225 protein-coding genes and 1 pseudogene (2 of these 226 only partly in view) are annotated in these 227,695 nt (G+C 51.9%); 124 read left to right on the forward strand and 102 right to left on the reverse strand.

Features of this window, described 5'->3' with window-relative positions; all coding sequences use genetic code 11:
* Together QBD29_RS00355 and QBD29_RS00360 are read right to left on the reverse strand one after the other, a co-directional pair.
* Nucleotides 1-437, reverse strand: partial view of a GNAT family N-acetyltransferase gene (locus QBD29_RS00355; protein ID WP_280099367.1) — the 5' portion only. Its footprint begins 88 nt before the window's first position; the window shows 437 of its 525 coding nt (coding positions 1-437); the start codon lies at nt 435-437; its stop codon lies off the left edge, out of view.
* The gene (locus tag QBD29_RS00360) at nt 430-738 is read right to left on the reverse strand and encodes a DUF1778 domain-containing protein (protein ID WP_280099368.1); all 309 of its coding nucleotides are present in this window, start codon (nt 736-738) and stop codon (nt 430-432) included. The genes QBD29_RS00355 and QBD29_RS00360 overlap by 8 nt, the downstream gene beginning before the upstream one ends.
* Nucleotides 739-1,194: 456 nt before the next feature.
* Between QBD29_RS00360 and QBD29_RS00365 the strand changes: the two genes are divergently transcribed.
* Nucleotides 1,195-2,546, forward strand: a protein-coding gene (locus QBD29_RS00365; protein ID WP_280098781.1) for an IS3 family transposase whose coding sequence is annotated in 2 segments (ribosomal slippage) — nt 1,195-1,531 and nt 1,531-2,546 — 1,353 coding nt in all. Because the reading frame shifts where the segments join, the coding sequence is not laid out codon by codon here.
* A 125-nt stretch (nt 2,547-2,671) separates the two neighbouring features.
* Here QBD29_RS00365 and QBD29_RS00370 read toward each other — a convergent pair.
* The 7 genes from QBD29_RS00370 to QBD29_RS00400 all read right to left on the reverse strand — a co-directional run bounded on the left by QBD29_RS00370 (nt 2,672) and on the right by QBD29_RS00400 (nt 9,378).
* Entirely contained in the window at nt 2,672-3,106 is a 435-nt protein-coding gene (locus tag QBD29_RS00370) for a cytochrome c (protein ID WP_280099369.1), read from the reverse strand.
* A 23-nt stretch (nt 3,107-3,129) separates the two neighbouring features.
* Nucleotides 3,130-3,444, reverse strand: coding sequence for a cytochrome c (locus tag QBD29_RS00375; RefSeq protein WP_280100997.1), 315 nt, complete (start codon nt 3,442-3,444; stop codon nt 3,130-3,132).
* A 205-nt stretch (nt 3,445-3,649) separates the two neighbouring features.
* Entirely contained in the window at nt 3,650-4,399 is a 750-nt protein-coding gene (locus QBD29_RS00380; protein WP_280099370.1) for a MauE/DoxX family redox-associated membrane protein, read from the reverse strand.
* 141 nt (nt 4,400-4,540) lie between these two features.
* A complete protein-coding gene (locus tag QBD29_RS00385; RefSeq protein ID WP_280099371.1) occupies nt 4,541-5,731 on the reverse strand; it encodes an ABC transporter ATP-binding protein in 1,191 nt (396 codons plus the stop codon).
* 67 nt (nt 5,732-5,798) lie between these two features.
* Entirely contained in the window at nt 5,799-6,509 is a 711-nt protein-coding gene (locus QBD29_RS00390) for a copper-binding protein (RefSeq protein ID WP_280099372.1), read from the reverse strand.
* Nucleotides 6,510-6,539: 30 nt separating this feature from the next.
* Nucleotides 6,540-7,901 (reverse strand): copper oxidase, encoded by a 1,362-nt coding sequence (locus QBD29_RS00395; RefSeq protein ID WP_280099373.1) that lies wholly within the window; start codon nt 7,899-7,901, stop codon nt 6,540-6,542.
* Between the two features lie 13 nt (nt 7,902-7,914).
* A complete protein-coding gene (locus QBD29_RS00400; protein ID WP_280099374.1) occupies nt 7,915-9,378 on the reverse strand; it encodes a TolC family protein in 1,464 nt (487 codons plus the stop codon).
* Between the two features lie 1,317 nt (nt 9,379-10,695).
* Here QBD29_RS00400 and QBD29_RS00405 point away from each other — a divergent pair.
* The 4 genes from QBD29_RS00405 (at nt 10,696) to QBD29_RS00420 (ending at nt 14,356) form a co-directional block, all read left to right on the forward strand.
* Nucleotides 10,696-11,073 carry a transposase gene (locus QBD29_RS00405; RefSeq protein ID WP_280098717.1) on the forward strand — a complete coding sequence of 126 codons (378 nt, stop codon included), beginning with the start codon at nt 10,696-10,698 and terminating at the stop codon, nt 11,071-11,073.
* Nucleotides 11,070-11,417 (forward strand): IS66 family insertion sequence element accessory protein TnpB, encoded by a 348-nt coding sequence (gene tnpB, locus QBD29_RS00410; protein WP_280098718.1) that lies wholly within the window; start codon nt 11,070-11,072, stop codon nt 11,415-11,417. The genes QBD29_RS00405 and tnpB overlap by 4 nt, the downstream gene beginning before the upstream one ends.
* A 67-nt stretch (nt 11,418-11,484) precedes the next feature.
* Nucleotides 11,485-12,987 (forward strand): IS66 family transposase, encoded by a 1,503-nt coding sequence (locus QBD29_RS00415; protein ID WP_280098719.1) that lies wholly within the window; start codon nt 11,485-11,487, stop codon nt 12,985-12,987.
* Between the two features lie 1,135 nt (nt 12,988-14,122).
* A complete protein-coding gene (locus QBD29_RS00420; protein ID WP_280098720.1) occupies nt 14,123-14,356 on the forward strand; it encodes a hypothetical protein in 234 nt (77 codons plus the stop codon).
* A gap of 417 nt (nt 14,357-14,773) precedes the next feature.
* On the opposite strand, the gene QBD29_RS00425 is transcribed toward QBD29_RS00420, so the two are convergent.
* Nucleotides 14,774-16,125, reverse strand: a protein-coding gene (locus QBD29_RS00425) for an IS3 family transposase (protein WP_280098781.1) whose coding sequence is annotated in 2 segments (ribosomal slippage) — nt 14,774-15,789 and nt 15,789-16,125 — 1,353 coding nt in all. Because the reading frame shifts where the segments join, the coding sequence is not laid out codon by codon here.
* A gap of 139 nt (nt 16,126-16,264) precedes the next feature.
* Between QBD29_RS00425 and QBD29_RS00430 the strand changes: the two genes are divergently transcribed.
* The gene (locus tag QBD29_RS00430) at nt 16,265-16,498 is read left to right on the forward strand and encodes a hypothetical protein (protein WP_280098720.1); all 234 of its coding nucleotides are present in this window, start codon (nt 16,265-16,267) and stop codon (nt 16,496-16,498) included.
* Nucleotides 16,499-17,086: 588 nt separating this feature from the next.
* Here the strand turns inward: QBD29_RS00430 and QBD29_RS00435 are convergent.
* From QBD29_RS00435 to QBD29_RS00445, 3 genes are all read right to left on the reverse strand, one after another.
* On the reverse strand, nt 17,087-17,785 hold the full coding sequence (locus tag QBD29_RS00435; protein WP_280099375.1) for a hypothetical protein: 699 nt from the start codon (nt 17,783-17,785) through the stop codon (nt 17,087-17,089).
* 312 nt (nt 17,786-18,097) lie between these two features.
* Entirely contained in the window at nt 18,098-18,814 is a 717-nt protein-coding gene (locus tag QBD29_RS00440; RefSeq protein ID WP_280099376.1) for a hypothetical protein, read from the reverse strand.
* Complete coding sequence (locus QBD29_RS00445) at nt 18,786-19,091, reverse strand: hypothetical protein (RefSeq protein ID WP_280099377.1); 306 nt, start codon at nt 19,089-19,091, stop codon at nt 18,786-18,788. The genes QBD29_RS00440 and QBD29_RS00445 overlap by 29 nt, the downstream gene beginning before the upstream one ends.
* A gap of 165 nt (nt 19,092-19,256) precedes the next feature.
* On the opposite strand from QBD29_RS00445, the gene QBD29_RS00450 reads away from it, so the two are divergent.
* The 3 genes from QBD29_RS00450 (at nt 19,257) to QBD29_RS00460 (ending at nt 21,604) form a co-directional block, all read left to right on the forward strand.
* Nucleotides 19,257-19,661, forward strand: coding sequence for a hypothetical protein (locus QBD29_RS00450; RefSeq protein ID WP_280099378.1), 405 nt, complete (start codon nt 19,257-19,259; stop codon nt 19,659-19,661).
* A 121-nt stretch (nt 19,662-19,782) separates the two neighbouring features.
* Nucleotides 19,783-20,415, forward strand: a complete 633-nt coding sequence (locus tag QBD29_RS00455) for a ribonuclease HII (protein WP_280100998.1) — start codon at nt 19,783-19,785, stop codon at nt 20,413-20,415.
* An 82-nt stretch (nt 20,416-20,497) separates the two neighbouring features.
* A complete protein-coding gene (locus QBD29_RS00460) occupies nt 20,498-21,604 on the forward strand; it encodes a site-specific DNA-methyltransferase (protein ID WP_280099379.1) in 1,107 nt (368 codons plus the stop codon).
* 82 nt (nt 21,605-21,686) lie between these two features.
* Here QBD29_RS00460 and QBD29_RS00465 read toward each other — a convergent pair whose 3' ends face one another.
* The 5 genes from QBD29_RS00465 to QBD29_RS00485 all read right to left on the reverse strand — a co-directional run bounded on the left by QBD29_RS00465 (nt 21,687) and on the right by QBD29_RS00485 (nt 25,665).
* On the reverse strand, nt 21,687-22,856 hold the full coding sequence (locus tag QBD29_RS00465) for an NAD(P)/FAD-dependent oxidoreductase (RefSeq protein ID WP_280099380.1): 1,170 nt from the start codon (nt 22,854-22,856) through the stop codon (nt 21,687-21,689).
* Nucleotides 22,846-23,508: an HAD hydrolase-like protein gene (locus QBD29_RS00470; protein WP_280099381.1), complete on the reverse strand. Its 663-nt coding sequence runs from the start codon at nt 23,506-23,508 to the stop codon at nt 22,846-22,848. Before QBD29_RS00470 ends, QBD29_RS00465 begins: the two co-directional genes overlap by 11 nt.
* A gap of 8 nt (nt 23,509-23,516) precedes the next feature.
* A complete protein-coding gene (locus QBD29_RS00475) occupies nt 23,517-23,843 on the reverse strand; it encodes a hypothetical protein (RefSeq protein WP_280099382.1) in 327 nt (108 codons plus the stop codon).
* A 7-nt stretch (nt 23,844-23,850) separates the two neighbouring features.
* Nucleotides 23,851-24,678 carry a 2,3,4,5-tetrahydropyridine-2,6-dicarboxylate N-succinyltransferase gene (gene dapD, locus QBD29_RS00480; RefSeq protein WP_280099383.1) on the reverse strand — a complete coding sequence of 276 codons (828 nt, stop codon included), beginning with the start codon at nt 24,676-24,678 and terminating at the stop codon, nt 23,851-23,853.
* Nucleotides 24,679-24,744: 66 nt separating this feature from the next.
* The gene (locus QBD29_RS00485) at nt 24,745-25,665 is read right to left on the reverse strand and encodes a threonine/serine dehydratase (RefSeq protein WP_280099384.1); all 921 of its coding nucleotides are present in this window, start codon (nt 25,663-25,665) and stop codon (nt 24,745-24,747) included.
* Between the two features lie 95 nt (nt 25,666-25,760).
* On the opposite strand from QBD29_RS00485, the gene QBD29_RS00490 reads away from it, so the two are divergent.
* Nucleotides 25,761-26,570: a TIGR00730 family Rossman fold protein gene (locus QBD29_RS00490; RefSeq protein WP_280099385.1), complete on the forward strand. Its 810-nt coding sequence runs from the start codon at nt 25,761-25,763 to the stop codon at nt 26,568-26,570.
* Here the strand turns inward: QBD29_RS00490 and QBD29_RS00495 are convergent.
* Nucleotides 26,567-27,754 carry a cytochrome P450 gene (locus QBD29_RS00495; RefSeq protein ID WP_280099386.1) on the reverse strand — a complete coding sequence of 396 codons (1,188 nt, stop codon included), beginning with the start codon at nt 27,752-27,754 and terminating at the stop codon, nt 26,567-26,569. The genes QBD29_RS00490 and QBD29_RS00495 overlap by 4 nt on opposite strands.
* Before the next feature lie 65 nt (nt 27,755-27,819).
* On the opposite strand from QBD29_RS00495, the gene paaI reads away from it, so the two are divergent.
* On the forward strand, nt 27,820-28,251 hold the full coding sequence (paaI, locus tag QBD29_RS00500; protein WP_280099387.1) for a hydroxyphenylacetyl-CoA thioesterase PaaI: 432 nt from the start codon (nt 27,820-27,822) through the stop codon (nt 28,249-28,251).
* On the opposite strand, the gene mepA is transcribed toward paaI, so the two are convergent.
* On the reverse strand, nt 28,252-29,208 hold the full coding sequence (mepA, locus tag QBD29_RS00505; RefSeq protein ID WP_280099388.1) for a penicillin-insensitive murein endopeptidase: 957 nt from the start codon (nt 29,206-29,208) through the stop codon (nt 28,252-28,254).
* Between the two features lie 12 nt (nt 29,209-29,220).
* The gene (locus QBD29_RS00510) at nt 29,221-30,558 is read right to left on the reverse strand and encodes an MFS transporter (protein ID WP_280099389.1); all 1,338 of its coding nucleotides are present in this window, start codon (nt 30,556-30,558) and stop codon (nt 29,221-29,223) included.
* A gap of 292 nt (nt 30,559-30,850) precedes the next feature.
* Between QBD29_RS00510 and QBD29_RS00515 the strand changes: the two genes are divergently transcribed.
* Nucleotides 30,851-31,135, forward strand: a complete 285-nt coding sequence (locus tag QBD29_RS00515; protein ID WP_280099390.1) for a YggT family protein — start codon at nt 30,851-30,853, stop codon at nt 31,133-31,135.
* Here QBD29_RS00515 and msrA read toward each other — a convergent pair.
* The gene (msrA, locus tag QBD29_RS00520) at nt 31,132-31,779 is read right to left on the reverse strand and encodes a peptide-methionine (S)-S-oxide reductase MsrA (protein ID WP_280099391.1); all 648 of its coding nucleotides are present in this window, start codon (nt 31,777-31,779) and stop codon (nt 31,132-31,134) included. The two genes, QBD29_RS00515 and msrA, sit on opposite strands and share 4 nt — an antisense overlap.
* 105 nt (nt 31,780-31,884) lie before the next feature.
* Between msrA and QBD29_RS00525 the strand changes: the two genes are divergently transcribed.
* On the forward strand, nt 31,885-32,595 hold the full coding sequence (locus QBD29_RS00525; protein WP_280100999.1) for an HAD family hydrolase: 711 nt from the start codon (nt 31,885-31,887) through the stop codon (nt 32,593-32,595).
* Here the strand turns inward: QBD29_RS00525 and QBD29_RS00530 are convergent.
* The 3 genes from QBD29_RS00530 to QBD29_RS00540 form a co-directional block, all read right to left on the reverse strand.
* Nucleotides 32,592-33,350, reverse strand: a complete 759-nt coding sequence (locus QBD29_RS00530; RefSeq protein ID WP_280099392.1) for an OmpA family protein — start codon at nt 33,348-33,350, stop codon at nt 32,592-32,594. The genes QBD29_RS00525 and QBD29_RS00530 overlap by 4 nt on opposite strands.
* A 49-nt stretch (nt 33,351-33,399) precedes the next feature.
* Nucleotides 33,400-34,284, reverse strand: coding sequence for a hypothetical protein (locus QBD29_RS00535; protein ID WP_280099393.1), 885 nt, complete (start codon nt 34,282-34,284; stop codon nt 33,400-33,402).
* 269 nt (nt 34,285-34,553) lie between these two features.
* Nucleotides 34,554-35,777 (reverse strand): argininosuccinate synthase, encoded by a 1,224-nt coding sequence (locus QBD29_RS00540; protein ID WP_280099394.1) that lies wholly within the window; start codon nt 35,775-35,777, stop codon nt 34,554-34,556.
* 123 nt (nt 35,778-35,900) lie between these two features.
* Here QBD29_RS00540 and QBD29_RS00545 point away from each other — a divergent pair, with 123 nt between their 5' ends.
* Nucleotides 35,901-36,677 carry an alpha/beta fold hydrolase gene (locus QBD29_RS00545; protein ID WP_280099395.1) on the forward strand — a complete coding sequence of 259 codons (777 nt, stop codon included), beginning with the start codon at nt 35,901-35,903 and terminating at the stop codon, nt 36,675-36,677.
* Nucleotides 36,678-36,686: 9 nt separating this feature from the next.
* Here the strand turns inward: QBD29_RS00545 and QBD29_RS00550 are convergent, their stop codons facing one another.
* Nucleotides 36,687-37,031 (reverse strand): Hpt domain-containing protein, encoded by a 345-nt coding sequence (locus QBD29_RS00550; protein ID WP_280099396.1) that lies wholly within the window; start codon nt 37,029-37,031, stop codon nt 36,687-36,689.
* Nucleotides 37,032-37,179: 148 nt separating this feature from the next.
* Here QBD29_RS00550 and QBD29_RS00555 point away from each other — a divergent pair, with 148 nt between their 5' ends.
* Nucleotides 37,180-38,469 carry a SpoIIE family protein phosphatase gene (locus tag QBD29_RS00555; protein ID WP_280099397.1) on the forward strand — a complete coding sequence of 430 codons (1,290 nt, stop codon included), beginning with the start codon at nt 37,180-37,182 and terminating at the stop codon, nt 38,467-38,469.
* Nucleotide 38,470: 1 nt separating this feature from the next.
* Here QBD29_RS00555 and QBD29_RS00560 read toward each other — a convergent pair whose 3' ends face one another.
* Entirely contained in the window at nt 38,471-38,950 is a 480-nt protein-coding gene (locus tag QBD29_RS00560; RefSeq protein ID WP_280099398.1) for an NUDIX hydrolase, read from the reverse strand.
* A 53-nt stretch (nt 38,951-39,003) separates the two neighbouring features.
* Here QBD29_RS00560 and QBD29_RS00565 point away from each other — a divergent pair, with 53 nt between their 5' ends.
* The 6 genes from QBD29_RS00565 (at nt 39,004) to QBD29_RS00590 (ending at nt 44,410) form a co-directional block, all read left to right on the forward strand.
* Nucleotides 39,004-39,996 carry an Hsp33 family molecular chaperone HslO gene (locus tag QBD29_RS00565; RefSeq protein WP_280099399.1) on the forward strand — a complete coding sequence of 331 codons (993 nt, stop codon included), beginning with the start codon at nt 39,004-39,006 and terminating at the stop codon, nt 39,994-39,996.
* Between the two features lie 73 nt (nt 39,997-40,069).
* Nucleotides 40,070-40,630, forward strand: coding sequence for a CoA pyrophosphatase (locus tag QBD29_RS00570; protein ID WP_280101000.1), 561 nt, complete (start codon nt 40,070-40,072; stop codon nt 40,628-40,630).
* Nucleotides 40,614-41,768 carry a CCA tRNA nucleotidyltransferase gene (locus QBD29_RS00575; protein ID WP_280099400.1) on the forward strand — a complete coding sequence of 385 codons (1,155 nt, stop codon included), beginning with the start codon at nt 40,614-40,616 and terminating at the stop codon, nt 41,766-41,768. The genes QBD29_RS00570 and QBD29_RS00575 overlap by 17 nt, the downstream gene beginning before the upstream one ends.
* Nucleotides 41,761-42,342: a LysE family translocator gene (locus QBD29_RS00580; RefSeq protein WP_280099401.1), complete on the forward strand. Its 582-nt coding sequence runs from the start codon at nt 41,761-41,763 to the stop codon at nt 42,340-42,342. Before QBD29_RS00575 ends, QBD29_RS00580 begins: the two co-directional genes overlap by 8 nt.
* Nucleotides 42,276-43,565, forward strand: coding sequence for a TRAM domain-containing protein (locus tag QBD29_RS00585; protein ID WP_347936072.1), 1,290 nt, complete (start codon nt 42,276-42,278; stop codon nt 43,563-43,565). Before QBD29_RS00580 ends, QBD29_RS00585 begins: the two co-directional genes overlap by 67 nt.
* Nucleotides 43,566-43,603: 38 nt before the next feature.
* A complete protein-coding gene (locus QBD29_RS00590; protein WP_280099402.1) occupies nt 43,604-44,410 on the forward strand; it encodes an ion transporter in 807 nt (268 codons plus the stop codon).
* A 33-nt stretch (nt 44,411-44,443) separates the two neighbouring features.
* Here QBD29_RS00590 and dxs read toward each other — a convergent pair whose 3' ends face one another.
* The 6 genes from dxs to QBD29_RS00620 are packed head-to-tail and all read right to left on the reverse strand — an operon-like array spanning nt 44,444 to nt 49,658.
* A complete protein-coding gene (gene dxs / locus QBD29_RS00595; RefSeq protein WP_280099403.1) occupies nt 44,444-46,372 on the reverse strand; it encodes a 1-deoxy-D-xylulose-5-phosphate synthase in 1,929 nt (642 codons plus the stop codon).
* Between the two features lie 27 nt (nt 46,373-46,399).
* On the reverse strand, nt 46,400-47,278 hold the full coding sequence (locus QBD29_RS00600; protein ID WP_347936074.1) for a farnesyl diphosphate synthase: 879 nt from the start codon (nt 47,276-47,278) through the stop codon (nt 46,400-46,402).
* 2 nt (nt 47,279-47,280) lie between these two features.
* Nucleotides 47,281-47,517: an exodeoxyribonuclease VII small subunit gene (locus QBD29_RS00605; protein WP_280099404.1), complete on the reverse strand. Its 237-nt coding sequence runs from the start codon at nt 47,515-47,517 to the stop codon at nt 47,281-47,283.
* Nucleotides 47,517-48,449: a histone deacetylase family protein gene (locus QBD29_RS00610; protein WP_280099405.1), complete on the reverse strand. Its 933-nt coding sequence runs from the start codon at nt 48,447-48,449 to the stop codon at nt 47,517-47,519. The genes QBD29_RS00605 and QBD29_RS00610 overlap by 1 nt, the downstream gene beginning before the upstream one ends.
* Nucleotides 48,449-49,156: a response regulator gene (locus QBD29_RS00615; protein WP_280099406.1), complete on the reverse strand. Its 708-nt coding sequence runs from the start codon at nt 49,154-49,156 to the stop codon at nt 48,449-48,451. Before QBD29_RS00615 ends, QBD29_RS00610 begins: the two co-directional genes overlap by 1 nt.
* Before the next feature lie 4 nt (nt 49,157-49,160).
* On the reverse strand, nt 49,161-49,658 hold the full coding sequence (locus QBD29_RS00620; protein ID WP_280099407.1) for a MarR family transcriptional regulator: 498 nt from the start codon (nt 49,656-49,658) through the stop codon (nt 49,161-49,163).
* A gap of 167 nt (nt 49,659-49,825) precedes the next feature.
* Here QBD29_RS00620 and QBD29_RS00625 point away from each other — a divergent pair, with 167 nt between their 5' ends.
* From QBD29_RS00625 to QBD29_RS00665, 9 genes are all read left to right on the forward strand, one after another.
* Nucleotides 49,826-50,695, forward strand: a complete 870-nt coding sequence (locus tag QBD29_RS00625; protein WP_280099408.1) for a branched-chain amino acid aminotransferase — start codon at nt 49,826-49,828, stop codon at nt 50,693-50,695.
* A gap of 155 nt (nt 50,696-50,850) precedes the next feature.
* Nucleotides 50,851-51,180 carry a ribosome silencing factor gene (gene rsfS, locus QBD29_RS00630; protein WP_347936480.1) on the forward strand — a complete coding sequence of 110 codons (330 nt, stop codon included), beginning with the start codon at nt 50,851-50,853 and terminating at the stop codon, nt 51,178-51,180.
* Between the two features lie 4 nt (nt 51,181-51,184).
* The gene (gene rlmH, locus QBD29_RS00635; protein WP_280099409.1) at nt 51,185-51,658 is read left to right on the forward strand and encodes a 23S rRNA (pseudouridine(1915)-N(3))-methyltransferase RlmH; all 474 of its coding nucleotides are present in this window, start codon (nt 51,185-51,187) and stop codon (nt 51,656-51,658) included.
* Between the two features lie 205 nt (nt 51,659-51,863).
* Entirely contained in the window at nt 51,864-53,381 is a 1,518-nt protein-coding gene (gpmI, locus tag QBD29_RS00640; RefSeq protein ID WP_280099410.1) for a 2,3-bisphosphoglycerate-independent phosphoglycerate mutase, read from the forward strand.
* Nucleotides 53,378-54,520, forward strand: coding sequence for a peptidoglycan DD-metalloendopeptidase family protein (locus QBD29_RS00645; RefSeq protein WP_280099411.1), 1,143 nt, complete (start codon nt 53,378-53,380; stop codon nt 54,518-54,520). Before gpmI ends, QBD29_RS00645 begins: the two co-directional genes overlap by 4 nt.
* 9 nt (nt 54,521-54,529) lie before the next feature.
* The gene (locus tag QBD29_RS00650; RefSeq protein ID WP_280099412.1) at nt 54,530-55,858 is read left to right on the forward strand and encodes a S41 family peptidase; all 1,329 of its coding nucleotides are present in this window, start codon (nt 54,530-54,532) and stop codon (nt 55,856-55,858) included.
* Nucleotides 55,858-56,343 carry an RNA pyrophosphohydrolase gene (locus QBD29_RS00655; RefSeq protein WP_280099413.1) on the forward strand — a complete coding sequence of 162 codons (486 nt, stop codon included), beginning with the start codon at nt 55,858-55,860 and terminating at the stop codon, nt 56,341-56,343. The genes QBD29_RS00650 and QBD29_RS00655 overlap by 1 nt, the downstream gene beginning before the upstream one ends.
* Nucleotides 56,340-56,831 carry a hypothetical protein gene (locus QBD29_RS00660; RefSeq protein WP_280099414.1) on the forward strand — a complete coding sequence of 164 codons (492 nt, stop codon included), beginning with the start codon at nt 56,340-56,342 and terminating at the stop codon, nt 56,829-56,831. Before QBD29_RS00655 ends, QBD29_RS00660 begins: the two co-directional genes overlap by 4 nt.
* Nucleotides 56,832-57,211: 380 nt before the next feature.
* A complete protein-coding gene (locus tag QBD29_RS00665; RefSeq protein WP_280099415.1) occupies nt 57,212-60,064 on the forward strand; it encodes an error-prone DNA polymerase in 2,853 nt (950 codons plus the stop codon).
* Here QBD29_RS00665 and QBD29_RS00670 read toward each other — a convergent pair.
* The 3 genes from QBD29_RS00670 to QBD29_RS00680 form a co-directional block, all read right to left on the reverse strand.
* The gene (locus QBD29_RS00670) at nt 60,048-61,022 is read right to left on the reverse strand and encodes a leucine-rich repeat domain-containing protein (RefSeq protein WP_280099416.1); all 975 of its coding nucleotides are present in this window, start codon (nt 61,020-61,022) and stop codon (nt 60,048-60,050) included. The two genes, QBD29_RS00665 and QBD29_RS00670, sit on opposite strands and share 17 nt — an antisense overlap.
* Nucleotides 61,023-61,110: 88 nt before the next feature.
* Nucleotides 61,111-62,340, reverse strand: coding sequence for a glycerol-3-phosphate dehydrogenase C-terminal domain-containing protein (locus QBD29_RS00675; RefSeq protein WP_280099417.1), 1,230 nt, complete (start codon nt 62,338-62,340; stop codon nt 61,111-61,113).
* A 104-nt stretch (nt 62,341-62,444) separates the two neighbouring features.
* A complete protein-coding gene (locus QBD29_RS00680) occupies nt 62,445-63,272 on the reverse strand; it encodes a hypothetical protein (protein ID WP_280099418.1) in 828 nt (275 codons plus the stop codon).
* A 135-nt stretch (nt 63,273-63,407) separates the two neighbouring features.
* Here QBD29_RS00680 and QBD29_RS00685 point away from each other — a divergent pair, with 135 nt between their 5' ends.
* The 3 genes from QBD29_RS00685 to QBD29_RS00695 are packed head-to-tail and all read left to right on the forward strand — an operon-like array spanning nt 63,408 to nt 65,916.
* Nucleotides 63,408-64,520 carry an S-(hydroxymethyl)glutathione dehydrogenase/class III alcohol dehydrogenase gene (locus tag QBD29_RS00685; protein ID WP_280099419.1) on the forward strand — a complete coding sequence of 371 codons (1,113 nt, stop codon included), beginning with the start codon at nt 63,408-63,410 and terminating at the stop codon, nt 64,518-64,520.
* Nucleotides 64,517-65,233 (forward strand): NYN domain-containing protein, encoded by a 717-nt coding sequence (locus QBD29_RS00690; RefSeq protein ID WP_347936080.1) that lies wholly within the window; start codon nt 64,517-64,519, stop codon nt 65,231-65,233. The genes QBD29_RS00685 and QBD29_RS00690 overlap by 4 nt, the downstream gene beginning before the upstream one ends.
* Complete coding sequence (locus QBD29_RS00695; protein ID WP_280099420.1) at nt 65,230-65,916, forward strand: nitroreductase family protein; 687 nt, start codon at nt 65,230-65,232, stop codon at nt 65,914-65,916. Before QBD29_RS00690 ends, QBD29_RS00695 begins: the two co-directional genes overlap by 4 nt.
* On the opposite strand, the gene QBD29_RS00700 is transcribed toward QBD29_RS00695, so the two are convergent.
* On the reverse strand, nt 65,913-66,242 hold the full coding sequence (locus QBD29_RS00700; RefSeq protein ID WP_280099421.1) for a hypothetical protein: 330 nt from the start codon (nt 66,240-66,242) through the stop codon (nt 65,913-65,915). The two genes, QBD29_RS00695 and QBD29_RS00700, sit on opposite strands and share 4 nt — an antisense overlap.
* Nucleotides 66,239-67,285, reverse strand: a complete 1,047-nt coding sequence (locus QBD29_RS00705; RefSeq protein ID WP_280099422.1) for a hypothetical protein — start codon at nt 67,283-67,285, stop codon at nt 66,239-66,241. The genes QBD29_RS00700 and QBD29_RS00705 overlap by 4 nt, the downstream gene beginning before the upstream one ends.
* A gap of 11 nt (nt 67,286-67,296) precedes the next feature.
* Here QBD29_RS00705 and QBD29_RS00710 point away from each other — a divergent pair, with 11 nt between their 5' ends.
* The 9 genes from QBD29_RS00710 to QBD29_RS00750 all read left to right on the forward strand — a co-directional run bounded on the left by QBD29_RS00710 (nt 67,297) and on the right by QBD29_RS00750 (nt 74,929).
* A complete protein-coding gene (locus tag QBD29_RS00710) occupies nt 67,297-68,298 on the forward strand; it encodes an AEC family transporter (RefSeq protein ID WP_347936083.1) in 1,002 nt (333 codons plus the stop codon).
* A 59-nt stretch (nt 68,299-68,357) separates the two neighbouring features.
* Nucleotides 68,358-69,191, forward strand: a complete 834-nt coding sequence (fghA, locus tag QBD29_RS00715) for an S-formylglutathione hydrolase (protein ID WP_280099423.1) — start codon at nt 68,358-68,360, stop codon at nt 69,189-69,191.
* A gap of 3 nt (nt 69,192-69,194) precedes the next feature.
* The gene (gene sthA / locus QBD29_RS00720; RefSeq protein ID WP_280099424.1) at nt 69,195-70,622 is read left to right on the forward strand and encodes a Si-specific NAD(P)(+) transhydrogenase; all 1,428 of its coding nucleotides are present in this window, start codon (nt 69,195-69,197) and stop codon (nt 70,620-70,622) included.
* Nucleotides 70,619-71,071, forward strand: a complete 453-nt coding sequence (locus QBD29_RS00725; protein WP_280099425.1) for a YaiI/YqxD family protein — start codon at nt 70,619-70,621, stop codon at nt 71,069-71,071. The genes sthA and QBD29_RS00725 overlap by 4 nt, the downstream gene beginning before the upstream one ends.
* A complete protein-coding gene (locus QBD29_RS00730) occupies nt 71,055-71,663 on the forward strand; it encodes an HAD family phosphatase (protein ID WP_280099426.1) in 609 nt (202 codons plus the stop codon). The genes QBD29_RS00725 and QBD29_RS00730 overlap by 17 nt, the downstream gene beginning before the upstream one ends.
* On the forward strand, nt 71,663-72,589 hold the full coding sequence (locus QBD29_RS00735; RefSeq protein WP_280099427.1) for an ornithine cyclodeaminase: 927 nt from the start codon (nt 71,663-71,665) through the stop codon (nt 72,587-72,589). Before QBD29_RS00730 ends, QBD29_RS00735 begins: the two co-directional genes overlap by 1 nt.
* Nucleotides 72,586-74,019 (forward strand): protein adenylyltransferase SelO family protein, encoded by a 1,434-nt coding sequence (locus tag QBD29_RS00740; protein WP_280099428.1) that lies wholly within the window; start codon nt 72,586-72,588, stop codon nt 74,017-74,019. The genes QBD29_RS00735 and QBD29_RS00740 overlap by 4 nt, the downstream gene beginning before the upstream one ends.
* A complete protein-coding gene (locus tag QBD29_RS00745) occupies nt 74,016-74,474 on the forward strand; it encodes an alpha/beta fold hydrolase (protein WP_280099429.1) in 459 nt (152 codons plus the stop codon). The genes QBD29_RS00740 and QBD29_RS00745 overlap by 4 nt, the downstream gene beginning before the upstream one ends.
* A gap of 77 nt (nt 74,475-74,551) precedes the next feature.
* Complete coding sequence (locus tag QBD29_RS00750) at nt 74,552-74,929, forward strand: alpha/beta hydrolase (RefSeq protein WP_280099430.1); 378 nt, start codon at nt 74,552-74,554, stop codon at nt 74,927-74,929.
* Here the strand turns inward: QBD29_RS00750 and QBD29_RS00755 are convergent.
* The 3 genes from QBD29_RS00755 to QBD29_RS00765 all read right to left on the reverse strand — a co-directional run bounded on the left by QBD29_RS00755 (nt 74,904) and on the right by QBD29_RS00765 (nt 78,555).
* On the reverse strand, nt 74,904-76,322 hold the full coding sequence (locus tag QBD29_RS00755) for a heme biosynthesis HemY N-terminal domain-containing protein (protein WP_280099431.1): 1,419 nt from the start codon (nt 76,320-76,322) through the stop codon (nt 74,904-74,906). The genes QBD29_RS00750 and QBD29_RS00755 overlap by 26 nt on opposite strands.
* A 14-nt stretch (nt 76,323-76,336) precedes the next feature.
* Nucleotides 76,337-77,638 carry a hypothetical protein gene (locus QBD29_RS00760; protein WP_280099432.1) on the reverse strand — a complete coding sequence of 434 codons (1,302 nt, stop codon included), beginning with the start codon at nt 77,636-77,638 and terminating at the stop codon, nt 76,337-76,339.
* Nucleotides 77,639-77,856: 218 nt separating this feature from the next.
* Nucleotides 77,857-78,555: a uroporphyrinogen-III synthase gene (locus tag QBD29_RS00765; protein ID WP_280099433.1), complete on the reverse strand. Its 699-nt coding sequence runs from the start codon at nt 78,553-78,555 to the stop codon at nt 77,857-77,859.
* 80 nt (nt 78,556-78,635) lie between these two features.
* On the opposite strand from QBD29_RS00765, the gene tsaD reads away from it, so the two are divergent.
* From tsaD to QBD29_RS00785, 4 genes are read left to right on the forward strand one after another with little or no spacing between them, the layout of a single operon-like run.
* Complete coding sequence (gene tsaD, locus QBD29_RS00770; protein WP_280101006.1) at nt 78,636-79,721, forward strand: tRNA (adenosine(37)-N6)-threonylcarbamoyltransferase complex transferase subunit TsaD; 1,086 nt, start codon at nt 78,636-78,638, stop codon at nt 79,719-79,721.
* Nucleotides 79,718-80,674 (forward strand): NAD(P)H-dependent glycerol-3-phosphate dehydrogenase, encoded by a 957-nt coding sequence (locus QBD29_RS00775; RefSeq protein WP_280099434.1) that lies wholly within the window; start codon nt 79,718-79,720, stop codon nt 80,672-80,674. The genes tsaD and QBD29_RS00775 overlap by 4 nt, the downstream gene beginning before the upstream one ends.
* A 3-nt stretch (nt 80,675-80,677) precedes the next feature.
* Nucleotides 80,678-81,097, forward strand: a complete 420-nt coding sequence (locus QBD29_RS00780) for an EVE domain-containing protein (RefSeq protein ID WP_280099435.1) — start codon at nt 80,678-80,680, stop codon at nt 81,095-81,097.
* Between the two features lie 37 nt (nt 81,098-81,134).
* Complete coding sequence (locus QBD29_RS00785; RefSeq protein WP_280099436.1) at nt 81,135-81,518, forward strand: DUF1761 domain-containing protein; 384 nt, start codon at nt 81,135-81,137, stop codon at nt 81,516-81,518.
* On the opposite strand, the gene QBD29_RS00790 is transcribed toward QBD29_RS00785, so the two are convergent.
* The 4 genes from QBD29_RS00790 to ahcY form a co-directional block, all read right to left on the reverse strand.
* Complete coding sequence (locus QBD29_RS00790; protein WP_280099437.1) at nt 81,515-82,252, reverse strand: extensin family protein; 738 nt, start codon at nt 82,250-82,252, stop codon at nt 81,515-81,517. The genes QBD29_RS00785 and QBD29_RS00790 overlap by 4 nt on opposite strands.
* Nucleotides 82,253-82,313: 61 nt before the next feature.
* Nucleotides 82,314-82,655 carry a DUF2853 family protein gene (locus QBD29_RS00795; protein WP_280099438.1) on the reverse strand — a complete coding sequence of 114 codons (342 nt, stop codon included), beginning with the start codon at nt 82,653-82,655 and terminating at the stop codon, nt 82,314-82,316.
* A gap of 144 nt (nt 82,656-82,799) precedes the next feature.
* Complete coding sequence (locus QBD29_RS00800) at nt 82,800-83,951, reverse strand: acyltransferase family protein (protein WP_280099439.1); 1,152 nt, start codon at nt 83,949-83,951, stop codon at nt 82,800-82,802.
* 81 nt (nt 83,952-84,032) lie between these two features.
* Nucleotides 84,033-85,418, reverse strand: coding sequence for an adenosylhomocysteinase (gene ahcY / locus QBD29_RS00805; RefSeq protein ID WP_280099440.1), 1,386 nt, complete (start codon nt 85,416-85,418; stop codon nt 84,033-84,035).
* Between the two features lie 205 nt (nt 85,419-85,623).
* Between ahcY and QBD29_RS00810 the strand changes: the two genes are divergently transcribed.
* A complete protein-coding gene (locus QBD29_RS00810; RefSeq protein ID WP_280099441.1) occupies nt 85,624-86,211 on the forward strand; it encodes an HD family hydrolase in 588 nt (195 codons plus the stop codon).
* A 3-nt stretch (nt 86,212-86,214) separates the two neighbouring features.
* Here QBD29_RS00810 and QBD29_RS00815 read toward each other — a convergent pair whose 3' ends face one another.
* On the reverse strand, nt 86,215-86,370 hold the full coding sequence (locus QBD29_RS00815) for a hypothetical protein (protein WP_280099442.1): 156 nt from the start codon (nt 86,368-86,370) through the stop codon (nt 86,215-86,217).
* Nucleotides 86,371-86,468: 98 nt separating this feature from the next.
* Between QBD29_RS00815 and QBD29_RS00820 the strand changes: the two genes are divergently transcribed.
* Nucleotides 86,469-87,341, forward strand: coding sequence for a LysR family transcriptional regulator (locus QBD29_RS00820; RefSeq protein WP_280099443.1), 873 nt, complete (start codon nt 86,469-86,471; stop codon nt 87,339-87,341).
* An 8-nt stretch (nt 87,342-87,349) separates the two neighbouring features.
* Here the strand turns inward: QBD29_RS00820 and QBD29_RS00825 are convergent, their stop codons facing one another.
* Nucleotides 87,350-87,904 (reverse strand): ActR/PrrA/RegA family redox response regulator transcription factor, encoded by a 555-nt coding sequence (locus QBD29_RS00825; RefSeq protein ID WP_280099444.1) that lies wholly within the window; start codon nt 87,902-87,904, stop codon nt 87,350-87,352.
* A gap of 63 nt (nt 87,905-87,967) precedes the next feature.
* Nucleotides 87,968-88,570: an SCO family protein gene (locus QBD29_RS00830; RefSeq protein WP_280099445.1), complete on the reverse strand. Its 603-nt coding sequence runs from the start codon at nt 88,568-88,570 to the stop codon at nt 87,968-87,970.
* 103 nt (nt 88,571-88,673) lie between these two features.
* Here QBD29_RS00830 and QBD29_RS00835 point away from each other — a divergent pair, with 103 nt between their 5' ends.
* From QBD29_RS00835 to trxA, 8 genes are all read left to right on the forward strand, one after another.
* Nucleotides 88,674-90,098, forward strand: coding sequence for a sensor histidine kinase RegB (locus QBD29_RS00835; RefSeq protein WP_280099446.1), 1,425 nt, complete (start codon nt 88,674-88,676; stop codon nt 90,096-90,098).
* A gap of 271 nt (nt 90,099-90,369) precedes the next feature.
* Entirely contained in the window at nt 90,370-91,350 is a 981-nt protein-coding gene (locus QBD29_RS00840) for a PAS-domain containing protein (protein WP_280099447.1), read from the forward strand.
* A 27-nt stretch (nt 91,351-91,377) separates the two neighbouring features.
* Nucleotides 91,378-91,905 carry a tRNA (adenosine(37)-N6)-threonylcarbamoyltransferase complex ATPase subunit type 1 TsaE gene (tsaE, locus tag QBD29_RS00845; protein ID WP_280099448.1) on the forward strand — a complete coding sequence of 176 codons (528 nt, stop codon included), beginning with the start codon at nt 91,378-91,380 and terminating at the stop codon, nt 91,903-91,905.
* Nucleotides 91,906-91,909: 4 nt separating this feature from the next.
* Nucleotides 91,910-92,929 (forward strand): phosphotransferase, encoded by a 1,020-nt coding sequence (locus tag QBD29_RS00850; protein WP_280099449.1) that lies wholly within the window; start codon nt 91,910-91,912, stop codon nt 92,927-92,929.
* Complete coding sequence (locus QBD29_RS00855; RefSeq protein ID WP_280099450.1) at nt 92,919-93,608, forward strand: nucleotidyltransferase family protein; 690 nt, start codon at nt 92,919-92,921, stop codon at nt 93,606-93,608. Before QBD29_RS00850 ends, QBD29_RS00855 begins: the two co-directional genes overlap by 11 nt.
* Nucleotides 93,601-96,567 carry a double-strand break repair protein AddB gene (addB, locus tag QBD29_RS00860; protein WP_280099451.1) on the forward strand — a complete coding sequence of 989 codons (2,967 nt, stop codon included), beginning with the start codon at nt 93,601-93,603 and terminating at the stop codon, nt 96,565-96,567. The genes QBD29_RS00855 and addB overlap by 8 nt, the downstream gene beginning before the upstream one ends.
* Entirely contained in the window at nt 96,564-99,938 is a 3,375-nt protein-coding gene (addA, locus tag QBD29_RS00865) for a double-strand break repair helicase AddA (protein ID WP_280099452.1), read from the forward strand. The genes addB and addA overlap by 4 nt, the downstream gene beginning before the upstream one ends.
* Before the next feature lie 63 nt (nt 99,939-100,001).
* A complete protein-coding gene (gene trxA / locus QBD29_RS00870) occupies nt 100,002-100,322 on the forward strand; it encodes a thioredoxin (protein WP_280099453.1) in 321 nt (106 codons plus the stop codon).
* Between the two features lie 58 nt (nt 100,323-100,380).
* Here trxA and QBD29_RS00875 read toward each other — a convergent pair whose 3' ends face one another.
* Genes QBD29_RS00875 through QBD29_RS00885 form a run of 3 tightly spaced genes read right to left on the reverse strand, consistent with a single transcriptional unit; the run spans nt 100,381 to nt 103,565 of the window.
* Nucleotides 100,381-101,616 carry a folylpolyglutamate synthase/dihydrofolate synthase family protein gene (locus QBD29_RS00875; protein ID WP_280101007.1) on the reverse strand — a complete coding sequence of 412 codons (1,236 nt, stop codon included), beginning with the start codon at nt 101,614-101,616 and terminating at the stop codon, nt 100,381-100,383.
* Nucleotides 101,617-101,660: 44 nt separating this feature from the next.
* Nucleotides 101,661-102,584 carry an acetyl-CoA carboxylase, carboxyltransferase subunit beta gene (gene accD, locus QBD29_RS00880; RefSeq protein WP_280099454.1) on the reverse strand — a complete coding sequence of 308 codons (924 nt, stop codon included), beginning with the start codon at nt 102,582-102,584 and terminating at the stop codon, nt 101,661-101,663.
* A gap of 27 nt (nt 102,585-102,611) precedes the next feature.
* Entirely contained in the window at nt 102,612-103,565 is a 954-nt protein-coding gene (locus QBD29_RS00885; RefSeq protein WP_280099455.1) for a CPBP family intramembrane metalloprotease, read from the reverse strand.
* 65 nt (nt 103,566-103,630) lie between these two features.
* Here QBD29_RS00885 and QBD29_RS00890 point away from each other — a divergent pair, with 65 nt between their 5' ends.
* The 4 genes from QBD29_RS00890 (at nt 103,631) to QBD29_RS00905 (ending at nt 107,691) form a co-directional block, all read left to right on the forward strand.
* Entirely contained in the window at nt 103,631-104,287 is a 657-nt protein-coding gene (locus tag QBD29_RS00890) for a hypothetical protein (RefSeq protein ID WP_280099456.1), read from the forward strand.
* Between the two features lie 122 nt (nt 104,288-104,409).
* Nucleotides 104,410-105,183 carry a DUF6478 family protein gene (locus QBD29_RS00895; RefSeq protein WP_280099457.1) on the forward strand — a complete coding sequence of 258 codons (774 nt, stop codon included), beginning with the start codon at nt 104,410-104,412 and terminating at the stop codon, nt 105,181-105,183.
* Nucleotides 105,184-105,192: 9 nt separating this feature from the next.
* On the forward strand, nt 105,193-105,582 hold the full coding sequence (locus QBD29_RS00900; RefSeq protein WP_280099458.1) for a hypothetical protein: 390 nt from the start codon (nt 105,193-105,195) through the stop codon (nt 105,580-105,582).
* A 75-nt stretch (nt 105,583-105,657) separates the two neighbouring features.
* Entirely contained in the window at nt 105,658-107,691 is a 2,034-nt protein-coding gene (locus QBD29_RS00905) for an NADPH-dependent 2,4-dienoyl-CoA reductase (RefSeq protein WP_280099459.1), read from the forward strand.
* 77 nt (nt 107,692-107,768) lie between these two features.
* Here QBD29_RS00905 and QBD29_RS00910 read toward each other — a convergent pair whose 3' ends face one another.
* The 5 genes from QBD29_RS00910 to pip form a co-directional block, all read right to left on the reverse strand.
* The gene (locus QBD29_RS00910; protein WP_280099460.1) at nt 107,769-109,328 is read right to left on the reverse strand and encodes an ABC transporter substrate-binding protein; all 1,560 of its coding nucleotides are present in this window, start codon (nt 109,326-109,328) and stop codon (nt 107,769-107,771) included.
* A gap of 87 nt (nt 109,329-109,415) precedes the next feature.
* Nucleotides 109,416-111,068, reverse strand: a complete 1,653-nt coding sequence (locus tag QBD29_RS00915) for an ABC transporter ATP-binding protein (RefSeq protein ID WP_280099461.1) — start codon at nt 111,066-111,068, stop codon at nt 109,416-109,418.
* 4 nt (nt 111,069-111,072) lie between these two features.
* Entirely contained in the window at nt 111,073-112,263 is a 1,191-nt protein-coding gene (locus QBD29_RS00920) for an ABC transporter permease (RefSeq protein WP_280099462.1), read from the reverse strand.
* A 10-nt stretch (nt 112,264-112,273) separates the two neighbouring features.
* Complete coding sequence (locus QBD29_RS00925) at nt 112,274-113,275, reverse strand: ABC transporter permease (RefSeq protein ID WP_280099463.1); 1,002 nt, start codon at nt 113,273-113,275, stop codon at nt 112,274-112,276.
* Nucleotides 113,276-113,445: 170 nt separating this feature from the next.
* Nucleotides 113,446-114,411: a prolyl aminopeptidase gene (gene pip / locus QBD29_RS00930; protein WP_280099464.1), complete on the reverse strand. Its 966-nt coding sequence runs from the start codon at nt 114,409-114,411 to the stop codon at nt 113,446-113,448.
* A 63-nt stretch (nt 114,412-114,474) separates the two neighbouring features.
* Between pip and ubiG the strand changes: the two genes are divergently transcribed.
* Complete coding sequence (gene ubiG / locus QBD29_RS00935) at nt 114,475-115,215, forward strand: bifunctional 2-polyprenyl-6-hydroxyphenol methylase/3-demethylubiquinol 3-O-methyltransferase UbiG (protein WP_280099465.1); 741 nt, start codon at nt 114,475-114,477, stop codon at nt 115,213-115,215.
* Here the strand turns inward: ubiG and QBD29_RS00940 are convergent.
* Genes QBD29_RS00940 through QBD29_RS00955 form a run of 4 tightly spaced genes read right to left on the reverse strand, consistent with a single transcriptional unit; the run spans nt 115,212 to nt 117,492 of the window.
* Nucleotides 115,212-115,649 (reverse strand): transcriptional regulator, encoded by a 438-nt coding sequence (locus QBD29_RS00940; protein ID WP_280099466.1) that lies wholly within the window; start codon nt 115,647-115,649, stop codon nt 115,212-115,214. The two genes, ubiG and QBD29_RS00940, sit on opposite strands and share 4 nt — an antisense overlap.
* Nucleotides 115,646-116,482: a carbon-nitrogen hydrolase family protein gene (locus QBD29_RS00945; protein WP_280099467.1), complete on the reverse strand. Its 837-nt coding sequence runs from the start codon at nt 116,480-116,482 to the stop codon at nt 115,646-115,648. Before QBD29_RS00945 ends, QBD29_RS00940 begins: the two co-directional genes overlap by 4 nt.
* Complete coding sequence (grxC, locus tag QBD29_RS00950) at nt 116,482-116,739, reverse strand: glutaredoxin 3 (RefSeq protein ID WP_280099468.1); 258 nt, start codon at nt 116,737-116,739, stop codon at nt 116,482-116,484. The genes QBD29_RS00945 and grxC overlap by 1 nt, the downstream gene beginning before the upstream one ends.
* 39 nt (nt 116,740-116,778) lie before the next feature.
* Nucleotides 116,779-117,492, reverse strand: coding sequence for a ComF family protein (locus QBD29_RS00955; protein WP_280099469.1), 714 nt, complete (start codon nt 117,490-117,492; stop codon nt 116,779-116,781).
* 67 nt (nt 117,493-117,559) lie between these two features.
* Here QBD29_RS00955 and QBD29_RS00960 point away from each other — a divergent pair, with 67 nt between their 5' ends.
* Nucleotides 117,560-118,387, forward strand: a complete 828-nt coding sequence (locus tag QBD29_RS00960; RefSeq protein WP_280099470.1) for a methyltransferase domain-containing protein — start codon at nt 117,560-117,562, stop codon at nt 118,385-118,387.
* 48 nt (nt 118,388-118,435) lie between these two features.
* Nucleotides 118,436-119,491 (forward strand): ferrochelatase, encoded by a 1,056-nt coding sequence (gene hemH, locus QBD29_RS00965; RefSeq protein ID WP_280099471.1) that lies wholly within the window; start codon nt 118,436-118,438, stop codon nt 119,489-119,491.
* Here the strand turns inward: hemH and mutT are convergent.
* The 3 genes from mutT to QBD29_RS00980 are packed head-to-tail and all read right to left on the reverse strand — an operon-like array spanning nt 119,474 to nt 122,069.
* Nucleotides 119,474-119,872 (reverse strand): 8-oxo-dGTP diphosphatase MutT, encoded by a 399-nt coding sequence (gene mutT / locus QBD29_RS00970; RefSeq protein WP_280099472.1) that lies wholly within the window; start codon nt 119,870-119,872, stop codon nt 119,474-119,476. The genes hemH and mutT overlap by 18 nt on opposite strands.
* Complete coding sequence (gene argJ, locus QBD29_RS00975; protein ID WP_280099473.1) at nt 119,869-121,215, reverse strand: bifunctional glutamate N-acetyltransferase/amino-acid acetyltransferase ArgJ; 1,347 nt, start codon at nt 121,213-121,215, stop codon at nt 119,869-119,871. The genes mutT and argJ overlap by 4 nt, the downstream gene beginning before the upstream one ends.
* Before the next feature lie 8 nt (nt 121,216-121,223).
* On the reverse strand, nt 121,224-122,069 hold the full coding sequence (locus QBD29_RS00980; protein WP_280099474.1) for a peptidylprolyl isomerase: 846 nt from the start codon (nt 122,067-122,069) through the stop codon (nt 121,224-121,226).
* Nucleotides 122,070-122,325: 256 nt separating this feature from the next.
* On the opposite strand from QBD29_RS00980, the gene secA reads away from it, so the two are divergent.
* The 3 genes from secA to QBD29_RS00995 all read left to right on the forward strand — a co-directional run bounded on the left by secA (nt 122,326) and on the right by QBD29_RS00995 (nt 128,066).
* Nucleotides 122,326-125,142 (forward strand): preprotein translocase subunit SecA, encoded by a 2,817-nt coding sequence (gene secA / locus QBD29_RS00985; protein ID WP_280099475.1) that lies wholly within the window; start codon nt 122,326-122,328, stop codon nt 125,140-125,142.
* Between the two features lie 201 nt (nt 125,143-125,343).
* Nucleotides 125,344-126,549 carry a hypothetical protein gene (locus QBD29_RS00990; protein WP_280099476.1) on the forward strand — a complete coding sequence of 402 codons (1,206 nt, stop codon included), beginning with the start codon at nt 125,344-125,346 and terminating at the stop codon, nt 126,547-126,549.
* A 14-nt stretch (nt 126,550-126,563) separates the two neighbouring features.
* On the forward strand, nt 126,564-128,066 hold the full coding sequence (locus tag QBD29_RS00995) for a phosphate ABC transporter substrate-binding/OmpA family protein (protein WP_280099477.1): 1,503 nt from the start codon (nt 126,564-126,566) through the stop codon (nt 128,064-128,066).
* A gap of 16 nt (nt 128,067-128,082) precedes the next feature.
* On the opposite strand, the gene radC is transcribed toward QBD29_RS00995, so the two are convergent.
* From radC to sfsA, 3 genes are all read right to left on the reverse strand, one after another.
* Entirely contained in the window at nt 128,083-128,832 is a 750-nt protein-coding gene (gene radC / locus QBD29_RS01000) for a DNA repair protein RadC (protein ID WP_280099478.1), read from the reverse strand.
* 38 nt (nt 128,833-128,870) lie between these two features.
* Nucleotides 128,871-129,713, reverse strand: a complete 843-nt coding sequence (gene map / locus QBD29_RS01005; RefSeq protein ID WP_280099479.1) for a type I methionyl aminopeptidase — start codon at nt 129,711-129,713, stop codon at nt 128,871-128,873.
* A 67-nt stretch (nt 129,714-129,780) separates the two neighbouring features.
* Nucleotides 129,781-130,488: a DNA/RNA nuclease SfsA gene (sfsA, locus tag QBD29_RS01010; RefSeq protein ID WP_280099480.1), complete on the reverse strand. Its 708-nt coding sequence runs from the start codon at nt 130,486-130,488 to the stop codon at nt 129,781-129,783.
* A 41-nt stretch (nt 130,489-130,529) separates the two neighbouring features.
* On the opposite strand from sfsA, the gene QBD29_RS01015 reads away from it, so the two are divergent.
* From QBD29_RS01015 to QBD29_RS01030, 4 genes are read left to right on the forward strand one after another with little or no spacing between them, the layout of a single operon-like run.
* Nucleotides 130,530-131,255, forward strand: a complete 726-nt coding sequence (locus QBD29_RS01015; RefSeq protein WP_280099481.1) for a molybdopterin-binding protein — start codon at nt 130,530-130,532, stop codon at nt 131,253-131,255.
* Complete coding sequence (locus QBD29_RS01020) at nt 131,245-131,946, forward strand: GNAT family N-acetyltransferase (protein WP_280099482.1); 702 nt, start codon at nt 131,245-131,247, stop codon at nt 131,944-131,946. Before QBD29_RS01015 ends, QBD29_RS01020 begins: the two co-directional genes overlap by 11 nt.
* 11 nt (nt 131,947-131,957) lie before the next feature.
* Nucleotides 131,958-132,521: a peroxidase-related enzyme gene (locus QBD29_RS01025; protein WP_280099483.1), complete on the forward strand. Its 564-nt coding sequence runs from the start codon at nt 131,958-131,960 to the stop codon at nt 132,519-132,521.
* Nucleotides 132,518-133,435: an OmpA family protein gene (locus QBD29_RS01030; RefSeq protein ID WP_280099484.1), complete on the forward strand. Its 918-nt coding sequence runs from the start codon at nt 132,518-132,520 to the stop codon at nt 133,433-133,435. Before QBD29_RS01025 ends, QBD29_RS01030 begins: the two co-directional genes overlap by 4 nt.
* 33 nt (nt 133,436-133,468) lie before the next feature.
* On the opposite strand, the gene QBD29_RS01035 is transcribed toward QBD29_RS01030, so the two are convergent.
* The gene (locus tag QBD29_RS01035) at nt 133,469-134,377 is read right to left on the reverse strand and encodes a LysR family transcriptional regulator (protein WP_280099485.1); all 909 of its coding nucleotides are present in this window, start codon (nt 134,375-134,377) and stop codon (nt 133,469-133,471) included.
* Between the two features lie 353 nt (nt 134,378-134,730).
* On the opposite strand from QBD29_RS01035, the gene QBD29_RS01040 reads away from it, so the two are divergent.
* The 10 genes from QBD29_RS01040 to QBD29_RS01085 all read left to right on the forward strand — a co-directional run bounded on the left by QBD29_RS01040 (nt 134,731) and on the right by QBD29_RS01085 (nt 147,034).
* The gene (locus QBD29_RS01040) at nt 134,731-136,128 is read left to right on the forward strand and encodes an aspartate aminotransferase family protein (RefSeq protein WP_280099486.1); all 1,398 of its coding nucleotides are present in this window, start codon (nt 134,731-134,733) and stop codon (nt 136,126-136,128) included.
* On the forward strand, nt 136,128-137,471 hold the full coding sequence (locus tag QBD29_RS01045; RefSeq protein WP_280099487.1) for a glutamine synthetase family protein: 1,344 nt from the start codon (nt 136,128-136,130) through the stop codon (nt 137,469-137,471). Before QBD29_RS01040 ends, QBD29_RS01045 begins: the two co-directional genes overlap by 1 nt.
* A gap of 254 nt (nt 137,472-137,725) precedes the next feature.
* Nucleotides 137,726-138,184, forward strand: a complete 459-nt coding sequence (locus tag QBD29_RS01050) for a GNAT family N-acetyltransferase (RefSeq protein ID WP_280099488.1) — start codon at nt 137,726-137,728, stop codon at nt 138,182-138,184.
* A 172-nt stretch (nt 138,185-138,356) separates the two neighbouring features.
* Nucleotides 138,357-138,920 (forward strand): ribosome maturation factor RimP, encoded by a 564-nt coding sequence (rimP, locus tag QBD29_RS01055; RefSeq protein WP_280099489.1) that lies wholly within the window; start codon nt 138,357-138,359, stop codon nt 138,918-138,920.
* Nucleotides 138,917-140,542 carry a transcription termination factor NusA gene (gene nusA, locus QBD29_RS01060; protein ID WP_280099490.1) on the forward strand — a complete coding sequence of 542 codons (1,626 nt, stop codon included), beginning with the start codon at nt 138,917-138,919 and terminating at the stop codon, nt 140,540-140,542. The genes rimP and nusA overlap by 4 nt, the downstream gene beginning before the upstream one ends.
* Nucleotides 140,543-140,560: 18 nt before the next feature.
* Nucleotides 140,561-141,223: an RNA-binding protein gene (locus QBD29_RS01065; RefSeq protein WP_280099491.1), complete on the forward strand. Its 663-nt coding sequence runs from the start codon at nt 140,561-140,563 to the stop codon at nt 141,221-141,223.
* Nucleotides 141,216-143,687, forward strand: coding sequence for a translation initiation factor IF-2 (gene infB, locus QBD29_RS01070; RefSeq protein WP_280099492.1), 2,472 nt, complete (start codon nt 141,216-141,218; stop codon nt 143,685-143,687). The genes QBD29_RS01065 and infB overlap by 8 nt, the downstream gene beginning before the upstream one ends.
* 156 nt (nt 143,688-143,843) lie before the next feature.
* On the forward strand, nt 143,844-144,401 hold the full coding sequence (gene hslV, locus QBD29_RS01075) for an ATP-dependent protease subunit HslV (protein ID WP_280099493.1): 558 nt from the start codon (nt 143,844-143,846) through the stop codon (nt 144,399-144,401).
* Nucleotides 144,398-145,705, forward strand: coding sequence for an ATP-dependent protease ATPase subunit HslU (gene hslU, locus QBD29_RS01080; protein WP_280099494.1), 1,308 nt, complete (start codon nt 144,398-144,400; stop codon nt 145,703-145,705). Before hslV ends, hslU begins: the two co-directional genes overlap by 4 nt.
* Nucleotides 145,706-145,801: 96 nt before the next feature.
* Complete coding sequence (locus tag QBD29_RS01085; RefSeq protein ID WP_280099495.1) at nt 145,802-147,034, forward strand: MFS transporter; 1,233 nt, start codon at nt 145,802-145,804, stop codon at nt 147,032-147,034.
* Here QBD29_RS01085 and QBD29_RS01090 read toward each other — a convergent pair.
* The 3 genes from QBD29_RS01090 to QBD29_RS01100 form a co-directional block, all read right to left on the reverse strand.
* Entirely contained in the window at nt 147,015-147,599 is a 585-nt protein-coding gene (locus QBD29_RS01090; protein ID WP_280099496.1) for a Smr/MutS family protein, read from the reverse strand. The genes QBD29_RS01085 and QBD29_RS01090 overlap by 20 nt on opposite strands.
* Before the next feature lie 2 nt (nt 147,600-147,601).
* Nucleotides 147,602-148,579, reverse strand: coding sequence for an MltA domain-containing protein (locus QBD29_RS01095; protein ID WP_280099497.1), 978 nt, complete (start codon nt 148,577-148,579; stop codon nt 147,602-147,604).
* A 77-nt stretch (nt 148,580-148,656) separates the two neighbouring features.
* Entirely contained in the window at nt 148,657-149,316 is a 660-nt protein-coding gene (locus tag QBD29_RS01100) for a Tim44/TimA family putative adaptor protein (protein ID WP_280099498.1), read from the reverse strand.
* A 113-nt stretch (nt 149,317-149,429) separates the two neighbouring features.
* Here QBD29_RS01100 and QBD29_RS01105 point away from each other — a divergent pair, with 113 nt between their 5' ends.
* Both QBD29_RS01105 and secB read left to right on the forward strand, forming a co-directional pair.
* Entirely contained in the window at nt 149,430-149,912 is a 483-nt protein-coding gene (locus tag QBD29_RS01105; RefSeq protein WP_280099499.1) for an FxsA family protein, read from the forward strand.
* A gap of 117 nt (nt 149,913-150,029) precedes the next feature.
* Nucleotides 150,030-150,515: a protein-export chaperone SecB gene (secB, locus tag QBD29_RS01110; RefSeq protein ID WP_280099500.1), complete on the forward strand. Its 486-nt coding sequence runs from the start codon at nt 150,030-150,032 to the stop codon at nt 150,513-150,515.
* Here the strand turns inward: secB and dnaQ are convergent.
* The 4 genes from dnaQ to QBD29_RS01130 are packed head-to-tail and all read right to left on the reverse strand — an operon-like array spanning nt 150,505 to nt 153,194.
* The gene (gene dnaQ / locus QBD29_RS01115) at nt 150,505-151,194 is read right to left on the reverse strand and encodes a DNA polymerase III subunit epsilon (protein WP_280099501.1); all 690 of its coding nucleotides are present in this window, start codon (nt 151,192-151,194) and stop codon (nt 150,505-150,507) included. The genes secB and dnaQ overlap by 11 nt on opposite strands.
* Nucleotides 151,187-151,783 carry a dephospho-CoA kinase gene (gene coaE, locus QBD29_RS01120; protein WP_280099502.1) on the reverse strand — a complete coding sequence of 199 codons (597 nt, stop codon included), beginning with the start codon at nt 151,781-151,783 and terminating at the stop codon, nt 151,187-151,189. The genes dnaQ and coaE overlap by 8 nt, the downstream gene beginning before the upstream one ends.
* Nucleotides 151,780-152,601 (reverse strand): shikimate dehydrogenase, encoded by an 822-nt coding sequence (locus QBD29_RS01125; protein ID WP_280099503.1) that lies wholly within the window; start codon nt 152,599-152,601, stop codon nt 151,780-151,782. Before QBD29_RS01125 ends, coaE begins: the two co-directional genes overlap by 4 nt.
* Nucleotides 152,598-153,194, reverse strand: a complete 597-nt coding sequence (locus tag QBD29_RS01130; protein WP_280099504.1) for a Maf family nucleotide pyrophosphatase — start codon at nt 153,192-153,194, stop codon at nt 152,598-152,600. The genes QBD29_RS01125 and QBD29_RS01130 overlap by 4 nt, the downstream gene beginning before the upstream one ends.
* Nucleotides 153,195-153,703: 509 nt before the next feature.
* Here QBD29_RS01130 and hemJ point away from each other — a divergent pair.
* The 7 genes from hemJ to QBD29_RS01165 all read left to right on the forward strand — a co-directional run bounded on the left by hemJ (nt 153,704) and on the right by QBD29_RS01165 (nt 161,119).
* A complete protein-coding gene (gene hemJ / locus QBD29_RS01135; protein ID WP_280099505.1) occupies nt 153,704-154,156 on the forward strand; it encodes a protoporphyrinogen oxidase HemJ in 453 nt (150 codons plus the stop codon).
* Nucleotides 154,157-154,287: 131 nt separating this feature from the next.
* Nucleotides 154,288-155,565 carry a transcription termination factor Rho gene (gene rho, locus QBD29_RS01140; RefSeq protein ID WP_280099506.1) on the forward strand — a complete coding sequence of 426 codons (1,278 nt, stop codon included), beginning with the start codon at nt 154,288-154,290 and terminating at the stop codon, nt 155,563-155,565.
* A gap of 29 nt (nt 155,566-155,594) precedes the next feature.
* Nucleotides 155,595-156,863, forward strand: a complete 1,269-nt coding sequence (gene mnmE, locus QBD29_RS01145) for a tRNA uridine-5-carboxymethylaminomethyl(34) synthesis GTPase MnmE (protein ID WP_280099507.1) — start codon at nt 155,595-155,597, stop codon at nt 156,861-156,863.
* A 23-nt stretch (nt 156,864-156,886) separates the two neighbouring features.
* Complete coding sequence (gene mnmG, locus QBD29_RS01150) at nt 156,887-158,755, forward strand: tRNA uridine-5-carboxymethylaminomethyl(34) synthesis enzyme MnmG (RefSeq protein WP_280099508.1); 1,869 nt, start codon at nt 156,887-156,889, stop codon at nt 158,753-158,755.
* Nucleotides 158,755-159,378: a 16S rRNA (guanine(527)-N(7))-methyltransferase RsmG gene (gene rsmG, locus QBD29_RS01155; protein WP_280099509.1), complete on the forward strand. Its 624-nt coding sequence runs from the start codon at nt 158,755-158,757 to the stop codon at nt 159,376-159,378. Before mnmG ends, rsmG begins: the two co-directional genes overlap by 1 nt.
* Nucleotides 159,368-160,189, forward strand: a complete 822-nt coding sequence (locus QBD29_RS01160) for an AAA family ATPase (protein ID WP_280099510.1) — start codon at nt 159,368-159,370, stop codon at nt 160,187-160,189. The genes rsmG and QBD29_RS01160 overlap by 11 nt, the downstream gene beginning before the upstream one ends.
* A 21-nt stretch (nt 160,190-160,210) precedes the next feature.
* Entirely contained in the window at nt 160,211-161,119 is a 909-nt protein-coding gene (locus tag QBD29_RS01165; protein WP_280099511.1) for a ParB/RepB/Spo0J family partition protein, read from the forward strand.
* Here the strand turns inward: QBD29_RS01165 and QBD29_RS01170 are convergent.
* The 4 genes from QBD29_RS01170 to rph are packed head-to-tail and all read right to left on the reverse strand — an operon-like array spanning nt 161,094 to nt 163,935.
* Entirely contained in the window at nt 161,094-161,447 is a 354-nt protein-coding gene (locus QBD29_RS01170) for a YbaN family protein (protein WP_280099512.1), read from the reverse strand. The two genes, QBD29_RS01165 and QBD29_RS01170, sit on opposite strands and share 26 nt — an antisense overlap.
* Nucleotides 161,448-161,450: 3 nt before the next feature.
* Entirely contained in the window at nt 161,451-162,617 is a 1,167-nt protein-coding gene (gene hemW / locus QBD29_RS01175; RefSeq protein ID WP_280099513.1) for a radical SAM family heme chaperone HemW, read from the reverse strand.
* Nucleotides 162,610-163,218: an RdgB/HAM1 family non-canonical purine NTP pyrophosphatase gene (gene rdgB / locus QBD29_RS01180; RefSeq protein ID WP_280099514.1), complete on the reverse strand. Its 609-nt coding sequence runs from the start codon at nt 163,216-163,218 to the stop codon at nt 162,610-162,612. Before rdgB ends, hemW begins: the two co-directional genes overlap by 8 nt.
* Nucleotides 163,219-163,221: 3 nt before the next feature.
* Entirely contained in the window at nt 163,222-163,935 is a 714-nt protein-coding gene (rph, locus tag QBD29_RS01185) for a ribonuclease PH (RefSeq protein WP_280099515.1), read from the reverse strand.
* Between the two features lie 122 nt (nt 163,936-164,057).
* Here rph and hrcA point away from each other — a divergent pair, with 122 nt between their 5' ends.
* The 3 genes from hrcA to QBD29_RS01200 are packed head-to-tail and all read left to right on the forward strand — an operon-like array spanning nt 164,058 to nt 166,134.
* The gene (gene hrcA / locus QBD29_RS01190; protein WP_280099516.1) at nt 164,058-165,128 is read left to right on the forward strand and encodes a heat-inducible transcriptional repressor HrcA; all 1,071 of its coding nucleotides are present in this window, start codon (nt 164,058-164,060) and stop codon (nt 165,126-165,128) included.
* 12 nt (nt 165,129-165,140) lie between these two features.
* Complete coding sequence (gene grpE / locus QBD29_RS01195; RefSeq protein WP_280099517.1) at nt 165,141-165,737, forward strand: nucleotide exchange factor GrpE; 597 nt, start codon at nt 165,141-165,143, stop codon at nt 165,735-165,737.
* Between the two features lie 25 nt (nt 165,738-165,762).
* On the forward strand, nt 165,763-166,134 hold the full coding sequence (locus QBD29_RS01200; RefSeq protein WP_280099518.1) for a VOC family protein: 372 nt from the start codon (nt 165,763-165,765) through the stop codon (nt 166,132-166,134).
* Here QBD29_RS01200 and mutS read toward each other — a convergent pair.
* The gene (mutS, locus tag QBD29_RS01205) at nt 166,129-168,750 is read right to left on the reverse strand and encodes a DNA mismatch repair protein MutS (RefSeq protein ID WP_280101008.1); all 2,622 of its coding nucleotides are present in this window, start codon (nt 168,748-168,750) and stop codon (nt 166,129-166,131) included. The two genes, QBD29_RS01200 and mutS, sit on opposite strands and share 6 nt — an antisense overlap.
* 170 nt (nt 168,751-168,920) lie before the next feature.
* On the opposite strand from mutS, the gene QBD29_RS01210 reads away from it, so the two are divergent.
* Nucleotides 168,921-171,182 carry an NADP-dependent malic enzyme gene (locus tag QBD29_RS01210; RefSeq protein ID WP_280099519.1) on the forward strand — a complete coding sequence of 754 codons (2,262 nt, stop codon included), beginning with the start codon at nt 168,921-168,923 and terminating at the stop codon, nt 171,180-171,182.
* 57 nt (nt 171,183-171,239) lie between these two features.
* On the opposite strand, the gene dnaJ is transcribed toward QBD29_RS01210, so the two are convergent.
* Nucleotides 171,240-172,385 (reverse strand): molecular chaperone DnaJ, encoded by a 1,146-nt coding sequence (gene dnaJ, locus QBD29_RS01215; protein WP_280099520.1) that lies wholly within the window; start codon nt 172,383-172,385, stop codon nt 171,240-171,242.
* Between the two features lie 69 nt (nt 172,386-172,454).
* A complete protein-coding gene (gene dnaK, locus QBD29_RS01220; protein ID WP_280099521.1) occupies nt 172,455-174,380 on the reverse strand; it encodes a molecular chaperone DnaK in 1,926 nt (641 codons plus the stop codon).
* A gap of 220 nt (nt 174,381-174,600) precedes the next feature.
* On the opposite strand from dnaK, the gene QBD29_RS01225 reads away from it, so the two are divergent.
* Nucleotides 174,601-175,203 (forward strand): alpha-ketoglutarate-dependent dioxygenase AlkB, encoded by a 603-nt coding sequence (locus QBD29_RS01225; protein WP_280099522.1) that lies wholly within the window; start codon nt 174,601-174,603, stop codon nt 175,201-175,203.
* On the opposite strand, the gene QBD29_RS01230 is transcribed toward QBD29_RS01225, so the two are convergent.
* On the reverse strand, nt 175,200-176,024 hold the full coding sequence (locus tag QBD29_RS01230) for an ABC transporter permease (protein WP_280099523.1): 825 nt from the start codon (nt 176,022-176,024) through the stop codon (nt 175,200-175,202). The two genes, QBD29_RS01225 and QBD29_RS01230, sit on opposite strands and share 4 nt — an antisense overlap.
* 123 nt (nt 176,025-176,147) lie before the next feature.
* On the opposite strand from QBD29_RS01230, the gene cysQ reads away from it, so the two are divergent.
* The 8 genes from cysQ (at nt 176,148) to QBD29_RS01270 (ending at nt 185,421) form a co-directional block, all read left to right on the forward strand.
* The gene (gene cysQ / locus QBD29_RS01235) at nt 176,148-176,945 is read left to right on the forward strand and encodes a 3'(2'),5'-bisphosphate nucleotidase CysQ (RefSeq protein ID WP_280099524.1); all 798 of its coding nucleotides are present in this window, start codon (nt 176,148-176,150) and stop codon (nt 176,943-176,945) included.
* A gap of 3 nt (nt 176,946-176,948) precedes the next feature.
* Nucleotides 176,949-177,734 carry a manno-octulosonate cytidylyltransferase gene (locus tag QBD29_RS01240; protein WP_280099525.1) on the forward strand — a complete coding sequence of 262 codons (786 nt, stop codon included), beginning with the start codon at nt 176,949-176,951 and terminating at the stop codon, nt 177,732-177,734.
* Nucleotides 177,731-179,026, forward strand: a complete 1,296-nt coding sequence (locus QBD29_RS01245; RefSeq protein WP_280099526.1) for a glycosyltransferase — start codon at nt 177,731-177,733, stop codon at nt 179,024-179,026. The genes QBD29_RS01240 and QBD29_RS01245 overlap by 4 nt, the downstream gene beginning before the upstream one ends.
* Before the next feature lie 66 nt (nt 179,027-179,092).
* Entirely contained in the window at nt 179,093-179,986 is an 894-nt protein-coding gene (galU, locus tag QBD29_RS01250; RefSeq protein WP_280099527.1) for a UTP--glucose-1-phosphate uridylyltransferase GalU, read from the forward strand.
* A gap of 69 nt (nt 179,987-180,055) precedes the next feature.
* Nucleotides 180,056-181,291 carry a glycosyltransferase family 1 protein gene (locus tag QBD29_RS01255; RefSeq protein WP_280099528.1) on the forward strand — a complete coding sequence of 412 codons (1,236 nt, stop codon included), beginning with the start codon at nt 180,056-180,058 and terminating at the stop codon, nt 181,289-181,291.
* A 9-nt stretch (nt 181,292-181,300) separates the two neighbouring features.
* A complete protein-coding gene (locus tag QBD29_RS01260) occupies nt 181,301-182,269 on the forward strand; it encodes a glycosyltransferase family 2 protein (protein ID WP_280099529.1) in 969 nt (322 codons plus the stop codon).
* A 2-nt stretch (nt 182,270-182,271) separates the two neighbouring features.
* Nucleotides 182,272-183,969: a beta-1,6-N-acetylglucosaminyltransferase gene (locus QBD29_RS01265; protein WP_280099530.1), complete on the forward strand. Its 1,698-nt coding sequence runs from the start codon at nt 182,272-182,274 to the stop codon at nt 183,967-183,969.
* Entirely contained in the window at nt 183,970-185,421 is a 1,452-nt protein-coding gene (locus QBD29_RS01270; protein ID WP_280099531.1) for a sulfotransferase family 2 domain-containing protein, read from the forward strand.
* A gap of 35 nt (nt 185,422-185,456) precedes the next feature.
* Here QBD29_RS01270 and QBD29_RS01275 read toward each other — a convergent pair whose 3' ends face one another.
* From QBD29_RS01275 to QBD29_RS01300, 6 genes are all read right to left on the reverse strand, one after another.
* Complete coding sequence (locus tag QBD29_RS01275; RefSeq protein ID WP_280099532.1) at nt 185,457-185,921, reverse strand: PTS sugar transporter subunit IIA; 465 nt, start codon at nt 185,919-185,921, stop codon at nt 185,457-185,459.
* Between the two features lie 26 nt (nt 185,922-185,947).
* Nucleotides 185,948-186,517: a ribosome-associated translation inhibitor RaiA gene (gene raiA / locus QBD29_RS01280; protein ID WP_280099533.1), complete on the reverse strand. Its 570-nt coding sequence runs from the start codon at nt 186,515-186,517 to the stop codon at nt 185,948-185,950.
* A gap of 229 nt (nt 186,518-186,746) precedes the next feature.
* The gene (gene lptB / locus QBD29_RS01285; protein ID WP_280099534.1) at nt 186,747-187,496 is read right to left on the reverse strand and encodes an LPS export ABC transporter ATP-binding protein; all 750 of its coding nucleotides are present in this window, start codon (nt 187,494-187,496) and stop codon (nt 186,747-186,749) included.
* A complete protein-coding gene (gene lptA / locus QBD29_RS01290; RefSeq protein WP_280099535.1) occupies nt 187,493-187,987 on the reverse strand; it encodes a lipopolysaccharide transport periplasmic protein LptA in 495 nt (164 codons plus the stop codon). The genes lptB and lptA overlap by 4 nt, the downstream gene beginning before the upstream one ends.
* 14 nt (nt 187,988-188,001) lie before the next feature.
* Nucleotides 188,002-188,646, reverse strand: coding sequence for an LPS export ABC transporter periplasmic protein LptC (lptC, locus tag QBD29_RS01295; protein ID WP_280099536.1), 645 nt, complete (start codon nt 188,644-188,646; stop codon nt 188,002-188,004).
* A gap of 3 nt (nt 188,647-188,649) precedes the next feature.
* Nucleotides 188,650-189,261: a ribonuclease H-like domain-containing protein gene (locus QBD29_RS01300; protein ID WP_280099537.1), complete on the reverse strand. Its 612-nt coding sequence runs from the start codon at nt 189,259-189,261 to the stop codon at nt 188,650-188,652.
* Nucleotides 189,262-189,466: 205 nt separating this feature from the next.
* Between QBD29_RS01300 and pcaF the strand changes: the two genes are divergently transcribed.
* From pcaF to QBD29_RS01330, 6 genes are read left to right on the forward strand one after another with little or no spacing between them, the layout of a single operon-like run.
* Nucleotides 189,467-190,663 (forward strand): 3-oxoadipyl-CoA thiolase, encoded by a 1,197-nt coding sequence (gene pcaF, locus QBD29_RS01305; RefSeq protein ID WP_280099538.1) that lies wholly within the window; start codon nt 189,467-189,469, stop codon nt 190,661-190,663.
* A 12-nt stretch (nt 190,664-190,675) separates the two neighbouring features.
* The gene (paaA, locus tag QBD29_RS01310; protein WP_280099539.1) at nt 190,676-191,653 is read left to right on the forward strand and encodes a 1,2-phenylacetyl-CoA epoxidase subunit PaaA; all 978 of its coding nucleotides are present in this window, start codon (nt 190,676-190,678) and stop codon (nt 191,651-191,653) included.
* Nucleotides 191,650-191,943 (forward strand): 1,2-phenylacetyl-CoA epoxidase subunit PaaB, encoded by a 294-nt coding sequence (gene paaB / locus QBD29_RS01315; RefSeq protein ID WP_280099540.1) that lies wholly within the window; start codon nt 191,650-191,652, stop codon nt 191,941-191,943. The genes paaA and paaB overlap by 4 nt, the downstream gene beginning before the upstream one ends.
* A complete protein-coding gene (gene paaC, locus QBD29_RS01320; RefSeq protein WP_280099541.1) occupies nt 191,943-192,698 on the forward strand; it encodes a 1,2-phenylacetyl-CoA epoxidase subunit PaaC in 756 nt (251 codons plus the stop codon). Before paaB ends, paaC begins: the two co-directional genes overlap by 1 nt.
* A 1-nt stretch (nt 192,699) precedes the next feature.
* Complete coding sequence (paaD, locus tag QBD29_RS01325; protein WP_280099542.1) at nt 192,700-193,161, forward strand: 1,2-phenylacetyl-CoA epoxidase subunit PaaD; 462 nt, start codon at nt 192,700-192,702, stop codon at nt 193,159-193,161.
* Between the two features lie 10 nt (nt 193,162-193,171).
* On the forward strand, nt 193,172-194,245 hold the full coding sequence (locus QBD29_RS01330) for a 2Fe-2S iron-sulfur cluster-binding protein (RefSeq protein WP_280099543.1): 1,074 nt from the start codon (nt 193,172-193,174) through the stop codon (nt 194,243-194,245).
* Here the strand turns inward: QBD29_RS01330 and QBD29_RS01335 are convergent.
* The 3 genes from QBD29_RS01335 to paaG are packed head-to-tail and all read right to left on the reverse strand — an operon-like array spanning nt 194,242 to nt 196,963.
* Nucleotides 194,242-194,844 (reverse strand): TetR/AcrR family transcriptional regulator, encoded by a 603-nt coding sequence (locus QBD29_RS01335; protein ID WP_280099544.1) that lies wholly within the window; start codon nt 194,842-194,844, stop codon nt 194,242-194,244. The two genes, QBD29_RS01330 and QBD29_RS01335, sit on opposite strands and share 4 nt — an antisense overlap.
* The gene (paaK, locus tag QBD29_RS01340; protein ID WP_280099545.1) at nt 194,845-196,158 is read right to left on the reverse strand and encodes a phenylacetate--CoA ligase PaaK; all 1,314 of its coding nucleotides are present in this window, start codon (nt 196,156-196,158) and stop codon (nt 194,845-194,847) included. It abuts the gene before it with no gap.
* Between the two features lie 10 nt (nt 196,159-196,168).
* Nucleotides 196,169-196,963 carry a 2-(1,2-epoxy-1,2-dihydrophenyl)acetyl-CoA isomerase PaaG gene (gene paaG / locus QBD29_RS01345; RefSeq protein ID WP_280099546.1) on the reverse strand — a complete coding sequence of 265 codons (795 nt, stop codon included), beginning with the start codon at nt 196,961-196,963 and terminating at the stop codon, nt 196,169-196,171.
* A gap of 94 nt (nt 196,964-197,057) precedes the next feature.
* On the opposite strand from paaG, the gene paaZ reads away from it, so the two are divergent.
* Nucleotides 197,058-199,085, forward strand: coding sequence for a phenylacetic acid degradation bifunctional protein PaaZ (paaZ, locus tag QBD29_RS01350; RefSeq protein WP_280099547.1), 2,028 nt, complete (start codon nt 197,058-197,060; stop codon nt 199,083-199,085).
* A gap of 69 nt (nt 199,086-199,154) precedes the next feature.
* On the opposite strand, the gene QBD29_RS01355 is transcribed toward paaZ, so the two are convergent.
* The 3 genes and pseudogenes from QBD29_RS01355 to QBD29_RS01365 all read right to left on the reverse strand — a co-directional run bounded on the left by QBD29_RS01355 (nt 199,155) and on the right by QBD29_RS01365 (nt 202,698).
* Nucleotides 199,155-200,687, reverse strand: a complete 1,533-nt coding sequence (locus tag QBD29_RS01355; protein ID WP_347936483.1) for a proprotein convertase P-domain-containing protein — start codon at nt 200,685-200,687, stop codon at nt 199,155-199,157.
* 84 nt (nt 200,688-200,771) lie between these two features.
* Nucleotides 200,772-201,641 (reverse strand): annotated as a pseudogene (locus tag QBD29_RS01360) (S8 family serine peptidase); the annotation flags it as partial.
* A gap of 214 nt (nt 201,642-201,855) precedes the next feature.
* Nucleotides 201,856-202,698: a DMT family transporter gene (locus QBD29_RS01365; protein WP_280099548.1), complete on the reverse strand. Its 843-nt coding sequence runs from the start codon at nt 202,696-202,698 to the stop codon at nt 201,856-201,858.
* Nucleotides 202,699-202,843: 145 nt separating this feature from the next.
* Here QBD29_RS01365 and QBD29_RS01370 point away from each other — a divergent pair, with 145 nt between their 5' ends.
* From QBD29_RS01370 to QBD29_RS01385, 4 genes are all read left to right on the forward strand, one after another.
* On the forward strand, nt 202,844-205,216 hold the full coding sequence (locus tag QBD29_RS01370; RefSeq protein ID WP_280099549.1) for an aminomethyltransferase family protein: 2,373 nt from the start codon (nt 202,844-202,846) through the stop codon (nt 205,214-205,216).
* Nucleotides 205,213-205,608, forward strand: coding sequence for a group II truncated hemoglobin (locus QBD29_RS01375; RefSeq protein WP_280099550.1), 396 nt, complete (start codon nt 205,213-205,215; stop codon nt 205,606-205,608). Before QBD29_RS01370 ends, QBD29_RS01375 begins: the two co-directional genes overlap by 4 nt.
* Nucleotides 205,605-205,991 (forward strand): hypothetical protein, encoded by a 387-nt coding sequence (locus tag QBD29_RS01380; RefSeq protein ID WP_280099551.1) that lies wholly within the window; start codon nt 205,605-205,607, stop codon nt 205,989-205,991. The genes QBD29_RS01375 and QBD29_RS01380 overlap by 4 nt, the downstream gene beginning before the upstream one ends.
* Nucleotides 205,992-206,066: 75 nt before the next feature.
* A complete protein-coding gene (locus QBD29_RS01385; protein ID WP_280099552.1) occupies nt 206,067-207,584 on the forward strand; it encodes a trimethylamine methyltransferase family protein in 1,518 nt (505 codons plus the stop codon).
* Here QBD29_RS01385 and QBD29_RS01390 read toward each other — a convergent pair.
* Both QBD29_RS01390 and QBD29_RS01395 read right to left on the reverse strand, forming a co-directional pair.
* Nucleotides 207,581-208,297, reverse strand: coding sequence for a type 1 glutamine amidotransferase (locus tag QBD29_RS01390; protein ID WP_280099553.1), 717 nt, complete (start codon nt 208,295-208,297; stop codon nt 207,581-207,583). The two genes, QBD29_RS01385 and QBD29_RS01390, sit on opposite strands and share 4 nt — an antisense overlap.
* Nucleotides 208,297-209,631 (reverse strand): NAD(P)/FAD-dependent oxidoreductase, encoded by a 1,335-nt coding sequence (locus QBD29_RS01395; RefSeq protein ID WP_280099554.1) that lies wholly within the window; start codon nt 209,629-209,631, stop codon nt 208,297-208,299. The genes QBD29_RS01390 and QBD29_RS01395 overlap by 1 nt, the downstream gene beginning before the upstream one ends.
* Nucleotides 209,632-209,734: 103 nt before the next feature.
* Here QBD29_RS01395 and QBD29_RS01400 point away from each other — a divergent pair, with 103 nt between their 5' ends.
* A complete protein-coding gene (locus tag QBD29_RS01400) occupies nt 209,735-211,009 on the forward strand; it encodes an ABC transporter substrate-binding protein (RefSeq protein ID WP_280099555.1) in 1,275 nt (424 codons plus the stop codon).
* Here the strand turns inward: QBD29_RS01400 and QBD29_RS01405 are convergent.
* From QBD29_RS01405 to QBD29_RS01425, 5 genes are all read right to left on the reverse strand, one after another.
* Nucleotides 210,997-211,713 (reverse strand): FCD domain-containing protein, encoded by a 717-nt coding sequence (locus QBD29_RS01405; protein WP_280099556.1) that lies wholly within the window; start codon nt 211,711-211,713, stop codon nt 210,997-210,999. The two genes, QBD29_RS01400 and QBD29_RS01405, sit on opposite strands and share 13 nt — an antisense overlap.
* A gap of 102 nt (nt 211,714-211,815) precedes the next feature.
* On the reverse strand, nt 211,816-213,150 hold the full coding sequence (glnT, locus tag QBD29_RS01410) for a type III glutamate--ammonia ligase (protein WP_280099557.1): 1,335 nt from the start codon (nt 213,148-213,150) through the stop codon (nt 211,816-211,818).
* 78 nt (nt 213,151-213,228) lie between these two features.
* Entirely contained in the window at nt 213,229-214,566 is a 1,338-nt protein-coding gene (locus tag QBD29_RS01415; RefSeq protein ID WP_280099558.1) for an FMN-binding glutamate synthase family protein, read from the reverse strand.
* 12 nt (nt 214,567-214,578) lie between these two features.
* The gene (locus tag QBD29_RS01420; protein WP_280099559.1) at nt 214,579-215,262 is read right to left on the reverse strand and encodes a GXGXG domain-containing protein; all 684 of its coding nucleotides are present in this window, start codon (nt 215,260-215,262) and stop codon (nt 214,579-214,581) included.
* Entirely contained in the window at nt 215,262-216,191 is a 930-nt protein-coding gene (locus QBD29_RS01425) for a glutamine amidotransferase family protein (protein WP_280099560.1), read from the reverse strand. Before QBD29_RS01425 ends, QBD29_RS01420 begins: the two co-directional genes overlap by 1 nt.
* Nucleotides 216,192-216,391: 200 nt before the next feature.
* On the opposite strand from QBD29_RS01425, the gene QBD29_RS01430 reads away from it, so the two are divergent.
* The 6 genes from QBD29_RS01430 (at nt 216,392) to QBD29_RS01455 (ending at nt 221,984) form a co-directional block, all read left to right on the forward strand.
* Nucleotides 216,392-217,789, forward strand: a complete 1,398-nt coding sequence (locus QBD29_RS01430) for an ammonium transporter (protein WP_280099561.1) — start codon at nt 216,392-216,394, stop codon at nt 217,787-217,789.
* Nucleotides 217,790-217,810: 21 nt separating this feature from the next.
* Nucleotides 217,811-217,984: a hypothetical protein gene (locus QBD29_RS01435; RefSeq protein ID WP_280099562.1), complete on the forward strand. Its 174-nt coding sequence runs from the start codon at nt 217,811-217,813 to the stop codon at nt 217,982-217,984.
* 165 nt (nt 217,985-218,149) lie between these two features.
* Nucleotides 218,150-219,298 (forward strand): aminomethyltransferase family protein, encoded by a 1,149-nt coding sequence (locus tag QBD29_RS01440; RefSeq protein WP_280099563.1) that lies wholly within the window; start codon nt 218,150-218,152, stop codon nt 219,296-219,298.
* 61 nt (nt 219,299-219,359) lie between these two features.
* On the forward strand, nt 219,360-219,956 hold the full coding sequence (locus QBD29_RS01445; RefSeq protein WP_280099564.1) for a dimethylamine monooxygenase subunit DmmA family protein: 597 nt from the start codon (nt 219,360-219,362) through the stop codon (nt 219,954-219,956).
* Nucleotides 219,953-220,915, forward strand: coding sequence for a PDR/VanB family oxidoreductase (locus QBD29_RS01450; protein WP_280099565.1), 963 nt, complete (start codon nt 219,953-219,955; stop codon nt 220,913-220,915). Before QBD29_RS01445 ends, QBD29_RS01450 begins: the two co-directional genes overlap by 4 nt.
* A 1-nt stretch (nt 220,916) precedes the next feature.
* The gene (locus tag QBD29_RS01455) at nt 220,917-221,984 is read left to right on the forward strand and encodes a DUF3445 domain-containing protein (protein ID WP_280099566.1); all 1,068 of its coding nucleotides are present in this window, start codon (nt 220,917-220,919) and stop codon (nt 221,982-221,984) included.
* Nucleotides 221,985-222,036: 52 nt separating this feature from the next.
* On the opposite strand, the gene QBD29_RS01460 is transcribed toward QBD29_RS01455, so the two are convergent.
* The gene (locus QBD29_RS01460; protein ID WP_280099567.1) at nt 222,037-222,693 is read right to left on the reverse strand and encodes a helix-turn-helix domain-containing protein; all 657 of its coding nucleotides are present in this window, start codon (nt 222,691-222,693) and stop codon (nt 222,037-222,039) included.
* 294 nt (nt 222,694-222,987) lie between these two features.
* Between QBD29_RS01460 and QBD29_RS01465 the strand changes: the two genes are divergently transcribed.
* The 4 genes from QBD29_RS01465 to QBD29_RS01480 form a co-directional block, all read left to right on the forward strand.
* On the forward strand, nt 222,988-223,929 hold the full coding sequence (locus QBD29_RS01465; RefSeq protein ID WP_280099568.1) for an ABC transporter substrate-binding protein: 942 nt from the start codon (nt 222,988-222,990) through the stop codon (nt 223,927-223,929).
* Between the two features lie 144 nt (nt 223,930-224,073).
* Nucleotides 224,074-225,093 (forward strand): glycine betaine/L-proline ABC transporter ATP-binding protein, encoded by a 1,020-nt coding sequence (locus QBD29_RS01470; protein WP_280099569.1) that lies wholly within the window; start codon nt 224,074-224,076, stop codon nt 225,091-225,093.
* Between the two features lie 56 nt (nt 225,094-225,149).
* A complete protein-coding gene (locus QBD29_RS01475; RefSeq protein WP_280101010.1) occupies nt 225,150-227,309 on the forward strand; it encodes an ABC transporter permease subunit in 2,160 nt (719 codons plus the stop codon).
* 129 nt (nt 227,310-227,438) lie between these two features.
* Nucleotides 227,439-227,695, forward strand: partial view of a glycosyltransferase family 4 protein gene (locus tag QBD29_RS01480; protein ID WP_280099570.1) — the beginning only. The gene runs 766 nt beyond the window's last position; 257 of the gene's 1,023 nt are visible here — the first part of the coding sequence; its start codon is at nt 227,439-227,441; its stop codon lies off the right edge, out of view.

Below are 227,695 nucleotides of genomic sequence, written 5' to 3' on the forward strand. Positions count from 1 at the left end.
GTATAAAACGCCATGCGTTGCTCAAAGCGTTCGTCTTCAAACACATCCAGTATCACTGCCGCCGCGCCGATGGTTTCGGACACCTCCAGCGCCTTTGCCAAAGCATCGGCCATCAGAGCCCCACCTAAACCCTCACCCTGAACGGACAGGTCTGTTGCCAGCGCAGCCAGGTAAACCGCCGGTATCGGGTGGCGCTCTCGGCGCCTGGAAAGGGCCGGTGACGCCTCTGCCTCCACCGAATGGGCTGACAGGCCGTAGAAGCCAACTACGCGCCCCTCCGCGTCCAAAGCGCACCAGACCCGCAGGCGGTTGGCCTTGATCTGATCGGTGATGCTTTCCTTGAACCAGCGGTCCATCCCTGTAACACCACAAGAAAAAGCCCCGCGATCATGCGAGGCCTTGTCGAACCGCTCAACCCGGAATTTTGGTTTAGTCATCTGCGATCAGCTCACGTCGTTTAGTGAACAGATCGGTCAGTGCAGCACTCGGCTGGGCGGGTTGGTCGATGGCGTCCGCAAAAGCATCGAACGCTTTAGTGGGCAAGACGCTCCTGTGCTGCGCGGCTTCGATGTCCTGCGCGGCACGATAAGCGACCGATGTGATAAAGGTGCTGGCATCCATCCCAACAGCCAATGAGGCGCGTTCAATCGTATCCAAAACGGATGGTTTGAGGCGCAAATCCTTGCGATGTGACTTCGGCTCACGCAGGGCCGATGTGGTGTCCTGAACCTGAATCATGGCGATCTCCTTACTGCGTCAAGATAATGTACAATGTACGTACAAGTCAAGATCAATGCGTGCGGTGAGTTAAGGAGGGATTTACAGCGCCTAGAGGTGGAGATTTTCGCCTATTTTGCGGCGGAAATCCATATGAAGTAATCACCCCTATTTCTTGCCATCTTCCTTCACCGCTTTTTCTCTTATTTTTATGGCTTTGCAAGTTTAGGCAGAATTGCCCCCTATCTTCACCCATTTTGCGCTCTGGTAGTGCGCATTGAAATCGGTACAAACGCCGTTCCTGAGACCGTATCGGGAATAGGATGTTTCCTTCGGCTATGCGCAGCACAGACCAGCTTTTCCAAAGCATCCTTCTGCGCTTCCCATGTGACTGTCTGACGTCAGGGCCTTTGGGACAGATTTGAGGAATTGAACAACGGAGGATTTCTGGTTCATCGTAACCTTCATGGAGTGAAGATGAACAAGAAATCCGGAAGCAGCAAAGCGTCTGCAGATAAATTGGTAAAGAACATCCGCCGCAAGACACGTCAAACCTATTCGGCGGAGGAGAAGATCCGCATTGTGCTGGCAGGGATGCGTGGAGAAGAAAGCATCTCAGCGTTGTGCCGTCGGGAGGGCATCGCGGAGAGCCTGTATTACAGCTGGTCGAAAGAATTCCTTGAAGCAGGCAAACGCCGTCTATCTGGCGATACGGCGCGTCAGGCCACATCCCCTGAAGTGAAAGAACTACGCTCAGAAGCTATGGCCTTGAAGGAATGCGTGGCCGATCTGACGCTTGAGAACCGGCTTCTCAAAAAAAGCATGACAGGGGCTGGGGAGTTCGAGGAATGAGATACCCTGCGTCTGAGAAGCTGGAGGTCATCCGCACCGTCGAGGGATCACATCTGCCAACCAAGCAGACCCTCGACATGCTGGGCATTCCACGCACCACATTCTATCGCTGGTATGATTTATATCTCGAAGGCGGGTTTGACCGGCTGGCTGACAAATCGCCATGCCCTAAATCCGTTTGGAACCGCATCCCCGATGATCGTCGTGACGACCTGATCGCGTTTGCGCTGGAACACGAGGCGCTGAGCACGCGCGAGCTGGCAGTCAAATACACCGATGAAAAGCGGTATTTTGTCTCAGAATCATCAGCTTATCGCATTCTCAAGGAAGCCGACCTGATCACAGCACCAGACTACGTGGTGATCAAAGCAGCCAACGAGTTCACGGATAAAACCACCGCCATCAATCAGATGTGGCAGACAGACTTCACCTACTTCAAAATCATTGGTTGGGGGTGGTATTATCTGTCTACGATCTTGGATGATTACAGCCGCTACATCATCTCATGGAAACTGTGTACAACCATGCGGGCCAGTGATGTGACCGAGACGATTGAGCGCGCTCTGACAGCATCAGGCTGTGACCAAGCGGTTGTTCGGCACAAACCACGCCTGCTCAGCGATAACGGATCGTGTTACATATCTGGCGACCTGGCCGAATGGCTGGAAGGGCAAAATATGGATCATGTCCGTGGTGCTCCGTTCCATCCACAGACCCAAGGCAAAATCGAACGATGGCATCAAACGATGAAGAACCGAGTGCTGTTAGAAAACTACTATCTGCCCGGCGATCTCGAGCGCCAGATCGAGGCCTTCGTCGACTATTACAATAACCGACGATACCACGAGAGCCTGAACAACGTCACACCCGCCGATGTCTACTTCGGCCGCGACAAAGCCATTCTGAGAGAAAGGAAGAGGATCAAGAAACAGACAATCAAACAACGTCGCTTGCAACATCAGAAACAAGCAGCATAATCAATCACACTAACGAGCCAGAGCCTCCAATGCTCAAGCCGCTCTGATGTCCCACTTTATATGACAACGGACAGTTCTACCTTGATGAGAAATTGAGCATAGACGTCAGAGTAATAAATGCCGTCTCAGTGCGCGGGATTTTGCGTTGATTGAATCATCTGCTCTTGCTTGGGCCAAGTAGAACGTATGTATGCTAATACATCCCATATTTGATCGTCGGTCACAGTACCTGCGAACCCTTGCATGCCACTTTTGAAGTTGGGATATCCACGCTGTTCCAACGCTTTTTGGCCTCCCAGTTTGGTGTATTCAAACAACAGTAGATTGTCATGATGCCAAGTGTGGCCCGTTCTGTCGTGAGGTGGTGCCGGCAAGACGCCATCGTCATTCGGGGTTTGCCAGTTGGGTTGGCCTTCTAAGTTCGTTCCGTGGCATGAGGCACAATGAACATTGTACAACTCTTTTCCTTTAGAAATGTTTCGGCCGATCAATTCATGATCCGCATGAGCACTGTTGGAAGCGGCCAAGAGAACAGTTAGAACTGCTGCAATAATTTTCATTTAAGGCCCCAATATCTGCTGGTCTAATTAATGCCGTTGGCGCGTTGTAGCTCACGAATATACACAATAATTGAACTTACATCTGCGCGCGTTAGCCCTTCAATTGGAGCCATATCCCCAAATTTCCAATGGTGGGAGCGAACCCCAATTTTCACGGCTCTTTGAAAAGATTCATCGCCGTGATGGCTCGGTTCGTAAATTTTGTGGATCAAAGGTGGCGCAACACCATTTTGACCCTCTCCATTTTTTCCATGGCAAACTGCACACTTTAAATCGAAGGCAGTTTTCCCGGCGCTTGCCCCTGGCGTTAATTTAGATGGAACGCTAACAGCCACCATTGCAAGATTTACCTGATCAGGTTCAAGGACAGCATTTTCAGCTTCCTCTCCAGATCGGGTTAAGTAAAACCCAGCAATTCCGATTATTGAAACCAATGAAATAGCAAAAATGGTTCTTGGGTGCATAACAGTATTTTCCTTATTGCAGGTGTTTGAAAACAACCGAGGTGCTGGGTTTCGGCGACACGGCGTTCAAAAATTGGGTTTACAGCTTGGACAACATCCAAATTGCCATGCCAATCATCATGAGGTTTTCGGTTAAAGAAACAAAACCCAGTGGCACTTTACTGTCTCCGCCGACGCATGCGCATTTCAATTCTCGCTTATCAATATAAACGGCTTTGAAAACGCTGACGGCTCCAATACTTGCCACCACCAAAGCTGCTGGTGCAGATAGCCAAGTAAGCGCACCCGCCATCATTAAAATACCAGCTCCTGTTTCAACAAAAGGATAAATGTACCCATAGCGCACCCAACGTTGTGCAAGTAAATCATAATTCAGGAACATCGTGGCAAAGCGTTCCACATCTTGCAATTTTTGAAGCCCCAGCAAAACCATTGAAACGGAGATAAACCACTCGATGGTTCGGCCCGAAAATGCTGTGCCCATAGAAACCCAAGTTATGGCGATAGCCATTAGGGCAGCAGTAGAAAAGAGAGCAATAACGGGTTGATACGTTGTTGCGTCTTCGGATTTAACTTCGTTACCAAAATATGCGCTAAGATCGTCAAACCCGCCGACACGTTCACCATCTATGAATGTTTGCGGTGTTGTCTTCACGCTGTGCATCGCCTTGAATTCATCGACAGCTTCTCGGCTTGTTAAATGAATGTCGTCGACGGAATACCCCTGTCTTTCGAGTAAGTCTTTCGATTTCAAACCGAAGGGGCACATATGGTCTGTCATGACCATTCTGTACAACGTAGCGGATTTTTCAGTGCTGGTTTCGGGCATTTTTTAACTTTCTGCGTTTGCAAGATTGTGGGTCAAATTCCAACTTTGTTAAACTTAATCCTTCCAGTTACTGGAAGGTCAAGGTGGTTGAAGTATTCGCTAGGGATCTTGGTTTTTCCATTAAACTTTTTTGTTTTGGCTTTATCCGTGGCGACCTCGAGTCAAATAATTTGAGACTTCGGCATAACGGATTTTGACGTCTTCGAAAGATTGATAATACCGGAACAATTCTTTCAAAGGTGCCGAGAAGTCCTTATGGGCTGCAAGAACCGCCACGAGAGCGCCCAATGTAATGCGACCTTCAATGACAAAGTAGCCACCGAGCGCATAAAAGAAAAACGGAGTGAGCGCTGTTAGAAAGTTGTTGAGCACTTTGATGAAAAACTTCATTCGATGAATGTCTTGCCGTACAGTTTCAATGCGCTTTAATCGCGACGAAATACGGTGTATTGCCTTGCGTTGATCCAGGACATGCGCAGTCTGGCTACCAAGCTCAGCTCCTAAAATACGCACTTCGTGAATTCGCAACCGCGTCAGCGCATTTAATCGACGCTGAAGCCTTGGCAATAGGATCAATTGAATTGGCAGAATTGCTAAAGCGGCCAACCCCAAGACAGGTTCCTGTACAAACATGAACAGAATTATGGTTGCCATGGTGCCGCCTTGAAAAATCGGAAGGGCGAGAAAATCGGAAGCAAATCCACCAATGGGTTCTACCTCTTGCACAACAATTGGGATAATATCAGTTGTCTGGTTATCTTGGTGTAACGCTCGCCACCGTCGATAGATTACAAGGCGCAATCGGCGCAAAAACCGCTCGGCAACCCGACCTTTAAAAATATTCAAGCAGTATTTGTGAAGACCGTTTGTCGAAATAGCCAAGAGGTACAAGCCACATAAGGCGACCAAAAGTTCAATTTGTGTGAATTCCATAGATAATACTGTCTTAGGGAATTTTTGCGGGTCTAAAGCGTTGTTGATGATTTGCTTTGGAAGTTCGAGAGTAACATACAAGATAGGCATCGCCATCAGACTCGCGAATACAAGCACGATTTGCTGACGCTTGGAAAATCGTAAAATGTATTGGAAGAGGTTTGCGTCCATGCCTGGAACGGTTGGTTTTGGTGCCTTCTTCGGTCTTGATCCGTACTTTTGAAAAGTTGCATATGACCTCCGGACTAACCAGATTACTATCAGGCAGATCAGCAACATTGGTGCAAACAGCATTACGACATGCAACACGGGATGGAGCCACTCTGGAGCGCCATCATTGTATTGATGCCCAAGGAAGTGTGAGATCGAATGGATCAGATCGTGATATGAGGTCAACATCGCCGTATTCTTTTGGATGAAAGACGACGGGGCCGCAGAAAAAGCGGCCCCGAAGTGAATTGTAGAGTTACTTGAATTTTGTGATGGTTAGCTTGCCTTTGACGCGGTCAGCGAGGAATTCAATCTCTTGACCTTCGCTAAGCGCCTCTAGCATTTTGTCATCTGCAGCGCGGAAAACCATTGTCATCGCGGGCATCCCCAAATCGACAAGCTCTTCGTGTTTGACAGTGATCTTACCACTTTTAGTTACCCGTTTGATTAAGCCTTTCGTGTAAGTAGGCAATTTGTCAGCCACCAATAAATCGCCATGCATTCCTGACTCGTAGTGGCCTGGGATCAAGCAAGCGAACTCAAATGTTCCACCGTTAGAAAAATTCCAAACGATTTGATCAGTTTCACCGGCTTCTAGTCGAACCGAGTTCGGATCGTCGTGCTCCATATCCGGGAATTCTGCCATTACCTTTTTGTGCTTTTGGTTTTCTTCAAAGGTGTCGAGAACAAATTCGTGTTCCAACTCACCCATGTTCTTGATGTTAAACAGGACGATTTCACCTGTTTTGATATCAAGGCTGCCAGGTTCAAAAATCATATCGCCGTCATCTGTTTCGCGCATAATCACATCGATTGTCCGCGTTTCACTGCCAGCAGATCCGGGGCTGCCAACGGCCTTCTTTACATCTGCATGATCTTCATCATGGCTGTGGTTGTTTTCACCGCCAGCAAAAGCTTGAGTTGCTAAGGCAACCATGGTTGCAACTGAAAGAAAAGTGGTTTTCATTTTGTGTTTCCTTTTAGGATGTTGAAGGGCTCAGCCCTTGGAGGTTGATTTTGGTGTGATTTGAGTTTTGGCTGAATCTGCCGAGGCATGTTTGGGCAGCTGACCTGTCCATTCATACGCTTCAGTTCCGGGTGGGTTTTCGTACCAGCCAGGATCGGAGTAATCGTCGCTGTCGATGCCTTTGCGCACTTTCACGACCGAGAACATACCGCCCATTTCAATTGGACCATGTGGCCCCCATCCCGTCATCATGGGGATAGTGTTGTCTGGCAACGGCATTTCCATTGTCCCCATATCCGCCATGCCAGCAGTGCCCATCGGCATGTATTCTGGCTGCAACGTTCGGATCTTCTTTGTCAGAGCGCGTTTGTCCGCGCCAATGAATGTTGGCACATCGTGCCCCATCGCGTTCATGGTGTGATGTGACTTGTGACAATGGATGGCCCAATCCCCGAGATGCACCGCATCAAATTCATAGGCCCGCATTGCACCGACAGGGATGTCGATAGACACTTCTGGCCAGCGTGCGTGTTCGGGCACCCAACCACCATCAGTGCATGTGACTTCAAAGTCATACCCGTGCATGTGGATCGGGTGATTTGTCATCGTCAAATTGCCAACACGCACCCGAACCCGGTCGTTTTCATTCACGACCAACGGATCAATATCTGGGAAAATGCGGCTGTTCCAAGTCCACAGATTGAAGTCCGTCATCGTCATGATACGCGGCACGTATGTTCCAGGATCAATATCGAACGCGTTCAACATTATCAGAAAGTCGCGATCTACCGGCATGAAGGTTGGGTCTTTGGGATGGACAACAAACATGCCCATCATTCCCATAGCCATTTGCACCATTTCATCGGCATGCGGATGGTACATAAACGTACCGCTCTTGGTGAGATCGAATTCATAGACAAATGTCTTTCCTGGGGGAATTCCAGGATGGCTAAGACCACCAACACCGTCCATTCCCGAGGGTAGGATCAAACCATGCCAGTGAACCGAGGTATGTTCTGGCAACTTATTTGTGACGAAAATTCGAACCCGATCTCCTTCAACGGCTTCAATTGTTGGCCCGGTGGACTGGCCGTTGTAGCCCCACAGGTATGCAATCATGCCGTCGGCAAGTTCCCTTTCTACAGGTTCGGCAACAAGGTGAAATTCTTTAACGCCGTTGTTCATCCGATGCGGGAGCGTCCAGCCGTTAAGTGTTACAACCGGCGTATAGTCAGGACCAGACGATGGGCGGGCTGTGGTTTTGGTTTCAGCCGAGTCCATCATCGCCGCCTCTGGCAGACCCATGTTTTGTGTCGCCCCCCATGTTTGGGATGCCACTAAGGATGCTCCAGCTGTTGCGCCTGCACCTAATAGTTGTCTTCGATTTAACATGTCTTTTCCTTTCCTAGTGACCGGCACCACCAGCGGCCGCAATGGTGGCATCACCACCTGCAGCGCCCGCTGATCCGCCCATTCCGCCGTAGATTGCTGATTTGAGATTTGCTTTAGCCAGCCAAAAATCTCGTTTTGCGTTAGACGCCATGAGTTGGCTTCCCAACTTGTCCCGAATGTCGCTCAGGAGTTCGTAGGTGTTGGTGATCATACCGTTGTAACTGAGCAAAGCTTCCTGTTCGACAACGGTGCGAAGAGGGACAACCGTATCGCGATAGTGCCGTGCAAGCTCATACTGAGAATGATATGTCGTTTCTGCGACCCGTGCTTCAGAACGGACATTGACGGCTTTCTCTGCCAACATATTTGCAGACCGCATATATGACAGTTCCGCTTTGCGCATCCTTGCTTTCCCAGTGTCAAAAATTGGGATCGCAAACTCTAATTCTAGCTGCGGCGTAGTATCGGAAACGACAGCTCCACCATCAAGCTCTCGCTCTTTTTCGAAACCGGCAATCAGTTCCAAATCCGTAACAAGGCGTGTGGTTTCTGTTAGTCCGTAGGCTTTTGCTGTTGCTTCCAGACCTAATTTGGCGATCTTTAGGTCTACGCGATTTTGCAATGCAACCTTTTCGATGGAACGGCTTCGCGGTATTGATCTGGGCAACGACGGTAGTCTGTTTGGAACGAAGTAGTCTACTTCCACTCCCCACAATCCCATCAACCGGGTTAAATTCTCTTTTGCGACCCTCGCATCCAATCTGGCACGCGCTGTTTGTGCAGCCAGTTCTGCATTGAAGGCGTGCTCTCTCGCTTGACCAGCTTTGCCTAAAGCCCCCGTGCCACCAAGCTTTGCCGCAAGTTCCGATGACGCATCAGAAGCAACCGCAGCTTTGCGCAGATATGAAACTGTTTCAAATGCCGAGACTGCATTGATCCATGCGGTTCGAGTTTCAGCCGCTAGACTTAGGGTAGCGTTAACCGCGTTCATTTGTGCAGCTTGAAAATTGGTGTCCGCCAACGCTATTCGCTGTTTTCTCGTATGCGCGTCTAACAGATTACCCGCAATCATACCTTCGATTGCGCGATATGCGCCCAATTCGGGGGCGTTTATGCCCAGCACGCCGATTGAAACAACTGGGTTTTCTAAAAGCGATTCCTGCCAAACATCACTGGCTGAAATTCCAATATCCGCATAGGCTGCTTGCAAACCCTTATTGTTAAGCAAAGCAACTTGCACGGCAGTATCAGCTGAAATGGTTTTCCGATGCACCATTTTGTGAACCTGTTTGTTCAACATATGCGCCTGTTCTTGCGACTGAACCCAAACGGTTTTCTTTCCCGTAATTGATTTGGAATTCTGTGCCACCGCAGCAAAGCCTGCCGTGCGACTTTTGTATTTTTCAGAAACGCTGGCTTCGCATGCAGCAAGAAAAATTGGTAGCGTTAGGATAAGGAGTTTTCGATGATGTTTCATCCGTGCGCTCCATTCTCTGTCGTTTGTTCATCATTCAACTTTCGCCACGGTTTGGGTTCCGTAGGTTCGCGACGTTCAAAATCACGTATCACTGGATGATGGTGTGTTTGCAGTTTTGGAACAGAGATTGGCTGCGTCACATACGTTAAGGACGAGACATCTGGAAGCTTAGTGGGTGTTGTAGAACACGCGCCAAGGATCACGGGGATTATCCCCGTCAGATATGAGATTTTCATTTTTGGTAACCTGAATAATTCGTTGAAGGTCACATCACGTCGAAACGCGAAGCAATAAAACGCCTTTGGGTGGCGTTAGTTCATCGAATTACAGATTTGGTGGGCGCAAGAAGCCTGGAATGTTCGCTGATGCTAATTTAAAGACCAACTTCTCAACATGGCTTTCACGTATAGACTCATCGCTTGACGTCGAAGTTTCAAGCATTGCAGATGAAACACAGATACTTGAGCAACATTGCCCCGAATCGCCATGGTCACTTGCGGTTTCAGCAGTTAGCTCATCACCAGGCGTGACGTCCAATAAATGGTGATTTTGCCCAGATTCAGGGTCGCTATCAATTGCGTGAACACCGTGATCTGAGGAGGAATGATCGTGCGCCATTCCAGCATGTGCTGACGTCGGAGGAAGGGAGACAACAGCAAACACAACGGCGAGTACACTCACCATTCTTGCGAATCTGAAAAGGGTCCTAGTCAAGCTCATACACGTTACTACGGATACAATTGGCATTTAGTCAAGTTGTAAAACGGTATCAGACATGAATACACCTAAGGTTGATCACGATATTTTTTCTATTTTTAACAACGGCTTATACTTCATATGAAATATACAGAGTAAAAACTGGCGGTACTAAGGAGCTTTTCACAATTCAAATCTAGATCGGACTATACTGCCCCGAGAGTTGATATTGACCTCGGCTTGATTGGACGAGATGACCTTTGACACACAAAGAGCGCAATGCACGGTAACATGTTTCATGGGTCAGTTGGATGCGTGTGGCAAACTCCATCACTGTGCCCTCAAGATATCCAGCTGACACTGCTGTCAGAACGCGCTCTTCGGCAGATTTGATAGCTATGATTTCCAATAAGAGACGATAGCTTTGCACTTGCTTGGCAAGCAAGGCTGCGAATGATACCGCAAAGTCTTTGTCCTTCGATAAATGATCCAAAATTTCTTTCTTAGAAATAAGTTGAACCTCTCCAGCTACAGTGTAAGCGTTTGGCGAACCCGCTCTGACGGAGAGTGAGGGAATGAGTTAAGTGTCCACTATTGAGAATGGACACTTAGGGGCATTTTATGAGCCGAGGAAAGAAGCGCTTTTGGTCGGATGACGAGAAGCGAGAGATTTGCCGCCAAGCGGCAACGGAGGGCTTTTCTGTCGCGCAAGTTGCACGACGTTATGCAGTGAACGCAAACTTGATTCACAACTGGATGAAGGATCCCCGCTTTGCAACGCCCACGGAGGACATAACCTCTCCCCCCGAAGACGCTTTTCTGCCTGTCGAAGTTGAACTGAGCGCTCAGCCGATAGATAGGATGGTCACTACCCCTTCGGCTTCAGCTCTTTGTGCGACGCGCGTTGATCTAACGTTGTCGGATGGACGACGGGTTTTGATTGAGGGGCCAACAGCGCTGAGCGCGGTTGTGGGTTTGGTCGAAGGATTGGCCGTTTGATCCCCGTTCCTAGTAATACACGGGTTTGGCTTGCGGCTGGCGTAACGGACATGCGGCGCGGCTTCTATACACTGGCATCGCAAGCGGCAAGCGTCCTAGAACAAGACCCGTACTCGGGCCATCTGTTTGTGTTCCGTGGCCGTCGGGGTGACCTTTTGAAGATCATTTGGTGGGATCAACAGGGCGCATGTCTATTCAGCAAGCGGCTGGAGAAAGGCCGCTTTGTTTGGCCTGCTGCAAAAGACGGCAAGATCAGTGTAACGCCCGCACAATTATCAATGCTGTTGGAAGGCATCGACTGGCGCATGCCCCAGAAGACGTGGCGGCCATTGCAAGTTGGATAGGTGCATATTTGTTGGTTTTTGTACGTTCAGGGATTCACGACGCTGACCACATCAAGTATAGGAACGCATGCCCGATGCACCCGATATAATCCCCTCCGAACCCACAGAGTTGCGCGAGTTCACCGTTGGATTATTAGCCGAGTTGAAGAACCGTGACTTGCTTATTGAGAAGCTGCGCCATCAGGTTGCAGGGCAGAACAGTCACCGCTTTGGATCGAAGGCCGAGGGCATCGATCAGCTACAATTGCGACTTGAGGATGAAGAAGTTGCTCAAGCTGTGATCGCGCCCAATGCGCCGCCTGAGCAACCTGCTGCGCATGCAAAGATCAAACCCAAGCGTAAACCACTGCCTGATCATCTGCCACGCGTGGAACGGGTTCTTTCTGTCGGTGATGACTGCGCCGAGTGTGGAGGTGCACTGCGCGAGTTGGCCCGCGATACAACAGAAGAGCTGGAATACGTCCCGGGACGCTTTGTCGTGAACCAGATCATCCGCCCCCGCGTGGCCTGTAAGTGTTGCGAGGCAATCAGCCAAGCACCACTGCCGTCACGCCCGATTGAGAAGGGCATTCCCGGCCCAGGGTTCTTAGCCCATGTGTTGATCAGCAAATACATGGATCACTTGCCGCTCTACCGTCAGGCACAAATCTTTGCCCGTGAGGGCTTGGACATTGATCGTTCGACACTGGCGGGATGGGTGGGTAAATCCGCAGCGTTGCTGGAACCACTGGCGATGGCCATCAAACGTCACGTTCTGTCAGGCCAAGCCATCTTTGCCGATGATACGCCCGTGAAGATGCTGGCGCCAGGCATTGGCAAGACAAAGACAGCCCGCCTCTGGGCCTATGACAGGGACGAACGCCCTTGGGCCAGTGATACCCCACCAGCTGCTTGGTATGAGTTCACGCTAGACCGCAGAGGTATCCGACCAAGCGAACATCTCAAAGGTTACCAAGGCTGGATGCATGCCGATGGCTACGCAGGATTTGAAGAGCTTTACCGTTCTGGCCAGATCAAGGAAGTGGCCTGCATGGCCCATATCAGACGCAAGTTTGTAGACGTGTTCAAGTCCCAAGGCTCGCATGTGGCTGAAGAGGCCATACAGCGCATCGCCCAGCTCTATGCCGTAGAGAAGGAAGCACGCGGCTCACCGCCAGGCCAGCGCGTCGCACTGCGACAACAAAAAGCAAAACCTATTCTTGATGATCTGGAAAGCTGGCTGCAAGGCGAGTTACCCAAACTATCGGGCAAAACGCCATTGGCCAATGCAATCAGATACGCACTGACCCGCATGAAGAGGCTGCGTGACTATTTGGATCATGGCTTTCTGGAGCTGGACAACAATACAGCAGAACGATCCATGCGTGGCATTGCCATAGGCCGCAAAAACTACATGTTCATGGGATCTGAACGCGGGGGCCAGTCAGCTGCCATCATCTATACCCTCATGGAAACCGCCAAGCTCAACAACGTTGATCCCCAAGAGTGGCTCACAGACGTCCTAACCCGCATCGCCAACCACAAGATCAACAGAATTGATGAGCTGCTACCTTGGAACTACAAGGGGTGAAGCTAGGGGTTCGCCTACTGGAACAGGTTCTCCAAGTGCTTACGTTTTACACGCTCATTTTGGTTTGGCCAAATATCAGTGGAAGGAATCAGGTACATGCTTGCTAAACGTTGTTCGACCAACGTAAAGCGCAACCCAATATTCTTGATCACCGGCGTCTTTTTCCTTCGGCTTTCAAATCGTACCATGTTGTTACATGCTTTTGCATCTGATGGCCCAAGTCCATGATTGATCAACGCACTTTGAGACAACATTAAAACTGGATATGACATTTGAGTACTCGCTAATATGAACTAATGCACATTTAGGAACCAGAACGTACTTTTCAAGTGTAAATGCCACAGTATTGTGCTGGAAGCACCTTTAACTGTTCATTAGCCCACTCAACACCCGCCGCATTCCATCAGGATTTCCGACCAGTTTGGGGTCACGGCACAGATGCGTAGCAATGACTTCGGCCGATTGTCTTTCCAGGCCTGCCAAAACAAGTGTTTCAATAAAAACGGGATTTGCATGGTCCCATATTACTTCATGTGACGGACCCCGATAGCAGCTTGCTATGATAGTTGTTGCAAAACTTGGCGTTGTCATAAGCAAAGCTAGTGTTGATATAATGATAGTACGTTTCATGTTGCCCCCAACATATATTTGAAAGCACTAGGCATCGTTCAAAAGCCAAATTTTGTCAAACAATCTAAAATTGAAAGAGAGTAATGTCGCTTGGATTAGGGTGGCTTTGGACGACAGCGAGCGAGTTGACCATACCACCAAAAATGCCATCTTGAGAATGGGTCACCAACCTTTTACAATCGGCTACCCATTATCACCCCTAAAAAAACACCCAAGCGCCCGTTTTTGGTCTCATTTTCTTGTCAGACAGGCTTTGTAACAAGTTTGATGAGTATTTTGATAAAATGTCTGACCAACTACAAATCCTGTATGCCCTTGCAATAAGCGCCATTCTTGGTGCTTTGATCGCGCATGGCGTCTTTGCGCTTTTGTCGATTGCTGTAACCTGACTGCCCTCGGTGTTGCCGCATCTCGTCTAAATTGCCGCGGCAACACCAATCGGACGGATTTAACAAGAGTTCCATTTGGGCGACCACCCAAGCGCACATTACTATTAGGCTGAACCATGAGTAACACATACAAAAAACGGTTTGTTCTAGAGGGGTTACACAGCCTGACAGGATCATGGGTTGATTTGATTGAATTTAAAAGCACTGCGCAAGAGGCTCAAGCCAAACTGTCTATCATCGAAACGCACCTAATTCTTCCAAGCCTGTCGATTGAGGGCGCAATCATCCTGCCTGCAGAGTTTTCCGCGTTTAGAATTGAGCGGATCCAAAATAAATTTGATGATCAATAATCAGACGAATCATCCTAAAGCGAACCATCCCTAAGCAGGTTTACCGAACGCTTACGCTACAGTGCAAATTGCATCGCAATGGTATCGATCATAGAAAACTGAAGCTTCAGCAAATAGATCAGCGGGCGACGCCCGATAGAGTGTCAAAGTATTGCCGGATGCGGTAGACCTGCGCAGCGTGACGCAGCCACTCTTAACGCGATAAAGTCCCACAGTTGGGTCATGCTGACGGAATAAGAAATCACCTTCGCAAAGTGGTATCGACCGGAAGGTGGAAATCGAAAGGATATCTATAGGGTTTTCTATCATATGATCGAAATCATATATCATCTTTTGCAAATCAGTGTCCGTTGTCATATAAAGTGGGACATCAGAGCGGCTTGAGCATTGGAGGCTCTGGCTCGTTAGTGTGATTGATTATGCTGCTTGTTTCTGATGTTGCAAGCGACGTTGTTTGATTGTCTGTTTCTTGATCCTCTTCCTTTCTCTCAGAATGGCTTTGTCGCGGCCGAAGTAGACATCGGCGGGTGTGACGTTGTTCAGGCTCTCGTGGTATCGTCGGTTATTGTAATAGTCGACGAAGGCCTCGATCTGGCGCTCGAGATCGCCGGGCAGATAGTAGTTTTCTAACAGCACTCGGTTCTTCATCGTTTGATGCCATCGTTCGATTTTGCCTTGGGTCTGTGGATGGAACGGAGCACCACGGACATGATCCATATTTTGCCCTTCCAGCCATTCGGCCAGGTCGCCAGATATGTAACACGATCCGTTATCGCTGAGCAGGCGTGGTTTGTGCCGAACAACCGCTTGGTCACAGCCTGATGCTGTCAGAGCGCGCTCAATCGTCTCGGTCACATCACTGGCCCGCATGGTTGTACACAGTTTCCATGAGATGATGTAGCGGCTGTAATCATCCAAGATCGTAGACAGATAATACCACCCCCAACCAATGATTTTGAAGTAGGTGAAGTCTGTCTGCCACATCTGATTGATGGCGGTGGTTTTATCCGTGAACTCGTTGGCTGCTTTGATCACCACGTAGTCTGGTGCTGTGATCAGGTCGGCTTCCTTGAGAATGCGATAAGCTGATGATTCTGAGACAAAATACCGCTTTTCATCGGTGTATTTGACTGCCAGCTCGCGCGTGCTCAGCGCCTCGTGTTCCAGCGCAAACGCGATCAGGTCGTCACGACGATCATCGGGGATGCGGTTCCAAACGGATTTAGGGCATGGCGATTTGTCAGCCAGCCGGTCAAACCCGCCTTCGAGATATAAATCATACCAGCGATAGAATGTGGTGCGTGGAATGCCCAGCATGTCGAGGGTCTGCTTGGTTGGCAGATGTGATCCCTCGACGGTGCGGATGACCTCCAGCTTCTCAGACGCAGGGTATCTCATTCCTCGAACTCCCCAGCCCCTGTCATGCTTTTTTTGAGAAGCCGGTTCTCAAGCGTCAGATCGGCCACGCATTCCTTCAAGGCCATAGCTTCTGAGCGTAGTTCTTTCACTTCAGGGGATGTGGCCTGACGCGCCGTATCGCCAGATAGACGGCGTTTGCCTGCTTCAAGGAATTCTTTCGACCAGCTGTAATACAGGCTCTCCGCGATGCCCTCCCGACGGCACAACGCTGAGATGCTTTCTTCTCCACGCATCCCTGCCAGCACAATGCGGATCTTCTCCTCCGCCGAATAGGTTTGACGTGTCTTGCGGCGGATGTTCTTTACCAATTTATCTGCAGACGCTTTGCTGCTTCCGGATTTCTTGTTCATCTTCACTCCATGAAGGTTACGATGAACCAGAAATCCTCCGTTGTTCAATTCCTCAAATCTGTCCCAAAGGCCCTGACGTCAGACAACAAGAGTTCCATTTGGGCGACCACCCAAGCGCACATTACTATTAGGCTGAACCATGAGTAACACATACAAAAAACGGTTTGTTCTAGAGGGGTTACACAGCCTGACAGGATCATGGGTTGATTTGATTGAATTTAAAAGCACTGCGCAAGAGGCTCAAGCCAAACTGTCTATCATCGAAACGCACCTAATTCTTCCAAGCCTGTCGATTGAGGGCGCAATCATCCTGCCTGCAGAGTTTTCCGCGTTTAGAATTGAGCGGATCCAAAATAAATTTGATGATCAATAATCAGACGAATCATCCTAAAGCGAACCATCCCTAAGCAGGTTTACCGAACGCTTACTTTAAAGGCCGTCAGTTATAAGATTATTCTTACAAGTTCGAAAAGGAGTGGGAGTGTAGGCTAGCATTTTATCAATTACGTCTTTCCCCGACATACTCATTTATGTCTAGTTGAGGCGTTAAGATTAAGTGTTTTGATGTTAATGGATATAATAACACATGTTATCAATTGCTTAGTGTATTTACAGAGTATTTACGATATACATTTCCTGAATTTAAAACATTGTTATATAATGATTAAATTCGTAATTAATGTACTCCTAAGGGGCAGGTTGCAGGTTCGAATCCTGCCGGGGTCACCAGGCCTTTCAATGCGCCAGAATGAGGCGGTAAAAGGAGCGAAAGATTTAAGAAACTTATCCGTCTACGCAGAAATGGCCTGACTCGCCCAGATCAAACAGGCCGTGACGGACGAGGTTGACCCAAATAACTTGCGTCAAGCCGTCCAAACCTACGCGACAGACAGCACAAGTCTCGCTCATACTAAGGTCTGGTTTTCTGAAATTTAGGGTCAGTTGGGACGGTATTGTAGCCTTAATTGCGGCATAGTTTTATGGGGATCAAATTGTCGCCTCCAAGGCCGTAAACGACTGTTTTTTCGCCTTCAATTTCAATCACAAACCTATTCCATCCAGTAGTTGGATTCGAACTAAGACGCAGTCGATCCCCTCTATCCAGGGAAATTAGGGCCTCATGGCTTTTACTTGGCCCTTTGTGAAAACGCATTCGGGATGCATTGACGCAATGTGTTCCACTTGCCCCAAAAGCGAGCGAAATTGGTGCAGGCGTTCCGTTACCGTTGTTCAAATAACCAAGCCCTACAGAAGCAGAACCGTTTCCGATAAGAAGCCCAGCAAGAGCGGCAGCCAAGAAAGAGTAGGGATTCCTGAAAGCAGCACCTGCGGAGTGGTTTGAAAGATAAGCCAGCGTTCGCAACGATATGGCGGCTCCAGCTAAAGCTGCGGCGGAAAATGCAGCACATACGGCAAGTTTTAAAGAGTAGGTCAGGGTTGCTTCGAACCCACGGTCTGTTACGGGGCCGATAAACCACCACGAAGCGACAAAGCTTAGAAAGCCACCTACAATAACCACGTATTTGATGTATTTTGACGCTTGGGTGTTTGAGACGGCTTGAGCGGCAATAGTCGCTGTCGCCAACGAAGCTGAAACAGCCAGAAAAGCAACCACCATGACGAACAGGATGATGGCAAAAAAGAATGGCATTATTAACATTGCGCACCTGTATTTCGACTGCGGTTCACTGTTAGACAGCACTCACTGCATAACAGACTGCACTTAAGTTCGCCATGGGTTACGCCTGAAGTATCTGACCGCGCTACCGCCCTAACACCGACAAGCCCCCACATTTGAACCGAAAGATTTTTTTTAACGGTTGGTAAGCCGAAACAGCTAAACGCAGTGCTGGATACAACTGAGTACTACGCTGACATAATGGCTTCGTAACTGAAGATTCTTAAGACCGATTTGATTAGCATTGCGACCAACGCCGCATACAACAAAAACTGATACCCACACCTTTCCAGATCACAACATCCGAATAACATCGCGATCAATGGACAGCATGTAGCCTTTGCGTGAAATGTTTTTCACCAACAGTTGGCTCACGATCTGGTTGCCCAGCTGATCGCGCAGGCGTTTGATGCGTGTGGCCCCTGCTGCCTCTTCACAATCAACGGCGCGTTTTCCTGAAATTGTGGCTTCCAACTCTGCGCCCGTCATCACCTCGTTATCAAGCCGTGCTTCGCACAAGACGGATAGGGTTTCCATGATGCTGTCGGTCAGCTCAAATTCCATGTTGTTGATGTATACCACCCGCTCATCGCGGCTTATGATTAAGCTGGTAACGTGTATGCCAAACTGTTGAATATGATCGAGCCGCCGTGACAGCCCATAGTTGGTGAACAAGAAATAAAGCGCGGACAGCAACAACGCCGATGCCAAAACCAATAAGATAAAGATGATCATTCGATAGCTTTGCAAGACACCTGCAAACGCTGTTCCAGATTGTGCCATCACCTCGAGCAGTTTGACCTGTTCCGTTGTGGTCAACGCATCATTTTCTGCAAAAATACGCTCCACTCGATCGTTAAACGCGTTTGCATCTGGCAAAGACAGGAACAACACCACCGCGGAGACAAGGATCAACAGCAGAATGAGGACAGAGCCCCAAACCACTAGGTTGCTAGACCCAATCCCTGACGGCGCGTTTGGTTTAGTATCTGAGGAAATATCGTCCGGCATTGCCCCGCCTTTGTTGTAGGCCGCTTTCATCGAAAGTGGACATGACCCGCAGCAAGGTCCAGCCCCCTGCAGAAATGCGTTTGCTTACCGCTTTGGTGCGGCGCGTTGCGTTGGAACAGGCGTTCTGGCCCAGCTTTATCACCCCATAATGGAGTTGCAGCGCGCCACCGTCTGATTTTTTCGCTTTGTAATCCACATAGCAATGGGATTGCGCCACCAAAGGATCGGGGCGCACCACGCAGAGTGCAAGCACACATATGAGAAGTATCTGTTTCATGAAACCGAAGGTGCGCAATCAGGCCGCGTTATTCAATATCAATCGTCGAATGAGACAATGATATCCCATAACACGCGCTGGTTTTTGTTTAACACCACCTCTTGCGGCAATTTTGTTTCATCGAACGCCCCACACTGGCGGCGCGCTACAACAAAGGAACGCACAATGCTTCGTAAATATACATTAACTGGTCTTCTTGCCCTTTCAATTGCTGCTGCACCTGTGACTGCACCAACTGCAATGGCCAAAGACAACATTGACCGTTTGCTGATCGGCTTGGCTGCCGTTGGTATCGTGGGCGCAATCGTCAACGAGACCAAAAAGAAGGATCAGAAACGGGTTGTGCATGCGGCCCCCAAGCACCGCGTACACAACGAATACCACCGCCATGGCAGTGTGGTTCATCGCCACAAACACAGCCGCGGCCACCACAAAGGCAAGCATATTGATGCCCGTGGCGGACATAAACATGTCGGTGGCAAACCACGCAAATGTCTGCGCCAACGTTGGACAGATCATGGTTGGGTGAAGTTTTATTCCAAAAAATGTCTGCGCAAGCACGGCTACTAAAACCTTTAGAAAAAATCGAGCAGAGGCGGCACTTTGGCAGTGTCGCCTTTTTTGGTTTGGACTGTCCGCCGCCATGTCGGATGTGCTTGCAATCACTCGTTACAATCGGCACGAAGCGGGCATGATTGATCCAGAAATTGAACAAAATTTACGCCAGTCTCTTGGGAGTACGGCACGCATTGCGGGCGTGGATGAGGTGGGCCGCGGGCCATGGGCTGGGCCTGTTACTGCCTGTGCCGTTGTGCTCGACCCCAACAACATTCCAGATGGGTTGGCCGATTCCAAAGCCTTGTCCGCGAAAAAGCGTGATGCGCTGTTCGAGCCAATCCTTGCCAGCGCGGATGTGGGTATTGCCCATGTGAGTGTCGAAGAGATTGACCGTATCAACATCCTGAACGCTTCGATGTTGGCGATGAAATTGGCGCTGGCCGAGTTGGCGACACCCGCGAATTTTGCATTGATTGACGGCAATAAAATTCCTGCAGATTTGCCTATGCCTGCGGACTGTTTGGTGAAAGGGGACGCGCGGTGTTTGTCCATTGCTGCGGCCTCTATTGTGGCCAAGGTCACGCGGGATCGATTGATGGTGTCCCTTGCGCAACAGTTTCCCCACTATGGCTGGGAAACCAACGCGGGTTACGGCACAAAGGTGCATCAAGAGGGGCTAAAAAACCACGGTGTAACACAACATCATCGACGCTCCTTCAAGCCGATCCACAACATCTTGTGTGCCCCAAAAACGCCCAATTCTTGACAGTTAATAAATTTGACCTCGGAGTCCGCATGGTTGATGCTTAGTCCAACGACGCAAAAAATTGCGCGAAGACGAGGCAGTAATGACGAATACCAAGAAACCAACCGGCGGGGTGACTCTGCCGCTTAACCAGATTTTGTCTGGTGATTGCATCGAAGCAATGGATGCTCTTCCAGCGAATTCTGTAGATTTGGTGTTCGCCGACCCTCCCTATAATTTGCAGCTGAAAGGCGATTTGCATCGCCCTGACAATTCCAAAGTGGACGCGGTTGACGACCATTGGGATCAATTCGACAGCTTTCGGGTTTACGACGAATTTTCCCGTGAATGGCTGCGTGCCGCACGGCGCATTCTCAAACCAAACGGCGCGATTTGGGTCATTGGGTCTTATCACAATATTTTCCGTGTTGGCACGGCCCTGCAGGACGCTGGGTTCTGGGTTTTGAACGATGTGATCTGGCGCAAAACCAACCCGATGCCAAACTTTCGCGGCGCCCGTTTGACGAATGCGCATGAAACGATGATATGGGCAGGGAAATCCGAAAAATCCCGCCCAACGTTCAACTACGAAGCATTGAAAGCCTTGAATGATGGCGTTCAAATGCGATCCGATTGGGTTCTGCCGATTTGCAACGGGCACGAGCGCCTGAAAGACGAAGACGGCAACAAAGCCCATCCAACGCAAAAACCCGAGAGCCTTTTGCACCGTGTTTTGATTGGTTCAACGAATGTGGGTGATGTGATTGTTGATCCGTTCTTTGGAACAGGAACAACAGGGGCAGTTGCCAAGAAATTGGGGCGCAATTTCATCGGTATCGAACGGGAAGAAGCCTATCGCAAGGTGGCCACAAAACGCATCGCAGACATTCGCGCCCATGACAGCGCATCATTGCAAGTATCCACATCAAAACGCGCGGCACCGCGCGTCCCGTTTGGTCAATTGGTCGAACGAGGGATGCTGGAACCAGGTGAAAAGCTCTATGCCCTGAATGGACGTCATACCGCCAAAGTGCGAGCTGACGGCACGTTGGTAGGTACAGATGTAACAGGATCAATTCACCAAGTCGGTGCCGCGCTGGAAGGCGCGCCATCGTGCAACGGGTGGACATATTGGGGCTTTCGCAAAGAAGGCAAAACCATCCCGATTGATCTGCTGCGCGAACAAATTCGCGCTGAAATGACCAACTGAGAATAATCGAATTACCGCCGATGTTCGGGGCCGCCCCCGAACTCGAAGCCTGACTAGCCCCGCCCTTGTGGCGGGGCCTTTTTTATTTGAGCTTCGCCAAAAGGCTCAACCAAACCGTCCGCACAATCGTGCGAAAATGGAAATTTGAACGCACCAGCGCTGTCATCTCCAACTCGGACAATCGGGACAGGCGTTTTACGGATTTGTCCCACCGCGCGGGCGTGTACCCTGCGATGCGTTTGTTCATCTGAAAGCCGAATTTATAATCCCGCTTAAACCTGCGTTCCGCGTCTTTTTCATAGCGGCGCAGGGCCTGTGCATCACCGTCCAAATGCGCGGTGATCTCTGCACCTAGTTTGCGGCCAAATTCGATGGCGATACGGATGCCTTCGCCCACGGTTGGCGTCGCAAAATTCGCGGCATCGCCCGTGCGCACCACATTGCCATACACAAGGGTTGGATCGTAAGGGATAGACGGGATGATTCCACTGTTCACCTCGTAATCTTCTGGAATTTCAATGTTATAGCGGTCAGCGTGCCCTTCGCGCACAAAAGCGTCCATGACTTTGCGCGGCGACAGGTCTGTATCGGGGTTAATCACGCCAATGCCCAAACGCAACTTTTGATCAGGGGTTGGGAAAATCCAGCCATAGCCGGTGAGCGCGGTTGAACCGACAAACAAAACCGCACGGTTTGGCGCGTGGTTGCGGATCGGGAATTCATATTCGATCCCTACGCCCACGCGATCTGGCTTTTGCCCCAGCCCCAGTGCAGTAAGAACTGCGCAATGCCAACCCGATGCATCAACAATCATCTGAGAATGGATCGTTGTTTCAGCCCCATCACGACTGCGCACAACCGAGACATACTGACCATCTGCACCTTGTTCACTGCGCAGAAATTTCGTTCCGAGCATAAGTTGACTGTTTTGCGATGACATTTCAGAGGCAAGGTGTTGGTACACCCCAGTTACATCCATCACCGCCATTTTGTCGTCTTGAACGGCAAACCGCGCTTCTTCTTGATCGGAAAAGAAATCGAGCTGGTCGATGGTTTGATACAACTCTGATGGGATGCCCAGCGCCTGCATGTCGCGCACCCATGTGCCACCGCTGGTGCGCACCGGTTTGCCAATTTCAAGGTCTTGGTGAACGACAATGCAACGATGGTGGCGGCCAAGATGGGACGCGACAGACAGGCCCGCAGGACCGCCGCCAACGATCAGAACATCGCAGATCAGATCAGCCGACATCGAGACCGAGCAGATCGAACACAACCTCTGGCACCTCTTCTGGAGCACCTGCCAACGCGTCTGCCTCTGCCATATGCAGCTCGTCAGGGTCACCAAAACCCCAAAGCGCCCCTACGCTTGGGATGTCGTTGTTGCGTGCGCCAAAGATATCGAATTGCCGATCGCCAATCATCACAGATTTCGCAGGGTCCGCCCCTGTTTCATCCAACGCAAATTTCAGCAGATCGGTTTTGTCCGAATTGGTGCCGTCCAGTTCAGACCCGAACAGGCGTTCCACATGGGCGTGAATGCCAAAGTGTTCGATGATTTCTTGCGCGTAAACTGTTGGTTTACTTGTGGCGATGAACATCTGCGCGTCGATCTGGTGAAAGGCATCGAACATCTCGCCGATGCCGTCATAAACGTCGGCCTGATACATCCCATCGTCTGTGAAATACTCGCGGTAATGATCCATTGCTTCGCTGATATCAGCCCCAGGACCAAGCAACACTTCGAAGCTGTTCCACAGGGGTGGGCCAATACACCAGCGCAGTTCATTTGAAGACGGGATATCCGTTTCGCCCATCTTTTCCAGCGCAACTTGGATGGCTTTGGTCAACCCTTCTTGGGGGTCGATTAACGTGCCATCAAGATCAAAGAAAGCTGTCAGCATTGGGCAAGTTAATCCTCAAAGAATGGGGTGACTTGCGCCACGATAACCGAGTTTTCGTCTAAAGCGCGTTGCATTAGGCCTGCTTCATCATCCGAAATGTCATGCCCTTCGGCGCGGCGCTCTTCCAATGTGCCATAGCCCGAGACATCAAGCGGGGCCATATCTGCCTGTTTGAGGATCGCCACGGTTTCGCGTACGGCCTCGGCCTCATCAATGCCGCTGGCAAAACACATAAGCGCTGCGCCAGTGGCATTTTTAGGCAAACCATCCCCATCACTGCGGCCCACTTCAACCAGCAGTGTATAGACTTTTTGCTTTGAGCCTTGTTTGGCCATGAGCGGATCAGTCGCGCAGCAGTTCGTTGATCGACGTTTTGGAGCGTGTTTGTGCATCAACCCGTTTCACAATCACAGCGCAATAGAGGTTCACGCCGTTTTTCGATGGCATAGAACCTGCCACAACAACGGAGCCTGATGGCACTTCGCCGTACATCACTTCGCCTGTTTCGCGGTCTACGATTTTGGTAGATTGGCCGATGAACACACCCATGCCCAAAACAGACCCTTCACGCACGATGCAGCCTTCAACCACTTCGGAACGGGCGCCGATGAAACAGTTGTCTTCAATAATGGTTGGGCCAGCTTGCATGGGTTCTAATACGCCGCCGATTCCAACGCCGCCTGACAGGTGAACGTTTTTGCCAATCTGTGCGCAAGATCCAACGGTAGCCCATGTGTCAACCATCGTGCCTTCATCAACGTGCGCGCCAAGGTTTACAAAGGATGGCATCAAAACCACGCCCGGTGCGATGTAAGCTGATTTGCGTACAACGCAGTTTGGAACCGCGCGGAACCCTGCGGATTTCCATTGGTCGTCTCCCCAGCCTTTGAACTTGGAATCGACCTTATCCCACCAGCCACCAGCCTGTGGGCCGCCGTCATGATGTTCCATGTCTTTGATGCGGAACCCCAAAAGAACTGCCTTTTTCGCCCATTGATTAACATGCCATTCACCGGAGTCACGCGGTTCGGCCACACGCAAAGAACCACTGTCCAATGCGTTAAGTGTGTCCTCAATAGCTTCGCGTGTTTCGCCTGTTGTGGACGGCGTGATCGTGTCACGTGCCTCCCATGCGGCTTCAATTGCGGTTTCAAGCTGAGCGTTCGACATTACAGAATCCCCGTTTCAAGTATCTAAATTTACCTGCGCTATAACGGTTTCACGGTATGCGCACAATCACCCAAACGGATCGTCGGACAAGTTGCCGCCACAGACAAGCACTGCAACACGTTCATCTGGTGCGGGTTTATAGGCACCGCTCATTAATGCAGTGAGCGCGGTGGCCCCTGCGGGTTCAACCAATTGGCGACATTCTTGCCAAAGCGCGACCTGTGCTTTGGTGATAGCATCATCCGTAACAGTCACACATTCCGTGCCCGTTTCCACAGCCAAGTCATAGCAGATTTGCCCAACTTTCCGCGCACCCAAGGCATTTGCTGCCACACCGCCAACTTCGACGTCTACAGGGGCTTTGCGTGCGAGCGCAGTGTGTAATGTAGGGGCCTTTTCTGGCTCTACCGCAACGATTTTTCGGCGATTACCAAGCCATGCCATTGCCCCAGCGATCAAGCCGCCACCGCCAACGGCAATCAGAATGGTATCCGCTTCCAATCCCTGCTCTTCCCATTCTCGAGTCAACGTGCCTTGGCCTGCAACTGTTGGAACCGCATCAAAAGCATGCACCTGCATCGCCCCTGTTTTGGCCTCATAGGCTTGTGCATCCTGTAACGCATTGGCGTATTCACCCTGAACCACCGTCAAATCTGCACCAGACCGTTTGATCAGGCCGATTTTGGCAGGGCCCGCAAATTCAGGCACAAAAATCTTGGCCTTATGGCCCAGCTTTTTCGCAGCATAGGCAACCGCAGCACCATGATTGCCCCCTGACGCAGCAACAAGACCAGCATTTGGCACATCGCTCGACAACAAAGTGTTAAATGCGCCGCGTGCCTTAAAGCTGCCCGTGCGCTGCATCTGCTCCAGCTTCATTTCAATCGGATAACCAAGCCCAAACCCATCAAAGGATAAAACAGGCGTGCGTACGGTGTGGCCTTCTAACCGCGTTGCCGCCTTCGTTATTTCCTGTGTCCAATCCATCTTTGCCCTCGTGCTGATTTGTCTGCTACAACCGCGTTAAACCAACAAGCTGCACCCAATGGTGCGACGGCACAAGAGCAAAGGCATTAGATCAGATGGCACGCAAACAACGCACATTTCCAAACGCAGAAGAAGACATCAAAAAAGCAGCAGGCGTGCCTGACACAGCGCAGACTCGGTCTCCGGCGTATCGACTGGCCTTTACCGATGACGATTTCATGTGCCGCGACGAACTGCGTGCCACACGTATTCAGCTCGAGATGTTGAAACCCGAACTGATTATGGCCGAGCGGGGCATCGAAAGCACGATTGTTATGTTTGGCGGCGCGCGAATCCCCGAACCCGCAAAAAAGGATGAAGCACGGACTAAAACGCTGGCTGACTTGTCCAAATACTATGAAGAAGCCCGTGAATTTGCACGTTTGATGACTGTGAAAAGCATGGAATCCTATGGCCATGAAAACGTGGTTGTTACGGGCGGCGGTCCAGGTGTGATGGAAGCAGGCAACCGTGGCGCTGCTGAGGCTGGTGGCGCGTCCATCGCATTGAACATTGTGTTACCTCACGAGCAAGCACCGAACGAATATTGCACCCCAGAACTGTGTTTTAACTTCCACTACTTTGCGACGCGGAAAATTCATTTTCTGATGCGGGCCAAGGCGATCACTGTGTTCCCCGGTGGGTTTGGTACTTTGGACGAACTGTTTGAAACGCTGACCTTGATTCAGACAGGCCGCATGGAACGGATGCCTGTGATCCTGTTCGGTGAAAAATTCTGGCGTTCCATCATCAACTGGGAAACGCTGGCGGATGCGGGTACGATTTCCGCAGAAGACATCGAATTGTTCAAATTCGTGGAAACCGCGCAACAAGCCATCGAAATTATCGAGGCAGTAGACGCCTAATCCAAAGCTACGGGCAATTGTGAATATCCGCGAAAACGGATGCGATTGCCCCGCCTTGCCCCATCCAACAAACGATAGTTTGGAAAGCGGTTTAAAAACCGCCCCACAGCCACGCGCCCTTCCATCCGTGCAAGGCTGAGGCCAACACAGGTGTGCGGCCCACCCGCAAAGGCAAGGTGTTTGTTGGGACGGCGATCCAACATTAATTTATCTGGATTTTCGAAACGGTCTGCATCGCGGTTCGCTGCCCCGATACACAGGTGCAAATCCGTTCCTTTTGGAATGTGAACGCCATGCAACTCCATCGGTTCCGTGGTCAGACGATTGCCAAATTGGTTCGGGCTTTCCATGCGCAGAAATTCATCCACTGCGGTGTTCAGCAACGCCGGCTGTTCCGTCAGCGCCTGTTTCGCAGAGGCGTCTGCATCCAACAGGGCCAGGGCATTGCCGATCAGGTTTGTGGTGGTTTCATGTCCTGCGTTCAGGATGAAAATGCAGTTTTGCAGCAACTCAACTTCGGTCAGCTGACCGTCTTCGGACTGCATCAAACGCGTCAGCACATCCGTTTCGGGGTCACCAGGGTTTTTGGCACGCCGTGCCACAAGATCTTTGAGATAGGCTTTGAACTCCTGAACGGCATGGTTGCCTTCATCCATTTGTTCTTGCGTCAAGGCGGGTTCCAACGCGCCAAGAATGGCCAGTGACCAATCGCGCAACGGGCCGCGTTCTTCTATCGGCATGTCAAACAAGTTGCCGATCACCCCGATTGGAATGGCCCCCGCAAAAGCGGAAATCAGATCAACTTCGTTTTGATCTTGCATGGCATCCAACAGCGCATCCACTTGCGCAACCAGCCCTGGTTCCATGTTGGCAATGGCGCGCGGATTCATTGCGCCAACCATGATGGATCGCACGCGTGTGTGCAGCGGTGGATCGTTAAACACCAGCGATGTGGTGTGATGTTCAAACAGCGGACTATCGCCGTATTTTGGTTTGAACACCTTTTTCTTGTCCGAAACAAACCGCGTCGTATCGCGATAGATCATATCCAAATCCGCATGACGCGAGATGACAAACGTCCCGTCTGGTTGCGCATGAACGGGCGCAGTTTCACGCAGTGCCGCATAGGTGGGATAGGGGTTGTCGTGAAACCCTTCGGGCAAGTCGGTCAGTAAGAAATCCATTGCAAAACATTGACCCCACGCAGGGGGCATTGCAATGTTTTTTGAAACGAATTGACAGGGATACCATGACACTTTCAGACCAAGACAGAGCGGAGCGCAGTGCAGATGCCATGTGGGCCAACGATCGCGCATCCAAATATTTGGGAATTGAACTGCTGTCAGTTGGCAAAGGCGTGGCCCAAATGCAAATGGCGGTAGAGTCGCACCACTGTAACGGTCATGATATTTGTCATGGAGGCTTTATATTCACGCTGGCAGACAGCACCTTTGCCTTTGCCTGCAACAGCTATAACCAAGCGACAGTTGCACAGCACAATACGATTACGTTTGTGGCTGCGGGGCAGTTGGGGGACACGCTGACCGCAACCGCCAAAGAGGTCAGCAAAACAGGTCGCAACGGCATTTACGACGTGGATGTCACGAACCAAGATGGCGTTTTGATCGCATCGTTTCGCGGGTGTTCACGCACAATTAAGGGGCAAAATTTCCCCGAATAATCAATTGCTTGCGAGCACACCCTGACACTGACGTGGAAGATCGGCCATTGTGTATTGTCTTGCGCCGCGTTTCTTCTTTTTCGGCTTTGGCTTTTTTGTTGGCTTTACCTTCGGTGGATTTAGGTAATCCGTGACCCACCATTCAAGCGTTGAATCGCAACCGTCGCCACCTTTGGACAGTTGTGCCACCGTTGGCTTTTGCGTGACGCAACCACGAAACCCTTTGGGGCATTTCATACGCACGTGAAAATGCGTGTTGTGGCCATACAACGGGCGAATTTTTTGCAGCCACTTGCGGTTGCCACGAGTGTTCTCACACAGCCACACCTTGGCTGGGGCCGTGATAAAAATACGGTCCACACGCGGATCCTGAGCCGCCGCCTTGAGGATATTTGCGTGTTGTTGGGTCCAATTGCTGTTGACTGTGCGCTGGCTTTTGGCACGCACATTGGTGGAAGACAGGCGTTCCCGTTCGGCGCGTGACAGGTTCAACCGTTTTGGCACATAAAGCCAGATGTCCGCGTCCAACCCCATTTGATGAGACTGATGCCCAGACAACATTGGCCCGCCGCGGGGTTGGGAAATATCCCCAATGTACAATCCCGCCCAACCTGGTTGTTTTGCAGCCTTGGCGCTCAGGTCTTTGAGGAATTGGATCATCTCTGGATGACCCCAGTTGCGATTTCGGCTCAGGCGCATGGCCTGCCATGTTGGGCCCGATTCAGGAAGCTGCGCACCCCCCGCAAGGCAGCCTTTGGCATATGTGCCAATGGCGGCAGGTTTTTGGCGGGATGCTTTGGCTTTGGCCCCAAACAGCTGATTGGCTTTGGTGCTTTGTGTGGATTTTCGAACGAGGGTGTTGTCCGATGATGTTTTAGTATTTGTATCCGCACGCAGCGCACCAGTGGCACCGATCGCCGCAAAAAGTGCCGTAAAAATCAGGCTGTGAAACCGCATCTTTAAATCCCCTTAACGATATTCCTTCGAAGAACGCACCCAGAATAGCAGGATTAACCCAATCGCAAAGAGCCCAATCACAGGAGACACACCAACCCGCTGACTTCCGCTTAATGAAGTGGCCAAGTCGATGAGACCAGGCGCAAGGAAAGCCGTTGCTTTGCCCGTCATTGCATAAAGCCCGTATGCTTCGGTCATGCGCTCTGGGTCGGCTTGGTCCACCATAAAGGTTCTGCTGGACGCCTGAAGAACACCCCCTGCGGCACCGATACAAGCACCCGCAATAAAGAACATTATATTTGGTAGGTTACTGCCTTCTGCCACTGGCATGCCAAAAATGGCCTCGCGGGACAATCCAACGATCAAGATGCTGACAAGAATAAGAACAGAAACAGAAATTGCGATCACGCGTTTGGGGCCAATTGCCTGATCCACAAACCCACCGATGTAACAAAAAATGGCACCCGTGATTGCTGAAATGATTCCAAAGATCCCAATGTTGATAAGCGTCCAGCCCATCACGCCGCTGGCGTAGATACCGCCGAACGCATAAAGGCCAATCAGTGCATCACGGTAAAACATGGATGATCCAAGATAGATCATCAGGCTGCGATTGTTAGGTAGATTTCCGAGCGTTTCTAAAAGCTCGGACAAACCTTTACCCACTGCTTCGCCCACGTTTGATCTGCGGGTTTCGTCTTTGACCCAAAAGAAAAACGGGATCATGAACACGACGAACCATACCGCGGTTAGGATACTGACAAAGCGCGTGCCTTCGCGGGCCTCGGCATCCAGCCCCAACAGGGGGGATATTCCAATCAGAGTTAATCCTGTTTCCTCACTCTCTGCAAAGAACAGCAGCATGAGAAACAACGCGATAACGCCACCTGCATACCCAAAGGCCCAACCTGATCCAGAGATTTTGCCGATTTCAGATCGCGGTGCGAGCGTTGGAAGCATGGAATTTACAAAGGTTTGGGAGAGCTCCATACCCGCCATTCCGATTGCAAAGAACAACAAAATCATAACAATATTTGATGATCCAGGCACAGCGTTCCACAAATAAGCGGCACCAACCACGTACATGACGGAAAACACAAAAATCCACGGTTTGCGGGGGCCTGCACTGTCTGCGATGGCCCCAAAAATGGGGGAAGCCACCGCCAAAAACATCCCCGTCATCCATGTCATTCGGGCCCACATGGCCTGACCTTCGACACTGTTTTCAGCCACAGCAGAGGTGAAATAAGGGGCAAAGATGAAGGTGATTAGAAGGGTGTTATACGGTTGGGAGGCCCAGTCATAGAAATACCACCCCCAAATTGATTTGCGGTTTGTTGTGGAAGCCACAGATATTCCCCTCATAGCGTTCTGCTTTTTTAATCTGAGCCGATCAAGGTGAGCAAGATGCAAGCATCCCCCTATCACCAAACCATAGAGAAACGTATGGCGTTAATACGTGTCCTTAGCCGATCAAAGATTTTTAGCGCGTTGTTGGATTGATAGAACCTATTTCGAGGCGCACGTGCAAGGATTATCGCGTTTTGCCATGAGTTATACTACCTAGGGTATTGTTGTCGGCTCTTGTCTTGGCTGCACCGTGATATTAGGTCAGGTGAAACGGATACAAAGGATCGCGAAGATGATTTCAGCTTTTGGTGTGGCACTGCTTGCGTTGTTGAACATTGCATGGTGGATCGTTCTTGCGCACATCATAATCGGGTGGCTTGTGAACTTTCAGGTTTTGAACCTGCAACAACCGATTGTGGCGCAGGTTTACTTTGGGCTGAACCGATTGTTAGAGCCGCTGTATGGTCCTATTCGACGCGTGCTGCCAAACACAGGTGGGTTGGATTTTTCACCGCTGGTGGTGATTATCGCGATCATCTTCTTGCAGCAACTTGCCGTGCAAATGGCCAACGCCTAGGAGCCGAGCCGCCCTGCTGCACTGCCCCACAATTCTTTGACACGGGCATCACGACCACAGGCTTGGCGGTACTTTTTATACGCGGTTTTCCGTTGCACCAACCCAAAGCGGGTCAACACCTTTTTGCTGCTCTTGTAGTAATCTTGGTGAAAATCTTCGGCGGGGTAAAACGTGCTAGCCGCCACAATGGGCGTGACAATCGTTTGTCCAAGATCCGATTGCGCCATGGATTTGGACTCTTGCGCAATCGCCTTTTGCTGACCTGATGTGGTGAACACAGCTGTGCGATAACTGTCACCGCGATCGCAGAATTGCCCACCTGCATCGGTTGGGTCCACCGTACGCCAAAACTTGTGCAGCAACGCAGAATAACTGATTTTCGCGGGATCAAACACGATGCGCACAGCCTCGTAATGGCCTGTGCCACCTTTTGATACGGTTTTATATTTGGCCGTTTTCGCTGCTCCACCGATATAGCCTGATTCCGCATTTATGACGCCCGGTACAGATTCAAAATCCGATTCAACGCACCAGAAGCAGCCCCCTGCAAAAATGGCCACTTGCGTGTCGGCGAAACTGGCTTGGCCTGTGGCCAACAGAACCGCCGCTGCTGTCATCAAATTTCTGATTGTACGTTTCATCATCTTGCTCCTTGCAGGTCAGGGCAGTGATTGTATGAATCGTGATCAACTACAAATAACATCACAGTGAGGGTTTTCGTGAACACAACCGCACCGTTGCGCCTGTCCATGTGGTCTGGTCCGCGCAATCTATCGACGGCCATGATGTATGCTTTTGCCCAGCGCAGTGATTGTGAAGTGTGGGATGAACCTTTTTATGCGGCGTATCTGGCAAAGACGGGGCTGTCCCATCCCATGGGCGAAGATATCATGGCAAATGGGGACACCGATGCAGAGGTCGTAATTGAAAAATGCCTGTCTGTAGGGCCACAAGGACGGCCCGTGTTTTATCAAAAACACATGACACAGCACATGATCCCCGAGTTTCGGCGCGATTGGATATTGCAGCAAACAAACGTGTTTCTGATCCGCCACCCCGCCCGAGTTTTAGCCAGTTATGCCGTCAAACGGGAAAACCCAACGTTGCGCGATATCGGGTTTGAACAGCAGATGGAATTGATCAATCTGGTGACGAGTGAAACGGGGCGTTCACCGTTGATTGTAGACAGCGCAGATATCCGCCAAGACCCTGCATCCATGTTGCAGAAAATTTGCGCAGCGGTGGACATTCCCTTCGAAGAAAAGATGCTGTCTTGGCCACAGGGTGGCAATACGCAAGACGGCGTGTGGGCACCACATTGGTACGGTGCGGTGTGGAACAGTTCTGGGTTTGCTGGGCCAGAGTCAGAATTGCCACCTGTGGCGCCTGAACTTGCGGACGTTTATCAAAACGCAAAACGCCTGTACGACCAGATGGCAGAGCAAAAGACCGCGCTTTAACGCGCGGCCAAAGTCAGTTCGATACGGCGGTTTTTGGCAAGGGATGCTGGGCTCTCACCAGTGGTTAACGGTTGATATTCACCATACCCGTTTGCGGACATGTTCTGCGGTTGCAGATCGGTCGAATTGACCAAGAACCGCACCACAGAGAGTGCGCGTGCCTGTGAAAGCTCCCAATTGTCTTTGTATTTGCCGGCGCCACTGATCGGTTGATTGTCCGTATGGCCGTCAACGCGCAGCACCCAATCCACATCTTCAGGGAGTTCGGCAATGACGTCTTGCAAGACTGGAACGACCTTTAACAAAATGTCCTTACCGCTTTGTTGAAGTGTGGCAGACCCTTGGGCAAACAGTTCAGCCGAAGAGAACACCAAACGGTCAAAGATGGGGTGATCTGGTGCAGCACCGCTCAGCTGATCGCGGAGTTTTTCGTTGAGCGACGCGTTCAAGGCCGCCATTGAAACCGCATTCTTTTCAGATCGGGCGCGGTGCATCTTTTTCAGCTCTGTCTCGGTCTCCTGAAACTTGGCTTGCACGATTTCGAGCGTATTTTCAGCCGCTTCGATTGATTTTTTGGTGGTGTCGAGCTTGCCTTCCGCGACCGCGACATCCCGTGTTACCACTTTCAACGCTTCGGCTTTCTCGGCGGCCTGGCGTTCCGCAACGCGCAATCGGGTTTGCGCCGTTTCATTTTCCTGCTGCGCCTTTTGCATCTTGGTCAGATGGGCTTCGACTTGCTTTTCAATTTCACGCAACGCGGCCTTTGCTTCGGTTTCGCGTGAGTTGGCTGTGGCAAATGCTTTTTTAAAATTTTTCTTCTTCGCGTTTCAGGGCATCAAGACGCAATTCGGCCAATTCGACGGCCTGTTGAGCTGCCTTGGCAGATCGTTCCATATTTACGGCTTGGGATTCCGCATCTTTGAAAAAGTTGTTTTCAAGGTTGGTTAACGCAGGTCCATCAGCCTCTGACATGACGTCTTGGTTTTCTGTGACAGCCTGTTTTGCGGCATCGGCGGCAGACACAAGCAAACGTGAAGCGTTTGCCGCAGCTTCGGCGGCAGAAACGGCGCGGCGCAGCTCTGCAACGGTTGCTTCAATGCGGTTTTGCTCGGCTTTGGCCTGCTCAAATTCTCGCTGAGCAGCGGCGGCAGCTTCTGATGCTTCGCTCGCGATCAATTGCGCATCTTCGAATGCTTCTTGGGGGGTGTTATCTTCGAGCTCGCTGATCTGCTTGGCAACTTCCGCAAGCTCTTGTTTTGCAGTTTCAACAGCCTCATTCGCAACCGTGAGCGCGTTTTCGGACTTCACCACTTTTTGTTTTGCAGCTTCGATCTGCTTTTCGGTATCGACTACACTGGCAACTAGTGTGCGTTTGTTCTGAAACTCAGCTTCCAGAAGTGCGCGGGTATCAACCCAGCTTTTTTCCAGTTTCTTATAGGGTGAAACACCGTCAGACGCTTTTGACTCCGCTTCGATTACGGCCAGTTTTTCATCTGCATCCGATGATCCACGGAACCAATTATTGATGACACTTGCCATGCCAACAATTGCCAAAAACACGATAACGCCGAAAATACCTGCGCGGATCAATCCAGAAGACGGCTTATCGGAATGCTCTTCATTCTGATCTGCGTCATAGTCAAAACCTTCTTCGATTTGACCGTGCTGTTGTTCGTATTCGTTACTCACAACTCATAGACTCCGCTTTCCAACCCCTAACAAGGCAATCATTGCGCATATTTGGAAAGCAGGTTTCAAACTTCATCGTCCGTTTCGCACGCACACAGAAGTGATTTGAAAAATACCGCCTGATATCCGCCTGTAGTTTGCCTTTGGTATTTTAGCGATCTATTGCCGCTATTTGATGTTTGGAAAGATAAGCACGTTTAACCCACGCGTCAACGCGCCACAAAGCGTGGATTAGAACGGATCGGTTGCCTGTGGCACGGAAGACTCGGTTATTTGGAGCGTTTATCCCGCGCCGCCAGCAATTTGAGCCGCAATGCGTTGATTTTGATAAAGCCAGCTGCATCCGCCTGATCGTATGCGCCTGCGTCATCTTCAAATGTGACGTGCTGTTCAGAATACAACGTGTCATCGGACCAGCGCGCAACGGTTTGAACAGAGCCTTTGTAAAGCTTCACCTTCACCACACCGTTCACATGAGTTTGGGAATGATCGATCATCGCTTGCAGCATTTCGCGTTCAGGGCTGAACCAATAACCATTGTAGATCAGCTCAGCATATCGTGGCATCAGTTCGTCTTTCAGGTGCGCCGCGCCGCGATCCAGCGTGATGGATTCAATGCCACGGTGCGCTTCGAGCATGATAGTTCCGCCTGGTGTTTCGTACACACCGCGTGATTTCATACCCACATAACGACCTTCGACCAGATCAAGACGACCAACGCCGTGTTTACCGCCTAGCGCGTTCAACTCTGTCAGCATTTCCGCAGGAGATTTTGCAACACCGTTCAATGCAACGGGATCACCTTTTTTGTAGGTGATTTCTACGAATTCTGGCTCGTTTGGCGCGTCTTCTGGGTTCACCGTGCGTTGATACACGTAATCGGGTGCTTCGACGGCTGGATCCTCCAATACTTTACCCTCGGACGAGGTGTGCAACAGATTCGCATCCACAGAAAACGGTGCTTCGCCACGTTTGTCTTTGGCGATGGGGATCTGGTTTTCTTCGGCAAAGGCCAAAAGTTTTGTGCGGCTTTGCAAATCCCATTCCCGCCATGGGGCAATCACTTTGATGTCTGGGTTCAGCGCATAGGCAGACAATTCAAACCGAACCTGATCGTTGCCCTTGCCCGTTGCCCCATGAGACACCGCATCCGCATTTGTTTCTGCCGCGATTTCCACCAAACGCTTTGAAATCAACGGCCGCGCGATGGATGTGCCCAAAAGATACAAGCCTTCATACACCGCATTGGCACGGAACATTGGGAACACAAAGTCACGAACAAATTCTTCGCGCACGTCTTCGATAAAGATATTTTCTGACTTGATGCCCAACATCTCTGCTTTTTTGCGCGCTGGTTCCAATTCTTCACCTTGGCCCAGATCCGCAGTAAACGTTACCACTTCGCAACCGTATTCCGTTTGCAGCCATTTCAGGATGATGGATGTGTCCAAACCACCTGAATACGCGAGAACTACTTTTTTGGGCGCGGCCATAGCGAAAATCTCCATTAGAGTGTGGGTTGTCGGGCGTGTATTGCGTTTTTTGATGCGCGACAAGTGGCCATTGTTTCGCGCCCGTGGCAGATATGAGATTCGAGCACGGGAAAAGAGGGTCCGATGAGCAAGCATCCGTTGTTGAATATGGCGTCCTATGGCGCGGAAACTGGCACACCGTTGGTGCTGGTGCATGGGCTGTTTGGATCTGGGCGCAATTGGCGGGCAATTGGGCGGCATTTGTCACGGGATCGCTGGGTCGTGACGGTAGATTTGCGCAATCACGGGCACAGCTTTTGGGATGCTGATAACAGCTATCAAGCATTGGCCGATGATCTGGCGCGTGTGATTGATCACCTTGGCGGCAGGGCAGATGTGATGGGCCATTCAATGGGTGGTAAGGCCGCCATGGTACTGGCAGTGCAAAATCCAGATAAGGTTGCACGCTTGATCGTGGCGGATATAGCGCCCGTGGGATATGCCCACAGCCAAAACGACAGTATCGCGGCGATGCAATCCTTGGACCTGTCCAAACACGATCGCAGATCGACAGCGCAAGACGCTTTAGAAACCGCAACCAATGATCCAGCATTGGCGGGTTTTTTTGCTCAAAGCCTGGAGTTGGAAGATGGTGAATTGCGCTGGCTTTTGAATCTAGACGCCTTGAAATCCAATATGAATGCCGTGATTGGGTTTCCCACGCTGGACGGTTCATTTTCAAAAGATACGCTGTTCATTCGGGGCGGCGCATCTGATTATGTCGGGACTGAAAGCCGAGAAGAGGTTTTGCGGCTGTTTCCACACGCAACCTTGAAAACAATCACAGGGGCTGGCCACTGGCTTCATGCCGATAAACCGCGCGAATTTATGAAAATTTTAGGTGAATATTTGGCGAGATAGTTTCCAAAATCAGAGCTGGACCGAGCAGTGATCGGACACATTGGCAAGGAATTGTTCTTTTGACGCCAAATACAATTCTTCGACTTCGGTAGATAGTATAGAGCCTGTTTCCCCAGAATGCGCGAGCGCCTCTCTTTCTGAACAAAACTCTCCAAACCGCTGAAATCCAAGGTTAAATGCACTGCCTTTCAGGAAATGTAGGGCATTTGCGATTTCAGACGGACCTTTTTGCGTGACCGCATCCAATTCTTCAATGGCTTCGTCCACCTCTGCCAAGAACAGTGTGACGACTTCGGCCAAGTCTTCTGCACCAACGTCTTCTTCTAACTGTTTGATTTGCTGCCAATTTATCATTTTCCCATTCACCGTATTGATCCCATCTCCATTAGGGTGGGGTAATTCAGCTAACATTTCGTTATGGGAAGCGGCTCAAGCTGCTCAATTTCATTAAAAATTAAATGTTGCAGGCCACTGTCAGGACAGAACAATCCGTAGGTGGGCTTTGGCACATATAGAAGATTTTCAGAATACAACCTCGCTGTCCGCGTCACGGGCCATTGCGGGGCAGTTGCGTGTGCTTGTGGTTGACGACAGCAAATTGCAACGGCGGATCGTTTCGCTCAACCTAAAAAAATGGGGTTTTACCGTAATCGAAGCGGCCAGCGGCGTCGAAGCACTCAACATCTGTAAATCGCAGGACATTGATTTGGTGATCAGCGATTGGATCATGCCAGAAATGGACGGGTTGGAATTTTGCTGTGAATTTCGAAAACTGGAACGTGATCGTTACGGATATTTCATTTTGCTGACGTCCAAAAATGAAACCAATGACGTGGCGCAAGGATTGGACATAGGCGCGGATGATTTTCTGTCCAAACCCGTCAATTCAGCCGAATTAAAGGCGCGAATTCGTGCGGGAACTCGGGTGCTCGACATGGAACAGAAAATGATCGACCAGAACGAAACGGTCGCCAGCGCCTTGCAAGAACTGCAAACCGTTTACGGGGAATTAAAAAAAGATTTGGTGGAGGCTTCGAAACTTCAACACTCTTTGATCCCAACACGCCACCACAGGCTGCCCAAGGGTGAGGTATCATTGCTGTTTCAATCCAGCTCTCATGTTGGGGGGGATTTGGTTGGGTTTTTTTCCTTTTCAGAAGATCATTTGGGCATTTATTCCATCGATGTGTCAGGCCACGGCATTTCATCGGCCCTGCTGACCGCGCGCTTGGCGGGATATTTAAGCCCGCACAACAAAGAACAGAACCTTGCATTTGAACGGTTTGAAAACGGTGAATTCTTTTTGCGTGAACCTGCCGACATGGCCGAACATTTGAATTTGATGATGGTCGAAGAGATGGAAACTGAACTGTATTTCACTTTGGCTTATGCTGACGTGAACTTACGGGACGGGTCCGTTAGCATGGTTCAGGCAGGCCATCCGCATCCCGTATTATTCAACGCTAAGGACGGTGTAAAATTCATTGGCGATGGTGGCCCGCCCATTGGGCTAATGCCAGATTTGGAATTTGAAACCTTTGAATTTCAGATGAAAGCAGGGGATCGATTGTTTCTCTATTCCGATGGCGTGACAGAGTGTCAAAACACCAAGGGGGAGTTGTTGGACGAGGATGGGCTTGACCGTTTTTTGCAAGCCAACGCAACCAGCGATGGCCCAGAATTGATCAGCGATTTGGTGTGGGAACTGACCTCTTTTGCTGAACAGCGCCCTTTTGATGATGATGTGTCCGGCATACTGTTTGATTTCCATCCAGAGGGTAAAAAACCTTGAATTAGGGTCCAACCCATTGCCGTAAGAAATGGCGATCCCCTCTGTTCGATAACATGTTGAGCGCCGATGTCGGATCCATCCAAACAACCGAATGCTCTGGCTCCAACGGCTCTGATTTCTTGAGCGTTGGTGTGCAGGTGTAGATATGGCAAATCTTATGCGCCCAAAGGTCATATTCGGGCATAAACGTGTACCGCTGATAGGTCCCAAGACGGCAAACATTGGCGATGTGATATCCCGTTTCTTCGAACACTTCGCGGTGCAACGCACGCACTGGCGTTTCACCGGGATCAATACCGCCGCCTGGCAATTGCAGTTCTAACTCATCCCCATCTTGCAAGGTCAGCAACAGATCACCACCGCCAGAAATGATGGCATACGCACCGGGACGACGCACATATTTTTGCCCTGTTAAGATGGGGTCTCCAAACCGCCGCATCGCCGCATTACTCCGTTCCAGCGCCCATCTCTGGGCTAGCATTTGCACTTCGGTCAAAACACCACTATTTCGACAGCTTAACAAGGGTTAGGCGAATGCAATCAGATCAAACAAACAAACGCTGGGATGACACAATCCTTCCGTTCCAATTGGATGCCGTGGATGTGCGGGGCCGTGTGGCCCGTTTGGACACTACACTCGACACCATATTGAGCCAACACAATTACCCCCTGACAGTGTCAGCACAGGTGGCCGAAGCGGCGCTTTTGACGGCGCTGATTGGTCAAACCATCAGTCTGCGTTGGAAACTGTCATTGCAAATTCGGGGCAACGGCCCATTGCGCATTATTGCCACCGATTACTTCGCACCAAAATCCGAAGCAGAGCCAGCCCGCATTCGCGCCTATGCCAGCTTTGATGCCGACGCGATTGCCCAAAGCGATCAGGCTGGATTCGATTTGATCGGCAAAGGCATGTTCGCCATTCTGATCGACCAAGGCGAAGGCACGACGCCGTATCAAGGAATCACGCCTTTGGCGGGTGGATCACTATCAAAATGTGCTGAAACCTATTTCGCCCAGTCAGAGCAATTGCCAACCCAGTTCAAAACCATCGCCGCCCAAGAAACGGCACCAGACGGTCAGAACAATTGGCGGGCTGGCGGCATCATGATTCAGCACATGCCAAAAGCATCCCCTTTGATGGATGATGGCGGCACGGGCGAGGGCGGTTTGCTGCAAGCCCAAGATTTGGTGTCCGAAGAAGATGCCGAAAACTGGAACCGTGCAACCATTCTGATGGAGTCCGCAGAAGAGATCGAAATGATCGGTCCGCATGTGGGTCAAGAACAGCTGTTGCGCCGTTTGTTCCACCAAGAAATCCCACGGGTTTTTCCCGCACAACCCATCGAGTTTGGCTGCACTTGCGGCGAAGACAAAGTGCGCAACACCATGTCGATCTATTCCGCCAAAGACATTGCTAAGATGACGACAGAACAAGGCATGGTCACCGCCGATTGCCAGTTCTGCGGGGCACATTACGAATTAGAGCCGAGCACGCTGGGCAAAGACGCGCAAAATGACGGGTAACACCGCGCATCCCCAAAATTCCGTTTCGCTGGACCAAATTAAACGGGCCACGCAAGGCGGGTTTGGAAATGTGATGTCTTCGGATTTTGATCTGAATGCGGATAAACCGTTGGAACGATCCCGCTATAAACCTGCGGCGGTGATGGTGCCGATTTTAGAACATGCGACAGGGCTGCGGGTGATTTTAACCCGCCGCGCTGCGCATTTGAAACATCATCCAGGGCAAATTGCCTTTCCAGGCGGCAAGGTGGATGCCACCGATCAAAGCGTGGAACACGCCGCCTTTCGCGAGGCCGAGGAAGAGATCGGACTGCGCCGTGCGCAATGCGAACAGCTCGGCACTTTGCCGTTGCACCGCACAGTGACAGGGTTCGAGGTGCAGCCCATCGTGGCCCGCGTGGATCATGACTTTGCACCGATGTCCGATCCAGGTGAGGTGGAAGAAGTGTTTCACGTCCCCTTGAAACATGTGTTGGACCCAGCCAACTATTTCATTGAAGGACGCGTATGGATGGGCAAGCCCCGTCGGTATTACGTCGTGCCATTTGGCCCTTATTACATTTGGGGTGCCACGGCACGCATGTTGCGCATGTTCGCAGATCGCGTAGAACATTCTCATGAAACTCACCGCTGATTGGATATTTACGGACACTGTGCAACGCCTGTTTGCCGCGTTTGAACAGAGCGGCCATCAGCTATTGTTTGTGGGGGGATGCGTGCGCAACGCGTTGATGGATCGAGCGGTGGCTGATCTGGATATGTCCACGTCGGCGACCCCTGATGATGTAATTGGTCTCTGCAAACGAGAGAGGTTAAAGTTTATACCAACAGGGCTCGATCACGGTACAATCACGGTGATGATCGGCAGGCAATCCTTTGAAATCACCAGCTTTCGCAAAGATGTGGAAACCCACGGCCGCCGTGCAGTCGTTGCGTTTTCCAAAGACATCAACGACGATGCGATGCGGCGCGATTTCACGATGAATGCACTTTATGCGGATGGTGCAGGACAGATCATTGATCCGCTGAATGGTCTGGACGATCTTCAGGCACGCAAGGTGCGGTTTATTGCCAATGCGCAGGATCGCATTCGCGAAGATTACCTGCGCATCCTTCGATATTTTCGCTTTCACGCGTGGTATGCGGATCAGGATGAGGGCATGGACCCCGAAGCGATGGCGGCCATTGCACAGAATGTGGATGGGCTGAGCCTGATTTCAAAAGAACGGATCGGTGCAGAAATGCGCAAGATTTTGTCAGCGCCCGATCCATTGCGCACGGTGGCCGCGATGGAGCATTCTGGCGTACTTAATCAAATACTTCCGGGCAGTTCTGCGCGGGGCCTTGGACCATTGACCCATCTGGAATCCACAGTGTCGAGCGAACCCGATTGGCAGCGACGATTGATCGTTTTAGGTGGTGAGGATCATGCGAAGCACCTGCGGCTGTCGAATGTGGAAACAAAACGGATTGCAGCGTTTCACACCGCCAGTGATCGCGGCTTGGGCGCGGCGGCAACGGCCTATTATTTTGGTGCGGAAACCGCGCTTGATGTGGCGCTGATCATGGCAGCCAGCCTTGAAACACCCCCTGCACATGGGGTGTTGGATGACATTGCCAAGGGAACACAGGCCCAGTTTCCAGTTCGCGCCAGCGACTTGCCCAACACGCTGGTCGGCAAAGACATTGGCGACACGTTGAAACGGCTGGAACAGGCGTGGGTTGCGTCGGGCTTTGCCCTTTCCAAAGACGCGTTGTTGGCAGATGTTTAGCCCACTGATTGCGTTTCTAATTGCGGGGCTGGCGAGCCCTGGGCCCAATGTCATCATGTTAACCAGCAGCGGCGCACGGTTTGGAGCGCGGGCCACATGGCCACATCTGGTGGGCGTTGTCATCGGTACAGGGATTATCGGGGGTGTTTGCGGATTGGGCATCGGTGCGCTGATCCTGTCTCAACCACAGTTGCGGTTCACCCTACAGTGCATTTCGGCCGCGTGGATTTTGTGGATGGCTTATCGAATGCTTTTCCCCAGAAAATCCGCGTCGCAAAAAGCCATAGAACGCCCAATGACATTTTTCGAAGCCGCGGTGTTTCAGTGGGTCAATCCAAAAATCTGGGCCGTTGCCTTGGCGGCCGCCTCTGGGTATTCCATCGGCCTGACCCCCATGGGGGAAGCGATACGGATTGCGGCTGGGTTTTCCAGCGTAAACCTGTTCGTCTGCGTGTTTTGGACCTATTCAGGGGCGCTGTTGGCGGCCTTGTTAAACAACGAAACACGATGGTTTTACTTTCGGTGCGTGATGGCGATACTGCTCGCTCTATCCGCGATATTGGTGTTCTTATGACAGAGCTTTTGATCGAAAAACTGGGGTCCAAAGGGGATGGCATTGCCAGCCACAATGGGCAGGACGTGTTTGTTCCTTTTTCTGTTCCAGGCGAACGGGTGGAAGGAGACATCGAAGACGGCCGCATCGCAAAGCCGCGTATTTTGGAACCTGTGGCCCTGCGCGTCAAAGCACCTTGTTCGCATTTCAAAACCTGTGGTGGCTGCGCGACGCAACATATTGATCCGGCGTTTCTGGCCGATTGGAAACGGAATTTGGTGCGCACCGCTTTGGCTCAACACGGGCTGGAAACCGAATTGCGCGATACAATTACATCGCCACCCCAATCGCGTCGCCGCGCGGTGTTTACGGGGAAGCGGACAAAGGCCAGCGCGTTTCTGGGATTTCATGCCCGCGGTACGGCTCAGATTATTCCGATTACGCACTGCACGTTGTTGCACCCTGATATTTCAGAAGGGTTTGACGGGTTAAAGGCGCTGGTGCAAATCGCAGCTTCGCGCAAGAGCGAAATTCGCATCGCCGCCACAGCGAGCATTGGTGGGCTGGATGTGAGCGTCGACAATGCTTTGCCGCTCACTCCTCAAATTCAAGCACACGTGGTGAAAATTACCCACGATCACGGGTTATCGCGTGTGTTCTGGAACGGCGAAATTGTGTTGGAACGGGAACCCGCACAACATCGGTTTGGCGAGGCATTGGTGACACCGCCAAATGGGTCTTTCTTGCAGGCCACGAAAGAAGGGGAAATCGCCCTTGTGGACACTGTGATGTCTATTGTCGGGCAAGCGAAATCTGTGGCGGATTTGTTTTCCGGCTGTGGCACGTTTTCCCTGCCCTTGGCCAAAATAGCCGAGGTTGCAGCATTTGAATCAGATCGCGAAATGCTCGCCGCGCTTGATAAAGGCTGGCGCGTTGCAACCGGTTTGAAAAAAGTCACCACCGCGCCGCGCGACCTGTTTCGCAATCCGATGCGCCCTGACGAATTGAACCCGTTTGATGCGGTGGTCATCGATCCACCCCGCGCTGGTGCAAAAGCACAGACGGAGCAATTGGCCGCGTCTGAAGTGAAAACCATCGCCTTTGTGTCGTGCAATCCAGCCACCTTTGCACGGGATGCGCGGGTTTTGGTGGATGGCGGTTACACGCTCGATTGGGTGCAAACCGTGGATCAGTTTTTATGGTCTGAACACTGCGAACTCGTCGCGCAATTCACCCGCAATTAAGTCTGGCAGCAAACCAACACGCGACCTATATAGGCGATATGGAACCACAAAATACTTCGATCCCTGAAACAGGCTTTCGGACCCGTTTAAAACATTGGGTTGAATCCGCCCTTGTTCGCAACACGATCCTTGTTGTCATCGTCATCAACGCCATCGTTTTGGGATTGGAAACATCCAAAACCATGCAGGGTATGGCGGGCGGACTGTTGTCGGCGATTGATACCATATGTTTGTGGATTTTTGTCGCGGAACTGACCGTGAAACTGGTTGCCTATGGCTGGCGGTTCTTCCTCGCGCCATGGAACATATTCGATTTCTTGGTGGTGTCAGTGTCGTTCGCGCCTAGCGGTGGTGGCCTGTCTGTTCTGCGTGCTTTGCGCATTTTGCGCGTGCTACGTGTGATCTCTTTTGCACCGCGCCTGCGCCGTGTGGTCGAAGGCTTTGTCTCCGCCCTGCCTGGCATGGCATCGGTGTTTTTGCTGATGACCATCATCTTTTACATCGGTGCAGTAATGGCGACAAAACTGTTTGGCGAAGCCTTCCCAGAATGGTTCGGGTCCATCGGTCGTTCTGCGTATTCGCTGTTCCAGATCATGACGCTAGAAAGCTGGTCCATGGGCATCGTGCGGCCTGTGATGGAACAATTCCAATACGCTTGGATGTTCTTTGTGCCGTTCATCATTGTCACCACTTTTGCGGTGGTGAACCTGCTTGTGGGTTTGATCGTGAATTCCATGCAAGATGCCCATCACGCCGAAAGCGATGAGGCAACAGGCAGCTATCGCGACTCCGTCATGCAAAAGCTGGACGAAATCAGCGAACGACTGGACAGGTTGGAAAAGTAACCGCCTATAGCTTATCGCGGTGAACTATCTTCATTAGGCGGTTGCCGCACCAATCTGTGAAATCCCCAAAACTTCTAGAACTTTCGCCTCTATTTGGGGCGCGTTCATGCCAGCCACATCGTACATGGCCTTGGGGCTGTTCTGGTCGATGAACGTATCAGGCAAGACCATGGAGCGGAATTTCAGCCCCTTATCAAACACGCCTTGATCCGACAGAAACTGCATCACATGCGAGCCAAAACCGCCGACAGCACCTTCTTCGATGGTGATAAGAGCTTCGTGGTTTTTCACCAGATCCATGATCAGTGCTTCGTCCAACGGCTTGGCGAAACGTGCGTCTGCGATGGTTGGTGTTATCCCTTTGCGAGCCAGCAATTCGGCCGCTTTTTCACATTCCTGCAATCGTGTGCCAAAGGAAAGCAGGGCAACGCGCGCGCCTTCGGCTATCATGCGGCCTTTGCCAATTTCGATTGGCACCCCATGTTCGGGCAAATCAATGCCAACGCCTTCTCCCCGTGGGAAACGAAACGCGCTGGGACGGTCATCAATGGCAACGGCGGTGGCCACCATATGGACAAGCTCTGCCTCATCTGCGGCAGCCATAACGACAAACCCCGGAAGGTTGGACAAATAGCCAATGTCAAAACTGCCCGCGTGGGTCGCCCCATCCGCGCCAACCAATCCTGCGCGATCAATCGCGAAGCGCACGGGCAGGCGTTGGATGGCCACGTCGTGGACAACCTGATCATATCCCCGTTGCAGGAACGTGGAATACAGCGCACAAAACGGTTTGATCCCACCCGCCGCAAGGCCCGCAGCGAAGGTCACCGCATGTTGTTCAGCGATACCCACATCAAAGGTTCGATTTGGAAAGCGCGCCGCAAATTTATCAAGACCTGTGCCATCTGGCATGGCGGCGGTGATCGCGGCGATTTTGGTGTCTTTCTCGGCCTCTTTAATCAGGCTTTGTGCGAAAACAGACGTATAGCTTGGCGCGTTTGACGGCGCTTTTTTCTGTTTGCCACTAACCACATCAAATTTGGCAACGCCGTGATATTTGTCTGATGCCTCTTCAGCGGGAGCGTACCCCTTACCCTTTTTGGTGATCACGTGGATCAGCATCGGCCCTGTGGCGCGGTCTTTTACGGTGCGCAAAACATTCAGCAATTGATCCATGTCGTGGCCGTCAATTGGACCGATGTAGGAAAAGCCGAGCTGTTCAAACAACGTGCCGCCAACGGTCATGTGTTTGACCATGTCTTTGGCTCGCTTTGCACCGTCTTGGAACGGTTCAGGCAACAGGGAAATCGCGCTTTTGGCGGCAGATTTCAATTCTTGGAACGGTTCACCCGCATAGAGTTTTGACAGGTAAGCGGACATGGCACCAACGGGGGGCGCGATGGACATTTCATTGTCGTTCAGGATCACAAACAGGCGTTTTTTCAGATGACCCGCGTTGTTCATCGCCTCATACGCCATGCCTGCGGACATCGACCCGTCGCCGATCACAGCAATCGCATCGCCAAGACCATGTTCAGGTGCACCGCCCAAATCACGGGCAACCGCAAAGCCGAGCGCGGCGGAAATAGAGGTCGAAGAATGCGCGGCACCAAAAGGATCAAACGGGCTTTCGCTGCGTTTGGTGAACCCTGATAATCCGTCAGCTTGGCGCAGGGTGCGAATGCGGTCACGCCGCCCTGTCAGAATTTTATGGGGATAGCATTGGTGGCCCACATCCCAGATCAAACGGTCTTTTGGTGCATCAAACACCGCGTGGATCGCGGTGGTCAGTTCGACCACACCCAGCCCAGCGCCCAAATGACCGCCTGTTTCTGACACGGCGGAAATGGTTTCTGATCGCAGTTCATCGGCGACTTGGCGCAATTGCGGATCGGAAAACTGTTTCAGGTCTTCAGGACCGTTCACTTGGTCCAAAAGCGGAGTGTTTGGGCGATCGCTCATCTGAGGTTCCTCTTCCCGCTTATTTAATCACGATTCGCGGTTCACAACGAAGTGCGCCACTTGCCGCAGTGAATGTGCTTTGTCACCGAACCGATCCAGCGCGTCGCACGCCTGTTCTATCAAAGATGTGGCGTTCTTTTGCGCCTGTTCAAGACCAAGCAGTGACACAAAGGTGGCTTTGCCCGCATCCGCGTCTTTTTGCAGTCGTTTGCCTGCAAGCGCGGCATCGCCCAAAACATCCAAAACATCGTCTTGGATTTGAAAGGCCAGCCCAACCGCGCGGGAATATTCAATCAGTTCGGCCCCAGCGTCCTGCGCCAGCATCGCGCCAGAATGGGCAGACCATTCGATCAAAGCGCCGGTTTTGTTGGCTTGTAGGTGTTTGATCTGGTCGAGCGTTAATGGAGTCTCTGCAGTTTCCGCGGCAATATCCAGCATCTGACCAAGCACCATTCCATTTGCACCAGAAGCCCGCGCCATCGATCCGATCAGGGCCACGCGAACCGCAGCATCAGGCGAGGTTGCGGCATCCGCTAGGATTTCAAAAGCAAGCGTTTGCAACGCATCTCCAGCCAGAACGGCGGTGGCGTCATCCCACTTTACATGAACGGTTGGTTTGCCACGGCGCAGGTCATCATCGTCCATGCAGGGCAGATCGTCGTGGACAAGCGAATACGCGTGCATACATTCGATGGCGGCGGCCGTGCGCAAAGCTTGGTTAGGATCAACATCATAAAGCGCAGCGCTTTCCACCGACAGAAATGCACGCAGGCGTTTGCCACCTGCCAGAACCGCATGGCGCATGGGTGCCGCCATTGGATTGCCTGCTCCATCGGGCAACAACGCCGTCAGCGTTTGTTCTGTTGCACTGGCAACAGCGTTCAGTTTTTCGCGAAAATCGTCCACGCTTAACCCTCGAACGGTTTTAATCCGTCAGGTTTTCCAGCGGCAAGTGTGATCTGTGCGATCTTTTCTTCTGCTTCTGCCAATTTCTTTTCGCAGTGTTTTTTCAACTCTGCGCCGCGATCATATAATTTGATGCTGTCTTCCAGCGCCACTTGGCTGCTTTCCAATTGGCCCACGACCTTTTCCAATTCCGCCATGGCGGTTTCAAAGTTCATTTCGGAAACGGGTGTGTCAGCCATCAGCTTTGCTCCATCAATACGGTCACATGGGCCGCAACGGAGGCAGCCAACGCCTCCAGATCATATCCACCTTCGAGAGTCGAGACCACCCGTCCCTCGCAGTGTTTATCTGCAAAATCACAGAGGGTTTTTGTGGCCCATGCAAAATCCGCTTCGGTGAAGTTGAGGTTCGCCAAAGGATCCGCCTGATGCGCGTCAAATCCAGCAGAGATAAAGATCATCTGGGGTTTGTGTGCTTCGAGTGCGGGTAAAATTTCGCGTTCAAACGCGTTGCGCAAATCGATGCCATTGGCGTTTGGGTTCAGCGGCACGTTCAATACGTTGCCGTGGCCCCCCGTTTCATTGGCAGCACCCGTACCTGGGTAAAGCGGCATTTGATGGCTAGAGACGAACAGGATACGCTCGTCGTCCCAAACGAGGTCTTGTGTGCCATTGCCGTGGTGGACATCAAAATCAACGATGGCAACACGGTCGAGCCCGTGGTGATCGAGCGCGTGGCGGGCACCGATAACCACATTGCCAAAATAGCAAAAACCCATGGCGGTTTGTGTTTCGGCGTGATGGCCCGGTGGGCGTGTGGCGCAAAAGGCGTTGGTGGCCTCGCCCGACATGACCAGATCAACCGCTTTGACGTTTGCGCCAACACCTCGGTAAGCGGCTTGCAAGGAGCCTGGGGATACCGATGTGTCACCGTCGATTTGCGTCCAGCCTTGGGCAGGAACGGCGGCTTTCATTGCGTTCAAATGCGCAGCGGGGTGCGTGGTGAGGATGTGTTCATCCGTCCCAAGTGGCGCATCAAGCCGCATCAAGCCATCAAATTCAGACGCGGACATGCGATCGAGGATGTATTCCAGCCGTGCAACCTGTTCAGGGTGGCCCGCAGGATTGATGTGTTGCAGGCAATCGGTGTGAGTCAGAAAAGCAGTTGTCATTATTCAGGTGCCAGCATGTAGCCCGCGCCACGAACGGTCTGTAAGTAACGGGGGGATTTCGGGTCGGCTTCGATCTTGCGCCGCAACCGTGTGATTTGCACGTCCACCGCGCGTTCTTGGGCTTGACCCGTATCACGGCCCAAGTCTTCGACGAGTTTTGCGCGGCTAATGGGAGTGTGTGGCGTGGCCGAAAAGATGCGCATCAGCGCGCTTTCGGTGGCGGTCAGGCGGACGAGGTCGTCCCCTGCCCATAATTCACCGCGCGTAACATCGTAACGAACGCCGCCGAGTTGCATTGTTTTTGGCGGCTCTGCGACGGTTTGCTCCACTGGAATGCGGCGCAGGATGGCGTTGATCCGCAGGACCAGTTCCTTGGGTTCAAACGGCTTGGTCAAGTAATCATCTGCCCCTGCCTCTAGCCCCATGATCCGTTCGCTGGTTTCGCCTTTGGCTGTCAGCAGCAGGATCGGCGTGCTGAGCTTTTTGCGCAGGTCGCGCGTCAGGGTCAGACCGTCTTCACCCGGCATCATCACATCAAGGACGATCAGATCAAATTCCAATCCATCCAACAGCTTGCGGGCATGAGCAGCGTCGCGCGCCGCAGTGACCCAGAAACCGTTTCGGGACAAGAATTTTTGAAGCAATGTTCGAATGCGTTCATCGTCATCAACGATCAGAATATGCGCATCAGCGAGGATTTCTGTCATCTCTTCAATCCTTTACCAACTTTTTCACATGCTTGCGCATTGAAGGGTCCATGATATTTTCAAGCACTTTGCGAAAGCCAAGCACGGCATCTGGCCCTGCTTCTTTGTACGCTGTGCGCAGGCGTTTTCGTTGTGCGGCGGAAAGTTCTGATTCCAGTTCGCGGCCCGCTTTTGTCAGGAACAGGTGGCGTTCGCGGCGGTCTTTTTCGCCGACCTTGCTTTCAACCAATCCATCATCAATCAATTGGCGCAGGACGCGATTGAGCGATTGTTTTGTGACACCAAGAATGTCGAGCAGGCTATTTACCGTGGTGCCAGGGCGGCGGTGAATGAAATGGATCGCACGGTGATGGGCACGGCCGTAAGTGTGATTTTCCAAAATGCGGTCAGGATCAGAGGTGAAGCCACGATAGGCAAAGAACAAAAGTTCAATGCCCTGAAGCAACTGATCATCCGTCAGAAACAAAAGATTTTCCCCACCGGGCTGCAAGCGATCGCGCATGAGGTTTGCCACCTGACGTTAAATTGAACTGCGTGGGTCAATTTATGTCAGTCTTGTTGACTTTCCAAGAATCAAATGATAGCAAAATTCGACTTTTGTGTAATTATGTGTCTAATTTTCGACACTTTACGCAATAATTGAAAAAATTACCCGAAGTGGAGCGTAAAATGGCTGGTGGATATGATGATCGTGATGGCGTGATCTGGCTGGATGGGGAGCTGGTGCAATGGCGGGATGCCAATGTTCATTTGCTGACCCATGCGATGCACTATGCGTCCTCTGTCTTTGAAGGTGAACGTGCTTATAATGGCAAAATCTTTAAGTCTCGTGAACATTCGGAACGCTTGTTGTTTTCGGGCCGCGAATTGGACATTCCAATCCCTTATTCCGTCGATGAAATCGAAGAGGCCAAATATGCAGTTTTGAAGGCCAACAACTTGTCAGATGCTTATGTTCGGGCGCTGTGCTGGCGTGGGTCAGGCGATGATATGGGCGTGGCATCGGCAAAAAACCCTGTGCGCATGGCGATTGCGACGTGGGAATGGGGTGCGTATTATGGTGATGCGAAAATGAAGGGTGCGAAGCTGGATATTTCCCGCTGGAAACGCCCATCCCCTGAAACGATCCCGTGTTTTGCAAAGGCGGCTGGCCTGTATATGATTTGTACGATGGCCAAGCACGAAGCCGAGGCGAAAGGCTGTTCTGATGCCATGATGTACGACTATCGCGGTTATGTGGCTGAGGCGACGGGCGCGAATATTTTCTTTGTAAAAGATGGGGTTGTGCATACGCCAAAACCTGATTGTTTCTTGAACGGTCTGACCCGTCAGACAGTTATTCAAATGCTGAAAGACAAGCAGATCGAGGTTCAGGAACGCCACATCATGCCAGAAGAATTGCATGACTTTGAGCAATGCTGGCTGACAGGGACCGCGGCCGAAGTAACGCCTGTAGGCCAGATCGGTGACTTCACATTTGAAGTGGGTGACATGGCGCGGACCATTGCGGAAGATTACGAAAAACTCGTGCGTGCATAACGGCCTTGCGCCGTTGATGCTTGAGGCGGCGCGGTCGCTCTGGTACACCGCGAGAATCTCAGCGTCCGAGGAAGAGTGGCGTGTTTTTGAAGGACGGGTATCGTTCGATGCCTGTTGGTTGCCAAGTGGCTGATAAAGATGCAAACATTCCAAGCATGTCGATGCTGGATCTCATTTTGAACACGCTTCAAAATGAAAAAGCAGAAGACATTGTGACTCTGGATTTGGCGGATAAATCGTCGATGGCAGATCACATGGTGGTGGCGTCTGGGCGATCTGCGCGCCAAGTCGGTTCCTTGGCAGAGAAAGTCGCGGACCAGTTGAAACAGGTGATGGACGTGCATTCGCGTATGGAAGGCAAAAGCGCTGGGGATTGGGTTCTGCTGGATGCAGGGGATGTGATTGTTCACATTTTCCGCCCTGAAGTGCGCGAGTTTTATCAGCTGGAAAAGATGTGGCAGGAAGTTCCTGGCGCAGACGCGTAAGCGTTTGTTATCTGTACACATTATTGCTTGTGGGCGGCTCAAAAAAGGGCCGGAACTTACACTGATTTCTGACTATTTGGATCGTTATGCCAAGACGGGGCGTGGCCTTGGGCTGGGTCCGGTTTCTGTGGTTGAGGTCGAGGACAAACGCGGCATTGGGATGGCGGCGGAGGCGGAGTTGTTGCGCAAGGCGATCCCTAAGGGTGCAGTCACGATGATTATGGATGAACGCGGTAAGGTGCTGAGTTCAATTGATTTTTCAAACAAGTTGAGCGTTTGGCGGGATACGGGTGTTCAGGATTTGGCGATCTTGATTGGCGGGGCCGATGGATTGGACCCAAGTTTGCGCCAAGAGGCTGATTTTGCACTGTCTTTTGGCAAAATGGTCTGGCCGCATATGTTGGTGCGGGTGATGCTGTCTGAGCAGTTGTATCGCGCGGCCAGTATCCTTGGGAATGCGCCGTATCATCGGGCTTAACACAGGTTAACGGCGCTGCAATTTTTAAAAATTTTAAAAAAGCAAACCACCCAGAAACAGGGGTCCCGTGGGTATGGGTTGTGTGTTTCCTTTGAAAATTAACACTTGGTCCAATACGCATTAACCTTTTTCGACGGGCGTTAACTTGTGCTTAGGGTCCGTGACAGATATCAGAACGCAAAAAGCAGACACCGAAGGCAGGCCTATGACCACTCCGAAACCCGTCGTTTTGTGCATTCTGGATGGCTGGGGTTTGCGCCCCGAAACCGAAGGCAACGCGGTGGCACAGGCAGCGACCCCGAACTTTGATCGGATGATGCGCGATTGCCCAAATTCCACGCTGACAACATTTGGCCCAGATGTTGGATTACCAATGGGTCAGATGGGAAATTCTGAAGTTGGACATATGAACATTGGTGCGGGGCGCGTGGTGGAAATGGACCTCGCGCGGATCAATGGCGTGATTGCAAGAGGTGAGTTGGCGGATCAGCCTGCGGTGCAGCGGATCATTGCGGCGGGAACAGGTGTTGTACATGTGTGCGGCGTGTTGTCCGACGGGGGTGTTCACAGCCACATCGACCATATGATTGGCATGATGGATGTACTGGTTGCGGCGGGGCGGCGTGTGGCGCTGCATCTGTTTACTGATGGACGCGATGTTGCGCCGAAATCCACAGGACAGTATTTGCAAATGCTGTTGGACAGGATGCCAAAAGACGCGTTTATCGCGACCGTTTCTGGCCGATATTATGCCATGGATCGAGACAACCGCTGGGACCGGGTGTCTCAGGCGTTTGGGGCGATAGTTCATGGGGATGGCATTGGCGCGGTTTCGGCAGCACAAGTTATTTCGGCGAACTATGCCAATGACACAAGCGATGAGTTTTTCCTGCCGTCTGTGATTGGCGATTATGCTGGCATGGCGGACGGGGATGTTTTGGTGTGTCTGAATTTCCGCGCGGATCGTGCGCGAGAGATTTTGGCGGCGATTGCCGAACCAGACTTTGATGGTTTTGAAACAGGACCACGTCCACAGTTGGCGCTGGTGTCTGGGTTCACAGAGTATTCAAAAGCGCATTCTGAATACTGCGATGTGATTTTCCCAGAACAGGATATCGTCAATACGCTGGGATCTTGGGTGGCGCAAAAAGGATTGTCGCAGTTTCGGATTGCCGAGACCGAAAAGTATCCGCATGTGACGTTCTTCCTGAATGGCGGTGTCGAAGTGCCTGCCGCGGGGGAGGATCGTTATTTGGCCCCAAGTCCAAAGGTCGCGACCTATGACATGCAGCCAGAGATGTCGTCTGAAGAGGTAACTGACAATCTGGTGGGCGCAATTTCATCGGGCACATATGACCTGATTGTCGTGAATTATGCGAACCCCGATATGGTGGGGCATACGGGTGATTTGGAGGCGGCCAAGGCGGCCTGTGCATCTGTGGATGTGGGATTGGGTCGTGTAGAGGCCGCGTTGAACACGGCGGGGGGTGCGATGATTGTATGTGCGGATCATGGCAATTGCGAAACCATGATTGATCCTGAAACGGGCGGGCCGCATACCGCGCATACGGTTAATCCCGTGCCTGTGGTCTTGATCGGCGGGCCAACAGGTGCAAAGCTGCGCGCGGGCGGGCGACTTGCCGATTTGGCGCCAAGTTTATTGGCGTTGATGGGGCTGGATCTGCCAAAAGAAATGACGGGCAAAAGTTTGATCGAAACATGATGATCCTGCGCAAAATTATCGCGGCTGTTGCCATTTCGGCGGCCTGTCATAGCGCGGCCCATGCCCAGAGCGAAGCCGTACTGGAAGCGCAGCTGGCTTCCGAGGCATTGCGCTCGGCGGCGGCTGGCCTGAATGAAGCAGGTAGCGCCAAAGACCGCGTAAAGGCGTTAACCAATACCGTGCGTGCCTATGAAGATGGGTTAAGCGCAATGCGGGATGGATTGCGCGGTGCAACTATCCGCGAGCGGGTCATTCGGCTGGAATTTGAAAGCCGTCGTGATCAGCTGAGCCGTTTGTTGGGAATTTTGCAAACGTTGGAGCGTGCCACAACGCCGATGTTGTTGATCCATCCAACCGGGCCTGTGGGTACGGCGCGATCTGGGATGATGATGTCTGAAGTGACACCATCATTGCAACGCCAAGCCGAAGAATTGAAATCGCAATTGGAAGAGCTGAGCGAATTGCGCCGCATCCAAACCGAAGCGGAAGAACAACTGCGGCTGGGGCTGGCAGGCGTGCAAGAAGCGCGCGTGTCCCTGAGCCAAGCGATTGCGGATCGCACGGATTTGCCGCGCCGATTGACGGATGATCCTGTGAAAACGCAGATCCTTGCGGACAGTGCCACATCGCTTGAAATGTTTGCGGGCAGCATTGGTGTGTTGCCCCCCGAACCCGAAACAGCCAAGGCCATTGCGTTTGAAAAGAAACGGGGCACGTTGCGCCTGCCTGTGGATGGGGCGGTGTTGCGAGGATTTAACGAAGTGGACGCGGCGGGTTTGAAACGGCCTGGTCTGGTGATTGCGGCACGCCCATTGGCGTTGGTATCTGCGCCAGCCGCATCCACGATCCGTTATGCGGGTGCATTTTTGGATTACGGAAACGTGATAGTGTTAGAGCCGCAACCCAAGTATTTGCTGGTGATTGCCGGGCTGAATCAGGTGTACGGTGAAATCGGAGAGGTGGTTGATCAAGACGCACCTGTTGGCCTGTTGGGCGGGACCCCTGCTGGCGCACAAGAATTTTTGATCGAGGCGTCAGATGGCGGTAGTGCTTTGGCGCAAGAAACGCTCTATATAGAGCTGAGATATGAAGGTGAGCCTGTGGACCCAAGCGTCTGGTTTGCCGTTAACGACAGTTAGGATGGATTTATGAAGAAGCTCGCATTGGCCGCAATTGGCGGAACGCTCGCTGGCATGGTTTTGACGGCGCAGTTTACTGGCCCGCTGATTGCCCAAGAGGCCGCGAAAACGAAATCCACTTATGAACAGTTGGATCTGTTTGGGGATATCTTTGAGCGCATCCGATCCGCCTATGTGGAAGAAGTAGACGAAGAAAAACTGATCCGTTCTGCGATTAACGGGATGCTGACATCGCTCGATCCGCATTCGTCTTATCTGCCGCCCGAAGATTTCAACGATATGCGGGTGCAAACACGCGGTGAATTTGGTGGCCTTGGCATCGAAGTGACGCAGGAAAACGGTTTCGTCAAAGTAGTGAGCCCAATTGATGATACCCCTGCGGATCGTGCGGGTGTGCAGGCGGGGGATTTCATCACGCAAGTGGACGGCGAAAGCACGCTTGGCATGAGCCTTGATGATGCGGTTGATCTGATGCGCGGCGAAATTGGCTCTGAGATCGTGATTACTTTGGTGCGTGAAGGCACGGATGAGCCTTTCGATATCACCATCGTGCGCGACAAGATTAAGGTCAAAGCCGCTCGTGGGCGTTTGGAAGGGGATAGCGTTGTGCTGCGTCTGACAACGTTTTCGGATCAGACATTTGTGAACCTTGAAGCAGAGCTGAAAGCCAAAGTGGAAGAAGCGGGTGGTATGGATCAGGTGACAGGGTTCGTTATTGATCTGCGCAACAATCCAGGCGGTTTGCTGAACCAAGCGATTGCGGTCAGCGATGCGTTTTTGGAAAAAGGCGAGATCGTTTCAACCCGTGGCCGTGGCCCACAAGACAGCGAACGGGTGAATGCGGAGCCTGGTGATTTGGCGCAAGGTAAGCCGATTGTTGTATTGATCAACGGCGGGTCTGCGTCTGCATCCGAAATTGTGGCAGGTGCGCTGCAGGATCATCGTCGTGCGGTCATCATTGGCACGCGATCCTTTGGGAAGGGCTCTGTTCAGACCATCATGCCGCTGCAAGGGGATGGTGCCATGCGCCTGACTACATCACGCTATTACACGCCGTCTGGCCGGTCTATCCAAGCCTTGGGCGTATCCCCTGATATTCTTGTGGAACAGCGCCCCGCCATCGAAGTGGCCGCAGAGGAAGACCAACGTCAGCAGCGGTTTGAAGCGGATTTGCGCGGCTCCCTGTCCAACGACAGCCTGTCCGAAGATCAACGCAAACTGTTGGAAGAAGAACGAGAAGAAGCCAAGAAAGCGGCTGAACTGCGCAACAATGATGCGCAACTGGCCTATGCTTTGGACGTGCTGAAAGGTTTGGCTGTTCTGGGACAGGCGGACTGATGACACCTGAAGACATCGCAAAACTGCCCTATCGGCCCTGTGTGGGGCTGATGGTGTGCAACGCCGCGGGCCATGTGTTTGCGGGCCAACGGCTCGATAATTATCGCGATGCGTGGCAAATGCCCCAAGGAGGTGTGGAAAAGGGCGAAGACCCCCGCGTGGCAGCCCTGCGTGAGTTGGAAGAGGAAACAGGCATTCCCGCATCTGCGGTAGAGGTTGTGGCCGAAACAGAGGATTGGATTCCTTACGACCTGCCCCATGCGTTGGTTCCTAAACTGTGGAAAGGTCGGTTTCGTGGCCAAGAGCAGAAATGGTTTCTGCTGCGGTTCACGGGGGAAGACAGCCAAATAAACATCCAAACCGCAGAGCCAGAGTTCCGCGAATGGTGCTGGATCAAGCCAGAAGAGCTTTTGGATAAAATAGTGCCGTTTAAACGCGATACTTATGAACGGGTCATTCGCGAATTCAAGGATTTGGTTGGATGAGGTTTCTCTGCGCGCTGGTGATGTTTTCGGTTTTGGGCGCGCAGGTGCAAGCCCTGAGCTGTTTGCGACCCAACACCGCGAAAACCTTTAATTTTCATCAAGAAGCCCCTGACAAATATCGGCTGTTTGTCGGCAAGGTGAAAATGACGGGGGCCATTCCGAAATACGTGGAAGGCACTCCCCAGTCGGCCAAGGCAGTTGCAACGGGTCGATTTGTTGGCCGATCGGGTTTGACCAAAGCGCAATCCCTGAACGTGACGGTGCAAACGCAGTGTGTGGCATCATGGTGCGGTGGATTTCCAAGTGCCATGGATAAAGACGTGATTATGTACATCAAACAAACCCCCAAAGGCGATGTGATCGACATCGGCGCGTGTCCAGGCGGGTTTGGTCAAGTGGTTACAGATGACCGCGTGAAGCTGCTGCAAAAATGTTTGCGCAAAGGCAAATGTTCAAATGCAGATATCAAAGAGTTTGAGTTCAAATAGGTTTCTAGCGCTCCGCGCGGGGGATATTTGACCCAGAAAAAGGCTCTTTCTAGCACCCAACGTTAATCCTGAGCCACGCAGCGGTTATGGCTAGGAACAGGGCGGCCAACCAACACTGAGCATCCTGCCAAAGCTGGCATTACGGGAATGATTCAGATTTTTGGCAGGGTGCTTTAGACTTCTTTAATTAAGTTCGATTGTGATGGGCTCACGGTACAGCCTGGGAAGGCGATGACCGTCCAAGGAAAAGGCGTTCTGTGACCCTGAGTTTGATGTCTGGGCGCGGAACGTCTGACCTTTTTCTTGGAGCAAATATCCAAATCCAAACGTGTCGCAGGTGCAGGACTCGCAAAAAGAACAAAACATGAATATAATGATGTATGGCTTTTGCGGAACTGTGTAATACATCGAACTTTACGTTCCTGACGGGCGGCTCTCATGCCGAAGAATATGCGCGTCAGGCGTATGACTTTGGTATGCCTGCGCTGGCCATTTCGGATGTAAATTCTGTGGCGGGGATTGCGCGGGCGCATATTGAATTGCGCGAGATTGCACGCAAGCAAAAGGAAGACGGCGGCACGGCGGTTGTGCCGCGGTTGTTGGCGGCGGCGCGGTTGCAAACGGTGGACGGTTTCATGCTGACCGCCCTGCCACGGGATCGCGCGGCTTGGGGGCGGTTGTGCCGTTTGTTAACCTTGGCCAAAGGGCGTGCGGGCAAAGGAGAATGCCTGCTGCATCTGGAAGATGTTTTGGAATTTGGCACAGGGATGGAGCTGTTGGTTCATCCGCCCCAAAACACAAAGGTGCAGGGCGGCGCGGGTGGATGGTTTGGGCAGGCACAGCGCCTGACGCGCCGCTTTGGGGCGGCTGTGTCTTTGGTGATATCGCCCCGTTATGACGGGCAAGACCCAGAACGATTTGATCAATTGGCAGGTTTGGCGGATCGATTGGGCGTTGTCACCGTTGCGTCAGCCACGCCCGTGATGCACCGCGGATCACGGCGGCGGTTGAGCGACGTTTTGACCTGTGTGCGCGAAGGACTGCGCATTGATGATATCGGGCAAAAGGCGCTGTCGAATGCGGAACGCCATATGCGCACAGAGACGCAGATGCTGCGGATGTTTGCGGATCACACGGATGCGGTGCATCGCAGTGGAGAGATCGCGGCGCGCTGCACGTTTTCGCTCGATGAATTGAAGTATGAATATCCATCCGAAATTTCAGTGGGCGAGGCGCCGCAAGACCGGTTGGAACGGTTGGCGTTCAAGGGGTTGAAATGGCGCTATCCCGAGGGGCCGCCCGAAAAGGTGGTCAATATGGTGAAGCATGAGTTGGCACTGATCGGCAAGCTTGGCTATGCGCCGTATTTCCTGACAGTCAGTGACGTTGTGGATTTCGCGCGGGAACGGGGCATTCTGTGCCAAGGGCGTGGATCGGCGGCCAATTCGGTGGTGTGCTTTGCGCTCGGCGTGACATCTGTATCGCCAGAGGTGGGTACGATGGTGTTTGAAAGGTTCGTGTCCGAGGCCCGCGACGAGCCGCCCGACATTGACGTGGATTTCGAACATGAGCGGCGTGAAGAGGTGATCCAATATATCTATGATCGCTATGGGCGACACCGCGCGGGGTTGTGTGCAACGGTGGTACATTATCGCGGCAAACGCGCGATCCGTGAGGTGGGCCGCGCCATGGGCCTGTCGGGCGATACGATTTCGGCCCTGTCAAGCCAACTGTGGGGCTGGGGTGCCAATGGGATGCCAGAGGATCAGTTGCGGGAACTGGGGCTCGATCCCAATGAACCTCGGTTGAAACAGACGCTGGAATTGGTGGATCAGATTGTCGGGTTTCCGCGCCATCTGTCCCAACATGTGGGCGGGTTCATCATGACCGAAGGGCGGTTGGATGAGTTGATCCCGATTGAGAACGCCGCGATGGAGGGGCGGACGGTGATCTGTTGGGACAAGGATGATATTGATGCCTTGGGGATTTTGAAGGTGGATGTGCTGTCGCTCGGTATGTTGACCTGTATCCGCAAAGCGTTTGATTTGATTAAGAATCATCACGGTACAGATTATGCGTTGGCGACCCTGCCGCCTGAGGACCCTGTGGTGTATGACATGCTGTGCGATGCGGACAGTTTGGGGGTGTTTCAGGTGGAAAGCCGTGCGCAGATGAACTTTCTGCCACGGATGCGACCGCGCACGTTTTATGATCTGGTGATTGAAGTGGCGATCATTCGGCCTGGGCCTATTCAAGGGGATATGGTGCATCCGTTTATTCGGCGCAGGCAGGGGGAAGAAGATGTATCTTTCCCGTCTGATGCACTGGGAGAGGTGTTGGGCAAGACCCTTGGTGTGCCGTTGTTTCAGGAACAGGCGATGCAGATTGCGATCATTGGCGCGGGGTTCACGCCCGAACAGGCGGATCGGTTACGGCGATCACTTGCCACATTTAAGAAGCATGGGAATGTATCTGAATTTCAAGAACTATTCATGAATGGCATGATCAAAAATGGCTATGATGCGGAATTTTCAGCGCGATGTTTTAGCCAGATTGAAGGTTTCGGATCTTATGGGTTTCCCGAGAGCCATGCGGCGAGTTTTGCGCTGTTGGTGTATGCCTCTGCTTGGTTGAAATGCCACCACCCTGGAATTTTTGCCTGTGCGTTGCTGAACAGTCAGCCCATGGGGTTTTATGCGCCCGCACAGATTGTGCGGGATGCGCGCGAACATGGGGTGGAGGTGCGGCCTGTTTGTGTGAACGCGAGTTATTGGGACAATGTGATGGAGCCTGATGGGCGGGGGGGATTGGCGCTGAGACTGGGGTTTCGGCAGATTAAGAAGATGCGCGAGGAGGAAGCCATGTGGATTTGTGCATCACGCGGGAATGGGTACACAGAGGTGGAAGACGTGTGGCGCCGTGCAGGGACCCCACCCCATGTGTTGGAGGTTTTGGCGGAAGCGGATGCCTTTGCCAGTGTCGGGGACAATCGGCGGGAAGCGTTGTGGCATGCAAAGGCGGTGAAAGGAGCGGAGCCGTTGCCGTTGTTTGCGCGTGAGTTGGAGGGGGAAGGATTGGAAGAATTGCCTGTAACCTTGCCCGAAATGAGCGAGGGAGAGCAGGTGGTGGAAGACTATGTGTCTATGCGATTGACGCTGCGATCCCATCCGTTGGCGCTGTTGCGGCCCCTGTTAACACCGCCAAATGGGCGATTGGTTACTGACGCACCCTAAGGCCGCCATCAATCAGGGCTTCTAGGGGCGTGACGTCTTCGACAGAGGTTCCGAACAGACGAACCTCGCGCAGGTTTTCGAGTGTTGCGAGCGGGGCGACATCCTGCACGGCTGTAGCGCTGAGGTCCAAGAACCGCAGATTTTCCAGCGTTCCCAACGGGGTCAGATCGGACACAGATGTGAGGCCGAGGTTCAGCTCCACCAGAAGATCAAGTTTGGACAGCGGGGTAATGTCTTGGACGAACGTGCCATCGAGATGCAGTTTTTTCATCACGAATAATTCGGACAAGGGCGACAGGTCTTGGATCATGGTGCCGCCCAAGGACAGTTCGTGCATTTCTTCGAATTTGTCCAAAACGGAAATATCGCTGACTAGACTGTCAGAGATATTCAACCAGTTCATTTTCTTGTGCTTTGCCAGTGGGTTGAGATCAGATACCAAAGTGCCTTGGATGCTGAGCCGGCGCAGGTTTTTGATGCTTTTCAGAGGGGTCAAATCTTCGATCAAAGTGTCATCTGCGCCGATGTCTTCGACCCATGTCATTTTGCCAAGCGGTGTCAGGTCCGTCACGGGCGTACCGTTCAGATACAAATGCTTGAGCGACTTTACCTTGGCCAGTGGAGACAGATCGGTGACCTGCGTGCCAGACAGGCTGATCATTTCGACGTTTTTCATGGTCGCAAGCGGGGACAGATCGGTGATGGAGGAGCCATCAAGGATCAGGTCGCGCACGTCTTTGAGGCCAGCGAGTTCAGAAAAATCATCGGCTTTTTTATTGGTCAGGTTTAGAACGCCCCGTTCAGACACAAAAACACCCAGAACGCTGGTGCGATTGGAGCTGTCTTCGACCTCGTCCGTGGGGAGTTGCTGATTGTCGTTTTCCACAGGCACATTGACCTGCGCGTGAGCGAGTGTGGTGAAAAACAAAGCTGACAAGACAAACGCGATTGTGCGCACGACTGATTCCCCCGAGGTATTAGACCCTATGATACCGTGGAAATAAGAAATGCAGAACCGGATTCAAGGTGAATGTGCGTCAAAGACACTATTGCCGTTGCGCCATCCATTTATTCAGACCCTCGGTCTGGGCATCGGTGAAGTGCATTCCAAGAAGCGTGCGCCGCCACAGAACATCATTGGCGGTGTTTGCCCATTCTTGGGACACGAGCCAGTTTACTTCTGCTTCGAACAGACCCGCGCCGAAATGATGGCCCAGATCGTCGGTGGATGCCAAAATTTCGTAACATTCCGTGCCGTAGTTCGAGAACATTCGATCCATTGCATCTGTGTCGATGTTTGGATGGGTCTTTTGCAAATCAGCCAACAGTGTTTCGCGCAAAGCGGGTTCAAAATCGCCACCTGGCAGTTTCGCAAATGCGGTCCAGCGTTTGCCGATCATCTGCGCAAATGGGGCGATTTCCGCAACCACATCTTCGGCCAGTTTGCGCCAGCCAGAGGGGGCGGTGTCAGCGATGTTAAACTGAGTTGGTGCAGAGGAAATGGAGAGTTTTGCCTGTTCCAGTTTTGGTGAAAAGCTGTCTGACACCCAGATGGGCGTGCCGTGAATGCCCATGCGATGGGCCATTTCAATCAGGTCTTGTTCTGACGGATCGTGTGGCGTGATGAGACCAACATCTGTGGCATTTCCCACAGCTTCGAATGCGAAATGCACGCTGTCGCCGCGGGTACGAGCGAAATCATCCACATCTGAGGCGCGTTTGAATGTGGCAACGCGGGCGAAACGAGGTTTCGCGTCCTGCAGTTTTGGTAATGTGTCGATGTAGACGCGGGCATTTACGGTGGTGATTGGATCGCCGTTGAGCGTGGAAACAGTGGCGGTCCAAGAGGTGTCTGATTGTTTCTGAACGTCGAGCGTTGAATTGGAATACAGGCGCGCGCCGCGTTCGGTTGCATCCCGTGCGTTCAAAAGTGCAAAGCGATTGGCAACGGAGCCGCAAGGCAAGTTGGGTTTGACCGTTTCTTTGGGCCCAAAAAACCGAATGCGATTGTCAGGTGCTGTGGGTTTAAGTTTGGTTTTAATCTGGGGGCAAATACGCTGCATGACGGTGGCTTCGTCGTGTTGCGCATCATCGTAATCAGGCAGCAGAGACAAGCCGCAAGAGACGATGTGCTGGCGCAAATCGCCGCCGAAATCATCGTCTGTCGACAAAAGAACCCGCAACCCACGCCCAACCGCATCGCGTGCGATTGCGCATGCCAGCGGGCCGCCACCGCGAATGACCACATCAAAATCTGCGTTGCTAAAACTGCTCATGTTCAGCCCTTTTGCGCGAGTCTAGTAGAGTGATTCTTGCCTGTCATTAAAAACCGTTCGGTTTGCGCAAATTCGCGCCCTTTTATTGGGATGCGATGACGGAATTAGAATTCTTTGTACCATTTCACATAACCCAAAATGCCCGAAGCAGACGTTCCAGTGGCATGGCGCCATTGATAGACGGCTTTGGTTCCAACAGCGATTTCACCGCTTTGACGAAATGGAATTTTCAAATCAATGCCGATTGCGGGTTCAAGGACATTGTTGAAGGCGCGGCCCTTGTGATCGGCCTTAGCTTTGATCGACATGAAGGGGGCGATTGCCATGCGCGTGTCTTTGAATGGCACAGAGACCGCGAGTTTGAGTGAACCTTGCAACAGGCCGTTGTGTTTTTCAGTGGCATGGAGCGACCCTGGATACCGATAATTGGCCCAGCCACTGAGAACGAGGCGCGAACCATCGCGCAATCGGGTTTTTATCCATTTGGGTTCTGATGTTTTGTAATGGTTCAAGTCCGCTGCCAAAACTGCACGGGTGCGGGTGACGCGTGTTGCGAACTCCAGTTCTGATTTCAGATGCGCGCCGAAGGACAGGCGCACGGCGGGGGACAGGCAATGTTGAATTTCTGCGCCCACAAGAAAGGTTACTTTGTTGTCGTAATCGTGGCCTTCGGCATTTCCGATGATGGCGAGAGTGGAGTAGCCGACCAGCGCTGTGGTGTCAGAAAATTTGTGCAATGTAATGCTGGGTTTCACATAAAGTTCAAATTTTGCGTTGTCCCGCGCCCGTTCTGTTGGGTCTGGGGGCACGGTGAACGAGCCGTAGATTGCCAATGATTTATCGAATGAACGTCCGAACAAGGTGATTTGATCTGCCGATATAGGACCAGCAAAGGCAAACAAGATTCCGAGGATTGTGCATAAACATTTCATTAACCAATCGTGGTTCCGATTGGTTAATAAATCCCTATGCGCATGCAGCAAACTGTACGAGCCGTGATGAATTGGTTTGTCAAAGTCGCAGAATTTTTGCTAAGTGAACTCGGACATTTTTAACGGAGACCCCACATGAGAACGCGCGCAGCTGTCGCCTTAGAAGCAGGCAAACCACTTGAAATTATGGAAGTGAACCTCGAAGGTCCGAAGGCGGGTGAGGTTTTGGTGGAAATCAAGGCAACAGGCCTGTGCCACACAGATGAGTTTACCCGTTCAGGCGATGATCCAGAGGGGATTTTCCCAGCGATCCTTGGCCATGAAGGTGCTGGCGTTGTGATTGAAGTAGGCGAAGGGGTCACTTCACTGGAAGTGGGCGATCATGTGATCCCGCTTTACACGCCTGAATGTCGCGAATGCGAATACTGTTTGAACCCAAAGACGAACCTTTGCCAGAAAGTACGCGCGACACAGGGCGCGGGTTTGCTGCCAGATGGGTCAACGCGGTTTTCCATGCTGGACGGGACGCCGATCCACCACTACATGGGGTGTTCCACGTTTGCGAACCACACAGTTGTGCCCGAAATCGCACTGGCGAAAGTGCGCAAGGACGCGCCGTTTGATAAGATTTGTTACATCGGGTGCGGTGTAACCACAGGCATTGGTGCAGTGATTAACACCGCCAAAGTAGAGATCGGGTCGACCGGTATCGTATTTGGCCTAGGCGGTATTGGTTTGAACGTGATCCAAGGCCTGCGCCTTGCGGGTGCGGACCAGATTGTTGGCGTCGATTTGAACGACAGCAAAGCGGAAATGGCCAAGCATTTCGGCATGACCGATTTTGTGAACCCGACCAAAGTGGATGGCGATATCGTGGCCCATTTGGTGGAGCTGACAGGAGGCGGTGGGGACTACACGTTCGACGCCACCGGCAATGTGAACGTGATGCGCCAAGCTCTTGAATCTGCGCACAAAGGCTGGGGTGAAAGCATCATCATCGGCGTGGCAGGCGCAGGGCAGGAAATTGCCACACGTCCGTTCCAACTGGTCACAGGCCGTTCCTGGCGCGGCACCGCATTTGGCGGCGCATCCGGGCGCACTGATGTGCCAAAGATCGTAGATTGGTACATGGACGGCAAGATCGAGATTGATCCGATGATTACGCACAAGCTGAGCCTTGATGAGATTAACCACGGGTTCGATTTGATGCACGAAGGTAAAAGTATCCGTGCGGTTGTGGAGTTTTGATCGAAGCCGATGCACCACGGCTCGCGGTTTTTATTGATGGTGACAATGTAAGTGCGGCGCATGCTGAAGCGATCCTAGAAGAGATTTCTAGTTTTGGCGAAATCAGCTTGCGCCGCATTTACGGCGACTTTTCAAGCAGTCGCATGAACAAATGGTCAGACAATCAAGTGAAGTTTGGCATTGTTGCGCAACACGTTCCGAGCACGACGACAGGCAAAAATGCAAGCGACATCGCGTTGGTCATTGACGCAATAGATCAGTTGCATTCTGGCCTATATGACGGGTTCTTTATTGTTTCGTCTGATGGGGATTATACCCGGCTCGCGCATCGCATTCGCGAAGAGGGTGTTTTTGTCTATGGGATCGGCGAGCAGAAAACCCCCGAAGCGTTTCGTATGGCGTGTAAGCGGTTCATTTACATTGAAAACTTGCTTCCTAAGTCTTCGACTGTATCCGCCGCAAAAACCGTTTCTAAGGCTGATATGAATTTTGCGTATAATCGCATTCGGACGGCTTTGCTTGCTGTGGCTGATGACACGGGCGAGGCGCATCTTAGCCAAGTGGTGCAAGAGCTGAGCAAGCGGTATCCAGATTTTGACCCGCGCAGTTACAACAAGAAACGTTTGTTGGATTTGATCACGGAGATCAAAAAGTTTGAAACGACGAAACGGGGAAATGCGGTTTTTGTAAAAGAAGTGGGCAAAAGCAAATGATCACCAAAGCGCGCGAATTTACGCCCCTGCCGTTGCCCGACCGATTTGACTTGTCGGATGATGAAATGCGGATGGAAGCGTTGAAGTTCATGAACCATATGCGCAAGCGGCATACGGTGCGGGACTATTCTGATCGAGCGGTGGATCAGGGAGTGATTGAGGATTGTATTGCCGCAGCGGGCACTGCGCCGAGTGGGGCGAACCATCAGCCATGGCATTTTGTGGCGATCAAAGATGCAGAGATGAAAGCGCGTATTCGTAAGGCGGCGGAAGAGGAAGAAGAGGCGTTTTATGATGGTGGTGCGGGCGACGAATGGCTGCGTGCGCTGGAGCCCATCGGGACGGATAAACACAAGCCGCATTTGACGGATGCGCCGTGGCTGATTGTGGTGTTTGCGCAGCGGTATGGCATGACGGATACGGGGGAGCGGTTCAAGAATTATTACGTTCCTGAAAGCGTTGGGATTGCCACCGGGTTTCTGATTACTGCACTACACACGGCGGGACTGGTCAGCCTGACACACACGCCCAATCCGATGAAATTTTTGGGAGAGATGTGCGGGCGACCTGCATCCGATAAGCCCACAATGATTATCGCAGTGGGCCATCCCCGTGGGGATGCAAGTGTGCCAGAGGTGGCAAAGATCAAGAAACCGTTGTCGGAGATTATGACGGTTCTTTAATCGTCTTCCCTGCGTGGGAGTATGGCGTCTGGAAGCTCTGGTTCTGGCACATCTGCGGGGTCGATCGGCTCTATCGCGATAATCTCTGCGTAGTCGAGGTTTGAAATGGTTTCCATTAAGTCTCGGCTGATATCTGTGGCATGGTTGGCTGCCACGCTGAGCAGGATTACAGCCACCATTTCTTTGGTGGATTTCACGTTTTTTTCTGATGTGGTTTGGACAGAAACAGATGTAATCGCAGGGTGACTTGAGAATACGTTTTCAAGGCTTGCAAGTGCGGCTGTATCTGTTGACTGAATATCAACGAGCAATCGGTATTTCATCATGAACCCTTTTGTGATTCTGGATTGGCCCAGGTTTCAAGCAGGGCTTTTTGGCTGTTATAATCGGCGTCAAATCCCGCTGGCATTGGGCACATTGATTCAACAACTTTGCGCAGCGCGGCGGAGCGTTCGGCACTGGGCGGGTGATCCGAGAAACGATCTTCGCCTGTGCGATATTCGATGACATTAAGGAACCCAAAAAATAGATTGATTGCAAAGAAGTTTGCCCAAATTCTTTCGGGCTCAGACGACCGAAATGCCAAGGCACGCATGGCAAATTCATCTGCTTCGAATTCTTGCTGAATGCTGCTTGAGTTGATTTCATCGGACCCATTAAAGGCCGCCATCGAACGCGTGTGGCCATCCGCCAAATGGCCAAGGTGGGCATGGCCAATTTCATGCAGGGCGCAAAAGGTCATTACCAGTGTATTGGCGGACGCGATGTAGGCTTCGATGGTGCCGTCCGCATCTGCATCGCCCGTGCTGACCTTGGTGACGTTCAACATAGAGGCGTCACGGTTGATGCAGGTGTTGACCGCCGCCTCAAAGGCTTCGCGGCCACTTTTCTGATACTGAGCGAAATCACCGCGCAAATGTTCGTACACTTGGGCCGCCATCAGCAATCCAATGCAGAAATAGAGACCTTCGTTCAGGAAAATGAGGTTGTATGAAAGTGGTTCATTCCAGCGCGAGCGATTTGTGACCATGGCGTTAACGTCGCCAAGATCCAAAAAGCTGAAATGTGTTTGGGCCAGTGTTTTGCGTTGGTTGGGTGTTAAGCAATCAGCAAGGTCATTTTGCAAGGATTCGAGGTATTTTGAGAATATTTCGGACAGACCGTTAGGCCCACGAGTATCGCCTATTTCATAGAGTTTCTTTAGCTTGTCGAAGTCATCCAAACTGTCGAGCGTTTTGAGCGTGCTGCGCAATTTCTTGGCTTGATAATCTTCGTTCCATTCCGCCAAAGATTGCAGCTTCCAACGTTTGGATTTGTTGGACGCATAGACGTGATACTGAAGTATGGCGAGTGCTGGATCGAGCGGCATTTTCAAAGAGTTTGGATAAGAATTTCGGATATGAAACTGCAATTCATATTGTGGCGCAAGGCATTTCAGACCAGAGTTCTGTTATGATCGAAATATTCCTGCAAACGCTGCCGTTTTTCCTGTTGATCGGGATCGGCTATGTGGCCGCTGCGACGCGGTTTTTTGGCCCTGATGCAACGGCTTATCTGACGAAGTTTGTGTTTTATTTTGCGCTGAGCGCGATGTTGTTTCGGTTTTCCAGCACGTTGGCGATCAACGATATTTTTGATCTGAATTTCGGGCTGGCGTATTTGCTCGGGTGTTTGGTGGTTTATGTGATTTTTGCGGGCGTTGCGCTGGCGATGCGCAAAGGGTGGTCTGAGGCTGCGATTGAAGGGCAATGCACAATTATTGGCAACAACGGGTTTTTGGCGCTGCCTTTGTTGATTTCATTGATGGGAGAGGCCGCCGCCGCACCAGCCCTGTTTGTTTTGGCGATTGATTTGGTGGTGTTCGGGTCCCTTGCCGTGATCATTATCACGGCGGATCGGCAAGGGGCGGTTTCGGCGCGCGCCTTTGGTCAGATTGGTATCGGGTTGTTGAAAAACCCCATGGTGATGTCGATGGCATCGGGGCTGATTTGGTCCGCCATGGGGTTTGGGTTGCCGCGCGCCGCGGATGATTTCCTGCGTATTTTGGGGCAAGCAGCAACACCCTGTGCGTTGTTTGCGATTGGGGCATCGCTTGTGGGTAATTCGGCAGAGCGGATCGGCATTGCCGTTTGGTTGAGTTTCGGGAAACTGATCGTGCATCCCATTGTCATCACGATCTTTGCCCTGTGGATTTTCAAAGTGGAACCGTTTGCAGCAGGTGTGATGATTGCCACGGCGGCCATGCCCGTGGCAGGCAACCTTTATATCATCGCACAGCATTATGGGGTGGCCCCTGCGCGGGCGTCTTCGACCATTCTGATTTCAACGGTTGTGAGCGTTGTCACGCTTTCGGTCGTATTGGGCTGGATTCTTGGCGGGTAAGAGGTTGAGCCGTGCCGTGCTGTGGGGTACGGCTGTATACAAACAAGAAGAGGTCCATTATGGAAACAGTATCCGAAAATCGCTGCTTTGAAGGTGTTCAAGGCGTGTACACCCATAAATCAGACGTGTGTGCCTGTGACATGACGTTTGGCCTGTTCATGCCCCCCCAAGCCAAGGTGCAAACCGTACCTGTGGTGTGGTATTTGTCTGGACTGACCTGCACGCATGAAAACGCGATGACCAAGGCGGGCGCGCAACGGTGGGCCGCTGAACAAGGTGTTGCGGTGGTGTTTCCAGATACGTCGCCACGTGGGGAAGATGTGGCGGATGATGATGCCTATGATCTGGGCAAAGGTGCTGGGTTTTATGTGGACGCCACACAAGACCCATGGGCGCCGCATTTCCAGATGCTGAGCTATGTGGCGGATGAATTGCCCGCGTTGCTGTTCAAAGAATTTGCACTAGCCGAAGATGCACAGGCGATCACGGGCCATTCGATGGGGGGTCACGGAGCGTTGACGCTGGCGATGGCGCGGCCAGATCAATATGTGTCTGCATCCGCTTTTGCGCCGATTGCCAACCCGACAGGATCTGATTGGGGCCGCAAGCAGTTGAGCGCTTATTTGGGCGATGACGAAAGCACTTGGGCCAAACATGATTCAACGTTGATGATGCGTGAACACGGGCATCCGAACCATATTCTGGTGGATCAGGGTGCGGATGACCAATTCCTTGATTTGCTGAAACCAGAAGCATTGTCCGAAGCGATGGCGGCCAAACGGCAGCAAGGAACGTTTCGGATGCAAGCCGGGTATGATCACAGCTATTTCTTTGTGGCATCTTTCATGGAAGACCATATCGCATTCCATGCCGATGCTTTGTACGGAGTATAAAACATGAGCCGCTATGATTTGATCGTGATTGGGTCGGGACCAGCAGGGAAATCTGCGGCGATTCAAGCGGCAAAACTGCATCGTAAGGTGCTGATTGTAGAACGGAATTTGCGTGTTGGTGGGGTATCTGTTCACACAGGGACAATTCCATCCAAAACCCTGCGCGAAACAGCGTTGAACCTGTCTGGCTGGCGCGAACGGTCGTTTTATGGGCGGTCTTATCGTGCGCAGGAACAGATCAAATCCGAAGACCTTTTGGCGCGTCTTCACAAGACGTTAGATTACGAAGTTGATGTGCTGGAATACCAGTTCACCCGCAACCGCGTTGAGATGATGCAGGGTGAGGCAAAGTTCATCGACAAAAACTCGATCGAGGTGACGGCCCTTGATGGAGAAACCTGTGTTCTGGAATCCGAAAGTTTTTTGATATCCACGGGCACACGGCCATTTCGACCAGATTATGTGCCGTTTAATGGAACCACCGTATTTGATAGCGATGGCTTGCTGGACCTACCGAGCATTCCGCGCAGTTTGATCGTGATTGGTGCGGGCGTTATCGGGGTGGAATATGCCACTATCATGGCGTCCTTGGATGTTCGCGTGACATTGGTGGAACCACGGGACAGTTTCCTTGATTTTATCGATAAAACACTGATTGCAGAATTCACGCAGCAAATCCGCGAAATGGGGATTGATCTGCGGTTGGGCTCCAAGGTGGAAGTGGTTGAAGACAAAGGTGAATTTGTCGAAATTTCCATGGAAAATGGCCGCCACGTTCGCGCAGAAATGTTGTTGTTTGCGGCGGGTCGAATGGGCGCAACAGATGCGTTGAACCTGAAGGCGGTTGGACTTGAAACAGATCACCGTGGCCGCATCGAGGTGGATCACACAACGTATCAATCAAAGGTGCCCAACATTTATGCGGCGGGTGACGTGATCGGGTTTCCGTCATTGGCATCCACATCTTTGCAGCAAGGCCGTGTGGCGGCGTGTCATGCGCTCGATACGCCAACGTTGCCGCAATCTCCTTGGTTTCCATATGGGATTTATTCCGTTCCAGAAATGTCCACCTGTGGCATGTCTGAGGAAGAAGTTCAGGGCCGCGATATTCCGTATGAAGTGGGCGTGGCGCGGTTTTCTGAAACCTCGCGCGGGCATATTATGGGGATTGAAAACGGCATGTTGAAGATGCTGGTGTCCCTGAAAACGCGGCGGTTGCTGGGTGTTCAGATCATGGGCGAAGGCGCGACGGAGCTGATCCATATCGCGCAGGCGGTGTTGAATTTGAAGGGGACGGTGGACTATTTCATCGAAAATACCTTTAATTATCCAACACTTGCAGAGGCTTATAAAATCGCTGGGTTGGATGCGTTCAACAGAATGCCGATTCCAGAAAAGTACAAAGTGAAATCGCCAAAGGCCAAAAAGTGACACGCATTTTCATCGACGCCGATGCCTGCCCCGTGAAGGATGAAACCCTGCGCGTGGCGGATCGGCATAAGGTGCAGGTGTTTGTGGTGTCCAATGGCGGGATCAGGCCCAATCCACATCCGCTGGTGGAAACGGTGGTTGTGGATGATGGGCCTGATGTGGCGGATATGTGGATCGCAGATCGTTGTGGGCGCGGTGATGTGGTGATTACAGGGGACATCCCGTTGGCCGCCAAGTGTTTGGAAGCAGACGCGCGGGTTGTGCAACACAACGGCGAAGTGTTCACCAAAGGCAATATCGGCAATCGGTTGGCAACGCGGGATTTAATGCAGGATCTGCGCGCCGCGGATCCGTTTCGCCAAGGGGGCGGAAAGCCGTTCAGCAAAGCGGATCGATCACGATTTTTAGATGTGTTGGAGCGCGAGGTGCGGTTTGCCCAAAGAGATTGAAGCGGTAGTTTTTGATATTGGAAACGTGCTGATCGAATGGCAGCCCGAGCGGTTTTACGACACTGTTATGCCTGCCGAAGATCGTGTGAAAATGTTTGAAACCATTGATTTACACCGCATGAATGATCTGGTGGATCGGGGTGCAAATTGGCGCGATACGGTTTATGCAACGGCTGAAGAGTACCCTGAATACCGCGATATGATCCGCCTTTGGCATGATCGGTGGATTGAAATGGCATCCCCTGCGATTGATGCGTCTGTGGATGTGCTGCGTAAATTGCGGATGAATTTTGTGCCCGTGTTTGCCCTGTCAAATTTTGGCATTCAGACGTTTGAATATGCGGAAACGGTTTATCCGTTTTTGCAAGAATTCGACCAGCGATACATTTCGGGCTATCGTGGTGAGGTAAAGCCAGAGCCGCGCATTTACGAGATTTTGGAACAAAACTGTGGCGTTGCGCCTGATCGTTTGCTGTTTGCCGATGATCGGCAGGAGAACCTAGATGCAGCGGCGGCGCGGGGTTGGAACGTACATCTGTTTGACGGGCCAGAGGGTTGGATCGAACGGTTGAAAAGCGAAGGATTACTGTGATGGATATTCCGTTTATCGGATTTGATGAAATGGACAACCGTTTGACGTGGCGCGGGGTCACAGAAGCACTGCGCAACGGGCATAAATTGGCGGCGGCAAGCATTGCAGATGGGTTTGCGTATCGCGGGGATGATACGCTGCTGAGCCGTGCCGCGTGGATTGACGGACTGGGCGTGGCAGTGAAATCTGCGACCGTTATTCCAGGCAATGTGGCCAAAGGCCGGCCCATGATCCACGGCGGGGTGATGGTGTTTGACGATGAGTTTGGCACGTTGGAAGCGGTGATTGATTTCCATTTGGTGACAAAATGGAAAACCGCTGGGGATAGCCTGTTGGGGGCGCAAATGCTCGCGCGGCCTGACAGTAAAATGGTTTTGATTGTGGGGGCTGGAACGGTGGCGCGGAATTTGGTTTCGGCCTATTCCAGTGCATTTCCAGAAGCGTCTTTCTTGATTTGGAACCGCACGGCTGCAAAGGCCGAAGAGTTGGCGACCGATTTGTCAAAATCTCATGATATCAAGACGATGAAGAGTCTTGAGGAAGCAGTTTCATTGGCGGACATAGTGTCTTGTGCGACCATGAGCACGGAACCTGTATTGCGAGGTGACTGGTTGCGCGCAGGGCAACATGTGGATTTGATCGGCGCGTACCGCCCTGACATGCGCGAGGTGGATGATACCGCGTTGAACCGCGCGCAGGTGTTTGTGGACAGTCGCGCCACAACTGTTGGGCATATCGGAGAATTGAAAATTCCAATCGCCAATGGAGTGTTTTCAGAAGATGATATTCAGGGTGAATTTTACGATCTGGTGGCTGGAACGGCGGGGCGTGAAACGGATGACGACATCACCTTGTTTAAAAACGGGGGCGGCGCGCATTTGGACCTGATGACGGCGAAATATATTTTGGCGGAGTGGTCGAAATGATCGCCTTTGACAACAGTTATGCACGGTTGCCCGATGGATTTTTCTCGCGGGTGAATCCTGACAAAGCCCCTGATCCATCGTTGATAAAGGTGAATGAAAAGCTGGCGGCGGCGATTGGGTTGGATGCGGCATGGCTTTCATCGCCAGAAGGAATTGCGATGTTGTCTGGTGCGGCAGTGGCTGAGGGGTCTGAACCGCTGGCCATGGCCTATGCTGGGCATCAGTTTGGGGGATGGTCGCCGCAACTTGGGGATGGGCGTGCGCATTTGCTCGGCGAGGTTGTTGGGCCAGATGGGGTGCGCCGTGATGTGCAGCTGAAAGGGTCCGGTGCAACGCCGTTTTCGCGCAATGGGGATGGCAAAGCGGCGCTTGGCCCTGTGTTGCGCGAATATATTGTCAGCGAATTTATGGCCGCTGCTGGCGTGCCAACGACCCGAGCGCTGGCGGCGGTTTCAACGGGCGAGCGTGTACAGCGCGAAACGGGAATGCCAGGTGCGGTTTTGACCCGTGTTGCGCAAAGCCATGTACGGGTTGGGACATTTCAGTATTTCTTTGCACGCCAACAAACCGAAAACCTGCAAACGCTCGCGAATTATGTGATTGATCGGCATTACCCATCGGCGCGAAATGCGGAGAATCCACCGCTCGACGTGTTGAAACAGGTGATGGAACGGTATGCCAAGTTGATTGCGCAATGGATGTGTTTGGGGTTCATTCACGGGGTGATGAACACGGACAATGTGCAGATCGCGGGGGAAACGATTGATTACGGGCCGTGTGCGTTTATGGACGATTTCCATCCCAATACGGTGTTCAGTTCGATCGATCGAAACGGGCGGTATGCCTGGGTGAACCAGCCCAATATCGGCGTTTGGAATATCTCTCGATTGGCGGAGGCATTGTTGCCGATATTGGATGCGGATGAAGACGCTGCCGTAAAATTGGCAGAGGGTGCGGTTGCGGGGTTTTCAGACATTTTTAATGATGCCTTGAACGAGGGGATTGCCGCAAAGCTGGGCATCACGGTGAACGCGGAGTTTATGCAATCCACGTTTAAGGTGATGACGGATCACGGGTGCGATTTCACACTGTTTTTTCGGGAATTGACGCGTATTGCCAAGGGGGGAACGACGGAGCCGTTTGAAGCGTTGTTTGTGACGCCTAATGCGGCGCAGACGTGGTTGGACAGCTGGCGTGCGGAACATGATCCCGCGTTGGTTGATCGCATGGCGACCGTAAACCCGATCTTTATTCCGCGAAATCATAGAGTTGAAGAAGCGATTGCAAGTGCTGTTGATGGCGATTTTGCACCGTTTCATACGCTGGTGGAAGTGTTGGAAAGACCCTTTGACGCGCAACCAAATCGTGCTGAATTTGAGCGTCCTCCCACAGCGGATCAGGTGGTGCGCGAAACGTTTTGCGGCACATGATGTACGTGACGCCACTCTCTGTTTTGCTGGCGCTGGCGCTGTGTTTGATTGTGGCGTGGTTTTTGAAACGGCCCATGTCGGCGCGGGCGCGGCGTAATGCCAGCGGGCAGTTTGTGCAGTTGCAAGATGGGATCATTCATTACGAATGGCATGGGCCCGCAACGGGGCCTGTTCTGGTGATGGTACATGGGCTGACCACACCGAGTTTTGTTTGGCGTGATCAGTTGCCCGCGCTGACGCAAGCAGGATATCGCGTTTTAACCTTTGATCATTTTGGGCGTGGTTTTTCGGATCGGCCTTATGCGCGGTATGACATGGCGTTTTACATGCGCGAAATGGATCAGTTGCTTGATACCTTAGGCGTTCGGGCGGGGTATGATTTGCTCGGCTATTCCATGGGGGGGGGATTGCCGCGCAATATGGTGCGCTGCGGCGAGACCGTATTCGCAAACTGATTTTGGTAGCGCCTATTGGTTTTTTGCAAGGACGCCCGAATTGGGTGACGCGCTGGCCCGTAGTTGGTGATTTGGCAATGTTTGTGTTTGGTGGCTGGTCGCTGCGACGAGGGGCCATCAAAGCGGGTAAGGTCGAAAACGTAGACGCAGAGATGATCGCGTTACAGTGCCGCGAAACGCGGTTTGCGGGGTATGGGGCGGCGGTTTTAAGCAGTGCGCGGAATGTGATTTACCAAGACCTTACGGAAGCGCATCGCATTTTGAAGGATCGTGATGTGCCAATACTGGCGCTGTTTGGCACAGAGGATGATGTGATCCCGCTGCCCTGTGCCATGCGATTGCGCGAGGTGAACCGCACCGCACAGATTATAGAGGTTGAGGGCGCGGGCCACGCCTTGGTGACCACGCATTTCAAGCAGGTGAACGCCGCTATTTTGGCGTTTCTTCGGGATTAACGGCGTCTGGTTCCGCATCCAAAGTACCTGACATCAAAGGCAACATAGAGGTGTTTTCTGAAAGGTCGTCGCTTTGGGGTGGGGTTTTCCAATCCATACTGTCAAAGCTGTTGCAGTTGTCACATTTTGGGGCCCATGCGGTGTGGATTTTTTTGCAGCTGTCGCAAATCCATTGTGGGCCTCGTGATGCGGCGAGCGCCTTTGAAAGCCAGCCGCGCACAACTTTGTCTTCGGCCCCTTCGCCCTTTTCGATGGCGGCCATGATGGCCAAAGATCGAGCAGTTGGTTCTGCTTCGGCTAAGCTGCCGATGGCACGACGGGCGCCTGGGAAGTCTTCGGCGGCGAGCATCAGCTCTGCTTGCAGCATGCGGGCTTCCGAATTGTCGGAATTTGCCCGCAGCAGTTGGTTGAACCGCTTGAGTCGTGCAGCAGGAGTTTCATCGGGTTCGATATCGGCAAAGGCGCTGGCCAAATCGGGGTGTGGTTTGCTGCCCCATGCTTTTTTCAGCACTTTAGTGGCAGCGCGTTTGTTGTTGTCGAGCACGTGCATTTCGGCGGCTAAAACGGCAGCTGGGATCAGATCGGGGGACAAGGTGTTTGCCTGAAGTGCGGCTTCTTTCCCTGAAGGGATTTCACCATCATCCAGCAAGCGGCGGGCATCGGCGAGTGACAGAACGGCATCGCGGCGGCGGCCCACATCGCGGGGTAAAGTGTGCGCTTTGACCTTTGCTTCGATGGTTTTGCGCGCACCTGACCATTCTTGTTTTTCGGTTTGCAGCGCGAACAGGGTTTCCAGTGTGGCGTCGTGGGCGGGACGCAGAGCAAATGCCTTTTCTGCGAGCTTCAGCGCGGTGTCTGTGTCGCCTTCGGCCAGTTTTTGTTTCATCAAACCCTGCACACCCACAAACCGCGTGCGATCGTTTTGCAGCAGATTTTTGTAGTATTTCAGCGCCTTTTTCGTATCGCCAGACATTTCTGCCGCTTGGGCGCTGATCAATTGGGTTAGTTCTGGACGTTCCAAGTAACGTTCTGCTTTGGCGGCTTTTTGGCTGGCGGTTTTGCCTTCGCCTGCGGCCAGCGCCACCATGCCATCGGCCAAGGCTTCGAAGCCTTTGCGTTCACGATTGCGGGTGAAATAGCGGGATACGGCGGTTTCGTCGCCGTTGAAGAATTTGAACACTGCGACCAACAGGCCGAACAGTTTGAATGCGAGCCAGACGGCCAGCATAAAGATTACGAGACCGATCAATCCTGCGATGGGGGTAAAGCGGTGTTCTTCGCCATTGAAAGAGAGTTTCACCTCGCCCCCTGCTTCGATCAGGTAGGAGCCGACGAAGGCCGCCGCCACGATGAGCGCGATGAAAAATACGATACGGATCAGGGACAGCAGCATGTGTCGCGCTTTCTTTAATTTGCGCCGAGGGCGGCAGAGAGATCTTTGAGATCGGATTGAGCAGCATTTAGGGCAGCAAGGTTCGCGATCCATGAGGACATAGCCGTTTTAGCCGCATCGGGCAGGCTGTTGGCCTCGGTGAGGGCCGCGTTTAGACGGCGATTCACCAGATCGTCTTCGACGCGGGACAAGATGGCGTCTGTTTCAGGGCCTTCTTTGCGTTCCAAAGACCGTGATCCGACCTGTGTTTTGAAAAATGCGCCGATTTTGCTGATAGAACCGTCTTTGGCCTTGGCTTCGATGTCCGCTCTTAAAGCATTGTGAGCGGCATCAGAAAATCCGTTGCGCAGCGTTGTCCAAGACGGCGTTCCGTTTTCAGCGACGGCTGACAGGCCAGCGGGGATCGTCGCATCGGCAACTTGTGTTAGTGCGTCAAGAGCGGCCTGAAACGGTGCACCGCTGTCGAGTGCGGCGGCGATGTCCGTGAGGTTTTTCTTGGTGGCTGTATTGGCAACTTTGGTGGAGGCTTCTTCTTGTGCCTCTTCAATGCGGCGTGCGGATGCTTTTTCCGCTTCTTCGATTTTCTGACTAAGGGCGCCGTTTTTGGCGGCCAGATCGGCCACTTGTGCTTTGAGCCCTTCCAGCACGGCTTGATAGCCAGAGAGTTTCGATGCTGCCTCTTCTGATAGGGTCGCACCGTTTTCTGTGATCTGCAGGGATAGGCGCTCACCGACAGCGGACAGTTCCGCGTTCAAGCCTTGGACCTGTGATTCGAGCGATGCAATGCGGGCTTCGATGTCTTGGCCATCTGTTGCGGCGAGCGCGTCTTTGATGGCGGCCATTTCTTCGGCTTGGCTGGCGGCATATGCGGCGATGGCATCGTCGATGGCTTTTTGATCGACGCCTGATGTTGTTGGAATGGCGGCGAGGCGATCATCGAGGTCTGCGCGCAAGGCAGCGATTTCTGATTTCGCCTCTGATTGGCCAGGCATCAGGAATTCGGCAACGGGTGACAGGCCAGCAGGTAGCAAAGGAGCCAGTTTAGGCGCACCCCATAAGGCAATGGCAATGCCCACAAAAATGAGGAACAGGCCACGCAAAACTCGTGAAGATAGTGAAGCGCGAACCTCTTCTTCCTCGGTCAGCGTGTCCTCTGCTTCGGCGTCTGTTGTGGGTTCGTCTGTGGAGTCTTCGACGATTTCTTCGGTGATGGTTTCGGTTGTTTCTTCTACCACCTTTACACCATCGTCGGCGGCGGTTGTTTCCACCACTTCTGCGTCTTCGATTTTTGTCGATTTAGTCGATTTTTTCGCCACAGGTTAAATGCCTTGTAATGTCTTTGGAAAGATTCCCCTGATACAAAGTTAAGCACTGTGGAGCGCGGTCTCAACCCCTAAGCGGTTTGGGATGATGATGAATCAGCTGTGTTTCGCTAACTGCTTGACGATCATGGTGTTTCTTTTGTCCCAATGTCCAAATCTGGCTTAGGTTAAAAGCGAAGCTTTCTGCTGTGCGATATGCGTTAAAAAACCTGCTACAAAAGGTGGGACAGTGCTGTAATCATCGCGCTGCGTGTGGGGGCATTGGCGATGATGGTTTTCGCATTGAGGTGGGCAAGTGGACGGCGGGCGTTTTCTGAAATGCACAAAATCGTAACCTGCGTCAGATCACAGTGGGCCACTTGATCCGCAAAAGCGCGTGCGGTGTTGGGGGACATGATGGGAATGAGCGTTGGCGCGGACAGTGTATCGAGTGCGGCTTGAGAAAGCGGGATGGTGGTTTGTGCGTAAACAACGCGTCGTTCTGCCTGATATCCATTTGCCACGAGGGTTTCGGCGATATCATGAGCCACTGTCGCGCCTGATACATACACTATAGGGCCATCAGACGGTGTTGCGCGGCGTTTAACCAGATTTAACAGGTCTTGGGCGGTTCCATCAGCGGAGTCCGCTTTGAAGCCTGCAGTTTGGGCTGCTGCCTGTGTGGCATCGCCGACGCACAGGGCTGGAATGGTGCGGTCTTCTGATTGGTCTGCGAAATAGGTGACGCCGTTCACGGATGAAAACAGCAGGTATTGCGTGTTTTTTGGCAATGGGGCGCATATGCGCGGTGAAATGTCCAAGATCGGTGCGTAGTGGACCGTTGGCTCGCGTCCTGTTTGATCGCAAAAGGCCGCGATGAAATCCTTGGCCTGTTGCAAGGGGCGGATCATGAGGATCGTTGGTTTGGACATGGATGTGATGGGACCATTGCTGTGGCGGGGTGCAAATGTTACCTGCTGAACAAGAAAACCACGGTGAGCGCGGATTGGCAATGACGCAGATTTACACGATTTTGGGGCTGGAAAGCAGTTGTGACGACACAGCCGCCGCTATTGTTCGCGGGGCCGTTGGCGGAGCGGGTGATGTGCTGTCTTCTGTAGTTTGGGGGCAGGAACAGTTGCACGCGGATTTTGGCGGTGTGGTTCCTGAAATCGCGGCACGCGCCCATGCGGAGCGTTTGGATTTATGTGTGGAGCGTGCGCTGGATGAGGCGGGTTTCACGCTGGCCGATGTGGATGCAATTGCGGTGACATCAGGGCCGGGTCTGATTGGCGGCGTGATGAGCGGTGTCATGTGTGCAAAGGGGCTGTCCGTTGGATCGGGTAAGCCGCTGGTGGGCGTGAACCATTTGGCGGGCCACGCGTTGACGCCGCGCATGACGGATGGGGAGGAATATCCATATTTGATGTTGCTGGTGTCTGGTGGGCATTGCCAGTTTTTGGGCGTGTATGGACCAGATGAATTTACGCGCATGGGTGGCACAATTGATGACGCCCCAGGAGAAGCGTTTGATAAATCGGCCAAGTTGTTGGGGTTGGGGTATCCTGGTGGGCCGTTGATTGAGCGCGAGGCATTGGAGGGCGATGCGAAGCGGTTTAAGTTTCCGCGGCCCTTGCTGGATCGGCCCGATATGGACATGTCTTTTTCTGGATTAAAGACCGCGTTGCGGCGGGCGCGGGATACATTGGTTGCGGATCAAGGTGGGATCACTGTGCAGGATCGACGTGATTTATGTGCCAGCTTTCAGGTGGCGGTGGCGGATACCTTGGCGGAGAAAACGCGCCGTGCGTGTAAGGCGTTTGGCGCGAAGACAACGTTGGCAGTGGCGGGTGGTGTTGCGGCCAATTCGGTTATTCGCGCGGCGTTGCAAGATGTGGCGGATGAGCAAGGGTTTCAATTTCTGGCCCCACCGTTGAAATATTGCACGGATAACGCGGCGATGATCGCTTGGGCGGGGCTTGAGCGATTTGCAGATGGGCACGTGGATGACATGAGCCTTTCGGCACGGCCCCGTTGGCCGCTGGATCGCACAGCTGCGCCGATGCTGGGGTCAGGTAAGAAAGGGGCCAAGGCATGACGCATGTTGGGGTGATTGGCGCGGGTGCGTTTGGAACGGCATTGGCGAGCGTGATGCGTTTGGGTGGCGCAGATGTTACCCTGTGGGGGCGGGATGCAGCGCAAGTTTCGGCCATGCAATCGGATCGTCAGAACGTGCGGTATTTGCCCGGCGTGCCGCTGCCAGATGGGTTGCATGTGACCACGGATTTGGCCGCGGTTTCAAGGGCGGATGTGGTGTTGATGGTATTGCCTGCACAACGATTGCGCGGGTTTTTGAACGATAGCGGATTTTCCACCAAAGCACCTGTGGTTCTGTGCGCCAAAGGAATCGAAGGCGAAACAGGGTTATTACAAACGCAGGTTTTGGATGGGGCGCAAACCGCAGTTTTGTCTGGGCCCGGATTTGCCACTGAAATGACCAAGGGGATGCCAACGGCGTTGTCCATTGCCTGCGCAGATGCGGCGTTGGGATCGCGGTTGCAAGAAACACTGTCGACCCAAAGTTTGCGCCTGTATCTGACGCCCGATGTGACAGGGGTGCAATTGGGTGGAGCGTTGAAAAACGTTTATGCCATTGCCTGTGGCATTGTTGTGGGGGCGGGGCTGGGTGAGAGTGCGCGCGCGGCATTGATGACGCGGGGCTTTGCCGAGTTGGCGCGGTTGGCTGGGACACTTGGGGCGCAGACAGAGACGTTGATGGGGTTATCTGGGTTCGGGGATTTGGCGCTGAGTTGTACTTCGCTGCAGTCGCGTAACTTTGCCTTTGGAGAGCAGTTGGGGCGGGCTGGAACCTTTGGCACGGGCAAAACGGTCGAAGGCGTTGCCACAGCCGAGGCTGTGCTGTCGTTGGCCACCACTGCGGGGGTTGAAATGCCCATTGCACAAGCGGTGGCGGATGTTTTGAATGAACGCCAACAGATCACCGAGGCGCTGGCGACCCTGATGTCGCGGCCTCTGAAGCGGGAAGGATAAGCGATGCAGTATTGGTTGTTTAAATCGGAACCGAATACGTGGAGTTGGGACCAGCAGGTTGCCAAAGGTGACGTGGGCGAGGAATGGGATGGCATTCGCAATTATCAGGCGCGCAATTTTATGCGCACCATGGAGATTGGGGATCGCGGCTTTTTCTATCATTCAATGAAAGAAAAGGCGGTTGTAGGGATCGTTGAAGTTTGCGCGACGATTCATCCTGATAGCACCACTGATGATCCGCGTTGGGAATGTGTGGATATCAAGGCGGTGGAGCCTGTGCCGCATCCTGTTACGCTCGATATGGTGAAGGCGGAGCCTAAACTGGCGGATATGGTTTTGGTTAAGAACTCGCGCCTATCCGTGCAGCCTGTGACGCCCGAGGAATGGGCGTTGGTGTGCCAAATGGGTGGACTGAAAGCGTAAGCTGGCGCATGATTTCCGTATCCAAAGGAGGGACATCATGGAATTTGTTGCAGTTATCGTTGCTGGTTTGGCCGCATTTGCATGGGGCGCTGTTTGGTATTCGGTTATGGCCAAGCCGTGGATGGCGGCCAATGGGTTGACCGAAGACACTATTAACCGCAGCAACCCTGTTCCTTATGTCATCAGCCTTGTTGCCGTGATTTTGGTCGCCGGTATGACGCGGCATATTTTTGTAACATCGGGTGTGGATACGGTGTGGCTGGGCGGTGTAAGCGGGTTCGGTTTAGGGCTGTTTATCGCCGTGCCCTGGCTGGCCACAAATTATGGGTTTGCGCAGCGTCCGTTTGCACTGACGCTGATTGATGGGATGTATTCGACCGTTGGCTGTACGGTAATCGGCATTGTGCTGACGTTGTTTTAACGGCAGCGGCCCCAACGGCCTTGGTCCATGTGGAAATGGTCGTGATGTGCGGCGTTGTAATCGGGGCTGAGGACGAGGCCGAACCACGAACAGGCGCTGTTGCGCACATCGCGTAAAAAGGCGGCTTTGTCTGCGGGGCCATCCCAATCATTACGGAGGCGGATTTTGGTGCCATCAGCCAAATCGAATCCTGAAATGTCGATGGCGTTGGCGGTGGCATGTTGGCTCATCCGATTGCTGCCTGCGATTTTACGGCAGGAATAGCTGCCGAAATGGTGGACCCGTGTCACCGAAGATCCGAGATGTTTTCGCGCCGCGGTTTGAACGCCGTGACGATCCCACATGGCCCAGCGCAGCGCGATTTCGCAACGGGTTTCGACAGGGTTAAGACGGGTCGCGTCGATGCGTGTGATCCGTGTTGGTGTGCGGATGTGACAGCTGTCTGAATTGTTCTGATCTTCGCGGGTGGAATAAATGGTTCCGGATGCGGATAACGCGGCCCAGCATAGCATCGGATCGGACACAGCCTTGGATAATTTCCAGTGCGTGAGTGGTGTGACTTCGGCCATTGGATCAAGAGGTGTTGTCGGGTTCCACGGATCAGGGAGTGGAGTGTCAGGGTGGTACAGCAACGCCGCCGCGCCAAACGCCAGTACAACCAGCGGCAAGAACAATCCGCCGATTAGACGGCCCAAACTGAGCGGGCGTTTTGGAGGTTGAGGATCAGGTCGCATTTTGGTCCGAAAAACAAAGGGCGCCCGTTTGGACGCCCCGATTTTTTTGATCGATCAAAGATTAGCCGTAAACGGATTCTTTGCCGAAATGCTTTGTCAGCATGTAGTAGATAACCGCGCGGTATTTGTTCCGCTCGGATTGGCCATATGTTTCGATGACTTTGGCGATTGCGCCATCCAGATCATCGCTGGCGGACAGGCCGAGCTTTTTGATCAAGAAGTTGTTCTTTACTGTTTCCAGTTCGGAGGCTTGGGTGCCTGCAACGGTGGATGCGTCAGCGTCATAGATGGATGGGCCACAGCCAATTGTTACCTTGGTCAAAAGATCCATGTCTGGTGTCATACCACATTTGTTTTTCAGATCGTCTGCATACTGGGCGATCAAATCGTCGCGTTTTCCCATTGTGTGCTCCTTTAAGCGTTGATGTTTAGAAGGAGCCTTTGCTTCCTCCCCCATGCAAAATGTAGGGGATGTGGCCGCGCAAAAAAAGGGGGCGGGGTGGTTTTGTTGCAAAATTGGCGTGATTGGTCCTGTTTGCAGGGGGTTTTAGGTGGGTTTACGTAGGGACAAGCCGACCAGCGGGCGCATGAAAGGGAGCTGATCACAGAGCCAAACGATGATGCCTGTCACGGCGAAGGTTCCGATTGTCAGGATTAAGAATTCGATACCCCAAGGCCACGACACAAATCGCAGATAGAATAGGCCGATCATCAACACGGGGAAATGGAAGATATAGAACGGGTAAACGGCTCGGTTGAGAGAGGGTAAAACCACAGCGTTTCGGTTCAAGAAGGTGTATCCAAACGCAAAGATGGCGCTGCACCAAAGCGCGGTGTTGAGCGCATAGAGCAGTGAATATCCCGTTGTGGAAAGCGTGAAAATGGAGCCGCCGTTTTGTGCCCAACCGCCGTTGATCGTCATGTTCATGGCGTCGGTGTTTTCCCCAAAACTGGCAAGGATTGCTCCAAGGCTGGCGAGTGTGAGGATTGCGCAAACGAGAGCTGGCCATTTAAGCCGCGCGAGTTGACCCCAAGCAGAAGTGGGCAGTGTCATGAACCAGAAACCGAGGATGTAATAGGCCCAATATACGGGGGCCGTCCAACGCAGGCGATAGAGCGTCGTGTCATACGGTTTGATTATCAGCGCACCGATCAGGATCGCGGCAATTGCAAGTGTGGGAATAAGTGTGTGGGCCATTGCGCTGGAGCTCAAGAGCCAGAACATCAACGGGATCGAGAGGATCGAATAGAGGAACAGGTTGACCAAGAACCAAAGATGACCTTGGCTGCGGAGTGTTAGGTTTTGGAGGCGATGCCAAAAGTATGCAGGGAAGGTCCAGTCTTCGCCGTTTGCAGTGACTTGGTAGTAGCTGGTGACAGCGTTCCAGAACACTGCACCGATAAGAAGCGGCAAAAGCAACCGCAGGGTGCGGTTTTGAACAAAGGCGCCGACGCCTTTGTTGCGCATCAAAAAATACGTTCCAACCCCCGAGATAAGAAACAACGCAGACAGCCGCCATGCGTGAAAGGCAAAGACCGTAAATTCGGCCAGATCACCACCCACGTCTTGGTTGCGATAGCCGTATACTGTGTGGCCGTAGCTGACGAAGCCGATGAGCGCGTGATATGGCACGAGGATGCCAAACAAAATGACCCGCAACCAGTCAAGGTCATATCTGCGGGTGGTCGACAGGTTCATCACAATATCCAGAATCAATAAGGCCTAGCATAATGCTAGGCCTTATTGTTACACGATAATTTTTTAATTCAAGCAGTTTGCTTAGTAGCGGTAATGCTCTGGCTTGAATGGACCTTCGGTTGTGACACCGATGTAGTCGGCTTGATCTTTCGACAACTCTGTCAATTTCACGCCAATTTTGGCGAGGTGCAGGCGGGCTACTTTCTCGTCCAGATGTTTTGGCAGGATGTAGACTTCGTTGTTGTACTCGTCGCCTTTGGTCCACAATTCGATTTGCGCCAACACTTGGTTGGTGAAAGACGCAGACATCACGAAGGATGGGTGACCTGTGGCGTTGCCAAGGTTCAGCAAACGACCTTGGGACAAGAGGATCATACGATTGCCAGATGGCATTTCGTACATGTCTACTTGGTCTTTGATGTTTGTCATTTTCAGGTTGGCGAGGTTTGCCACCTGAATTTCGTTATCAAAGTGGCCGATGTTGCCAACGATGGCCATGTCCTTCATCTCGCGCATGTGTTCGATGCGGATGATGTCTTTGTTGCCAGTTGTGGTGATGAAGATGTCTGCATCTGCAACGGCGTCTTCGAGTGTTGTTACCTCGAAGCCGTCCATGGCGGCCTGAAGCGCACAGATTGGATCGATTTCAGTCACTTTCACGCGGGCGCCAGCACCTTGAAGGGAAGCAGCGGAGCCTTTGCCAACATCGCCATAGCCACAGACAACAGCGGTTTTACCTGCCATCATTGTGTCTGTCGCGCGGCGGATGCCGTCCACGAGGGATTCTTTACAGCCGTATTTGTTGTCGAATTTCGACTTGGTTACAGAATCGTTCACGTTGATCGCTGGGAATGGCAGTTCGCCGTTTTTGTGCAGTTCGTACAAGCGGTGAACACCTGTTGTGGTTTCTTCGGAAACGCCAACGATTTGGCCTTTCATCTTGGTGAACCAACCAGGGGAGGCTGCCATACGCTTTTTGATTTGCGCTTGGATTGCTTCTTCTTCTTCGGATTGAGGCACGCCAAACTCTTCGCCGCCTTCGATGCGGGCACCCAGAAGGATGTACAGTGTGGCATCGCCACCATCGTCAAGGATCAGGTTTGGACCATCTTCGAACAGGAAGGATTTATCGAGGTAGTCCCAGTGCTCTTCCAATGTTTGGCCTTTTACCGCGAACACAGGGATGCCAGCGGCGGCGATGGCAGCGGCGGCGTGGTCTTGGGTGGAGAAGATGTTACAGGATGCCCAGCGCACATCTGCGCCAAGTGCTGTGAGTGTTTCGATCAGAACAGCCGTCTGGATCGTCATGTGCAAAGAGCCGACAATCCGCGCCCCTTTCAGCGGCTGGCTGTCGCCAAATTCTTCGCGCAGGGCCATCAGGCCTGGCATTTCTGTTTCAGCGATATCCAGCTCTTTGCGGCCAAATTCAGCCAAGGAGATGTCTTTGACGAAATAGTCGTTGCTCATCTTACAGTCTTTCTTTTGTGGGTGGGGCCGCATTGCCCCTCTAAAACTTGGGCTGGCTCTAGCAAAGAACAGGTTTGCTGGCAACAATAACGGACAGCCTGCGACATCAGTTGTTTTGATTGGGTGCATCGAATGGTGTGATGTGGGTTCTATTCTGTTTCGCTTTTGGGTTAGTTTGTGAAAGCGCAGAAAAAAGGATCAGACTATGCCACAACCACGGGCTTGGCAGCGGATGTTATCGGGGCGGCGGTTGGATTTGTTGGATCCGTCGCCGCTGGATATCGAAATCGAAGACATTGCTCATGGTTTGGCGTTTGTGGCGCGGTGGAACGGGCAAACGAACGGGGATTATCCCTATTCTGTGGCGGAACATTCGGTGTTTGTGCTGGAATTGTTTCGGCGGTTGTACCCCAAGGCAGAGCGCAAATGGCAGTTGGCGGCGTTGCTGCATGATGCGCCTGAATATGTGATTGGGGACATGATTTCGCCTGTGAAGGCGGCCGTTGGACCTGGATATGAGGAAATGGATAAACGTCTGACGGCGGCGATTCATTTGCGGTTTGGTTTGCCTGCGGTGATTCCAGCGAATATCAAAAAAGGGATCAAGCGGGCGGATAAGATATCGGCTTGGCTTGAGGCGGTCGAGATTGCGGGGTTTTCCAAGGAAGAAGCGGATAAACTGTTTGGGAAGCCTGTGTTTGATGACATCCCGCGCCGCAGTTTGCGCCCGCACCCTCCGATGGAATCAAAGGGTGCGTTTCTTGAGGTGTTTAACGATCTGAATGATAGTTAAGATTTAAGCGCGGCGGTTGTAAAACCGCGCATTCAGCTGTTGGCGGTGCAGTTCTTCGCGCTTGCGGTCTTCGTGGCAGCGCAGTTCAGATCTGTGTGTTGGAGCCGTTTCATCGTTGCGAGTTGCAAGGAAAAGTGTGTTTGCGATAGCGTTGAACATGGTGTTCTCCTTTTCTGTTTCTGTTCTCTTTCTAACAAACTTGCCTTTGCCAATCGAATCTGGAATATTTCTGTAATGTTAGCTGAACTATCATTTTAATGGATTGGCGTGAAATCCCTTCCCTGTCTGCGCTTCGGGCGTTTGAAGCCACGGCGCGGCTGCTGAGCTTTAGCAAAGCTGCGGCAGAGCTGAACGTTACACATGCGGCGATTGCACAACATGTGCGCGGCCTAGAGGCGGAGTTTTCGGAGTCTTTGGTGGTTCGAGCGGGCCGTGGCATTGCCCTGACCCATGCGGGAGAACGATTGGCCGCACGATTGGTTGCTGGGTTTGGCGAAATTGCCAATGGGGTGCAGGATATTCGCCAGTTGGGTGTTGATCGCCCGCTTACAATTTCAGTGACCCCTGCCTTTGCGACCAGTTGGTTGATGCCGCGCATTGGATCGTTTTGGGAGAAACATCCCGATATTACGGTGAACATCAGCCCAACCTATAAATTGGTCGATCTGGCCAAGGACAATGTGGATATGGCCATTCGGTTTGGAGATGGGTCGTGGGCCGGTTGTGATGTAGAGTATTTGACCAGTGGGGATTTGGTTGTGGTTGGACATCCCGAGCTGATTAACAATCCAAATGCGAATTCAATGGCGGATTTGGTGGGTTTGACGTGGTTCTTTGAACGCATTTATGCACGCGAGCGGCGGCTGGTTGTTCAATCCGAAGGGTTTGATTTGAAATCGGCGCAGGTGAATACGTTGGAATCAAGCGATTTGGTTTTTGCAGGCGTGAGTGCAAAGCTTGGGGTGTCGGCGATTACGCGTTCTTTGATCGACCACAAAATCACCAGCGGCGAATTTCAGGCGGTCTGTCGGCTGAAGACAGATGGGTTGGGGTATCACATCGTAACGCGCAAAAACTTTGAAAGCCCGTCATTGCGGACTTTCAAAAAATGGTTGCATCAAGTGGCTTAACCCGCTGGTTATTTCGGGCTGCGCTTAGCCAAAATGCGCTGCAATGTGCGGCGGTGCATGTTCAAACGACGTGCGGTTTCAGACACATTGCGATCACAAAGCTCAAACACGCGTTGAATATGTTCCCAACGCACGCGATCCGCAGACATTGGGTTTTCTGGTGGGGGTGGTTTGTCGCCTGGCTGGGCCAAGAGCGCGTTTGTGACGTCTTTGGCATCGGCGGGTTTTGACAGGTAATCTGTCGCGCCAATTTTCACGGCGGCGACTGCGGTGGCAATGGCGCCGTATCCTGTTAGCACGATAATTTTGGCATCGGCCCGTTTGGCGCGCAGAACTTCGACCACATCTAGGCCTGTGCCATCTTCGAGTCGAAGGTCAACAACGGCATAAGCGGGCGGTGTAGCGGTGCAAAAGGCGCGTCCTGCGGCCACTGATTCCAGTGCGGTTGGGTTGAAACCACGCTTTTCCATGGCGCGGGCCAGACGGCGGCGAAATGGTTCGTCGTCATCCAAAATCATCAAAGAATTGTCTTCGCCGATTTCTCTTAATTCAATGTCAGACATGGTGCGCCCCTTTTACTATGGTTTAACAAATAGAACTCTCATTCCAAATGGTCAAACGCCGCCTTAGGATTGGTTGATGAAGCATGCGGTGGTGTCTGCCAATTCTTGTGCTGGAACGTCACGGCGGAAAAACTCGATCAATCCTTCTGGTCCCATGAGATAGCTGAACGTGCTGTGGTCCATCAGGTAATCTTCGCCTTCGCCATTTTTACGGTAGTACGTTTTATACGCTTTTGAGGCCGCTTTGACCTGATCAGGGGTTCCTGTGAGGCCAACCATTTTGGGGTGAAGCACTTCGACAAAATCGGCGAGAACGGGCGGCGTGTCGCGGTCTGGATCAATGCTGATGAACACGGGTTTCACATCGTGGCCCATACCATCCAAAATATCGATCGCTTCGGCGTTGCGAGCGGTGTCCAAAGGGCAGACATCGGGGCAGTATGTAAAGCCAAAGTAAACAAGTGTCGGGCCTGTGATGACATCTGTGTCGGTTACGGTTTGACCTGTGTGATCCACCAGTTCAAACGGGCCGCCAATGGCCGCTTTGCCGCCAGCGATTGTGCTGCCGCTGCATTGGGTTGGTTGTGCAAAGAACGCAACGTAGGTTCCAGCGCCGATACCCAGCGCGATGACTGCGGCGGCCGTAATGGCGATAGGTTTTTGCATGGTTCGGTTCCTTTCGCGGATCGGGCGTTGCACCAGAGATGACGGTTATGCGACAAACGGCAAGACGCCAAAAAGTCACAACTGTTTGAGGATTGAACACCACATGGCCGAACCTACCAAGGCAATCTTTCCCAACACGGCCCGCAGTGAATGGGTGCGTCTGCGCACATTAATCAATTTGCGCTGGCTGGCGATTGCGGGACAATGCGTGGCCATTGCCGTTGCGTTTTATGTTTTGGATTTGGAATTGCAATTGGGATTAACGGTGGCTGCGATTGGGGCATCCGTTATTTTCAATTTGGCGGCCACGTTTATTTTGCCTGAAAACAAGCGGTTATCACAAAGGGAAACAATGCTAACGCTGTTGTTTGATTTGGGGCAACTGGTGTTTTTGCTGTATTTGACGGGTGGGTTGAGCAACCCGTTTGCCTTGCTAATTTTGGCTCCAGTCACAATTGCAGCCACGGTTTTGCGGCTGAATGCAACGTTATTGATTGGTGGCGTTGCCTTGGCTGCGATCAGTATCTTGCCGTTTTACAATGTGCCGTTGCATCAGAACTCTGGCGAGGTGATCGCACTTCCGGACCTATTTGTCGCAGGGTATTGGGCGGCTTTGCTGATCGGGATTCTGTTTGTGGGGGGCTATGCGCGGCGGGTGACAAATGAAACCTTTTCCATGAGTCAGGCTTTGTCTGCGACGCAAATGGCGCTGGCACGGGAGCATCAATTGACGCTTTTGGGCGGAGTTGTGGCCGCTGCCGCGCATGAAATGGGGACACCGTTGGCAACGATTAAATTGGTGGCATCCGAACTGTCGGAAGAATTGGCCGATAATCCTGAATTGCGCGAAGATGCAGAGTTGATCACATCACAGGCGGATCGGCTGCGCGAGATTTTGCGCGACATGGGTCGGGCGGGCAAAGATGATTTGCATCTGAAACGCGCACCCCTGACTGCCATTGTGCAAGAGGCCGCAGAACCGCATGAAAACCGCGGCATTGAGATAAAGTTTTTATACAACGGGCATACGGATATGCCGCGTTTGGACATTATTCCACTGGCGTTGCGTAACCCTGAATTTATTCACGGGGTGCGCAATTTGGTGCAAAACGCGGTGGATTTTGCGTCGTCCACCGTGTGGGTGCAAACCGTTTGGAGCGAAACATCCATTCGGGTTGTGGTGGGTGATGATGGCGCGGGCTATCCCAGTGATTTGCTGGGCCGCATTGGCGATCCGTTTCTGAGCAAGCGCAAAGCATCTGGGACAAAAGATGTGTCGCGACCCGAGTACGAGGGCATGGGTCTGGGCCTGTTTATTGCGAAAACGATGTTGGAGCGGACGGGGGCCGAGCTGACGTTTACCAACGGAACGCCAGATGGGTACACGTTGAACAATCAAACAGCGGCCATGCAGGCCATGGCAGGGGCCACGGGCGCCATTGTGAACGTGCGATGGGCCCGATCAGATATCGAAGTCGATAAATCAGGTGGCGTTGGCGAAAACCAGCATATCCCCGTGCGTGGCTGATCCGTTAACGCGAAATTAATACATATTACCAAAAACTAAGCGCACCTTATCACATGAGGGTGCGTTCGTGGTGTTTGATACATCTGTACTAATGCTTTTGGTGTTTTTGTTCGGTTTAGGCACATGTTTGTCTTGGCTGATGCCGATGGGTGGGCACGCCAAAGATGCGCAGGTTAATTCCATTTGCGCCATTGCGCAAAATGCGCCTTTTTCCATATGGATAGAACACGAAGATAAAGTTCTTTGGCAGAATGATTTTTGCAGGACTCATTTGTCTGACCCAAAGAAACCCTTTCAAGGGCGTGTCGAATTTGTGCAATCCAACGTGCTGAAGCCAGAAATAGGAACAATTGTCTATGATTTGCAAAACGCGCGGGCGCAGGCGGCAAAAAATTATACCCTGCAATCACAAACGATTGGGTCCAAGACGGTGTTTTATGCCCTTGATGCCACAGCGTTGGTGGAAACTGATGGGGCGCTGAAACGGTTTGTGCAAACGTTGGCGTCTACATTTGCACACCTGCCGATTGGGTTGGCCGTGTTTGACAAAAAGCGCGATTTGACCCTGTTTAATCCTGCCTTATCCACGTTGTTGGGGTTGGCTCCTGATTGGTTGGCACGACAACCGAGTATGCGGGCGTTTTTGGACCGGCTGCGCAATGACGGGGCGATCCCAGAGCCAAAGGATTTCACCACCTTGCGTCACGAATTTGCCGAGCTGGAAAGTGGGGCGTTTACAGGGAAGTACGAGGTGGATTGGGCCTTGCCATCAGGCCACATTTACCGCGTGACGGGCCGCCCCCATCCGCAAGGGGGAGCGGCGTTGTTGTTTGAGGACATTTCGCGCACGGCCGCGCTTGAGGCAAAGTATCGTGCCGAGTTACGCCAGTTGTATTCCGCATTTGAAAATCTGTCTGGTGCAGTGGCGATTTTCGATCAGGCAGGGGAGCTGTCTTATGCCAATGATGGGTTTGATGCGATGTGGGACTGTTCCTTGTCCACGTCCATTAGCCCCACAACCGTGAACGATGTAAGCCGCGTGTTCCAGAAGCACAGCAAACCGACGCCAGTGTGGGGGGAGTTTCGGAATTTTGTGAATGATATCTCTGAGCGGAGCCAGTGGCAGGCGACGGTTACGCTAAAATCGGGCCAAGATATTACGATGATTGTGTCGCCCATTTCGGATGGGTATGTATTTTGCGAATTTCAGGAAGACACACGCCAGGATGCAACGATGGAGTTGGTGAATTGAACCTTCCCCGTTGCAAAGACTGCGGGGATGGGCGTAGGAACAGGCAGTTCATTGTTTCAGGCGGCCATGCAAAAATCCTTCGTTTTATCCTCGATCCACGATACCAATCAATTGGGCCAAACGCTGGCAGACGCGGTCTCTGCGGGTGATACGATTTTGCTGTCGGGCGATGTTGGCGCGGGGAAAACGGCGCTGGCCCGGGCATGTATTTTGGCCCGTTTGCGCACCGTCGATGCGGTTGAAGATGTGCCATCGCCCACATTTACATTGGTGCAGGTTTATCCGCTGGATGATGTGCAAATTTGGCACGCGGATTTGTATCGGTTGTCATCCGTGGATGAGATTTATGAACTGGGTCTGGATCAAGCGTTGGAAGAGGACATTTGTTTGATCGAATGGCCTGAACGGTTGGGCAATTTGCGGCCTCAAAATGCACTGTCGCTGCATTTGGACACGATTGATGAGGACCGTCGTCGAGTTTCTCTTGAATGGACGGACAGCAAGTGGGACAGTGTGATCGCTCTGCTAGAGTATTTGAACACCCCGACGGAGTGACACCGTGCCAGACCGATCCAGCCTGATAACCACCTTTTTAAAAGACGCCGGATGGGCCAATGCGGAGCGCGCATTGTTGGCAGGCGACGCATCGAACCGCAGCTATGACCGTTTGCAAGATGCCACGCTGGGCCACGCCGTTTTGATGAACGCACCACCCGAAAAGGGCGAAGACACCAAGCCGTTTGTGCAGATCACCGAGTGGCTGTTGGCAGCAGGGCTGTCTGCGCCCAAGATTTTGGCGTCGGACGCGAAGCACGGATTCTTGTTACTGGAAGATTTTGGCGATGACCTTGTTGCACGGTTGTGTGCAAATGATGCCACGCTGGAACGCCCCCTATACAAAGCCGCTGTTGATGTTTTGATTGATCTGAAAGACGTAAAACCTGCGAAAGATGTATTACCTTATGATGGGGCAACGTATCTGCGTGAAGCACAGCTTTTGACGGATTGGTATTTGCCAGCGGCGACGGGGCAGAACACAAGTGTTGAGATTGTTAATCAGTTTAGTCATTTGATTACAGAGGCTTGTGGAAAAATCTTGAACGAAGTTTATGTGACGGTTTTGCGGGATTATCATTCCGAAAATCTGATTTGGCTGCCTGATCGCGCAGGGGTGCAGCGGATTGGTTTGCTGGATTATCAAGACGCGTTGGTAGGACATCCCGCCTATGATTTGGTGTCCTTGTTGGAAGACGCGAGGCGTGACACGTCACCAGCCCTGCAACGAGAGATGTTGGATCGGTATATTGCGGGCAGCGGGGTGGATTCAGCGGCGTTTGAAACAGCCTATAACATTTTGGGAGCGCAGCGAAATATCAAGATTATTGGTATTTTTACACGGTTGTGTTTGCGGGACAAAAAGAAAGATTACCTCAAATATATGCCCCGTGTTTGGGCGCATTTGCAGCGGGACTTAACCGATCCCGCATTGGCCGATTTACGCGAGTGGATCGCACAGAATGTGCCAGAGCCAAATTTGGCGATGCAATCACAAATTCGAAAGCTGATGAATGCCAATTGATCGCGCGATGGTGTTTGCCGCTGGATTTGGAACGCGTATGGCGCCGTTGACAGATACCCTGCCCAAACCCCTGATCCCTGTCGCTGGCAAGCCTTTGATTGATCATGCGTTGGACCTGTTGTCGGATGTGTCGACGGTAGTGATAAACACCCATTATCGCGCAGCCCAGTTGGAGGATTATCTTGCGGATCGCAATGTGGTTTGCCTGCGCGAAGAGCCGGAGGTTTTGGAAACGGGCGGCGGATTGAAAAATGCGTTGTCTGTACTGGGAAATGGGGCTGTTTTCACGCTGAATTCTGATGTGATCTATGCTGGGCCCAATCCTGTGGATGCGTTGCAAGCCGCGTGGGATCCAGACACGATGGATGCACTGCTGACGCTTATTCCCGTGGAAAATACAGTGGAATATTCAGGGGCTGGTGATTTCTATTTGGATGAAATGGGCCGAATTGAACGCCGTGGACGCCGTAAATCCGCGCCGTTTGTGTATGGGAGTGTGCAGATTTTGAAAACGGATTTGCTGGCGGAGGTTTCCCAAAATGCGTTTTCGTTGAACCTGATTTGGGATCAGATGATTGCAAAGGGTCGGGCCTTTGGCCTGCCTTATGAGGGGCGTTGGGTGGACGTCGGGCGGCCTGAAGGGATCAGTGTGGCGGAACGGGTTTTGGCCAATGTTTGATGCGAGCGAAAAGCCCCGTGTGTTCGCCATCCCGATTGGGTGTGATTTTTCCAAGAGCTTTGTGGCGGGTTTGACATCGCGATTAGCGGGGACGCCGCCTGAGGATTTGGCGCGGATCGAGATATTTGTGAACACGCAGCGTATGGCGCGGCGGTTAAAGGAGCTGTTAGCCGCGCAAGGGGCGGTTTTGTTGCCAAAAATTCGAGTAGTGACAGATATTGCAAACCATCCTGATCTGCCACGTGCCCTGCCCGATCCTATTTCAAAATTACGCCGCGAATTGACATTGGCGCAGGCGGTTGGCGCGTTGTTGGCAGCAGATGAAACCGTTGCACCCCAATCGGCGAAATTCGATTTGGCAAAATCGTTGGCTGGGGTTTTGGATGAGATGCAGGGCGAAGGCATTGCGTTTGACAGACTGACGGATATCGACGTTGAAAGCCATTCTGAACACTGGGGTCGAAGCCTGCGGTTTTTGAACATTTTGGCGCAGCATTTAAACACTGGAACGCCAACTGATCCGCAAGATCGCCAACGGGCAGCGGCAGAAGCGTTTGCGGCGAAATGGGCGATAGATCCGCCTGAGCATCCAATTTTGGTGATCGGCTCTACGGGGTCGCGTGGGGAAACGGCGTTGTTTATGCGAGCCGTTGCGGCGCTGCCAAACGGCGCAGTGGTTTTGCCTGGTTTGGATCGTGAATTGTCAGCGGAAAATTGGGATGCGTTGACGGGTGAAAATGTGCCACTGGACCATCCGCAATCGGCGCTTGCGGTATTTTGCAAAGGGGCGGGTGTCGCGTTGGCTGATGTCGCGAATTGGAGCGATGGGATGCCTGCGAACGCTGCGCGAAATGCGGTGATTTCACTGGCGTTGCGACCTGCGCCTTTTACCGATCAATGGCTGGATGAAGGGCCAAAGTTGATTGGCACGCTGGATGCTGCGATTGATGGGGTTTCTTTGATCGAAGCAGATACGCCCCAAACGGAAGCCCTCGCCCTTGCCTTACGATTGCGAGAGGCGGCGGAGACAGGGCAAAAGGCGGTTTTGATCACGCCTGATCGGACGTTAACGCGGCGGGTGACCGCTACGTTACAACGGTGGAAAATCCTGCCAGATGACAGCGCGGGGCGCCCGCTGCACCTGACACCACCGGGTGTGTATTTGCGCATGATTGCGGCGGCAATGGGTGCGCCGGTGACACCGCTGGACCTGATATCTTTGTTGAAACATCCATTGACGGACAGCGCCATTGGCGAAGGGTCCAGCCGCCGATTTGCCCGCGAATATGAACGGGCGAAATTGCGCGGTGGGGCGCCGTTTGTGGATTTTCAGGCCATTAAAGATTGGGCAGATACCTTTAAGAAAGAGCCAGAGCGCCGTGTTTGGGCGGATTGGGTTGAGGACTGTTTTGCGCCATTGGAACGCGTTGAAAAGGGCGGGCTCGACGGATTTTTAAACGCGCATTTAAAAGCAGCGGAAGCGCTGGCGCAGGGGCCGTCGCGTACCGTGCCGCACCGTTTGTGGGAATTGGAAACTGGGGAAGAAGCGCAAAAGGTTTTTGCCAAACTAGAACGCGAAGCAGACGCGGCGGGGCCGCTTTCGGTGGCGGATTATCAGGCGCTGTTTCGCACAGTTTTGGGCGCGGAAACCGTGCGCGAGGCGCGTGCATCGCATCCAAGTATTGCGATTTGGGGCACGTTGGAAGCACGGGTTGAAAGTGCGGATATTGTAATCCTTGGCGGGTTGAACGACAGCGTTTGGCCTGGTGTGGAAAGTCCTGATCCTTGGCTTAATCGGGCCATGCGGGCGCAAATTGGCCTGCCGCCGCCTGAACGTTTGGTGGGATTGTCCGCCCATGATTTTCAGCAAGGCTGCGGTGCGGGAGAATTGGTGCTGAGCCGATCCGTGCGGGATGGGGATGCGCCAACTGTGGCGTCCCGATGGGTGGTGCGCATTCTGAACCTGATGAATGGGTTTGGGGATACGGGCAAAGCCGCGGTTAAAGCCATGAATGCGAAGGGGCAACATTGGATTGATCTGGCGCGGTTGCTGGATCGGCCAATGGAACGGGTTCCGTTGGCGGTGCGCCCTGCCCCAGTGCCACCCGCAAATGCACGGTTGGATCGCCTGTCGGTGACGCAGGTGGAGCGGCTGATCCGTGACCCTTATGCGGTTTATGCGGCCAAGATTTTGGCGCTCAAGCGGCTCGATCCATTAGGGCGCGAACCGGATGAGATGATCCGTGGGATCGCACTGCATGCGGTTGTGGAGAAGTTTGTGAAGACCTGGCCAGAGACGTTGCCTGATGACGCGCGCACCGCGCTGTTGGATGTGGCCGAAGAGGTGTTGCGCGATGAAGTGCCCTGGCCCGCCGTGCAGCGCATTTGGCTGGCACGATTGGCGCGGATTGCAGGGTGGTTTGTGCAAGGCGAGGCGGATCGGCGCAAACGAGGCACCGTGTTAAAGCAAGAAGTGGAAGGGCAGCGGCACATTCCAGAGCTGGGCTTTACCCTGACGGCAAAGGCGGATCGGATCGATCAGGATACAAACGGTGGATTGGTGATTTATGACTATAAATCGGGATCACCCCCAAGCGCGGATGAGATCAAGTATTTCAAAAAGCAATTGCAGTTGGAGGCTGCGATTGCGGTTGCTGGTGGTTTTGACGGGGTGGAAGCAGGCGAGCCGTCGGTGCTGGAATATATTGGGCTCAGCGGTAAATCAATGAGTGCAGCAGGGGATATACAACCCGAGTCTACATCATTGGCAGAGGCCAACGCGGTCTGGGCCGAATTAACCGATTTGATTGCCGCGTATGCGGACCCAAACAAGGGTTTCCCATCCCGACCACGAATGCAAAAAATGGCGTTCGCCTATGAGTTCGATCATCTGGCCCGCAAGGGGGAGTGGGAAGAAAGTGATACGCCCAAGGATGTGCCAGTGGGGGATCGGACATGACCCAGTTTGACGAAGCAACCCTTGCGCAGGTGCGCGCGGCGGAGCCAGAAGCGTCCACTTGGGTGGCGGCAAATGCGGGATCGGGTAAGACGCGGGTTTTGACGGACCGCGTAGCACGATTGTTGCTGCATGGGACAACGCCGCAGAAAATTCTGTGTCTGACTTACACCAAGGCCGCCGCGTCCGAAATGCAGAACCGCCTGTTCGAACGATTGGGTGAATGGGCGATGATGGCGGATGATAAACTTCGCGAAACGCTGACACAGCTGGGCGAAGAGAAGAAGCTGAGCGATGCGGATTTGCGCCAAGCGCGGCGATTGTTTGCAAATGCGCTGGAAACGCCAGGTGGGTTGAAGATTCAAACGATCCATTCATTTTGTGACAAGCTGTTGCGGCGGTTCCCGTTAGAGGCGGGCGTATCCCCCCAATTTGAGGTGTTGGAGGATCGGCAAGCCAAATTGCTGCGCGCCGAGATTTTGGAAGAGCTGGCCATTGGCACGGGCTTGCCCGCAGTAGATCGGTTGGCGCGATTTATGTCTGGGCTGGAACCCGATGCGTTGTTGGCGGAGATTGCCAGCAAACGGAACACGTTGCGCATTGATGTTGTGCGCGAGATGTTTGCTGGGGCGGCAAACACGAATCCAAATGAGATTATGGACTCCATCCTCGGGGCAAACGGGCGCCAAGTGCTGCAAGAAACTGCGCGGATTGTTTCAGAAGAGCAAACGAACGTTGCCGATGTTGCCAAGATCGAAAAGCTATTGCAAAGCAATTCGCTAGATGGGTTTTTGAAAGCAGCAGGTGGTTTGTTGATTTATGGTGCAACCGCCAAAGCGGGGCCGTTTTCAGCAAAATACGACAAGCTACCATCGCAAAAGCCGTGTCGTGAGGCGCATCCTGATCTGGTTGCCGATTTGCACGAAATTATGGAACGTACAGAAGAGGCGTATTGGCTGTATGTGAACCATCTTGCGTTGGAACGGGCCGAAGCCTTGGCGGGCTTTTCGGATGCGTTTCTAGCGCGGTATGATCAGCGGAAGTTGGATGCGGGGCGGCTGGATTATGATGATCTGATCGCGCGGGCCAGTGCGCTGTTGTCTCATTCAAATTCAGCGCAATGGGTTTTGTACAAGCTGGATGGTGGGATCGACCACGTTTTGGTGGACGAGGCACAGGACACCTCGCCGAGCCAGTGGGATGTGGTGAAACGATTAACGGATGAATTTACCACAGGCGAAGGCGGGCAAACCACCGAACGTACCGTGTTTGTTGTGGGGGATGAAAAGCAGTCGATCTATTCTTTTCAGGGGGCGGACCCAGCGGAATTTGATGTGATGCGACAGCGGTTTTCGGACAGACTGTCAGCGGTGGGGCAACGTTTAGAAGAACGAGATTTGGCGTTTTCGTTTCGATCTGCTGATCCCATTTTGCGGCTCGTGGATCGGGTGTTTGATGGAGAAGCTGGCACAGGGTTTCGCAAAAAATCGCTACATCGTCCGTTTTTTGATCGCTTGCCTGGGCGCGTGGATTTATGGCCGTTCGAAGAAAAGGTCAAAACAGAAGACGACACGCCGTGGTTTGAGCCCGTTGACACGCCAGACCCTGACAACCCCCAGATCATTTTGGCCCGTAATGTTGCGGGTTGGGTTGATCAGCTTTTGTCATCTGGGCAGGAGTTGCCTGGTCAAAACCGTGCGGTACGGCCAAGCGACTTTTTGATCCTTGTGCAGGGTCGCCGCCCGATTTTCCACAATATTATTAAAGAGCTGAAGGCGCGAAAACTGCCTGTTGCAGGGGCGGATCGGTTGAACGTGGGGCAGGAATTGGCAGTGCGTGATGTGCTGTCTTTGCTGAAGTTCGCAGACCTGCCCGAAGATGATTTGTCCTTGGCCGAGGCGCTGCGGTCGCCATTGCTTGGTTTTAGCGAGGATGATTTGTTCCGCGTGGCCCATAAGCGTGGAGATAAAGTGACGCTGTGGCAGAGTTTGCGTGGTTTTGAGGATGCTTATCCAGCACAATTGAAGTTGTTGCGTGACGTTCTAAAGCAAGCGGATTTCTTGCGGCCCTATGAGTTAATCGAACGGATTATGACGCGGCATCACGGGCGGGAAAATATTCTTGCGCGGTTGGGATTGGAAGCGGAAGACGGGATAGATGAGCTGCTGTCTCAAGCCATGCGATATGAGCAATTAGAAGCGCCGTCTTTGCCCGGATTTTTGAACTGGTTTGCGGCGGGCAACGTCGAGATTAAACGCGAAATGGACGCGGCGGCAGGGCAGATTCGGGTGATGACCGTGCATGGGGCCAAGGGGTTGGAAGCACCGATTGTGATCTTGCCTGACACCGAAGTGCGTGCAGGAAATCGGGATACGTCGCAGATTATGCCGCTGGAAGAGGGTGGGTTTTTGTGGAAATCACCCAAAGACTTGATGCCTGCGGCGCAGATGCAGGGGGCGGCTGCGGCTAAGGAGTTTGCCGAGCAAGAACGGATGCGGTTGCTGTATGTGGCGTTGACCCGTGCGGAACAGTGGCTGGTTGTGGCGGGTGCAGGGAATCGCGGTAAAGAAGTCGCATCAAGCTGGTACAATCTGGTTGCTGATGCGATGAAACAAAGCGATTGGTTGCCTGTTGTGACACAAAATGTTGCGGGTGTTGGGACCTGTTCGTCGGTTTTGCATCACTGGTCTGAACAGACCTTTGAGGCTGAGGCGGGTAAATCGGCGAGCGCGCCAGACCTGCCTGAATGGATTGGACGGGAGGCACCAGAAGCTGCGAAGGTGGCAAAGACGTTTTCACCCAGCAAGATGGATGGGGCCAAAGTGGTTGCCGGGGGTGATGGCGTGGAGCCAGAGACCGCAAAGCGCAAGGGAAGACAGGTTCATAAGCTGTTGGAGCATTTGGTAAAATCGGCAAGGTCAGATCGGGTGGCCAAGGCACGACAGTTGTTAACGGGCGATTGCGAACCCGTTGATGAGGCGGAGTTTATCGCGGTTTTAGCAGAGGCCGAAGCGGTGCTGGATGATCCTGATTTGGCCTATGTTTTTGCGCCTGACACATTGGCCGAGGTTCCTGTTTTCATCGGCATTCCAGAGCTGAACGGCGATGTGATGGACGGGATTATTGACCGTATTATCGTGTCGGATGATCGGGTTTTGATCGTGGATTACAAAACCAATGCAAGGGTTCCTGACACGCCAAGTGAAACGCCGATTGGAATTTTGCGCCAGTTGGGTGCATATCGGTCGGCGGTGTCACAAATCTATCCTGATCGGGTTGTGGATGTGGCCGTTTTGTGGACCGCAACGCGCGAAGTTATGATGATTAACCACGACATCGTGATGGAAGCGTTACAATCACCCACCACATCTTGACGCGCGGAGCTGTGGTTCATAGGTTGGCGCCAACGTTAAAGATTCCCTTTTTGGAGAAAGAAAATGGCAACAGTATCAGTAACAGACGCGACTTTTGCAGAAGAAGTCACCAACTCTGACATTCCAGTGGTTGTGGATTTTTGGGCAGAATGGTGTGGCCCTTGTAAGCAAATCGGCCCATCCCTTGAAGAGCTGTCCGATGAGATGGCTGGTAAGGTGAAAATTGTAAAAGTGAATGTGGATGAAAATCCAAATTCTCCAGCGCAATTTGGTGTTCGTGGCATCCCAGCGTTGTTCTTGGTCAAGGACGGCGCGGTTACATCTAACAAAACTGGCGCGGCCCCAAAGGCGGCGATCCAAGGTTGGATCAACGAGAACATCTAAGCGCATTGCAAAATTACAGATTTAGGGCTCCTTCGGGGGCCCTTTTCTGTTTTAGGCTTTAGCCGTTGTCGCGCAGGACGTTGCCCGCGAGATAGAGCGAGCCGCAGATGAGGATACGGGCATTAGGGTCCTTCGCCGTTATCGTCCTGATTGCGGCAACAACATCGTCGGCCACGTGAGCATCCATTCCAACCGATTTGGCGGCAGCAACGGTTTCTTCGGCAGAGAGCGTGTTGATTTCTTCGGGGATGGAAACACCGTGGAGCGTTACCGCATTTTTGGCGAGCGGTTTGAGGTAACCCGTTACGTCTTTGGTGTTCAGCATGCCTGTGACCATGTGCAATGGGCGCGGTGACAGGCGTTCCAATGCTTCGGACAAGGCATCGCCAGCGGCGGCGTTGTGCCCACCGTCAAGCCACAGTTCAGCAGAGCCAGCTGCATCCACCAGCGGACCCGTTTTTAAGTGTTGCAGACGGGCAGGCCATTCGGCGTTCAACATGGCATCAATGGCGGCATCTTCGGACTTGCCGAGCATACGCAGCGCCATGATGGCAGCGCCGGCGTTTTGCACCTGATGCGCGCCAATCAGGGCAGGCAAAGGCAAATCCCATAAGCCGTTTTCATCTTGGAACATCAAGCGGCCGTTTTCTTCCCATACGTGCCAATGCTGGCCGTAAATTTTTAGCGTTGCGCCAACTTTGGAGGCTTGCTGTTCTATGACTTCTAGGGCTTCTTCTTCTTGGGGGCCCACAACGCAGAAGGTATTGCGTTTGAGAATGCCTGCTTTTTCAAAGGCGATCTTTGCCAGTGTGTCACCCAAGAATTGGGTATGATCCATCGACACAGGTGTGATGACGCAGAGTTCGGGTTTGCGGAACACGTTTGTGGTGTCCACGCGGCCACCGAGACCGACCTCCATCAAAGTGTAATCCGCGGGTGTGTTCGCAAAAGCCTGGATCGCAGCACAGGTGGTGATTTCGAAATAAGTGATCGGTTCGCCCGCATTGGTGGTTTCACAAAGTTCGAGGAGTTCAATGAGGTCGTCTTCGCGGATCAGTTCCCCTGCCAGACGAATACGTTCGTGAAACCGTGCCAAATGCGGAGAGGTATAGGCATGAACGGCGTGACCATCGGATTCGAGCCCCGCACGGATCATGGATTGTGTCGAGCCTTTGCCGTTTGTCCCCGCCACGTGGATCACAGCCGGAACGCGGCGTTCAGGATTGCCGAGCTTTGACAGCAAACGTTCGGTTCGATCCAAGCTCAGATCAATAACCTTGGGGTGGAGGTCCATCAGCCGTTCAAGGATGACGTCACTGTGGGCCGAATTTTCGTTGGTCACTTTTTCGCGTCCTCAAACTCGGCACCATCTTGGGCGGGAACGGGAGCGGGCAAATCTGCTGCGATTGCTGGATCCTGTTTCATCAACATGCGGGTGATGGTGATGAGTTCGTTGCGCATGTCTTTGCGGTGGGTCACGCGGTCAAGCATCCCATGATCGAGCAGATATTCCGCGCGCTGGAACCCTTCGGGCAATTTTTCGCGGATGGTCTGTTCGATAACGCGTGGGCCTGCGAAACAGATAAGCGCGTTGGGTTCGGCGATTTGCACATCACCAAGCATCGCATAAGACGCGGTGACGCCCCCTGTGGTCGGATGCGTGAGAACCACGATATAGGGAAGGCCCGCTTCTTTGAGCATTTCGACAGCCACTGTGGTGCGAGGCATTTGCATCAAGGATAGGATGCCTTCTTGCATGCGAGCGCCCCCTGCAGCGGAAAATAGGATCATGGGGCATTTCTGTTTCACGGCTGTTTCAGCGGCGGCAATGATCGCATTGCCCACATACATACCCATGGAGCCACCCATGAAAGAGAAATCCTGCGCGGCGGCCACAACTTTGGTGCGGCCCATGTCGCCGATGGCGACGAGCATTGCTTCTTTTTCGCCAGTGTTTTTGATCGCGGTTTTCATGCGTTCAGGGTATTTTTTCTGATCGCGAAAGCTGAGCGGGTCAGCGTTTGGTTCAGGCACGTCGATTTCTGTGAACAGGCCACCATCAAACAAGGAATGGAACCGATCGCGCGGTGTGATGTGCATGTGATGATTACAGTTTGAGCAAACGTTCAAGCTGTCAATCAGTTCACGGTGGAACAACATCGTGTCACATTCGGTACACTTGGTCCAAAGGTTGTCTGGGACTTCGCGCCGAGAAAAAATCGAGTTGATCCGTGGGCGAACGTAGTTGGAAATCCAGTTCATAGAGTCGTCCTGATTTGCGTGCTGTTCTTATGTAAAGGGGGTGGCGTCTGATTGCAATAATTGGCGTTCACGCCGCCGCATAATGAAGAGGTAAATCACATAAATGACTGTCAGATAAGCAAGGCTCGACAACAGCATGGTGCGCACGATTGCTTGGTCAGAAACGTGGGTGTAGGTGACAAAAAGCGATAGGCCGTTGAGCGTGCCATCCAACGACAGAAGCAGCATGGCCTGAAGGTTGTTCATAAAATGTAAGCCAATGGCCGCGCCAAGGTTTCCTGTGCGCACGGTAACGTCTGCGGCGATGATACCAAAGAAGGTTGTGATGGCCACAATCAGCAGCGCGTTTGATCCCATGCGGGTGGGGTCATAGTGGAGAAAGCCAAAAATGATCGCTGGGATAAAGAACCAGACCCAACGCGCCTTAAATCGTGCAGCAAGTTCTTGCATGAGATAGCCGCGAAAAATCAGCTCTTCGGAAGACACTTGAATAAGGAGGAGTGGGAGAGCAGGGATCATCCACAATAGCCACGTGCCAAAGGAAAGATTTGGGCGGGCGTCCCCTGACAGTATACCAAAGCCAACGCCGATCACGATAATAGGCAGCATGATAAGGCAGGCGATGCCGAAATTTCGTAAAACCGCGCCTGGGCCGATAAGAACGCGCAAACCTTGGCGGCGGAAGATCAGCGTTACAAGCCACACGGCGCCCAGCATTGCAAAAAAGGTACATAGGACGACGATCATTTGGAAAGGCGTGTCGGGATCTTCGAAACCTTTCATCAATGCGGCCATTGAGCCAGAGAAGGACTCGCCAGACTGCACTACATCAAGGCCAACAAAGACGAGTATGATTTGAAACGTCAGAACCGCATAGAATAGCATCAAGAGAATCAACGCCAAAGCCAATCGTAGGCCACCACGAGTGTGGCGTGCTGGTTCGACGAATGCCGCAAATTTTTCATTCATTTTCGGCAACATCTGCTGTATCCCTTGCCCCGCGCCAATAGTGTGACGCTGTTGGAAAGGGTTTAAGGGGTGCAACCGTGATCAGCAAGATGATAGATTTGGCGAAAGAGCAGCCAAAGAACCTGTCAAAACTCGCCGTTTTGACCTGCGTTGCACTGGGGTTGAGCGGATGTGTCGGGGCAGAGAATCTGGCGGCGACATCCGAGGCGAATGTGGATGCCGATACGAAGGTTGTGACGGTGAATGGCCAGAAACTGACCCTTGGGCGGGCGGCGGATTATTGTTTCAATGATCGGCAAAGCCGATTTACTGCAACAGGTGCATTTGTGGTGCTTGTTCCTTGTGATCCATTGGATGAAGGTAGTCTTGCTAAGGGATTGATATTGGTCAATGTTCTTGCAGATCAAGGTATGATGGATGCGATCAATACCCGTGAACTTGAAGCCTATTTCCAATCGGATGCGGGGCGCACCGCATTGAGCCGCAGAGCCAAACCTGAAAGCCTGACACTGCTTGGTACAATGCAAGACGATGGTGTTTATTATGTTCACACAACGGATGCGGATGGGCCTGTGATCCCTGATACAACGAATGATCAGTGGCGGGCATTCATGGTTGTGAAGGATCGTTTAGTGTCTGTGAGTGTTGTGAATTTCTTGGACGACAAGATGACGGACGGACAGGTTTTTGCACACATGGAAGCCGTAGCGCTGCGGATTAAGAGCCTTAACTGACACTGAGAAACGGCAAAATTGTTTCTATTTTCGAATAATTCATCTGAGTGCAGTGTATTGTTTCCATATCGGCACTAATTTAAGTATCTAAATGACAGACCTAAGCCGAAGACCCTTTCCACATGCTAGACAGAGTGCGCGCAATCCTTGACGACTTTCGCTATCGCAGGCAATTGCGGCAGTGGACAGGTGGTAGTGACAAAGCCCGTGAAATGCCGCTGTCAGAATTGCGGGAGCTGCGCCGCCGCGCCAATCAAGTGCGCCGCCGCATTGATGCAATCAACCATGTTGCCGTGTCACGTCTGACGTTGCCCGTGATTGGATCTAATGCCATTCGCAAACCGCCACGCACCGAATGGGCACATCGACCGCAAGCCTGGGCAGGGCCTGTGTATCCGTCAGGAATTGCGGCCGTTGATACAAAACAAAAGATCGGGTCCGAAGTTACGATTTTTCATGATTGCACTGAGTCAGAGTTGTCATTTCGGCAGGTGCGCAACACCAACGAAGACGATTTTGCGCCCTTTGGGTTACGCATGGATGTTTTCAATTTTGACGGGTCGTTTCTGTCTTTGGCGATTGAAATGCCAAAGAATGCGGTTGAGGGGCTGAAACGGACTCATATCCTGCGGCTCGATATGATTGTAGATAGTGAACGGCCACAAGAGATGTTTGCGCGATTGAACATTCGGCACGGGCCAAACACCGAACAAGTCGTGCGCGAATTGGACATGGCGCAGCGCAATATCTGGGTGGAGTTTGACATGTATTACACGCAGTTCGACGAAGCGCGCGGGGATAGCATGTGGATTGATCTGATTTTTGAAGGTCCATCCATGAATCAGGTAACGATTCGTGACGTGACGATGATCCGTCGTCCGCGCGCGTCGATTTAAGGGGTAAAGATGGCTGTTAAGTTTCGCCTAAACAAAAAGCACATCATCGGCGGCAAATATGTGGGGATTTTGCGCGCACGTGGGAAAGGGAACCCGACGCCATCGCTGGAGATGATCCATCTAGGCAATGTGGTTGGCGAAGTGACCGTGACCCCTGTTGGGACGGATGGGGACAATTGGGAAGTAAACGCGCAGATTCCACAGGAATTTCTGATGGATGGCGTACAGACATTTTTGTTTGTGTTCGAAGGGCAGACGGAAATTCTGGATCGGTTTTCTGTGATTACAGGGGAGCCGTTGGAAGAAGACCTGCGCGCGGAAATTCAGCTGTTGCGCGAAGAATTAGATATGGTGAAACGGGCGTTTCGTCGGCATTGTATCGAAACGCTCGGCGGGTAACGTTACGTTTTTGATGATCTTTACGTAAACGTAAAGTAAGGTGAGTGGAACGGAACATTCAGCTGGGTTTGCCACATGTCACAATCTCTTTATCCTCATATGCTCGCGCCGCTTGATTTGGGTTTCACAACCTTGCCGAACCGCGTTTTGATGGGCTCGATGCACACAGGTTTGGAAGAAACAGGCGATTGGAATCGTGTGGCAGAATATTACGCCGAACGGGCGCGCGGTGGCGTGGCGTTGATGGTGACGGGCGGGATCGCCCCAAACGAAGAAGGTGGCGTTTTGCCTGGTGCATCTGGGATGCAAACCGACAAGGATATCGCGGATCATAAGGTGGTAACGGATCGTGTGCATAACGCGGGTGGCAAGATCGCGATGCAGATTTTGCATGCGGGGCGCTATGCCTATTCCCCGAAATGTGTGGCCCCATCCCCTGTGAAATCACCGATTTCACCGTTTCCCCCTGCGGAGTTGGATGCGGAGGGGATTGAAAAGCAAATTTCGGACATCGTGGCCTGTGCTGAGAAGGCACAAAAAGCAGGGTATGATGGGGTCGAGATTATGGGATCAGAAGGGTATTTCCTGAACCAATTCCTTGTCACGCACACCAACAAGCGGACGGATGAGTGGGGTGGATCTTATGAAAACCGTATGCGCCTGCCTGTGGAGGTTGTTCGCCGCACGCGTGAGGCGGTTGGGACGGATTTCATAATCATTTACCGCTTGTCGATGATTGATTTGGTGCCTAATGGCTCCACTTGGGAAGAGGTTGTGCAGCTGGCCAAAGCGGTTGAGGCGGCGGGCGCGACGATCATCAATACGGGGATTGGCTGGCATGAAGCGCGAATTCCGACGATTGCAACAAGTGTGCCACGCGCAGCGTTCAGCTGGGTGACGAAAAAGTTGATGGGGGAAGTTAGCATCCCTGTGGTGACGTCGAACCGTATTAACACGCCTGATGTGGCCGAAGAGGTGCTGTCCGATGGACGGGCCGATATGGTGTCTATGGCGCGGCCGTTTTTGGCAGATGCGGATTTTGTGAACAAAGTGGCGAACGGCAAAGCGCAACAGATTGCACCATGTATTGCGTGTAATCAGGCGTGTTTGGATCATACGTTTTCGATGAAATTGACCAGCTGTTTGGTGAACCCGCGTGCCTGTTCTGAAACAGAATTGACCTATGATCCCGCAGCGACCGCAAAATCAGTGGCGATTGTTGGTGCAGGGCCTGCAGGCCTGTCCACGGCGCTGGTGGCGGCAGAACGAGGGCATAAGGTGACAGTGTTTGATGGGGCATCAGAGGTGGGTGGCCAGTTGAATATGGCCAAGCAAGTGCCTGGAAAAGAAGAGTTTTGGGGACTTGTGGACTATTACAGGAACGAAGTTGAACGGTTGGGCATTGATTTGCGGCTGAACACCTTTGTGTCTGCGGATGATCTGGGTGGATTTGACGAGGTGGTGATTGCCACAGGCGTAACGCCGCGTGATCCACAGATTGACGGGCAAGACGGGCCGAATGTGGTGAGCTACATCGACGTGCTGCGCGACAAGGCCGAGGTCGGCAAACGTGTGGCTGTGATTGGTGCGGGTGGCATTGGCTTTGATGTGTCCGAGTTTCTGGTTCACGAAGGCGAAAGCCCGACCGAGGATTTGGAACTGTGGAAACGTGAGTGGGGCGTGGGTGATCCATCCGACACGCGCGGGGGCTTGGCGGCCAAAGGCGCGCAACCCGAAGCGCCCGCGCGGCAGGTAACATTGTTGCAGCGCAAGGCGAGCAAGCTCGGCAAGGGATTGGGGAAGACGACGGGGTGGATTCACCGCTCTGCACTGGCCATGAAAAATGTCGAGATGGTTGCTGGCGTGAACTATGAGAAGATCAGCAGCGAGGGGCTGCATGTATCGTTTGGCGAGGGCCGCGAAAACCCGAAGGTGATTGAATGCGATACGGTGGTGCTGTGTGCGGGTCAGGTGTCTAACCGTTCGCTGGCGGATGATCTGGAAGCCAAGGGCGTGTCCTGTCACGTGATCGGTGGCGCGGATGTTGCGGCGGAGTTGGACGCGAAACGGGCGATCAATCAGGGGTCGCGGTTGGCGGCTGGGTTCTGATCTAGGTATTTGGGGAACATTGAAACCAAAAAGGGCGCCCCGATGGAGCGCCCTTTCTTTTGATATGTCGCTGACGCCTATGCGTCGAACCACCAGCGTTCGCAGAGGCGGGAACCATCCATTTGGAAGTTGTTGCCAACTTGCTCTGCGTGCTTGAGCTTGGTTGAGTGCGCATCGACGTAGTTTGCGTACATAGGTACAACTGTGCCGCCCTCTGTGGAGCAGAGCATTTGCATTTCTGTGTACATGTCTTTTCGTTTGCCGCTGTCAAGCTCGGCACGTGCTGTGATCAGCAGCTCTTGGAAGCGGGCATTTTCCCAGAACGTGTCGTTCCAAGGCACACCAGTTTCGTAGGCTGTTGAGAACATCCAATCTTCGGTCGCACGACCGGACCAGTAGCAGGCACACCATGGCTTTTTCAGCCATACGTTAGACCAGTAGCCATCATCTGGCTCTTGCACCACGTTGATTTCGATGCCAGCTGCTTTGGCAGATGCCTGATACAGCTGAGCCGCGTCAATTGCGCCTGGGAAGGCGGCGTTTGCAGCGGAGAGGTCCACTTTGAGGCCGTCCAAGCCAGCTTTCTTCAGCATGGATTTGGCTTTTTCAGGATCGTAGTCGTTCTGTGGCAGGTCAGCCGCATAGTACTGGTTCGCTGGACCAATTGGGTGATCGTTGCCAACCGCACCATGGCCGAGCAGGATCTTGTCTACCATTTCCTGACGGTTGATGGCGTGCTTCAGCGCTTTACGCACTTCGAGTTGATCGAACGGAGCGACGTTTGTCAGCATTGGCAATGTGTAATGCTGGTTGCCTGTCACTTCGAAGATTTCAACGTTCGGGTTCGCGTTATAGAGCGCTTCGGCTTTGGTATCGACGCGGTTAATCGCATCTACCTGACCAGTCATCATCGCAGTTTGACGTGCGTTTGAATCGTTGATCGCGATGGCTTCGATGCTGTCAAAGTGACCTGCTTCGTCGCCTTTGTAGTGGTTCGCAACGCGGGACAGTGAACAGCGCACACCTGGGTCGAAGTTTTCTACTTTGTAGAGACCTGTGCCGATGCCTTTTGCAATCGCTTCTTCTTCGCCACCTGCTGGATACATCAGGATGTGATAGTCAGACAGCAGATACGGGAAGTCGGCGTTGCCGGCTGCCAGTGTCATGACGATCTGGTGATCGGACATCTTTTTCATTTCTGTAATAGATGACACGATTGGTTTCGCAGCGGATTTCGCACCTTCGGCTGTGTGCATGTTCAGGGACGCGATCACGTCATCTGCACCAAATGCTTTACCGTTGTGGAATGTTACGCCTTTGCGCAGATTGAATGTCCAAGTTTTCGCATCGGCGGAAGCCTCCCAGCTTTCTGCCAATTCGCCCTTGAGCGAGCCATCTGCAGCGATTTCTGTCAAGCAATCAAATACAGCGCCGTGGGCCATAACGATCATGAAGCTGTCAGAGTGCGTGCGGCCATCCCAGCTGTCGGATGTGTTCGCGCCAGCAAGGCCAAGACGGAGCGTGCCGCCTTTTTTCGGGCCATGGCCCGCAGCCGAAGCCGTTTTAACAGTGGCAGCCACAAAACCAGCGGCAGCGCCAGCCTTAAGCAGTCCACGTCGGTTCATATTAAATGTCATACTATTCTCCCTAGTTGTTGACAGAGTGCTGGGTCATCCAGCGTTTGATAAGGAATGGTCCCTCATTCAAATTTCTTTGACGCGCGATTATATCTTCGCGCTGGCGGCGTCTCCTATGTTGTCGACACCACGTTCATTGAGCAGGTTTGTCAGCCAATCTGGATCCATTTCTGGGACAGAAGACAGCAACAAATCTGTGTACGGATGGTGTGGCGGTTGGAACATGTCGATCTTTGGACCTTGTTCAACAACTTTGCCTTCTTTCATTACGACCACCTCGTCCGCGATAGATTTGACCGTCGCCAAATCGTGCGTGATGAACATATAGCTTAGTCCGAGGGTATCTTGCAAATCGGCCAGCAGACGCAGGATACCTTCGGCGACCAATTGATCGAGCGCGGAGGTGACTTCGTCGCAGATGATGAATTTAGGTTCAGCGGCTAAGGCGCGGGCAATCCCGATACGCTGTTTTTGCCCGCCTGACAGTTCGGACGGCAAACGATCAATGTATTTCGATGGCTCTAGTTCGATCTGCTCCAACAGTTCGTTAACGCGTTTGCGTTTTTCTGCACCTTTTAATCCCATGTAAAACTCAACGGGTCGCCCGATGATTTCACCGATCTTTTTGCGTGGGTTCAGGGCGGTATCCGCCATTTGATAGATCATTTGAGCTTGGCGCAGTTGATTGCGGTTTCTGTTGCGGTAGTCCAAAGGCAGGCTTTCGCCGTCAAATTGGATCACGCCTTTGGTCGGGGGCAACAGACCTGTGATGCAGCGCGCGGCTGTGGATTTACCCGAGCCTGATTCACCCACAACGGCCACGGTGCGACCCGGGTGAATGTCAAAGCTGATGTCGTGCAGAACAGGGATTTTGCCGTAAGCGGCGGACACGTTTTGCAGCGAGACAACCGGTGTGCTGTGAATGGCAATTGGGACCTTGGGTTCGCGTTGAAAGCTGCGAACGGCCCAGAGGGATTTGGTGTAATCCTCTTTCGGGTCGGACAGCATTGTGCGGGTGTCTGCTTCTTCTACTTCGTCACCACGCAGCAGTACTTTGATCCGATCGGACATCTGCGCAACAACGGCAAGGTCGTGGGTGATATAGATCGCCGCTGTGTTGAACTGTTCGACAATATCACGGATCGCAGCCAACACTTCGATCTGGGTGGTCACGTCGAGTGCGGTTGTCGGTTCGTCAAAGATGATAAGATCAGGACGGCAGGACATGGCCATGGCGGTCATCGCCCGTTGCAATTGCCCGCCTGATACTTGGTGGGGGTAACGAAAGCCGATTTCATCCGGGTTTGGCAGACGCAGGCGATTGTAGAGGTCCATCGCATCTTCTTCGGATTCCGATTTTGAAGATACGCCGTGTTGAGTGGGGGCTTCGGTGTGTTGATCAATCAGGCGGTGTGCAGGATTGAAGCTAGCGGCGGCGGATTGCGCAACATAGGCGATGCGTTTGCCAAGAAGAGCGCGTTTGGTGGCCGCGTCTGCTTTGACAAGGTCGATGCCATCAAACACTGCACTGCCGCCACATATGCGACAGCCATCGCGGGTAAAGCCCATGGACGCGAGGCCCAAGGTGGATTTACCTGCACCTGATTCCCCGATCATGCCAAGGACTTCGCCTTTGTGCAGATCAAAGGATGCGCCGTTGATAATGGGGTTCCATTTTTCGTCGGAGCGGCCTTCGATTTCGAGGTTTTTCACAGAGAGAAGGATTTCTTTTTCTGACATGGTCTTACTCCTTCAAACCTGACGTTTTGTGCAGCATCCAATCCACCACAAAGTTCACACCCACGGTCAGGAGCGCAATTGCCCCAGCCGCCATAAGAGGCAAGGTCGCCTGTACGGGCAGGAATGCCGCGTAGGCCAAGAAGGTGGAGAGGTCTTTCACCATTGTACCCCAATCCGCCAGCGGTGGTTGGATACCAATGCCAAGGAAAGACAGGGATGCGATGGTGAGGAACACAAAACAGAACCGCAGACCAAATTCAGCAAGCAGTGGTGCATAAGCGTTAGGCAGGATTTCTTTGAACACCAAATAAGGCAGTGTTTCGCCGCGCAGTTTCGCAGCCTCGATATAGTCCATGACGACGATGTTTAAGCCAACAGCCCGAGATAGGCGGAAGACCCGCGTGCTGTCGAGAACGGCGATGATAAGGATCATGTAGACCGTAACCATCAGGCCATTGTTGCCCGCCCAAGCGGTGGCGATTGTCATCAGCAAAAGTGCAAAGATGAGCTGTGGAATGGCCATCAGTGCATCAACGGTTCGCGACAGGATTTGATCAATCCAGCCGCCTTTGATTGCGGCCAAAAATCCACCCGTGATACCGATCAAGAACGCGAGGCATGTGGTGATGAAAGCGATGCCAACTGTGTTGCGACCGCCGTAGATCAGGCGAGACAGAATATCACGGCCAATCTGATCCGTTCCAAGGACGTGCGCAGGGTCAACACCTGGGGCGAGGTTGGCTGATTTCAGAACCTCTTCTTGGCCATAAGGCGCAATCCAACCCGCGAAGATAGAACCAAATGCGTAAAGGATGATGACGAGGATACCAAAGGCCGCAGTGACGGGCATTTGGCGGAAGGCCTTTTTCGTGCCTTCTGTGCCGATCATGCGGCCCAGCCCGCGGAACAAAAACGCCGCGACCGAAAAGATGATAAGCCCGTGGATCGCGATGTAGAAAAAGAACAGTTTGTTCACGGTCGGGTCTTTGGCCCACCAACTGCTAAAGTTCCAAATGTAGGTGTATAATACCCAAGCGATTGCAAATGCGGCAAGCGCATACCCGATGGCCACACCTGCGGACATGTCACGGAAATAGGGTGTGTTGCCAGTAACCTTGCGCCCAATTAAGCGGAGCAGAAATGCCGCGCCGCCGATGGCCAATACAAATGCAACGATTTGAAGAAGTATTGTCATGTTGCGATCCTTACTTTGGGTGCCGTAGGCGCGGGTTGGAGAGGATCGACATAATGTCGGCGGTCAAGTTCAAGAGGATGTAGACGGCTGCGAACAGCAGACAACACGCTTGAACAATCGGGATGTCACGGTTTTTCACACTGTCAACAAACAGCTGGCCAATGCCTGGGTAAACGAAGACCACTTCGATCACCACAACGCCTGTAATGAGATAAGCGAGGTTCAGTGCGATCACGTTGATGATCGGCGCAAGGGCGTTTGGCAGGGCGTGAACAAGGATGACGCGCAGTGGAGAAACCCCTTTGAGCCGAGCCATTTCGATGTACGGCGAGGCCAGCAGGTTGATGATCGCGGCCCGTGTCATGCGCATCATCTGCGCGGTCACCGCGAGGGTCAGCGTGAGCGCGGGAAGGAGTGTGTAGTAGAGTTTTTCGTTGAACGGCAAATCCACACTGTAGTTTGAGAGCGATGGCAGGATCGGGTTCAGGTAGGCCAAGAACAGGATCAGGATGTAAGCCAAGAAGAACTCTGGTGACGAAATCGCTGACAGGGTGGTGACGTTGATAAAGCGGTCATACGCGGAGTTACGATACAGCGCAGCGAGGATGCCGAGGGTCAGAGAGAGCGGAATGGCGATGACTGCGGCAGTTCCAGCAAGGAACAGCGTTGCCTTAAAGCGTGGGGCCATTTGATCGGCGACGGATTCGATCCCGCCTTTGCCCGTATCAGCCCCTGCAAAGCTGGCCATGTTGGCCTGTGCAAAGCTGGTTCCGAAATCGCCCGTAACAACACCGCCCAGCCAATCAAAATATCGCACAACGGGATGTTTATTGAGACCAAGGTCTTCGCGAATTGCCGCGACGGCTTCGGGGGTTGCACCTTGTCCAAGGATCGCTTCGGCAAAGTCGCCCGGAAGGGCATTTACAGATGCAAAGATCAGGATGGACACGACGAGCAGAGTCAAAAGGCCAAGGCCTAGACGTTGGAGGATAATCCCTAGTACGGAATTCACACCTATCTCCCTATTTGATTTTGTTCTTTTTTATTGGTCGCACTTTTGTGCTGACAAAATCAGGTTAAGGGGTTGGGTTCAGTTTGCAAGTATGTTGACCAAAAATCTGCGAAATGGCCCGCAAAGCGCGTCAAGAATTCAAAAATTGATACTCTTTCAGGCGAAAAAACCTAAGAAAGTTCGTCCATTATGGTGACAAGCGCTGATGAAATGCCTGGTTCCGATAAGGAATGGCCAGCGGACGGAATCGTTATAAGGCGTGATGCAGGCCAGTGTTCATGCAGGCGAAATGCCGTATGCGGCGGGCAAATCATATCGTATCGGCCCTGCACAATGGAGCCTGGAATGTTTTCAATTTTGTGCAGGTCTTTGAAGATTTGTCCGTCTTCGCGCAAGAACCCTGCATTGCGGAAATAGTGGTTTTCGATCTTGGCAAAGGCCAGTGCATAAGATGCTGGAACAGTGCCACGGTTTGGAGATTGTTCGAGCGCGGCAAGCGCGCTTTCCCATTCCGTCCAAGCGCGGGCAAATCGAATTTGAATGTCTTCGTTGTCTGATTCGAGCCTTCGGGCGTAGGCCTCGATAATGTCGTGTTGTTCTTCTGCGGGCAGCAGCCCTGCAAAGTGATCCCATTCATCGGGAAAAAACGCCGCTGCACCACCGCCGTAGAACCATTTCAGTTCTGCTTGGGTCATCATAAAGACACCGCGCAAGACAAGGTGTTTAACGCGGTTTGGATGGGTTTCTGCATAAACCAGCGCAAGGGTCGCCCCCCAAGAGCCGCCAAACACGATCCAATCGTTGATGCCAAGTTCCTTGCGGATATGCTCAATATCGGCGACCAAATCCCACGTGGTGTTATCGGTAATCGAAGCATGTGGGCGGGAACGGCCACAGCCGCGCTGATCAAATAGGATCACACGGTAGATATCAGGGTGAAAAAACCGCCGCATTCCAGGGGAACAGCCGCCGCCTGGGCCGCCGTGCAGCACAACAACGGGGATGCCGTTTGGGTTTCCGCATTCTTCGACATAAAGCACATGGTTTCCTGTCACCGCCATCATGCGATAGTTGTAAGGCTGGATCACGGGATAAAGCGGACGGGATGCGCCAATTTGGCTCTCGGAATTTCGCATGTGTGGTCTATATAAAACGTTAGTTGGGTTGCCCAACTGTGGCAGTTTGGGAAAGTGAGCGCAATGGCGGGACCAACAACAGTAGATGCAGGCGAAATTGCAAAGTTCGAAGCAATGGCCGCGGAATGGTGGGATGAGAGCGGGAAATTCAAGCCGTTGCACATGCTGAATCCCTGTCGTTTAGAATATATTGTGGATCAGCTGACCGCCGAGTTTGGGCGGGATCGCGATGCGCTCGACAGTCTGAAAGGGTTGCGAATTCTGGACATTGGGTGTGGCGGCGGTTTGCTGTCTGAACCCATGGCGCGATTGGGTGCAACGGTTGTGGGTGCGGATGCGGCGGCAGGGAACATCCCAGTGGCAAAGGTACATGCAGAGCAAATGGGGCTCGATATTGATTACCGTCATGTGACGGCAGAAGAGCTGGCCGAAGCTGGTGAACAGTTTGATGCGGTTTTGAACATGGAAGTGGTGGAGCATGTTGCCGATCCGCAGGCGTATTTGAATGCCTGTCAGACCTTGTTGAAACCGAACGGAATTATGATTTGTTCCACCCTAAACCGAAATCCGAAGAGTTTTCTGATGGGGATTATCGGCGCGGAATACGTGATGCGGTGGTTGCCCAAAGGCACGCATGAATGGAGCAAGTTTATCACGCCAGATGAATTGTATGATTTGATCGAAACGGCTGGTCTGACGCCTGTGGATCGCAAAGGGTTTGTGTTTAACCCGATCACATGGAGCTGGTCCATTTCAGCGCGAGACCTGAGCGTGAATTACGTGACAGCCAGTGTGAAACGTTAGCTTTTCAACGTACCGCGGAATTGGCGTAGGGTTGGAAGGATTGCTTTGATCTTTTGATCGCCTAGCGATTGCGCGACTTTTTCAAATTCTGGCATGAGTGAGAGGAGCGCCTGTTCGTGGGCGGCACGGCCGGCGGCGCTGATGGAGACTTGTTTTTTGCGGGCATCATCCCAATCGGGGCGGATGTGGATATAACCCGCCAGTTCCAATTTTTTAAGCGTGTTGGTGATGGCCCCTTTGGTCAGAGCAAAGCTGCGTGCCAATTTCGCGGGGGAGGTTTCGGTCACATGATTCAGATGTGTCAGGACAGAAAAATGCGACATTTCCATGCCTTTGGGTAGGCGGCGCGATAGGACACCTTTGATCGCTTGATCCGCTGCGATCAGTTCGGAAAACAGGGCCACGGCAAGATTGGAATCTGATTGGTCTGTCACGGGTTTGGTTTTCTGTAGGCGCGATCATGGGTGAGCGCGGGAATGCGTTTGCGCGCAGTTTGCACCGAAGCGAGGTCCAAATCAACGACATGTGCGCCCACATCCGTTCCAGCATCCAAAAGGATTGCCCCCCACGGATCAACCACAAGGGAATGACCATAGGTGGCGCGGGGTTTGCCTGTGGAAATATCATGCTGACCCGTCTGTGCGGGTGCGATGACAAAGCAGCCTGTTTCAATGGCGCGGGCCCGCAACAGAGTGTGCCAATGGGCCGCCCCAGTGACGGGGGAAAAAGCGGATGGCATGGTAAGGATATCCGCCCCGCGCTGCGCAAGAGCGCGGTAGAGGTGAGGAAAGCGCATGTCATAGCAGATGGTCATGCCGAGATTTGCGTTTTCCAGATTTGTTAGGGCGGCATGTTTTCCAGCACGGTATCCCGCGCTTTCACGGTAGGTTTCGGTTTCCGAGACCTGCACATCAAACATGTGGATTTTGTCGTAAGATGCGGTGATGTCGCCTTGCGGATTTATCAGAAAGGACCGATTGGCAAAGCGGCCTTCTGGATCATCGGTTTTTAATGCGAGAGAACCGATCAACAGCCAGATTTTTAAGTTTGCCGCGTGGGAGCGGAGCGCCTGTAGCGTTTGGTCATCGGCTTGAAATTGCAGAACCACGTTTTGACGCGCACGGGATGTGGACACAATATTCGTGACCTCGGGCGTGGCAACAAAGGTTGCGCCATTGGCTGCTGCCTCGGCGATCAGGGTTTGGGTATGAGGCAAGTTTGCGGTGGGGTCATCACCGCTGTTGAGTTGGATGACCCCGACGCGCATTAGCCTGCCAACAGTTTATCGAGCTTGCCAGAGCGTTCCAGCGCGTGCAAATCATCACAACCGCCCACGTGTTTACCGCCGATAAAAATCTGCGGCACGGTGCGGCCCCCGTTGGCCCGTTTGATCATTTCTGCCTTTGCAGCTGGGTTGATCATGACGTTGGTTTCTTGGAACGGGACCTTTTTCGCGTTCAGCAGCCGTTTGGCAGCAGAACAAAAACCACAGATCGGTGTGGTATAAATTTCGACTTGTTTCATTGTGACAATCCTTAGACGTTTGACACCTTATATATGTAGTTATTCGGGCCGTGCAACGCGAGCAAAGACCAGAACGTTCACAGATGCGGCACCTGCCTGTAAACATGCCTCCGCACAAGCGGACAATGTGGCGCCTGTTGTCATCACGTCGTCGATCAGGAGAATTGGTTTTCCTTTGATCTGATCTTGCCTTTTGGGGTGGGCGCGCAAAGCGCAGCGTTGGTTTTCGTATCTTTCACTGCGCGACATGTTTTTTTGCGGTTTCGTGGCGCGGATACGTTGCAGCGCATCTGGGATATGGCGCATAGCTCGTTCTGCGGCGATGGCATCGGCAATTAAAACCGATTGATTGAACCTGCGCCGCAACATGCGTGACCAATGTAGTGGCACGGGGACAAGGGTCGTTTCTGTGCTGATAAGAGGGCCAGCGTTGGCCAGCATCCAACGCCCCATATGTTTGGCGATGTCGTGCCTGTCGCCGTGTTTTAGGGCCATGGTCATGCGGCGGATGGGCCCTTCGTATAGGCCAACGGCGCGACCTTGTTTCCAGATGGGTGGGGCAGCGTGACAGGCTTCACACAGGTCATCGTCCTGCGCTTCGCCTTTGATAGGAACACCACAAGCATTGCACACGGATCCCGCGATGAAATGGGCATCAGGCCAGCAGGATTGGCACAACATGCTTTCGATTTCCGTATCATCGCCGCAGGATAAGCACCGCGCGGGATAGGCAAATCGGATTATTTTTTGCAACGCGGTTCGTATGGTGTTTTCCTTTCGCGATCCTTCGGTGTAACCAGTGGCTCAGGAGAAAACCCCGATGGATACACCTGCTCTTTTTGATCCACATGCTGTGACGGCGCACCGTGCGCGGGCCCGTGACGAAGACGCGCTGTTTTTACATAAATTTGCTGCATCTGAAGTTTCAGAGAGACTGAAAGACGTTAACAGAACGTTTACGGATGCGGTTTTCATTGGATGGCAGGGGCCGCTCTGGGCGAAGGAAACGGGGGTGTTTCCCCGATTTATCCCTGATTCCGACGTGTTGGATTTAGAGCCTGAAAGCTGTGATCTGATCGTGCATTGTTTGGGGCTGCATTGGTCGAACGATCCTGTTGGGCAGCTTATTCAAATGCGGCGTGCGCTGCGCCCCGATGGGTTGATGATTTCGGTGATGTTTGCAGGTGAAACGCTGGATGAATTGCGCCAATCCTTGACGCAGGCCGAGGCTGCGATTTCGGGGGGTATCAGCCCACGAGTTGCACCGATGGCGGATCTGCGCGGACTTGGGGCGTTGTTGCAAAGGGCGGGGTTTGGATTGCCAGTGGCCGATATTGAACCCGTGCGCGTGGCTTATGAAACGCCATGGCATTTGATGCGTGAGCTGCGTGCCATGGGGGAGGCGAATGCCATGACCGCGCGGGGCAAAGGATTTACGCGCCGTGATCTGTTTGTAAAAATGGCCGAGGTTTATGCGCAAAATTTTTGTGAAGACGGGCGCATGATGGCGACCTTTGAATTGGCCTTTCTGACAGGCTGGGCCCCGAGCGATACACAACAAAAACCCTTGCGGCCTGGATCGGCAACCACGCGGTTGGCGGATTTCTTGGGTGCGACAGAAATGGGTGAAGACGGGGAAAAGGCTTGATCCTTTGTCTCTTTGCGTTAGGTCCGATTTGGATTTGGAGAACTTAATATGACTGCAACACGACCAGAACATTCAAACGCCGACCACCCGAAGGTACATTTTGGCAAAGTGGGTGTGATTTTGTGCAATCTCGGCACGCCTGACGGCACCGATTACTGGTCTGTGCGGCGGTATTTGAATGAATTCCTGTCGGACCGACGTGTGGTGGATGTGGCCAAGTGGAAATGGCAGTTGATTTTGCAACTGATCATCCTGTCGTTTCGTCCGTTTACATCTGGTGCGGCCTATAAAACCATTTGGAACGAAGAAAAGAACGAAAGCCCGTTGTTGACTACAACGCGGGATCAAACCACGGCTTTGACCAAAGTTCTGAAAGAACAGTATGGGGATCAGGTTGAGGTGGATTTTTGTATGCGATACGGCAATCCATCGACGGAATCCGTGATCCAAAACATGAAGGATCGTGGCTGTGATCGGATCGTATTTTTCCCGCTGTATCCGCAATATTCTGCAACGACCACAGGCACGGCCAATGACCAGGCGTTCCGCGCATTGATGAAAATGCGGTGGCAACCGACCATTCGCTGTGTGCCCGCATATTTTGAAAACCCGTTACATATCAAAGCCTTGGCGGACAGTGTTCGCGAAGCTTATGCCAAAATGGAAGTGGAGCCAGATGTGTTGGTAACATCCTATCACGGCATTCCGCTGCGGTATTTGATGGAGGGTGATCCGTATCACTGCCATTGCCAGAAAACGACCCGATTGCTGCGAGAAGAGCTCGGTTGGGACGAGAGCAAAATCCAGCTGACATTCCAGTCAATCTTTGGGCGTGAGGAGTGGTTGAAACCCTATACCGTTGAGGACGTGGCGCGTTTGGCCCGTGAGGGTAAGAAAAACATCGCGGTGATTGCGCCTGTGTTTTCCAGCGATTGTATCGAGACCTTGGAAGAGATTAACGAGGAAATCAAAGAGGCGTTTATCGAGGCAGGGGGTGAAACGTTTACCTATATTCCATGCTTGAATGATCGCCCGGATCATATTGAAATGATGGCGGATATTGTGGCGACGGAGTCTGCGGGCTGGTTACAGAAGATCGCGTAACGTTGCGATCAGCGGGATATCCGCCTGTGGCATAGGATAGTCTCGCATTTCGTTCACATGCACCCACTTCAGGGTTTGATTTTCGCGCGGTGTTGGAATGCCCTCCCACTTGCGGCAGGCAAACACAGGCATAAGCAGGTGGAAATCATCGTAGGTGTGGCTGGCAAATGTAAGTGGTGCGAGGCAACTGGACCATGTGTTGATGCCGAGTTCTTCCTCTAATTCGCGGATAAGCGCGGCTTCTGGTGTTTCGCCCGTTTCGACCTTGCCCCCTGGAAATTCCCATAGGCCTGCCATGGATTTCCCTTCAGGGCGTTGGGCCAGCAAAACGCGGCCATCTTTGTCGATCAAAGCGACAGCGGACACGAGGATAGTTTTCATGAACGATAATCCGCGTTTATTGTTATATATCCGTGAGTTAGATCACAGGTCCAAACCTGTGCGGACCCGTTGCCAATGCCAAGATCAGTGCTGATTTTCAGGTCTTGGTTTTTCATATAGGCGACGCCTGCTGCTTCGGTGTAATTGGGGGACACCCAGCCGTTTTCGGCAACGAGGATATCGCCAAAATGAATGCTGATCTTGTCGCGGTCGGCGGGTTCGCCAGATTTACCAACAGCCATAACAACGCGGCCCCAGTTTGGGTCTTCGCCTGCGGCGGCGGTTTTCACCAGCGGGGAGTTTGCAATGGCGAGGGCCACAGTTTGGGCGCTTTCGTCGGATGTGGCACCTGTGACCGCCACTTCGATAAATTTGGTCGCGCCTTCGCCATCTTTCACCACCAGATGGGCCAGATCGCGCATCACATCATGCAAAGCGGCAGCGAGGGTTTGGCCATCATCGCTAGTGGCGTCCGAAATCATATCGTTGCCTGCAGCGCCCGTGGCAAAGGCCAGCAACGTGTCGGATGTGGATGTGTCGCTGTCCACTGTAATGGCGTTGAATGTGCGCTGGTTTTCTGCGCTGATCATCTGTTGCAACGCGGGGGAAGTGACCGCCGCGTCCGTGAAGATGTATACGAGCATCGTGGCCATATCGGGGGCAATCATACCAGACCCTTTGGCGAACCCTGCGATATTTATGGGTTTGTCGTTGATGTTAATTGTTTTGGCAGAGCCTTTGGCAAAGGTGTCCGTCGTCATAATCGCGGCTGCGGCAGCTTGGCCATTTGTTGGGGATTGATTGGCCGCAAGATCATCCAAAACCGCGATGATTTTGTCATGCGGTAAAGGTTCGCCGATGACACCTGTTGAGGAGGTCAGGATATTTTCGGGTTTTGTTTTCAATGATTTGGCAGCAGATGCTGACACAAAACCAACGGATTCATCACCTGCTTTGCCCGTGAACGCATTGGAATTACCTGAGTTCACTACGACGCCCAGCGCGCCAGACACTGTGTCCGTTTTTTGAAGGTTCGCCAGTTTTGCCTGACAATCCAGAACGGGGCCAGAGCGCGTGGCGGAGCGGGTGAAAACGCCAGCAACCGCGCTGCCAGCGGCTACATGAGCCAGCATCACATCATCGCGGTCTTGGTATTTTACGCCAGCTGCACCAGCGGCGTAGGTCACGCCGCCGATTTCTGGTAGGGCGGGAAAGCCTGAAGGCGGCGCCAAAGGCGAAATCGCAGGGGTGCTTGAAGCGGTATGTAAATCCGCACGCAACCTTTTGATTTTTTGCTTTAATTTTTTGATTTTACTTTTCAGTTTTGCCTTTGACTTAGCCATGTTGGAACCTATTCGTCAGCGATAAGATCAAGGTTGCGAATGACGGAAGGGTCGATTGTTGTTTCGGGGCGTATGACGTCACCAGTAAGAGTCAGTTTTTCCAAGTGATTGGAAACAGCAGACCGTTGCAAAGTGGTTTCGATTTGTGAACGAACCTCTTCCAATGTTGGTTTTGGCAATTCGCGTTTTTCATTAAGCTTTATCACATGCCAGCCAAATTCCGTTTGGACGGGTGCAGACACATCCCCAACATTCATTGCCACAACAGCCTGTTCAAACTCGGGCACCATGCGGCCCAGACCAAACCAGCCTAGATCACCGCCATTTGGGCCAGAAGGGCCAGTGGATTTTTCTTTGGCCAGCTCTGCAAAATCAGTGCCCTCATTCAGGGTCTCTATCAGTGCTTTGGCCTCATCTTCGGTTTCCACAAGAATATGGGCGGCGTTGTATTCAACATCCCCTTTGGCGTTTCCGAATTCGTCTTGGTAGGTTTTTTCGACAGCTTCGTCCGTTACTGCGGCGGCTTCAACTTTGTCCAAGGCTTTGGATGCCAACAAGGCGCGGACTTCATTTTCAACGGCCAAGCGTACGGCGAGGGATTCTTCGCTGGTGTCCGCAGTTAGCAGGCTTTGTTGAATAAGCTGATCCACAACACCATTGAACAACTGGTCATCTGGTAATTGTTGAACGTTTTGGGGAAGGCGATCTACTAGGGCGATCACATGTCCAACCGTGATGTCTTTGCCATTTACGGTGGCCACTACCGTGTTGGCCGTAACAGCATCCTGCGCCATTGCGGATGTGGCCATAAGAACAGCGACGGCAGAAGACGCGAAAAGACGTGTAAATTTCATGATTGGCTCCAGTTTTTGGCCCAATTTAACGCGGGCAGATAAAGTATTTGTGTCGCCTGTTTCTAGGGGCAACGTTGACAGTACTAACAGACCCGCTTAGATGCAATTCTGGCATGAATGCAAGGACTGCGCGGCGTTGAAAAACCTTTACGCTGACATGGGCAAAGCCACAAGGCAGGCTTTGGTACGATCCTTCACAGTCACGTCAGATTTTTGTCGCAGATATAAGCGGCCTTAAAGATAAAACGGAGCAGCTATGCTTGGCTTGAATACGATCGGTAAAAAGATTTTTGGAACGCAGAATGACCGCAAGGTGAAACGCGTCCAATCGCTGGTGAATAAAATCAATGCGCTAGAGCCAGAATTCGTCGCGCTGGACGATGCTGGGATCAAAGCAAAAACCGAAGAGTTCAAAGCACGGCTGGAAAAAGGTGAGAGCCTTGATGATTTGCTGCCCGAAGCTTTTGCCAATGCTCGTGAAGGCGCGAAACGCACATTGGGGTTGCGCCCGTTTGATGTGCAGTTGGTTGGCGGGATTTTCCTGCATCGTGGTGACATTGCAGAGATGAAAACGGGGGAAGGTAAAACGCTGATGGCGACCCTGCCCGTGTATTTGAACGCGCTGACAGGCCGCGGTGTGCATGTTGTGACCGTGAATGACTATTTGGCGAAACGTGACGCGGAATGGATGGATCAGGTTTATTCATTCCTTGGGATGACAACAGGCGTGATTTATCCTGGCATGGACGACGCCGAAAAGATCGCAGCGTATCAGGCCGATATCACCTATGCGACGAACAATGAGCTGGGCTTTGATTACCTGCGCGACAATATGAAATCTGAATTGTCCCAAATCGCCCAGCGCGACCACTATTTCGCGATTGTGGATGAGGTGGATTCAATTCTGATCGACGAAGCACGGACTCCGCTGATTATTTCTGGCCCTGCAGAGGATCGGTCTGATCTGTATGTGAAAGTGGATCGGTTGATCCCGTCCCTGATCGAAGATCATTACACCATCGACGAAAAGGCGAAATCGGCTGTTTTAACAGACGCTGGCAACGAATTTGTGGAAGAGCAGTTCTTGGCCCAAGGTTTGATGGAAGAGGGCCAATCGCTGTATGATCCAGAAAGCACCACATTGGTGCATCACGTAAACAATGCGTTGCGTGCGCATAAAATGTTCCTGCGGGAAAAAGATTACATCGTGAAAAACGGCTCTGTGATGCTGATTGATGAGTTCACTGGCCGCATGATGGATGGACGTCGGTTGTCTGATGGCCTGCATCAAGCGATTGAAGCCAAAGAAAACGTGGAAATCCAGCCAGAGAACGTAACACTGGCGTCTGTGACGTTCCAAAACTACTTCCGTCTGTACGACAAGCTGGCGGGTATGACGGGTACGGCGCAAACCGAAGCCGAAGAATTTCAGGAAATCTATGGTTTGGGTGTGGTCGAAGTTCCAACCAATAAACCGATTGCGCGGATTGATGAACACGATGCGATTTATCGCACGGCCAAGGAAAAATACACGGCCATCGTGGAAGAAATCGCCAAGGCATATTTGAAGGGTCAACCTACGCTGGTTGGTACAACATCCATCGAGAAATCAGAGTATTTGTCGATGCTGTTGAAAGATCAGGGGTTGTTGAAAATCATTTCTGAAAATCTGCGCACCCGTGCGGCGGATATGAAGAAAGAAGAAAACCAGAAGAAATACACCGACTGGGCAGATGGGATCGCCGAACTGGCATCGCGACCAGATGGTATTCCGCACAATGTTTTGAACGCGCGGTTCCATGAACAAGAAGCTGGAATTGTTGCCAATGCGGGTAAGCTGGGTGCAGTAACAATTGCGACGAACATGGCCGGCCGTGGTACGGATATTCAGCTGGGTGGTAACGTCGACATGCAAGTTCTGGAGGCCATTGAGGCCGCTGGCGATGATGCTGATCCAGCCGCTATTCGTGAGCAGATCACCGCAAGCGTTGCCGCGGACAAGAAAAAGGCGCTGGATGCGGGTGGTTTGTTTGTTCTGGCCACAGAGCGGCACGAAAGTCGCCGCATTGATAACCAGCTGCGCGGCCGTTCTGGACGCCAAGGTGATCCAGGAAAATCCAGCTTTTTCCTGAGCTTGGAAGACGATCTTATGCGGATTTTCGGGTCAGAGCGACTCGATAAAGTATTGAGCACCTTGGGCATGTCCGAGGGTGAAGCGATCATCCACCCGTGGGTGAACAAATCACTGGAAAAAGCGCAGGCCAAAGTTGAAGGCCGTAACTTTGACATTCGCAAACAGTTGCTGAAATTCGATGACGTGATGAACGATCAGCGTAAGGTGATCTTTGGTCAGCGGTTTGAAATCATGGAAGCCGATGATCTGTCTGACATTGTGAAAGACATGCGCGACGAGGTTATCGAAGATTTGGTAACCGAGCATATCCCGCCGAAAAGCTATCCAGATCAATGGGATATCGAAGGGCTCTATGGTAAAGTCATCGAACATATCGGCATTGATGTGCCTGTGATCGAATGGGCCAACGAAGAAGGCATCGACGATGAGGATCTGAAAGAACGCATCTCGAAAGAGGCTGATAAATTCATGGCCAAAAAGGTGGTGGATTTCACGGCTGAACAGTTCCGTTCTGTTGAAAAGCAGGTTTTGTTGCAAACAATCGACAAAAACTGGCGTGAGCATCTGGTAACGCTGGAACATTTGCGATCCGTTGTTGGGTTCCGCGGCTATGCAAACCGTGATCCGTTGAACGAGTATAAAACGGAAGCGTTCGAGTTGTTCCAGGGTATGCTTGACGGTTTGCGCACGGAAGTGACGGGGCAACTGGCCCATGTGCGCATCCTCACAGAAGAAGAGCGCAATGAAATCATGCAGCAAATGCAGGCCGAAGCGCAGGCGAATATGGCCGCTGCAACACCTGCATCAGAAGGTGAACCAACAGAGCCTTTGGACGGATTTGTGGAAGATGATCCGACCACTTGGGGCAACCCAGGACGTAACTCTGCCTGCCCATGTGGGAGCGGGAAAAAGTTCAAACAATGTCACGGAAAGCTGTGATTTAGACATTTTGTGGCGGGACAAAGGCATTTTGCCTCGCCACACCCCTTTCAGGCGTCAAATGCCAGATTTCCGCCAAATTTGAATTAAGCCCAATTTTTTGCCTTGCACAAAATGGCCCGTAAAGGACCAAGTTGCCTGCCCAAAGCCGCCCAGATTGAACGCTAATTTTCGTTAAGTTAAACACTTATCGAGGCGATCATGCGGATCAACGACAGACTTTTGACTTTGGTAACAGGTGCGGTTTTGGCTGTGGGTGGCGCAACTGCGAGCCTGTTTTTGGGCGAAGATGAAACGAATGCGGTGTCCCCTGTTGTGGTGGCCAGCCTTGCAACACCAGCGCTGACAGACGCAAACGTGGATGGTGGTTCGGATGTTGTTATCAGCGATCTTCCGACAAACAGCGTAGTTGCAACCGCACCCGCTATGCCAGAGATGCCAGCCAACGAAGATAATGCAATTGCAGGCGTAGACGCCGATATGATCTTGGCTGCGGTGGAACCGAACGCACGCGAAACGGGTGATATCACACCAACGGATCTGATTAATTTGGATATCGTTGCTGTTGCGCCAGAATTAGCGTTTCCTGCGGACATCACAGATATTGTTTTAACCCGTACGCCTGTGGCGCTCGACACACCTGTTGCACCGCGTGTGACAGCCAACCTACCGAGCATGGCATTTGACATCGCCGAGCTGGTTGAAATTAGAACAAACGACGCGGCGAGCTGTGCGCTTGATATTCGTGCAACGCCAATTTTCGGCGCGCGCGTAAAATTGAAGCTGATTGCGCCGTGTCACCCGAACGTGGTTGTGACGATCAAACATGCGGGATTGCAGTTCAAGGAGCGTTTGGATGGCGCAGGGGCGATTGAACTGAAGATCCCTGCATTCGCAGAATATTCCCGTTTTGATATCGAGCTGGCCGATGGCATGACGTCCACAGTTGGCGCGTATATCGCGGGCCTGTCTGCACTTGAGCGTGTGGGTATCGCATGGGCAGGTGCAAATGATACGTTCCTGCACGCCATGGAGAATGGCGCGGTAGCTGGGGGTGTTGGCCATATCTGGCGTGTTGCGCCAAACACCTTTGCCAAATCACGCATGAATGGTGGCGGATATATGGTGACACTTGGCAATCCTGAATTGGAAAATGCAGAACTGGCACAAGTTTACACATTGCCACAGCGTGCGAAAAAGCGCGCACAGGTTGTGGATTTTGAAATTGAAACCCTGCGGGGCGAATATGCCTGTGGCGCGGATATGACCGTTCGTATGGCGCAGCACCGCATTAACAGTGGTGCAGCCCAGAGCGAATTGTCGCTGACCATGCCTACCTGTGGGTCCGAAACCACCAGTCTGGTGTTGAAAAATGCGATCAAAGACATGAAAGTGGCCCGTAAGTAAAAACGGGGGTTTTCATGCGGTTTTTCAATCTGCGTGCGGTGGTAAGTGCGGTAGTTCTGGGCTGTGTTTCAGGTGGCGTTAGTGCGCAGGAGATTACTCTGTCGGCCATAGAAGGAGATCAGCAGGTTACTGGTACGCTGATCGAATTTGATGGTGAATTCTTTCGTGTTGAGACCGAATTTGGCCCTGTCACAGTCGATGCACGGACCGTCACATGTAGCGGCGAAAGCTGCCCCGCACCATCAACCGAAGTGGAACAGCTGAACGCGATGGGTGATCCGTCTATTGCGCTGCCCTTGATCGAGGCGTTTGCGCTGTATCAAGGGGCGGAGATTTCCATTGCAGGTACGGACGCGCAGGTTGTGACCGTGACAACCGAAGCGGGATCCGTGTTGGCCGAAGTGACGATATCTAAAGGGTCGACCGATGCGCTGCGTGATGGATCAGATACGATTTGGATTTCAACCGCTGCACCCGTTGATCCATCTTTGGCGCAGGTGATTGGGCTTGATGCTATTGTCATTGCAGCATCTGATGTGAACCCTGTTGGGGCCATTACACTGGATCAAATGCGAGGGGTTTTGGATGGATCTATTACCAACTGGAAAGACTTAGGTGGTGGAGATTCTGACATCGTTGTTCACACTGCCAAAGGTAATTCAGGGTTTCAAGCACAGGTCGAAACCTTAGGGCTGGTTCCATCCGAGGACATCGCCGCAACAACACATCCACGATTGAAAGAAGCCGCAGATGCAGTTGCAAATGATCCATTTGGTTTGGCCATTCTGCCCTTTTCGGGGATTCGCACAGCGCGGGCCATGGGGTTGCGCGGGTCCTGTGGGATGCACAACGACGCGAATAGTTTTGCGGTGCAGTCTGGGGCCTATCCCATGCAATACGCGCTGTATGTGTCGAAGCCGAACAAGCGATTGCCGCTATTTGCACGGGAATTTATCGCGTTTTTGGAAACCGAACAGGCGCAAGCCGTCATCGCGGATTTGGGATTTGCGGATTTGGGGATCAGTGCGCTGCGACTGGATCGTCAGGGTCAGAGATTGGCCAATTCCATGATGATTATCGGCAAGGAAGTTCCGCTGAAAGATGTGCGCGAGATGACGGCGATTATGTCTGGTGCGCAATTATTGTCGGCGACGTTTCGATTTGAGGCGGGTTCGACACGGCTCGACGGACCATCGCGGGTGAACGTAGATGCGCTGTTGGATGGAATTGCGCTCGGAAATTATGCGGATAAGGCGATTTATCTAATGGGGTTTTCGGATGGGGAAGGCCGCGCGCGACAGAATAAATCCTTGTCCAAAGATCGTGCTGAGGCTGTGTTCGCCGCGTTACAAGAATCGGCACCAGAGAGTGCGCTAGATGATGTGACGATTGAGGTGTTGGGGTATGGTGAAGCATCACCGTTGGTGTGCGAAGACAGCCCGCAAGATGCCGCAATCAATCGGCGTGTTGAGGTTTGGGTAAAGGATCGTGTCGCGCCTGTGGAAGTGGCCGAATAATCCCACGAGGCAAACCTCAAAGAAGGCCCATAGCGCGAAAGCTGCTATCTGTTTCTGCGCCGATGATGACGTGGTCGTGCAAGGTGACGCCAATGGCGTTGATGGCGTTTTCCACAAGCAGGGTCATGTCGATGTCGGCTTGGGAGGGTTCGGGATTTCCGCTGGGGTGATTGTGGACAAGGATCATAGCGCTGGCGTTGAGTTCTAGGGCGCGTTTTGCGACCTCGCGGGGGTAGACAGGAACGTGATCCACCGTCCCCTTTTGTTGTTCTTCATCGGCGATGAGGACGTTCTTTTTATCCAGAAACAAGATGCGAAATTGTTCTGTTTCGCGGTGTGCCATTGCGGTTTTGCAATAGGTCATGAGGGCGGACCAGCTGGAGAGCACATCAGTGTTGAGGACCTTGGATTGGGCCAGCGAATGTGCGGCGGCCTCGACTATTTTCAATTCTTGAATGACGGCATCACCGACGCCTTGGATTTCAGCCAGCAAGCTCGGGCGGGCGGAGACCACGCGGTTGAAATCACCAAAACAGGCGAGGAGGCGTTTTGCCAGCGGTTTCACATCGCGGCGCAGGATGGCGCGAAAGAGGACAAGTTCGAGGAGTTCATAGTCATTCAAGCCCGTTGGCCCAGCGCGCATGAACCGTTCACGCAAGCGTTTGCGGTGATCTTTAGAAAATTCAGGGGTGGATCGGTCAAACGCAGCGGGCTCTGGCGTTTGATCGAATTGTAGCAGAGGTTGCTCTGTAAAGGCGTTGGTCATTCCCTCACTGTGTGGGGGAATGGTTAATCAGACGTGAATCAAGGCTGTGTTGGGTGGAACAAACCTGCGGGGGATTCTGTGAAAATCTCAACGCCGTCAGCCGTGACGCCCATGGAGTGTTCGAATTGGGCTGACAAAGATTTGTCGCGCGTGATTGCTGTCCAATCATCGGCGAGGACTTTGGTTTCTGGGCGGCCAAGGTTCACCATGGGTTCGATGGTGAAGAACATGCCTTCTTCGAGAACAGGGCCAGTGCCCCAACGGCCGTAGTGCAGAACGTTCGGCGGGGAGTGGAATACGCGGCCAAGGCCGTGACCGCAGAAATCGCGCACGACGGAGCATTTTTGCGCTTCGACATAGCGTTGGATGGCTGCGCCGATATCGCCGAATGTGTTGCCGGGTTTGACTTGGTCGATGCCGATCATGAGGGCGTCATGGGTGACTTGGATCAAGCGTTTGGCATAGGGTTTCGCGTCCCCTGCGATGTACATGCGGGAATTGTCGCCATACCAACCGTTGAGGATACAGGTCACGTCGATGTTGAGAATATCGCCGTCGAACAGTGTATCATCGGTGCGTTTGTTTTTGTCGTTTTTCCATGACGGAATTTTACTGCCAGGGATGCCGTGGCACACCACGTGGTTCACGGAAATGCACGATGATTTCGGATATCCACGATAGCCGAGCGTGGCTGGGGTAGAATCGTTTTCGATCATGAAATCGTGGCACAGTTTGTCCAGATCATCGAGCTTTGCGCCAGGAACAACATGCGGGCCAATCATATCGAGAATTTCTGCCGCCAAGCGACCAGCCGCGCGCATGCCTTCGAATTCTTCCTTCGAGTGCAGGGTGATGCCGTCTTTGTTGAGCCGTGGGGTCACGAGGTGTCTCCGTCAATTTGTCGTGCGGGTGATAGAGGAAATAGGGCGTTATTGCCAGTGGGGCGATTTAATTTTGTTTAACGGGCAACGCATTGGCCAATTTAATGTCGGTTGGGGTGATGTCACAGGCGTAAGCGAGGGTTTCAACACCAGCTGCAATGGCGGTTTTATATGCCGCAGAATAGGCGGGATCGAGGGCATGGGCGAGGCGGAACTTATCGCAGTCGGTGCGTTGAACGAGGTAGAGCATGACGGCGCGATGACCTTGGCGCACCATTTCGGTAAGTTCGTTGAGGTGCTTTGTGCCGCGTTCTGTGACCGTGTCGGGAAATTCGGCCCAGCCATCTGGAGCCGTGAGCGTGACGTTCTTTACTTCAACATAGCAATCGGGTCGGGCGTCATCTGTGAGGAGGAAATCAATTCGCGAGCCTGTGCCGTATTTTGCCTCTGGTCGGATATGTGCGTAAGGGGCGAGGGTTGGGATATGTTTGGCGAGGAGGGCTTCTTTCACCAAACGGTTGGTGAGGGCGGTGTCGATTCCTGCGAAATGACCATTGGCCAGTTCGACGAATTTCCAAGAGTAATTCAATTTCTTTTTCGGGTCATCGTTAGGTTCGAGCCAAACGCGGAGACCTTCGTCTTTTAGCCCTGTCATCGCGCCTGTATTGGCACAGTGAGCGGTTACGATATCGCCATTTTCAAGAATGCAATCTGCCAAAAACCGTTTGTAACGTTTGATCAACGTTGCGGGAACGAGGGGGGTGGAGAATTGCATGGTGAATCCGTAAGACTAGGGCAACGATAAGGACAGATAATATGACGAACCCTACTGCTGCAATGCTTGTGATTGGCGATGAGATTTTGTCAGGGCGGACGCGCGATGCGAATATGTATCATTTGGCGGGACGACTGACAGAGATGGGGATCGACCTGAAAGAAGTGCGTGTCGTGTCGGATGATGCCAGCGAAATTGTCGATGCGGTCAACGGGTTGCGCAGCAAATTCGATCATGTGTTCACCAGTGGTGGCATTGGGCCGACCCATGATGATATCACGGCGGATAATGTAGCGGCAGCGTTTGGTGTGCCGATTGGGCCGCGACAAGATGCCATTGATATATTGGCGACGAACTATCCGGGTGGTCATACGGAGTTGAATGCAGCGCGAATGCGGATGACACGCATTCCTGAAGGCGCGGTCTTGATTGATAATCCGATCTCCAAAGCGCCTGGATTCACCATTGGCAATGTGCATGTGATGGCGGGTGTTCCAAAGATATTCGAAGTGATGCTGGATGGGTTATTGCCCAAGTTGACGGGTGGGGACCCTGTGGTTTCTGAAAGTGTGCGGTTGAACATTCCTGAAGGGGATGTGGCAGGGCCGCTCGGGTTGATTGCCGATGCTTTTCCGACGCTTTCGATTGGGTCTTATCCGTTTTCAAATTCCGAAGGCTACGGCACGAATATCGTGATGCGCGGGACGCGGGCGTCGTTGGTGGCTGAAGCTGCGGAAAAGGTACGGGAAACGTTTGATGTGGACTGAAGCAGACCTGTTTGCAGCGGTGGACGCAACCTGGCCAGCAGCAGAGATGACGCAGGTGGAAGGCTGGACCATTCGCGAGGGTCGTAGTGGCGGACAGCGGGTATCGGCGGCCTCTGGCAAAGGGGATATTTCTGTGGCTGAGACCGCGATGATGGCGCTGGGTCAGGATAAGTTATTCATGATCCAAGGAGCGCAAACGGAGTTGGATGCAGAGCTGGCAGATCGTGGGTATGTTGTGAAAGACCCTGTGGATTTGTTGGTCTGTGATGCGGCCAGTTTAGCAGATGGGTTTAAACCGAAACTGGATGCGATTTTTGCGCAGTCGCCGATGCCGATTCTCGCCGAGATTTGGGCAGAAGGTGGCATTGGCCCAGCGCGGTTGGATGTGATGCGGCGGGCCGTTTGTAACAAAACTTTTGTGATGGGGCGGATTGATGCGCGGGCTTCTGCGGCGGCATTCGTGGCGGCATCGGGTGGCATTTGCATGGCCCATGCGGTGGAGGTTTTAACCCGTGAACGGCGGCGTGGCGTCGCCGAACGCATGATGCGCGCAGCCGCGTGGTGGGGTTTGCGACACGGCGCGGAGACGTTTTGCGTTTTGACCACGCAGGCAAATACGGGTGCGCAGAGCCTGTATCGAAAGTTGGGCATGGAAACTGGTGCGCAGTATCACTACCGTATCAAAGTGTAAGGGAGAGTCTGATGACCAAGAATGTGACTGCGCTGGATTTGCCGATGGCAGAGTTGCCGCCTGAAACGCAGCGGTATTTCGATATTTGCGTGGAGAAATTGGGCTTTGTTCCGAATGTGTTGCAATCTTATGCGCATAATGTGGATAAGCTGAACGCGTTTACGGGCATGTACAACGATCTGATGTTGGGGGACAGCGGGCTGAGCAAGCTGGAACGCGAGATGATTGCCGTGGTCGTTTCATCCATCAACAAGTGTTTTTACTGTTTGGTGTCACATGGATCGGCGGTGCGTCAGATCAGCGGCAAACCAGAATTGGGCGAAGCCTTGGTGATGAATTATCGTGTGGCCGACCTGTCAACGCGGGAGCGGGCGATTTTGGATTTTGCGGTGAAGATGACAGAGGCAAGCGCCAAGATAGAAGAGCCAGATCGCCAGCTGTTGCGCGATGCAGGTTTGAGCGATGCGGACATTTGGGACGTGGCTGCGGTGGCGTCTTTTTATAACATGTCGAACAGGTTCTCTTCGGCTGTCGCGATGGAGCCTAATCCAGAGTATCACAGCGCGTACAGATGAGACTTGGCCTTGCCCTTTGTAGTGTTGCATTGATCGCGCCAACCCTTGGGGCGGCGGAATTTGTGTTGCAACTGCCATTGGGGGCAAAGGCAACCTATTCCGAAGTAGAAACAACGCTCGCGGCAAAGGTTCCTGTTGGGCCATTTGCTGATGGTGTTTTGCCAACCGAAGATACGCCGCAGAATATTCGGCGCACGGTGTTTGCCATGGGAGGTGAGCAAACCGTGGCAGAGGTGCGGTCTGGCATCGCGGATCAATTGGAACGATCTGGATACGACGAGATATTATCCTGCGTTGCCCGAGACTGTGGCGGGTATGATTTTCGATTTGCCATTGATGTCGTGGACGAGCCGATGATGCGCGTGGATTTGCGTGATTTTCAGTTCATCACGGCCAAACAAACGGTTACGGAAAATCCCGCCTTTGTGACGTTTTTGTTAAGTAAGTCGCCTGTGTCCGTTTACGTGCAAATGACGGAGTACCGCCCAACACCAGCAGATGGCGCATTGGTGGATACTGTTGAAACAGGGCCTGTGGCGTCGATTGGCACTCCTTTGGAAATTACGGGGGATGTTTCGACGGTTTTGGAAGGTCTGACGTTTGACGCGGGCAGCACAACGTTGGGGGCTGATCCAAATGGGGCGTTGGCTGCGTTGGCCGAAAAACTGAAATCAGATGAAAGTTTGCGGGTTCTATTGGTTGGGCATTCTGACATGTCAGGATCGCTTGAAGGGAATATCACGGTATCGCGGAAGCGGGCCGAGTCTGTACGCGCGGCGTTGATTAATGACCATGGGATTTCGGCAGATCGGTTGGAGGCGCATGGCGTTGGGTTTTTATCGCCGCGCGCTACCAATGAAACCGAAGAGGGCGCACAAAAAAACCGCCGTGTTGAGGCGGTTTTTTCGAGATAAAGGTTTGATGAGGCGTCAAACCCCGATCTGTTTTTAGCCCCAGTCTTCTGGACCTTTTTGTTTGAAATGCTCCACCAAGAAGTCGATGAAAGCACGCAGCTTTGGCTTTGTGTAAAGGCCAGGAGGGTAGACCACGTGGACGCCGAGTGTTTCAACTGGCAGTTCAGGAAGAACCGCTTTCAAACGACCATCTTCAACAGCTTCATGGTACAAAAAGCTGGGCAGGTAGGCGATGCCGAGACCTGCTTCGGCGGCTTGTAGCAAAGATTGTCCATCGTTCACCGTTAGAGAACCACCAGCACGGATCAGGCGTTTTTCACCAGATGCAGATGTGATTTTCCATGCGTTGCCCGAAGATTGGTTCGAGAAATGTAGTAGCTTGTGCTGCGCCAGATCGTCGATTTTCTGCGGAACACCATGTTCATAGAAATATTTCGGGGACCCGATCACACGCATGTTGGTTTCGGCCAGTTTCCGGGCCCGAAGGGATGAATCCTGCATCTCGCCAATGCGGATCGCCAGATCAAACCCTTCGGACAAAAGGTCAACGTTGCGGTTTGACAGAACCATGTTGACGTTAATTTCGGGATAGCGGTTCAAGAACGCGCCAAGTGCTTTGGAAATGTGGTTCACACCAAAGTCGGAGGTAGCGGACAAACGCAAGGAGCCGCGCGGCGTGGACTGCATGGATGTGACCATTGCGTCTGCTTCGCCAGCATCGTCGAGAACCTGACGTGCCTTATCATAATACGCGAGACCGATTTCTGTCGGGCTTACGCGGCGGGTTGTGCGGTTCAAAAGACGTGCGCCAAGGCGTGCTTCTAATGATGACACATGCTTAGAAATTGCTGATTTTGACAGGCCCATTTTGCGGGCTGCATCTGTGAAACCGCCAAGGTCTACGACACTGGCGAAGGCTTCCATTTCGGTTAACCGATCCATAACTCATTACCTCATTACTGAATTACTCAACTGTGCCGTTTATCGGGGGGGAATGCGTCACCAATTTGGAAACAAAAGGACATTCCGCGGTTTAAATTGGGAATTGTTGGGGCAACGTGCACAATGAAACAATTCATATTTCTAAGGAAACAACGCGGAGTCCCCTTATTTTATTCGGTTTATTTGAACTGAAAAAAGGCAGCCGATGACACAATCCAGTGATGGGGTCGTTATTGATGCCCAATTGTGGTCAATTAGCAAAGTCGACTCCGTAGCGGTGGAATCGGAAATATGGGTTGACCACTCGCAAGAGTTATATCACGGCTATGGCGTATAAAACGGAGGCCCGCACCATGAACAAGCAAACACTGCTCAATCACCGACCAACTGACGAATTGGTGGCGTTGAACGCTGCACACCATATCCAGCCCTTTGCAAATGGTGCCGTGACCAAGACAACTGGCAGCCGCGTTATCACGCGGGCAGATGGTGTTTATATGTTCGATAGCGAAGGCCACCGCATTCTGGACGGTATGGCAGGGTTGTGGTGTGTGAACATCGGGTATGGCCGAAACGAACTGGCGGATGTGGCCCAACGCCAGATGCAGCAGCTGCCCTATTACAATACGTTCTTTCAAACCACGCATCCGCCTGTGGTGGAACTGGCCACAAAGATAGCGGAGTTGACGCCTGGAGATTTGAACCATGTGTTCTTTGGCAATTCAGGGTCAGATGCCAACGATACGAACATCCGTTTGGTGCGTCATTACTGGGCATCCAAAGGGAAGCCGACCAAACAAGTGATCATTTCCCGTGAAAACGCGTATCACGGATCCACTGTCGCCGCGACCGCGCTGGGCGGTATGGCGCATATGCACGTCCAAGGGGCCGAAGGAATTGCGGGGCTTGCACATATTTCACAACCTTACTGGTGGGTTGGTGGGGGCGATATGTCACCCGAAGACTACGGCCTGAAATGCGCAGCAGAGCTGGAAGCCAAAATCAATGAGCTGGGCGAAGACAATGTAGCCGCGTTCATTGCGGAACCTGTGCAGGGTGCAGGTGGTGTGATTGTACCCCCAAGCACCTATTGGCCCGAAATTCAGCGCATTTGTGATGCCTATGACATTCTGCTGATCGCGGATGAAGTGATTTGTGGGTTTGGGCGCACGGGTAATTGGTTTGGCTCTGAAACTTACAACATCCGTCCTGACATTATGACCATCGCCAAAGGGCTGTCATCTGGGTACATGCCGATTTCAGGATCCGTGGTCAGTGACCGCATCGCGGAAGAGTTTGCACAGAAGGGTGGCGATTTCTTCCACGGTTATACCTATTCTGGGCATCCTGTGGCAGCGGCGGTTGCGTTGGAAAACCTGCGCATTCTGGAAGAAGAGAAAATCGTCGAACATGCGGCGAACCTGTCGCCTTATTTCGCCGAGAAGTGGACGTCTCTTGGGGATCACCCGTTGGTGGGTGAGGTGCGGATTTCTGGTTTGATGAGCGCAATGCAACTGACGCCAGATTCTAACAGCCGTGCGCCATTTGCGCAGCCTGGAAGCATCGGAAAAATCTTTAAAGATATCGCGCCTGAAAACGGTGTGATGTTGCGTGCTGTGAAAGATAGTATTGCATGTTCACCGCCGTTGGTGATTACCGAAGCCGAAGTGGATGAACTGGTGGCCGCGGCCTGGAAGACGCTGGATCAAACACAAGAGAAGGCGAAAGCAGAGGGATTGTTAACCGCGTGATGACACCAAAAGACACCGCCACCGATTGGATCGCGAAACACCCGACTGTAAAAACTGTGCAAGCGGGTGCTTATGATCTGAACGGTCAGCTTCGTGGCAAGCGTATGCCAATCCAAAACCTTGAAAAGGTGCTGGATGGCAAATTGCGGATGCCTGTTTCGCTGGCGGTGGTCGATGTCTGGGGGAATGACGTTGAAGACAACGCCTTGGTGTTTGAAACAGGTGATGGGGACGGTGTTTGCTCGCCAACAGAGCACGGAATCGTTTTGAACAATTTGGGCGCGGCGCCCAGCGCCTTTGTTCAATTGGAATTTGCCGATGAAACAGGCGCGCCGTTTTTAGCGGACCCGCGTCAGGCGTTAAAGTCTGTTGTGGAGCGTTTTACGGCAAAGGGCCTAACAGTTGTTGTGGCAACGGAGTTGGAATTTTACCTGACGGATCCAGAAAGTGACTTTGTGTCCAGCCAAGTGTCTGGGCGCACGTCTGATCGGTATGCAACCGTTTCGTTGGAAGAATTGGACCACTATGAGCCGATTCTAAACGATGTGTATCGCCATTGCGAAGAACAGGGTATCCCAGCGGATGCTGCGATATCGGAAAATGGCACGGGGCAGTTTGAAATCAATCTGAACCATGTGCCTGATCCGATGCGGGCAGCCGATGATGCCATGGCATTTAAGCGGATTGTTCGGTCAGTGGCGCGGTCCCATGGAAAGCAAGCGACATTTATGGCCAAACCGTTCGGGGATCGGTCTGGTAGTGGATTGCACGTGCATTTTTCGATTCTGGATAAAGATGGGAACAACATCTTTGCGGATGGGACGGACAAGGGATCAGCGGAGCTCCGACACGCGGTGACGGGTTTGTTGAATGCGATGCCTGACAGTATGGCGATTTTTGCGCCGCATCTTAATTCCTATCGCCGATTTGCGCCCATGAGCCATGCCCCAAGTGCAGTGGCATGGGGGTATGAAAACCGCACAGTTGCGGTGCGCATTCCAGGTGGACCAGATGCGGCGCGGCGCATTGAGCATCGCGTAGCAGGTGCAGATGCCAACCCATATTTGGTATTGGCTTGTGTATTGGGTGCTGCATTGCGCGGTATGGAAGATGGGGTGGAGCCCCCTGCCCCAACCGTTGGTGATGGGTACGCCCCTGATCTGCCGCAACTGCCCAAGGTTTGGGAAAATGCTGTTGTAGCATTCGAAGCCAGTGACGCGATGGCAGCAATCTTTGATCCGATTTTGATTGAAAGTTTTGCCAAGGCCAAACGTCAGGAAATGGCAAAATTCGCTGCTGTAGTCAGTGACTTTGAGCGCAGCACTTATGCGGATTTTGTTTAGTAAGACAACAATCCCTTATTCATTCTTTTCCTAGGGTGCCGCGTTTGCTAGCCTGTAGAAGCTCACGCTGATGTCGGGCAACGGAGATTTTATGTATACGATTGCGGGAAACCGCTAAATCCCAAAAGGGATTGTGATTGAAAACAGGGTGACTGATTATCAGTACGCCCTCCTTTTCGTGTGACCAAACAAACGACCTAAGGCACATGAAACAATCGGCCATCAAAGGTGGCTGTACTCAGAAAGATATGAATATGAAAATTCGTAAAACAAAGTCCGAAGACGTTCGGGACCTCCAAACTGTTCTTGAAGGCACAGAGCTGTTTCCAAGCGAAATGCTGCCAGACATGGTGGCTGGGTTTTTACAAAACCAAGACAGTGGCGATTTGTGGCTAACGGCGGAACAGGACGGTAAAGCAGTAGGGTTTTGCTATGCCTTGCCAGAACAATTGACCGAGGCAACTTGGAATATGCTGGCGATTGCGGTTTTGCCTGATGTGCAAAGCAATGGGATCGGTGCTGAATTGGTGCAGCAGATGGAAACAGAGATTTGTGCGGTCGGTGGTCGTATTCTGATCGTTGATACATCTGGCACTGAGGCATTTGCTAAGACACGCGCGTTTTATCTGAAGAATGGATATGACGCAGAAGCCCGAATTCGGGATTTCTGGGCGAACGGAGATGATAAAGTGATCTTTCGCAAAGCGCTTTGATTAACGCGACGGCGGTTCCGCGCAGTGCGGGACCGCTTCCCCTTGCGCTTTTTGATTCGATCCCCTATATCCCAATCAACAGCGGTAAGACTGGCTTCCACCCCCAGACTTCCATCGGAATTTGCGACGGGCCCTGCGCCCGTTTTTTTGTGTCTTAAAGGATGCGTACAATATGTCTGATCTGATCGCGAAAGCGGCCATTGATAAGAGAATTGCAGAGATCGTGCAGCCCGTGATCGAGGATCTGGGTTATGAATTGGTGCGCCTGCGTTTGATCACAGGCAAGCAGACCGTCATGCAAATTATGGCAGAACGTCCCGAAGGTGGGATCGAAGTGGATGATTGCGCCAAAATCTCGACCGAGGTGTCGGCGATTTTAGATGTCGAAGACCCTGTTGAAGGCGAATACGCGTTGGAAGTTTCCAGCCCAGGTATTGATCGCCCGTTAACACGGTTGAAGGATTTTGAAACCTTTGAAGGCTATGAAGCCAAGATCGAGACATCAGAATTGATTGATGGTCAGCGTCGGTTCAAAGGGGAATTGCGTGGGGTTCAGGACGGCGAAGTTCTGATTGAAATCCAGCAGGGAATTATCGGGTTGCAGTTTGACTGGCTTTCAGATGCGAAGCTGGTTCTGACGGATGCCCTGATCGAAGAGAGTTTGAAGGCCCGCAAAGATGGTGGGTTGGACGAAAGCAAGTTTGACGACATTGAAACCGAAGAGGACGCGTCATGAGCATTACCAGTGCAAACCGTTTGGAATTGTTGCAAATCGCAGATGCAGTTGCCCGTGAAAAAATGATCGACCCCGATCTGGTGTTGCAGGCGATGGAAGAATCCTATGCCAAAGCTGCCAAATCAAAGTACGGCCCAGAACTGGACATCCGTGCCAAGATTGATCGCAAATCGGGCGAGCTGGAAATGACGCGCGTGCGCGAAGTTGTGGCAGAGGTGGAAAACCACTTTACCGAGATGACAGTGCGCGATGCAGAAGCGCATTTGGACAACCCTGAAGTGGGTGACTGGGTGATTGACGAACTGCCACCGATGGATTTCGGCCGGATCGCCGCGCAATCTGCCAAACAAGTGATCCTGCAAAAAGTGCGCGAAGCAGAGCGTGAGCGTCAGTACGACGAATTCAAAGACCGCGAAGGAACAATCATCAACGGTTTGGTTAAACGCGTGGAATACGGCAACGTTATCGTGGACGTGGGCCGCGGCGAAGCCGTGCTGCGCCGTGATCAGTTGATCAACCGCGAATTGTTCCGCAATGGCGACCGTATCCGTGCGTATATCAAAGAAGTGCGTTCCGAAATGCGTGGGCCGCAAATCTTCCTGTCTCGGACAGCGCCTGAATTCATGGCAGAGCTGTTTAAAATGGAAGTGCCAGAAATCTATGATGGTATCATCGAGATCAAAGCGGTTGCCCGTGATCCAGGGTCCCGTGCGAAAATCGGTGTTATCTCTTTTGATAACTCCATTGATCCAGTGGGTGCTTGTGTGGGTATGCGCGGCAGCCGTGTGCAGGCCGTTGTGAACGAATTGCAGGGTGAAAAGATCGACATCATTCCTTGGAATGACGATGCGCCTACGTTCCTTGTGAACGCGTTGCAGCCTGCCGAAGTGGCAAAGGTTGTTTTGGACGACGAAGCAGAACGCATCGAAGTTGTTGTGCCTGATGATCAACTGTCCTTGGCCATTGGTCGCCGTGGTCAGAACGTGCGTTTGGCATCCCAGCTGACCGGTCTTGATATCGACATCATGACAGAAGCTGAAGAATCAGAGCGTCGCCAGAAAGAATTCGAAGTGCGCTCCAAACTGTTCATGGAAACCATGAACGTGGACGAAGTTGTGGCCCAATTGCTGGTGTCAGAAGGCTTTGCCACGCTGGAAGAGGTTGCGTACGTCGAAGTGGATGAATTGCTGACCATCGAAGGGTTCGATCAGGACACTGCCGATGAATTGCAGGCCCGTGCGCGCGAATCTTTGGATGAAATGAACGCAAAAGCATTGGAAGCGGCCAAAGAATTGGGTGTGGAACAATCGCTGATCGACTTCGAAGGTTTGACACCGCAGATGATGGTGGCTTTGGCCGAAGACGGCGTGAAAACGCTCGAAGATTTCGCGACTTGTGCGGATTGGGAACTGGCTGGTGGATATACCACTATTGATGGCGAACGTGTGAAAGACGAAGGTCTGCTGGAATCATTCGATGTGACCTTGGCTGAAGCTCAAGAGCTGGTCATGACAGCTCGTTTGATGCTGGGTTGGGTCACAGAAGAGCAAATGGCCGAAGACGCTGCTGCCGAAGAAGGCGAAGCGGAAGACGGCGAAGCATCCGAGGAGTCCGAAGTCTGATGCGTCAGACTTTGGGATATGCCTTTGGGTCGCGCTGGACGAAAGACACAAACCGATGAAGCAACCCGCCGCTGTATAGCGACGGGGGAGGCTCAGCCGCGTGCGGGCCTCATTCGGTTTGTCTTGTCACCAGATGGGATTGTTACACCCGATCTGACGGAACGCTTGCCGGGCCGTGGGATGTGGGTGTCTGCCCAACGGGACGCGATGGAATTGGCCATCCAAAAAAAGCTGTTTTCACGTGCAGCAAAAACCCAAGCAACGCTCCCTGATGGGTTGCTTGAACTGGTCGAAGACCTGTTGCTGAAACGGGTTATTGATCTGATATCCCTTGCACGACGCAATGGGAGTGCTATTTGTGGGTTTGAAAAGACCAAGGGCGCGTTAATTTCTGGAAAAGCCGTGGTGCTGTTGCAAGCGTTGGACGGCTCAGAACCCCAAAAGGGTAAGTTACGCCCCCCAGATGGCCAGAATACCCATATTACCTGCTTGAAAGCCGCCGAATTGGGTTTGGCTTTTGGGCGTGACTATGTGATACATGCGGCGCTTGCGGGAGGTGGTTTAACCAAATCGGTTAAGCACGATATTGCAAGGCTTGCTGGAATACGCGGCGAGGACGCCATAATTGAGGCAAAGCAGTCGGATGAACCCGACGCTGAAAGGTTGAAGACGAATGAGTGACGACGACAAAAAGCCATTGGGATTGGGCGGAGCACGCCCTTCGACAAGCCGTGTGCGGCAGAGCTTCTCCCATGGGCGGACAAAGTCTGTTGTGGTTGAGAAAAAACGCAAACGCGTGATTGTGCCAAAATCTGGCGCAGCTGCGGGTGGCGGTAAATCAGGTGGTGGCGTCAACGCGCCAGGTATTTCTGATGCCGAAATGGAGCGCCGCAAAAAGGCGTTGGCTGCAGCGGCAGCCCAAGAGAACGAGCGCGCCGCAAAGGAAGCGCAAGAATCTGCACGCCGCGAAGCAGAGCGTGAAGCGCGCCGCCGTGAGAAAGAAGAAAAAGAGCGCGAAGAAATCGAACGCGCTGAGCGTTTGAAAGCCAAAGAGGAGGCTGAAAAAGCCGCTGCTGAAGCCAAGAAAGCGCCAAAAGAAAAACCTGCTGAGCCAGAAGTTATTGACCAAGCAGCAGCCGAAGCCGCTGCGGCCAAGGCTCCTGCGAAGACGGCAAAGCGGGATGACAAACCCGCGCGGGTTGACGACAAAAAGCAAAACCGTGGCAAAGGGGGCGATGATCGCCGCCGATCCGGTAAGCTGACAATCAGTCAGGCCTTGTCTGGACGTGATGGCGGGCGCCAGCGCTCCATGGCGGCAATGAAACGTGCGCAAGAGCGTGAACGCCGTAAGATGATGGGCGGTAACCAAGAACGTGAGAAGGTCGTTCGTGACGTTCAAGTGCCAGAAGCAATTACAGTGCAGGAGCTGGCAAACCGTATGGCGGAAAAAACTGCTGCGGTTGTTAAAGCGCTGATGACAAACGGTATTATGGCCACACAGAACCAAACGATTGACGCGGATACTGCCGAATTGATCGTCGAAGAGTTTGGCCACAAGGTTGTTCGCGTTTCCGATGCTGACGTGGAAGAAGCCATCGTTACAGTCGAAGACAAAGAAGAAGACCTGAAGCCACGCGCCCCAGTGATTACGATCATGGGCCACGTTGACCATGGTAAGACATCTGTGCTCGACGCGATCCGCAAGACCAATGTTGTGTCTGGCGAAGCCGGCGGCATCACGCAACACATTGGTGCGTATCAGATCACAACGGATGACGGCACGTTGCTGTCTTTCCTCGATACACCAGGTCACGCGGCGTTTACGTCGATGCGGGCTCGTGGTGCGCAAGTGACCGATATCGTTGTATTGGTTGTGGCCGCCGATGACAGCGTTATGCCACAAACAATTGAGGCCATTAACCACGCGCAAGCAGCCGAAGTGCCGATGATTGTGGCCATCAACAAGATGGACAAACCTGGTGCTGACCCAGATGCAGTGCGTGCAGAGTTGCTGCGCCACGAAGTGATTGTGGAAGCCATGTCAGGTGATGTGCAGGACGTTGAGATGTCCGCGCTGAAAGGTGAAGGTTTCCCTGAGCTGCTCGAGGCGATTGCACTGCAATCTGAGTTGTTGGAATTGAAAGCAAACCCAGATCGCAATGCCGAAGGCGCAGTGATTGAGGCAAAGCTGGATGTTGGTCGCGGCCCTGTTGCCACGGTTCTGGTTCAGAACGGCACATTGCGCAAAGGCGATATCTTTGTTGTGGGTGAGCAGTGGGGTAAGGTCCGCGCGTTGATCAACGACCAAGGTGAGCGTGTTGACGAAGCTGGCCCATCCGTTCCTGTCGAAGTTTTGGGTCTGAATGGCGCACCAGAAGCAGGCGACGTGCTGAACGTTGTATCCAGCGAATCAGAAGCTCGTGAAATTGCCGATTACCGCATCAAAGCGGCAAAAGACAAAAAAGCGGCGGCTGGTGCTGGGACAACGCTTGATCAGTTGTTGGCGAAAGCTAAAGCCGATGAAAATGTCTCTGAACTGCCAATATTGGTTAAAGCGGATGTTCAAGGTTCGTCTGAAGCGATCGTTCAAGCCATGGAAAAAGTCGGCAACGACGAAGTCCGCGTGCGCGTGCTGCATTCGGGCGTTGGTGCGATCACTGAAAGTGACGTGACGCTTGCCGAAGCCTCTGGCGCACCGATCATCGGCTTTAACGTGCGGGCCAATGCGCCAGCGCGGAACGCCGCAAACCAAAAGGGTGTGGAAATTCGCTACTATTCCATCATCTACGATTTGGTTGACGATGTGAAAGCGGCGGCCTCTGGTCTGTTGTCTGCAGAAATCAAAGAAACCTTTATCGGCTATGCGTCGATCAAAGAGGTGTTCAAGATTTCTGGTACGGGCAAGATTGCTGGTTGTGAAGTCACCGAAGGGGTTGCACGCCGTGACGCGGGCGTTCGCTTGCTGCGCGACAACGTTGTGATCCACGAAGGCAAACTGAAAACGCTGAAACGCTTTAAAGACGAAGTGAAAGAGGTTCAGGGTGGTCAGGAATGCGGTATGGCGTTCGAGAACTATGAGGACATCCGCGAAGGCGATGTGATCGAGATCTTTGAGACAGAAGAAATCGAACGCAAGCTGGATTAATCCACGCGATAGACTTGAAGAGGGCGTTCCATTTGGAGCGCCCTTTTTCATTGCAGGGATAGGATGCCTTTGGCGAAGATATTTATGCTCAAAAGAAACATGGGGTTGGCGTTTAGAACGCGATGATTATGTTGTGAGATGAAAGAGGTGAATTCGATGGCTGACGACAAATTTCCAGGATGGCACGGGACCACGATTGTGGGTGTGCGCAAAGGTGGCGAAGTGGTGATTGCGGGGGATGGGCAGGTATCGCTCGGCCAGACTGTAATCAAGGGAACGGCGCGAAAAGTGCGGCGCATTTCGCCTGGTGGACATGATGTGGTTTGCGGGTTTGCAGGATCAACGGCAGATGCGTTTACGTTGCTGGAGCGGCTGGAAGCGAAGCTAGAAGCGTCCCCAGGGCAATTGGCCAAGGCGTCTGTGGAATTGGCGAAAGATTGGCGGATGGATAAATATCTGCGCAATTTGGAGGCCATGTTGATTGTCACGGATGGTGCGGATTTGTTTGTGATCACGGGTGCGGGTGATGTTCTGGAGCCAGAGCATGACGTGGCCGCGATTGGATCGGGCGGGAACTTTGCGCTGGCGGCAGCACGGGCGTTGAGCGAAACGGATCAATCCGCCGAGCAGGTCGCACGGCGCGCACTGGAAATTGCGGCAGAGATTTGCGTTTATACCAATGGAAACATGACTGTAGAGAAGATTTCTAAATGACCGATTTGACCCCCCGTGAGATTGTTTCAGAACTGGATCGATTCATCATCGGCCAGACAGATGCGAAGCGGGCTGTTGCCGTTGCCTTACGAAATCGCTGGCGGCGTAAGCAGTTGTCTGACGATTTGCGCGATGAAGTGTATCCCAAAAACATTTTGATGATCGGACCCACCGGTGTCGGGAAAACCGAGATTTCGCGGCGTTTGGCGAAGTTGGCAAAAGCACCTTTTTTGAAAGTGGAAGCAACGAAGTTTACCGAAGTAGGCTATGTAGGCCGCGATGTGGAACAGATCGTGCGCGATCTGGTGGACAGCGCCATCGTAATGATCCGCGAGTTGAAGCGTGAAGAGGTTAAAGCGAACGCCCACGGGGCCGCTGAAGAACGTGTTTTGGATGCGTTGACGGGGGAAGACAGCCGCGAGCAAACGCGGGAGCTGTTCCGCAAAAAGCTGCGGGATGGGTTGTTGGATGAGAAAGTGATCGAATTGGATGTGGCGGATACGTCCAATCCGATGCAGATGTTTGAAATTCCAGGACAGCCAAACGGCAATCAGGGCATGATGAACATCGGGGATATTTTCGGCAAAGCATTTTCTGGACGCACGTCGCGGCGCAAAATGACGGTGGCTGAAAGCTATAAGGTATTGATTGAGGAAGAAGCCGATAAATTGGTGGATCAGGAAACTGTCACTCAAGAAGCCGTGGCAGCGGTTGAAGAAAATGGCATCGTATTCCTTGATGAGATCGACAAAGTTTGCGCGCGTTCTGATGCGCGGGGTGCGGATGTATCACGCGAAGGGGTGCAGCGGGACTTGCTGCCGCTGATTGAAGGGACGACAGTTTCCACAAAGCATGGGCCTGTGAAAACGGATCATATTCTGTTCATCGCGTCTGGTGCGTTCCACATCGCAAAACCGTCTGATCTTTTGCCCGAATTGCAAGGACGTTTGCCCATTCGTGTGGAATTGCGGGCGTTGACCGAAGAAGATTTCGTGCGGATTTTGACCGAGACAGACAATGCGCTGACGCGGCAGTATGCAGCGTTGATGGCAACGGAAGAGGTTAAAGTCACGTTTGCTGATGACGGTATTGCGGCCATCGCGCGGATCGCGGCAGAGGTGAACGCAAGTGTTGAAAACATCGGTGCGCGGCGGCTTTATACCATTATTGAGCGGGTGTTTGATGAGCTTGGCTTTGTGGCCCCTGATCAGGGCGGTTCATCCGTGGCGATTGATGCGGCCTATGTTGAGGAACATCTAGGCGAATTGGCACGGAGTACCGATGTAAGTCGATATGTGCTTTAGGGGCTTTGCCCCTCTGCTGCGCATTCACCCCAGGATATTTCTGGACAAAAGAAGAATGGACGTGACCTCGTCTGTATTTCCTGTTCTTGATAGGGCATGAGCCTTATCCACTTTATCCGCGATAATGCCCGCTGGTTGGCGGCGGGGGTTTTGTTGACGTTTATTTCCAGTTTTGGGCAAACCTATTTTATTTCGATTTTTGCGGGCGAGATTAAGGCGGAGTTTGATCTGTCCGATGGGGATTGGGGTCAGCTTTATGCAATGGGAACGATGGCGTCGGGCTTTTTGATGATTTGGGCCGGAGCCACGGCGGATCATTTTCGGGTACGCACGCTTGCAATTGTGGTGATCCTAACGCTGGTGGTGGTGTGTTTAGCCATGAGTGCAGTGTCGTCTTGGTGGATGTTGGTGGTAATCATTTTCGGGTTGCGGTTTACGGGGCAGGGCATGACGAGCCACATTGCGGTGGTGGCCATGGCGCGGTGGTACGTGCGTGCGCGGGGCAAGGCGCTGTCGGTGGCGGGTGCAGGGTATTCCACGGGTGAGGCGCTGTTGCCGATGCTGTTTGTGGGGCTGTTGGCGAGTGGGTCTTGGCGCAATCTTTGGGTGGTTGCGGCTGTGCTTGCTGGGTTGTCGATCCCGATCTTGGTTTGGCTGTTAAAAGAAGAGCGTGTGCCATCCGTTGCATCAGAACGGGACGATGCGCTCGGGATGCGAGGTCGGCATTGGTCGCGGATGGATGTCATCAAGGATTGGCGTTTTTGGGGGCTAGTGCCGATCATTACAGTGACGTCAATTTTTGGAACGGCATTATTTTTTCAACAGGTGCATTTGGCAGATGTGAAGGGATTAGAGCACCGCGATATTGTGCGATTGTTCCCGATTTATACGATCACCACAGGAGTATCGGCAGTGGTAAGTGGGCTGGCCATTGATCGGTGGGGTGCGGTGCAATTGTTGCCCATTATTCCCATTCCAATGGCAGTTGGCTTTGCGGTGATGGGATTCACCGACAGTGAATATATGATGGGTGTAGGGTTCATGCTCGTGGGTCTAACGGGTGGCATTTATGGCACGGTACAAGGTGCGTTTTGGCCCGAGGTTTATGGCACGCGGTTTATTGGTGCGATCAAAGCCTTGGCAACGGCGTTGATGGTGATCGGGTCTGCGATTGGTCCCGCTTTAACGGGCTGGGGCATTGATGCCGGTGCAAATTTTCCACAGCAAATGATTTGGTATGCGATTTATATGGTGGTGATTTCTGTGTGGTCGATATTTGTCGTGACGCGGATTTGGCCCGATCTGAGCCCTAAGATCGCTTCCGTCTAAGATAGACGTAATACGCGCCGCCACCGCCGTGTTTGCCATGGGCTTGGGTGACTTGCAAAACCGCGTCTGAATTTTTGAGCCATTCTGGGACGCCTGACCTGAGAACACCTGAGCGTGGGCGGCCAAATTCATCAATCGTTTTCTTATTGCCCTTGCCTGTGATGATCAACAACAGGCGGTTGCCCATGCGATTGGCGTTCTGGATAAAAATTTGCAGCTGCATTCGGGCCTGATCTGCGGTGAGGCCATGAAGATCAAGCGTAGCGTCGATTTCCAACTGGCCTTTGAGCAACCGCTGAAAATTGCGCCGATCCATGTTTGGCGATGTTTGATTTGGGCGATCAACGAATGATGGCGCAGAGGGTGTGGCCGGTTTTGGCTTTGCCTTCGAGCCAATTTTAAACGGTTTGATTTCGCGCGGTGTTTCAACTTTGGGCGTTTTTGTGGGTTTGGGGGGTGCGGTGATGATCAGCGGTGGCATTGCTTCGATCGTTTCAACCTGCTTGATCACCTTGTTCCACAGTTGTTGTTCGTTTTCCGTGAGTGCGCGTTTTTTGCGGGCCATGATCAACCCTCTGGTAGAAGGCGGCGCACAGAGGCGTGGGGCAATAGGGTGATCATGCGGCCGCCATCTTTGGTGACGCCAGCGACGGCGCCTGCTTCGTCCCCTGTGCCAAAGAAAATGTCCGAGCGTTGCGCGCCTTTGATAGCGGAACCGACGTCTTGGGCGATCATCAGGCGGTTGAGGGGTTTTTGGCCCTTTTTGGCAATCCAAATCGGAGCGCCCAGTGGCTGAAATTTGGGATCAACAGCAAGAGTGCGATCATCGGTTACGGAAATGCCCATAGCACCGATAGGACCATCAGCGGGGGACAAATTCGTCAGTTCGCGGAAGAACACAAAAGATGGGTTGTGTTGCAGAAGTAGGCGACCCTCGGCAGGGTTATTGCGGACCCATGATTTGATTGAACCCGCAGAGGCATTTGACTTGTTCAGAATACCACGGCGAATGAGTTCTTTCCCGACGGACCGATAGGTTTGATGGTTTTTGCCAGCAAAACCGACCCGCATTGCGCCACCTTCGTTCAGTTTCAGACGGCCCGATCCTTGAACATGCAAAAAGAAGTTTTCAACGGGATCGGCAAGCCAAGCAAGTTCTAGCCCTTGGCCATCGAGCGCACCGTTTTCGATTTCAGCGCGAGTTTTCCACGGCACGCCTTCTTTCAATTCAGGGGGACGTTTATAAAGCGGGTATTGAAATTTCCCGCCACGGCTGCGCGAAGCGATAATCTCAGGTTCGTAATAGCCAGTGAATAGCGTCGTGTTTGCATCACCGATCAAAACGGGTTGAAAGAAAATTTCAAAGTACGCTTTGGGATTGCTGACGTATTTGGTGATAGCACAGAGGTCTTTCCAGTCCTCTGTTTTGGTCAGGTTATTGGGCCGCAGCTTTTTGCAGGATTTGCGAAACGTGGCAAAAGCCGTGGCGTGATCGTCCGTTTCCCAACCTTCAAGTTCGGAAAAAGAAACGGTTTTGACCTGCATGTCCGCTGTCCCTGCCGTTGTCAGCCCGACCCAAATAAAAAGGGCGGCTGAAAGTATTCGTGCCGCCCGTTTTATTGTTACTCTCCGGTTGCAACCAATTCCCAGTTTGGATCATCACTTCCCATAATTCGGGCGAAAGTCCAAACATCTTTTTGACGTTTGATCACTGCTGGATCACCTTCGATCACCTCGCCTTCTGCGTTTTTCACACAAGACGTGATTTCACCGATGAATTTCATGGTAATCTCGGCTTCGTTGTTAGCCTCGTCAAACATGGCGTCGGCCACTTTCAATTCACGAACACCAATAAAGTTGGCGTCAACTTTCAAGCCCTTGGCCTGGCGTTCGGTGATGACGCTTTCAAAGCTGTCATAGACATCCGAGGACAAGAAGGATTTGAGCGTTTCCAGATCATCGCCCTCAAAGGCCATGAGGATCATTTCATAAGCCTGACGTGCGCCACCTGAAAATTCTGTGACAGAAAAATCAGACTCGATGCGTTTCATGGCGGCAAAAGCCTTGCCTGCGCGGCTGTCGATGTCGACGTGATCAGCAATGTCTGGATCTGGGCCACCGTCAATGACTTCGAAGTCGCGCGCTTGTCTGGATGAAGCAGGGGCTTGGCGTTCTACGGGGGGTTCGTACCCATCGCGCGTTCCCAAAACATTGCGCAAGCGCAACACAAGAAAAACGGCGATTCCTGCAAGAACCAGCAACTGAATGAGGGCAGAGTTCATAGAAGTTCTTTCTTATTTTCGTATCGGCAGTGGAAAAGCCCACGTTTCACACATATCTAGGGCAGAGCGTGGTTCAAGTCCACCAAATGACGAAAATGCTATTGTGAGGCCAGATGCCGCTTTTATTGATCTTTATCGCGATCCCAATCATCGAGATTGCCCTGTTCATTCAGGTTGGGGGTTGGCTCGGGTTGTGGCCGACACTGGGGATTGTGATTTTAACCGCTGTGATCGGCACATATTTGTTGCGCCAACAAGGCATGGCGGAATTGGCCAAGCTGCAAGGCAGTATGCAAGGCGGCGGCAATCCTGTGGATCCCATTGCAAATGGAGCACTGATTTTGGTGGCGGGTGTTTTGCTGTTAACGCCAGGGTTTTTCACTGATGGGGTTGGTTTTGCCTTGTTAACACCCCCTGTTCGGGCAGTGGTGATTAAATGGTTGGCTGCGCGTTTTGCCAACAGTCCAAATGTTGTGTTTACCCATCCCAACCAGCCACCAGCCCGCGACCAAGGGGCTGTGGATGCGGATTATGTGGTTTTGGACGATGATGAACCGACAGAGCCAGGCAATTCGGGTTGGACCAAACGGGATTGATCCACGTATTGTGTAAACAGCACGCCTGAAATTCCCGTTTTAAGCACGATGCTTTGGCGTTGTTCTTTCAGTGCAGACTTGTTACCACCACGCGAAACATTTTTTGGGAGTGAGTCCATGGCCGACGAAACAAATGGTGCAGCAGCAGAAGCCGCACCCGTGGCAATGAAAATTGTAAATCAGTACATTCGTGATCTGTCATTTGAAAACATTGCTGCGCAGAAAAATCTGGGTGGCGATCTGAAACCTGAAGTGAATGTTCAGGTGAACTTGGATGCAAACAAAAAGGGCGACAACGGATACGAAGTTGCCCTGAAGTTGAACGTAAATGCAAAGTCTGGCGATCAGGCTGTGTTTGTTCTGGAAATTGATTACGCGGGTTTGTTCACCATCGAAAATCTGCCAGAAGAGCAACTACACCCATTCTTGATGATCGAATGTCCGCGCATGATGTTCCCGTTTGTGCGCCAGATTGCACGCAACACAACTGCGGATGGTGGATTCCCGCCACTGAACATCGACAACATCGACTTCATGCAACTTTACCGTGGTGAATTGATGCGTCGTCAGCAGGCAGCCGCTGCTGAAGCCCCTACGAATTAAGCCAAAGCGCGTCGGGACCCAAAGTCTCGATAAACTTTTTATGGTTCTCTTTTTCCGCCTCGGTTGTCCGGGGCGGAAGTGTTTTTGGCCGAGGGTGTGGTTTCCAATCAGATCCTGCGACCACGTTTTTCGTGTCTGTTCCCCCAACAATGCCCAGCGCAAAATCAGGTTGGCGGCCGCCGATCAATTCCAGATACACCGCGGCAAGGATTTGACTGTCCAAAAGAGCGCCGTGCAGATCCCGTTCGATGTTAATGCCAAATCGACGTGACAGGCCATCAAGCGTATTTTGGGCTCCTGGAAATTTGCGCCGTGCCATATCAAGCGTGTCAATCGCCTGTTCCCATGGCAATTGTGGTTTTTCACACCATTCAAGTTCGGCGTTCAGGAATTTCATATCGAACGCAGCGTTGTGGATCACCAATTTGGCATCGCCGACAAAATCCAGAAAATCCTGCGCGATATCTTTGAAAACAGGAAAGTCTTTCAAAAACTCTTCGGAGAGGCCATGCACATCGAACGCCCCTTGGGGCATGTCCCGTTGCGGATTGATGTATTGGTGATAGGTACGGCCAGTAGGTAAATGGTTATCCAGCTCCACCCCGCCAATTTCCACGATGCGGTCCCCAGTGCGCGGATCAAGCCCCGTGGTTTCCGTATCCATCACTATTTCACGCATCGCGCTGTTCCCTGATTTGTTTGATCACAGTTTGAACCTGCGCGCGTGCGGCGTCCAGTGTGGTTGTTTCCACGATGAAATCAGCGCGTTTACGTTTTTCCGCATCGGGCATTTGTTTGGCAAGGATAATGTCGAGTGTGGCTTGATCCATTGTGCCGCGTGACAAAACACGATTCCGTTGTGTTTCAGGGTCAACCGTCACCACAAGGATGGCATCGCAATAGGCATCAGATCGGCTTTCAAGCAGTAACGGATGGTCGATAATCACAATGTCGCTGGTGGCGTTAGCGATGAAATTTGCGCGGCTTTGGGCGATGAGAGGTTGTACGATCGACTCTAGTTTTTGCAGGATGGATTGATCCTTGGCGATAAAGTTCTTGAGCGTTTCACGGTTCACCGTCTGATTGGCCACTGCCGTTGGGATCATATCCGCGATTTGGCGCACGGCAGGTGTGTCCCCCGTGTAAAGATCATGCACGGTGGCATCCGCATCCCAAACGGGGATACCCATATCAGCAAACATCTGTGCCGTGGTGGATTTACCCATTCCGATGGAGCCAGTGAGGCCAAGAACAAAAGGTTTTGTCATTTCAATACAATCTGGCGAAGGGTTTCATCAACAGTGGGACGGGTTCCGAACCATGCTTCGAACCCTGGAACGGCTTGGTGGAGGAGCATGCCAAGGCCATCGACTGTTTGACAGCCTTTTGCGGCGGCTTGTTTTAACAAATCTGTTTGCAGCGGTGCGTAGACGATATCGGTCACTAAGGTATTTGGGGAACAGTGAAGCGATATTTCGAGTGGGGCTTGGCCTGTCATGCCAAGGGATGTTGTGTTGACGATGGTGGAAACGCCTGTTGTCGCATCTGAAATTGTATCCCAATCAATTACAGTAATGCTGTCGCCAAATTCTGAGGCGAGGGTTTCTGCCCGGGCCTTGGTGCGGTTGGCAAGCAAGATTTCTGGCGTTCCCTCTGCCAGCAAAGAAAACAGAATTGCACGGGATGCGCCGCCCGCCCCGAGAACGAGTGCTGGCCCAGATGATGCAGCCCAATCTGGCGCGTTCTGTTTAAGGTTGTTGATGAAGCCTTCGCCATCTGTGTTGTCGGCGCGGTAACCACCATTTGGTAGAAAAACGAGTGTGTTGGCCGCACCAATAGCACGTGCGCGATCTGTTACCTCAGTCGCGTGAGCAAGGGCGGTTTCTTTGTGTGGGATTGTGACGTTCGCACCAACGAAGCCATTTTCAGGCAGGATCGCAAGTTCCGCAACAAAATCTTCTGGCGTGATCCCCAAAGGTAGATATTCACCTGAAATCCCATGTTTTTCCAACCAATGGCCGTGAATACGTGGGGATTTGGAATGGCTGATTGGCCAGCCAATAACAGCGGCACGGGGTTGGGTCATTCGACTAGGGCTCCTCTGGTGCGAAGAAATGCAAGGACTTCTAACAAGGGTAGGCCGAGAATGGTGAAGTAATCTCCTTGGACGCGGGAAAACAGATTCACACCATGGGATTCCAGTTGATAACAACCAACGCAGTGCAAAATGTCTTCCCCTGCTTTTTGTAGATATTCATCAAGAAATGCGTCTGAGAAATCGCGCATGGCAAGTTGGGCGCGGCCCACATGACGCCAAACTGGTTTCGCCTCTTCATAAACAACAACAGCCGAGAGCAATTGATGCCCCTGCCCTTTCAGTGTGTTCAAATGATCGCGGGCTTCTGCCATGTCTTTGGGCTTAGCATAGATTTGGCCATTACATGCCAATACTTGGTCTGCGGCGATTACAATGGCCCCTGGGTTTTTGTCGGCAATGCGGCGGGATTTGTATTCGGCCAATGTATCAGCGATATCAGCTGGTTTCGCCCCTTCAGCCTCTAGCGCACGCAGAATAGACTCTTCGTCAACACGGGGGACACTTACGGTAAATGCCACACCTGCATCGCGCAGCATTTTGGCGCGAATCGCAGAGCCAGAAGCAAGGATTATCTGTGACATGAGGTGCGGTTTACCGATCGTTTCATCCCTTTAGGGGTATCCTAGATCGAAAAGTTGTTCCAGCGGCCTGTGGAAGAATCAGGCTGAAATCTGTGTAGGAAAAATAGTTATCCCAAGGCTAATGGGTATGTTCAAAAGTTCCACGGAACTATCCCATAAATCGGCGGTGTTTTTCACAAGAGGATAAGAATGGTTTAGGGAGACTGTTTTTGTGAATAGGATTAAACCCAGCATTTTTATTCACAGCTCTATCCACATGTGTTTCTTAAATTTAAGTCACTAAAACTGGCCTATGATGGGTTATCCCAATTCGAAGGATAATTTGCTCCACGAATTTGAAAGAGAACGAAATCGCCACGTTATTGGGGATAGAAATTTAATCCACAGAAATTCAGTATCCCTACAACAAAAACAACTTTTCTAAATATATATATTTATTGAGTGAGATAAGAGAGACCGCACTAAATAAGCCTGTTCCGAAAAGGCTAAGAAAAGAATAAGACTAATTTATGACAGACCTGCTCGCGACCTTTTACCCTTGGATTAAAACCCTGCATATCATTTCGGTGATCAGCTGGATGGCGGGATTGTTGTACCTGCCCAGATTGTTCGTAAATCACGTGGAACACGGACCCGTTGGTTCTGAAACTTCTGAAGTTTTCAAAGGTATGGAAGAACGCCTGATGCGGATCATTATGGCCCCAGCGATGATGGCAACTTGGCTGTTTGGGCTGATGCTGGCGTTTACACCAGGTATTGTCGATTGGTCATCGTTTTACCCATGGATTAAGGCCGCAATGATACTTGGCATGACAGGCTTTCATCATTGGCTGATCAAAGTTCGCAAAGAATTTGCAGCAGATAAAAATGAACGACCTGCAAAAACATATCGGATTGCCAATGAACTGCCCACTGTGATGATGATTGTGATTGTTATTATGATTGTTGTACGCCCCTTCTAAATTTGACTCTGAAGGGATCAGCGGGTAGACGATAAAAAACAGCTCGGTTTCCCCAACCGCTTTATGAGCTGCACTCCAAAACAAAAAAGAAAACAGCACGCGGATTTTGTGTGCGTTGAAGGATGTTTCCTATGGAAGATAACGAAAAAGTTTCCCTGTCCGAATTGAAGGCCATGAGCCCAGCGGATTTGTTGAAACAGGCAGAAGAGCTGGAAATCGAAAACGCGTCCACGATGCGTAAAGGCGACATGATGTTCGCCATTTTGAAGGAAATGGCCGAAGACGGAGCCGAAATCTCGGGTGATGGGGTTTTAGAACTGATGCAGGATGGATTTGGCTTTTTGCGGTCCCCTGAATCAAACTATTTGCCAGGTCCTGAGGATATCTATGTCAGCCCAGAACAAATTCGAAAACATTCTCTGCGAACCGGTGATACAGTTGAAGGTGTGATCAAAGCCCCTGATGATAACAGTGAACGGTACTTCGCGCTGACCAGCGTGACGACGATCAACTTCTCTAATCCAGAAGACGCAAAGCATAAAGTTCACTTTGATAACCTGACACCGCTATATCCCGAAGAGCGTTTGAAGATGGAGATCGAAGATCCAACCATCAAAGATAAAACAGCGCGCGTGATTGATTTGGTTGCACCAATCGGTAAAGGGCAGCGGTCCTTGATCGTGGCGCCACCGCGGACGGGTAAGACGGTGATCTTGCAAAATATTGCGGCCAGCATCGAGGCGAACCATCCTGAGTGTTATTTGATCGTTCTGTTGATTGATGAACGCCCAGAAGAGGTGACAGACATGCAGCGGTCGGTGAAAGGGGAGGTTGTGTCCTCTACCTTTGACGAGCCTGCCACGCGTCACGTTGCCGTGTCTGAGATGGTGATCGAGAAAGCAAAACGTTTGGTTGAGCATAAGCGGGACGTTGTGATCCTGCTCGACTCTATCACCCGTCTGGGTCGCGCGTTTAACACGGTTGTGCCGTCTTCTGGTAAGGTTCTGACAGGTGGTGTGGATGCAAACGCGTTGCAACGGCCAAAACGGTTCTTTGGTGCCGCGCGAAACATCGAAGAGGGTGGGTCGTTGACGATCATCGCGACGGCGTTGATTGAAACAGGTTCGCGCATGGACGAAGTGATCTTTGAGGAATTCAAAGGCACGGGCAACAGCGAGATTGTTCTGGATCGTAAGATTGCAGACAAACGTGTTTATCCAGCCATTGATATTCTGAAATCGGGTACGCGCAAGGAAGACCTGTTGGTCGACAAAGGCGATTTGACCAAGACGTTTGTATTGCGCCGTATTTTGAACCCCATGGGGACGACAGATGCAGTGGAATTCTTGCTTGGAAAATTGAAGCAGACGAAGTCTAATGCAGAGTTCTTTGATTCAATGAATACCTAAGTTAACCTTTTAAAACAAAGGGTTACATCATGTCTGACACTATTTTTGCACTTGCATCTGCACGTGGCAAGGCAGGCGTTTCTGTGTTTCGGATTTCGGGGCCAGACGCATTTCTTGTTGCGGAAAAATTGTGTGGGCCTGTGCCGGATGGGCGTGGCTTGCGGTTGTTGCGGACGGCGGATGTGGTTTTAGATCAGGCGTTGGTTTTGACCTTTCAGGATGGGGCTAGCTTTACTGGCGAACCCGTTGTGGAATTTCAATGTCACGGCAGCCCAGCGGTTGTTGCGTCTGTGTCTAACGCCTTGTCCGCAGCTGGTGCGCGATTGGCTGATCCTGGAGAGTTCACCCGCCGAGCGTTGGAAAATGAACGATTGGATTTAAGCCAAGTTGAAGGTTTGAGCGACTTAATCGAAGCGGAAACCGAGGCACAACGTAAACAGGCCTTTGCTCTAATGGATGGCGGTCTAACTGCGAAAGTAGATCGTTGGCGCAGTGATCTGATTCGTGCGGCGGCCTTGATCGAAGCGACCATTGATTTTGCGGATGAAGACGTTCCTGTGGATGTAACGCCAGAGGTTTCAGCTTTGATTGCGGGTGTATCCAATGATTTGGCCGCAGAAATTAAGGGTAGTTTCGTTGCTGAACGCGTGCGCGAAGGGTTTGAGGTTGCCATCATTGGCCCGCCGAATATCGGGAAATCCACATTGCTGAACGCGTTGGCGGGGCGGCAGGCTGCGATTACATCTGAAATTGCTGGAACAACGCGTGACGTAATCGAGGTGCGTATGGACCTAGAGGGGATTCCAGTGACGGTTCTGGATACAGCTGGCCTGCGAATAACAGATGATACAATTGAAGCATTGGGTGTAGAGCTGGCACGCAAACGGGCTGAGGGTGCTGATCTCCGTATTTTTCTAACGCTTGATGGGAAAACGGACGGGTTTGGTGTGGAAATCCAGAAGGATGATCTGGTGTTGTTGGGTAAAGCGGACGACGGTGGTGGTGTTTCTGGTAAGACGGGTGCCGGGCTCGATGAAATGATTGCGCATATTACTCGCGTTTTTGGAGATCGCGTAGCATTGACGCAGAGCGCGGTGCGCCAGCGGCATCGTCTAGCCATGGACGCTGCAATTGGCTATATCACCGCGGCAGAAGATTTGATGGCCATGGATGGCGACAGTGAGTTGGTGGCCATGGAGTTGAATACCGCGCTCCATGCGATGAATTCCATTATTGGCCGCGTTGGTGTAGAAGACCTGTTAGATGAGATTTTCGCGAGCTTTTGTTTAGGAAAGTAAGCGAACAGCGAGGATTGTTTCACGTGAAACATACGGATTTTGATGTTGTCGTCATTGGGGGTGGTCATGCTGGCGCGGAGGCCGCGCAAGCCGCATGGCGTATGGGCGCAAGAACAGCGCTTGTCACGCACAGCTTTGATAAGATCGGCGAAATGTCGTGTAACCCAGCGATTGGTGGATTGGGTAAAGGGCATTTGGTTCGCGAGATTGATGCCTTAGACGGCGTCATGGGGCGTGTTGCAGACCAAGCTGGTATTCAGTTTCGCTTGTTGAATCGCCGTAAAGGCCCAGCGGTTCAGGGCCCGCGCACTCAGGCGGATCGCGCGTTGTATCGATCAGCGATGCAAATAGAGTTCTGCAATCGTGATGGTTTAGATGTGATCGAATCAGAGGTCACCGATTTTGTTATGGCAGGAGATGCCGTTCAAGGCGTGGTTTTGTCCGATGGGTCCACCATTAACGCGGCTGCTGTGATCCTGACCACGGGGACATTTTTGCGTGGCGTTATCCACATTGGTGACGTTGCAAAGCCAGGTGGGCGCATGGGCGACAAACCGTCGGTGGCTTTGGCTGATCGGATTGATAGTTTTAACCTGCCTCTTGGTCGTTTGAAGACGGGCACACCACCGCGTTTGGATGGGCGAACAATCAATTGGGACGGTTTGGAAATGCAATCCGCAGATGAAGAACCGAGTTTGTTTTCTTTTCTGTCGAAAAAAGCAGGCGCACGGCAAATTGCTTGTGGGATTACCCATACGAATGCGCGAACGCATGAGATTATTGAGAAAAATCTCGAAAAATCAGCGATGTATGGGGGACATATTGACGGAGTAGGCCCGCGGTATTGTCCATCAATTGAAGATAAGGTGGTCCGCTTTGGGGAAAAGGAATCCCATCAGGTGTTTTTGGAGCCTGAAGGTTTGGATGACCCAACCATTTATCCAAATGGCATTTCCACGTCTTTGCCAGTGGATGTACAAGAGGACTATGTGACATCGATTGTTGGGCTGGAGAATGTAAAAATTTTGCAACCTGGCTACGCAATTGAATATGACTATGTGGATCCCCGCGCACTCGACAGCACTTTGCAAGTGCGTGATGTGCCTGGTTTGTTTTTGGCGGGTCAGATCAACGGAACGACAGGATACGAAGAGGCCGCTGCCCAAGGTTTGGTGGCTGGGTTGAACGCTGCACGATTGGCCGCTGATGGCGCTCCTGTTTCGTTTAGCCGATCTGAAAGCTATATCGGCGTGATGATTGACGATCTTACAACGCGTGGAGTGACGGAACCGTACCGTATGTTTACATCACGGGCAGAATATCGACTTTCTTTGCGTGCTGACAACGCAGACCAGCGTTTGACACCCCGTGGAATTGAAATTGGCTGCGTTTCCGAAAATCGTTCTTCCATTTTTGATCGTAAAATGAATGCGTTAAACGAGGCACAGGCCATATTGGCGGCACATAATGCTACGCCAAATCAGGCGGCAAAGGCGGGGATAAAGATCAACCAAGATGGTACGCGCCGCAATGGTTTGGAGTTCTTGGCTTTTAAAGATGTTACGTTGGGCACGCTTAAAACACTGTGGCCTGATCTGCCAGATTTTGAGCCGCATATTGGCCAGCAAGTGCAAAATGATGCGATGTATGCGAATTACATCCAGCGCCAAAATGCAGATGTGAAAGCACTGCAGCGGGATGAAAACCTAAAGATTCCCCGTGAATTCGAGTTTTCAGGATTGCCTGGTCTGTCGAATGAGCTTCAGAAGAAGCTGATTGCGACACGGCCAGAAACTTTGGGGCAGGCATCGCGGATTGATGGGATGACGCCAGCTGCGCTAACGTTGTTGCTTGGGCGGATTAAGCAATTTAATGCTGCGAAATCAGCATAATGAACGATTTTACTGACCTTCGATCTGCGGCTGCGTACTTTAATGTTTCACGTGAAACATCTGAAAAGCTGGAAATTTATGAGAACCTGTTGGTTAAATGGAATAAGTCCATCAATTTGGTTAGCAAGTCGACGCTTAATTCCGCTGCAACACGACATTTCGCGGATAGCATGCAATTGTGGGCGTTGCGCAAAGACTTTGACGTTTGGGTTGATATTGGATCAGGAGCGGGATTTCCCGGCATGGTTCTTGCAATCATGGCGGAAGGACAAGGCGCGTTCCATTTGGTGGAGAGTGACGCACGTAAATGTGCATTCTTGCGCAATGTTTCACGTGAAACAAATACTCCTGTAACGGTTCACACAACGCGGATTGAAGAGTTCGAAGGCGCAAAGGCGGATATCGTTTCAGCGCGGGCGTTGGCCTCGGTAGATGCGTTGTTTTCCTATACTGAAAAATTTCTGCAGCCAGATGCAATTAGCCTTTATTTAAAGGGGCAAACTTGCGAGACTGAATTGGAAGAGGCGAGTCGGTCTTGGACATATGAAGCGGAGCAATTCGCCAGCAAGACCGACGAAAATGGAACAGTATTGCGGATCAAGGATATTGCGCGTGTCGGATGAATTCGGTGATTTGAAGCCGGCCAAGGTGCTGTCGGTGGCCAACCAAAAAGGTGGTGTGGGCAAAACCACAACGGCAATAAATCTAGGGACAGCGTTGGCTGCGGTAGGTAAGCGGGTTTTATTGATGGATTTGGACCCACAGGGGAACGCATCCACAGGTTTGGGTGTTGATCCATCCCAGCGCAAAGTGACCATGTATGATGTTTTGGTCGATCAGGTGGATTTGAAAGAGTCCGTTATTCGGACCTCTGTGCCAAATTTGTTCTTGGCACCTTCATCTGTGGACTTGAGTTCAGCTGATGTGGAGTTGGTAGACGATCAGCGCCGTATTTTACGATTGCGTGGCGCGTTGGATGATTTGAAGACGTATGAAGACGAATTTGATTATGTTTTAATAGATTGCCCACCTTCGCTAAACCTTTTGACGTTGAATGCCTTGGCTTCAAGCCAATCTGTTATTGTACCGTTGCAGGCCGAGTTTTTTGCGCTTGAGGGGCTGTCGCAACTGATGCTGACAATCCGTGAGGTGCGACAAAGCCTGAATCCTGTTTTAAAGATTGAGGGCATTGTTTTGACCATGTTTGATGGGCGAAATCGCCTGTCGCAGCAAGTGGAGCAAGATGTGCGCGATAATTTGGCGGATTTGGTCTATAAAACGATTGTGCCGCGCAATGTTCGCCTGTCCGAAGCGCCGTCATTCGGGATGCCAGCCATTTTGTACGATCATAAAAGTCGCGGTAGTATTGCGTACCAAAAGCTGGCAGCTGAGTTTTTACGCCGCGAGAACCGTAAGGTTGCGAAAGCAGAGTAAAAGATTGGGAAGGTTGTAAAAATGGCTAAGAAAAAGACAGAAAAACGGGGTTTGGGTCGTGGTTTGTCTGCTTTGATGGCGGATATTAATGAGCCAGAAGTCCAATCAGATGTGCCGACGCAATCGCGCAGTAGTGAGCGTTTGGTTCCAATCACGCGCGTTCATGCGAATCCTGATCAGCCACGTCGGACCTTTGACCATACGGAGCTCCGTGATCTTGCGAAGTCTATTCTGACAAAGGGTATTATCCAGCCCCTGATCGTGCGTCCTGACCCAAATAAAGATGGTGAATTCCAAATTGTTGCAGGGGAACGCCGCTGGCGTGCGGCGCAAACGGCAAAGCTGGATCAGGTTCCTGTTGTTGTGCGGGATTTGAATGATCTTGAAGTGCTTGAAATTGGTATCATCGAAAACATTCAGCGCGCAGACCTGAACCCCGTGGATGAAGCGAATGGATACCATCAATTGATGGAAAAGTTCGGCCATACGCAGGAAAAACTGTCAGAAGCGTTAGGTAAAAGCCGAAGCTATTTGGCAAACTCAATGCGTTTGTTGAATTTGCCAAGTGCGGTTCAGGATATGTTGGTGGATGGCCGTTTGACCGCCGGCCATGCACGTGCACTTGTTCCTGCGGATAATGCGCTAACTCTAGCAAAACAGGTTGTGGAAAAGGGATTGTCGGTGCGGCAAACCGAAGCTTTGGTGAAGCGCGGAGATGCCCCTGCAAAGAAATCTGGGCCAAAAACAGAGAAAGACAGCGATACGGTATCTTTGGAAACAGATTTGGCGGCAAATCTGGGTATGAAGGTAAATATCACCCATAAATCGGGCACAGAAAGCGGAACACTTTCAATCAGTTACAAGTCATTTGATGATTTGGATGCTTTATGTCAGCTGCTGTCCGCTACGAATGCGGCCGGGTCCAGATAAACAGCATCACACAGCTGAGAACGATCACTTGCGCAATCAGTGCTTGGTAGGGAACGGCCAAAATCACGGAGATTAAAAAGGCAGCTGCGATTGCGACTGTAGCGGCTATTTTCGCGGGTTTGCGGATCGCGCCGCGTTCGTTCCAGTCTGCAATGGGTGGCCCGAGTTTTGGGTGCGTGGTTAACCACAAGTGCATGCGTTCTGAAGATCGCGCAAAACAAAAAGCCGCAAGTAAGAGCAAAGGAACCGTTGGAAGCAGTGGCAGAGGAATGCCAAGGATGCCAAGACCGAGGCTTAGTAATCCCGCAATGAACCAAAACACCCGCATTTATCAGCTTTCAATTGCCAAGAGCTCGCCCAAGATCGCGTTGAGAACAACCTTACCCTTAGTTGTCGTGCAAAGGTGCTGATTGTCCAGTGTTAGAAAACCATCTTCGATCATTTGAGCCATGCGTTGCGTGTTTACTCTGTCTTTGGATAAAGCATTCACGCGGGAAAGATCGCTGCCTTCGGTCAAACGCAGGGACATCATAAGGTATTCTGCGGCTTGGTCGGCTGCGCTGATAGTTTCGGCGTCGCGGGTCGCGGTTCCGCTGGACTGAATGACTTCTAACCAAGTTTCGGGCATCAACGGCGTGTCTGTTGCGATGCGGTTTCCAGAGAAAGTCAATCGTCCATGGGCGCCAGGACCAATTCCTGCATAGTCGCCATATTGCCAATAGATTTTGTTGTGACGGCATTCTGCGCCTGGTCGCGCATGATTTGAAATCTCATAGGAAGGCAAACCTTTGGCGGCACATAAATCTTGGGTCATATCGTACATGTCAGCAGCAAGATCATCAGGCGGTAAACCACGGAGCCGCTTGCGGGCGTGTAGATCGCCGAATCTTGTGCCAGATTCGATCGTAAGCTGATATAGAGACAAATGATCGACAGCCATATCGAGGGCCGCGTTCAGCTCCGTTCGCCAATTCGCAAGGGTTTGATTTTGGCGTGCATAAATCAGATCAAAACTGACGTTATCGAAGTTTTGTTTTGCAATATCAAAGGCTTGTGATGCTTCTTGTGCGGTATGCATACGACCGAGGGCTTTAAGATCGGTGTCATTCAGTGCTTGGACGCCCATTGAAATACGATTAACCCCTGCATCTGCAAATCCTTTGAATCTGGATGCTTCTACCGAGGTTGGATTGGCCTCTAGGGAGATTTCTGTTGTGTTTGAAAGAGTCCAATTTTCACGAATTGCGGACAAAACAGTGTCTACTGTATCAGGTTCCATCAGGCTGGGCGTGCCGCCACCAAAGAATATGGTATCGATGACACGGTTGCCTGTACGCGCGGCGATGGATTGAATTTCAGCGACATAGGCGTTGGCCCATGACTTTTGATCAACGGTTTTGCGGACGTGAGAATTGAAATCGCAGTAGGGGCACTTTGCGGCACAGAAAGGCCAGTGGACGTACACGCCAAAACCAGCATTTCGCCAGTCTTCACCCATCGAGGCAGGCTTTTAGCTTTGCAAATGCGTCAGCGCGGTGGGACATGGCGTGCTTCTTTGCGGGGTCCATTTGACCGAATGTTTCGGTTTCCCCGTCTGGAACGAACATCGGATCAAAGCCAAATCCCAGATCGCCCCGCATCGGCCAAGTAACGCGGCCTTCGACTTTGCCTTCAAAAATTTCGTCGTGTCCGTCGGGCCATGCTAGACAAAGCGTGGCGCAAAATCGTGCGGTGCGCGGTTCAGGTGCGTTGCGTTCTTCGAGTAGGGTCCAAACTTTGGTCATGGCCATTGGAAAGTCGCGGCCGTTTGGTGTTTCGGCCCAATCTGCAGTGTAAACACCTGGATCGCCATCAAGTCCGTCCACTTGGATGCCGCTGTCATCAGAAAGTGCAGGCAGACCAGAGGATTTGGCAGCAAAATGCGCCTTGATCCGCGCGTTGCCAGCAAAGGTGCTTTCTGTTTCTTCAGGCTCTTCCAAACCCAAATCGCCTGCTGAGACCACTTCAATCCCGTATGGGACCAAAAGTTCTGCAATTTCGCGCAGTTTGCCTTTGTTGTGGCTAGCGAGAACGATTTTGGATTCAGTGAGTTTTCGCATTGGTCAAGCCGTGGCTGCTTTTTGTGCGGTGACCAATTCGGCCACGCCTTTTTCAGCGAGGTCCATGAGTTGGTTAAATTCGTCGCGAGAGAACGTTGCGCCCTCGGCGGAACCTTGGATTTCGATCAGGCCTTTGTTGCCCGTCATTACAAAGTTCGCATCTGTGCCTGCTTCGCTGTCTTCTGCATAGTCGAGGTCGAGAACGGGTTGGCCGGCGTAGATACCGCAAGATATGGCTGCCACATGATCTGTCAGCGGATCTTCTTTGATGTCGCCTGCTTTGAGCAATTTGTTTACCGCCAAGCGAAGCGCGACCCAGCCACCTGTGATTGATGCACAGCGAGTGCCGCCATCAGCTTGGATGACATCACAATCGACCGTGATTTGACGTTCACCCAAGGCAACGCGATCCACGCCAGCGCGCAAAGATCGGCCAATGAGGCGTTGAATTTCTTGTGTACGGCCCGATTGTTTGCCTGCGGTAGCTTCGCGGCGGTTTCGAGTGGTGGTTGCACGTGGCAGCATACCGTATTCAGCTGTGACCCAGCCAAGACCGGAACCTTTGATCCACGGTGGAACACGTCCTTCAAGGGATGCAGTACACAAAACATGTGTGTCGCCCATTTTGATCAGGCAAGAGCCTTCGGCGTGTTTGGTTACGTTGGTTTCGATAGTAACGTCGCGCAGTGTGTCGGTTGTTCTGCCTGATGGGCGCATGATATTTATCCTTTTGTGTTTGCATGGGGGTGTATCTGTTTCACAAGGGTCACGCAAACCCAGATTGACGATGGGGCCAAGAGTTCCTAATAATTTGACGTCTTATTGGAATGGACAAACCCGTGACAGAGAATGGATCAACCAGCATTGATGCGCTAAACGCACGCAGCCGCGAAGTGTTTCGCCTGCTTGTAGAATCCTATCTGGATACGGGCGATCCTGTTGGGTCGCGCACCCTGACACGCACGATGAACGAGAGCGTTTCGGCAGCGACTATTCGCAATGTGATGCAGGATTTGGAACATCTTGGGTTACTAGATAGTCCACATGTGTCGGCTGGGCGGATTCCTACGCAGTTTGGATTGCGGATGTTTGTGGATGGATTGTTGGAAGTTGGTGATCTGTCAACGGATGAGCGGCGCACGATTGATGCGTCGATACAGAGCAATTCTGAAGATATCACAGGCGCATTGGATCGGGCGGGGTCGTTGCTGTCTGGGTTAACGCAAAGTGCCAGTGTTGTGTTGGCGCCAAAGACAGAAGCACCGATTAAACACATTGAGTTTGTGTCCCTTTCGCCGGACAAAGCTTTGGTTGTTTTGGTGATGGCCGATGGGCAGGTGGAAAACCGAATCTTTACGCCACCGTTGGGCCAAACACCGTCGGCGATGCGCGAAGCAGCCAATTTTTTGAATGCGGTTTTGGCGGGGCATACCGTTAGCGATCTGAAGTCGGTTGTAGAGACAGAAATTGGACTGCGACGTCAGGAGTTGGACTCCCTAGCGGCCAAGCTGATCGAGGCTGGTGTTGCGGTTTGGGCGAATGAGGGCGTAGGCGGATCGGAACGATTGATTGTTCGCGGTCGGTCCAATCTGATTGATGAAACGGTGACGGAAGCGGACCTCGAACGGGTAAAAACATTGTTCGATGATCTGGAACGTAAGCAGGATATTGCACAATTCCTTGACCTGACTGAACAGGGCGATGGTGTGCGTATTTTTATCGGCTCAGAAAACAAACTTTTTTCACTTTCGGGGTCGAGTCTTGTGGTTTCGCCCTATATGAACGCTGATCGAAAGGTCATTGGTGCGGTCGGTGTGATCGGACCAACACGACTAAACTATGGCAGAATTGTACCTATCGTAGACTACACAGCGCAGCTTGTGAGTCGTATGATGTCGAACAGAAAATAAGTGACGAAGAACATGGGTAAAAAAGACGAAGATTTGGATGTGAGCTTGGATCGCTTCTTGGACGAAGAAGAATTTCCGCTGGATGATATCGACGAAGAGGAAGTCGAAGATATTGATCTGACGGAAGAGCCTGAAGAGGTTGATCCGATTGAAGCGTTGCAAAACGAAGTGTCCGATCTGAAAGATCGTTTGATGCGGTCTTTGGCGGAACAAGAAAACCTGCGCAAACGGGCGGAGCGAGATCGTCGTGATGCGGAAACCTATGGCGGGCAAAAGTTGGCGCGGGATTTGTTGTCTGTCAGTGACAATATGAAACGTGCGTTGGAAACCGTCAAAGATGAACAGCGTGAAGCGAACAAAGGTTTGATCGAAGGGATCGAGCTGACGCAGCGCGAATTGCTGAGCGCCTTTGCCAAACACAAAATTGTGCCTGTGGCCCCAGAAGTTGGCGAGAAGTTTGATCCAAACATGCACCAAGCCATGTTTGAAGCACCGTTTCCAGATGTGAAGGCAGGCCATATTTTGCAAGTTATGTCCGAAGGATACATGATTGGGGATCGCCTTTTGCGCCCAGCACAAGTCGGCGTGTCCTCTGGTGACGGGAGCTGAATTTATGAAACAAGGTGTGCGATCAATGCCAATTTTGCCAGCCAACGATCTGGCGGCATCGGTTGCGTTTTACACGGACAAGCTGGGGTTTGATCTGGCGGGCCAGTGGCAAAACGATGATGGCACACCTACTTTCGCGATTGCTCAGCTAGGCGATGTGACGCTTGGTCTGTCTGCATCAGATCGGTCTGGATCAGGTGATGATTGGGCGGCCTATGTCTATATCGAAGACATTGATGCGTTTACAGATCAGGTTTTAGGGCGCGGTGTAAAACTGGATCGTGGACCAGAAGACAGTTTCTATCACTGCCGTGAGGTTGAGGTGGTAGATCCAAACGGCAATCGGTTGTGCTTCGCGCAAGATTTGAAGCCAGGGGCAGATGGCCCGGGTTTATGATCCGAGTTTTTCTTTAAGCCGATACACCAGCGCAAGCGCGTCTTTGGGCGAAAGTTCGTCGGGAAGAACGTCGGATAGCAATTCCTCGACTTCGGATGTTTTTGCGGGTTGGGCCACGGGTGCAGGCGTGGCGGCGAACAGCGGCAAATCTTCGAATAAGGTGGCGGCTTTGTTGCCGCCTTCACGGTCGCCTTTTTCCAGTGCGTCCAATACCACGCGGGCGCGTTCAACAACAGATGCGGGCAACCCTGCAAGTTGTGCGACCTGAACACCGTAAGAACGGTCAGCTGCGCCTTGTTTGACTTCATGCAGGAAAATGATCTCGCCTTCCCATTCACGCACAGCGATTGTGGCGTTCATCAGGTTTTCCAACTTTGAAGACAGTTGTGTAAGCTCATGATAATGCGTGGCAAATAAGGCGCGACATTTGTTGGCTTCGTGCAGATGTTCAAGCGTTGCCCATGCAATAGATAGGCCATCATAGGTTGCCGTCCCACGTCCAATTTCATCCAAAATGACCAGCGCGTTTTGATCGGCTTGGTTCAAAATCGCGGCGGTTTCGACCATTTCCACCATGAAAGTGGACCGCCCGCGTGCCAGATCATCAGATGCACCAACACGGGAAAAGAGTTGTGATACCAGGCCAATGTGGGCCTCGTTCGCGGGAACAAAGGATCCCATCTGTGCAAGGATTGCGATCAGAGCGTTTTGGCGCAAAAATGTGGACTTACCGGCCATGTTCGGACCAGTGAGCAACCAGAGGCGTTTAGCTTCGGTTTCATCTGACAAATCACAATCGTTTGCAACGAAACTGCCGTTCGCCTGTTTGCGCAATACTGCATCAACCACGGGGTGACGCCCGCCTGTGATCTTAAAGCTGCGATCATCGCTGACTTTGGGGCGGGTCCAATTTTCGGTGAGCGAAAGTTCGGCGAGCGCAGACTGCAAATCCAGCTCGGCCAATGCTTTTGCTGCCTGTCCAATTTCCACTCCGAAAGACAGGATTTCTGCACAGAGTTCTTTGAACACTTCTTGCTCAATTTCAAGCGCACGGCCCCCCGCATTGAGGATTTTTGTTTCCAGTTCCGACAGTTCCAATGTGGTAAATCGAACTGCGTTTGCGGTGGTTTGACGGTGGATAAACGTGTCCGACAAAGGGGCTGACAACATCTTATCCGCATGGGTTGCTGGGGTTTCAATGAAATAGCCCAACACATTGTTATGTTTGATTTTTAATGCAGAAACGCTAGCCAAATCTGCATAGTCTTTTTGCATGGATAGTACGACTTTGCGCCCTTCGTCGCGTAGGGTGCGCGCTTCGTCCAGATCGGTGCGGTATCCACTTGCGGTAAACCCGCCGTCACGGGCCAGTAAAGGAGGCTCTTGGATCAGCCGAGTTTGCAGGAATGCCACTAGGCCGTCATGATTTTTCAAGTGTTCCACGGCATTTTGCAGCAGGTCTGGCATCTGTGCATTGGTGAAAATACCCAAAATGCCTTGGGCTGCGATCAAACCGTCACGAATGGCAGCGATATCGCGGGGACCTGAGCGATCCAGCGAAATACGGGTTAGGGCGCGATCCATATCAGGGGCGCTACGCAGGACCGTGCGAAGGTCATTTTTGATTTGTTGGTTTTCGGTAAAGAAACTGACAGCGTCTAAACGGTTCTGGACGGTTTCCAAATGGCGCGACGGATTGTTTAGCCGCGTTTCCAGCAAGCGCGCACCAGACCCCGTGATGGTTTTATCAATTACAGTCAAGAGCGCACCGGTCCGATCCCCGCTGATAGTACGGGTTAGTTCCAGATTGCGGCGCGTGGCGGAATCAATCCGCATGGATGTATCGGTTGCTTCGGCCACTGGGGGTTTTACCAGTGGGAGTTTGCCCTTTTGCGTGATGTGCAGGTAATCGACAATTGCACCCATAGCGGCGAGTTCATGGCGTTCAAACGTGCCAAACGCGTCGAGAGACTTTACGCTAAACAATCCAGTTAAGCGATCAATGGCGGCAGTGCTGTCAAAACTGGCGCGGGCCAGTTCCGTGACAGAAGCGCCAGATTCTTCGACCGTTTCACGCAGCCAGTTTTCGGGGTTGTCACCAACCAAAACCTCGCGCGGGGCAAGGCGGGCCAGCAAGGGCGATACGCCCACATTTGGGCAGGATTGAACATGGAAATCCCCCGTTGATACATCAACCCATGCCATTGCAGATTTATCGCGGACATTGGCAAAGGCGCACAGATAGTTGTGTTGGCGCGCATCAAGCAAGCTATCCTCGGTCAATGTGCCAGGAGTAACGAGCCGCACAACACCGCGTTTCACAACGGATTTACTACCGCGCTTTTTCGCCTCGGCTGGCGATTCGAGCTGTTCGCAAACACCAACACGAAACCCTTTGCGGATAAGGGTCAGTAGATAGGTTTCGGCTGCGTGGTGCGGTACGCCGCACATGGGAATGTCTTGGCCCAGATGTTTGCCGCGCTTTGTAAGGGCAATGTCCAATGCTTCGGCTGCTAAAACCGCATCGTCAAAAAACAACTCGTAAAAGTCGCCCATACGATAGAACAACAGCGCATTCGGGTAGTCTTCCTTGATCTCAAGGAATTGCGCCATCATTGGCGTTACTGCACCCGATTCCGTTGCCACGGCCATACTCCACCAAACGTGTTTTGCAGACGATATCGAAGCGTTTGACCAAGGAAAAGCGTAATCGTTTGGCGCTGTTGTGCGATTGTTGTGAACGCGGTATGACTGGCCGCTGACACAGGGACAATAGACACAAGACCATGACCAAAAACAACAAAGTGACCGATGAAGAGGCGCTCGCCTATCACCTTGAACCGACACCCGGAAAGTTGGAGGTCGTTCCAACAACTGCGATGACCACGCAACGGGATTTGTCGCTGGCCTATTCCCCAGGTGTGGCCGTTCCATGTGAGGCAATCGCTGCGAACCCTGAAACGGCTTATGATTATACGTCAAAAGGCAACATGGTTGCGGTGATTTCTAACGGGACGGCTGTTCTGGGACTTGGGAACCTTGGGGCTTTGGCGTCTAAACCCGTGATGGAAGGGAAATCAGTCCTGTTCAAACGGTTTGCCGATGTGAACTCCATTGATTTGGAGCTGGATACCGAAGACGCAGATGAATTCATCAATGCGGTTAAGCTGATGGGGCCGTCTTTTGGCGGGATTAACCTTGAAGATATTAAAGCGCCTGAATGTTTTATCATTGAGCAACAGCTGAAAGAGTTGATGGATATTCCAGTCTTCCACGACGACCAGCACGGTACAGCGGTGATTTGTGCGGCGGGCTTGCTGAATGCTCTTCATATTTCTGGGAAGAAAATCGAAGACGTTAAAATCGTGTTGAACGGCGCAGGGGCCGCAGGGATTGCCTGTGTTGAACTGATCAAGGCGATGGGTGCGAAATCTGAAAATTGTATCGCGTGTGATACGAAAGGGGTGATTTATCAGGGCCGCACCGAAGGGATGAACCAGTGGAAATCAGCCCATGCGGTGAAAACCGATTTGCGCACGCTTGAAGAGGCAATGAAAGACGCAGATGTGTTCCTTGGTGTGTCTGTCAAAGGGGCCGTGACCGAGGATATGGTCAAAAGCATGGCGCCGAACCCTGTGATTTTCGCCATGGCAAACCCTGATCCAGAGATCACCCCAGAAGAGGCAAAAGCCGTGCGTCCTGATGCGATTGTGGCGACAGGCCGATCTGATTATCCTAACCAAATCAACAACGTACTGTGCTTTCCTTATCTGTTTCGTGGGGCGCTGGATATTAACGCGCGTGCCATCAATGATGAAATGAAGATCGCTTGCGCGACAGCGTTGTCTGACCTGGCGCGGCAAGAAGTGCCAGATGAAGTGGCGATTGCTTATGGTGAAAAGCTGGTGTTTGGCCCTGACTACATCATTCCAACACCGTTTGATCCACGTTTGATCCATGTGATCCCGCCAGCGGTGGCAAAGGCAGGTATGGACACGGGTGCTGCACGACGTCCGATTGTGGATATCGAAGCCTATGAGTTGGCGTTGAAATCACGGCTTGATCCTGCGGCATCTGTTTTGCAGTCGCTGTATGTTCGCGCTCGTAATGCGCAGGCGCGTATGGTGTTTGCGGAAGGTGGTGATGAACGTGTTTTGCGCGCCGCGGTTGCGTATCAACGCAATGGTCTTGGCCAATCTGTGGTGGTTGGGCGCGTCGACGATGTGAAACGCAAGCTAGAAGATGCAGGAATGGGCGATGCGTTTGATGAGATTGAGGTCACAAACGCCGCTTTGTGTGACGATTTGGAAACGTATAAAGAGTTTCTTTACAATCGCTTACAGCGCAAAGGGTACAATGAAAAAGATGTTCACCGCCTTGCGTCCCGTGATCGACATGTCTTTGCGGCACTGATGCTGCAACATGGGCACGGGGATGCAATGGTCACAGGTGCATCACGCAAATCTGCACAAGTGATGGATTTGCTGAACCATGTTGTGGATGCCAAACCGTCAGACGGTGCAGTGGGTGTGACAGCGGTTCTGTTGCGCGGACAGATTGTGTTTGTGGCTGATACGTTGGCCCATGAATGGCCCGAAGCAGATGATTTGGCAGACATTGCCGAGAAATCTGCGAGCGTGGCGCGAAACATGGGCTTGGAGCCGCGTGTGGCCTTCGCCAGTTTCTCCAACTTTGGCTATCCCGTATCTGAGCGGGCGACCAAAATGGAAGATGCGGTTGCAGTTCTGGATGGGCGCGGTGTTGATTTTGAATACGACGGTGAAATGACGGCGGATGTGGCTTTGAATGCGGACTTGATGAAACAATATCCGTTCTGTCGTCTGTCTGGCCCCGCCAATGTTTTGGTCGTGCCTGCCCGTCACTCAGCCTCCATTTCTGTGAAAATGTTGCAGCAAATGGGTGGTGCCACGGTGATTGGCCCGATTTTGGCAGGGATCGAAGCACCTGTTAAGATGTGTTCGATGACATCCACCGTGAATGACATTTTGAACATGGCTGTGATGGCGGCGTGTAAAGTCGGGAATTAAACGAAAAACGCCCCCAACATGTGCGGGGGCGTTTTCTTTGATTACAATGGAAGGGATTTACCCTTTCATTCCATCCCAGAACGTTTTGACTTTGCCAAAGAAATTGCTGCTTTCCGGACTGTTATCCTCGGACAGTTTTTCGAACTCTTTGAGTAGGTCTTTTTGTTGCGAGGTCAGGTTTACGGGTGTTTCCACTGCTAATTCCAAGAATAGATCGCCTGTCTGGCTCGATCTGATCGCAGGCATACCCTTGCCCTTCAAACGCATTTGTTTGGAGGATTGAGACCCTGCTGGAACCTTGACCCGTGATTTACCACCATCAATTGTCGGCACTTCGATTTCGCCGCCAAGAGCAGCTTTGGTCATGCTGACAGGGACGCGGCAGAACAGGTTTGGACCTTCGCGTTCAAAGATGTCGTGATCTTCCACTTCGATAAAGATGTAGAGATCGCCTGTTGGGCCGCCGCGCAAGCCTGCTTCGCCTTCGCCAGCCAGACGAATGCGTGTGCCAGTTTCAACGCCAGCAGGAATGTTCACGCCCAAAGAGCGTTCCCGTTGCTGAAGCCCAGAACCTGAGCAGGAATTACAAGGGTTGGTGATGATTTGCCCACGCCCCGTACAGGTTGGACAGGTGCGCTCAACGGTAAAGAACCCTTGTTGCGCGCGCACTTTACCCATGCCTGAACATGTCGGACAGGTCGATGGTTCGGCACCACCTTCTGCCCCTGATCCATCACATGTGTCACATGCGACTGAGCTGGAAACAGATACGTTCTGCTGTTTACCAGAGAACGCTTCTTCCAAAGTGATGGTCAGATTATACCGAAGATCAGAACCACGGGTTGCCCGTTGACCGCCGCCACCGCGCCGTCCACCGCCCATGAAATCACCGAACAAATCGTCGAATACATCAGAGAAGGCTGAACCAAAATCACCGCCGCCAGGGTGGAATCCACCGCCGCCGCCGCCCATGCCGCCTTCGAATGCAGCGTGGCCATATCGGTCATATGCAGCTTTTTTGTCGCCGTCTTTTAGGACGTCGTAAGCTTCGTTCACTTCTTTGAACTGTGCTTCGGCCTCAGGATTGTCTTTGTTGCGATCTGGGTGAAGTTCCATCGCTTTTTTGCGATAGGCTTTCTTCAATTCTTGTTCAGACGCACCTTTTGAAACACCGAGCAGGTCGTAATAATCACGCTTTGCCATTATCGCCTCCGCGTATCATGGGGCCGAGCACCGAAGTGCTCAGCCGCATGTGTGACTGTGGATGTACGATTAACGGTCGCCTTTACCGAGATCTTCGAAATCGGCATCAACGATGTCTTCGTCCACACCTTTTGGGCCGCCTTCGTCAAAGGTTTCACCTTCTGGTGCAGCTGCCCCTGCTTCTTCGGCTTGCGATTGGTAAATCGCTTCGCCAAGTTTCATCGCAGCTTCGGTCAGGTCTTGTGACCGTGCTTGGATGGAAGACGCATTTTCGGTTTCCAGCGTTTCTTTCAGCGCTTTAATCGACAATTCGATCACTTCGATAGTGGAGGCATCCACTTTATCGCCGTGCTCTTCCACAGATTTTTCTGTCGCATGGATCAAGCTTTCAGCTTGATTCTTGGCTTCCACCAATTCCTTGCGCTCTTTATCTGCTTCGGCGTTTTCTTCGGCGTCGCGCACCATTTGTTCGATATCGTCATCGGACAGACCACCAGAAGCTTGGATCGTGATCTTCTGCTCTTTGTTGGTGCCTTTGTCTTTGGCGGATACGGAAACAATGCCGTTTGCGTCAATGTCGAAGGTCACTTCGATTTGCGGCAAGCCACGTGGTGCTGGCGGGATATCTTCCAGATTGAATTGACCCAGAATTTTGTTGTCTGCGGCCATTTCGCGTTCGCCTTGGAACACGCGGATGGTTACAGCGTTCTGGTTGTCTTCTGCAGTGGAAAACACCTGCGATTTCTTTGTTGGGATCGTTGTGTTGCGGTCGATCAAACGTGTGAACACGCCGCCCAGTGTTTCGATACCAAGGGACAGAGGTGTTACATCCAAGAGAACAACGTCTTTCACGTCGCCTTGCAGAACACCCGCCTGAATAGCTGCGCCCAGCGCAACAACTTCATCAGGGTTCACACCTTTGTGCGGCTCTTTACCAAAGAATTTGGTCACTTCTTCAATGACTTTTGGCATGCGGGACATACCACCAACCAAAACGATCTCATCAATGTCGCCTTTGGCAAGACCTGCGTCTTTCAACGCGTCCTGACAGGGTTTCATTGTGCGTTTGATCAGGTCAGCAACCAGTGATTCCAGTTTCGCACGTGTCAGTTTCATGACCATGTGCAATGGTGTGCCAGTTTTGGCATCCATGGAAATGAACGGCTGGTTGATTTCTGTTTGTGCAGAAGAGGACAGCTCGATCTTGGCTTTTTCAGCAGCTTCTTTCAAACGCTGAAGCGCCATTTTGTCTTTGGACAGATCAACGCCGTTCTCTTTTTTGAACTCATCTGCAAGGTATTCAACAATACGCATGTCAAAGTCTTCACCACCCAGCGCAGTGTCGCCGTTTGTGGATTTTACTTCGAACAGGCCTTCGTCGATTTCCAGAATGGAAACGTCGAATGTACCACCACCAAGGTCATAAACAGCAATTGTCTTGCCGCCTTCTTTGTCGAGGCCATACGCCAACGCCGCAGCTGTTGGCTCGTTGATGATACGCAAAACATCAAGACCAGCGATTTTACCAGCATCTTTGGTGGCTTGGCGCTGGGCATCGTTGAAGTATGCAGGAACCGTAATGACAGCTTCTGTTACTGTTTCACCGAGATAGCTTTCGGCGGTTTCTTTCATTTTGCCCAAGATGAATGCGGAGACTTGTGAAGGGGAGTATTTCTCACCTTTGACTTCGACCCATGCGTCACCATTGCCGCCGTCTACGATGGCGTAAGGCAGGTTTTTCGCGTCTTTCTTGATCACTGGGTCGTTTACAGAACGACCGATCAAACGTTTCACGGCGAAGAGTGTGTTTTCAGGGTTGGTTACGGCCTGCCGTTTGGCGGCCTGACCGACGAGGCGTTCGTCGTCTGTGAAACCAACGATAGAAGGTGTTGTGCGTGCGCCTTCGGCGTTTTCTACAACTTTTGGCTGCGAACCATCCATGATTGCAACACAGGAGTTTGTTGTACCCAGATCAATACCAATAACTTTAGCCATCAGACTTCCTTTCTTGTGGCGATTTTGAAACGTTGGCCCGCATTCGGCGCCCTTGCTTCATCCCAATTGTCGGCCCCCAATTGCAGGGGCGGCTTAGCATTGACGGTATATAGGTCCCCGATTTGATATCTGCAAGCATTTGGATGTGGATTCTTTATCACATTTCTTTTGTTTTCTTGGCGTTGCGCCCATCCACCGCTAAATGTTGTGGATGACTGATATGAAACCCCTGAACCTGCGTGGATTCCTGATCTATAAATCTCTGATTTCTGCCCAAGATCAGGCGGAAATCTTGGATGATATTCGCGCGGGTCTGCCTCAAGCACCGATGTTTTCGCCTGTGACTGCGTGGGGGAAACCTATGTCGGTGCAAATGTCATCGGCGGGGCGGTATGGGTGGTATTCGGATCGCAGCGGGTATCGGTATGAACCAAAACACCCTAATGGGAATGACTGGCCAACCATACCACAATCCGTTTTGCGGATTTGGGAGTCCGTGTCGGGCACGGATCGTCAGCCAGATTGTTGTTTGATTAACCATTATCGTGAAAAAGCGCGGATGGGGTTGCATCAGGACAATGATGAACAGGACTTTACCTATCCTGTGGTGTCAATTTCGCTTGGGGATGACGCGTTGTTTCGCATTGGCGGAACGGATCGCAAAGACAAAACTGAAAGCGTTTGGTTGGCATCAGGAGATGTTGTCGTGATGGGCGGTGATGCACGATTAGCATATCACGGCATTGATCGCATTCGATTTGGCACATCGACGCTCTTGAAAAATGCGGGCCGCATTAACCTGACCTTGCGCGTGGTTGATTAACGGCGTCTGTTCCAGCTTTCGGAAACGGTGAGGCGTGCGTAATGTTCCAGCATCATCCCAACGCAAATCAGCACCAGCGAAAGATAAACGGCATAAGACAATGTGGTGTGATGTGGCGTGTAATTCACAAATGCCGCCCCCCGTGCTTGATCAATTGTATGGAATAGCGGGTTCCATGTGAAAAACACCAGATAGCCAGCAGGTAGATTATTTGCGAGGAACATTTTCCCGCTAAAGATCATGTTGGCGCGCTTATAGATCTGTTCAATGATTGTGACAGTCGACGGAAAGAAGGGCCGCAATGATAAAAAGATAATGCCGATCGCCACACCAGAAAACCACGCGATCATAAAGCACAGCGATACACGTTTCAGGTTATAAACGGTGAAGGGATCGATGATGACGTTGGCCACGAAAGAGATCACCAACACCGCAAGGATTTGCACGTAAAGCGCGGAAAACGCACCCGACACAATCAGCAGAAATGTGGTGACAGGGGCGTGTTGCAGCATTGGATTAACAGGACCACCGCCACCCACAGCCGACACGGCCTTATTGTGGGTGATGAACAGAAAAACCCCTGTTAGAACGTACAAAACAAAACTGCCCCGCACGGCAACACCACGCATGCCAAGGAACGTGATTAAGACGTAGAAAAAAATCACAACGGTGGCGGCTTGCAATACCTCCATCACGAGGGCTTGGATCGCGTTTCCTTTGCCTTTGCGCACGTCACGTACCGTTGCGTGATACACGAGCGTGAGGAATTCGATCGTACCCATAAAGATACGCGAAAACGAAGAGTTGTTAACTACGCTCATGTGGCCTGCCTAAGGGTTGCGTGATTTAATCACTGCTTGCTGTTTTTTGTTGATCGGACCATAAGACGATAAAACAAATTTCGCAAGAAATCGCTACTTGGGCAGCATCATAGGGGTAGAAAAATGAACAAATCGGAAATTTATACGGTCATTCGCAAGCTGGCGATTGAAGCAGGCGAAAAGATCATGGACATCTATGATGCTGATGACTTTGAGGTAAAATCCAAATCAGACGAGAGCCCGGTGACCATCGCGGATGAAACCGCAGATGCGCATATTTCCGCAGGATTGCGGGCGGCCTTTCCAGAAGCGGCACTTGTGACCGAAGAACAATCCGCCACGCATGCCGAAACATCCAACACCTTCTTTATTGTTGATCCGTTGGATGGCACAAAAGAGTTTATTCATCGCCGTGGTGATTTCACGGTGAATATCGCTTATGTCGAAGATGGCACACCGACCATGGGTGTGGTTTATGCCCCCGCGAAAAAGCGGCTGTTTATCACGGATGCAGTTGGGGTATCGCACGAAGAAATGGGCGATCACGATGCAAATGCCATTGGCGAAATGCAGCGGATTTCCGTATCCACACCAGATGAAAACGCGCTGATCGTTGTGGCGTCTAAATCGCACCTGACCCAAGAAACCAAAGACTACATCGCCAAGTACAACGTGAAAGACAGCGCCAGTGCGGGATCTTCGTTGAAGTTCTGTTTGGTGGCCACGGGTGAAGCGGATATTTATCCACGCGTTGGGCGCACGATGGAATGGGACACAGCCGCTGGCCAAGCCGTGTTGCAAGGGGCGGGCGGTCGCGTGGTGCGATTTGATACCCATGAACCGCTGACCTATGGCAAACCAATCTTTGAAAACCCGTATTTCATCGCCTATGCTCCAGGGATGACCCTGCAAAAGGCTTAGCCCATGTCCACGCTTATTGTTATTCCAGCACGCTTTGCGTCCACGCGGTATCCTGGGAAACCGCTTGTTGAGCTGCGCGGTGCAACGGGTGTTGCAAAAAGCCTGATCCGTCGCAGTTGGGACGCCGCGATGAAGGTAAATGGCGTGGATCGCGTGGTTGTGGCGACGGACGATGATCGCATCAAAGAGGCTGCCGAAGCTTTTGGTGCAGAAGTGGTGATGACATCTGAATCCTGTCGCAACGGAACAGAACGCTGTGCCGATGTGATCGAACGGTTGGGTGAATCTTATGATATTGTCGCGAATTTGCAGGGGGATGCCCCGCTTACACCGCCATGGTTTGTGGAAAAGCTGGTCGAAGGGTTGGCCGCCGCACCCGAAGCCCATGTGGCAACGCCGATGTTACTGTGTTCCAAAGAGGCTTTGGCGAGCTTCAAAGAAGATCGAAAAAATGATCGGGTTGGGGGTACAACCGTTGTGTACGACAACAAAAAGCGTGCGCTGTATTTTTCCAAAGAGGTTATTCCTTTTGCTCCCGATCTGAATGTGCCCGTTTATCACCATGTTGGTGTTTATGCGTATCGCCCCGCGTCCTTGCGTGATTATGCTGCCTTGCCCGAAGGATTTTTGGAAAAACAAGAAGGGTTGGAACAGCTGCGGTTCATGGAAAATGGGTTGCATGTGCAATGCGTTGAAGTGGAAAATCCTGGCCAAGAGTTTTGGGAACTGAACAACCCCGAAGACGTGCCACGGGTTGAAAAGATACTGGTCCAATTGGGGCTTGAATGACCCAGTCGCCAACCGTCAGTTTGGTGATCGTGAGCCGAAAACGGCGGTCTTCTTTGCGGCGCACACTTGCCGCACTGCGGTTTCAAACGTTTGAAAATTTCGAAGTCGTCGTTGTATCAGATGCGCCAGACAGTGGATTTTTAAACGACCTGCCGTTTGCGCAAAACATCTGTCATTTGCATTTTGATGAACCGAATATTTCGGCGGCCCGAAATATTGGGATCGCGGCGTCCCGTGGTGACATCATTGCGTTTTGTGATGATGATGCTGTGCCTGATCCGTGTTGGTTGGAACGGCTTATTGCACCGTTTGAACACCCGAATGTTGCCAGTGCGGGTGGGTTTGTGCGTGCCCGCAATGGGATCGAATATCAGTGGAAAGCGTTGCTGACAGATTGCTGCGGGGATGACTCGCCTTTGACTGTGGACGAAGATACACCGTTTACGGCAGTGGTTTTTGACGGGACGCGGTGCGCAAAACTGCAAGGAACGAATTGTGCGTTTCGCAAAACAGCCTTGGATCAAATTGGCGGTTTTGATGACGGCATTCGCTTCTTTTTGGATGAGACAGATGTTTGTTGGCGGCTGGCGTTGGCTGGATATGACAGTGCCTTTGTTCCGATGGCGCAGGTGCACCATGGGTTTGCGGCCAGTGAACACCGATCTGCGGATCGTGCGCCAAAATCGCTGACGGAGCTGGGTACGAGCAAGGCGCGTTTTTTGAACAAACATGCGGAACCTGCTTTGCATGCGGGGTCAATACAGCAGTTCATCCAAGAACAACGCAATCGGCTGATCGCTTTGATGGTGGATGGGCGCATTGAACCGCGCGATGTTGCGTGTTTAATGACCAGTTTGCAGGATGGATTGAGTGAGGTTCGCACAGAAACAGCGCAGCAACCTCAAACAATGACTTCGCGCAGTTTCACACGGTTTGGACATACACGACCCGACCGATTTTTGGTTTTGGGCGGAAGTACGCTTTCAAAGCGGAAATTATTGAAAAAAGTGAAAAAAAACACAGAAATCAATTTGCCTCAGCTTGTAATGATCTTTTCGATCACCAGTTTGTTCCACAGACGTGATTTTGATGCGCGGGGGTTTTGGGTGCATTCTGGGGGAATATTTGGTAGATTTAATAGATCGGACCCTCTATTCCGTTTTGTTCGCCTGAATGAGCGTATCAAGATCGAGTTTGAAAGAGCAAAGACTGTGTTTCCTGGTACAGAACTGCGAACGATTAAAATCTTTCGTAATTTCGTCTTAGAAATGACAAAAACTGGCTCTAACTGATTTTCTATCGAGCAAGATGGGAAAGCGTAAATTGAATTACGCTAAGAGTTAACAAAGGGGTATGTTGTGAAACAACGAGTAACGAAGGCCATTTTTCCTGTAGCGGGTTTGGGAACACGATTCCTGCCGGCAACAAAGAGTATTCCCAAAGAGATTTTGTGTTTGGTGGACAAACCACTGATCCAATACGTGATTGACGAAGCGCGTGAAGCAGGCATCGAAGAATTTATTTTTGTCACATCACGAGGCAAAGGCGCGTTGGAAGACTATTTCGATGGCGCACCGCAGCTGGAACAATCGCTGATGGCGAAGGGTAAAAAAGACCTGCTAGACATCTTGATGAAATCGACCATGGACAGTGGTGAAATCGCCTATGTTCGCCAGCGCGAAGCCTTGGGTTTGGGCCACGCAGTTTGGTGCGCGCGCCGTTTGATCGCGGATGAACCATTTGCGGTTATTTTGACAGATGACGTGATCGCGGCAGAGAAGCCTGTTCTGAAACAGATGGTCGATGCGCATGAACAAACCGGCGGGAACATTGTTGCCGCGATGGAAGTGGCGCCAAGCAAAGCATCTGCTTATGGTTTGTTGGACATCAAAGAAGACATGGGTTCGCTGGTGTCTGTCAAAGGTATGGTTGAAAAGCCAAAACCAGAAGATGCGCCATCGAATTTGGCTGTTATCGGCCGCTATATTCTGACACCGCAAATCTTGCGCAATCTGGATACACAGGAACGTGGTGCAGGTGGTGAAATCCAGCTGACAGATGCAATCGCGAAAGAAATTGAAAACTCTGACAACGTCTATGGGTTCCGTTTTGATGGCAAACGCTATGATTGTGGTTCAAAGGCTGGCTTCTTGCAGGCAACTGTTGCTTTTGGACTGGCACGTGGCGATCTGTCCGATGAGTTTCTGGACTTCTTGGTTGAGACGGTTGAATGCCGCCGTGCCGCGCAATAGGCGACCCAATATTAATGAATTTAAGCCGAGGTATTTCTTACCTCGGCTTTGCTGATTCATGAGGTCACTATGTCTCGATATATCTTTGATATAACACGCTTTATTTCTCGGATTGGGCGCGGGAAGCCAACGGGAATTGATCGCGTCGATATTGCGTATCTGGCCGAGCTGTCTCGTCGTGATCCAAACTGTCTGACGGTGGCAAAGATCGGTACGGACTTTGTTCTTGGGCGGGCTGCGGACGCTGTGAACGCGTTGAACGCTTTGCAAGACGGAAGATCGGTTGGTCGCCTTGGGTTGCAAGATTTTTATCGTTTGAAACTGCCCAAAGAACAACGCAGAGCACGGCAATTTTTTCGGTTTCACGCCATTTGCAGCAGCAAGTCACCACAAATGTTGTTCGAGGGGCGATCGCTGTCTGACCTAGAATATGTGAATGTGGGCCACAGCAATTTAAGCGATGCGTTTCTAAGTGCCATTCGCGCCGCAGGATGTTCGAAGATCACTGTGATGATCCATGACATGATCCCCTTGGATTTTCCGCAATTTACCGGCGCTGGTATTTCTGAACAATTCGAAGCGCGGATGAAATCCGTCGCGCAATTCGCCCACCGTATTATCTGTAACTCTGCAGACACCGAAGCGCGGGTTCAACACTATTTCACGCAGTGGGGCGCAAGCGTAGACACTGTTGTTGCACATCTGGGTGTGGAGCCGTTGAGTTCTATACTAAGCCTGAGAAACCCGCAGCCGTACTTTGTGTGTTTGGGAACGATTGAACCCCGAAAAAACCATGCGCTGTTGTTCGATGTTTGGGACAAATTTGCACTGGATCACGGACCAGATGAAATCCCCGAATTGCGGATTATTGGACGGCGTGGTTGGAACAACGAAACGGTGTTTAAATATCTGGATACAGCCCCTTTGGTGGGTACAAAAATCAAAGAGCAGTCCGATTTGAACGACACGGACCTGGCCACACAAATAAACCATTGTGTTGCGTTGGTTTTCCCGAGTTTTGCTGAAGGTTACGGCCTGCCCGCATTGGAAGCGGCGCAAATGAATGTGCCTGTGATTTGTTCAGATTTGCCGGTGTTTCGTGAGCTTTTAGGTGAGTATGCCACATTTTTAGACCCAAATGACGCAGATGCTTGGGCTGAAACCCTTAGAACTGTTGCAGAAAAGACTAAAAAAGGCACGGATCGTGGTGATTTTGCCAATCATGTACTCGATGTGCCGCGATGGGAATCACATTTCTGCCATGTTTTTGATGATACTGGTACGCAGCAGGCATTTCACGAGTAGTATTTCCACATGAGTCTATGGAGCCGATATAAATTGCGGATAGAGCTGTCGTGCGTTGTGGATCGAACAAAAAACATCCGCCCGTCTGATATTCTGGTTTTCTCCACTCTGCGCAATGAAAAGGCGCGGTTGCCCTATTTTCTTGATTATTATCGCAAGTTGGGCGTGAACCATTTCTTTTTTGTAGACAACGACAGTGATGATGGAGGTCGTGAATATCTTAAAGATCAGCCCGATGCGTCCGTCTGGACAACGACGGCCTCTTACAAACGTTCGAAATTTGGTGTGGATTGGCTGAACGGGCTAAAGGCAAAATATGCAGATGGGCATTGGGTGCTTGTGGTCGATGTGGATGAGCTGTTGGTTTACCCGTTTTGCGACACGCGTCCGCTGCGCGCGCTGACGGATTGGCTGGATTCAGCATCCATTAAATCCTTTGGGACAATGCTGTTAGACATGTATCCAAAAGGCAAAATCCAACACGCCCGTATCCGTGAAGGCAAAGACCCTGTTAAGACCGCGTCATACTTTGATGCGTCTAACTATTTCGTTGAAAAGAATAAGAAATATGGAAACCTATGGATTCAAGGTGGCCCGCGTTTACGGTCATTTTTTCGGGATAAACCTCAGTTTGCACCAGCACTGAATAAGACGCCATTGGTAAAATGGTCCAAAGGGTATGTGTACGTGAGTTCGACCCACACTCTGCTGCCGCGTGGTTTGAATCAAGTGTATGATGAATGGGGTGGGCAAAAACCTTGTGGGGTTTTGCTGCACACCAAGTTTATGAACACGTTTTCTGAAAAAGCCGAAGAGGAAATGAAGCGCAAACAGCATTATGCCGCCAGCCGTGAATACCGCATGTATCTGAATAAGCTGAACGGGGACCTGTTACTGTGGAATGAGCAATCCAGCGAATACAAGAATTGGCAACAGCTTGAACAACTTGGCCTGATGGCGCGTGGGAATTGGGCGTAACGATGCGATTGGGGTTTGTCATACTAGCACATACCGACCTGCACCGTGTCGCAGAGCTGATTGCGCATTTGTCAAAAGAAGACTGCGTGGTTGGAGTTCACATCGACAAGAAAGTTTCGAATGTGGAGTTTGACGCGTTCAAAAGTTCCGTACAATCCTTTGATAATGTTGTGCTTTCCAAACGAACAGCCTGTGAATGGGGTGAGTTTTCTTTGGTGCGGGCCACATTGGATGCTTCTGAAAAGCTCCTTAATACGTTTGATGATATCAGTCATGTATCGCTGATCAGCGGGTCGTGTTTGCCGATCCGTCCTGTGCGCCAGATGAAGCGTTTTCTGAAACGCAATGCTGGGACAGACTACATCGAGTCTGTTTCTGTTGAGAATAACTATTGGGTCAAGGACGGTTTGAACGAAGAGCGGTTTACGTTCTATTTTCCGTTTTCATGGCGCAAACAGCGGCGTTTGTTTGACGCGCTTGTGGATGTACAGCGCTGGGCGCGGATTAAGCGAAAAATCCCCGAACCGCTTGTGCCACATATCGGTTCGCAGTGGTGGACGTTAACGGCGAAAACCTTGCGGACCATCATCAATGACCCAAAGCGCCCTTATTATGATGCTTATTTCAGTTGGTCGTGGATCCCTGATGAAAGCTATTTTCAGACCTTGGCGCGGCTGCATTCTTCGTCCATTGAATCGCGTTCGCTGACGTTTTCAAAATTTGATTATCTGGGAAAACCGTTCGTGTTTTACGACGACCATTTAAAGGAACTGACGCAATCGGATTGCTTTTGGGCGCGAAAAATTTGGGGAGGAGCGGATAAGCTCTATTCGTCTTTGCTTGATGAAAATCGGGCAAACCAGCCGATGTCTGGGGCCGATCCAAAAGCCTTTGACGAAAAATTCGAAGCGGCGGATGTAATGCGATGTGAAGGGGGCCTTGGTCGATTCCATCAAGGACGATACCCTTACGATCGGGCCGAGCGGACGGGTGTTTCGGTGTCCCCATTCACGGTGTTTGTTGGGTTCAAACCCATTTATCGCGCGTTTTCCGATTGGGTGGATGCGCATACGGACGGAATATCTTATGGGAGCATTTTTGCGCGCACAAATGTAGGGGATTTTGATCCTGAGACACATTTTTATGGCAACCTGCCGGCTGAACCAAAAGTAAGAAACCGCAATCCCAAGGGGTATTTGGCCAACCTTTTGTGGGGTGGTCAGGATCAGCATCAAAACCTGATGTATGATTTTCGGGATTCCCCTCGGATTGTTGGAACGCTGGCCCACGATGAGATGGCAAAGGTTATTTTGGTGCGGCATTCATGGATGCTTGGCTTGCTGCATTCTTCCGCATCGTTTGAAAACCAACTGTCGAATGCCAAACGATTGCAAAGATTGGAGCGACGTTTTTTGGCGGAGTTTGATAAAGATACGTCCAAAGCAGATTTGACGGTGATGGATTTAGAAGATGTTCTGGCACACCCATCCCGCAGCCTACGTGCGGCGATTGAACATATGCCGAAGAACCATCAAGGAAACCTGAACGTGATGCCTGAACGGTTTAACACCGATGGTTTGGATAATTTTGCCAAGAAATTGCGCAATCACGGGCTGAATATCGACTATGAACCGCTGGTTCGCCCGAAAGACAACAAAAAACAGGACACGGTTTTTGAAAAGCCGTATGTGGTGAAATAGATGGCGCAATTTTTCAAATATTTTGTCCTGCTGGGCAACATGCGGACCGGGTCAAACCTGTTTGAGCAAAATATCCAATTGTTCGACTCCTTTTCCAGCCATGGGGAATTGTTTAACCCGCATTTTATCGGTTTTCTGAATCGTGATGAGGCCTTTGGCGTCACCATGCAAGAACGCGAGATCAAGCCGCAAAAATTGCTTAATCGGATGATTTCCAAAGAAAAAGACACGTTGCCTGGGTTTCGTCTGTTTTCCGATCATGATCCGCGTATTTTGCAGCATTGTTTGAACGATCCAGAATGTGCAAAGATAATTTTGACGCGCAATCCACTGGATAGTTTTGTGTCGCACGCCATCGCAAAAGCCACGGATCAGTGGAAACTGACGGATGTGAGCAAACGCAAAAAGGCAAAGGTTCATTTTGATTTCTTAGAGTTCAAAGCCTATCTGACACGGCTTGAAAACTATTTGTCCGAAATCAAAACAACGCTGCAAAAAACCGGCCAAACCGCATTTCCGCTGGCGTTTGATGAGTTGAACGATTTGGAAGTGTACAACGGTTTGGCGCAGTTTTTGGGCAGCGAAGAAAAACTGAAGCAGCTGGGGGATAAGATTATTCGTCAAAATCCAGAAGGCCTGCGTGACAAGGTTGAGAATTTTGATGAGATGACAGAACAAGTTCGCATGTTGGATTTGCTCGGCTCTGATCTGATCCCGACGACGGAACAAGTTCGCAATCCAGGGTCCAAGAACTTTGTGGCTGCGTCCAACCCGCCGCTGTTGTTCATGGCTATGCACAAGGGTGATTGTGATCCAGTTGTAACGTGGATGAAAGCACATCAAGAAAATGGCGGCCTGAGCAAAGGTATGAATCAAAAGCAGTTGAACGAATGGCTGTCGGATCATCCCGTTCGCACATCTTTCACCGTTCTGCGTCATCCGTTGGACCGGGCCTACAACGCATTTTACAAACATATCTTTACGTCAGGTGATGATTTGTTTCCTTGGATTAGAACGACCTTGGAAAACACATACGGAATGGAATTGCCCAGTAAGGGAATGACAGAAAAGCCAAACCGTACGGTTCTGGAAAATTCTGGTTACGGGGTAAAAGAACACCAGAAAGCATTCTTGGGATTCCTGCAGTTTTTGAAGGGTAACCTTCAGGGGCAAACCCGTGCGCGTGTTGATCAATCTTGGGCGTCCCAAAATTCCATTTTGCAGGGATATTGCAGATTGGCGTTTCCCGATACAATCGTGCGGTTTGAAAATCTGGCCGAAGATTTGCAGCGGATCGAGTCCAGTATGGGGCTTGGGCATGTGCCGCTTGCGCCTGAAAAAACGGATCAATGTTTCACGTTGTCAGATATCTATGATCCAGAAATGGATGCGATCAGTCGCGACGTTTATGGCCGCGACTATGTCAAGTACGGCTTTGACAGCTGGGGTTAGCGAAACGCAGATGATCCCCGTTTTCGCAAACGGCTTTAAGCAGCCTTTGACGTTGTCAGTTCTGTCAAAATAGAAAACAAAGTCGCAGGGTCATTGTTGGCCCGCAGCGTTTTGCAGTTTTCTTCATTGCGCAGTGTACGGGACACCATCGCCAATGCTTTCAAATGCTCTGGGCTATCGTTTGCAGGTGCGAGCAATGTGAAGATTAGGTCCACAGGTTGGCGATCCATGCTGTCGAAATTCACAGGTTTTTCGAGCCGATAAAACAGACCGACGATTGAGTCCAAAGATTCAAACCGTGCATGTGGAATGGCGACACCACGGCCAACGCCCGTGGTGCCAAGGTTTTCGCGTGCTTGCAAAGCTGAAAAGATCTCATCTGATTTGAGCCCATAAGTGGACTCTGCGTGTTCAGAGATATCTTGCAAAAGACGTTTCTTACTGGACGCACCCACAGCAAACCGAACTGCGTTTTGGTCCAAAATTTCGGCCATTTCCATTTTTTATTCCAGCTTTGTTCACCGGATTACACCGGGTCTATCCATCCGATGTTACCATCGGCTCTTTTGTAGACCACGTTCACCCTTTTCTGCCCTTCGTTCTGAAATACCAAAACGTTCTCGTCGGCTAACTCCATTTGCATGACAGCTTCCCCGACGGACAAGGATTTAATCTTGGTCTGTGTTTCCGCGACAATGATGGGCTGCAACGTTTCAGGTTCGCTCGCATCTTCGCCTGCGTCTTCTTGAGCGAGGATATACGATGGAGCGCCGAAGGTTTCAACCGGTGTTGAACGATGCGTGTGGTGATCTTTCAAACGGCGCTTATACCTACGTAATTGTTTTTCCATCTTTTCTCGACATGCATCTAGAGAAGCGTAGATTTCACCAGCGTGCGCTTTGGCATTTACTGTTAATCCTGTGGATAAATGCACAGATGATTCGCAGACGTATTCGTGCCTATCTTTGGAAAACGTGACATTGGCCTCGGTCGGTCGTTCTGCATATTTGGCAACAACGTCATTTAGTTCTTGTTGCACATGCTGTTGCAAAGATTCGCCGATATCGAGTTGTTTTCCGCTGATTTGGTAACGCATTTAGGCTCCTTTCAAGAGTTTCAGAGCATGGCTCTGCCGGATGGTATTCATCCATAGATCGGCCCCTGTGCAGATGCACAGCACGTAACCATCAGACTGCTGCAAAGCGGCGGTTCTGATTGAAACACGTCAATAATGAAGGAGTGATCATACCTTAACGATAGTGCGCCACGGCTGATGTTGCAACTTTTTAGCGATAAAATCTTTATCGAAAACGCGTGATCCAGCTCTAAACGCGGAACTCTTCGCCTAGGTAAACGCGACGAACGTCCTTGTTTTTCACGACATCTTCTGGGGGGCCAGACATCAGAACGCTGCCCCCATAAAGGATATAGGCACGGTCAATAATTTCGAGTGTTTCACGCACGTTGTGATCTGTGATCAGAACGCCGATATCACGATTCTTGAGCTGCGCAACCAATGTGCGGATATCGCCAACAGCGATCGGATCAACCCCAGCAAAGGGTTCATCGAGCAGCACATAATTCGGATTGCCTGCCAAACAGCGTGCGATTTCTACGCGGCGTCGCTCCCCCCCTGACAAAGCGACGGCGGGGCTGTCACGCAGGTGCGAGACCGAGAACTCTTCCATCAATTGTTCGGTGCGGTTGTGTCGATCGGCGCGATTTGATTCCCACAATTCAACCACAGAAGCGATATTTTGTTGAACGGTCATTCCGCGGAAAATGCTGGCCTCTTGCGGCAGATACCCCAGTCCGAGACGAGCGCGGCGATACATTGGCAGGTCGGTCACATCCCGCCCATCAATGGATACGTTGCCTGTGTCCGCGGCGATCAGACCCGCGATTGAATAAAAGCTGGTGGTTTTACCGGCGCCATTGGGGCCGAGCAGCGCGACGACTTCGCCACGGTTCAAACGCATGGACACATCGGACAGCACTTTGCGTTTTTTGAACGATTTACTAAGCCCAACAACGGACAAGCCTGTGGGCGCTGCGTCGATTTCGGCTTTGGTCATGGATCAGTTTTCGGAACAAACACAGTTTTGACGTTGCCGCTCATGGTGCCGCGATTTGTTTTTAGATCAAGGCTGAGTTTATCACCTGAAATGGCGTTTACGCCCTGCACCAAAACCACATCGCCTGTAAGGTCAACGGTGCCTGACCCAACTTTGTAGACCCCGTTTTGGGCTTCGGCCACTTCGGTTCCGTTGGTGAACATCACATTTGATGTGGCCGTGACCGTTTCAATGGCGCTTTGTTCTGCGTTGTACTGCACTTTGATCTTGTTCGCGGCGAGGATCAGCTCCCCTTGTACAACGCGGGCGTTGCCTTCGAATGTGGCGGTATTTGAATCCTGCTCAACTGTCAGGTTGTCTGCAGTCACTTCAACAGGTTGAGAGCCGTCAATCTCCACAGGGCTTAGCGCGATGCCAGTACCTTGGGCCAAAACTGGACCAGCCAATAACACGGCCAAAACCGTAAAGACGTGCAAAATGTGATGGCGCATATCGGCCCCCAAAGTTAACCCTTCGCAGGGTTGTATATCAATTTAACGCCTTTGTTAAACATAAGAACGGCGTTGCCTGTTGGATTTTGATCAAGGTCCTGTGTCAGCGTCATTGCGCCCGCTTCGATAGAGCCAAGCGGCCCATTCGCAATGACGGGTCCTTCGCTGTAAAGGTTGCCTGTTTTAAAGTTAATAGCGACGCTTGTGCTTGTGGCGGTGTAGCCATCTGTGGTGCGCAGGCTCACCCCATCGGACAAAATGGCTTCGTTGGTGCGAATGTTTAATGCGCCAAGACCAGCCACGGTGCGCATGGTTCGCCCATCCTGAAAATTGATCGTGGTGCGCGGTTTGCTGAGGTCAATTTTCGTTGGTCTGGCCCCGTCAGGCAGTGCCCAATCTGCGTTGATCGTAAACGCATCGCCCGATTTGGTGACGCCAGAAAAATTGGGGTTTGTTATCCGTTGACCAATGGCGAGCTCTGCCAGAGGACCATCTTCAATGAATTCAGAAATTTCGGACAGTTTGTTTGCATTGGACAGCAGGAAAATACTGCCAATCAAAACGATACCCACAATCGGGAACGCCCATTTCAACACACGCACCATACGTGAATATCCATCGCGTTTTGAAACGCCAACTATGGGTTCTTGGTTTTTCACGGGTTAATGCGCGAAAATGTCGGTGTCAGGCCAGCCCATAAGATCGAGGGCCGCGCGATGGGGTAGGAAATCGAAACACGCCTGTGCCATCTCGGTGCGGCCTTCGCGGGCCAACCGAATGTCCAATTCCCCTTTTAGGCGGTGCAGGTACAAAACATCTGACGCGGCATAGTCAATTTGCGCTTGGGTCAAGGTTGTTGCACCCCAATCAGAGCTTTGCTGCTGTTTGGAAATATCAACGCCGATCAATTCTTGCGTTAGGTTCTTTAATCCATGACGGTCCGTATAGGTGCGCACAAGTTTGGACGCGATTTTTGTGCAATACACGGGTGATGTGCGAACACCAAAGCGATTTTCCATTACTGCAATGTCAAAGCGGCCAAAGTGAAACAGTTTTAGCTGTTCAGGGTTGGCGAGCATTTTACACAGATTGGGCGCAGATGTTTGATCCTTGGCGATTTGCACGAGATGCGCATTGCCATCGCCAGAGGACAGCTGGATCACACACAGACGATCACGGTGCGGGATGAGTCCCATTGTCTCGCTATCAATCGCAACAATCGGACCAAGGTCCAAATCATCGGGAAGATCACCTTGGTGAAGATGGTTTGCCATTCCTGCGCTCACTTTACTTGTTCATATACCGCAGGAGTAAACATAGGGGTAAATAGGGCTGGATTAAAGACCTGAGACGCAATGTGGTTTAAACAATACGTTACATAAAACAAAAAAAAATCTATTTTGTGTAACATTATGTTTTACAGAAGTGCCCATGCTTGATAAATATAGTCAGGGTCGCACGAAATCACAGGAATCGCAGATGAACGCCTTTATCATTGATGCAGTTAGAACGCCGATTGGCCGATATGGCGGATCCCTGTCTTCGGTTCGGACAGATGACCTTGCGGCTTTGCCTATTGCGGCGCTGATGGAACGCAATTCATCTGTGGACTGGGGGCAGGTGGATGATGTGATCCTTGGCGATGCGAACCAGGCTGGCGAAGACAATCGCAACGTAGCGCGGATGGCGACCTTGCTTGCAGGCCTACCGATCGAAGTTCCAGGTACGACCATCAACCGTTTGTGCGCATCGGGTATGGATAGTGTTGGCATGGCGTCTCGGGGCATCAAGGCTGGGGATTACCGCTATTCCATCGCTGGCGGTGTCGAAAGCATGAGCCGTGCGCCGTTTGTCATGCCAAAAGCCACATCAGCCTTTACCCGTTCAAATGCGGTTTATGACACAACCATCGGCTGGCGGTTTGTGAACAAAAAGATGAAGGATCGCTTTGGCATCGATTCCATGCCACAAACAGCGGATAATGTGGCCGAAGATTTTGATATCAGCCGCGAAGACCAAGATGCTTTTGCCGCGCGCTCACAGGCCCGTTGGGATGCCGCGCATAAGGCGGGGCATTTTGCGGATGAGATTATTCCCGTCACAATTCCACAGCGCAAAGGCGATGACATTATTTTTGACACAGACGAACATCCGCGTCCTGGTGTGACTGCCGAAAAACTGGGTGGTCTGAAGGGCGTGAATGGCCCTGATTTATCCGTAACAGCAGGCAATGCGTCAGGCGTAAACGACGGTGCGGGGGCGTTGTTGTTGTGTAACGAAGCACTGGCGCAGAATCATGAGCCGATTGCTCGTGTCGTTGCGATGGCGACAGCGGGTGTGGAGCCGCGTATTATGGGCATTGGCCCTGTACCAGCCACGCGAAAGGTGCTGGATCTGGCAGGCCTGACCATCGACCAAATGGATGTGATTGAACTGAACGAAGCGTTTGCCAGCCAAGGGCTCGCCACGCTGCGGGCGCTGGGCATTCCAGATGATGCGCAACACGTGAACCCAAACGGGGGTGCGATTGCGATTGGCCACCCGCTTGGCATGTCGGGGTCTCGTCTTGTGATGGCAGCGGCTTATCATTTGAAACGAACAGGCGGGCGTTATGGGCTCTGCACAATGTGTGTGGGTGTGGGCCAAGGTGCTGCCATGATTATCGAACGCGTTTAGAGGAGAGACCAGATGTATGCACAGATGATTAAGTCCGAAGCGACGCAGGACGATCCAGAAAAGCTCGCGGCATTTCAGGCGCGCATTGATGCAGGGGAAAAGATCGAACCCAAGGAATGGATGCCTGTTGGGTATCGCAAAACCTTGATCCGCCAGATCGGCCAACACGCGCATTCTGAAATTGTGGGGCAGCTGCCCGAAGGCAATTGGATCACACGCGCACCTACGCTGGAACGTAAGGCGATTCTGCTGGCCAAAGTACAAGACGAAGCAGGCCATGGTTTATATCTTTATTGTGCTGCCGAAACGCTAGGCGTGTCCCGTGATGAAATGACTGAAATGTTGCTTGATGGGCGGATGAAGTATTCGTCGATCTTTAACTATCCCACACTGACATGGGCCGACATGGGCGCTGTTGGTTGGTTGGTTGATGGCGCAGCGATCATGAACCAAGTGCCTTTGCAGCGCACATCCTTTGGCCCCTATGCTCGGGCCATGGTGCGGATTTGTAAGGAAGAAAGTTTCCACCAGCGCCAAGGGTACGACATCATGATGACCATGTGTAACGGCACAGATGAGCAGAAAAAGATGGCCCAAGATGCATTGAACCGCATGTGGTTTCCTGCGCTGATGATGTTCGGTCCGAGCGATAAGGACAGCACGCATTCGGTGCAATCTATGTCTTGGAAAATCAAGATGAACACCAACGATGAGTTGCGTCAAAAATTCGTAGATTTGACCGTGCCTCAGGCAGAATACCTCGGTCTGACCATTCCGGATGAAACCCTGAAATGGAACGAAGAAAAGGGCGGTTACGATTTCGCCGAGCCTGATTGGGACGAGTTCTTTGATGTGCTGCGCGGCAATGGTCCGTGTAACGCTGAACGCATCGAAGCACGGCAAAAGGCATGGGATGATGGCGCATGGGTGCGTGACGGTTTGATGGCCCATGCGGCCAAACGCAAAGCACAGAAAGAGGCAGCCCAATGAGCGACACAAAGAAAGAATGGCCCCTATGGGAAGTGTTCATTCGCGGCCAACATGGCATGAGCCATCGCCACGTAGGCAGCCTGCATGCTGCGGATGAGGAAATGGCAATCTTGAATGCGCGCGATGTTTACACACGGCGCAACGAAGGGGTGTCCATCTGGGTTGTAGAAGCCAAAAACATAACGGCATCATCGCCCGATCAAAAGGGCCCGATGTACGAACCTTCCAATTCCAAAGTGTATCGTCACCCCACCTTTTTTGACATTCCAGATGACGTAGGCGCGATGTAATGACCGATCCGTTATTTGAATACCTGCTACGCCAAGGGGACAACGCGTTGGTTCTAGGCCACCGTGTATCTGAATGGTGTGGCATGGCCCCAGCGATTGAAGAAGACATCGCATTGGCCAACATCGGATTGGATCTGATTGGGCAAACGCAGATGTGGCTTGGTTACGCTGCCGAGGTAGAAGGCAAGGGCCGTGACGCAGACGCATTGGCGTTTCGCCGTGATGTTTGGGATTTTCGCAATCTGTTGCTGGTGGAACAAACTAACGGGGATTTTGGCAAAACCCTGATGCGACAGTTTTTGTTTGACGCCTTCAATGTGCTGAACCTGACGGCACTGACAAAATCTTCCTATCCGCGGATTGCAGAGATTGCTGCAAAAACGGTGAAAGAAGCAGAATATCATCTGGAGCGGTCACGTGAAACGGTGATTGCGCTGGGCGACGGTACAGAAGAAAGCAATGCACGGATGCAAAAAGCGCTGACTACCTTGTGGCCGTTTGCTGGTGAAATGTTCGTAATGGATGATGTGGACAGCGCCATGGCTGATATGGGCATTGCACCTGATTTGGCGGCGTTGCGCAAAGAATGGGATGCAATAGTTTTGCCAACGCTCAGCAGTGCAATGTTAACTGTACCAGACAGTGATTTTGCCCATAAAGGGGGTAAAAACGGTGTGCGCCATTCAGAGCATTTGGGCCATATGTTGGCCACGATGCAGTATCTACAGCGGGCTTATCCTGACGCGCGGTGGTGATATGACACGGGCTAATGTGGACCAGATTTGGGGTTGGCTTGATGCCGTTCCTGATCCGGAAATTCCGGTGATTTCTGTGGTGGATTTGGGTATTGTGCGGGCGGTGAGTTGGGATGACGACACGCTCGAAATTGCAGTCACCCCCACCTATTCGGGCTGTCCAGCAACAAGCGTTATTGCGATGGATATTGAAACCGCTTTGATGGATCGTGGCGTGAAGTCGGTGCGGATCAAAACCCAAATATCGCCCCCTTGGACGACGGATTGGTTGTCCGACAAAGGCCGTGCAAAGCTAGAAGATTATGGCATTGCTCCACCTCGTGCGGCGGGCGGGCCAGAACGCTGTCCGCAATGTAAATCAACGGCTGTCGAACGGATCAGCCAATTTGGGTCCACCCCGTGCAAGGCACAATGGCGGTGTACCGATTGCCTAGAACCTTTCGACTATTTCAAATGTATCTAAGGATCAAATTATGGCGCAGTTTCATTCTTTGAAAGTTACCGATATTCACAAAACCATCCGTGATGCGGTCGTTTTGACGCTCACGCCAGACACACCTGATGCGTTTGATTTTACGCAAGGCCAGTATCTGACATTTCGTCGTGATTTTGACGGAGAAGAGCTGCGGCGGTCTTATTCGATTTGCGCTGGCAAAGATGATGGCGTGTTGCAGGTTGGAATCAAAAAAGTGGACGGTGGCGCGTTTTCAACTTGGGCCAACGAGGATTTGAAAATTGGCGATGTGTTAGAAGCCATGCCGCCAATGGGCAATTTTGGAACCGAGCTTAATGCGGCGGCGGAGAAACATTATCTCGCGTTTGCGGGTGGTTCTGGGATTACGCCTGTTCTGTCAATTTTGCGCACTGTGATGCAACGGGAGCCGCGATCACGTTTTACCCTAGTTTACGCAAATCGTGCTGTGAATACGATCATGTTCCGATCCGAAATCGAAGATATGAAAAATCGGTTTATGGGGCGGATCAACGTGGTGCATATTCTGGAACAGGATGCGCAAGACATTGATCTGTTCACGGGTCGCGTAGACGGTGAAAAATGTGCCCTGCTGTTCAAACACTGGATCAACATTGATGACATCGACACGGCCTATATCTGCGGGCCAGAACCTATGATGTTGGCAATTTCCCAAGCGCTGTCAGACCATGGATTAAGCAAAGAACAGATCAAATTTGAACTCTTTGCCAGTGGCCAGCCAGGACGTGCGAAACAAAAAGCTAAGGCGGCCGGAGCAGCGGCGGTAAAGGCTGTGGCTGGGAAAGTGACGCTTGGCGGAGAATCCCGCAGTTTTGACATGTCTAAAGATATGAGCCTGTTGGAGGCCGCGCTTGAAAACGAGGTTGAAGCCCCATACGCCTGTAAGGCGGGCGTTTGCTCCACCTGTAAATGCAAGGTGTTAGAGGGCGAAGTTGAAATGCTGACAAATCATGCGTTGGAAGACTACGAAGCCGAGGCAGGCTTTGTTTTGTCGTGCCAATCCTATGCCGTTACAGACAAAGTGGTCTGGGATTACGACGAAGCAGGCCATTAAAGCCCAGCAAATCCGCCAGAGCACAATCGGCTGATGTGCGCGGCATAGTCGCGCCGATCTTTGCCAGTTGCATCTGGCTTCCACATGTAAAACCAATTGAGCATGCCAAACACTGACATAGTGGTTGCGCGTAATTTGGCGGGATCGTTTTCAAAAACAACGGGTTCGACATCGCGAATAAGACGGCTCATTAAGTGAACCAACTCTCGTTGATAGCCGAGCAGGATTTTTTGCTGATCTGGTGGTAAATGGTTCAGCACCGTGGTCTGCAATCGATGTTCGTGATCCATGCCCTGATAATCGAGCAGGATTTTGGTGATTGTTGCAGAAAACCGATCTTGTGCAGTCACATGCGTTAGCGTGGTTTGCAGTGCGAAAATACCGTCCCGCAATCCTGACAAATACGCATCGAGAATATCAAACAGTATTTCATCTTTGCTGCCGTAATAGTGGTATACATTGGCCTTTGAAATTTCACAGGCCAGCGCCACGCGGCTGACGGATGTGCGATCAAATCCTTCGTCCGCGAACAATTGGGCGGCGCGATCAAGGATCAATCGCCGCTTTGTTCCGTAGTCTTTGGCAACAGGGCGTGCCACCTAGCGTTCGCCTGTGCGGTTGTCTAAAACGCGAACGGCTTTGCCTTGGCTGCGTGGAACGCCCCCTGGCTCTGAAACGTTTACAATCGTTGTGACACCTACATTGGTTTTGATTCGATTGCGCAACGTTTCGCCTGCTGCGGCGCGGCTGTCCGCGTCAGAGGCGTTTGGATCTGCTTCCACGTTGACACGCATCGCATCCATGCGGCCTTCGCGATACAGTTCAATTTGGAAATGCGGCGCGAGCCCGTCGACGGTCATCAGTTGTTCTTCGATCTGGGTTGGGAACACATTCACACCTCGTAAAATGATCATGTCATCGGATCGACCTGTGATCTTTTCCATCCGCCGCATGGACCGTGCGGTGCCAGGTAGCAATCGCGTCAAGTCGCGGGTGCGATAACGGATCATCGGGATGCCTTCTTTGGTCAGTGTGGTAAACACCAACTCTCCTTGTTCGCCATCTTCCACCAGTTCACCCGTCGTGGGGTTGATGATTTCTGGGTAAAAGAAATCTTCCCAAATATGCAGGCCGTCTTTGGTTTCAACACATTCGTTGGCAACACCTGGACCCATAATTTCGGACAGGCCGTAAATATCGACAGCGTGCATATCGAAGGCCTGTTCCACTTCGGAACGCATCGCGTTTGTCCAAGGTTCCGCGCCAAAGATACCAACTTGCAGCGACGTGTCTCTTGGGTCGATGCCTTGGTTTTGAAACTCTTCAAGCAAATTTAGAATATATGACGGTGTAACTGTGATCGCTTGTGGCTTGAAATCATTGATTAACTGCACCTGTTTGGCAGTTTGACCGCCACCCATAGGCACAACACAAGCCCCCAGCCGTTCAATACCCACATGGGCGCCCAGTCCCCCCGTAAACAAGCCATAGCCATAGGCGTTGTGAACCATTTCACCTGGCCGAACACCAGAGGCGCGCAAAGACCGAGCAACCATATTGGCAAACAGATCACAGTCGTTTTTGGTGTATCCCACAACGGTGGATTTTCCCGTTGTGCCAGACGAAGCGTGAATGCGGATGATGTCTTCGCGCGGGACGGCGAACAAGCCAAAGGGATAATTGTCGCGCAAATCGTCTTTCACAGTGAAAGGAAATTTTGCGAGGTCTTTCAGGTTTTGAACATCATCAGGATGAACCCCAGCTTCGTCGAACCGCTTTTTGTACATTGGTACGTTGGTATAGGCATGGTTCAATGACCATTTCAGCCGCTTCAGTTGAAGGGCTTCAATCTCGTCGCGGGACGCGATTTCGATGGGTTCTAGCTCGGATTTCTTTGCGCCAAGATCTTTCATGATACTGTCCTTACGTGCTCTTTTTACCAGAGAAGTTGGGGGCTCTTTTTTCCAAAAAGGAAGAAACGCCTTCGGCATAATCGGGGGTTGCGCCGCAGAACCGTTGGTATTCTGCTTCTAGGTCGAGTTGCGCATCAAGCGAATTGGTTGAGGCCGCTTGGATTGCTTGTTTGGTTTTGCCTAGACCGATGGTTGGCCCAGCGGCCAGCTGCGTGGCCAAGGTGCGCGCGGTTTCCATCAGGTCTGCGTCTGGTACGGCTTTCCAAATCAGCCCCCATTCGGCGGCGGTTGAAGCTGGCAAGGGTTCTGCTGTAAGCGCCAATGCTTTGGCTCGTGCTTCGCCCAACAACCGTGTGAGGCTCCATGTGCCACCGCCATCGGGGATCAACCCAACCTTGGCAAACGATTGGATGAATTTTGCACTTTCTGCTGCGATGACGATATCACAGGCCAGCGCGATATTGGCCCCCGCACCAGCGGCCACACCGTTCACGGCACAGACAATGGGCATGTCCATAGCCTTAATCTGGCGCACCAGTGGATTGTAAAAATTGGTGAGTGTTTTACCCAAGTCAGGCGGTCCATCCATTTTGGATGGGTCTCGGTCGCCCAAATCTTGTCCCGCACAAAACCCGCGTCCAGCCCCTGTCAGCAAAACGGCCCGCGCCCCTGATTCCACTGCGGCATTCAATGCGGCACGCAGGGCCAGATGCATTTCGTCGTTAAAACTGTTCAACCTGTCAGGGCGGTTCAGCGTGATCTCTACCATGTCGCCGTGACGGTTGGATAAGATGGTTTCGCTCATATGACTCTCCCCAATCGTTTCACAATTTTCTTGCATAAACCGACCGGTTGGTCAATTAATTCCTGATACCAAATAAATGACAAAGGACGCTGCTATGGGACTTCTCGATGTACACAGCTTTGCCGCGGGGCGGTGGGTTTCACCTGATAGTTCTGCACGGTCTATTGAAAATGCGGTCACAGGGGATGTGATGGCGCGAGCTGGCTCAGCGCTCGATGTTGCAGAGATGCTGGATTATGCTCGTACCAAGGGCGGGCCTGCGCTGCGGGCGCTGGGGTTTCATGATCGGGCACGCATGATCAAAGCACTGGCGCTTCATTTAGGTGAGCATAAACAGGCGCTTTACGATCTGTCTTTTGCAACTGGGGCCACGCAATCAGACCACCTGATCGACATTGATGGTGGTATCGGCACGATGTTTGTTTTCGCGTCCAAAGGGCGGCGCGAAATGCCAGATGGACAGATTTATGTTGATGGTGATGTGGAGCAACTGAGCCGAAATGGCACGTTTCTGGGGCAGCATATTTGCACGCCTTTGCAGGGTGTTGCGGTGCATATCAACGCGTTCAATTTCCCTGTTTGGGGCATGTTGGAAAAGCTGGCGCCCACATTGCTGGCAGGTGTTCCCGCAATCGTAAAGCCCGCAACCGCCACCTGCTATGTGACCGAACTGGCAGTAAAGATCATGGTCGAAAGTGGCATCCTACCCGATGGTGCGTTGCAGCTGGTGTCAGGTGGTCTCGGTGACATGTTGGATCAATTGGGTCACCAAGACGTGGTAAGTTTCACGGGTTCTGCAGACACAGCGTTTAAACTGCGATCAGCGCCACATATCTTAAAAAACTCGATCCGTTTTGTGGCGGAGCAAGACAGTTTGAACGCATCCATCCTTGGCCCAGATGCGGTAGCTGGAACGCCAGAGTTTGATCTGTTCGTGAAAGAGGTCCAACGGGAGATGACCACAAAAGCGGGTCAGAAATGTACAGCCATCCGCCGTATCATCGCGCCCGAAGGACAAGTGGACGCCGTTATTGCGGCATTGTCTGCGCGGCTCGACAAAACGGTTATTGGCGATCCTTCGGCCAAAGACACGCGCATGGGGGCCTTGGTGTCCAATGCTCAAAAACGCGATGTGCTGGAAAAAGCGGCGATCATCGCAGACGAGGCGGAACGCGTTTACGGCGATCCAGATGCGTTTGACGTGTCAGGTGCAGATGGTCAGGCCGGCGCATTTGTGCCGCCGATGGTGTTTCATTGCGCCAATCCCGATACCGCTGTTCGGGTTCATGACACCGAAGCATTTGGTCCCGTGTCCACTATCATGGGGTATCGTGATCTGGACCACGCCATTTCGCTTGTTAATAAAGGTGAGGGCAGTTTGGTTGCATCGGTCATTACGCATGATGCGGATGTGGCGCGTTCCGTTGCAATGGGTGCGGGCGCGTATCATGGCCGTCTGTATTTCAACAACCGCGACAGTATGAACGAAAGCACGGGCCACGGGTCGCCCTTGCCTCATATGGTGCATGGTGGACCTGGCCGTGCGGGCGGCGGTGAAGAAATGGGCGGCGTGCGCGGGGTCATGCACTACATGCAGCGCACAGCGATTCAAGGCAGCCCTGATATTTTGACAGCTATCGGCGGCCAATGGGTTGCGGGCGCCGAGGAAAAGAAAGGCCCTGCTCATCCGTTCACACGCACGTTTAATGAAGTGGAGATTGGGGAGACCATCCACACAGAACCCCGCATTGTTACGATGGAAGATATCGAGCATTTTGCAGAGTTCACGGGGGATACGTTCTATGGCCACATGGATGATGAAGCTGCTGCACGTAACCCGTTTTTCCCAGGTCGCGTGGCTCATGGCTATCTTCTGTTGTCCTTTGCAGCGGGCTTGTTCGTTGAACCGAACGAGGGGCCAGTGCTGGCGAACACAGGGTTGAACAATCTGCAATTTATGAAACCCGTTGCGGCCGGTGACAGCATCAAAGTGCGCTTAACCGTCAAAAAGAAAACACGCCGCACCGATGAATATGGCGAAGTGCGCTGGCATGTGACACTGACAAATCAGGATGATGAATTGGTGGCAGAATATGAACTGCTGACGATGAACAAATACTAGGTTTGATCATTGCGCATAAAAAACACCCCGCCAGTGAAATGGCGGGGTTTTTTGTGAGTGTAGAAAAAATCAGAAGATTTCGATGTCGTTTGTCAACTGACCCAAATTCGTAACGCCTTCGATAATCAGGATATCGCCGTCTCCAAAATCAAATTCGGCATTGCCGCCATTGATGGAACCGAAATCATCGATAACATCCTGCACGGACCGTGTACCCGTCCAAAGGTTATCGTTGAAATAGATGGTGTCAGAGTTGTTCACAAAGTCAGTGATCGTGTCTTGGTCATCGTTGTTGCTAAAGTAGAAACGGTCCGCATGGTCGCCACCCGTCAACGTATCGTTGCCTTTGCCACCATACAAACGGTCGTTACCGTTGCCCCCCAACAACTTGTCACCGCCATTGCCGCCAAACAAAGTGTCATCGCTGTTGTGGCCCTTGAGAACATCGTTGCCATCGTGGCCTTTCAACAGGTCATCGCCGTTATTGCCTTCGAGCAAGTCATGGCCGCCGTTGCCTTCGAGCGTATCTTTGCCGTTACCGCCTTCTAGGACGTCGCTGCCTTTGCCACCCTCAAGGATGTCTTTGCCATCGCCGCCTTTCAGCAAGTCTTCGTTGTTGCCGCCCAGCAGACGGTCGTCGTTTGAACCGCCGAACAAGCGGTCTTCGCCGTTGTGGCCTTTCAACACGTCCTTGCCGTCGCCGCCTTCCAGACGGTCATCACCAGCATTACCCTCAAGCGTGTCTGCACCACCTTGGCCGCGCAGGGTGTCGTCGCCAACACCACCGATCAAAAGGTCATTGCCAGCGTAACCGCGCAGATCATCATTGCCACGCGCGCCGTGGATTTCGTTATTCGCGCTGTTGCCGCGAATTTGGTCATCCCCGTCCCCACCATAGGCGTTTTCGATGACGGTGCCGCTAGCCAATGTGGCCCAGTTTATACCGTCAACACGCAAGTGGTTTGTGCCTGTGTGATCCAAGTCAAGGAAGATGCTGCCTGCGATTGCAGACATGTTGATCCAGTCATCGTTACCACCGTTGGTGTCGGCAATAACCTGACGCCCTGTTTGACCCGTCGTGCGGGACAATGTGAAAAAGTCGTCGGTGATGTGGTGGATTGTGTTGGTGTTGGCTGTGCTGCCATAAAAATCCAACCCCCAAGAATTCAGGAAACCAGTGTCACCACCTGCGCTGTCTTGGATGGACAGTGTCCATGTGCCAGAAACAGAGTCTGTTCCGAGCAAGGAAGTAACACCAAAGGCCCAACCCGTTGTAATGTTCGCGCCGCCACCTTGTCGTTCAGAGAGTACGAGGCTTTCGCCGTTTGGACCAATCAAGGTGATGGTGAGATCGCCAACATAGGTGTGTGTGAAGTCGATCCAGACTGTCAAATCTTCTGCACGCAATGTTGCGCTTACGGATAATGTGGATGTGATCGTGTTAAAGTCGGAAATGGTTTGGTTGTCGGTAACAGAGAAACTCTCTTCAACTTCGTTTGCCGAAGTCTGTGCGTCACCGTTCATTGTGAGCCATGCTTCGGCCATACGAACTGCTGCAAAGGCATCTACCATGCCAAAACCGTAGCTGATGTTGAACGTCATACCGCCGCCGTTCCAGTTGGTCGCGCCGTTCGAATACCACGCACCCTGTTCAAAACCTGATGGGGCATCCCCATAGGCACTGCCTGTATGAGATGCGGAAATCGCCAAAATGTTTTGAACATCACGCCAGCCAAGATCGCCGTTTGCTTCAAGCATCAAAGCTACAACGCCAGCAACGGCTGGAGTTGCGGCAGATGTACCGTTGAATCCATCAACATAGTCGCCAGAAGAGTAGCCATCGCTGCCCTCAAGGTCGGTTGTGTAGTTGAAGGCAGGACCAGACAGCAGGATTGATTGACCGAAGTTGGAATAGTCCGCTACCGTTCCGTCCAGTTCAGTTGCTGCAATCGAAGTTGTATAGCGAACGGCGTTAATGCCGTCTGCGTTCGCATCGCGCGTATCGTTGCCCGCTGCCTGCATGATGACTGTGCCTAAGCCGCCGCGGCCGTTTTCAATGGCAACTTCCATGCCGTTGAACACTTCGTTGTACACAGATGATCCAGTGTTCATCAGGTTCTGATAGCTGCCATAGAGCGGGGTGCGACCCCAGCTGTTGTTCATCACATCAAAGTTTTGCGCCCACTGTAGGGATGCAATTTGTTAGTCAACTGTTGGCAAACCACCCAAGAATCGTACACCTGTCATGGTCACGCCCCAAGCGACGCCAACACCACCGACACCGTTTTCGCCTTCAGCACCGATGATGCCTGCTACGGCTGTGCCGTGACGGTCGTTTGTGCCTGTTGGGATCGGGTCATACGTCACGCCGTTGTATTGGAAATGCAACGAGCTGTCGTAGTTGCCAGAAAGATCTTCGTGGGTGTACTCAAAGCCATCGTCGTAAACGCCGACATTTACGCCAACACCGGTAAATTCGTCCCAGATGGTTTCTAAATCGCCCATCACGGTCAAGAACTGTTGGCTGTTATAAAGTGGATCGGTTGGAGTGGTCATGGTATTCCCCTGTCACTGACTATTCGCTACATGCCGCATATGTGTGGCCACAATTTGGCGATTGAATGCTCTGATTGAATTTATTGAGCGGTAATTCACCTTCAGATACGCAATCTGCTCCAAGTTTTCAATGCAAAGCAGTCGAATTTTATGCTGAAGGTGGAAAGATCTGTTTTGGGTCAAAAATAGTTGGAATTAACCAATCTGAGTCCCGTTACCAAGCGAGATATCCAACGGAGCCAAATGCTACTGCCACGCCAAACCATTGCCCCATGGACATGCGTTCTTTAAGAAACGCCCAAGCCAGAATGACGGTAATCATGCCAAACATTGACGCTGCAACCGCCGCAAATTCTGGGCGATTGAGGTTGCCAGAACCAATGACAATGCTGTGCGCTGTTGTATCCAAAAGCGCCATGGCAGCCAAAAAAGGCAATGCGGCGCGGTCAGGCAGTTTTGGCCCTTTCTGGGCGAATAAAAGGATAAGAACGCCAACGGTCGCAGCCACGCGTGTTACCAAAATAATCGGCAATTCATCGCCTGCTTTTGTTGCGATGTGCCCAACTGCAAACGCCAGCGCGAAGCCAATGCCGCCGAGCAATGCCCAACCAACCGCTGCCTTAGTTGAATTTTCGGTATCATCAGCTTGCGACAAGTATCCAACCAACGCGACCCCAAGGACTACCGTGCCAACCGCGATCCATTGATCCCACGGTACGACTTGGCCTGAAAGGCCAGCCCATGTGATCGACAGAATTGGATAAGCGCCAATGATCGGTGCAACCAATCGAACGGGACCGATTGCGAAGGCTTTGTACAGGCCAATACATCCCAGCAAGTAGATCCCACCGCCAAGGAGGCTGTATTTGACCCCAGTGCTTGTCATGGCTGTCCAATCTCCCATGCCTGCGGAAATTGGTAGCAATATAATGCAACCTGACAGCAAAACGGTGGCCAAAGACGGCAAAATGCCCCCTTTTTGAGAAACCTGACGGACGCAAATATCGTGAATGCCCCATGCTAATGCGGCAATCGTACCGAGCAAAAGTGACAGCATTTTAAACCTTCCCGTCGATACGGGAATAAAAACCCGAATTTACGCGACTCACTTGCTTTGCGAACGCAATTTGATATTCTTAGGGTTAAATATTTATTCCGCTCATGCAACATGCAAACGATCGGATCACCTTAAGGACGCTGACATGCTCGACGATCTCTATCCAAAGGTCCAGCCCGGCCCACCAAAGCCGAGCAAGATAATCATGCCCCAACAGTTTTCGTTGCCCCAAGGCACAGAGCGGTATGTGGTTGAAGGGGCAGGTGCGATCCTAATCCCTGTGTCCGCGGGCGACCATATCACGATCACCAATGATGAAGGTGGTCAGGTTTGTGAAGTTGTGGCGTCAGACGACAAAGGCAAAGTGGATTGCGGTATCGTAGGCCAAAGCGCCAATGCTACCGCTGATGGCTTGCGTGCATTATTGACCAGTGATGATCAATCCTTGCGCGGGATGCGCATGGGTTTGGATGCGCGTAAGATTGATCTGGCAAATGCGGATTGTGTTCGATTTTTTGATTCCGAGACACGGCCAAAAGCCCAGCAAGAGCTGACCGTTCAACGGGATGGTGTGGTGATTATCGCAACCCCCTCCCCTGCGATGGATTTTGAACTGCAAAATACAGCAACGCCGCTGACTGTTTTGGTGAAACGCGCGACATTGCGGTCTCATCAGCGGTTTGAGTTGCCCGATCCATTGGCCAATCCAACACAAGAAATCCGCGTGCATTCGCAAACCGCCGAGAGCTTTTTCGTAAAGGCTGGGGACTATATCCAGATCATTGATGTGGATGGTCGCCAGTGTTCAGATTTCGAATGCTTCAGCGCGCGCAAATTGGACAAGGGCATTGAACATGCCTTGGATGTGACCACGACACGAACATTGATGGGCCACGCCTATCCGATGCCAGGTCTGCATGCGAAATACTATGATCAGGAAATGCTACCGCTGGTCGAAGTGGTACAAGATACCTGCGGCCGTCATGATGCGTTTGCTTTGGCGTGTTCTGCAAAATATTATGACGATATTGGGTATCCAGGACACATCAACTGTTCTGATAACTTTAACCACGCGCTTGATAAATACGGTGTGTCTGGCCGTCCGGGTTGGATGGCGATCAACTTCTTCTTTAACACAGGTCTTGATGATCACGGCGTGATGTATGCGGATGAACCTTGGTCCATGCCAGGGGATTACGTTTTGTTACGCGCGCTGACAGATATCGTTTGCGTATCTTCGGCTTGTCCTGATGACACAACAGCCGCTAACGGTTGGAACCCAACCGACATCCACGTCCGCACCTACAGCGGCACAGAAACATTCCAACGGTCGGTTGCGTACCGCCCCACACCAGATTCGGAAGCTAAAATGACCAAACAAACAGGGTTCCACGACAAATTCGCCCAGCACACACGCAATTTCATCGAATACAACGGCTATTGGTTGGCAAACTGCTTTGCCGAAGCGGGCCCAATTGAGGAATACCACGCCTGTCGTCAAGGCGCGGTTATGATGGATTTGTCGCCCTTGCGAAAGTTCGAAGTGACGGGCCCAGATGCAGAAGCCCTGTGCCAGTACATCTTTACCCGCAACATGAAAACGCTCGCCGTTGGCGGCGTGGTTTACACCGCCATGTGTTACGAACACGGCGGCATGATCGACGACGGCACTGTGTTCCGTTTGGGCAAAGACAATTTCCGTTGGATTGGTGGTAACGATTACGGCGGCGAATGGATGCGGGAACAAGCAGAAAAGCTCGGCCTGAAGGTTTTGATCCGTTCTTCCACAGATCAATTGCACAACGTAGCGGTTCAAGGCCCCAAAAGCCGTGACCTGCTGCGCAAAATCGTATGGACTGCGCCGCACAATCCAGAGTTCGATCAACTCGGTTGTTTCCGTTTCACACCTGCACGTTTGAACAACGAAATGGGCACACCATTTGTTGTGTCACGTACAGGCTACACAGGTGAGCTGGGTTATGAAGTGATGTGCCACCCGAAAGATTGCGCCGAGATTTTCGACGCAATTTGGGAAGCAGGCGAAGAATTTGACCTCAAACCTATGGGGCTCGAAGCGCTTGATATGGTGCGTATCGAAGCAGGTCTTATTTTCGCAGGTTACGACTTTAGCGATCAAACAGACCCGTTTGAAGCAGGCATTGGATTTACCTGTCCGTTGAAATCTAAAACAGATGATTTCATTGGCCGCGATGCCCTGATCCGCCGCAAAGAAAACCCAATGCACAAACTCGTTGGTCTGGACATCGACAGCAATGTTGATGTGGAACACGGCGATTGTATCCATGTGGGCCGTGCGCAAGTTGGCGAGGTTACCTCGTCTATGCGGTCCCCGCTGCTTGGTAAAAACATTGCAATGGCGCGGGTTGATCTGGCCCATTCAGAGCCTGGCACTGAACTGGAAATTGGTAAACTGGACGGTCACCAAAAACGTCTGCCAGCCACGATTCGCAAAGATCTTGCAGCGTTTGACCCAACGAAAGAACGCCCACGTTCATGACGCCTTCTTTCTTAGAAAACCTCGGAGGAGAAGAAGCTCTACGCACTTTGGTAGAGCACTTTTATGATCTCGTGGAGACTTTGCCAGACACGGCTAATCTGCGTGCCCTGCATATGGATGGGCATGGGTTTGCGCACACGCGTGAAGAGCAGTTTGACTTTTTGTCAGGCTTCTTAGGCGGGCGGCAATACTATATGGAAAAGCATCGCCATATGAATGTGCGCGAGATTCACGCGCATGTGCCAATCAAAACCGAAGACGCGGAAACGTGGTTGCGGACGTGGGATCAGGCGATTGATGATTTAAAACTAGAAGGACCACATGTGGAACGCATGCGCGCAACAGTGCGTCGTGTTGCGATGGTTCTGGTAAACGATGGTAATGTAGCATGATCAGAGCGTTAACCCTAGCAATCGGGCTGTGTGCGGCAGCAACGGGCGCAGTGGCGCAATCCGTGAAACTGACGGCCGAAGAAATCACACAGCTTCTGACCGGTAACACCGCCATTGGAGTGTGGGCAGGTGCGAATTACCGCCAATTTTTTGATGCCGATGGCACAACAATTTATGCCCAAGAAGGAAGCCGATCCGCACGGGGCGAATGGCGCATTGATGCCGAGCGTGACGAATACCAGAGCATCTGGGCACGGGATGCCGAGTGGGAAGGTTGGTTCGTTATGGAATACCTTGGAAGCTATTTCTGGGTTAGCAAATCCACACCACCAACACCGTTCAAGGTTGTTGCAGGCCAGCAATTGGTTGCACCAAGCGAGTGATAAAACCGATGTCGCTTTTGCGTTAGACCTCCTTTCCTATGGTGCCTGATCCTTGTGTGATAAGGAGGATGGCTCATGTCGGTCAAAAGATCAGGACGAAAAGCAAGGCTTCGAACGCAAACAACTATTACAGCACCCGCAATTGTGCGCCGTATCATGCCACCTTATGCGCCGTTCCCAAGCCACGACATAGACGCCTTGGAACGACAGGCGGATTGGTTGCTGTCTGAAATTGGTATTGAGTTTCGAGATGATCCCATTGCGCTGGAATTGTTGTCAGACGCTGGCGCACGTGTTGAAGGGGTGCGCGTGTTTTTTCCAGATGGGTTGGCGCGACAGTTGTGCGCAACTGCGCCGAGTTCGTTTGATTTGTTAGCGCGGAACCCAGCGAGAACCATTCGATTGGGCGGCGATCATATCGTGTTTATGCCAGGCTATGGCTCGCCGTTTGTGACGGATATTGAACAGGGGCGTCGGTATGCGACGCTTGTCGATTTCCACAACTTTGTGAAAATGACCTATGCCACGCCATATTTGCATCATTCGGGTGGAACAGTTGTCGAACCCACAGACGTGCCAGTGTCAAAGCGGCATTTGGATATGGTCCACGCTCACCTCACGCTGAGCGATAAGCCGTTTATGGGGGCCGTAACCCACCCTGATCGCGCCAAAGATACACTTGATATGGTGCGGTTGGTGTTTGGAGATCGTATGAATGCCACCCCTGTGGTGCAGGCCAACATCAATGTGAATTCCCCGCTTGTTTATGACGGAGCGATGACGGGTGCCTTGCGGGTTTACGCGTCTGCTGGGCAATGTGTTTGTATTTCTCCTGCGATATTTGGTGGCGCAATGGGCCCAGTTACGTCTGCAGCCGTGGCTGCACAAACCCATGCAGAGGTTTTGGCTGGCGTTGCCCTGTGCCAAATCATCCAACCCGGCTGTCCCATCGTTTACGGCAGTTTCCACAACACCATGAGCTTGAAATCTGGCGCGTTGACCTTTGGAACACCGGAGGCAAACCTTGTGACTTTCGCGCTCGGCCAATTGGCCCGGCGGATGAACGTGCCGTTTCGATCAGGTGGCGGTGAAATCACATCAGCCAATTCTGCAGATGGGCAAGCTATGTCTGAAAGCGTTTCCGCCCTATGGTCCACTGTCTTGTCAGGAGCCAATCAAGTGTGGCACGCGGCAGGTTGGCTCGAAGGTGGTTTAACCATGGGATACGAAAAATTTGTGATGGATTTGGATATCTGCGGCGCGTTGTTGAAAATGATCGCGGGTATGGAAGTGTCTGAGGACACCCTTTCAAAACCGTCCTACAAACAGGTTGAACCAGGTGAAAATTTCCTCAGCACAGATCACACGATGGCGCATTTTTCGACGGCAAATTTTGAACCCGAAATCGCAGAGGCGGGTCCATTTGAAACATGGCAGGAAAACGGGAGCCCTACAGCGGAACAACGGGCGTTTCCGCGGTGGAAATCGCTGTTAAACAGCTATGAACCGCCTGCGATTGACGAAGCTGCTAAGAAAAAATTGGATGACTTTATGGCTGATCGAAAATCCAGTCTGCCGGATGAGTGGTATTAACCCATTTCTTTGCGAAAGGCCGTGTAGATCGTTTTGGAATAGGTCAAGGCTTCGGGAACATACGCTTCGACCGCATGCGATAAATCTTTGGTCGCGGTGGCGGAATGGAGCCAGCTTTCAGCGCACTGAGCATTGTCAGGATTGCGTAGCCATGTTGGAATCAGCCCTTTGATAATTTCTGGATGAAATTGCATACCCCATGCAGATGATCCAACACGAATGGCTTGCACGCCGCAGGCCTCATTCTGGGCCAAAACAGTGGCGTTTGGCGGCAGAATGGATGCCTCCACCCCATGCCAATGCAACGCTTTGAAAGACTCGGGCAGGTGCGCGAAAACCGCATCAGATTGTGCGGCATTTGTTTTGTGGATTTCCGAAAGGGCCAATTCTGGCAAGGCCATTTTGGTACAGGTTCCACCCATTGCATCCACCAGCAATTGGTGGCCCAAACATATGCCTAGATAAGGTTTGCCGGTGGTTTGAAGCCACGTGCGAATGGCAGCTTTTTCTTGGATCAGCCATGGGTTTACTTTGGTCTCCCAAACATCCATCGGCCCGCCCATGACAAGCAGCGCATCATAATCTGAAAAGTCTGGGATGGTGTCGTTTGCAAAGAAACGAACAGTGTCAAATGTATCCCCCGCCGCGGCCATGTGCTTGGCAAATGCGGCGGGGTGTTCGGCCTCAACATGTTGAAAGACCAGGAGGTGCATTAGTTTTGCAGATAGACTTCCAAGCTGTCATCCAGTGCATCTTTCCAAGGGGTGTGATGCTTTGGTGCCATTGTACCCGTAATGACGGACTTATAGCCATTGTTGCGGAAGGTCATGATGTTTTCCTTCTTGTGACCTTTCCATTCCTTGAATGCCTGACACGCGCCTTCAACATCAAAGGTCGGGTAATCTGTCTCATTGATGAGCTCTTTGACGTAATCGCCCTGATACCAAATGGCATCATAGTCGTCTTCGCCTTTGTCTTCGCGTGCGACGCGGTCTTCCACATCGGCTAGCATTTCTTCCTTGGATGGCGTCTGGATTTTGCCCATCATCACGTCACGTGCCCACCATGCTTGTGCATCAAACATGTTGAAGGTGAACCACTGATCCTGCATGCCAAGGTAGAACAGGTTTGGATTGTCGATCCATGCCACCCCTTTGTACAGGTTCGCCGTTGCCAAACGATTGGCCGTGCGCAAGCACAGATCGTCTTCCATGAACGGGAAGTGATGGATATAGCCAGTACACAGCAAAATTGCATCTACGTCTTTGGTTGTGCCGTCTTTGAAGTGGGCTGTTTTGCCAACCACTTTTGTCAGCAGGGGCACCTCTTGCCAGTTGTCGGGCCAGTCATAGCCCATGGCGGCGGTACGGTGTGACACGGTGATCGATTTCGCACCGTATTTCCAGCACTGGGAGCCGATGTCTTCAGCGGAATAGGACGTGCCGACGATCAGGATGTCTTGGTCTTTGAACTCCAACGCATCACGGAAATCGTGGGCGTGCAAAATGCGGCCCTTGAAGGATTCAAAGCCTTCGAATTCTGGCACGTTTGGTGTGGAGAAGTGACCAGAGGCACAAACCACGTGATCAAACACTTCGGTGCTTTCAGTGCCGCTTGGCAAATCTTTTACCGTAACAGAGAATTTGTCGCCTTCCGCTTCGACACGGCGCACAACTGTTTCGAATTTGATCCAATCGCGGATGCCCGCTTTTTTCACACGGCCTTCGATGTAGTCAAACAAAACGGCGCGTGGTGGATAAGATGCGATCTGTTTTCCAAAGTGTTCTTCGAATGAATAATCAGCAAATTCCAAACCTTCTTTCGGACCATTGGACCACAGGTAACGGTACATAGAGCCGTGGACAGGCTCGCCATACTGATCAAGGCCCGTGCGCCATGTGTAGTTCCACAACCCACCCCAGTTTGATTGCTTTTCATAACAAACGATTTCTGGAATTTCCTCGCCTTTGGCGGCTGCAGATTGAAAGGCTCGCATTTGTGCCAGTCCGCTCGGCCCGGCACCGATAATTGCTACACGTTTCGTCATTTACTTCTCCCTTTGGTCTTATTTGGACTAATTATGGTATATTTGGTTTGAACCAATTTAAAGACTATGGTTCAATACCTGTCAAGCATTAGGAAGGAAATAGATGTCTAGCTTTGCAGAATTTCTGACCCTTACAGGGCAGTTGCCCAAGCTCGATCCTTTGGGGCAAAGTACTGTAAAGATTGGGTTTTTGGGGCCGCTGTCTGGACCAGTTGAAAGCTGGGGAGCACCTGGTTTGAACGGGTGTGAAATTTGGGTGGATTGGCTCAATGCTGCGGGTGGTCTGTTAATTGGGGGCCAGCGACGCAAAGTGGAACTTGTTTCTTATGATTGCGGCGTGGATCCAAGCGAAGCTCGAATCGGTGCCGAACATTTGGTTTTGGAAGAAAAGGTTAGCCTTTTGATGATGTTGGGTGGGTCGGCTTTGCAATCCATTCAACTGTTTTTGACAGATCATAAGGTTCTGACCTCCACCTTATTGCCTAGCGATTTGTCGCCTGACACCCCTTACGTCATAGCACCAAGTGAAGTGCATCCTGTTTATAATGTTACGGGTGTGGATTGGCTGTGTCGCACGCAAAAACCCAAATCTGTGGCCCTTTGTGCGCAAACAGATGCGATGGGACTGCCTTCACTCGCAACGTATCGCGCTGCGTTCGCGGCGCGAGGCGTAAATATTGTTGAAGAGATTCAATATGATCCGCAGGAGAAGAGTGGTCACGCCATCGTCTCCAAAATGATCGCAAGCAACCCAGATGTTTTGTGTTGGTGTACCAGCTATTCGCCAATGGTTCATGCCCTTACAAAAGCGGCTTATGATCTGGGGTATTCAGGGCAAATCCTGTCTTGTACGGCGGATAATTACACCGATTTGGTGGAACAGACATCCAAAGAATTCATGGAAGGATTCACCTTTCAATTCCCCGACTTTGACGATCCAGCTTTGGCAGAAAAGGATTTCTTTTTCCACCAGCCGAAGAAGTTTTTTGAGGAATATAACAGGCGATTTCCCAATTCTTGGTCCGCGGTAAGCTGGGAGTATGTTGCGATTCTTGACATCTGGCACGCCGCCGTTGAACAGGCGAGCAGCGTATCGTCGATGTCTGTACTTGCAGCGATGAAGCAGCTTGGCCAAGTGTCCCATGCCTTTAGCGATGCAACGTGGTGGGGCAAAGACTTGTTTGGGATTCAAAATGCGCTGATTGGCGATTGGCCTGTGGTGCAAATTCACTCTGGTAAGGCGCGCATCGTTGCCTTTGAATCCATCGAAACATGGCTTGATGAACATCAGCCTTTGTTGCAGCAGGAAATGGAAAAATTGGGCCAGATGTGGTTTCAACGACTGGGCGCTGGAACGCCTGAATATCAGTTTTCCTGAAGCATCAACCGCTGTTCTTCGATCAAATGCAGCTTAATAAACTCGACCGCTGCTTCTGTGTCGCGTGCGGCGAGCGCGTTGAACAAGCTGTTGTACCGTTTCTGATAGGTTTGAATACGGGCAGGCGTTAAATACCTACGCAAATGCGCAGCGCGAAAGCTTTGACGGCAAGAGTCTATGACCAGCCCGTAACACCCTACGATAAGTGGATTGCCTGTTCCGCTTGCCAATTTTTGGTAAAACTCTTCTTCCAGTCGCACAAATTGATCAGCGTCTGATTGGATCGCTTCCATCTTGCTCAGCGTTTCACCCAAAGATTCGATATCATTAGGCGGCATGTTCATGACAGCCAATCGCACCATATCTGGTTCAAGGATTCCGCGAATGACTTGTAAATCCAGTGGGCTGCTTTGCGCAGCTATTTCTGAAGGGGCCGATGCTGCCAGTGTTTCCGAATTAACAAACCGCCCGCTGCCTGCGCGTCTGCGGATCAGTTCGTGGGTTTCCAAAACGTCCAAGGCTTCGCGCACAGTATTACGGGCAACCCCAAGCTCTGCGGCCAAAGTTCGTTCTGAGGGAAGTCTTTCATCCACCACATAAGTCCCGTTTTGGATGCGCGAATAAATGGCATCCACAACGATCTGCACCGTTGCGCCGATCGAATGTGCGCTGACAAAGCGGGAAGGGGACAAGTGTGTGGTCATTCCTTATCCTATCGTAATTCCGTGTTCTGTATCCACACCCATTTCATACAAAAAAGCCGCACTGTTTCCAGCACGGCTTTGCTTGTTTTTGTTGGGTCCGATTTAGATATCGAGCGTATTCGCGCGTTCCCACTCGGAGAAGTGTGAGCAGAAGTCGTTCCACTCTTGATGCTTCATCTTCATGTAAGCGTTAGAGAACTCTTCACCCATAGAAGCCTTCAGTTCTTTGTCGCGGTTGTAAGCGCGCAAAGCGTCGAGCATGTTCAGTGGCAGTTTTGGTGCGCCGCGTACTTTGTGGCCCTCTGCGTACATGTCGATGTCGTGGCGTTTGCCAGGATCCGCTTTGGAGCGTACGCCAGACAGGCCGGCAGCGATGATAACCGCTTGCAGCAAGTATGGGTTCACCGCACCATCTGGAAGACGCAATTCGAAACGGCCTGCGCCTGGTACGCGAACCATGTGCGTGCGGTTGTTGCCTGTCCAAGTCACCGTGTTTGGTGCCCATGTGGCCCCAGACATTGTGCGCGGCGCGTTGATACGTTTGTAGCTGTTCACCGTAGGGTTGGTGATCGCTGCAAGGGCAGAGGCGTGCTTCATGATACCGCCAAGGAAGTGGCGACCTTTTTCAGAAAGACCCAATTCTGTTGTCTGGCTTTCGTCGCTGACAGGAGCTGCAAAAACGTTTGTTTTAGCGGCAGAGCCAGGTGCATCCCATACGGAGATGTGGGCGTGGCAGCCGTTCCCTGTCAGACCTTCTACAGGCTTAGGCATGAATGTGGCGCGGTAGCCGTGCTTTTCCGCAACAGTTTTCACCATGAACTTGAAGAAAGAGTGCTTGTCAGCAGTCTTCAACGCGTCATCGTAGTCCCAGTTCATTTCCCACTGGCCGTTCGCGTCCTCGTGGTCGTTCTGGTAGGGGTTCCAGCCCATTTCCAACATGTAATCAGAAATTTCGCGGATCACATCCATGCGGCGCACAAATGCCTGCTGGTCGTAACAAGGCTTGGCCGCTGTATCAAATGGGTCAGAAATCTTGTCGCCTTCTGGTGTCAGCAAGAAGAACTCAGCCTCGATGCCTGTTTTAACGTGCATGCCTTCTTCGGCTGCTTCGGCAATCAAGCGACGCAAAACGTTCCGTGGGGCTTGAGCAACGTCTTCGCCTTCCATTACGCAGTTGCCTGGCACCCAAGCCACTTCTTTGTTCCATGGCAGAATAATCACCGACTCTGGATCAGGCACAGCCAGCATATCTGGGTGCGCTGGAGTCATATCCAGCCAAGTAGCAAACCCTGCAAATCCAGCGCCGTCTTCTTGCATATCTGCAATCGCGCGCGCAGGAACCAATTTGGCCCGCTGTCCACCGAACAAATCGGTAAAGGAGATCATGAAATATTTTACGCCGTTTTCTTCGGCGAACTTTGCGAGATCAGTTGTCATGTGATCACTCCCTGATTTTATCTTTGTTAACTGTGATTGAAAAAGGCGCGTGTCACAAGACCGCGCCTTTTTAGAGACTTAGAAAGATGTGTTTGGTTTGCCTGGGTACCAGTTGGTCCCGGCCAATGGAACTTGCGCCATTGCTGCCGCTTCCATTGTCAAAGCAACCAGATCTTCTGGCTCCAGATTGTGCAGGTGGTTTTTACCACAAGCGCGCGCAATCGTTTGAGCCTCGAGAGTCATCACCTTGAGGTAGTTGCGCAAGCGGCGGCCACCTTCAATCGGGTCAAAGCGCTTCATCAGCTCTGGGTCTTGTGTTGTGATACCAGCAGGGTCTTTGCCCTCGTGCCAGTCATCATATGCACCTGCAGTTGTTCCGAGCTCATTGTACTCTTTTTCCCACTTTGGATCGTTGTCCCCAAGCGCGATCAATGCAGCTGTACCAATTGCAACTGCGTCTGCACCCAGCGCCATTGCTTTGGCAACGTCAGCACCAGAACGGATACCACCAGACAGGATCAGTTGAACCTTGCGGTGCATACCGAGGTCTTGCAGCGCTTGAACCGCTGGACGAATGATTGCCAGTGTTGGCTGACCAACGTGTTCGATGAACACATCTTGTGTCGCCGCTGTACCGCCTTGCATACCGTCCAAAACAACCGCATCCGCACCTGCTTTGACCGCCAGTGTCGTGTCATAGTACGGGCGTGCGCCTGCAACTTTTACATAGATCGGCACTTTCCAACCTGTGATTTCGCGCAGTTCGAGGATTTTGATTTCCAGATCATCTGGGCCAGTCCAGTCAGGGTGGCGACACGCAGAGCGCTGGTCGATGCCTTTTGGCAGGTTACGCATCTGTGCAACACGATCTGAAATCTTTTGGCCCAACAGCATACCGCCGCCACCTGGCTTGGCGCCTTGGCCAACCACGATTTCAATTGCGTCTGCTTTGCGCAGATCATCAGGGTTCATACCGTAACGGGATGGCAGGTATTGATAAACCAGCTTGCTGGAGTGGCCCCGTTCTTCGGGTGTCATGCCGCCATCACCTGTGGTGGTAGATGTGCCCGCTTCGGACGCACCACGGCCCAATGCTTCTTTGGCAGGGCCGGACAGCGCACCAAAGGACATACCAGCGATGGTGATTGGAATATCCAATTCAATCGGATTTTCTGCATGCAGACCACCGATGGTTACGGACGTTTCACATTTTTCACGGTAGCCTTCCAAAGGGTAACGAGAAATCGAAGCACCCATGAACAAAAGGTCATCAAAGGACGGAACTTTGCGTTTCGCACCACCACCACGGATATCATAAATCCCTGTGGCTGCTGCGCGACGGATGTCACTGTTGATGTCTTGTGTAAACGTTGCCGATTGGCGCGGTGTTGTGTTTGGGATCTTATTGTCAGTCATGTCTTAAAACCCTTAATACGCGCCAGCGTTGTCGACGTCGAAGTTGTAGAGGTTCCGTGCGGAACCATAACGAGTGAATTCGGATGGGTCGGCATCAATGCCTGCTTCATCCAGCAAACCTTTCAAGATTTCGATGTGCTCTGGACGCATCTCTTTCTTTTCACAATCTGCACCGAGGCTTTTTACCGTACCGCGTACAAAGAAACGCGCTTCATAGCAGCTATCGCCGAGCGCATCGCCAGCATCGCCACACACCACGAGGTTGCCTGATTGGCCCATGAACGCGGCCATGTGACCGATGTTGCCTTGGACCACAATGTTCACGCCTTTCATGGAAATTCCACAGCGTGATGATGCGTTGCCTTTGACCACGATCAAACCGCCATGGCCTGTCGCACCCAAATACTGGCTTGCATCACCTTCGATGACAATTTTGCCAGACATGATGTTTTCACCTGTGCCTGGACCAGCGGACCCGTGAACATGCACAGTCGCCTGTTTGTTCATACCACCACAGTAGTAGCCAGTGGAGCCTTTGACGTTCACCTCGATCGGCGCGTCCAGACCCACCGCGATGGCATGTGCCCCGCGTGGATTGACAACTTCCCAAACCGTTTGGTTGGTGTCTTCAGCTTGTGCGTGAAGGGTTTTGTTCAGTTCGCGCAGACCCTGCGCTTCAAGATCGAAACTTTGCATTAGGCTGCCTTTTCTTGTGCAGTTGGGGCCCCGTTGTGGCTCCAGAAGTAAACAGTTGCGGGCTCTGGCTCCCAGACGCGAGCGTCTTCGATACCTGGCAGGTTCACCAGTGCGCGGTATTCGGAACCGAAGGCCACATACTGGTCTGTTTCTGCCATAACCGCTGGCTTACAGGCGATTGGGTCACGAACAACGCCAAACCCGTCTTTTGTGCCAACAACAAATGTGAAGAAGCCGTCAAGGTCATCCAAAGAGCTTTCAAGCGCTTCACCCAAAGTGGAGCCTGTCTGCATTTTCCATGTCAGATATGCAGCACCCACCTCGGTGTCGTTTTCGGTTTCAATGTGAACCCCTAGACGACGCAGTTTGCGGCGCAGGGAGTTGTGGTTGGACAAAGAACCGTTGTGAACGAGGCACTGATCATCGCCCGTGTTGAACGGGTGCGCACCCATTGTTGTCACAGCTGATTCTGTGGCCATGCGTGTGTGACCGATTCCATGAGAACCGCTCATTTGACGCACTTCAAAGCGTTCTGCCACTTTTTCTGGCAGACCAACCTCTTTGAAAATTTCCAAAGATTCGCCACGGCTCATCAAGCGCAGTTCAGGGTGATTTTCGGCCAAATAGGCACGGGCCGTTGCCATCTGATCGGCGTTGATTTCCAGCACAGCATGTGTGTCTTTCACGTGCATGCTGACCTTGCCTTTTACAGCGTCACGCAGGGCGTTATCCAGCTTGTGAAACGAAGTATCTGGATCATCAGATTGTACAGTAAGTTTCACCTTACCCTCTGATTCTCCACCGTAAATTGCGATGCCAGCACTGTCTGGACCACGGTCCGTCATAGTGATCAGCATGTCAGTCAACATATCGCCCAGTTTTGGCTCCAGCGATTTGTCTTTTAGAAAAAGTCCGACGATCCCACACATGGTTCAACGCCCTCCCGAAGATCAGTTTAAATCGACTCAAACGCTAGCATTGTTTTCAAAAGCGCTCAACCACTAGGAAACTTTTTTTCATAATAGTTAAAAAAAATCTAGCCAGAATGAAATTCTCGTGTTTGACTACTAATAATGCCGCGCACGCGTATACGACGGCATGCCTAACAACAGTGGAAAGGGAGTTTACTGTGGAAGAACAAATCGCAGCATTGGTCGCGAAAGTGGCCGAGCTAGAGGCGGCAGGTGCGGGTGCGAAGGTCACCAACACGATGTTTGCCGAGACATTTTATTATCTAACGATTCCGTTGATGATCATCATTCACGCAGGGTTCCTTGCGTATGAAATGGGTGCATCACGGATGAAGAACGTGCTCAGCTCAGGCGTCAAAAACATTCTCGCCTTTGCGTTCATGATTCCAACATTCTACTTCTTTGGCTGGTGGGTCTATTGGGGCTTCCCAACAGGTTTGACCTTCGCTGAAGGTCCTGCAGGTATCTCTGGCGCAGCTTATGCGAGCTCCATCGCTTGGGGTTGGGGTGAATCTGCACAATACATGGGTCCGAATATTGCCGACCAAGCGTCTGGTGTGTTCTTTGGCGCCTTTGCATTGTTTGCAGCGACAACTGCTTCCATCATGTCTGGTGCTGTGATTGAACGCATTCAAACAGTTGGCTTTGTTATCCTCGCGATCGTGCTCGGCTCATTTGCTTGGGTTGTTGCAGCGGCTTGGGGCTGGCACGCAGACGGCTGGATGGTTACAAAATTCGGCGTTCATGACTTTGGCGCGGCGGGCCTTGTACACGCGGTTGCTGGTTTCTTTGCGCTTGGCGTTTTGATCAACCTTGGGCCACGGATCGGCAAGTTCAACGCGGACGGTTCTGCAAACCACATTGCGGGTCACAACATGCCAATGACAGTCGTCGGCTTGATGTTGATCATCGTTGGTTTCTGGGGCTTCCTCATGGCTTGTGTGATCGTACCGGGCGAAGCATGGAGCTGGTTCGGTGACAAACCTGCAACCATCTACGGTACGCCAATCACACTGTCTGCTTTGTCCTTTAACATCTTGATGGCGATTGCTGGTGGTATCATTGGCACTTGGATCATGACACGTGATCCGTTCTGGATGATGTCTGGTGCGCTTGCAGGGATTATTTCCACAGCTTCTGGCTTGGATATCTACTTCCCTGGTCTAACGTTCATCGTCGCATTCTCTGCAGGTCTGATTCTGAAGATGTGTGCGGATTGGTTGGAGCGCCGTGGTATTGACGATGCCGTTGGTGCGGTCACCGTACACGGTACGATCGGTCTTTATGGTGTGGTTATGCTCGGCATCTTCGCGTCTGGGTACCCAGCGCTTCAAGGCGAAGACGCACCAACAATCAGCTTGATGGGTCAAATTATCGGCGCGGTTGTTTTCTTCCTTCTTGGCTTTGTTCCGGGCTACGTGTGTTCCTTCATCCTCAAGATGTTCGGAATGCTGCGTGTGCCAGAAGGTGCAGAACTCGCGGGTATGGATACTGTTAAGGTTCCTGCTCAGGGCTACCCAGAGGGCATTCCAGCCTCTGCGGCTCCAGCTGAATAATCTTAGAAAAGGAGAAAACACATGGGTTTTCCATATGACAAAGCTGACTGGTCAGTCGTAGATGGCGCAATGTTCATTGGTTGGGGCAGCTCAATGCCCGGCCTCTACACAGCCATTGCTGCCGCGATCTGCGTTGCTGTTCTCGTGATCGGTCACGGGAAAGAAGCGAAAAAAGCGAAAAAATTCGACAAATAATCGAAGTAAAACCTGAAAGGGCCGCTCTCTGGGCGGCCCTTTTTTATGCCTCACCCGAAAAAATATTGCCTCTCAGGAAAATATTTTGCATCTCATTCTTGCTTTTTGGGATGGTCTGAGGCTGAATACGCACAAATAAAGACTCACAACGACAGGGAAAAAATCATGGCAATTATCTGGAGACATTCCGCACTGGCACACCGTCACGCTGAAATTGGCGGCGAGCTGGAAGATTGGAACGGCATGGGCACGGCTTGGTTCTACGACCACACACCAGAGCGTGCAAAAGCCGATTACGAAGCAATCCGTACCAAGGCGGGTCTTATGGACGTGTCTGGTCTGAAAAAAGTACACCTTGTTGGTGAAGACGCTGCTTACGTGATCGACCGCGTAACAACGCGCAACGTTGAAAAGATCGGCGTTGGCCGTTCCACTTATGCGTCTATTTTGAACTCTGAAGGTAAGTTCATTGACGATTGCATCATCTATCACCTCGCGGTGAACACATGGATGGTTGTACACGGCACAGGCACAGGCATGGAGCAGCTGACATCTGTGGCAGCGGCGAAAAACGTTGCTGTGATCATGGACGACGATCTGCATGATATGTCTTTGCAGGGTCCAGTGGCTGTTGATTTCTTGGCCAACCACATTCCAGGTATTCGTGATCTGGCTTACTTTGGCATCATCCACACAAAATTGTTTGGCAAAAACGTCATGATTTCCCGCACCGGTTACACGGGTGAGCGTGGTTATGAGATTTTTGTTGCCGCAAAAGATGCAGTCCATGTTTGGGACAACATTTTGGCCGAAGGCGAAAGCATGGGTATCCGTCCATGTCAGTTCTCAACGCTCGATATGCTGCGGATCGAAAGCTACCTGCTGTTCTATCCGGGTGATAACTCTGAAACCTTCCCGTTCGACAACGAGCCATGTGGCGACACGATTTGGGAGCTGGGTCTGGAATTCACAGTGTCTCCTGGCAAAGAAGGCTTCATCGGTGCCGAAAACCACTATGCTTTGGAAGGCAAAGAACGTTTCAAAATCTATGGTGTTCAGCTGTCCGACAGCATGGAGCAAATGGAAATGCACGCTCGTGTTATGCACGAAGGTAAAGACGTTGGCGTTATCACCTACGGCCTGTCTTCCGAGCTGAACAACTATTCTGTTGCGATCGCCCGTCTTGACCCATCCGTGGCAAAAGCAGGCACAAAGCTGACAGTTGTACAGCCAAACGGAACAGAGCTGGCAGCAACGGCAGAAGAAATGCCATTCTACGATAAGGAAAAGGTCATTCGCGCAGCGAAAGGCTAATTTCACAAAACACGCAGGCGCGGGGGAGACCTCGCGCCTAACTTGTCTTGACGAGGACTAAATGTCGAAATTCGAATTTCCACCTTCTATCCGCAGCCGTCCAGTTTACGGCACGCTTGAACCCCGTGCGGGCAAACACCATCTGATGATCGCTGACGCCGAAGGTGCCGAAGCGATCTTGGACATTGCTACGCCAGAGCTTATGGCAAAAACGCATATCATCTACATTCCGCGTGGAGCTGATTATTCCGAAAAACTTAAGGCGCTAAACCCGTCACAGTTTTACGAAGGTCCGTCCTATGCGGCAGCTGTCACACGCATTCAGCGCGTTCTGCAAGACTCGCACATGGGTTTGCAGGTCTATCTGACTGGCACCGAAGGTCTGATGGGCCAAGCCCAGAACGAAGCGATGAAAGCGGGCATTCCGCACACCGCCATTCAAACAGAGCATCGCGGTTCAGTCGCGCGCCGTATGCAGTGCGTTCACTGCAAGGGCATCACCGAAGATGTGGAAGTGGATCCATTTGAGTGTTCCCACTGCGGCCTGAATCTCTTTGTGCGTGATCACTACTCGCGTCGTTTGGCCGCCTATCAAGGCGTCTGCATCGACGCCGAAGATCCTGGCAATGTTCCTGCATCGAAAGGAATTTACGAATGAGCGGCGCAGAAAAAATCGCAGTTCGCGTAACCGAAGTAACCCCGTTGAATGAACTGGTCACACGGTTCAAATTTGAACCCGTTGCGGGTGGTTTGTTGCCAACTTTTTCAGGTGGCGCACATACGGTTGTTGAAATGGAAGATGGCGGCGTAACGCGCCTGAACCCATATTCTTTGATGTCTGATCCGTTTGATCAAACAGCATACACCATTTCTGTACGTCGTGATGACGAAGGCCGTGGTGGTTCTGTATTCATGCACAAGAACGTATCAGTGGGCGACGAGATGACGATCTCTAACCCTGTGAACTTGTTCAGTCTTGATTTGCGGGCGAAAAAGCATCTGATGATCGCGGGTGGTATTGGCATCACGCCATTTCTTGCGCAGATCAAACAGTTGGATCGTGCCCACGGGAATTGGGAGTTGCATTACGCTTGCCGTTCAGAATCCCTTGGCTCTTACGTTGATTATCTGACGACAACACATCCAAACGATGTGAACGTTTATTACGACGACCAGAAACAAGCAATTGATCTGGAAAACCTGCTCGATGGTCAGCCTCTTGGCACCCACATTTATGTGTGTGGCCCGAAAGGTATGATTGATTGGGTGCGCGGTAAAGCCGAAGAACTCGGTTGGCCGCGCGAGGCTGTTCATTACGAAGAATTCCTCGCACCACAGCCTGGTAAACCGTTCGAAGTGAAACTCGCCGTTTCGAACAAAGTCATCCAAGTAGGCGAGCAAGAGAGCCTGCTGGAAGCCATGGAGCGTGAAGGTGTTGATGCACCTTATCTGTGCCGTGGTGGCGCGTGTGGCATGTGCGAAACATCCGTGATCGACTACTCTGGCAACTTCATTCATCGCGATCACTGGCTTGAAGATGATGAACATGCCTCTGGTAAGAAAATCATGCCCTGCGTATCCCGCTTTGAAGGCAAAACACTAGTATTGGACCGATAAGATGACGATACAATTTAACGACGAAACTTTCCGCGAAGACTACTCGTTCTATAACACAGAGCGTGCGATTAAACGCTTCCCGTTCCCATTCGACAAAGACAGCTACATGTATGCTGTGAACATGGAACAGCATCGTGGTGGCCCAGCAGATAGCGTTTACGAAAAACGCTTTGATGTGGATGAACACTACGTATCTGAAATGCGGGATCGCGCGATGGTTCTGGCCGATGATCCATTGCGTTGCCAATCCCTGCCGCACATGACCTTGGCGGGTTGGGATTTGCTGGAACTGATCATGGTGTCCAAATCCGAAGACTACCCTGATCTGTTCGAACTGCACCGCGATGGTGACCAATGGCGTTGGATCAACAAGCCGCTTGGCATTGATGATACCTTTACATTCATGGATGAAACCACGCTGCCTTACGGTCCAATGGAATACATCACACGTCAGTCGCAAGGTGATTTCTGCGTGCTGGACCAGCGCGATGATAACCTGTGGATGGATGCAGGGATGGTGACAACTCAGGCGGATTGGTCACTTGATTTTGACATTGGCATGAACTTTTTCGAATGGCACGCGCCAGTGCCATTGGCACATGAAAAAGGCATCTTTGTTCGGGCGTTGAAATTCTTGCTGAACATCCAGCAAGGTGCTCCTGCGCGGCGTCTGAACTGGACAATGACTGTGAACCCGCTGCTCGATACGTCCCCAGAAAACTACCACAAGTGGGGCATCCAAAAGACAGGTCTGACACCCGAGAACATCGGCTCTAAACAGCACCTGCGTGTGGAGCTGCAAACGTTCTATCGTTTGCCGCGGTCCAACGCGCTCGTCTTCCCGATCCGCTGCTATTTGTGCAGCTTTCAGGATCTGATGACAGTGCCCAAATGGGGTCGTCGTTTGCACCGTGTGATCCGTGATCTGCCTGAAGAGCTGGCAACGTACAAAGGCTTCATCGACAACCGTCCGATGATGCTTGATTACCTGTCTCAGTTTGATGATGGCCTGCCCACATCCGATGGCATCTGGCCAGAGCTAGACACAGAGCCACCGCTGCAAAAATAATCAGTGAATCGCCAAGAAGGTGGGCGTGATGTTTCGACATCGCGCCCCTTTTTTATGTGTTCTGTGGGTACGAAATGATCGACAGGTATCGCGCTGGCAATTTGACCAACTTCTCTGGCCCATGCGGCGCATCTGCATCAAAGAAAAGCGTGTCCCCAGGGCGCAATGAATGCACATCATCCCCGTGACGGTAATCAACTTCACCTTCCAGAATGTAAATGGTTTCGATACCGCCATGCTGGAATGTAGGAAACACGTCCGATTGGTCATTCAGTGTAATCAAATAGGGTTCGACGATCACGCCTGATGCGTTTGATCCGATATGGCCCAGCAATTGGTATTGATGATTGGCGCGCGTTCCAGCACGCTCGATTTCGACCCCTTCCCCTGCTTTGGTGTGAACGGCTTCACGGTTTTCTTCAAAGCGGTGGAAAAAGCTGGTCAAAGGCACGCTCAAGGCGTTGGCCAGTGTTTGTAATGTGGTCAAAGACGGTGATGTATTTCCGTTTTCGATCTTTGAAAGCATACCAACAGACAATCCTGTCAGATGAGAAAGCTCCGCAACGGTAATTTCTTGTTGGCGGCGAAAGGCACGAACTTCGCGGCCAATGGCCACTTCTAAAACTTTTTCGCGATCACCTTCGCGCGTGCGATGTGGGTCTTGAGTCAGCTTTATTGCGTGTTCCATGCTCAATTTTTCAATATTCATGACCGTTTTGTCCAAAAATGGCAGCTTTGCAGCGTTTTAAGTTGAAAACAGGATAACCCTAGTTTTCACTGTCAGACAATAAAAATAAACTGATAGTGAAAAAATCTTGCACAGAATTTTCTACAAGTACCATCCCCAAGAAGAAAAAAACTTGATTGTCAGGAAAATTATGTGACAGAATGCCTCAAGGAGATTGCCGCGCTCGAGGGAATCACTCTGCCCTTGACGGAAGAGTATCAGAGCGTTCAACTTCGTAACAGGCGACGTACTTGTCGTTACATCAGGGAGAAAGACATGAAGAAATTCACAACAGCTTTGACAGCCGGTGTGTTGGCAGCAATGCCATTCACAGCAATGGCAGAAGACAGCAGCGATCCGATTATCATTCCGATCCACAACTGGTCTTCACAAATTGTGATGTCCAACGTGGTTGGCCAAATGCTCGAAGGCATGGGCAACAACGTTGAGTACGTTACAACAGACAGCCAAGCAGTTTATGAATCAGTTCGTCTCGGCGACGTGACATTTGAACTGGAAGTATGGGAAGGCGCTTTCGGCGCATCTTTCCGCGCTGCTTTGGAAAAGGGCGGTCTGCATGACGCTGGTGACCACAATGCGGTTACTCGCGAAGACTGGTGGTACCCAATGTGGACCAAAGAATCATGCCCAGGCCTGCCTTCATGGGAAGCACTGAACGATTGCGCAAAAGTGTTCGCGACAGCTGAAACAGGCGACAAAGGTCGTTACTTGGACGGTCCAGTTGACTGGTTGAAGCACGGTAAAGAGCGTGTTGAAGCACTCGACATGGACTTCGTTGTTGTGAACGCGGGTTCCGCAGCTGCGCTTTGGGCTGAAATCGGCGCAGCCGAAGCCGAAAAGAAACCAGTTGTAGTGTTCAACTGGACACCAAACTTTGCTGAAGCTGTATGGCCAGGTGAATTCGTTGAATTCCCAGAGTGGGTAGACGGCTGTGACAAAGACCCATCCGTTGGTCCAAACCCGAACGCGCTTTACGACTGTGGTAACCCTGCTAAAGGCTACCTGAAGAAAGCAGCTTGGGACGGCATGAAAGACAAATGGCCAGCAGCTTACGAAACGCTGACCAAAATCTCTTTCACCAACCCACAGATCGCTGAAATGGCTAAACTCGTTGACACAGACGAGATGGAGCCAGAAGAAGCAGCGACAGCTTGGCTGGAAGCAAACAAAGACGTTTGGATGCCTTGGACACAATAATCCAAGACTAACGTCATAAGTTTGAACCTCGTCCGGGTCATCTCGGGCGGGGTTCTTTTTCAAGAAAGTTGGTTTCGGCTGGATTTCCGAATTCATCCAAAGCAAACTCCGCTTAACATCAGATAAAAAACTAGGACCACTGGCATGACAAATGATGCACCCGTAATCTCATGTAAAAATGTGTGGAAACTGTTCGGCCCAAGTCCAGAAAACTATCTTGCGTCGATGCCAGAAGGTAAATCCTTCGATGAAATTCGTGCAGATGGTTACATCGCAGGCGTGAAAGACGTTTCTATTGAGGTTGGTCGTGGCGAAATGCTTGTGATCATGGGTTTGTCAGGGTCTGGTAAATCCACATTGGTCCGCTGCTTCTCTCGCTTGCACGACATCACAGGTGGCACCATCGAAGTCGAAGGTCAGGACATCATGTCCTTGTCCGAAAAAGAACTGATTGAGCTGCGCCGTAACAAAATGGGTATGGTGTTCCAATCCTTCGGTTTGCTACCGCACCGTACAGTTTTGGAAAATGTTGCTTTCCCGCTCGAAATGCGGGGCCAAGACCGTCACACGCGTCGCGAACGTGCGCTAGAGGTGATTAAACTCGTCGGTCTTGAAGGCCGTGAAGAATACTTCCCCCGCGAATTGTCTGGTGGCCAGCAACAACGTGTTGGCATCGCGCGGTCCTTGGCGATTGAGCCCGACATCTGGTTCTTGGACGAACCATTCTCGGCTCTTGATCCCCTTATCCGTCGTGAAATGCAGGACGAATTTTTGCGCCTGCAAGATATGCTTGGTAAGACCATTGTGTTCATTACGCACGACTTTGACGAAGCTCTGCGCCTTGCAGATCGCATCGCCATCATGAAAGACGGAGCGGTTGAACAATGTGATACACCTGATCAAATCGTTCTGAACCCTGCCACTGAATACGTGCGCAAGTTCACCGAGGAAATCGACAAGGCCCGCGTTGTCCATGCCAGCGTTCTGGCAAAAGCCGATCAAAAAGGGACAGGCGATCCCGTTCAAGCCAGCGAAACCGTACAAGATATGGCTCGACTGTTGGTTGCCGACAAACGCAAGGTTATCCCGGTTGCCAAAGGCGACGAGATTATCGGTGGCATGAATCGTCAAGACGCACTTGATATCCTGCTCGGGGCAAGCTGATGTCTATGGAAGCCAACATTGAAAATTCACCATCGAGCGTGTTGAAAAAGCCAGCTATGTTGCTGTGCATTTTCGCGGTGTTGCTAACCTTGTTGCAGTGGTTTGGGTTGCTTCCCGAAAGCCTGCATCGTTTACCAGAAAGCTTGGTTCCGCCGCTCGCGCCAATTTTGGATGCTATCTTTAATTTCATCAAAGATGACTTGCACCTGATTGATGTCACTCGTTGGCTGACAGGCGGATTGCAATGGATCATCGACGCCAGCTCCAACCTTTTGTTTGGGAAACGTCGCTGGCCAAACATCGGGCCAATCCCATGGACCGCAATTGCGGCCGTTGCTGGGATTGTTGGATACTATCTTGGCGGCTGGCGTTTGGCGTTTTTGGGCGCAGGTACGTTTGTTTGGACGGCACTGATTGGCCAGTGGAAAATCGCTATGGAGACAATGTCGGTCCTCGTCGTTGCGGTTCCTGTCGCGTTTTTCGTTGGTTTGTTGCTTGGAATCTGGGCTTGGAAAAGCCGCACCGTCGAAGCGGCGCTTTCGCCGATCCTTTCGATTCTGCAAACCATCCCGTTCTTCACCTATCTTTTGCCAGCGGTCATCTTCTTTAAGGTTGGCCCTACGGCGGGTGCGGTTGCGACAACGGTTTATGCTATTCCGCCGATGGTTCTTATGACCACGCTTGGTTTGAAAAAGGTCAGCCCCGAAGTGATCGAGGCTGGTAAAATGTCTGGCTGTACCCGCTGGCAGATGATGCGCCACGTGTATATTCCATCTGCACGGACTGAAATCCTTGTGGGTGTGAACCAAGTTATCATGCTCAGCCTTGCGATGGTTGTTTTGACAGCCTTTATCGGCATGCCAGGGTTGGGGGCTAAACTGCTTGCGATGATGGGCAGCTTCAAACTGGGCCGTAGTGTGGAAATTGGTATCACCATCGTTCTGCTCGCGGTTATGCTCGACCGCTTGACCAAAGCATGGGTGGCGAAACAGCCTGTGCATTTCGAACGTGGCACCAGCTGGTTTGTCCGCCACAAGTTTCTGGTTGGTTCGGTTTTGGCATTTGTTGGCTGTATTTTGCTGGCACAGGTTTGGGACATCGCGTCCGAGATTGGTCGGAAACAACACTTTAGCCAAGGCAAGGCACTCGACGCATATGTAAAGCAAGATCTCTTGCAAACGCCTGCCCTAAAGTCAGTGACTGAGACGTTGCGGTGGTTCATGAACATCTATGTTCTGATCCCGTTCCGAAACCTCCTTCTGTCCATTCCAATGCCCGCATTCGTGGCCTTTGTTGTTGCTTTTGCGTGGTACATGGCGGGCCGTAAACAGGCCTTGATTGCTTTGGCATTCTTCAGCTGGGTGGCACTCTCTGGTTGGTGGGATCGTTCCGTTATCACGATCTCTTACGTTCTAACCTCTACATTTGCTGCGGCCATTATTGCCATTCCTTTGGCAGTTTGGGGCGCAGGTCCGCCTGCGCAGCGCATTAACTTCTCCAACGGGATTAACATGAACGTTGTGGTCGGTTTGATCAGCTTGATCTTCCGTCGTTCGGTCATCTTTATGGCGTCGCTAATCGTTGCTGGGACCTTGCGGTACATGCTGTGGAAGCTTGGCGTGTTTGGCGGGGAAGAGGTGTCTCCTGTCCTGTACAGCGTTGTCTTCTGGATCATCTTCGCCATCAGCTTTTACATTATCTGGCGTTATGTCGGGCAAATGTTGCGCGATGTGTTCCTGTTGCTGGCTGCTGACACGGCGCAAACGTTCCCGAGCTTTGTGTACCTGTTGCCTGCCATTATGTTGTTCAGCATCACGCCAATTGCGGTTCTGTTCGCGATTATGGTGTTCGCGATGGTTCCGCTGATCCGATATACCATCGAAGGCCTGCGCAACGTTCAAAGCGAAATGACAGAATCCGCTGACATGTCTGGTGCAACCCGTATGCAGAAACTGTGGTCTGTTCAGTTCCCCTTGGCACTGCCAACCATGGCTGTTGGGTTTAACCAAGCCCTAATGTTTGCCTTCTTTATGACGATGATCGCCGCCTATATCGGGACCGTCGATCTGGGTCAGGAATTGCAACGCACCTTGGCTGGTGCGGACATGGGCAAAAACTTCGTGCTCGGTCTGAATGTGGCCTTTATGGCGCTGACCTTTGATTTGGTGATCATGAAATGGGCGTCAGACAAGAAAAAGCTTTTGGGACTGGATTAACCAATCCCCAGTTGCTGACCAAACAGGCCTGTGGAGAAATCCACGGGCCTTTTTCGTTGTTTCAGGTGCGCGTTTATCACGACAGGACTCAGCTTTCTTTCCCAAATCAATTTCGCTACACACTGGCGTATGGATAATCTGCATGTTTTAGCCCCAAATTTAAAAAAGCGTCTGTCAGGTGTGACCGCTACGATTGCGCGCTTGGTTCCTGTGCAGGCAGAAAAGATCGGGATCAAAGCAACGGGCCCTGGGCTTCCATCAGACGTTCCACATATTTCGCTGTTGAAGGTGTTTCTTTTGCCGCGCAAAACTTTGCGGGTTTGGCATGCACGGCGGAATGTGGAAATCTTGCTTGGGTTGGTTCTGAAATCTGTGTTCCGAAAAAA

Source organism: Amylibacter sp. IMCC11727 (assembly GCF_029854195.1).
Taxonomy (GTDB): domain Bacteria; phylum Pseudomonadota; class Alphaproteobacteria; order Rhodobacterales; family Rhodobacteraceae; genus Amylibacter.

Excerpts from the sequence above, each read along its gene's own strand:
- QBD29_RS00360 (WP_280099368.1), bottom strand. The coding sequence starts at position 738 with ATGATTCAGGTTCAGGACACCACATCGGCCCTGCGTGAGCCGAAGTCA.
- QBD29_RS00370 (WP_280099369.1), bottom strand. The coding sequence starts at position 3,106 with ATGAAAATTATTGCAGCAGTTCTAACTGTTCTCTTGGCCGCTTCCAAC.
- QBD29_RS00375 (WP_280100997.1), bottom strand. The coding sequence starts at position 3,444 with ATGGTGGCTGTTAGCGTTCCATCTAAATTAACGCCAGGGGCAAGCGCC.
- QBD29_RS00380 (WP_280099370.1), bottom strand. The coding sequence starts at position 4,399 with ATGCCCGAAACCAGCACTGAAAAATCCGCTACGTTGTACAGAATGGTC.
- QBD29_RS00385 (WP_280099371.1), bottom strand. The coding sequence starts at position 5,731 with ATGTTGACCTCATATCACGATCTGATCCATTCGATCTCACACTTCCTT.
- QBD29_RS00390 (WP_280099372.1), bottom strand. The coding sequence starts at position 6,509 with ATGAAAACCACTTTTCTTTCAGTTGCAACCATGGTTGCCTTAGCAACT.
- QBD29_RS00395 (WP_280099373.1), bottom strand. The coding sequence starts at position 7,901 with ATGTTAAATCGAAGACAACTATTAGGTGCAGGCGCAACAGCTGGAGCA.
- QBD29_RS00400 (WP_280099374.1), bottom strand. The coding sequence starts at position 9,378 with ATGAAACATCATCGAAAACTCCTTATCCTAACGCTACCAATTTTTCTT.
- QBD29_RS00405 (WP_280098717.1), top strand. The coding sequence starts at position 10,696 with ATGAGCCGAGGAAAGAAGCGCTTTTGGTCGGATGACGAGAAGCGAGAG.
- QBD29_RS00415 (WP_280098719.1), top strand. The coding sequence starts at position 11,485 with ATGCCCGATGCACCCGATATAATCCCCTCCGAACCCACAGAGTTGCGC.
- QBD29_RS00420 (WP_280098720.1), top strand. The coding sequence starts at position 14,123 with ATGAGTAACACATACAAAAAACGGTTTGTTCTAGAGGGGTTACACAGC.
- QBD29_RS00430 (WP_280098720.1), top strand. The coding sequence starts at position 16,265 with ATGAGTAACACATACAAAAAACGGTTTGTTCTAGAGGGGTTACACAGC.
- QBD29_RS00435 (WP_280099375.1), bottom strand. The coding sequence starts at position 17,785 with ATGTTAATAATGCCATTCTTTTTTGCCATCATCCTGTTCGTCATGGTG.
- QBD29_RS00440 (WP_280099376.1), bottom strand. The coding sequence starts at position 18,814 with ATGCCGGACGATATTTCCTCAGATACTAAACCAAACGCGCCGTCAGGG.
- QBD29_RS00445 (WP_280099377.1), bottom strand. The coding sequence starts at position 19,091 with ATGAAACAGATACTTCTCATATGTGTGCTTGCACTCTGCGTGGTGCGC.
- QBD29_RS00450 (WP_280099378.1), top strand. The coding sequence starts at position 19,257 with ATGCTTCGTAAATATACATTAACTGGTCTTCTTGCCCTTTCAATTGCT.
- QBD29_RS00455 (WP_280100998.1), top strand. The coding sequence starts at position 19,783 with ATGATTGATCCAGAAATTGAACAAAATTTACGCCAGTCTCTTGGGAGT.
- QBD29_RS00460 (WP_280099379.1), top strand. The coding sequence starts at position 20,498 with ATGACGAATACCAAGAAACCAACCGGCGGGGTGACTCTGCCGCTTAAC.
- QBD29_RS00465 (WP_280099380.1), bottom strand. The coding sequence starts at position 22,856 with ATGTCGGCTGATCTGATCTGCGATGTTCTGATCGTTGGCGGCGGTCCT.
- QBD29_RS00470 (WP_280099381.1), bottom strand. The coding sequence starts at position 23,508 with ATGCTGACAGCTTTCTTTGATCTTGATGGCACGTTAATCGACCCCCAA.
- QBD29_RS00475 (WP_280099382.1), bottom strand. The coding sequence starts at position 23,843 with ATGGCCAAACAAGGCTCAAAGCAAAAAGTCTATACACTGCTGGTTGAA.
- dapD (WP_280099383.1), bottom strand. The coding sequence starts at position 24,678 with ATGTCGAACGCTCAGCTTGAAACCGCAATTGAAGCCGCATGGGAGGCA.
- QBD29_RS00485 (WP_280099384.1), bottom strand. The coding sequence starts at position 25,665 with ATGGATTGGACACAGGAAATAACGAAGGCGGCAACGCGGTTAGAAGGC.
- QBD29_RS00490 (WP_280099385.1), top strand. The coding sequence starts at position 25,761 with ATGGCACGCAAACAACGCACATTTCCAAACGCAGAAGAAGACATCAAA.
- QBD29_RS00495 (WP_280099386.1), bottom strand. The coding sequence starts at position 27,754 with ATGGATTTCTTACTGACCGACTTGCCCGAAGGGTTTCACGACAACCCC.
- paaI (WP_280099387.1), top strand. The coding sequence starts at position 27,820 with ATGACACTTTCAGACCAAGACAGAGCGGAGCGCAGTGCAGATGCCATG.
- mepA (WP_280099388.1), bottom strand. The coding sequence starts at position 29,208 with ATGCGGTTTCACAGCCTGATTTTTACGGCACTTTTTGCGGCGATCGGT.
- QBD29_RS00515 (WP_280099390.1), top strand. The coding sequence starts at position 30,851 with ATGATTTCAGCTTTTGGTGTGGCACTGCTTGCGTTGTTGAACATTGCA.
- msrA (WP_280099391.1), bottom strand. The coding sequence starts at position 31,779 with ATGATGAAACGTACAATCAGAAATTTGATGACAGCAGCGGCGGTTCTG.
- QBD29_RS00525 (WP_280100999.1), top strand. The coding sequence starts at position 31,885 with ATGTGGTCTGGTCCGCGCAATCTATCGACGGCCATGATGTATGCTTTT.
- QBD29_RS00540 (WP_280099394.1), bottom strand. The coding sequence starts at position 35,777 with ATGGCCGCGCCCAAAAAAGTAGTTCTCGCGTATTCAGGTGGTTTGGAC.
- QBD29_RS00545 (WP_280099395.1), top strand. The coding sequence starts at position 35,901 with ATGAGCAAGCATCCGTTGTTGAATATGGCGTCCTATGGCGCGGAAACT.
- QBD29_RS00550 (WP_280099396.1), bottom strand. The coding sequence starts at position 37,031 with ATGATAAATTGGCAGCAAATCAAACAGTTAGAAGAAGACGTTGGTGCA.
- QBD29_RS00560 (WP_280099398.1), bottom strand. The coding sequence starts at position 38,950 with ATGCTAGCCCAGAGATGGGCGCTGGAACGGAGTAATGCGGCGATGCGG.
- QBD29_RS00565 (WP_280099399.1), top strand. The coding sequence starts at position 39,004 with ATGCAATCAGATCAAACAAACAAACGCTGGGATGACACAATCCTTCCG.
- QBD29_RS00570 (WP_280101000.1), top strand. The coding sequence starts at position 40,070 with ATGTCTTCGGATTTTGATCTGAATGCGGATAAACCGTTGGAACGATCC.
- QBD29_RS00575 (WP_280099400.1), top strand. The coding sequence starts at position 40,614 with ATGAAACTCACCGCTGATTGGATATTTACGGACACTGTGCAACGCCTG.
- QBD29_RS00580 (WP_280099401.1), top strand. The coding sequence starts at position 41,761 with ATGTTTAGCCCACTGATTGCGTTTCTAATTGCGGGGCTGGCGAGCCCT.
- QBD29_RS00585 (WP_347936072.1), top strand. The coding sequence starts at position 42,276 with ATGGTTTTACTTTCGGTGCGTGATGGCGATACTGCTCGCTCTATCCGC.
- QBD29_RS00590 (WP_280099402.1), top strand. The coding sequence starts at position 43,604 with ATGGAACCACAAAATACTTCGATCCCTGAAACAGGCTTTCGGACCCGT.
- dxs (WP_280099403.1), bottom strand. The coding sequence starts at position 46,372 with ATGAGCGATCGCCCAAACACTCCGCTTTTGGACCAAGTGAACGGTCCT.
- QBD29_RS00605 (WP_280099404.1), bottom strand. The coding sequence starts at position 47,517 with ATGGCTGACACACCCGTTTCCGAAATGAACTTTGAAACCGCCATGGCG.
- QBD29_RS00610 (WP_280099405.1), bottom strand. The coding sequence starts at position 48,449 with ATGACAACTGCTTTTCTGACTCACACCGATTGCCTGCAACACATCAAT.
- QBD29_RS00615 (WP_280099406.1), bottom strand. The coding sequence starts at position 49,156 with ATGACAGAAATCCTCGCTGATGCGCATATTCTGATCGTTGATGACGAT.
- QBD29_RS00620 (WP_280099407.1), bottom strand. The coding sequence starts at position 49,658 with ATGCGCGATCGCTTGCAGCCCGGTGGGGAAAATCTTTTGTTTCTGACG.
- QBD29_RS00625 (WP_280099408.1), top strand. The coding sequence starts at position 49,826 with ATGGCTGGTGGATATGATGATCGTGATGGCGTGATCTGGCTGGATGGG.
- rsfS (WP_347936480.1), top strand. The coding sequence starts at position 50,851 with ATGTCGATGCTGGATCTCATTTTGAACACGCTTCAAAATGAAAAAGCA.
- gpmI (WP_280099410.1), top strand. The coding sequence starts at position 51,864 with ATGACCACTCCGAAACCCGTCGTTTTGTGCATTCTGGATGGCTGGGGT.
- QBD29_RS00645 (WP_280099411.1), top strand. The coding sequence starts at position 53,378 with ATGATGATCCTGCGCAAAATTATCGCGGCTGTTGCCATTTCGGCGGCC.
- QBD29_RS00650 (WP_280099412.1), top strand. The coding sequence starts at position 54,530 with ATGAAGAAGCTCGCATTGGCCGCAATTGGCGGAACGCTCGCTGGCATG.
- QBD29_RS00655 (WP_280099413.1), top strand. The coding sequence starts at position 55,858 with ATGACACCTGAAGACATCGCAAAACTGCCCTATCGGCCCTGTGTGGGG.
- QBD29_RS00660 (WP_280099414.1), top strand. The coding sequence starts at position 56,340 with ATGAGGTTTCTCTGCGCGCTGGTGATGTTTTCGGTTTTGGGCGCGCAG.
- QBD29_RS00665 (WP_280099415.1), top strand. The coding sequence starts at position 57,212 with ATGGCTTTTGCGGAACTGTGTAATACATCGAACTTTACGTTCCTGACG.
- QBD29_RS00675 (WP_280099417.1), bottom strand. The coding sequence starts at position 62,340 with ATGAGCAGTTTTAGCAACGCAGATTTTGATGTGGTCATTCGCGGTGGC.
- QBD29_RS00680 (WP_280099418.1), bottom strand. The coding sequence starts at position 63,272 with ATGAAATGTTTATGCACAATCCTCGGAATCTTGTTTGCCTTTGCTGGT.
- QBD29_RS00685 (WP_280099419.1), top strand. The coding sequence starts at position 63,408 with ATGAGAACGCGCGCAGCTGTCGCCTTAGAAGCAGGCAAACCACTTGAA.
- QBD29_RS00695 (WP_280099420.1), top strand. The coding sequence starts at position 65,230 with ATGATCACCAAAGCGCGCGAATTTACGCCCCTGCCGTTGCCCGACCGA.
- QBD29_RS00700 (WP_280099421.1), bottom strand. The coding sequence starts at position 66,242 with ATGATGAAATACCGATTGCTCGTTGATATTCAGTCAACAGATACAGCC.
- QBD29_RS00705 (WP_280099422.1), bottom strand. The coding sequence starts at position 67,285 with ATGCCGCTCGATCCAGCACTCGCCATACTTCAGTATCACGTCTATGCG.
- fghA (WP_280099423.1), top strand. The coding sequence starts at position 68,358 with ATGGAAACAGTATCCGAAAATCGCTGCTTTGAAGGTGTTCAAGGCGTG.
- sthA (WP_280099424.1), top strand. The coding sequence starts at position 69,195 with ATGAGCCGCTATGATTTGATCGTGATTGGGTCGGGACCAGCAGGGAAA.
- QBD29_RS00735 (WP_280099427.1), top strand. The coding sequence starts at position 71,663 with ATGGATATTCCGTTTATCGGATTTGATGAAATGGACAACCGTTTGACG.
- QBD29_RS00740 (WP_280099428.1), top strand. The coding sequence starts at position 72,586 with ATGATCGCCTTTGACAACAGTTATGCACGGTTGCCCGATGGATTTTTC.
- QBD29_RS00745 (WP_280099429.1), top strand. The coding sequence starts at position 74,016 with ATGATGTACGTGACGCCACTCTCTGTTTTGCTGGCGCTGGCGCTGTGT.
- QBD29_RS00750 (WP_280099430.1), top strand. The coding sequence starts at position 74,552 with ATGTTTGTGTTTGGTGGCTGGTCGCTGCGACGAGGGGCCATCAAAGCG.
- QBD29_RS00755 (WP_280099431.1), bottom strand. The coding sequence starts at position 76,322 with ATGCTGCTGTCCCTGATCCGTATCGTATTTTTCATCGCGCTCATCGTG.
- QBD29_RS00765 (WP_280099433.1), bottom strand. The coding sequence starts at position 78,555 with ATGTCCAAACCAACGATCCTCATGATCCGCCCCTTGCAACAGGCCAAG.
- tsaD (WP_280101006.1), top strand. The coding sequence starts at position 78,636 with ATGACGCAGATTTACACGATTTTGGGGCTGGAAAGCAGTTGTGACGAC.
- QBD29_RS00775 (WP_280099434.1), top strand. The coding sequence starts at position 79,718 with ATGACGCATGTTGGGGTGATTGGCGCGGGTGCGTTTGGAACGGCATTG.
- QBD29_RS00780 (WP_280099435.1), top strand. The coding sequence starts at position 80,678 with ATGCAGTATTGGTTGTTTAAATCGGAACCGAATACGTGGAGTTGGGAC.
- QBD29_RS00785 (WP_280099436.1), top strand. The coding sequence starts at position 81,135 with ATGGAATTTGTTGCAGTTATCGTTGCTGGTTTGGCCGCATTTGCATGG.
- QBD29_RS00790 (WP_280099437.1), bottom strand. The coding sequence starts at position 82,252 with ATGCGACCTGATCCTCAACCTCCAAAACGCCCGCTCAGTTTGGGCCGT.
- QBD29_RS00795 (WP_280099438.1), bottom strand. The coding sequence starts at position 82,655 with ATGGGAAAACGCGACGATTTGATCGCCCAGTATGCAGACGATCTGAAA.
- QBD29_RS00800 (WP_280099439.1), bottom strand. The coding sequence starts at position 83,951 with ATGAACCTGTCGACCACCCGCAGATATGACCTTGACTGGTTGCGGGTC.
- ahcY (WP_280099440.1), bottom strand. The coding sequence starts at position 85,418 with ATGAGCAACGACTATTTCGTCAAAGACATCTCCTTGGCTGAATTTGGC.
- QBD29_RS00810 (WP_280099441.1), top strand. The coding sequence starts at position 85,624 with ATGCCACAACCACGGGCTTGGCAGCGGATGTTATCGGGGCGGCGGTTG.
- QBD29_RS00815 (WP_280099442.1), bottom strand. The coding sequence starts at position 86,370 with ATGTTCAACGCTATCGCAAACACACTTTTCCTTGCAACTCGCAACGAT.
- QBD29_RS00820 (WP_280099443.1), top strand. The coding sequence starts at position 86,469 with ATGGATTGGCGTGAAATCCCTTCCCTGTCTGCGCTTCGGGCGTTTGAA.
- QBD29_RS00825 (WP_280099444.1), bottom strand. The coding sequence starts at position 87,904 with ATGTCTGACATTGAATTAAGAGAAATCGGCGAAGACAATTCTTTGATG.
- QBD29_RS00830 (WP_280099445.1), bottom strand. The coding sequence starts at position 88,570 with ATGCAAAAACCTATCGCCATTACGGCCGCCGCAGTCATCGCGCTGGGT.
- QBD29_RS00835 (WP_280099446.1), top strand. The coding sequence starts at position 88,674 with ATGGCCGAACCTACCAAGGCAATCTTTCCCAACACGGCCCGCAGTGAA.
- tsaE (WP_280099448.1), top strand. The coding sequence starts at position 91,378 with ATGGGCGTAGGAACAGGCAGTTCATTGTTTCAGGCGGCCATGCAAAAA.
- QBD29_RS00855 (WP_280099450.1), top strand. The coding sequence starts at position 92,919 with ATGCCAATTGATCGCGCGATGGTGTTTGCCGCTGGATTTGGAACGCGT.
- addB (WP_280099451.1), top strand. The coding sequence starts at position 93,601 with ATGTTTGATGCGAGCGAAAAGCCCCGTGTGTTCGCCATCCCGATTGGG.
- addA (WP_280099452.1), top strand. The coding sequence starts at position 96,564 with ATGACCCAGTTTGACGAAGCAACCCTTGCGCAGGTGCGCGCGGCGGAG.
- trxA (WP_280099453.1), top strand. The coding sequence starts at position 100,002 with ATGGCAACAGTATCAGTAACAGACGCGACTTTTGCAGAAGAAGTCACC.
- QBD29_RS00875 (WP_280101007.1), bottom strand. The coding sequence starts at position 101,616 with ATGGACCTCCACCCCAAGGTTATTGATCTGAGCTTGGATCGAACCGAA.
- accD (WP_280099454.1), bottom strand. The coding sequence starts at position 102,584 with ATGAACTGGATTTCCAACTACGTTCGCCCACGGATCAACTCGATTTTT.
- QBD29_RS00885 (WP_280099455.1), bottom strand. The coding sequence starts at position 103,565 with ATGTTGCCGAAAATGAATGAAAAATTTGCGGCATTCGTCGAACCAGCA.
- QBD29_RS00895 (WP_280099457.1), top strand. The coding sequence starts at position 104,410 with ATGCTAGACAGAGTGCGCGCAATCCTTGACGACTTTCGCTATCGCAGG.
- QBD29_RS00900 (WP_280099458.1), top strand. The coding sequence starts at position 105,193 with ATGGCTGTTAAGTTTCGCCTAAACAAAAAGCACATCATCGGCGGCAAA.
- QBD29_RS00905 (WP_280099459.1), top strand. The coding sequence starts at position 105,658 with ATGTCACAATCTCTTTATCCTCATATGCTCGCGCCGCTTGATTTGGGT.
- QBD29_RS00910 (WP_280099460.1), bottom strand. The coding sequence starts at position 109,328 with ATGACATTTAATATGAACCGACGTGGACTGCTTAAGGCTGGCGCTGCC.
- QBD29_RS00915 (WP_280099461.1), bottom strand. The coding sequence starts at position 111,068 with ATGTCAGAAAAAGAAATCCTTCTCTCTGTGAAAAACCTCGAAATCGAA.
- QBD29_RS00920 (WP_280099462.1), bottom strand. The coding sequence starts at position 112,263 with ATGACAATACTTCTTCAAATCGTTGCATTTGTATTGGCCATCGGCGGC.
- pip (WP_280099464.1), bottom strand. The coding sequence starts at position 114,411 with ATGCGAAATTCCGAGAGCCAAATTGGCGCATCCCGTCCGCTTTATCCC.
- ubiG (WP_280099465.1), top strand. The coding sequence starts at position 114,475 with ATGGCGGGACCAACAACAGTAGATGCAGGCGAAATTGCAAAGTTCGAA.
- QBD29_RS00945 (WP_280099467.1), bottom strand. The coding sequence starts at position 116,482 with ATGCGCGTCGGGGTCATCCAACTCAACAGCGGTGATGACCCCACCGCA.
- grxC (WP_280099468.1), bottom strand. The coding sequence starts at position 116,739 with ATGAAACAAGTCGAAATTTATACCACACCGATCTGTGGTTTTTGTTCT.
- QBD29_RS00960 (WP_280099470.1), top strand. The coding sequence starts at position 117,560 with ATGGATACACCTGCTCTTTTTGATCCACATGCTGTGACGGCGCACCGT.
- hemH (WP_280099471.1), top strand. The coding sequence starts at position 118,436 with ATGACTGCAACACGACCAGAACATTCAAACGCCGACCACCCGAAGGTA.
- mutT (WP_280099472.1), bottom strand. The coding sequence starts at position 119,872 with ATGAAAACTATCCTCGTGTCCGCTGTCGCTTTGATCGACAAAGATGGC.
- argJ (WP_280099473.1), bottom strand. The coding sequence starts at position 121,215 with ATGGCTAAGTCAAAGGCAAAACTGAAAAGTAAAATCAAAAAATTAAAG.
- QBD29_RS00980 (WP_280099474.1), bottom strand. The coding sequence starts at position 122,069 with ATGAAATTTACACGTCTTTTCGCGTCTTCTGCCGTCGCTGTTCTTATG.
- secA (WP_280099475.1), top strand. The coding sequence starts at position 122,326 with ATGCTTGGCTTGAATACGATCGGTAAAAAGATTTTTGGAACGCAGAAT.
- QBD29_RS00990 (WP_280099476.1), top strand. The coding sequence starts at position 125,344 with ATGCGGATCAACGACAGACTTTTGACTTTGGTAACAGGTGCGGTTTTG.
- QBD29_RS00995 (WP_280099477.1), top strand. The coding sequence starts at position 126,564 with ATGCGGTTTTTCAATCTGCGTGCGGTGGTAAGTGCGGTAGTTCTGGGC.
- radC (WP_280099478.1), bottom strand. The coding sequence starts at position 128,832 with ATGACCAACGCCTTTACAGAGCAACCTCTGCTACAATTCGATCAAACG.
- sfsA (WP_280099480.1), bottom strand. The coding sequence starts at position 130,488 with ATGCAATTCTCCACCCCCCTCGTTCCCGCAACGTTGATCAAACGTTAC.
- QBD29_RS01015 (WP_280099481.1), top strand. The coding sequence starts at position 130,530 with ATGACGAACCCTACTGCTGCAATGCTTGTGATTGGCGATGAGATTTTG.
- QBD29_RS01020 (WP_280099482.1), top strand. The coding sequence starts at position 131,245 with ATGTGGACTGAAGCAGACCTGTTTGCAGCGGTGGACGCAACCTGGCCA.
- QBD29_RS01025 (WP_280099483.1), top strand. The coding sequence starts at position 131,958 with ATGACCAAGAATGTGACTGCGCTGGATTTGCCGATGGCAGAGTTGCCG.
- QBD29_RS01030 (WP_280099484.1), top strand. The coding sequence starts at position 132,518 with ATGAGACTTGGCCTTGCCCTTTGTAGTGTTGCATTGATCGCGCCAACC.
- QBD29_RS01035 (WP_280099485.1), bottom strand. The coding sequence starts at position 134,377 with ATGGATCGGTTAACCGAAATGGAAGCCTTCGCCAGTGTCGTAGACCTT.
- QBD29_RS01040 (WP_280099486.1), top strand. The coding sequence starts at position 134,731 with ATGAACAAGCAAACACTGCTCAATCACCGACCAACTGACGAATTGGTG.
- QBD29_RS01045 (WP_280099487.1), top strand. The coding sequence starts at position 136,128 with ATGACACCAAAAGACACCGCCACCGATTGGATCGCGAAACACCCGACT.
- QBD29_RS01050 (WP_280099488.1), top strand. The coding sequence starts at position 137,726 with ATGAAAATTCGTAAAACAAAGTCCGAAGACGTTCGGGACCTCCAAACT.
- rimP (WP_280099489.1), top strand. The coding sequence starts at position 138,357 with ATGTCTGATCTGATCGCGAAAGCGGCCATTGATAAGAGAATTGCAGAG.
- nusA (WP_280099490.1), top strand. The coding sequence starts at position 138,917 with ATGAGCATTACCAGTGCAAACCGTTTGGAATTGTTGCAAATCGCAGAT.
- QBD29_RS01065 (WP_280099491.1), top strand. The coding sequence starts at position 140,561 with ATGCCTTTGGGTCGCGCTGGACGAAAGACACAAACCGATGAAGCAACC.
- infB (WP_280099492.1), top strand. The coding sequence starts at position 141,216 with ATGAGTGACGACGACAAAAAGCCATTGGGATTGGGCGGAGCACGCCCT.
- hslV (WP_280099493.1), top strand. The coding sequence starts at position 143,844 with ATGGCTGACGACAAATTTCCAGGATGGCACGGGACCACGATTGTGGGT.
- hslU (WP_280099494.1), top strand. The coding sequence starts at position 144,398 with ATGACCGATTTGACCCCCCGTGAGATTGTTTCAGAACTGGATCGATTC.
- QBD29_RS01085 (WP_280099495.1), top strand. The coding sequence starts at position 145,802 with ATGAGCCTTATCCACTTTATCCGCGATAATGCCCGCTGGTTGGCGGCG.
- QBD29_RS01090 (WP_280099496.1), bottom strand. The coding sequence starts at position 147,599 with ATGGCCCGCAAAAAACGCGCACTCACGGAAAACGAACAACAACTGTGG.
- QBD29_RS01095 (WP_280099497.1), bottom strand. The coding sequence starts at position 148,579 with ATGCAGGTCAAAACCGTTTCTTTTTCCGAACTTGAAGGTTGGGAAACG.
- QBD29_RS01100 (WP_280099498.1), bottom strand. The coding sequence starts at position 149,316 with ATGAACTCTGCCCTCATTCAGTTGCTGGTTCTTGCAGGAATCGCCGTT.
- QBD29_RS01105 (WP_280099499.1), top strand. The coding sequence starts at position 149,430 with ATGCCGCTTTTATTGATCTTTATCGCGATCCCAATCATCGAGATTGCC.
- secB (WP_280099500.1), top strand. The coding sequence starts at position 150,030 with ATGGCCGACGAAACAAATGGTGCAGCAGCAGAAGCCGCACCCGTGGCA.
- dnaQ (WP_280099501.1), bottom strand. The coding sequence starts at position 151,194 with ATGCGTGAAATAGTGATGGATACGGAAACCACGGGGCTTGATCCGCGC.
- coaE (WP_280099502.1), bottom strand. The coding sequence starts at position 151,783 with ATGACAAAACCTTTTGTTCTTGGCCTCACTGGCTCCATCGGAATGGGT.
- QBD29_RS01125 (WP_280099503.1), bottom strand. The coding sequence starts at position 152,601 with ATGACCCAACCCCGTGCCGCTGTTATTGGCTGGCCAATCAGCCATTCC.
- QBD29_RS01130 (WP_280099504.1), bottom strand. The coding sequence starts at position 153,194 with ATGTCACAGATAATCCTTGCTTCTGGCTCTGCGATTCGCGCCAAAATG.
- hemJ (WP_280099505.1), top strand. The coding sequence starts at position 153,704 with ATGACAGACCTGCTCGCGACCTTTTACCCTTGGATTAAAACCCTGCAT.
- rho (WP_280099506.1), top strand. The coding sequence starts at position 154,288 with ATGGAAGATAACGAAAAAGTTTCCCTGTCCGAATTGAAGGCCATGAGC.
- mnmE (WP_280099507.1), top strand. The coding sequence starts at position 155,595 with ATGTCTGACACTATTTTTGCACTTGCATCTGCACGTGGCAAGGCAGGC.
- rsmG (WP_280099509.1), top strand. The coding sequence starts at position 158,755 with ATGAACGATTTTACTGACCTTCGATCTGCGGCTGCGTACTTTAATGTT.
- QBD29_RS01165 (WP_280099511.1), top strand. The coding sequence starts at position 160,211 with ATGGCTAAGAAAAAGACAGAAAAACGGGGTTTGGGTCGTGGTTTGTCT.
- QBD29_RS01170 (WP_280099512.1), bottom strand. The coding sequence starts at position 161,447 with ATGCGGGTGTTTTGGTTCATTGCGGGATTACTAAGCCTCGGTCTTGGC.
- hemW (WP_280099513.1), bottom strand. The coding sequence starts at position 162,617 with ATGGGTGAAGACTGGCGAAATGCTGGTTTTGGCGTGTACGTCCACTGG.
- rdgB (WP_280099514.1), bottom strand. The coding sequence starts at position 163,218 with ATGCGAAAACTCACTGAATCCAAAATCGTTCTCGCTAGCCACAACAAA.
- rph (WP_280099515.1), bottom strand. The coding sequence starts at position 163,935 with ATGCGCCCATCAGGCAGAACAACCGACACACTGCGCGACGTTACTATC.
- grpE (WP_280099517.1), top strand. The coding sequence starts at position 165,141 with ATGGGTAAAAAAGACGAAGATTTGGATGTGAGCTTGGATCGCTTCTTG.
- QBD29_RS01200 (WP_280099518.1), top strand. The coding sequence starts at position 165,763 with ATGCCAATTTTGCCAGCCAACGATCTGGCGGCATCGGTTGCGTTTTAC.
- mutS (WP_280101008.1), bottom strand. The coding sequence starts at position 168,750 with ATGATGGCGCAATTCCTTGAGATCAAGGAAGACTACCCGAATGCGCTG.
- QBD29_RS01210 (WP_280099519.1), top strand. The coding sequence starts at position 168,921 with ATGACCAAAAACAACAAAGTGACCGATGAAGAGGCGCTCGCCTATCAC.
- dnaJ (WP_280099520.1), bottom strand. The coding sequence starts at position 172,385 with ATGGCAAAGCGTGATTATTACGACCTGCTCGGTGTTTCAAAAGGTGCG.
- dnaK (WP_280099521.1), bottom strand. The coding sequence starts at position 174,380 with ATGGCTAAAGTTATTGGTATTGATCTGGGTACAACAAACTCCTGTGTT.
- QBD29_RS01225 (WP_280099522.1), top strand. The coding sequence starts at position 174,601 with ATGAAACCCCTGAACCTGCGTGGATTCCTGATCTATAAATCTCTGATT.
- QBD29_RS01230 (WP_280099523.1), bottom strand. The coding sequence starts at position 176,024 with ATGAGCGTAGTTAACAACTCTTCGTTTTCGCGTATCTTTATGGGTACG.
- cysQ (WP_280099524.1), top strand. The coding sequence starts at position 176,148 with ATGAACAAATCGGAAATTTATACGGTCATTCGCAAGCTGGCGATTGAA.
- QBD29_RS01240 (WP_280099525.1), top strand. The coding sequence starts at position 176,949 with ATGTCCACGCTTATTGTTATTCCAGCACGCTTTGCGTCCACGCGGTAT.
- QBD29_RS01245 (WP_280099526.1), top strand. The coding sequence starts at position 177,731 with ATGACCCAGTCGCCAACCGTCAGTTTGGTGATCGTGAGCCGAAAACGG.
- QBD29_RS01255 (WP_280099528.1), top strand. The coding sequence starts at position 180,056 with ATGTCTCGATATATCTTTGATATAACACGCTTTATTTCTCGGATTGGG.
- QBD29_RS01260 (WP_280099529.1), top strand. The coding sequence starts at position 181,301 with ATGAGTCTATGGAGCCGATATAAATTGCGGATAGAGCTGTCGTGCGTT.
- QBD29_RS01265 (WP_280099530.1), top strand. The coding sequence starts at position 182,272 with ATGCGATTGGGGTTTGTCATACTAGCACATACCGACCTGCACCGTGTC.
- QBD29_RS01270 (WP_280099531.1), top strand. The coding sequence starts at position 183,970 with ATGGCGCAATTTTTCAAATATTTTGTCCTGCTGGGCAACATGCGGACC.
- QBD29_RS01275 (WP_280099532.1), bottom strand. The coding sequence starts at position 185,921 with ATGGAAATGGCCGAAATTTTGGACCAAAACGCAGTTCGGTTTGCTGTG.
- raiA (WP_280099533.1), bottom strand. The coding sequence starts at position 186,517 with ATGCGTTACCAAATCAGCGGAAAACAACTCGATATCGGCGAATCTTTG.
- lptB (WP_280099534.1), bottom strand. The coding sequence starts at position 187,496 with ATGACCAAAGCCGAAATCGACGCAGCGCCCACAGGCTTGTCCGTTGTT.
- lptA (WP_280099535.1), bottom strand. The coding sequence starts at position 187,987 with ATGCGCCATCACATTTTGCACGTCTTTACGGTTTTGGCCGTGTTATTG.
- QBD29_RS01300 (WP_280099537.1), bottom strand. The coding sequence starts at position 189,261 with ATGGCAAACCATCTTCACCAAGGTGATCTTCCCGATGATTTGGACCTT.
- pcaF (WP_280099538.1), top strand. The coding sequence starts at position 189,467 with ATGAACGCCTTTATCATTGATGCAGTTAGAACGCCGATTGGCCGATAT.
- paaA (WP_280099539.1), top strand. The coding sequence starts at position 190,676 with ATGTATGCACAGATGATTAAGTCCGAAGCGACGCAGGACGATCCAGAA.
- paaB (WP_280099540.1), top strand. The coding sequence starts at position 191,650 with ATGAGCGACACAAAGAAAGAATGGCCCCTATGGGAAGTGTTCATTCGC.
- paaC (WP_280099541.1), top strand. The coding sequence starts at position 191,943 with ATGACCGATCCGTTATTTGAATACCTGCTACGCCAAGGGGACAACGCG.
- paaD (WP_280099542.1), top strand. The coding sequence starts at position 192,700 with ATGACACGGGCTAATGTGGACCAGATTTGGGGTTGGCTTGATGCCGTT.
- QBD29_RS01330 (WP_280099543.1), top strand. The coding sequence starts at position 193,172 with ATGGCGCAGTTTCATTCTTTGAAAGTTACCGATATTCACAAAACCATC.
- paaK (WP_280099545.1), bottom strand. The coding sequence starts at position 196,158 with ATGAAAGATCTTGGCGCAAAGAAATCCGAGCTAGAACCCATCGAAATC.
- paaG (WP_280099546.1), bottom strand. The coding sequence starts at position 196,963 with ATGAGCGAAACCATCTTATCCAACCGTCACGGCGACATGGTAGAGATC.
- paaZ (WP_280099547.1), top strand. The coding sequence starts at position 197,058 with ATGGGACTTCTCGATGTACACAGCTTTGCCGCGGGGCGGTGGGTTTCA.
- QBD29_RS01355 (WP_347936483.1), bottom strand. The coding sequence starts at position 200,687 with ATGACGTTCAACATCAGCTACGGTTTTGGCATGGTAGATGCCTTTGCA.
- QBD29_RS01365 (WP_280099548.1), bottom strand. The coding sequence starts at position 202,698 with ATGCTGTCACTTTTGCTCGGTACGATTGCCGCATTAGCATGGGGCATT.
- QBD29_RS01370 (WP_280099549.1), top strand. The coding sequence starts at position 202,844 with ATGCTCGACGATCTCTATCCAAAGGTCCAGCCCGGCCCACCAAAGCCG.
- QBD29_RS01375 (WP_280099550.1), top strand. The coding sequence starts at position 205,213 with ATGACGCCTTCTTTCTTAGAAAACCTCGGAGGAGAAGAAGCTCTACGC.
- QBD29_RS01380 (WP_280099551.1), top strand. The coding sequence starts at position 205,605 with ATGATCAGAGCGTTAACCCTAGCAATCGGGCTGTGTGCGGCAGCAACG.
- QBD29_RS01385 (WP_280099552.1), top strand. The coding sequence starts at position 206,067 with ATGTCGGTCAAAAGATCAGGACGAAAAGCAAGGCTTCGAACGCAAACA.
- QBD29_RS01390 (WP_280099553.1), bottom strand. The coding sequence starts at position 208,297 with ATGCACCTCCTGGTCTTTCAACATGTTGAGGCCGAACACCCCGCCGCA.
- QBD29_RS01395 (WP_280099554.1), bottom strand. The coding sequence starts at position 209,631 with ATGACGAAACGTGTAGCAATTATCGGTGCCGGGCCGAGCGGACTGGCA.
- QBD29_RS01400 (WP_280099555.1), top strand. The coding sequence starts at position 209,735 with ATGTCTAGCTTTGCAGAATTTCTGACCCTTACAGGGCAGTTGCCCAAG.
- QBD29_RS01405 (WP_280099556.1), bottom strand. The coding sequence starts at position 211,713 with ATGACCACACACTTGTCCCCTTCCCGCTTTGTCAGCGCACATTCGATC.
- glnT (WP_280099557.1), bottom strand. The coding sequence starts at position 213,150 with ATGACAACTGATCTCGCAAAGTTCGCCGAAGAAAACGGCGTAAAATAT.
- QBD29_RS01415 (WP_280099558.1), bottom strand. The coding sequence starts at position 214,566 with ATGACTGACAATAAGATCCCAAACACAACACCGCGCCAATCGGCAACG.
- QBD29_RS01420 (WP_280099559.1), bottom strand. The coding sequence starts at position 215,262 with ATGCAAAGTTTCGATCTTGAAGCGCAGGGTCTGCGCGAACTGAACAAA.
- QBD29_RS01425 (WP_280099560.1), bottom strand. The coding sequence starts at position 216,191 with ATGTGTGGGATCGTCGGACTTTTTCTAAAAGACAAATCGCTGGAGCCA.
- QBD29_RS01435 (WP_280099562.1), top strand. The coding sequence starts at position 217,811 with ATGGGTTTTCCATATGACAAAGCTGACTGGTCAGTCGTAGATGGCGCA.
- QBD29_RS01440 (WP_280099563.1), top strand. The coding sequence starts at position 218,150 with ATGGCAATTATCTGGAGACATTCCGCACTGGCACACCGTCACGCTGAA.
- QBD29_RS01445 (WP_280099564.1), top strand. The coding sequence starts at position 219,360 with ATGTCGAAATTCGAATTTCCACCTTCTATCCGCAGCCGTCCAGTTTAC.
- QBD29_RS01450 (WP_280099565.1), top strand. The coding sequence starts at position 219,953 with ATGAGCGGCGCAGAAAAAATCGCAGTTCGCGTAACCGAAGTAACCCCG.
- QBD29_RS01455 (WP_280099566.1), top strand. The coding sequence starts at position 220,917 with ATGACGATACAATTTAACGACGAAACTTTCCGCGAAGACTACTCGTTC.
- QBD29_RS01460 (WP_280099567.1), bottom strand. The coding sequence starts at position 222,693 with ATGAATATTGAAAAATTGAGCATGGAACACGCAATAAAGCTGACTCAA.
- QBD29_RS01465 (WP_280099568.1), top strand. The coding sequence starts at position 222,988 with ATGAAGAAATTCACAACAGCTTTGACAGCCGGTGTGTTGGCAGCAATG.
- QBD29_RS01470 (WP_280099569.1), top strand. The coding sequence starts at position 224,074 with ATGACAAATGATGCACCCGTAATCTCATGTAAAAATGTGTGGAAACTG.
- QBD29_RS01475 (WP_280101010.1), top strand. The coding sequence starts at position 225,150 with ATGTTGCTGTGCATTTTCGCGGTGTTGCTAACCTTGTTGCAGTGGTTT.